General features: G+C 63.6%; 194 protein-coding genes, 1 tRNA gene and 1 pseudogene (1 of these 196 running past the window's edge). 112 read left to right on the top strand and 84 right to left on the bottom strand.

Annotation, left to right across the window (positions count from 1 at the left end; genetic code table 11):
• Nucleotides 1-202: 202 nt before the first annotated feature.
• The 8 genes from glp (at nt 203) to I5R65_RS02715 (ending at nt 7469) form a co-directional block, all read left to right on the top strand.
• The gene (gene glp / locus I5R65_RS02750; RefSeq protein ID WP_370460946.1) at nt 203-1423 is read left to right on the top strand and encodes a gephyrin-like molybdotransferase Glp; all 1221 of its coding nucleotides are present in this window, start codon (nt 203-205) and stop codon (nt 1421-1423) included.
• Between the two features lie 21 nt (nt 1424-1444).
• Nucleotides 1445-1702, top strand: coding sequence for a molybdopterin converting factor subunit 1 (gene moaD, locus I5R65_RS02745; protein ID WP_180668700.1), 258 nt, complete (start codon nt 1445-1447; stop codon nt 1700-1702).
• Nucleotide 1703: 1 nt separating this feature from the next.
• Nucleotides 1704-2348: a bifunctional 2-polyprenyl-6-hydroxyphenol methylase/3-demethylubiquinol 3-O-methyltransferase UbiG gene (locus tag I5R65_RS02740; RefSeq protein ID WP_180668699.1), complete on the top strand. Its 645-nt coding sequence runs from the start codon at nt 1704-1706 to the stop codon at nt 2346-2348.
• A gap of 135 nt (nt 2349-2483) precedes the next feature.
• On the top strand, nt 2484-3854 hold the full coding sequence (locus tag I5R65_RS02735; protein ID WP_180668698.1) for a gluconate:H+ symporter: 1371 nt from the start codon (nt 2484-2486) through the stop codon (nt 3852-3854).
• Nucleotides 3855-3931: 77 nt separating this feature from the next.
• Entirely contained in the window at nt 3932-4384 is a 453-nt protein-coding gene (moaE, locus tag I5R65_RS02730) for a molybdopterin synthase catalytic subunit MoaE (RefSeq protein ID WP_180668697.1), read from the top strand.
• Between the two features lie 102 nt (nt 4385-4486).
• Nucleotides 4487-5815, top strand: coding sequence for an Nramp family divalent metal transporter (locus I5R65_RS02725; protein WP_180668696.1), 1329 nt, complete (start codon nt 4487-4489; stop codon nt 5813-5815).
• Nucleotides 5816-5891: 76 nt separating this feature from the next.
• Complete coding sequence (locus tag I5R65_RS02720) at nt 5892-7181, top strand: type II toxin-antitoxin system HipA family toxin (RefSeq protein WP_180668695.1); 1290 nt, start codon at nt 5892-5894, stop codon at nt 7179-7181.
• A complete protein-coding gene (locus I5R65_RS02715; protein WP_006462616.1) occupies nt 7182-7469 on the top strand; it encodes a helix-turn-helix transcriptional regulator in 288 nt (95 codons plus the stop codon). It begins immediately after the preceding gene.
• A 54-nt stretch (nt 7470-7523) separates the two neighbouring features.
• Here the strand turns inward: I5R65_RS02715 and I5R65_RS02710 are convergent, their stop codons facing one another.
• The 4 genes from I5R65_RS02710 to I5R65_RS02695 form a co-directional block, all read right to left on the bottom strand.
• On the bottom strand, nt 7524-8498 hold the full coding sequence (locus I5R65_RS02710) for an HlyD family secretion protein (RefSeq protein WP_180668694.1): 975 nt from the start codon (nt 8496-8498) through the stop codon (nt 7524-7526).
• 78 nt (nt 8499-8576) lie between these two features.
• Nucleotides 8577-8777: a DUF1656 domain-containing protein gene (locus I5R65_RS02705; protein ID WP_180668693.1), complete on the bottom strand. Its 201-nt coding sequence runs from the start codon at nt 8775-8777 to the stop codon at nt 8577-8579.
• Nucleotides 8767-10983: an FUSC family protein gene (locus I5R65_RS02700; protein WP_180668692.1), complete on the bottom strand. Its 2217-nt coding sequence runs from the start codon at nt 10981-10983 to the stop codon at nt 8767-8769. The genes I5R65_RS02705 and I5R65_RS02700 overlap by 11 nt, the downstream gene beginning before the upstream one ends.
• Nucleotides 10980-12464, bottom strand: coding sequence for an efflux transporter outer membrane subunit (locus I5R65_RS02695; protein ID WP_180668691.1), 1485 nt, complete (start codon nt 12462-12464; stop codon nt 10980-10982). Before I5R65_RS02695 ends, I5R65_RS02700 begins: the two co-directional genes overlap by 4 nt.
• Nucleotides 12465-12652: 188 nt before the next feature.
• On the opposite strand from I5R65_RS02695, the gene I5R65_RS02690 reads away from it, so the two are divergent.
• The 3 genes from I5R65_RS02690 to clpB all read left to right on the top strand — a co-directional run bounded on the left by I5R65_RS02690 (nt 12653) and on the right by clpB (nt 16770).
• A complete protein-coding gene (locus I5R65_RS02690) occupies nt 12653-13618 on the top strand; it encodes a LysR family transcriptional regulator (protein WP_180668690.1) in 966 nt (321 codons plus the stop codon).
• 87 nt (nt 13619-13705) lie between these two features.
• Complete coding sequence (gene crcB, locus I5R65_RS02685; protein WP_180668689.1) at nt 13706-14080, top strand: fluoride efflux transporter CrcB; 375 nt, start codon at nt 13706-13708, stop codon at nt 14078-14080.
• A 104-nt stretch (nt 14081-14184) separates the two neighbouring features.
• The gene (gene clpB / locus I5R65_RS02680) at nt 14185-16770 is read left to right on the top strand and encodes an ATP-dependent chaperone ClpB (RefSeq protein ID WP_180668688.1); all 2586 of its coding nucleotides are present in this window, start codon (nt 14185-14187) and stop codon (nt 16768-16770) included.
• 163 nt (nt 16771-16933) lie between these two features.
• On the opposite strand, the gene I5R65_RS02675 is transcribed toward clpB, so the two are convergent.
• A complete protein-coding gene (locus I5R65_RS02675) occupies nt 16934-17182 on the bottom strand; it encodes a hypothetical protein (protein WP_180668687.1) in 249 nt (82 codons plus the stop codon).
• A gap of 108 nt (nt 17183-17290) precedes the next feature.
• Here I5R65_RS02675 and I5R65_RS02670 point away from each other — a divergent pair, with 108 nt between their 5' ends.
• Together I5R65_RS02670 and rraA are read left to right on the top strand one after the other, a co-directional pair.
• Nucleotides 17291-19039, top strand: coding sequence for a sensor domain-containing diguanylate cyclase (locus tag I5R65_RS02670; RefSeq protein ID WP_196872123.1), 1749 nt, complete (start codon nt 17291-17293; stop codon nt 19037-19039).
• 58 nt (nt 19040-19097) lie between these two features.
• Entirely contained in the window at nt 19098-19589 is a 492-nt protein-coding gene (gene rraA / locus I5R65_RS02665) for a ribonuclease E activity regulator RraA (protein WP_180668685.1), read from the top strand.
• Nucleotides 19590-19677: 88 nt separating this feature from the next.
• On the opposite strand, the gene I5R65_RS02660 is transcribed toward rraA, so the two are convergent.
• Nucleotides 19678-21909: an FUSC family membrane protein gene (locus tag I5R65_RS02660; RefSeq protein ID WP_180668684.1), complete on the bottom strand. Its 2232-nt coding sequence runs from the start codon at nt 21907-21909 to the stop codon at nt 19678-19680.
• Nucleotides 21910-22309: 400 nt separating this feature from the next.
• On the opposite strand from I5R65_RS02660, the gene aceA reads away from it, so the two are divergent.
• Nucleotides 22310-23614: an isocitrate lyase gene (gene aceA, locus I5R65_RS02655; RefSeq protein WP_180668683.1), complete on the top strand. Its 1305-nt coding sequence runs from the start codon at nt 22310-22312 to the stop codon at nt 23612-23614.
• A 151-nt stretch (nt 23615-23765) separates the two neighbouring features.
• Here aceA and I5R65_RS02650 read toward each other — a convergent pair whose 3' ends face one another.
• The 3 genes from I5R65_RS02650 to modA are packed head-to-tail and all read right to left on the bottom strand — an operon-like array spanning nt 23766 to nt 25935.
• A complete protein-coding gene (locus tag I5R65_RS02650; RefSeq protein ID WP_180668682.1) occupies nt 23766-24434 on the bottom strand; it encodes an ATP-binding cassette domain-containing protein in 669 nt (222 codons plus the stop codon).
• 39 nt (nt 24435-24473) lie between these two features.
• Complete coding sequence (modB, locus tag I5R65_RS02645) at nt 24474-25148, bottom strand: molybdate ABC transporter permease subunit (RefSeq protein WP_180668681.1); 675 nt, start codon at nt 25146-25148, stop codon at nt 24474-24476.
• A gap of 16 nt (nt 25149-25164) precedes the next feature.
• Nucleotides 25165-25935 (bottom strand): molybdate ABC transporter substrate-binding protein, encoded by a 771-nt coding sequence (gene modA, locus I5R65_RS02640; protein WP_180668680.1) that lies wholly within the window; start codon nt 25933-25935, stop codon nt 25165-25167.
• Between the two features lie 128 nt (nt 25936-26063).
• Here modA and I5R65_RS02635 point away from each other — a divergent pair, with 128 nt between their 5' ends.
• The 4 genes from I5R65_RS02635 to I5R65_RS02620 all read left to right on the top strand — a co-directional run bounded on the left by I5R65_RS02635 (nt 26064) and on the right by I5R65_RS02620 (nt 30856).
• Complete coding sequence (locus tag I5R65_RS02635) at nt 26064-26459, top strand: winged helix-turn-helix domain-containing protein (protein ID WP_180668679.1); 396 nt, start codon at nt 26064-26066, stop codon at nt 26457-26459.
• Entirely contained in the window at nt 26452-28188 is a 1737-nt protein-coding gene (locus tag I5R65_RS02630) for a ClcB-like voltage-gated chloride channel protein (protein ID WP_180668678.1), read from the top strand. The genes I5R65_RS02635 and I5R65_RS02630 overlap by 8 nt, the downstream gene beginning before the upstream one ends.
• Nucleotides 28189-28435: 247 nt before the next feature.
• Nucleotides 28436-29323 carry a 23S rRNA (adenine(2030)-N(6))-methyltransferase RlmJ gene (locus I5R65_RS02625; protein WP_180668677.1) on the top strand — a complete coding sequence of 296 codons (888 nt, stop codon included), beginning with the start codon at nt 28436-28438 and terminating at the stop codon, nt 29321-29323.
• A 150-nt stretch (nt 29324-29473) separates the two neighbouring features.
• Nucleotides 29474-30856 (top strand): EAL and HDOD domain-containing protein, encoded by a 1383-nt coding sequence (locus tag I5R65_RS02620; protein ID WP_180668676.1) that lies wholly within the window; start codon nt 29474-29476, stop codon nt 30854-30856.
• 87 nt (nt 30857-30943) lie between these two features.
• Here the strand turns inward: I5R65_RS02620 and I5R65_RS02615 are convergent, their stop codons facing one another.
• Together I5R65_RS02615 and I5R65_RS02610 are read right to left on the bottom strand one after the other, a co-directional pair.
• Nucleotides 30944-31570: a hypothetical protein gene (locus I5R65_RS02615; RefSeq protein WP_180668675.1), complete on the bottom strand. Its 627-nt coding sequence runs from the start codon at nt 31568-31570 to the stop codon at nt 30944-30946.
• A gap of 7 nt (nt 31571-31577) precedes the next feature.
• Nucleotides 31578-32465, bottom strand: a complete 888-nt coding sequence (locus tag I5R65_RS02610) for a methylglyoxal synthase (RefSeq protein ID WP_180668674.1) — start codon at nt 32463-32465, stop codon at nt 31578-31580.
• A 219-nt stretch (nt 32466-32684) separates the two neighbouring features.
• Here I5R65_RS02610 and greB point away from each other — a divergent pair, with 219 nt between their 5' ends.
• Together greB and I5R65_RS02600 are read left to right on the top strand one after the other, a co-directional pair.
• The gene (greB, locus tag I5R65_RS02605) at nt 32685-33242 is read left to right on the top strand and encodes a transcription elongation factor GreB (protein ID WP_180668673.1); all 558 of its coding nucleotides are present in this window, start codon (nt 32685-32687) and stop codon (nt 33240-33242) included.
• Between the two features lie 123 nt (nt 33243-33365).
• Nucleotides 33366-34706 carry a DUF3422 family protein gene (locus tag I5R65_RS02600; protein WP_180668672.1) on the top strand — a complete coding sequence of 447 codons (1341 nt, stop codon included), beginning with the start codon at nt 33366-33368 and terminating at the stop codon, nt 34704-34706.
• Nucleotides 34707-34785: 79 nt separating this feature from the next.
• On the opposite strand, the gene I5R65_RS02595 is transcribed toward I5R65_RS02600, so the two are convergent.
• Nucleotides 34786-35394 carry an FMN-dependent NADH-azoreductase gene (locus I5R65_RS02595; protein ID WP_180668671.1) on the bottom strand — a complete coding sequence of 203 codons (609 nt, stop codon included), beginning with the start codon at nt 35392-35394 and terminating at the stop codon, nt 34786-34788.
• A gap of 183 nt (nt 35395-35577) precedes the next feature.
• Here I5R65_RS02595 and I5R65_RS02590 point away from each other — a divergent pair, with 183 nt between their 5' ends.
• Complete coding sequence (locus tag I5R65_RS02590) at nt 35578-36549, top strand: LysR family transcriptional regulator (RefSeq protein WP_180668670.1); 972 nt, start codon at nt 35578-35580, stop codon at nt 36547-36549.
• 97 nt (nt 36550-36646) lie between these two features.
• Here I5R65_RS02590 and I5R65_RS02585 read toward each other — a convergent pair whose 3' ends face one another.
• From I5R65_RS02585 to I5R65_RS02565, 5 genes are all read right to left on the bottom strand, one after another.
• Nucleotides 36647-38911, bottom strand: a complete 2265-nt coding sequence (locus I5R65_RS02585) for a bifunctional (p)ppGpp synthetase/guanosine-3',5'-bis(diphosphate) 3'-pyrophosphohydrolase (RefSeq protein WP_180668669.1) — start codon at nt 38909-38911, stop codon at nt 36647-36649.
• A 35-nt stretch (nt 38912-38946) separates the two neighbouring features.
• The gene (gene rpoZ, locus I5R65_RS02580) at nt 38947-39150 is read right to left on the bottom strand and encodes a DNA-directed RNA polymerase subunit omega (protein WP_006462590.1); all 204 of its coding nucleotides are present in this window, start codon (nt 39148-39150) and stop codon (nt 38947-38949) included.
• Nucleotides 39151-39209: 59 nt separating this feature from the next.
• The gene (gmk, locus tag I5R65_RS02575) at nt 39210-39848 is read right to left on the bottom strand and encodes a guanylate kinase (RefSeq protein WP_180668668.1); all 639 of its coding nucleotides are present in this window, start codon (nt 39846-39848) and stop codon (nt 39210-39212) included.
• Between the two features lie 97 nt (nt 39849-39945).
• The gene (locus I5R65_RS02570) at nt 39946-40860 is read right to left on the bottom strand and encodes a YicC/YloC family endoribonuclease (protein ID WP_180668667.1); all 915 of its coding nucleotides are present in this window, start codon (nt 40858-40860) and stop codon (nt 39946-39948) included.
• A gap of 122 nt (nt 40861-40982) precedes the next feature.
• Complete coding sequence (locus I5R65_RS02565; RefSeq protein ID WP_180668666.1) at nt 40983-41174, bottom strand: hypothetical protein; 192 nt, start codon at nt 41172-41174, stop codon at nt 40983-40985.
• Between the two features lie 56 nt (nt 41175-41230).
• On the opposite strand from I5R65_RS02565, the gene rph reads away from it, so the two are divergent.
• The 6 genes from rph (at nt 41231) to sodC (ending at nt 48132) form a co-directional block, all read left to right on the top strand.
• Entirely contained in the window at nt 41231-41959 is a 729-nt protein-coding gene (gene rph / locus I5R65_RS02560) for a ribonuclease PH (protein ID WP_180668665.1), read from the top strand.
• 150 nt (nt 41960-42109) lie between these two features.
• The gene (gene rdgB, locus I5R65_RS02555; protein ID WP_180668664.1) at nt 42110-42700 is read left to right on the top strand and encodes an RdgB/HAM1 family non-canonical purine NTP pyrophosphatase; all 591 of its coding nucleotides are present in this window, start codon (nt 42110-42112) and stop codon (nt 42698-42700) included.
• Nucleotides 42697-43941: a radical SAM family heme chaperone HemW gene (gene hemW / locus I5R65_RS02550; protein WP_180668663.1), complete on the top strand. Its 1245-nt coding sequence runs from the start codon at nt 42697-42699 to the stop codon at nt 43939-43941. The genes rdgB and hemW overlap by 4 nt, the downstream gene beginning before the upstream one ends.
• A gap of 140 nt (nt 43942-44081) precedes the next feature.
• Nucleotides 44082-45281 carry an EAL and HDOD domain-containing protein gene (locus I5R65_RS02545; protein WP_180668662.1) on the top strand — a complete coding sequence of 400 codons (1200 nt, stop codon included), beginning with the start codon at nt 44082-44084 and terminating at the stop codon, nt 45279-45281.
• A 5-nt stretch (nt 45282-45286) separates the two neighbouring features.
• Entirely contained in the window at nt 45287-47374 is a 2088-nt protein-coding gene (locus I5R65_RS02540) for a bifunctional diguanylate cyclase/phosphodiesterase (RefSeq protein WP_180668661.1), read from the top strand.
• A 230-nt stretch (nt 47375-47604) separates the two neighbouring features.
• Nucleotides 47605-48132: a superoxide dismutase family protein gene (sodC, locus tag I5R65_RS02535; protein WP_180668660.1), complete on the top strand. Its 528-nt coding sequence runs from the start codon at nt 47605-47607 to the stop codon at nt 48130-48132.
• Nucleotides 48133-48141: 9 nt separating this feature from the next.
• Here sodC and I5R65_RS02530 read toward each other — a convergent pair whose 3' ends face one another.
• The 4 genes from I5R65_RS02530 to I5R65_RS02515 all read right to left on the bottom strand — a co-directional run bounded on the left by I5R65_RS02530 (nt 48142) and on the right by I5R65_RS02515 (nt 51800).
• Nucleotides 48142-49257, bottom strand: coding sequence for a sterol desaturase family protein (locus I5R65_RS02530; protein WP_180668659.1), 1116 nt, complete (start codon nt 49255-49257; stop codon nt 48142-48144).
• Nucleotides 49258-49453: 196 nt separating this feature from the next.
• Nucleotides 49454-49547, bottom strand: a tRNA-Ser gene (locus tag I5R65_RS02525).
• A 152-nt stretch (nt 49548-49699) separates the two neighbouring features.
• Nucleotides 49700-50953: an aspartate kinase gene (locus I5R65_RS02520; RefSeq protein ID WP_180668658.1), complete on the bottom strand. Its 1254-nt coding sequence runs from the start codon at nt 50951-50953 to the stop codon at nt 49700-49702.
• Between the two features lie 568 nt (nt 50954-51521).
• The gene (locus tag I5R65_RS02515; protein ID WP_180668657.1) at nt 51522-51800 is read right to left on the bottom strand and encodes a DUF4148 domain-containing protein; all 279 of its coding nucleotides are present in this window, start codon (nt 51798-51800) and stop codon (nt 51522-51524) included.
• Nucleotides 51801-52030: 230 nt separating this feature from the next.
• On the opposite strand from I5R65_RS02515, the gene I5R65_RS02510 reads away from it, so the two are divergent.
• Nucleotides 52031-52942: a LysR family transcriptional regulator gene (locus I5R65_RS02510; RefSeq protein ID WP_180668656.1), complete on the top strand. Its 912-nt coding sequence runs from the start codon at nt 52031-52033 to the stop codon at nt 52940-52942.
• Nucleotides 52943-52961: 19 nt separating this feature from the next.
• On the opposite strand, the gene I5R65_RS02505 is transcribed toward I5R65_RS02510, so the two are convergent.
• The gene (locus tag I5R65_RS02505) at nt 52962-53390 is read right to left on the bottom strand and encodes a thioredoxin family protein (RefSeq protein ID WP_006462575.1); all 429 of its coding nucleotides are present in this window, start codon (nt 53388-53390) and stop codon (nt 52962-52964) included.
• A gap of 111 nt (nt 53391-53501) precedes the next feature.
• Here I5R65_RS02505 and tsaB point away from each other — a divergent pair, with 111 nt between their 5' ends.
• From tsaB to I5R65_RS02485, 4 genes are read left to right on the top strand one after another with little or no spacing between them, the layout of a single operon-like run.
• The gene (tsaB, locus tag I5R65_RS02500) at nt 53502-54221 is read left to right on the top strand and encodes a tRNA (adenosine(37)-N6)-threonylcarbamoyltransferase complex dimerization subunit type 1 TsaB (RefSeq protein WP_180668655.1); all 720 of its coding nucleotides are present in this window, start codon (nt 53502-53504) and stop codon (nt 54219-54221) included.
• A complete protein-coding gene (rimI, locus tag I5R65_RS02495; RefSeq protein WP_180668654.1) occupies nt 54218-54715 on the top strand; it encodes a ribosomal protein S18-alanine N-acetyltransferase in 498 nt (165 codons plus the stop codon). Before tsaB ends, rimI begins: the two co-directional genes overlap by 4 nt.
• Nucleotides 54712-55749, top strand: coding sequence for a uracil-DNA glycosylase family protein (locus tag I5R65_RS02490; protein ID WP_180668653.1), 1038 nt, complete (start codon nt 54712-54714; stop codon nt 55747-55749). Before rimI ends, I5R65_RS02490 begins: the two co-directional genes overlap by 4 nt.
• An 11-nt stretch (nt 55750-55760) precedes the next feature.
• Nucleotides 55761-56789 carry a DUF1853 family protein gene (locus I5R65_RS02485; RefSeq protein WP_180668652.1) on the top strand — a complete coding sequence of 343 codons (1029 nt, stop codon included), beginning with the start codon at nt 55761-55763 and terminating at the stop codon, nt 56787-56789.
• Between the two features lie 24 nt (nt 56790-56813).
• On the opposite strand, the gene lplT is transcribed toward I5R65_RS02485, so the two are convergent.
• Nucleotides 56814-58085 (bottom strand): lysophospholipid transporter LplT, encoded by a 1272-nt coding sequence (gene lplT, locus I5R65_RS02480; protein ID WP_180668651.1) that lies wholly within the window; start codon nt 58083-58085, stop codon nt 56814-56816.
• 229 nt (nt 58086-58314) lie between these two features.
• Between lplT and alr the strand changes: the two genes are divergently transcribed.
• Entirely contained in the window at nt 58315-59394 is a 1080-nt protein-coding gene (gene alr / locus I5R65_RS02475; protein WP_180668650.1) for an alanine racemase, read from the top strand.
• A 73-nt stretch (nt 59395-59467) separates the two neighbouring features.
• Nucleotides 59468-60853, top strand: a complete 1386-nt coding sequence (radA, locus tag I5R65_RS02470; RefSeq protein ID WP_180668649.1) for a DNA repair protein RadA — start codon at nt 59468-59470, stop codon at nt 60851-60853.
• Between the two features lie 29 nt (nt 60854-60882).
• On the opposite strand, the gene I5R65_RS02465 is transcribed toward radA, so the two are convergent.
• From I5R65_RS02465 to ompR, 3 genes are read right to left on the bottom strand one after another with little or no spacing between them, the layout of a single operon-like run.
• Nucleotides 60883-61446, bottom strand: coding sequence for a flagellar protein FlhE (locus I5R65_RS02465; protein ID WP_180668648.1), 564 nt, complete (start codon nt 61444-61446; stop codon nt 60883-60885).
• The gene (locus tag I5R65_RS02460; protein WP_180668647.1) at nt 61439-62800 is read right to left on the bottom strand and encodes a sensor histidine kinase; all 1362 of its coding nucleotides are present in this window, start codon (nt 62798-62800) and stop codon (nt 61439-61441) included. Before I5R65_RS02460 ends, I5R65_RS02465 begins: the two co-directional genes overlap by 8 nt.
• Nucleotides 62801-62837: 37 nt before the next feature.
• Nucleotides 62838-63599 (bottom strand): two-component system response regulator OmpR, encoded by a 762-nt coding sequence (gene ompR, locus I5R65_RS02455; RefSeq protein ID WP_180668646.1) that lies wholly within the window; start codon nt 63597-63599, stop codon nt 62838-62840.
• 187 nt (nt 63600-63786) lie between these two features.
• Here ompR and I5R65_RS02450 point away from each other — a divergent pair, with 187 nt between their 5' ends.
• Nucleotides 63787-64068, top strand: a complete 282-nt coding sequence (locus tag I5R65_RS02450) for a hypothetical protein (protein WP_006462564.1) — start codon at nt 63787-63789, stop codon at nt 64066-64068.
• Nucleotides 64069-64200: 132 nt separating this feature from the next.
• Here the strand turns inward: I5R65_RS02450 and I5R65_RS02445 are convergent, their stop codons facing one another.
• The 8 genes from I5R65_RS02445 to dapC form a co-directional block, all read right to left on the bottom strand.
• Nucleotides 64201-64860 carry an amino acid ABC transporter permease gene (locus I5R65_RS02445; protein ID WP_180668645.1) on the bottom strand — a complete coding sequence of 220 codons (660 nt, stop codon included), beginning with the start codon at nt 64858-64860 and terminating at the stop codon, nt 64201-64203.
• A 93-nt stretch (nt 64861-64953) separates the two neighbouring features.
• Nucleotides 64954-65757, bottom strand: a complete 804-nt coding sequence (locus tag I5R65_RS02440) for a cystine ABC transporter substrate-binding protein (RefSeq protein WP_180668644.1) — start codon at nt 65755-65757, stop codon at nt 64954-64956.
• Between the two features lie 135 nt (nt 65758-65892).
• Complete coding sequence (locus tag I5R65_RS02435; RefSeq protein WP_180668643.1) at nt 65893-67875, bottom strand: ATP-binding cassette domain-containing protein; 1983 nt, start codon at nt 67873-67875, stop codon at nt 65893-65895.
• A 50-nt stretch (nt 67876-67925) separates the two neighbouring features.
• The gene (prmB, locus tag I5R65_RS02430; protein WP_180668642.1) at nt 67926-68816 is read right to left on the bottom strand and encodes a 50S ribosomal protein L3 N(5)-glutamine methyltransferase; all 891 of its coding nucleotides are present in this window, start codon (nt 68814-68816) and stop codon (nt 67926-67928) included.
• A gap of 24 nt (nt 68817-68840) precedes the next feature.
• Nucleotides 68841-69968: a succinyl-diaminopimelate desuccinylase gene (dapE, locus tag I5R65_RS02425; RefSeq protein ID WP_180668641.1), complete on the bottom strand. Its 1128-nt coding sequence runs from the start codon at nt 69966-69968 to the stop codon at nt 68841-68843.
• Between the two features lie 2 nt (nt 69969-69970).
• Nucleotides 69971-70330 (bottom strand): ArsC family reductase, encoded by a 360-nt coding sequence (locus I5R65_RS02420; RefSeq protein WP_180668640.1) that lies wholly within the window; start codon nt 70328-70330, stop codon nt 69971-69973.
• A 119-nt stretch (nt 70331-70449) separates the two neighbouring features.
• Nucleotides 70450-71283, bottom strand: a complete 834-nt coding sequence (gene dapD, locus I5R65_RS02415) for a 2,3,4,5-tetrahydropyridine-2,6-dicarboxylate N-succinyltransferase (RefSeq protein ID WP_006462557.1) — start codon at nt 71281-71283, stop codon at nt 70450-70452.
• A gap of 56 nt (nt 71284-71339) precedes the next feature.
• Entirely contained in the window at nt 71340-72551 is a 1212-nt protein-coding gene (dapC, locus tag I5R65_RS02410) for a succinyldiaminopimelate transaminase (protein ID WP_180668639.1), read from the bottom strand.
• 369 nt (nt 72552-72920) lie between these two features.
• Here dapC and I5R65_RS02405 point away from each other — a divergent pair, with 369 nt between their 5' ends.
• The 6 genes from I5R65_RS02405 to def all read left to right on the top strand — a co-directional run bounded on the left by I5R65_RS02405 (nt 72921) and on the right by def (nt 83945).
• The gene (locus tag I5R65_RS02405) at nt 72921-74687 is read left to right on the top strand and encodes a methyl-accepting chemotaxis protein (RefSeq protein WP_180668638.1); all 1767 of its coding nucleotides are present in this window, start codon (nt 72921-72923) and stop codon (nt 74685-74687) included.
• A gap of 212 nt (nt 74688-74899) precedes the next feature.
• Nucleotides 74900-78430 (top strand): chromosome segregation protein SMC, encoded by a 3531-nt coding sequence (gene smc / locus I5R65_RS02400; protein ID WP_196872122.1) that lies wholly within the window; start codon nt 74900-74902, stop codon nt 78428-78430.
• Nucleotides 78431-78870: 440 nt separating this feature from the next.
• Entirely contained in the window at nt 78871-80190 is a 1320-nt protein-coding gene (locus I5R65_RS02395; RefSeq protein WP_196872121.1) for a cell division protein ZipA C-terminal FtsZ-binding domain-containing protein, read from the top strand.
• A gap of 23 nt (nt 80191-80213) precedes the next feature.
• Entirely contained in the window at nt 80214-82322 is a 2109-nt protein-coding gene (gene ligA / locus I5R65_RS02390) for an NAD-dependent DNA ligase LigA (protein ID WP_196872120.1), read from the top strand.
• Nucleotides 82323-82441: 119 nt separating this feature from the next.
• Entirely contained in the window at nt 82442-83332 is an 891-nt protein-coding gene (gene galU, locus I5R65_RS02385; RefSeq protein ID WP_196872119.1) for a UTP--glucose-1-phosphate uridylyltransferase GalU, read from the top strand.
• Between the two features lie 76 nt (nt 83333-83408).
• Nucleotides 83409-83945, top strand: a complete 537-nt coding sequence (gene def / locus I5R65_RS02380) for a peptide deformylase (RefSeq protein WP_196872118.1) — start codon at nt 83409-83411, stop codon at nt 83943-83945.
• A gap of 93 nt (nt 83946-84038) precedes the next feature.
• On the opposite strand, the gene cphA (I5R65_RS02375) is transcribed toward def, so the two are convergent.
• Together cphA (I5R65_RS02375) and cphA (I5R65_RS02370) are read right to left on the bottom strand one after the other, a co-directional pair.
• Nucleotides 84039-86612 carry a cyanophycin synthetase gene (cphA, locus tag I5R65_RS02375; protein WP_196872117.1) on the bottom strand — a complete coding sequence of 858 codons (2574 nt, stop codon included), beginning with the start codon at nt 86610-86612 and terminating at the stop codon, nt 84039-84041.
• Nucleotides 86613-86687: 75 nt separating this feature from the next.
• Nucleotides 86688-88886 carry a cyanophycin synthetase gene (gene cphA / locus I5R65_RS02370; RefSeq protein WP_196872116.1) on the bottom strand — a complete coding sequence of 733 codons (2199 nt, stop codon included), beginning with the start codon at nt 88884-88886 and terminating at the stop codon, nt 86688-86690.
• Nucleotides 88887-89530: 644 nt separating this feature from the next.
• Here cphA (I5R65_RS02370) and I5R65_RS02365 point away from each other — a divergent pair.
• Together I5R65_RS02365 and I5R65_RS02360 are read left to right on the top strand one after the other, a co-directional pair.
• Nucleotides 89531-91813 (top strand): ABC transporter ATP-binding protein, encoded by a 2283-nt coding sequence (locus I5R65_RS02365; protein ID WP_196872115.1) that lies wholly within the window; start codon nt 89531-89533, stop codon nt 91811-91813.
• A gap of 4 nt (nt 91814-91817) precedes the next feature.
• Nucleotides 91818-92303 (top strand): DUF1854 domain-containing protein, encoded by a 486-nt coding sequence (locus I5R65_RS02360; protein WP_196872114.1) that lies wholly within the window; start codon nt 91818-91820, stop codon nt 92301-92303.
• An 80-nt stretch (nt 92304-92383) separates the two neighbouring features.
• Here I5R65_RS02360 and I5R65_RS02355 read toward each other — a convergent pair whose 3' ends face one another.
• The 3 genes from I5R65_RS02355 to map form a co-directional block, all read right to left on the bottom strand.
• A complete protein-coding gene (locus I5R65_RS02355; RefSeq protein WP_196872113.1) occupies nt 92384-93130 on the bottom strand; it encodes a pseudouridine synthase in 747 nt (248 codons plus the stop codon).
• Between the two features lie 109 nt (nt 93131-93239).
• Nucleotides 93240-95792 (bottom strand): [protein-PII] uridylyltransferase, encoded by a 2553-nt coding sequence (locus I5R65_RS02350; protein ID WP_196872112.1) that lies wholly within the window; start codon nt 95790-95792, stop codon nt 93240-93242.
• A gap of 154 nt (nt 95793-95946) precedes the next feature.
• Nucleotides 95947-96771: a type I methionyl aminopeptidase gene (gene map / locus I5R65_RS02345; protein WP_196872111.1), complete on the bottom strand. Its 825-nt coding sequence runs from the start codon at nt 96769-96771 to the stop codon at nt 95947-95949.
• 351 nt (nt 96772-97122) lie between these two features.
• On the opposite strand from map, the gene rpsB reads away from it, so the two are divergent.
• The 17 genes from rpsB to I5R65_RS02260 all read left to right on the top strand — a co-directional run bounded on the left by rpsB (nt 97123) and on the right by I5R65_RS02260 (nt 113855).
• A complete protein-coding gene (rpsB, locus tag I5R65_RS02340; RefSeq protein WP_196872110.1) occupies nt 97123-97863 on the top strand; it encodes a 30S ribosomal protein S2 in 741 nt (246 codons plus the stop codon).
• Nucleotides 97864-98000: 137 nt separating this feature from the next.
• Nucleotides 98001-98888 carry a translation elongation factor Ts gene (tsf, locus tag I5R65_RS02335; protein WP_196872109.1) on the top strand — a complete coding sequence of 296 codons (888 nt, stop codon included), beginning with the start codon at nt 98001-98003 and terminating at the stop codon, nt 98886-98888.
• 310 nt (nt 98889-99198) lie between these two features.
• Nucleotides 99199-99915 (top strand): UMP kinase, encoded by a 717-nt coding sequence (pyrH, locus tag I5R65_RS02330; RefSeq protein WP_006462540.1) that lies wholly within the window; start codon nt 99199-99201, stop codon nt 99913-99915.
• Between the two features lie 116 nt (nt 99916-100031).
• On the top strand, nt 100032-100592 hold the full coding sequence (gene frr, locus I5R65_RS02325; protein ID WP_196872108.1) for a ribosome recycling factor: 561 nt from the start codon (nt 100032-100034) through the stop codon (nt 100590-100592).
• Nucleotides 100593-100792: 200 nt separating this feature from the next.
• Nucleotides 100793-101551: a polyprenyl diphosphate synthase gene (gene uppS / locus I5R65_RS02320; RefSeq protein WP_077237119.1), complete on the top strand. Its 759-nt coding sequence runs from the start codon at nt 100793-100795 to the stop codon at nt 101549-101551.
• Complete coding sequence (locus I5R65_RS02315) at nt 101551-102378, top strand: phosphatidate cytidylyltransferase (protein WP_196872107.1); 828 nt, start codon at nt 101551-101553, stop codon at nt 102376-102378. The genes uppS and I5R65_RS02315 overlap by 1 nt, the downstream gene beginning before the upstream one ends.
• Nucleotides 102379-102404: 26 nt before the next feature.
• The gene (gene ispC, locus I5R65_RS02310; protein ID WP_196872106.1) at nt 102405-103577 is read left to right on the top strand and encodes a 1-deoxy-D-xylulose-5-phosphate reductoisomerase; all 1173 of its coding nucleotides are present in this window, start codon (nt 102405-102407) and stop codon (nt 103575-103577) included.
• Entirely contained in the window at nt 103574-104947 is a 1374-nt protein-coding gene (gene rseP, locus I5R65_RS02305; protein WP_196872105.1) for an RIP metalloprotease RseP, read from the top strand. The genes ispC and rseP overlap by 4 nt, the downstream gene beginning before the upstream one ends.
• Nucleotides 104948-105135: 188 nt before the next feature.
• On the top strand, nt 105136-107517 hold the full coding sequence (bamA, locus tag I5R65_RS02300; protein ID WP_196872104.1) for an outer membrane protein assembly factor BamA: 2382 nt from the start codon (nt 105136-105138) through the stop codon (nt 107515-107517).
• Nucleotides 107518-107562: 45 nt separating this feature from the next.
• Nucleotides 107563-108072, top strand: coding sequence for an OmpH family outer membrane protein (locus I5R65_RS02295; RefSeq protein ID WP_231395038.1), 510 nt, complete (start codon nt 107563-107565; stop codon nt 108070-108072).
• 128 nt (nt 108073-108200) lie between these two features.
• Nucleotides 108201-109289, top strand: a complete 1089-nt coding sequence (gene lpxD / locus I5R65_RS02290; protein WP_196872102.1) for a UDP-3-O-(3-hydroxymyristoyl)glucosamine N-acyltransferase — start codon at nt 108201-108203, stop codon at nt 109287-109289.
• Nucleotides 109282-109746 (top strand): 3-hydroxyacyl-ACP dehydratase FabZ, encoded by a 465-nt coding sequence (gene fabZ / locus I5R65_RS02285; protein ID WP_196872101.1) that lies wholly within the window; start codon nt 109282-109284, stop codon nt 109744-109746. Before lpxD ends, fabZ begins: the two co-directional genes overlap by 8 nt.
• A 131-nt stretch (nt 109747-109877) precedes the next feature.
• The gene (gene lpxA, locus I5R65_RS02280; RefSeq protein WP_196872100.1) at nt 109878-110666 is read left to right on the top strand and encodes an acyl-ACP--UDP-N-acetylglucosamine O-acyltransferase; all 789 of its coding nucleotides are present in this window, start codon (nt 109878-109880) and stop codon (nt 110664-110666) included.
• Nucleotides 110650-111825: a lipid-A-disaccharide synthase gene (gene lpxB, locus I5R65_RS02275; protein WP_196872099.1), complete on the top strand. Its 1176-nt coding sequence runs from the start codon at nt 110650-110652 to the stop codon at nt 111823-111825. The genes lpxA and lpxB overlap by 17 nt, the downstream gene beginning before the upstream one ends.
• Before the next feature lie 48 nt (nt 111826-111873).
• On the top strand, nt 111874-112521 hold the full coding sequence (gene rnhB / locus I5R65_RS02270; protein WP_196872098.1) for a ribonuclease HII: 648 nt from the start codon (nt 111874-111876) through the stop codon (nt 112519-112521).
• Nucleotides 112522-112530: 9 nt separating this feature from the next.
• Nucleotides 112531-113322 carry an RNA methyltransferase gene (locus tag I5R65_RS02265; protein ID WP_196872097.1) on the top strand — a complete coding sequence of 264 codons (792 nt, stop codon included), beginning with the start codon at nt 112531-112533 and terminating at the stop codon, nt 113320-113322.
• A gap of 11 nt (nt 113323-113333) precedes the next feature.
• Nucleotides 113334-113855, top strand: a complete 522-nt coding sequence (locus I5R65_RS02260) for a DUF6314 family protein (protein ID WP_196872096.1) — start codon at nt 113334-113336, stop codon at nt 113853-113855.
• Here the strand turns inward: I5R65_RS02260 and I5R65_RS02255 are convergent.
• A complete protein-coding gene (locus tag I5R65_RS02255; protein WP_006462525.1) occupies nt 113836-114690 on the bottom strand; it encodes a pyruvate, water dikinase regulatory protein in 855 nt (284 codons plus the stop codon). The two genes, I5R65_RS02260 and I5R65_RS02255, sit on opposite strands and share 20 nt — an antisense overlap.
• A gap of 372 nt (nt 114691-115062) precedes the next feature.
• Between I5R65_RS02255 and ppsA the strand changes: the two genes are divergently transcribed.
• From ppsA to I5R65_RS02235, 4 genes are all read left to right on the top strand, one after another.
• Nucleotides 115063-117417, top strand: coding sequence for a phosphoenolpyruvate synthase (gene ppsA / locus I5R65_RS02250; RefSeq protein WP_231395037.1), 2355 nt, complete (start codon nt 115063-115065; stop codon nt 117415-117417).
• A gap of 145 nt (nt 117418-117562) precedes the next feature.
• Nucleotides 117563-117997 carry an NfeD family protein gene (locus I5R65_RS02245; RefSeq protein ID WP_196872094.1) on the top strand — a complete coding sequence of 145 codons (435 nt, stop codon included), beginning with the start codon at nt 117563-117565 and terminating at the stop codon, nt 117995-117997.
• Nucleotides 117998-118030: 33 nt separating this feature from the next.
• The gene (locus I5R65_RS02240) at nt 118031-118942 is read left to right on the top strand and encodes an SPFH domain-containing protein (protein WP_102662877.1); all 912 of its coding nucleotides are present in this window, start codon (nt 118031-118033) and stop codon (nt 118940-118942) included.
• A gap of 3 nt (nt 118943-118945) precedes the next feature.
• Entirely contained in the window at nt 118946-120223 is a 1278-nt protein-coding gene (locus tag I5R65_RS02235; RefSeq protein WP_196872093.1) for a serine hydrolase, read from the top strand.
• Between the two features lie 63 nt (nt 120224-120286).
• Here the strand turns inward: I5R65_RS02235 and I5R65_RS02230 are convergent, their stop codons facing one another.
• A complete protein-coding gene (locus tag I5R65_RS02230) occupies nt 120287-121720 on the bottom strand; it encodes an ATP-binding protein (RefSeq protein ID WP_196872092.1) in 1434 nt (477 codons plus the stop codon).
• Between the two features lies 1 nt (nt 121721).
• Nucleotides 121722-122411 carry a response regulator transcription factor gene (locus tag I5R65_RS02225; protein WP_196872091.1) on the bottom strand — a complete coding sequence of 230 codons (690 nt, stop codon included), beginning with the start codon at nt 122409-122411 and terminating at the stop codon, nt 121722-121724.
• 371 nt (nt 122412-122782) lie between these two features.
• Here I5R65_RS02225 and I5R65_RS02220 point away from each other — a divergent pair, with 371 nt between their 5' ends.
• Complete coding sequence (locus tag I5R65_RS02220) at nt 122783-123529, top strand: hypothetical protein (protein ID WP_196872090.1); 747 nt, start codon at nt 122783-122785, stop codon at nt 123527-123529.
• A gap of 45 nt (nt 123530-123574) precedes the next feature.
• A complete protein-coding gene (locus I5R65_RS02215) occupies nt 123575-125158 on the top strand; it encodes a tetratricopeptide repeat protein (RefSeq protein ID WP_196872089.1) in 1584 nt (527 codons plus the stop codon).
• 64 nt (nt 125159-125222) lie between these two features.
• On the opposite strand, the gene smpB is transcribed toward I5R65_RS02215, so the two are convergent.
• Nucleotides 125223-125672, bottom strand: a complete 450-nt coding sequence (gene smpB / locus I5R65_RS02210) for an SsrA-binding protein SmpB (RefSeq protein ID WP_196872088.1) — start codon at nt 125670-125672, stop codon at nt 125223-125225.
• 67 nt (nt 125673-125739) lie between these two features.
• On the opposite strand from smpB, the gene I5R65_RS02205 reads away from it, so the two are divergent.
• The 5 genes from I5R65_RS02205 (at nt 125740) to I5R65_RS02185 (ending at nt 130801) form a co-directional block, all read left to right on the top strand.
• Nucleotides 125740-126171: a type II toxin-antitoxin system RatA family toxin gene (locus tag I5R65_RS02205; RefSeq protein WP_196872087.1), complete on the top strand. Its 432-nt coding sequence runs from the start codon at nt 125740-125742 to the stop codon at nt 126169-126171.
• Nucleotides 126164-126469, top strand: coding sequence for an RnfH family protein (locus tag I5R65_RS02200; RefSeq protein ID WP_196872086.1), 306 nt, complete (start codon nt 126164-126166; stop codon nt 126467-126469). Before I5R65_RS02205 ends, I5R65_RS02200 begins: the two co-directional genes overlap by 8 nt.
• 162 nt (nt 126470-126631) lie before the next feature.
• Nucleotides 126632-128101 carry an IMP dehydrogenase gene (gene guaB, locus I5R65_RS02195; protein WP_196872085.1) on the top strand — a complete coding sequence of 490 codons (1470 nt, stop codon included), beginning with the start codon at nt 126632-126634 and terminating at the stop codon, nt 128099-128101.
• Nucleotides 128102-128216: 115 nt separating this feature from the next.
• Complete coding sequence (guaA, locus tag I5R65_RS02190) at nt 128217-129809, top strand: glutamine-hydrolyzing GMP synthase (RefSeq protein ID WP_196872084.1); 1593 nt, start codon at nt 128217-128219, stop codon at nt 129807-129809.
• 386 nt (nt 129810-130195) lie between these two features.
• On the top strand, nt 130196-130801 hold the full coding sequence (locus I5R65_RS02185) for a hypothetical protein (RefSeq protein ID WP_231395036.1): 606 nt from the start codon (nt 130196-130198) through the stop codon (nt 130799-130801).
• A 73-nt stretch (nt 130802-130874) separates the two neighbouring features.
• On the opposite strand, the gene I5R65_RS02180 is transcribed toward I5R65_RS02185, so the two are convergent.
• A complete protein-coding gene (locus tag I5R65_RS02180) occupies nt 130875-131699 on the bottom strand; it encodes a tetratricopeptide repeat protein (protein ID WP_196872082.1) in 825 nt (274 codons plus the stop codon).
• A 30-nt stretch (nt 131700-131729) separates the two neighbouring features.
• The gene (locus I5R65_RS02175) at nt 131730-132095 is read right to left on the bottom strand and encodes a cupin domain-containing protein (protein ID WP_196872081.1); all 366 of its coding nucleotides are present in this window, start codon (nt 132093-132095) and stop codon (nt 131730-131732) included.
• A 144-nt stretch (nt 132096-132239) separates the two neighbouring features.
• On the opposite strand from I5R65_RS02175, the gene I5R65_RS02170 reads away from it, so the two are divergent.
• The 10 genes from I5R65_RS02170 to ldcA all read left to right on the top strand — a co-directional run bounded on the left by I5R65_RS02170 (nt 132240) and on the right by ldcA (nt 143432).
• The gene (locus I5R65_RS02170) at nt 132240-133154 is read left to right on the top strand and encodes a DUF72 domain-containing protein (protein ID WP_196872080.1); all 915 of its coding nucleotides are present in this window, start codon (nt 132240-132242) and stop codon (nt 133152-133154) included.
• Between the two features lie 78 nt (nt 133155-133232).
• On the top strand, nt 133233-133772 hold the full coding sequence (locus I5R65_RS02165) for a sigma-70 family RNA polymerase sigma factor (RefSeq protein WP_231395035.1): 540 nt from the start codon (nt 133233-133235) through the stop codon (nt 133770-133772).
• Nucleotides 133766-134803, top strand: a complete 1038-nt coding sequence (locus tag I5R65_RS02160) for a FecR domain-containing protein (protein WP_196872079.1) — start codon at nt 133766-133768, stop codon at nt 134801-134803. The genes I5R65_RS02165 and I5R65_RS02160 overlap by 7 nt, the downstream gene beginning before the upstream one ends.
• Nucleotides 134804-134872: 69 nt before the next feature.
• Nucleotides 134873-137320 carry a TonB-dependent receptor gene (locus I5R65_RS02155; RefSeq protein ID WP_196872078.1) on the top strand — a complete coding sequence of 816 codons (2448 nt, stop codon included), beginning with the start codon at nt 134873-134875 and terminating at the stop codon, nt 137318-137320.
• Between the two features lie 104 nt (nt 137321-137424).
• Nucleotides 137425-138552, top strand: a complete 1128-nt coding sequence (locus tag I5R65_RS02150; RefSeq protein ID WP_196872153.1) for an efflux RND transporter periplasmic adaptor subunit — start codon at nt 137425-137427, stop codon at nt 138550-138552.
• On the top strand, nt 138552-140513 hold the full coding sequence (locus I5R65_RS02145; protein WP_196872077.1) for a MacB family efflux pump subunit: 1962 nt from the start codon (nt 138552-138554) through the stop codon (nt 140511-140513). The genes I5R65_RS02150 and I5R65_RS02145 overlap by 1 nt, the downstream gene beginning before the upstream one ends.
• Before the next feature lie 148 nt (nt 140514-140661).
• Complete coding sequence (gene queE / locus I5R65_RS02140; protein WP_196872152.1) at nt 140662-141297, top strand: 7-carboxy-7-deazaguanine synthase; 636 nt, start codon at nt 140662-140664, stop codon at nt 141295-141297.
• 106 nt (nt 141298-141403) lie between these two features.
• Nucleotides 141404-141850 carry a 6-carboxytetrahydropterin synthase QueD gene (gene queD, locus I5R65_RS02135; protein ID WP_006712655.1) on the top strand — a complete coding sequence of 149 codons (447 nt, stop codon included), beginning with the start codon at nt 141404-141406 and terminating at the stop codon, nt 141848-141850.
• The gene (gene tadA, locus I5R65_RS02130; protein WP_370545780.1) at nt 141850-142428 is read left to right on the top strand and encodes a tRNA adenosine(34) deaminase TadA; all 579 of its coding nucleotides are present in this window, start codon (nt 141850-141852) and stop codon (nt 142426-142428) included. Before queD ends, tadA begins: the two co-directional genes overlap by 1 nt.
• A complete protein-coding gene (gene ldcA, locus I5R65_RS02125) occupies nt 142425-143432 on the top strand; it encodes a muramoyltetrapeptide carboxypeptidase (protein WP_196872076.1) in 1008 nt (335 codons plus the stop codon). The genes tadA and ldcA overlap by 4 nt, the downstream gene beginning before the upstream one ends.
• 30 nt (nt 143433-143462) lie before the next feature.
• Here the strand turns inward: ldcA and I5R65_RS02120 are convergent, their stop codons facing one another.
• The gene (locus tag I5R65_RS02120) at nt 143463-144035 is read right to left on the bottom strand and encodes a DUF1439 domain-containing protein (protein WP_196872075.1); all 573 of its coding nucleotides are present in this window, start codon (nt 144033-144035) and stop codon (nt 143463-143465) included.
• A 243-nt stretch (nt 144036-144278) separates the two neighbouring features.
• Between I5R65_RS02120 and I5R65_RS02115 the strand changes: the two genes are divergently transcribed.
• From I5R65_RS02115 to nadC, 3 genes are read left to right on the top strand one after another with little or no spacing between them, the layout of a single operon-like run.
• Entirely contained in the window at nt 144279-145877 is a 1599-nt protein-coding gene (locus I5R65_RS02115) for an ABC-F family ATPase (protein ID WP_196872074.1), read from the top strand.
• Nucleotides 145878-145905: 28 nt separating this feature from the next.
• Nucleotides 145906-147045: a quinolinate synthase NadA gene (gene nadA, locus I5R65_RS02110; RefSeq protein ID WP_196872073.1), complete on the top strand. Its 1140-nt coding sequence runs from the start codon at nt 145906-145908 to the stop codon at nt 147043-147045.
• Complete coding sequence (gene nadC, locus I5R65_RS02105; protein ID WP_196872072.1) at nt 147042-147956, top strand: carboxylating nicotinate-nucleotide diphosphorylase; 915 nt, start codon at nt 147042-147044, stop codon at nt 147954-147956. The genes nadA and nadC overlap by 4 nt, the downstream gene beginning before the upstream one ends.
• 123 nt (nt 147957-148079) lie before the next feature.
• Here nadC and nadB read toward each other — a convergent pair whose 3' ends face one another.
• The 5 genes from nadB to I5R65_RS02080 form a co-directional block, all read right to left on the bottom strand.
• Nucleotides 148080-149684 carry an L-aspartate oxidase gene (gene nadB, locus I5R65_RS02100; RefSeq protein ID WP_196872071.1) on the bottom strand — a complete coding sequence of 535 codons (1605 nt, stop codon included), beginning with the start codon at nt 149682-149684 and terminating at the stop codon, nt 148080-148082.
• A 157-nt stretch (nt 149685-149841) separates the two neighbouring features.
• Nucleotides 149842-151053: a formate-dependent phosphoribosylglycinamide formyltransferase gene (purT, locus tag I5R65_RS02095; protein ID WP_196872070.1), complete on the bottom strand. Its 1212-nt coding sequence runs from the start codon at nt 151051-151053 to the stop codon at nt 149842-149844.
• A 272-nt stretch (nt 151054-151325) separates the two neighbouring features.
• Nucleotides 151326-151625 carry a hypothetical protein gene (locus I5R65_RS02090; protein ID WP_196872069.1) on the bottom strand — a complete coding sequence of 100 codons (300 nt, stop codon included), beginning with the start codon at nt 151623-151625 and terminating at the stop codon, nt 151326-151328.
• A gap of 1 nt (nt 151626) precedes the next feature.
• Nucleotides 151627-152988, bottom strand: a complete 1362-nt coding sequence (locus tag I5R65_RS02085; RefSeq protein WP_196872068.1) for an acyclic terpene utilization AtuA family protein — start codon at nt 152986-152988, stop codon at nt 151627-151629.
• 43 nt (nt 152989-153031) lie between these two features.
• Nucleotides 153032-154333: a CitMHS family transporter gene (locus I5R65_RS02080; RefSeq protein ID WP_196872067.1), complete on the bottom strand. Its 1302-nt coding sequence runs from the start codon at nt 154331-154333 to the stop codon at nt 153032-153034.
• A 187-nt stretch (nt 154334-154520) separates the two neighbouring features.
• Here I5R65_RS02080 and I5R65_RS02075 point away from each other — a divergent pair, with 187 nt between their 5' ends.
• Nucleotides 154521-155471, top strand: a complete 951-nt coding sequence (locus I5R65_RS02075; RefSeq protein WP_196872066.1) for a LysR family transcriptional regulator — start codon at nt 154521-154523, stop codon at nt 155469-155471.
• A 53-nt stretch (nt 155472-155524) separates the two neighbouring features.
• Here I5R65_RS02075 and I5R65_RS02070 read toward each other — a convergent pair whose 3' ends face one another.
• The 5 genes from I5R65_RS02070 to I5R65_RS02050 form a co-directional block, all read right to left on the bottom strand.
• On the bottom strand, nt 155525-157186 hold the full coding sequence (locus tag I5R65_RS02070) for an MFS transporter (RefSeq protein ID WP_196872065.1): 1662 nt from the start codon (nt 157184-157186) through the stop codon (nt 155525-155527).
• A gap of 595 nt (nt 157187-157781) precedes the next feature.
• Entirely contained in the window at nt 157782-158984 is a 1203-nt protein-coding gene (locus tag I5R65_RS02065; RefSeq protein WP_196872064.1) for a TIGR03364 family FAD-dependent oxidoreductase, read from the bottom strand.
• 209 nt (nt 158985-159193) lie between these two features.
• Entirely contained in the window at nt 159194-160177 is a 984-nt protein-coding gene (locus I5R65_RS02060) for a putative 2-aminoethylphosphonate ABC transporter substrate-binding protein (protein ID WP_370546059.1), read from the bottom strand.
• Between the two features lie 148 nt (nt 160178-160325).
• On the bottom strand, nt 160326-162047 hold the full coding sequence (locus I5R65_RS02055; protein ID WP_370546057.1) for a putative 2-aminoethylphosphonate ABC transporter permease subunit: 1722 nt from the start codon (nt 162045-162047) through the stop codon (nt 160326-160328).
• A 40-nt stretch (nt 162048-162087) separates the two neighbouring features.
• A complete protein-coding gene (locus I5R65_RS02050; protein ID WP_231395034.1) occupies nt 162088-163215 on the bottom strand; it encodes a putative 2-aminoethylphosphonate ABC transporter ATP-binding protein in 1128 nt (375 codons plus the stop codon).
• Nucleotides 163216-163505: 290 nt separating this feature from the next.
• Here I5R65_RS02050 and I5R65_RS02045 point away from each other — a divergent pair, with 290 nt between their 5' ends.
• From I5R65_RS02045 to I5R65_RS02035, 3 genes are all read left to right on the top strand, one after another.
• Nucleotides 163506-164048 (top strand): hypothetical protein, encoded by a 543-nt coding sequence (locus I5R65_RS02045; RefSeq protein WP_196872061.1) that lies wholly within the window; start codon nt 163506-163508, stop codon nt 164046-164048.
• Nucleotides 164049-164255: 207 nt separating this feature from the next.
• Nucleotides 164256-166175, top strand: a complete 1920-nt coding sequence (locus tag I5R65_RS02040) for a SurA N-terminal domain-containing protein (protein ID WP_196872060.1) — start codon at nt 164256-164258, stop codon at nt 166173-166175.
• A gap of 483 nt (nt 166176-166658) precedes the next feature.
• Nucleotides 166659-167378: a glutamine amidotransferase gene (locus I5R65_RS02035; RefSeq protein ID WP_196872059.1), complete on the top strand. Its 720-nt coding sequence runs from the start codon at nt 166659-166661 to the stop codon at nt 167376-167378.
• Between the two features lie 87 nt (nt 167379-167465).
• Here I5R65_RS02035 and I5R65_RS02030 read toward each other — a convergent pair whose 3' ends face one another.
• Nucleotides 167466-168143, bottom strand: a complete 678-nt coding sequence (locus I5R65_RS02030) for an arylesterase (protein WP_305037788.1) — start codon at nt 168141-168143, stop codon at nt 167466-167468.
• On the opposite strand from I5R65_RS02030, the gene I5R65_RS02025 reads away from it, so the two are divergent.
• Nucleotides 168142-168864 (top strand): ABC transporter ATP-binding protein, encoded by a 723-nt coding sequence (locus I5R65_RS02025; RefSeq protein ID WP_039876274.1) that lies wholly within the window; start codon nt 168142-168144, stop codon nt 168862-168864. The two genes, I5R65_RS02030 and I5R65_RS02025, sit on opposite strands and share 2 nt — an antisense overlap.
• A gap of 6 nt (nt 168865-168870) precedes the next feature.
• Here I5R65_RS02025 and I5R65_RS02020 read toward each other — a convergent pair whose 3' ends face one another.
• Both I5R65_RS02020 and I5R65_RS02015 read right to left on the bottom strand, forming a co-directional pair.
• Nucleotides 168871-169815, bottom strand: coding sequence for a DMT family transporter (locus tag I5R65_RS02020; RefSeq protein WP_196872058.1), 945 nt, complete (start codon nt 169813-169815; stop codon nt 168871-168873).
• On the bottom strand, nt 169769-171337 hold the full coding sequence (locus I5R65_RS02015) for an NAD(P)H-hydrate dehydratase (RefSeq protein ID WP_196872057.1): 1569 nt from the start codon (nt 171335-171337) through the stop codon (nt 169769-169771). The genes I5R65_RS02020 and I5R65_RS02015 overlap by 47 nt, the downstream gene beginning before the upstream one ends.
• A 394-nt stretch (nt 171338-171731) precedes the next feature.
• Between I5R65_RS02015 and I5R65_RS02010 the strand changes: the two genes are divergently transcribed.
• On the top strand, nt 171732-171953 hold the full coding sequence (locus I5R65_RS02010; RefSeq protein WP_196872056.1) for a hypothetical protein: 222 nt from the start codon (nt 171732-171734) through the stop codon (nt 171951-171953).
• Nucleotides 171953-172240 (top strand): type II toxin-antitoxin system RelE/ParE family toxin, encoded by a 288-nt coding sequence (locus I5R65_RS02005; RefSeq protein WP_196872055.1) that lies wholly within the window; start codon nt 171953-171955, stop codon nt 172238-172240. Before I5R65_RS02010 ends, I5R65_RS02005 begins: the two co-directional genes overlap by 1 nt.
• A 17-nt stretch (nt 172241-172257) precedes the next feature.
• On the opposite strand, the gene I5R65_RS02000 is transcribed toward I5R65_RS02005, so the two are convergent.
• A complete protein-coding gene (locus I5R65_RS02000; protein WP_196872054.1) occupies nt 172258-173529 on the bottom strand; it encodes an FAD-dependent oxidoreductase in 1272 nt (423 codons plus the stop codon).
• 518 nt (nt 173530-174047) lie between these two features.
• Between I5R65_RS02000 and purL the strand changes: the two genes are divergently transcribed.
• Complete coding sequence (purL, locus tag I5R65_RS01995) at nt 174048-178073, top strand: phosphoribosylformylglycinamidine synthase (protein WP_196872053.1); 4026 nt, start codon at nt 174048-174050, stop codon at nt 178071-178073.
• 464 nt (nt 178074-178537) lie between these two features.
• Here purL and I5R65_RS01990 read toward each other — a convergent pair whose 3' ends face one another.
• The 6 genes from I5R65_RS01990 to I5R65_RS01965 form a co-directional block, all read right to left on the bottom strand.
• A complete protein-coding gene (locus tag I5R65_RS01990) occupies nt 178538-179638 on the bottom strand; it encodes a porin (protein WP_196872052.1) in 1101 nt (366 codons plus the stop codon).
• Between the two features lie 527 nt (nt 179639-180165).
• Complete coding sequence (locus tag I5R65_RS01985; protein WP_196872051.1) at nt 180166-180942, bottom strand: peptidylprolyl isomerase; 777 nt, start codon at nt 180940-180942, stop codon at nt 180166-180168.
• A 91-nt stretch (nt 180943-181033) separates the two neighbouring features.
• Complete coding sequence (locus I5R65_RS01980; RefSeq protein ID WP_196872050.1) at nt 181034-181327, bottom strand: BolA family transcriptional regulator; 294 nt, start codon at nt 181325-181327, stop codon at nt 181034-181036.
• Nucleotides 181324-181944 (bottom strand): septation protein A, encoded by a 621-nt coding sequence (locus I5R65_RS01975; RefSeq protein ID WP_006712620.1) that lies wholly within the window; start codon nt 181942-181944, stop codon nt 181324-181326. The genes I5R65_RS01980 and I5R65_RS01975 overlap by 4 nt, the downstream gene beginning before the upstream one ends.
• Nucleotides 181945-182051: 107 nt before the next feature.
• On the bottom strand, nt 182052-182447 hold the full coding sequence (gene msrB / locus I5R65_RS01970; protein WP_196872049.1) for a peptide-methionine (R)-S-oxide reductase MsrB: 396 nt from the start codon (nt 182445-182447) through the stop codon (nt 182052-182054).
• A gap of 46 nt (nt 182448-182493) precedes the next feature.
• A complete protein-coding gene (locus I5R65_RS01965) occupies nt 182494-183981 on the bottom strand; it encodes a YdiU family protein (protein ID WP_196872048.1) in 1488 nt (495 codons plus the stop codon).
• Between the two features lie 173 nt (nt 183982-184154).
• Between I5R65_RS01965 and I5R65_RS01960 the strand changes: the two genes are divergently transcribed.
• The 5 genes from I5R65_RS01960 (at nt 184155) to I5R65_RS01940 (ending at nt 188158) form a co-directional block, all read left to right on the top strand.
• Nucleotides 184155-185090 (top strand): branched-chain amino acid ABC transporter permease, encoded by a 936-nt coding sequence (locus I5R65_RS01960; RefSeq protein ID WP_196872047.1) that lies wholly within the window; start codon nt 184155-184157, stop codon nt 185088-185090.
• Nucleotides 185091-185092: 2 nt separating this feature from the next.
• Nucleotides 185093-186316, top strand: a complete 1224-nt coding sequence (locus tag I5R65_RS01955) for a branched-chain amino acid ABC transporter permease (RefSeq protein WP_196872046.1) — start codon at nt 185093-185095, stop codon at nt 186314-186316.
• The gene (locus tag I5R65_RS01950) at nt 186313-187071 is read left to right on the top strand and encodes an ABC transporter ATP-binding protein (RefSeq protein ID WP_196872045.1); all 759 of its coding nucleotides are present in this window, start codon (nt 186313-186315) and stop codon (nt 187069-187071) included. The genes I5R65_RS01955 and I5R65_RS01950 overlap by 4 nt, the downstream gene beginning before the upstream one ends.
• Nucleotides 187064-187783 carry an ABC transporter ATP-binding protein gene (locus tag I5R65_RS01945; protein WP_196872044.1) on the top strand — a complete coding sequence of 240 codons (720 nt, stop codon included), beginning with the start codon at nt 187064-187066 and terminating at the stop codon, nt 187781-187783. The genes I5R65_RS01950 and I5R65_RS01945 overlap by 8 nt, the downstream gene beginning before the upstream one ends.
• Before the next feature lie 84 nt (nt 187784-187867).
• Nucleotides 187868-188158 carry a hypothetical protein gene (locus I5R65_RS01940; RefSeq protein WP_196872043.1) on the top strand — a complete coding sequence of 97 codons (291 nt, stop codon included), beginning with the start codon at nt 187868-187870 and terminating at the stop codon, nt 188156-188158.
• 63 nt (nt 188159-188221) lie between these two features.
• On the opposite strand, the gene I5R65_RS01935 is transcribed toward I5R65_RS01940, so the two are convergent.
• The 3 genes from I5R65_RS01935 to I5R65_RS01925 form a co-directional block, all read right to left on the bottom strand.
• Nucleotides 188222-189529, bottom strand: coding sequence for an MFS transporter (locus I5R65_RS01935; RefSeq protein ID WP_196872042.1), 1308 nt, complete (start codon nt 189527-189529; stop codon nt 188222-188224).
• Between the two features lie 139 nt (nt 189530-189668).
• Nucleotides 189669-190427, bottom strand: coding sequence for an SDR family oxidoreductase (locus I5R65_RS01930; protein ID WP_102662579.1), 759 nt, complete (start codon nt 190425-190427; stop codon nt 189669-189671).
• Nucleotides 190428-190475: 48 nt separating this feature from the next.
• Nucleotides 190476-191909, bottom strand: a complete 1434-nt coding sequence (locus I5R65_RS01925) for an aldehyde dehydrogenase family protein (protein ID WP_196872041.1) — start codon at nt 191907-191909, stop codon at nt 190476-190478.
• Between the two features lie 306 nt (nt 191910-192215).
• On the opposite strand from I5R65_RS01925, the gene I5R65_RS01920 reads away from it, so the two are divergent.
• The 3 genes from I5R65_RS01920 to I5R65_RS01910 all read left to right on the top strand — a co-directional run bounded on the left by I5R65_RS01920 (nt 192216) and on the right by I5R65_RS01910 (nt 195430).
• Nucleotides 192216-192992, top strand: a complete 777-nt coding sequence (locus I5R65_RS01920) for a FadR/GntR family transcriptional regulator (protein WP_196872040.1) — start codon at nt 192216-192218, stop codon at nt 192990-192992.
• 41 nt (nt 192993-193033) lie between these two features.
• Entirely contained in the window at nt 193034-193975 is a 942-nt protein-coding gene (locus I5R65_RS01915) for a LysR substrate-binding domain-containing protein (RefSeq protein ID WP_196872039.1), read from the top strand.
• 273 nt (nt 193976-194248) lie between these two features.
• Nucleotides 194249-195430 carry a diguanylate cyclase gene (locus I5R65_RS01910; protein WP_196872038.1) on the top strand — a complete coding sequence of 394 codons (1182 nt, stop codon included), beginning with the start codon at nt 194249-194251 and terminating at the stop codon, nt 195428-195430.
• Between the two features lie 42 nt (nt 195431-195472).
• Here the strand turns inward: I5R65_RS01910 and I5R65_RS01905 are convergent, their stop codons facing one another.
• Genes I5R65_RS01905 through imuA form a run of 3 tightly spaced genes read right to left on the bottom strand, consistent with a single transcriptional unit; the run spans nt 195473 to nt 200921 of the window.
• The gene (locus I5R65_RS01905) at nt 195473-198742 is read right to left on the bottom strand and encodes an error-prone DNA polymerase (protein ID WP_196872037.1); all 3270 of its coding nucleotides are present in this window, start codon (nt 198740-198742) and stop codon (nt 195473-195475) included.
• 9 nt (nt 198743-198751) lie between these two features.
• Nucleotides 198752-200236, bottom strand: a complete 1485-nt coding sequence (locus tag I5R65_RS01900) for a DNA polymerase Y family protein (protein ID WP_196872036.1) — start codon at nt 200234-200236, stop codon at nt 198752-198754.
• Nucleotides 200163-200921 carry a translesion DNA synthesis-associated protein ImuA gene (gene imuA, locus I5R65_RS01895; protein WP_196872035.1) on the bottom strand — a complete coding sequence of 253 codons (759 nt, stop codon included), beginning with the start codon at nt 200919-200921 and terminating at the stop codon, nt 200163-200165. Before imuA ends, I5R65_RS01900 begins: the two co-directional genes overlap by 74 nt.
• Nucleotides 200922-201288: 367 nt before the next feature.
• On the opposite strand from imuA, the gene I5R65_RS01890 reads away from it, so the two are divergent.
• The gene (locus tag I5R65_RS01890) at nt 201289-201636 is read left to right on the top strand and encodes a KGG domain-containing protein (RefSeq protein ID WP_196872034.1); all 348 of its coding nucleotides are present in this window, start codon (nt 201289-201291) and stop codon (nt 201634-201636) included.
• Nucleotides 201637-201857: 221 nt separating this feature from the next.
• On the opposite strand, the gene I5R65_RS01885 is transcribed toward I5R65_RS01890, so the two are convergent.
• Both I5R65_RS01885 and I5R65_RS01880 read right to left on the bottom strand, forming a co-directional pair.
• Nucleotides 201858-203342, bottom strand: coding sequence for a Fic family protein (locus I5R65_RS01885; RefSeq protein WP_196872033.1), 1485 nt, complete (start codon nt 203340-203342; stop codon nt 201858-201860).
• 110 nt (nt 203343-203452) lie between these two features.
• The gene (locus tag I5R65_RS01880) at nt 203453-204208 is read right to left on the bottom strand and encodes a YoaK family protein (RefSeq protein ID WP_196872032.1); all 756 of its coding nucleotides are present in this window, start codon (nt 204206-204208) and stop codon (nt 203453-203455) included.
• Between the two features lie 259 nt (nt 204209-204467).
• Here I5R65_RS01880 and I5R65_RS01875 point away from each other — a divergent pair, with 259 nt between their 5' ends.
• The 4 genes from I5R65_RS01875 (at nt 204468) to I5R65_RS01860 (ending at nt 206852) form a co-directional block, all read left to right on the top strand.
• On the top strand, nt 204468-204731 hold the full coding sequence (locus I5R65_RS01875) for a hypothetical protein (protein ID WP_196872031.1): 264 nt from the start codon (nt 204468-204470) through the stop codon (nt 204729-204731).
• A 621-nt stretch (nt 204732-205352) separates the two neighbouring features.
• Entirely contained in the window at nt 205353-205649 is a 297-nt protein-coding gene (locus I5R65_RS01870) for a PQ-loop repeat-containing protein (protein WP_196872030.1), read from the top strand.
• A gap of 237 nt (nt 205650-205886) precedes the next feature.
• Complete coding sequence (locus tag I5R65_RS01865; RefSeq protein ID WP_196872029.1) at nt 205887-206459, top strand: DUF4142 domain-containing protein; 573 nt, start codon at nt 205887-205889, stop codon at nt 206457-206459.
• 138 nt (nt 206460-206597) lie between these two features.
• Entirely contained in the window at nt 206598-206852 is a 255-nt protein-coding gene (locus I5R65_RS01860) for a hypothetical protein (RefSeq protein WP_196872028.1), read from the top strand.
• A 457-nt stretch (nt 206853-207309) separates the two neighbouring features.
• Here the strand turns inward: I5R65_RS01860 and I5R65_RS01855 are convergent.
• From I5R65_RS01855 to I5R65_RS01840, 4 genes and pseudogenes are all read right to left on the bottom strand, one after another.
• Nucleotides 207310-207858, bottom strand: a pseudogene (locus I5R65_RS01855) (type 1 glutamine amidotransferase domain-containing protein); the annotation flags it as partial.
• Between the two features lie 70 nt (nt 207859-207928).
• The gene (locus I5R65_RS01850; RefSeq protein WP_196872026.1) at nt 207929-208144 is read right to left on the bottom strand and encodes a hypothetical protein; all 216 of its coding nucleotides are present in this window, start codon (nt 208142-208144) and stop codon (nt 207929-207931) included.
• 211 nt (nt 208145-208355) lie between these two features.
• Nucleotides 208356-208622 carry a hypothetical protein gene (locus I5R65_RS01845; RefSeq protein WP_196872025.1) on the bottom strand — a complete coding sequence of 89 codons (267 nt, stop codon included), beginning with the start codon at nt 208620-208622 and terminating at the stop codon, nt 208356-208358.
• A gap of 2 nt (nt 208623-208624) precedes the next feature.
• Nucleotides 208625-210319, bottom strand: coding sequence for a thiamine pyrophosphate-binding protein (locus I5R65_RS01840; RefSeq protein WP_196872024.1), 1695 nt, complete (start codon nt 210317-210319; stop codon nt 208625-208627).
• Between the two features lie 197 nt (nt 210320-210516).
• Here I5R65_RS01840 and I5R65_RS01835 point away from each other — a divergent pair, with 197 nt between their 5' ends.
• From I5R65_RS01835 to I5R65_RS01820, 4 genes are all read left to right on the top strand, one after another.
• Nucleotides 210517-211578 (top strand): Ku protein, encoded by a 1062-nt coding sequence (locus I5R65_RS01835; protein ID WP_196872023.1) that lies wholly within the window; start codon nt 210517-210519, stop codon nt 211576-211578.
• On the top strand, nt 211575-214208 hold the full coding sequence (gene ligD / locus I5R65_RS01830; RefSeq protein ID WP_196872022.1) for a DNA ligase D: 2634 nt from the start codon (nt 211575-211577) through the stop codon (nt 214206-214208). Before I5R65_RS01835 ends, ligD begins: the two co-directional genes overlap by 4 nt.
• Nucleotides 214209-214389: 181 nt before the next feature.
• Nucleotides 214390-215508, top strand: a complete 1119-nt coding sequence (locus I5R65_RS01825; protein ID WP_196872021.1) for a nucleotide excision repair endonuclease — start codon at nt 214390-214392, stop codon at nt 215506-215508.
• Nucleotides 215509-215696: 188 nt separating this feature from the next.
• Nucleotides 215697-217055 carry a hypothetical protein gene (locus I5R65_RS01820; protein ID WP_196872020.1) on the top strand — a complete coding sequence of 453 codons (1359 nt, stop codon included), beginning with the start codon at nt 215697-215699 and terminating at the stop codon, nt 217053-217055.
• 75 nt (nt 217056-217130) lie between these two features.
• Here I5R65_RS01820 and I5R65_RS01815 read toward each other — a convergent pair whose 3' ends face one another.
• From I5R65_RS01815 to I5R65_RS01795, 5 genes are all read right to left on the bottom strand, one after another.
• Entirely contained in the window at nt 217131-217928 is a 798-nt protein-coding gene (locus I5R65_RS01815) for a transporter substrate-binding domain-containing protein (RefSeq protein ID WP_196872019.1), read from the bottom strand.
• A 66-nt stretch (nt 217929-217994) separates the two neighbouring features.
• On the bottom strand, nt 217995-218651 hold the full coding sequence (gene pdeM, locus I5R65_RS01810; RefSeq protein ID WP_196872018.1) for a ligase-associated DNA damage response endonuclease PdeM: 657 nt from the start codon (nt 218649-218651) through the stop codon (nt 217995-217997).
• Nucleotides 218651-221245, bottom strand: a complete 2595-nt coding sequence (locus I5R65_RS01805) for a ligase-associated DNA damage response DEXH box helicase (RefSeq protein ID WP_196872017.1) — start codon at nt 221243-221245, stop codon at nt 218651-218653. The genes pdeM and I5R65_RS01805 overlap by 1 nt, the downstream gene beginning before the upstream one ends.
• On the bottom strand, nt 221217-222914 hold the full coding sequence (locus I5R65_RS01800; RefSeq protein ID WP_196872016.1) for an ATP-dependent DNA ligase: 1698 nt from the start codon (nt 222912-222914) through the stop codon (nt 221217-221219). The genes I5R65_RS01805 and I5R65_RS01800 overlap by 29 nt, the downstream gene beginning before the upstream one ends.
• Nucleotides 222907-223968, bottom strand: a complete 1062-nt coding sequence (locus I5R65_RS01795) for a ligase-associated DNA damage response exonuclease (RefSeq protein ID WP_196872015.1) — start codon at nt 223966-223968, stop codon at nt 222907-222909. Before I5R65_RS01795 ends, I5R65_RS01800 begins: the two co-directional genes overlap by 8 nt.
• A gap of 351 nt (nt 223969-224319) precedes the next feature.
• On the opposite strand from I5R65_RS01795, the gene I5R65_RS01790 reads away from it, so the two are divergent.
• The 3 genes from I5R65_RS01790 (at nt 224320) to I5R65_RS01780 (ending at nt 226858) form a co-directional block, all read left to right on the top strand.
• Nucleotides 224320-225261 (top strand): HDOD domain-containing protein, encoded by a 942-nt coding sequence (locus tag I5R65_RS01790; protein WP_196872014.1) that lies wholly within the window; start codon nt 224320-224322, stop codon nt 225259-225261.
• Between the two features lie 522 nt (nt 225262-225783).
• The gene (locus I5R65_RS01785) at nt 225784-226524 is read left to right on the top strand and encodes a transporter (RefSeq protein WP_196872013.1); all 741 of its coding nucleotides are present in this window, start codon (nt 225784-225786) and stop codon (nt 226522-226524) included.
• 127 nt (nt 226525-226651) lie between these two features.
• Nucleotides 226652-226858, top strand: a complete 207-nt coding sequence (locus I5R65_RS01780) for a hypothetical protein (protein WP_196872012.1) — start codon at nt 226652-226654, stop codon at nt 226856-226858.
• A 399-nt stretch (nt 226859-227257) separates the two neighbouring features.
• Here the strand turns inward: I5R65_RS01780 and I5R65_RS01775 are convergent, their stop codons facing one another.
• Nucleotides 227258-228141: the 3' portion of a LysR family transcriptional regulator gene (locus tag I5R65_RS01775; RefSeq protein ID WP_196872011.1), read on the bottom strand. Its footprint extends 31 nt past the window's final position; 884 of the gene's 915 nt are visible here — the last part of the coding sequence; its start codon lies off the right edge, out of view; its stop codon occupies nt 227258-227260.

Raw genomic sequence — 228141 nt, 5'->3', positions numbered from 1 at the left:
ATCACGCCGTCCGCGCCGCAGGCCCGGGCGGCGTTTTTCATGGGCCGCAGGCGGGCTGCGATTGCATTAGAATGTCGGGTCGCTGTATTGACCGGAATTGACCAGAAAACAGCGCGCTTCCCGCATTCCATCCCTCAGGCCCGCCATGCAATCCACGTCCACTCCTAGTCCAGACTCCCCGGTCAAGCCCGCCCGCGCGCCCATGCAAAGTGTCGCCCAGGCGCTCGACACCTTGCTCGAGGCGGCCGTGCCGGTCACCGGCAGCCAGACCATCGCCACCCTGGACGCCTGTGGCCGCGTGCTGGCCGCGCCCGTGCAGGCCCATATCAACGTCCCGGGCATGGACAATTCGCAGATGGATGGCTATGCGGTACGTGCCGCCGATTGCGCCTCCGGCCAGGCGCGCCTGCGGGTGTCGCAGCGCATTCCCGCCGGTCACGTCGGCCAGCCGCTGGAAGCCGGCACGGCCGCCCGCATCTTCACCGGCGCCATGCTGCCCGAGGGCGCAGACGCCATCGTCATGCAGGAAGCCTGCGAGGTGGACGGTGACCACGTCGTGATCCGCCATGTGCCCATCTGCGGCGAATGGGTCCGTACCATCGGCGAAGACATCTGCCAGGGCAGCACCGTCCTCGACGCCGGCACCCGTCTGCGCCCGCAGGAACTGGGGCTGGCGGCTTCAGTCGGCCAGGCCGAACTGGAGGTATTGCGCCGGGTACGGGTGGCGGTGTTCTTCACCGGCGACGAACTGACCATGCCCGGCGAGCCTCTCAAGCCCGGTGCCATCTACAACTCCAACCGCTTCCTCCTGCGTGGCCTGCTGCAAAAACTGGGTTGCGCCGTCAGCGACTACGGCATCGTTCCCGACAACCTGGCCGCCACCCGCCAGACCCTGCGCGAAGCCGCCCGCGAGCATGACCTCATCATCACCAGCGGTGGCGTTTCCGTGGGCGAGGAAGACCATGTGAAGCCGGCCGTGGAAGCGGAAGGGCGCATCAACATGTGGCAGATCGCCATGAAACCCGGCAAGCCCCTGGCCTTCGGTCAGGTGCGGCGCGGAGAAGAGGGCGCGGGCGAAGCGTTCTTCATGGGCTTGCCCGGTAATCCTGTCTCTTCCTTCGTCACCTTCCTGCTGTTTGTACGACCTTTCCTGCTGCGTCTGCAGGGCCTGCCACGCGCAGCCGTGTTGCCGCAGGCAGTGAGCATGCGTGCTGACTTCGACTGGCCCCGCGCCGACCGCCGCCAGGAATTCCTGCGCGTGCGCCGCAATGCACTGGGCGGACTGGATCTCTTCCCCAGCCAGGGCTCGGCGGTCCTGACCTCGACCGCCTGGGCCGACGGCCTGATTGACAACCCGCCCGGACAGACCATCGCCGCCGGCGACATGGTGCAGTTCCTGACCTTCGATCATCTGCTCAACTGAACCATCAAGGAATTTCCTTTCATGAAAATCGAACTCCGTTTCTTCGCCAGCGTGCGCGAAGCCCTGCAGACCTCGCAGGAAATCATCGAGTTGCCGGACAGCGTCAAGACCGTCGGCGACGTGCGCGCCTTCCTGATGGGACGCGGCGGCATCTGGGCCGACGTGCTGGGGCCGGAAAAGAACCTGCGCATGGCCTACGACCATGACATGACCGAGGCCGATACCGAGATTGCCGAGGGCGGCGAAGTGGCCTTCTTCCCGCCGGTCACCGGTGGCTGACATGGGCACCCGTCGGGATCCCTCGGTCGGCACGATTGCGCACTACAGCAGCAATGCGGAGAGCTTTCGCGAAGGCACCTGGGATCATGATGTCAGCCAGAACATGGCGGCGTTGCTGGAGGCCTTGCAGACCAGAGCCGGCCAGGCCGGACAGGGACCCTTCACGATTCTGGACTTCGGCTGCGGCCCGGGACGCGATCTGATCGAATTCACCCGGCGTGGCCATGTCGCCGTGGGCCTGGATGGCACTGCCGAGTTCGTCGAGATGGCGCGTGCGGCCAGCGGCTGCGAGGTCTTGCACCAGGATTTCCTGCAGTTGGACCTGCCATTGCAGCGCTTCGACGGCATCTTCGCCAATGCCTCGCTGTTCCATGTGCCTTCGGCCGCGCTGCCGAACGTGCTTGTCCGGTTGCATGCCAGCCTCAAGCCGGGCGGCATCCTGTTCAGTTCCAATCCCCGCGGGGAGGACCTGGAAGGCTGGAGCGGTCCCCGCTATGGCGTCTGGCATAGCCTGGAAGGCTGGCGCCGTTACCTGTTGCCAGCAGGATTCGTTGAATTGCGGCATTATTACCGCCCCGACGGCTTGCCACGTGAGCAGCAGCCGTGGTTGGCCAGCGTCTGGCAAAAAACAGAAGACCGGAGCTAAGCAAACCACCAGGACATTCGACATCCGGATTCTTTAGGAGGAGACCAAGCCTGCGCCAAACAGGCTTGCGGAGGGGCTGCACAAAAGACATCGTCCATCGATGCGCATTCATCCACACCTGAAGAAGGAACCATCTTGATTTCGACCCATCTGGCCGCCTGGGCGGCCCAGGACACGCAGTTGCTGCTGGTCACGCTGGCGGCATTGATCGCCATCGTGGTGCTGATCAGCTTTCTATCTATCGCACCCTTCCTGTCCATCCTCATCGGCACCTTCATCGCCGGCATCGGCGCCGGCCTGCCGCTGGAAGAGATTGCCAAGGCCTTCAGCAAGGGTGCCGGTAGCCTGTTGGGCGAGGCCGGCATCATCATCGCCCTGGGCGCCATGCTGGGCGCGCTCATGGCCGAGTCCGGCGCGGCCGACCGCATCGTCAATACCCTGCTGCGCTACGCGCGTGGCAGCATCATTCCCTGGATGATGGCACTGGTGGCCCTGGTGGTCGGCCTGCCGCTGTTCTTCGAGGTCGGGCTGGTGATGATGGCGCCGATCATTTTCGTCATGGCACGCCGTTCGCAGTTGCCCATCATGCGCGTGGCCATTCCCGCATTGGCCGGCATGACCACGCTGCACGCGCTCTTGCCGCCGCACCCCGGCCCCTTGATTGCCGTGTCGGCCCTGCATGCCGACCTCGGCACCACCATGCTGCTGGGTTTCATCGTCGCCATTCCGGCGGTCATCATTGCTGGACCGCTGTATGGCAACTTCCTGGCACCGCGCCTGAACCTGGCCGAACCGGACCAGATCGGCAAGCTCTTCAGCGCCCGTGAAGGCCAGTCGCAGCCGGGCTTCGTCGCCTCGCTGGTGACCATCCTGCTGCCGGTGGCGTTGATGCTGGGCCGTACCGTGGCGCGCATCTGGGTCACCCCCAAGACCGAGCTGTTCGAGATGCTCAACTTCTTCGGCGAACCCATCATCGCACTCACCGTCACGGTGCTGTTTGCCGTGGTGGTGCTGGGCTGGGGCCAGGGCAGCAGCCGCTTCGAGGTGGGTGCCACGCTGCGCCGCGCCTTGCCGCCCATCGCTGGCCTGCTGCTGACCATCGGCGCTGGCGGCGGCCTCAAGCAGACCCTGCTGGCCGCCGGCATCAGCGACACCATCACCAAGATCGCCACCGGCACCCACATGCCGCTCATCCTCCTGGCCTGGATCATCGCCGTGGCACTGCGCCAGGCCACCGGTTCGGCTACCGTCGCCACCACCGCCACCGCCGGCATCGTCGCGCCGTTGGTGGCGGGCCTGTCGGCGACCCACAATTCGCTGATGGCCCTGGCCATCGGTGCCGGCTCGGTGTTCTTCTGCCACGTCAATGACGCCGGCTTCTGGATGGTCAAGGAATACTTCGGCCTGAACCTCAAGCAGACCCTGGCGACCTGGTCGGTGATCCAGACCCTGGTCTCGGTGATCGGGCTGGGCATGACGCTGCTGCTGTGGGGGCTGATCGTCTGATCGTCTGATCGACGCGTGCTCGCGGGCAGGGCTGCGCTGGTAGAATCGCAGCCCTGCCTTTCACTTTCCGTCCAGCCATGCCTGTCCGCGTCCAGACCGCCGATTTCGATCTTTCCACCGAAGTGGCGCAACTGCGCCTGTCCAATCCCCGCGTAGGGGCGGTGGTGAGCTTCGTGGGCACGGTGCGAGATCTCAATGAGGGCGCGGCCGTCTCGGCCATGGAGCTGGAACACTATCCGGTCATGACCGAGCGCGCCCTCGAGCAGATCGTGGAACAGGCCAAGGCGCGCTGGCCCATCTTCGATGCGCTGGTGATCCATCGCATCGGCCCCATGCAGCCGTTGGAGCAGATCGTGCTGGTGGCGGTCACCTCGCCCCATCGCGGCGAAGCCTTCGCGGCCTGCGAATTCATCATGGATTACCTCAAGACCCAGGCGCCGTTCTGGAAGAAGGAACAGACGCCGGACGGCGCCCGCTGGGTTGATGCCCGCGAGAGCGACGACACTGCGCTGACCAAGTGGAAACAATAAGGCGTCCTGCCTCGGGAGCTTGATCCCGGCGCCGGCCGCCAAGGGCGATCACAGGGGGAAACCGTCTTGCCACTGAAGTTTCAATTTCCACGTTTACCACGCATGCCGCGCATTCCCGGTCTGCCGACCACGGCCACCGCGCCATTCTGCCCGTCCGAAGTGGCGGGCTCGGTCGCTGTGCCGGCCGGTGCCTCGGTCTGGCAAAAGCTGCGCATCTACGTCGGCCCCGGCCTGCTGGTGTCGATCGGCTACATGGACCCGGGCAACTGGGCCACCTCCATCCAGGCCGGTTCACAGTTCGGCTACCAGCTGCTGTTCGTGGTGATGCTCTCCAGCCTGGCCGCCATCGTGCTGCAATGCCTGTGCGCACGCCTGGGCATCGCCACCGGCAAGGATTTGGCGGTGCATTCGCGCGAACACTACCCGCCCGCCGTGGGCAAGGGCATGTGGGTGCTGGCCGAACTCTCCATCATCGCCTGCGACCTGGCCGAAGTGCTGGGCTGCGCACTGGCCTTCAACCTGCTGCTGGGCGTATCGCTGCCGGTGGGCGTGCTGCTGACCGCGCTCGATACCCTGATCGTGCTTGGACTGAAGGGCAGGGGCTTCCGCCAGGTCGAGGCCATCATCCTCGGACTGGTCGTCACGATCGCCACCTGCCTGCTGGCACAACTGGCCTTCGTCAAGGCCGACTGGCACGAAGTGATGCAAGGCTTCGTCCCCTCGCTGCAGGCCATCTCCAGCCGCGAGCCGCTGTATCTGGCCATCGGCATCATCGGCGCCACCGTGATGCCGCACAATCTCTACCTGCATTCTTCCATCGTGCAGACCCGCAGCGTGCGGCGCGATCCGGCCTCCCTGCTGGAAGCGGTGCGCTACACCCGGGTCGATACCACGATCTCGTTGCTGATCGCCATGGTCATCAACGCCACCATCCTGATCCTGGCCGCCACCGCCTTCCACAAGAGCGGCAATACCCAGGTCGCCGAGCTGGATGAGGCCTACCATCTGCTGGACCCCATCACCGGCTCGGCCATGGCGGCCATCCTGTTCGGCGTGGGCCTGTTCGCGTCTGGCCAGAGCTCGACCTTCACCGGCACCATTGCTGGCCAGGTCATCATGGAAGGCTTCCTAAAGCTGAAGATTCCCTGCTGGCAGCGCCGCGTCATCACCCGCGCCCTGGCGCTGGTGCCGGCGCTGATCGGCGTGCTTACCCTGGGGCCGCATTCGGTGGGCAAGCTGCTGGTGGCCAGCCAGGTGGTGCTGTCGCTGCAGTTGCCCTTTGCCATGTACCCGCTGATCCGCCTGACCAGCCGTGCCGACCTGATGGGCGAGCTGGTCAACCGCTGGTGGGTCAGTGCCACGGCGTGGCTGCTGTTCGTGGCGATTTCGGCCGCCAATGTGTGGCTGGTGTGGCAGGTGTTTGTCGCTTGAGCACAGCCTTATTTTCACATCAAACTATCATCTTTATCCTGGATTTTCTGGTTATTGATGATAGTATGATGTGTATATGAAGAACTCCTGCACCCTGCAACTGCATATCGACGGCGCCTGGCGCGACGCGGCTGCCCTGTCGCTGACTGGCCCGCTCGAGCAGGGTATGGGCGCGCCGTCTTTCCTGGTCTATGAAGCCGCGCACGTGGTGGACTACCAGGATAGGCGCGATGCGGCTGCGGTGTCGGTCAATGTGCCGGTGAGCTTCGACGCTTTGCAAGAAAGCCGGTGGCCGGCTTTTCTGATCGATCTATTGCCGCAGGGCTATGGCCGTGGCGAGTTGCTGCGCCAGCTTGGCTTGGACGAGCGTGCCGAGGCCAGCGCCGACTGGCCGCTGCTCTGCGCCGGGGCTGGCAATCCCATCGGGAACATGCGCGTGCTCGAAGCCTGGCAATGGGCCCAGCAACGCAGCGGGCCGCTGTTGCGCGGATTCGGCATCGATGAAATCGCCGCGCGTTCGGAAGACTTCAGCGAATACCTGGCCCAACACGGCTTGTTCCTGGCCGGCTCCTCAGGGGTGCAGGGGGAATGGCCGAAGATTCTGTTGACGCGCGCGCGCGACGGCCTGTTCTACCTGGACCACGCCTTGCCCGATGAACTGGCCGAACGCCACTACATCGTCAAGTTCGGGCGTGGCCCCGATCCTGATCTGGCCAACATCCTGCGGCTGGAAGCCCCTTACATGCAGTTGGCCGCCAGCCTCGGCCTGAAGGTCCACGATGCGCTGGAACTGCATGGCAAGGCCTTGTTCATCCCGCGTTTCGACCGGGAGCTGCGCCACGGCCGGGTGGTGCGTCATGCGCAGGAAAGCATCGCCTCGCTATGCGGGGTCACCGGCTTTGCCGCGACCCCGTCGCACAATGCCGCCTGTGCCCGGCTGGGCCAGGTCGCCACCGATCCGATGGGGGAGATCATCGAATACCTCAAGCGCGACATCGCCAACATCGTCTTGCGCAACCGCGACAACCACGCCCGCAACACCGCCATACGGCGCGATGCGCAGGGGGCGATCGGACTCACGCCGCTGTTCGATTTCGCGCCGATGTGGTTGCATCCCGATGGCATCGCCCGGCGCATGCGCTGGGAGCACGATGACGGCGGCTCGCCGCAGTGGGCCAGCGCCATCGAGCAGGCCTGCGATGTCGCCCGATTGGATGCGGCACCGGTGAGGGCGGCTGTGCGCGAGATGGCCGGACCGCTGGCGGGTTTGCTGGAGCGTGCGCTGGCGCTGGGCATCGAAGCGCCATTCCTCGACCCGTTGGCCGTCACGCTGGCCCAGGTCCGTACCCAGCTGGAGGCGCTTTGAATGGACAAGCGCTTCAAGCCTCTCACTGCCATCGAGCAATTGGAAGAACGGCGTGCGCTGTTCGATGAACTGGCCGCCGATCCGGCCCTGCCCATTCCCGCCGTGATCCGCAAGATCCGCACCACCTTGCGCCTGACCATTGCCGAATACGCCAAGCTGTGCGGCGTATCTGCCCGCACCTTGCAGGATATCGAACGCGGTGAGTCCAGCCCCACGCTGGCCACTGCCGACAAGCTGCTCAAGCCGGTCGGCATGAGCGTGGGTGCGGTGGCGCGCAAGCGCACATGAAAAAGGCGGCCCTGATGCTACATCAGGGCCGCCTTTCCACTACCTTAGCCTGGTTCAGTTGCGCACTGCCGCCTGCGACTTGCCGCTCCCCGGCGCCAAGACCACCGTGCAAGTCAGCCCCGAGGCCAGCAGTACATGTTCCGGCACCTTGTCGAGCTGGATGCGCACCGGGATGCGCTGCGCCAGCCGCACCCAGTTGAAGGTCGGGTTCACATCGGCAGTCAGTTCGCGGCTTTGCGGATTGTCACGGTCATAGATACCGCGGGCGATGCTGTCGACGTGGCCTTCCAGGGTGGCGCCGTTGATCAGCTGGATCTTGGCGCGGTCCCCGATGGACAGCAGCGGCAGCTTGGTTTCCTCGAAGTAGGCATAGACCCAGAAGGAGTGGCTGTCGATCAGCGCGATCTTGGCCGCGCCGGCAGCCGCGTAGTCGCCGCGACGCACGGAGAGGTTGGTCACATAGCCATCCACCGGGGAGAATACCTTGGTGCGCTCCAGGTTCAGTCTGGCCGTATCGCGCTGCGACAGGGCCGCCTGGTATTGCGCCTGGGCGCCTTGCAGCTGGGCCTGGGCGGCTTCCAGCTGGGCTTGCGAAGCGGTGACCTGGCTGCCGGCATCTTCGCGGGCTTCCCGTGAGACCACCAGCGCATCCACGTCGGCCCGGCGCCGGGCCTGGGCGCGGCGCATGGCCAGGTCAGCGCGGCGTGCCTCGACTTCGGCACGGCGCACATCCAGCTCTGCCTTGCGCGCGGTGACGGCGGCTTCAGCCTGTTGCAGTGCCAGCGTGTAGCGGGCCGGGTCGATTTCCATCAGCAGATCCCCCTTCTTGACCAACTGGTTGTCACGCACCGGCAGGGCCACCACCTGACCGGAGACGTCCGGCGCGACGTTGACCACTTCGGCGCGCACCCGGCCGTCGCGGGTCCAGGGGGAATGCATGTAGTGCTGCCACAGGCTCCAGGCGAGCAGGATGGCCAAGAGGAAAATCACCGAAGTGACGAGGACGCGGAAAATCGATTTGACCGACATGGTGAACTACTCCTGATGGTTTCTTTATCTTTTCTGAAGTGATGGGTTTGGCGCAGAAGGCAGTAAAGCCGATGTCCGCTAGCGATACACGAACAGCCCCAGCAAGGCGGCCAGGCAGACGAACAGGCTCACGCGGAACAGCGCCGGGTGCCAGGTCAGGTCGTAGAAGCCCAGCCGCACCAGGACGCGGTCCGCCGCCATGGCCAGGATGGCGGCCACCACGGCCAGCAGCAGGACCGTTGGAATGTAGGCATCGAAGAAGGAAATCTCACGTGGCATGGCGTTCTCCGGAAGCAGGGTTGGCACCGGCGCGCATGGTATGCAGCGGCGATTGCTGATCGAGCAGGGCGGTGCGGATGAAGTGCAGGTAACTCAGGGTGCGTTGCAGACGATGACGCTCGCTACGTTCGCGGTAATGCGGGCCGATGGCGGTCTGGACTTCGACGATGGTGGCGTCATTGGCGTCCAGCGCCGTCTGCAGGGTCGCCGCCGACGGCCGGGCGAACAGGGCCGGGATGGCTTCACGCAGGCGGTTCAGTGCGGCATAGGCGGACGGCGGCAGCAGGTCCGGGGTTTCGGTGCGGATGCCGTGCAGTTCGGTACGCAGTTCGATGATGGCGTGGCCCACTTCCAGGGTGGCAAACATCCAGCCCAGCGCCTTCTGGCGCAGGACCGGGCGACTGCTGGTGAGGATCGTGATCTGGTGCATCAGGTCGCGGGTGCCGCTTTCGAACTTCAGCGCCAGGCGGCCCAGCTTGCCGAAACAGGCGTCCACCACCTGCTTGCGCAATTGCTTTTCCAGCACGCGCACGGTCCAGTCGGTGGTCGGCGGCAGCAGCAGCATGAAGGCCACGGCCGTCACCAGCAAGGACACCACCAGTGCCACCGATTCGTTCAGGTAGCCGGCCGCGTTGAAGTGGGCGAAGTTGTCCGGTACCGCCAGGAAGGGAAAGAAGATGCAGATCCCCAGGCCGTAACCGGCCCATTTGGGTTTGGTGGTCAGCCAGACGGCCAGCATCAGTACCGGCATGAGCGCGCTGGCCAGCATCCAGTAGCCATCCAGGCGCGGCAGGATGTGGAAGGTGTAGACATAGCCGGCCACGGCGGCGAAGAGCACGCCGATGGCGACCGTACGGGTGGCCTTGGCCGGGTCGGGTGCGGCCGAGGTGATGGCGCAGAAAGCCGCCGCGTTGAGCACGGCTACGTCGCCGCTGGGCCAGCCACTGGCGATCCAGAACCCGGCCAGGCACAGCATCACGATGGCGGCCCGGGCACCGGCGATCAATGCCGTGGTCATGCTGGTCTTGGGGGCGTAGGAATGCTCCCATTGCTCGCGCTCGTGGTGGCGCTGGTTCAGCGAGGCATAGGTCAGGGTGTAGGCATGCAGTTCTTCGACCACGCGGTACAGAAGTTCAGATGCCGTATCGAAATCCAGCATGGCGCTGTCGCTGTCGCACTGTTCGGCCAGCGTGCCTCGGGTGGCGCGCACGCGGCGCGGCAGCTCGCGCTTGAAGGCGTCCAGCTTGAGGGCGGCATCGGCGGCATCCACTGCACTCATCACCGGCTCGCCGCTGGCGCGGGTCAGCAAGGGCTGCACCTCGCGGAAATAGGGCGAGATGGCGGCGATGACCACCTGCGCACCGGGCGCGGGATTGGCGTGCAACCGGTTCATCAACTGGTGCAGCGCGTGGACGCGGGTGGACAGCGCCATGAATTCGCTGTTCATGCGGCTCAGGCGGCCGCTGCGCAGGCGCACTTCCGGGTCTTCGAAGATGGCCGAGCTGCGCAGGGCTTCCAGGCCGATGATGTCGCCCACGAAGCGGGCATTGGTGGCTTCCAGCTGCTTGCGGTCGTTGCTGCCGCCCAGGGTGGCGCTGATCAGGTCGACGAAGGCGGTGAAGCGCCCCCGGATGATGCGTACCAGCCCCGGTGCGCTGGCCTGCGGGAACACCAATGCGCTGACCAGGCCCACGCAGACGATGCCGACCATGATCTCGGAGACCCGTGTCATCACCGAATCGAAGGTAATGGCCGGATGCAGCGCGGCCGGCAGGCCGATCAGGGCCACCGTATAGCCGGACAGCACGAAGCCGTAGGAGCGGAAGTTACGGTTGTGCGCCGAGCCCACCGTGCACAGCCCGATCCACAGGGCCGAAGCCAGCAGGAACAGCTCCGGCGTCTGCGCGAACAGGCCCACGAAGATCACCACCGCGGCCGAGCCGACCAGGGTGCCGATGACCCGGTAGAAGCTCTTGGCCAGGATCATGCCGCTTTGCGGCTGCATGACGATGAAGACCGTGATCAGCGCCGAGCGCGGCGACTCCAGGTCCAGGCCGTAACCGATACCCAGTGCCAGCAGGCCAGCGAAGACCATCTTGAACACATAGACCCAGGTCGGGGCATCACTGCGCCACCAGTCGCGGGCGGCCTCATGCAGCTGCGCTTTCAGCGACAGGGCAGGGCTGGGCGTGCCGGGCGTGTTCATTGCGCGGCCACCTGGTCATCCGCCGGCGCGGGGCCATTGTCCATGCCTCCGCCCAGGGCAGTCTGCAGTGCCGCATAGGCTACCAGGCGCTGGGCCTGCAATTGCTGCACGATCTGTTGCTGGCGCAGCCATTGGGTCTGGGCGTGCAGGATGTTGAGGTAATCGGTCAGGCCGCGCTGGTAGGCGCGGGTAGCGATATCCACGTTCTTTTGCGCGGCTTGCACCGATTGCTGCGCCTGTTGCTGCTGGCGCGCGACCGATTGCAGTGTCACCACCTGGTCGGAAATGCCTTTGAGCGCTTGCGAGAGCAGGGCGTTGTAGTGTTCCACCTCGATGTCATAGCCGGCGCTGGCCGCACCCAGTTGGCCACGCAGGCGGCCACCCTCGAAGATGGGCAGGGAGATGGCCGGGCCGTAGGTGGTCTGGATGTTGGGCGCAGACAGGAAGGAGAACAAGCCGCCACCGGCGGCCGCCGGGCCGATGCCGGCCAGCAGGTTGATGTTGGGGTAGAAGGCCGCCTTGGCCACGGCGATGCCCTTGCCGGCGGCCTCCACGCGCCAGCGGGCGGCGCTGATGTCCGGGCGGCGACCCACCAGGTCGGCCGGCAGCGCGCTGGGCAGGCCGATGGCGGCCTGCAGCTGCAGGGTGGGGCGGGTGACGCCGTCGGCGGCACCGGGGCCTGCGCCCAGCAATGCGGCCAGCTGGTTGCGGATCAGGGCGATGCTCTCTTGCAGGGCTTCGATCTGGCGCCGGGTTTCCGGCAGCGGGGCTTCGGCCTGGGTGATCTCAAGCTGGGTACCGAGGCCACCCTTGAAACGACGATGGGCCAGGTCGAGGATCTTCTGTTCTTCCTTCAGCATGGCGTCGGTGTTGTCCAGCAGGCCGTATTGCAGGGCCAACTGCACATAAGTGCGCACCACATTGCCTTCCAGGTCGAGCTGGGCGGCGCGGGCGTCGGCCGCTACGGCGTGCATCTCGTCCTCGGCACGCAGGGTGGCGTTCTTGTTGCGATCCCAGAGGTCGACGTTATAGGACAGGCCCAGGGTGGCGGTGTTGTTCCAGGTCAGCTTGTCGCGGAAGGCGGCGCCGTAATAGACGTTATCGGACCAGTCCTTGCGGCCGACTGCCACATCCAGCTGGGCGCTGGGCAGCTCGCCGGCATGGGTGGCCACGGCCAGCGACCGGGCCTGGCGCACGCGGGCGGCGGCCACTGCCATGCTGGGGTTGCCGGCTACGGCGCGGCTCACCAGCTGGTCCAGCTGCGCATCGCCATAGACCTGCCACCAGGCGCGTTGCGGCCAGCCGGCCTCGCTGCCGGCCTGGCGGATGGCCTGGCCGGCGTCCAGCACGGCGACGTCGCGGACCTGCGCTTGCGGCTGGATGCCACCCTGATCGGCGCAGCCGGCCAGTGCCGTTGCAATTGTCAGCGCCAGCGCAACGACCTTCAGATCCGGCAGCTTGGAGAACGCGATAGGTTTCATGGGATTGCCCAAAAATATGCAAATATCAGAAGGTATGTATTCTATTTTGTAATTATTCCCAAAAAAATCCGCTATTCAGCAATTCTTTATCTCGTTATTGGCAATAATGATTGCTCCGTTTTGGGTAACAATGCTGTCATCCGGTGTTGCGCCTGCTGGCGCGACACCTGCTCATTGATAGGAACAAGATGGATACCCTGCAAAACATGCGCGTTTTCACGCGTGTGGTCGAGGCCGGCAGTTTTACGCAGGCCGCCCAGCAGATGGCCCTGACCACCGCCCATGTCTCACGCGCCGTGGCCGACCTGGAGCGCCATCTGCGCACCCGCCTGTTGAACCGTACCACGCGCCGCATCGCCCTGACCGAGGCGGGCGAGCGTTATCTGCTGCGTTGCCAGCAGATCATGGCCTACGTTGACGAAGCCGAGGCCGAAGCCGGCGCGGCCTATGTCTGTCCCTCGGGTCGGCTGCGCATCCACGCCATGACCAGCTTCGGCCAGCGCTACGTGATTCCCTCCATTTCCGGTTACCAGAAGCGCTACCCGGACGTGGCAGTGGAGCTGACGCTGGCCCAGCGCATCCCGGACATGCTGGAAGAAGGTTATGACGTCTCCCTGGTGCTGGCGCGCGAGCTGCCCGATTCCGGCCTGATCTACCGGCAGCTGGGGACCACCTTCAGCATGCTGTGCGCCTCGCCGGCCTACCTGGACAAGTACGGCGCGCCCCAGCAGCCGGCGGACCTGCTCAATCACACCTGCCTGCAACTGGTGAGCCCGATCTCGCCGCTGGACGAATGGGTGCTGGAAGGGCCGGATGGCGGCGCCGTCATCGCGATCAAGAGCAATTTCCAGGTCAACGTAGCCGAAGCCATGCTCACCGCCATCCGCGAGGGCATGGGCATCGGCGTGCTGCCCATCTATTCGGCGGTGGACGCCTTGCGCACCGGCAGCATCGTGCGCGTGTTGCCGCAGCATCGCTTACAGAACATGGGCGTATATGCCCTGTATCCTTCGCGCCAGTACCTGGACGCCAAGATCAGCACCTGGGTAGACTGGATGCACGTCACCGTGGACAAGACCCTGGAGGAAGACCATCAGGCGCTGGAGCGCCTGGGCAGCCTGCGGGAAGAAATGCAGGGGCTGGGGACGCGCTGATCGCGTACAAGTTTGCGGGTGCGGGTGCGATTGCGCGTGAGATTGCGGACAAAAGACGGCCCGATGGGGCAGGCAAGGGGGACGACGATGGGATGGCTGGCAGTGGGAATCGGAGCGACGCTGGGCGCCTGGCTGCGCTGGCGCATCTCGGTGGTGTGGAATATCTCCGGCCACTTCGTGCCGTTGGGCACGCTGGCGGCCAACTGGATCGGTGCCTACGTGATCGGTTTCCTGGTGGCCTATTTCGAGCAGCATCCCGGTTTGTCGCCCGAATGGCGCCTGTTCGCGGTGACCGGCTTCCTGGGCGGCCTGACCACCTTTTCGACCTTCTCGGCCGAGGCCATGATCCTCTTGCAGCGGGGCGATTACCTATGGGCCATCGGCCATTCCGGGCTGCACCTGCTGGGCTCCATCGTGCTGTGTGTTGCCGGGTTTGCAAGCTACCGGGCATTGGCGGGCTGACGATTATCAGCGAACTGATGCAGATCAAAACAGACGGCATGATCATTGCTTGAAAATCAAAGCGCAGGCCCAACTTTCATCTCATTGAAAAATTGGAGCGAACCATGCGTCTCGACAAACTCACCACGAAATTGCAGGAAGCGCTGGCCGATGCGCAATCCCAGGCGGTCGGCCACGACAATCAATATATCGAACCGGTCCACCTGATCCTGGCCCTGCTGGGCCAGGATGACGGCGGCGCGCGCTCGTTGCTGCAGCGTGCCGGCGTCAACGTGAACGGCCTCAATACCGCCTTGCAGGCGGCCGTCAAGCGCCTGCCGCAAGTTTCCGGCAACGGCGGCGAAGTGCAGGTCGGGCGCGAACTGGTGGCCCTGCTGAACCTGGCCGACAAGGAAGCGCAAAAGCATGGCGACCAGTTCGTCGCCAGCGAAATGGTGCTGCTGGGCCTGGCGGACGACAAATCCGATGCCGGCCGCGCCGCCCGTGAAAACGGCCTCACCCGCAAGTCGCTGGAAGCGGCCATCCAGGCCGTGCGCGGCGGTGCTTCGGTGTCCTCGCAGCAGGACGAAGGCCAGCGCGAAGCCCTCAAGAAATACACCCTGGACCTGACCGAGCGTGCCCGTGCCGGCAAGCTCGATCCGGTGATCGGCCGCGACGATGAAATCCGCCGCGCCATCCAGGTACTGCAACGGCGCAGCAAGAACAACCCCGTGCTCATCGGCGAACCGGGCGTGGGCAAGACCGCTATCGTCGAAGGCCTGGCCCAGCGCATCGTCAACGGCGAGGTGCCGGACAGCCTCAAGTCCAAGCGCGTGCTGTCGCTGGACATGGCGGCTCTCTTGGCCGGTGCCAAGTATCGTGGTGAATTCGAAGAACGCCTGAAGGCGGTCTTGAAGGAAATCGCCCAGGACGAAGGTCAGACCATCGTCTTCATCGATGAGCTGCATACCATGGTGGGCGCCGGCAAGGCCGAGGGCGCCATGGATGCCGGCAATATGCTCAAGCCGGCCTTGGCCCGTGGCGAGCTGCATTGCGTGGGCGCCACCACCCTGGACGAATACCGCCAGTACATCGAGAAGGATGCCGCCCTGGAGCGTCGTTTCCAGAAGATCCTGGTAGACGAGCCCAGCGTGGAGGCCACCATCGCCATCCTGCGTGGCTTGCAGGAGAAGTATGAGGTGCACCACGGCGTGGACATCACCGACCCCGCCATCGTGGCTGCGGCCGAGCTGTCGCATCGCTACATCACCGACCGCTTCCTGCCGGACAAGGCGATCGACCTGATCGACGAAGCCGCCGCCAAGATCAAGATCGAGATCGACTCCAAGCCGGAGGTGATGGACAAGCTCGACCGCCGCCTGATCCAGCTGAAGATCGAGCGTGAAGCCGTCAAGCGCGAGAAGGACGAAGCCTCGCAGAAGCGCCTGCAGCTGATCGAGGAAGAGATCGAGAAGTTGGAGCGCGAGTACGCCGACCTGGAAGAAATCTGGAAGGCCGAGAAGTCGACCGCCCAGGGTGGCCAGCAGCTCAAGGAAGAGATCGAGAAGGTGCGCCTGCAGATGGAAGAGGCCACCCGCAAGAGCGACTGGCAGAAGGTCTCGGAGCTCAAGTACGGCAAGCTGGCCGAGCTGGAAGCCGCGCTGGAAGTGCAGAACAAGAAGGACGCCGCCGGTGTCACCACCGAGAAGCCCAAGCTGGTCCGCACCCAGGTGGGCGCCGAGGAAATTGCCGAGATCGTGGCCCGCGCCACCGGTATCCCGGTGTCGCGCATGATGCAGGGCGAACGTGAAAAACTGCTGCACATGGAAGACGTGCTGCATGAACGCGTGGTCGGCCAGGACGAAGCCATTGTGGCCGTCTCCGACGCCATCCGCCGCTCGCGTGCCGGCCTGGGGGACCCCAGCAAACCCTACGGTTCCTTCATGTTCCTGGGCCCCACCGGGGTCGGCAAGACCGAGCTGTGCAAGGCGCTGGCGTCCTACCTGTTCGACACCGAGGAAGCGATGATCCGCATCGACATGAGCGAGTTCATGGAGAAGCATTCCGTGGCCCGCCTGATCGGCGCGCCGCCGGGCTACGTCGGCTACGAAGAGGGCGGCTACCTGACCGAGGCCGTGCGGCGCAAGCCCTACAGCGTGATCCTGCTCGATGAAATCGAGAAGGCCCACCCGGATGTCTTCAACGTGCTGTTGCAGGTGCTGGACGATGGCCGCATGACCGATGGCCAGGGGCGGACCGTGGACTTCAAGAACACCGTGATCGTGATGACCTCCAACCTGGGCTCGCATCGTATCCAGAGCATGGAAGACAGCGATCCGGCGCTGGTGAAGCTGGCCGTGATGGCCGAGGTGCGTACGCACTTCCGTCCGGAATTCATCAACCGGGTGGACGAGATCGTGGTCTTCCACGCGTTGGACGCCAAGAATATCGGCGCCATCGCCAAGATCCAGCTGCGCATCCTGGAGCAGCGCCTGGCCAAGCTGGAGATCGGTCTGCAGATCAGCGAAGCCGGCTTGCAGAAGATCGCCGAGGCCGGTTTCGATCCGGTCTACGGTGCTCGCCCGCTCAAGCGCGCCATCCAGCAGGAGATCGAGAATCCGCTGTCCAAGGAGATCCTGGCCGGCAAGTTCGGTCCCAAGGATGTCATACATGTCGAGGTGGAGAACGGTCAACTGGCGTTCAGCAAATAACTGCCTGGAAGCAAGGGCGGCAGGGAGGCAGTCGGCACCACGCCGATCTGCCGCCGGGTCGACCGGCAGGAAGAAGAAAGAAGCAGAAAGAAGAAGGAAGCAGAAGGAAACAGCAAGAAGCACGAAAGGCGGCGGGAACATGATTTCATGTCCCGCCGCTTTTTTATGCATCCTGGCGGGCAATTTGATTCACTTTGACAGCGGGCTTCTGCACATCCGTTCTGGAAAGTTGTAATACATTTAATTTGGTTGATGAATTTGCTACACTCCACGTCCAGCGTGCTTCCTGGGCGAATCGCTCACGGCCTTTTCTTTCGCCGCATTGCAGAAAACGCTCACCAAGACGGCGCAAAATGTGATATTTACTTTCATCAAGGGGAGTGCGCCACAGGATGAAAAACAGGTGCGCCATCGATCGAGGCTAGAGCCTCTGCTGCAATCGCCGGGGAAGGGGTTTGTTGCTCGGCAGCAAGGAATTCATGGTCATATCGGGAACTCGCGGTCAATGCAGCAACAGCACATGGGGGCGATTCTGAAGCAATCGTCTCTGCAGCGGCTATTCATCCTGCCCTTCATCTTCCTCATGGTTTGCCTGGTGTTGACCATCGGCTGGTTCCTGTATCGCGCCGGTGACGATGCCACCGAGGTATTGGCACGCAATGCCTTGACCGAAGTGATGGGACGCGTCTCGCAGGGCATCGACCGCCAGACCATGGGCGCGCGCGAAAGCCTGAACGTGGTGGCACCGCCACCGGTGCCGCCGACAGAGGCGGGCCAGCCGCCGGCCACGCTACCGTTTCCCCAGACCCGCAAGGAGCTCGAAGAGCGCCTGTGGCTGGCCAATTCGCTGTTCGACGAGCCCAGCTATGTCTACTTCGGTGGCGTCGACGGCAGTTTCCTGGGCATCAAGCAGGAGCAGATCAACGTCTTCATGTTCAGCGTGCGCGAGCCGGGCGACAAGAACTACGTCTATTACCTGCGTGGCCCCGGCACCGAGATGAAGCTCACCGCCGTGCAGGACTACGAACCGCGCAAGCGGCCCTGGTATGTGCAGGCCGTGCAGCAGGGGCGTGAGACCTGGTCGCCCGTGTATGCCGATTATCGCCAGCCCAATGTGGTGGGCATCAACCTGTCCAAGCCCATCTTCGACACCGACGGCAGCCTGCTGGGCGTGGCCAACAGCAGCATTGGCCTGCAGCAGCTCACGACCCTGCTGCATCAGCTCCCGTTGAGCCCCAATGGCGCGGCCTTCGTTACCGAGATGAAGGGTGACATGGTCGCCACCTCGCTGGATGAATCGATCTACCAATCCAATGACCAGGGCTCGGACCTGTTGCGTCTCAATGCCGAACACAGCAAGTCGCCACTGGTACAGCAGGCCTTCGGGGAAGTGCGGCGCTACCTGAGCATCCACAACCCCACACCGGGCAAGCTGGTGCTGCTGGGCTCGCGCAGCGAGGGCAGCAAGATCGAAGTCGCCTTCCGCCTGCACCACGACCAGGCTGGACTGGACTGGCTGGCCATCAGCGCGGCGCCGCGCTCGGACTTCCTGGGTTCGGTCACCAGTGGCGTCTACCAGACCCTGATGCTGGGCCTGCTGGCGGTATGCCTGACCTTCGTGATCGGTTTCCTGCTGTTGCGCTGGGTGCTGCGCGACATCCGCAAGCTCACGCTGGCGGCCAAGAGTATCGGCAATGGCAGTCCGTTCCCCGCGCTCAACATCGATCGCAACGACGAGATCGGCCAACTGGCACTGAGTTTCGTGGAGATGGAGCGCAACCTGCGTACCGACCGCCTCACCAATGTATTGAACCGTGATTCCCTGATCGCGCAGATCGACTTCCGCCGCCGCAACAGTTCCGAGGCCAATCCGCTGCACTTCGCCTTGCTCTTCATCGATCTGGATCGCTTCAAGGCCGTCAACGACGAATATGGCCATGACGAAGGCGACAAGGTCTTGATCGCCATTGCCGAGCGCCTGCAGCACAGCCTGCGGCATGATGATTCGGTGGCCCGTTTCGGCGGGGACGAATTCGTGGTCTACCTGCATGGCGTGACCGACATCGAAGTGGCGCGCAGCATCGCCGACAAGATCCGCCACGCGGTCAACAAGCCCATCGAGGGGCGTGATGGCCAGCAATACACGGTCGACGCCTCGGTAGGTGTATCGCTCTATCCGGTCGATGGGCTGGATGTGGAGACCTTGCTGCGGGTGGCCGATTCTCGTATGTTCGATCAGAAGCGCCTGCATCGCATCCTGTCGGTATAGCGCCCCCGGCCATCCGGGCCATCCCGGACCCACCCATCCAGTCAATGAGGAGACCTTCATGTCCTTTGCCACCTGCGACCTGTGCGACGCCAATGAAGACAAGCTGGCCAGCGGCACCCTGCACGTACTGCCTCCCATCTTTGCCTCCTTCGGGCGCAGGCAGGCCTTCAGCGGACCGGCCAAGACCCTGAAGGTGTTCGAGGATAACGTGCTGGTCCGCGCCACGCTGGAAACGCCGGGCAAGGGCCAGGTGCTGGTGGTCGATGGCGGTGGCAGCCTGCGCTGCGCGCTGGTGGGCGGCAACCTGGGGCAACTGGCGCAGGACAATGGCTGGGCCGGCATCCTGGTCAACGGTTGCGTGCGCGATGCGGTCGAACTCAATGCCTGCGACGTCGGCATCCGCGCCCTGGCGACCCACCCCCAGCGCAGCTTTCGCAAGGGGGCCGGGGACGCCGACATCAAGGTCGGCATCGCTGGCGTACCGGTCTATCCGGGCGACTGGATCTACGCCGATGTGGATGGGGTGCTGGTAGCGCGTTCGCCGCTCTGAGCCGCGTCATCGTCTGGCAGCACACGAACAATCGCCCGCATCTGCGGGCGATTGTCTTATGCGGGGTCTTGCATGCTGTTCAGGCGCGTCAGTCCGGCACCTTGCGCAGTTCCTTGTCGATGGCCGCCGTCTGGCTCACGATTTCCTTGAGGTCCTGATTGAGCTGGTGACTGCGCCGGCGCAGGTTGTCCCAGCCCGACCAGGCACTGGCCTCGGCCGGGATGGGGGCCGGCGTGACCGGGCCGATCAGTTCGATCTTGCCGGACAGGGCCTTGTCTTCCGCTGCCTCCGGCGAGACCACCACGGCGCCGCCGCGCTTTCTCGGCTTGGGCGCCAGCAGGCGCTGCGCTTCGGCCAGGTGTTCGCTGGCTTCCAGATAGGTGTCTTCGATGAGCTTGCTGATGGCGGCTTGCGGCAGATTTTCCTGCTGGCGCCGCAGCATCAGGCGCAGCGCCGCGATATGCGCCGCCACCAGGTAGTTCTGCACGATGAAGCGGTTCAGTTCGCGCACCGCCCGCTGCTTGGTCGCCGGCTCGTCCATCATGCGCACCAGCGCCGAGATCAGGGCCGCCAGGCTGTCCATGAAGCCCTTGCGGCAGACCCGATAGAAGAAATCGTCCTGCACCTTCCCTTCGAGCATGTCGCGGCTGGCGGTCAGGTAGCGCTGGCTGGCCTTGAGCACGTTGCGCAGCAGCTTGGGCAGGTCGCGGTATTCCCAGGCCGGCAGCACGTAGGAGAACACGGTGGCGATGAGCACGCCGATGATGGTGTCGATCAGGCGTTCGCCGATCACGCCCTGGTGGCCGGCCGGCACCAGCAGGTTCAGCAGCATCAGGATCTGTACCGAGGCGGCGATGGCGGTATAGCGATACTTGATGTAGGTGAAGGCAGGTGCCGCCACGCTGGCGGCGAACAGCACCGCCAGCTGGCCCAGCGGATTGTGCACGAAGCGCAGGATCAGCATGGTGATCAGGCAGCCGATGACGGTGCCGATGAGGCGGTCGGCCATGCGCTGCTTGGTGGCGCTGAAGTTGGGTTTGAGGATGATGACGATGGTCAGCACGATCCAGTAGCCATGCGCCATGTAGGGCAGGTGGCTGGAGATCCACAGGCCCGTGGTCACCGCCAGCGCGACGCGGATGGCGAAGCGGAAGATCGGTGACTGCCAGCGCAGGTTCACCAGCAACATGTTGAACTTGAACTTCTGCTGGGTCAGGAAAGGCGTCATGTCCGAACCCGGCAGGATGGGCAGCGGGTCCACCGGATTGCGCGTGGCCTGGTGCACCTGGCCGATCAGTTCGATGATGTCGCGAATCTTGTGGTAGGTCACGCGCAGGAGGGTCAGGGCTTCCTGGGAAGCCTGCCGGGGGCCGGGCAGGGCCAGTTCCTGCATCTCGAACTGCACGGCGCGCAGTTCGGCCTTGTAGTTCACGCTCGGTTCGGAGGCCTTCTTGCGGGTGACCGCGTAGGCGATCGATTCGATGTCCTGGGCGGCCTTGGTCGCCAGGTCGCGCAGGAAGACCATGACATCACTGTCGCCGAAGTGCTGGCGCAGGAAGGCGTAGTCGGCATGGGTGGACAGTACCTGTTCATAGAGCTCCAGCATGGACAGGTGGACCTGCACCAGCAGGCCGTCCTGCTTGGTATGCAGATCGCGCAGGATCAGGTCGCGCGAGGCCTGCTGCTTGTCGGCCACCACGATCTGCTGGCGCACCAGCTGGTTGAACTGGCCTGCCAGGTCATGCTTGACGTCATAGAAATCGGCCTTGATGCGCAGGTAGCGTGCCAGTTCGAACAGCGCCTCGGCCAGTACCTGCTGCTTGATGCGACGACGCAGGAACCACGACACCGTCATCGAATAGGCCAGATAGCCCAGCCCGCCGCCCAGGAACAGCACGGCATGGAGGAGGGCGTCCGAGATCGGCACCTGGTTTTCCATCGACAGGGTCATCACCATGAGCGCGGCAAACTGCAGCGGCATGGTCTTCTTGCCATAGACCACCATCATGCTGGCGAAGAAGCTCACCACCACCATCATGGCGCTGACCAGCCAGGGCACCGGGGCACACAGGCTGATGACCAGCATCACCACCGTACAGAGCAGCACGCCGGCCAGCATTTCGTTGAACTTGTGACGCAGCGGGCTGGGCAGGTCCATCAGGCTGGTACACAGCGCTCCCAGGAAGACCGTCATGGTGGTGGGCATGTCGGCCACGTTGAACACCAGCAGCGTCAGGCCGACCACCCCGATCGCGATCCGCACACCCGTATAGAAATAATGACTGAAGAGGAAGGTGCGAATGTCCAGGGCGTAATGCATGTAGACAGGGCGGCGTGGAATCGCCGTTTCATGAGTTAGGTGCTTATTCTCTGTCTTCTTGTACGTTTAAACAACCAGAGAGGACAGGTGCGGATGGTGTGGATATGAACGATGAGGACGCAAGAGGTTTCACATCCCATGTTTTTTACGATACGAAATCTTCATTTCGCAATATGAAAAATGCGGGTGCGCTGCATCAAAATGACTTTTCATTCTCTGGTTTTTCGTTCCGCATCGCAAAATAGAGAGCGTAAGTAATTGAATTTATTGGTATAAAAATTTTACAGATATCTTATATAAGACATTGTTGCTCCGCTCCCGCAGTCCTACTATGAAGTCATGGAATTCGCGATTTCATCCAGTTTCAAGCCACTTCATCATTGACCAAAAGGAGATCCACATGAGCACACGTGAACAGCAAATCCAGGCCCTGGAACGCGACTGGGCAGAGAACCCGCGCTGGAAGGGCATCAAGCGTAACTACAGCGCCGCCGACGTGGTCCGCCTGCGCGGTTCGCTGCAGATCGAGCACACCCTGGCCAAGCGCGGCGCGGACAAGCTGTGGAGCCTGGTGCACAACGAACCCTTCGTCAACGCCCTGGGCGCGCTGACCGGCAACCAGGCCATGCAGCAGGTCAAGGCCGGTCTGAAGGCGATCTACCTGTCCGGCTGGCAAGTTGCCGGCGACGCCAACCTGGCCGGTGAAATGTATCCCGACCAGTCGCTGTATCCGGCCAACTCGGTGCCGATGGTGGTCAAGCGCATCAACAATACCTTCGCTCGTGCCGACCAGATCCAGTGGTCCGAAGGCCGTGACGACATCGACTTCTTCGCCCCCATCGTGGCCGATGCCGAAGCCGGTTTCGGCGGCGTGCTGAACGCCTTCGAGCTGATGAAGTCGATGATCGAGGCCGGTGCTGCCGGCGTGCACTTCGAAGACCAGCTGGCGTCGGTGAAGAAGTGTGGTCACATGGGCGGCAAGGTGCTGGTGCCGACCCGCGAAGCCTGCGAAAAGCTCAACGCAGCGCGCCTGGCGGCTGACGTCATGGGCACCCGTACCCTGGTGATCGCCCGTACCGATGCCGAAGCGGCCGACCTGCTGACCTCCGACGTGGATGCCAACGACAAGGCCTTCCTGTCCGGCGAGCGCACTGTCGAAGGCTTCTTCAAGACCCACCCGGGCATCGACCAGGCGATCTCGCGTGGCCTGGCCTATGCGGAATACGCCGACATGGTCTGGTGCGAAACCGGCAAGCCCGACCTGGCCTTCGCCAAGACCTTCGCCGAAGCCATCCACGCCAAGTTCCCGGGCAAGCTGCTGGCCTACAACTGCTCGCCGTCCTTCAACTGGAAGAAGAACCTGGACGACGCTACCATCGCCAAGTTCCAGCGCGAGCTGGGTGCCATGGGCTACAAGTTCCAGTTCATCACGCTGGCTGGCTTCCACGCGCTGAACTACTCGATGTTCAACCTGGCCCACGGCTATGCCCGCAACCAGATGTCGGCCTTCGTGGAACTGCAGGAAGCCGAATTCGCCGCCGCCTCCAAGGGCTTTACTGCGGTCAAGCACCAGCGCGAGGTCGGCACCGGTTATTTCGACGCGGTGACCCAGGCGATCCAGCAAGGCCAGTCGTCGACCACGGCACTGCATGGTTCGACCGAAGATGAACAATTCTTCGATGACAAGGCCAAGAAGGCGGCCTGAGCACGGCGACAAGTGTTTGAGTGTGAATGTGTGATGTAACGCCGGTCCGCATCCTTGCGCGGGCTGGCGGGGTGATCCCCGAACTTGCGACCGTACCTCAAAAGGGTGCGGTTTTTTTTGTCCGTATTTTCGTCGTCGGTGCCGGGTGACTTCACGTCGCCCGCAAGCGCCCGTCGCGCACTTCGAAGACCGTCTGGCCCAGGGCCTCGACATCGGCCGGGTCGTGGGTGATCAGCAGCATCGGCACCTGCAGGCGGGTCTGCAGGTCGGCCAGTTCCTGGCGCATGCGCTGGCGCAGGGACAGGTCCAGGGCCGAGAAGGGCTCGTCCAGCAAGAGCATGTCGGGCTCGGCCACCAGGGCGCGCGCCAGGGCCACGCGCTGGCGCTGGCCGCCGGAGATCTGCGCCGGATGGCTGTGGGCGATGGCCTCCAGCTCGAAGGCCTGCAGCCACTTCATCACCGCCGGGTGCTGGGCCGGGCGACGGGTGTTGAAGCTGCCCCGGGTCAGGCCGAAGGCGATGTTCTGCGCCACCGTGAGGTGCGGGAAGAGGGCGTAGTCCTGGAACAGGTAGGCCACGTTGCGCTCCTGCACGCGCAGGTCGATGCCCTGCGCGGCATCGAACAGCACCCGGCCATGCACGCGGATGTGGCCGCTGTCGGGGCGCATCAGGCCGGCGATGGCCTTGAGCGTGAGGCTCTTGCCCGAGCCGGAGGGACCGTAGAGCACGATGCGCTGGCTGTCGGAAGCCAGGGTGATATCGAGATCGAAGACGCGATCAGCGGCACGCAGTTGTTTCTGGATCTGGAGGTCGATGCTCACGGCAGGCAGGGAAAGGTAAAAGGGATCAACCGCGACAGTCTAGCGAATCTGCAGTTGCGAGCGGTCCGGTACCAGTCGTCCGGCCAGCATCAGCAGCACCACGCAGGTGATCGAGGTAATCACCACCAGCAAGGTGGCCGCGCCATCGTCGCCGGCCTGCACCGCTTCGTAGATGGCCACCGACAGGGTCTGCGTGCGGCCCGGCAGGTTGCCCGCCACCATCAGGGTAGCGCCGAATTCGCCCAGGGCACGGGCAAACGCCAGCAGCACGCCCGCGGTGATGCCGCGCGTGGCCAGTGGCAGGCTGACGCGGAAGAACACGCCGGCCTCGGAGACGCCCAGCACGCGGGCGGCGTTTTCCAGTTGATGGTCCACACTCTCGAAGGCGGCCCGGGCTGCTTTCAATACCAGCGGAAAGGCCACCACGGTGGAGGCCAGTACCGCGCCCTGCCAGGTGAAGACCAGTTGTATGCCCAGGCTTTCCAGCCAGGCGCCGAAGGTGCCACGGCGGCCGAACAAGACCAGCAGGTAATAGCCCAGCACGGTGGGCGGCAGGACCAGGGGCAGGGTCAGGACCGAATCGATGAAGTCGCGTAGCGGCGAGCGCCAGCGCGACAGGCCATAGGCGGCGGCCACGCCCAGGATCAGATTGAGCAGGGTTGCCAGTCCCGCGACCTTTAGCGACAGCAGCAGCGGCGTCCAGACCGGATGCATCAAGCCTCCCTCGGCATCAGGGCTTGAGGAAGCCGTAGCGGGCCAGGACAGCCTGCCCGTTCGGCGAGAGCACGTAATCCACGAACTGCGCGGCCAGTTCCTGTTGCCGGCTGCCAGCGGTGACCGCAATGGGGTAGGTGGCCGGCGTGGTTGAGGGAAGGCGGATGGCCACCTTGACCTTGTCCGGCATCACTGCGGCATCGGTGGCGAAGACGAAACCGGCATCGACCTCGCCACGGGCCACGTAATCCAGGCTGGTGCGCACGTTCTCGGCCATCACCCCCTTGGCCTGGACCTGCGACCACAGGCCGGCCTGTTCCAGCGCGCCCTTGGTGTAGCGGCCGAAGGGCACCGATGCCGGGTTGCCGAGGGCGATGCGCTGATAGTCCGGCCGGGTCAGGTCGGCCAGCGTGGCCGGCTGGTGCCTGGCGTCATGCGGCACGATGACCACGATCTGGTTGGCGGCGAAGTTCTTGCGGGTGGCCGGGGTGACGGCCTTTTCCGCCACGGCCTTGTCCATGGCGGTCTGATCGGCCGAGGCAAACACGTCTGCCGGGGCGCCGCGCACGATCTGTTGCATCAGCACGTCCGAGGCACCGAAGTTGCTGATGACCTTCACACCGGGATGCTGTTGTTCGAAGGACAGGGCAAGCTCCTTGAAGGCGTTGGTCAGGCTGGCGGCGGCCGAGACCACGAGATCGGTGGCCTGGGCGGCACCGGCGGAGAACACCAGCGTAGCGGCGAAGGCGGCGCCGATGGCGGCCTTGAGACGGTTTTTCTTCAGCATCGGACATCCTGGAAGTGAGAACAATGGGGCGTGGCGGGCTAGCGGCGAAATATACGTAAGGATATAACGAACGTCAACCGCCTGCTCTGCATTGGCCGCACATACAAGGCCCTTGTACAATCACGCGCATGAATGATGCCAAGACCTTGAGAGTGCGCGTGATGCAGGGCCAGACCATTGCCTTCGGCCCGGGCAAGGCCGATCTGCTGCAGGCCATTGCACAGACCGGATCGATTTCCGGCGCTGCCCGGGAGATGGAGATGTCCTATCGTCGCGCCTGGCTGCTGGTGGAAGAGATGAACCGCTGCTTCGCCAGCCCGCTGGTGGCCACCGCGACCGGCGGCGCCCGCGGCGGCGGTGCGGCAGTGACCGAGCTGGGGCAGGAGGTACTGGCGCGTTACCGTCGCATGCAGAAGAAGGCAGCGGCCAGCATTGCGGGCGAACTGCGGCAACTGCAGGCATTGATGCGGCCGGCCGACGAGCAAGCGGCGCAAGGTCAGGGGCAGGGCAGCGGCCATGCATGAACTCTGGATCAAGTACCGACTGCGGGTACTCAATGCCTGTCGCGTGTCCGAAAGCCATTCCATGCTGCTGTGGGGGGCGCTGGCCGGTTTCGTCGGCGCGCTGGCCACCATCGCCTTTCGCGAATGCATCGCGCTGCTGCAGATCTGGCTGACCGGACATGACGGGAGCTTCGTCGATATCGCCAAGGGCTTGCCCTGGCATGTACGCATCCTGCTGCCGACCTGCGGCGGCGTGATTGCCGGCCTGTTCCTGGTCTGGGCCAAGCGGACTCCGGCCGGCAATGGTGGCGACTACATGGAGGCGGTGGCCATCGGCGATGGTGCCATTCCGGTGCGCAACACGCTCTTGCGCAGCATCTCCTCGCTGGCCTCGATTGCCTCGGGGGGCTCCATCGGCCGCGAAGGACCGATGGTGCAGTTGTCGGCCCTGTGCGCGTCGCTGGTGGGCAAGTTCTCGCACTTTCCCTCTTCCCGCTTGCGCTTGCTGGTGGCCTGCGGGGCGGCGGCCGGCATCACCTCGGCCTACAACGCGCCCATTGCCGGGGCTTTCTTCATCACCGAGATCGTGCTCGGTTCGCTGGTGATGGAGAGCTTCGGCCCGGTGGTGGTGGCCTCGGTGGTGGCCAACATCACCATGCGCGAGTTGCCGGGTTATCGCGCTGCCTACGAAATGCCGTACTTCCCCGAGATCGGTGGCTGGGAAGTGCTGCTGTTCCTGGTGCTGGGCGTGCTGGCCGGGATCCTGGCACCGCAGTTCCTGCGCGTGCTGGAGCTGGGCAAGCAGGGTTTCGGCAAGTTCCGCCTGCCGCTGCCGGTGCGGCTGGGCGTGGGCGGGCTGCTGGTGGGGCTGATTTCGATCGAGGTGCCCGAGGTCTGGGGCAATGGCTACAGTCTGGTCAATTCGCTGCTGCATACCACCTGGCTGTGGCAGGCGGTCCTGACGGTGCTGGTGATCAAGGTCCTGGCCACGGCCATCACGGTGGGTTCGGGGGCGGTCGGGGGGATCTTCACGCCGACGCTGTTCGTGGGGGCGGCGGTCGGCTATCTGTTCGGCGATACGGCCCAGGCCCTGCTGCCGTTCCACATGTCGCAACCGTTCGCCTATGCCATGGTGGGCATGGGCGCCTTCCTGGCGGCGGCGTCCTATGCGCCGCTGATGGCGATCCTGATGATCTTCGAGATGACCTTGAGCTATCAGGTGGTGTTGCCGCTGATGTTGTCCTGCGTGGTCGCCTATGTGGTGGCGCGCAGTACGAATGGGCGTTCGATGTACGACATCACACTGAAACGCCATCGCGACAACGAAGAACGCCTGCGCCTGCGCGGCACCCACATGCGCGCCCTGATCCGACCTGCCGAGACCGTACTGCAGGAACAGGCCAGCCTGGAAGAGATCAGTGCCCTGTTCCTGAAATACCCGGTGAAGTACGTCTACATCGTGGACGAAGAGCAGCGTTACCTCGGCGTGGTGGCGTTGCAGGACATCACTTCCTGGCTGCTGGACAAGAAGGAAGCCGTCGGCCGGGTAGCTCGCGATTTCCTGCGGCCGCATTTCCTGCACGAGGTGACACCCGACATGTCCCTGGGCGAGGCCCTGCAACTGTTCCTCGATCATCAGGGCGAGCGTCTGCCGGTAATCGCCAGTGCCGAAGACCCGCGCCTGCTGGGTGTGGTGTTCAAGACCTCCTTGCTGGATGCGTATTTCCGGCTGGACCGGGCGGGTAGCTGACCTGCGCCGCCGGCGGCATCGTAGCGGTCGGCTCGCATCTGTGGCTGTCGGCCGATCGGACGACTGGGTCGCTTTGCGCGGCGCTGAGGGCATGTCTTCTTTGTAACAATGGCGGATTAGTCCGACAACTGCTCACGTATCCTTGATAAAATGCATGAGCTTTTCCTCTTTTCGGTGGCCCACCCAGTGACCCGCGTCGGTCCGTGCCGCCACCCGCTATCAACCCCATCCTAGAAGTGAATTTTCCATGCTGAGTTATCGCCACGCTTTTCACGCCGGCAACCACGCCGATGTCCTGAAGCATATGGTGATCATCCAGTTGATGCGCTATCTCGGGCAGAAAGACACTGCCTACATGGTCATCGACACCCATGCCGGCGCAGGCGTCTACGCGCTGGATGGAGATTACGCCAGCAAGAACGCCGAATATGAAACCGGCATCGCCAAGCTGTGGGACCGCAAGGACCTGCCGGCGGCGGTGCAGGAGTACGTCGATGTGGTCAAGTCGCTCAATCCGAGCGGCAAGATGCGCTATTACCCTGGCTCGCCGTATTGCGCCGAGAAGATCATGCGCGAGCAGGACCGCTTGCGTCTGTTCGAATTGCATCCCAGCGAAGTGAAGGTGCTGGCAGATAATTTCCGCAAGCTGGAGGCGCATGCCGCCGCCCAGGGCCAGCGTCCGGCAGCGCGGGGCAAGCGCGTGATGGTGCATCGGGGCGATGGTTTCGAGGGACTGAAGGCGTTGTTGCCACCGCCGTCGCGTCGCGCCCTGGTGCTGATCGACCCGCCTTATGAAGACAAGCGCGACTACAGCCACGTGGTCCAGGTGCTCACGGATGCGCTCACGCGTTTTCCCGGCGGCACCTACGCCGTGTGGTACCCGGTCCTGCATCGCAATGAATCGCGCCAGTTGCCCGAGCGCCTGAAGCGCCTGGGTGCCAAGAGCTGGCTCAATGTCACGCTGGCCATCCATGGCCCGGCACCGGATGGCTTCGGCCTGCACAACAGCGGCATGTTCATCCTCAATCCGCCCTGGACACTGGAAGCGACGCTCAAGGAAGTCATGCCCTACCTGATCGAGGTGCTGGGCGTGGAAGACACTGCGGAATATGTGCTGGAATCGGGAGAACTCTGATGTCGGGTGATGCTGGTCTTGTGAATATTTGTGATTTTGTCGCCTGTAGTGGTCTCTATGTCGCCGAAACCGTGACAAAACGGCATACAATAATGAGATTGCCATACGTCAAGAATCGCAGCAACGCCAGGGGCCAGTAAAAGAACAATCATGTCAGACCAGTCAGCCGACCCATCCGATCCCACCGACCCGTCCGCCTGGCCCTCGCAAGCGCACCCGGCGCAGCATGCCCTGGATTTTTTCCTGGCGCGCCAGCCTATCCTGAGTCGCGAGCAGGACCTGATCGGTTATGAGTTGCTGTTTCGCAGTGCCGCGTTCGGCCCGGCCAACGTCAAGGACGACGTCACGGCGACTGCGGCGGTGATCGCCCACGCCTCGGAGCTGGGACTGTCCAATGTGATCGGTAACCTGCACGGCTTCATCAACGTCGATGCCGCCGTGCTGATGAGCGACTTCATCTATTTCCTGCCCTCCGACAAGGTGGTGCTGGAGATCCTGGAAACGGTGCGGGTGACGCCGGAACTGGTGGCACGCGTGCGCGAGCTGACCAAGGCCGGTTACGTGTTCGCACTCGATGACGTGGTGGCCGAGTCGGAAGAGATCGAAGAACTGCTGCCGCTGGTGAAGATCATCAAGATCGACGTCATGGAAGTCGATCCTAGCAAGCTGCTCAAGCTGTCGGTGCACTTCAAGCGCGCCCAGAAGGAGCTGCTGGCCGAGAAGGTCGAGACCTTGCAGCAGTTCAACGACTGCATGACCTTCGGTTTCGATTATTTCCAGGGCTATTACTTCGCCAAGCCGATGATCCTCCAGGGCAAGAAGCTGGAGGCGTCGAAGATGATCATCATGCACCTGCTCACGCTGCTGGTGCGCAATGTCGACAATGCCGAGATCGTGCGCTTCATCAAGCGTGACGTGGCCTTGAGCCTCACGCTGCTGCGCTTGGTCAACACGCCGGTGTACGGCTTCCAGAAATTCATCGATTCGCTCGGGCAGGCGCTGATCGTGCTGGGTCGCCGCCAGTTGAAGCGCTGGCTGCAGATCCTGCTCTTCGCCAATACCGAGAAGGACCGTGCCCACGCCATGTCGCCGCTGATGATCCTGGCGGCCACGCGCGGCAAGATGCTGGAACTGATCACGGTGAAGATTCGCCCGGGGCGCCGCAAGATGTCGGAGATGGCGTTCACGGTGGGCATCATGTCGCTGGTCGATGCACTGTTCGGGATGAGCATGGAGACGGTGTTGCGCCAGATCACCGTCAGTACCGAGATCAGGGAAGCGCTGCTGCGTCGCAGTGGTTTCTACGGCATGGCGCTGCGGCTGGTGGAATGTACCGAGCAACGTGCACCGGACCAGGCTGAAATGCAGCACCTGCTGGAGGAACTGCAATTGACGGCCGATGATTTCTTCGCCGCCGAAAAGCATGCCTTCGAATGGGGTAACAGCATTTCCAACAACAATATCGGCCAGCATGCCACGATGCAGATGTCACCGCCGCCGGACGGCTATATCGATGACGATGACGACGACTGAGTTTGCCCGGCATGAGAGGGGATGAACCAGAACACAAGGCTGCCACGGCAGCCTTGTTTCATTTGTAGCGGCCGTCGTGCCCCAGGACTATCTGCTGCGCATGCGGGCCACCACCCTGCGCAGCAGGCGCATCAGGCGCGCCAGGGGAGATCGCGGCGAGCGGGCTGCTTGCGCCCGCACATAGGCCTTCACATCATCCACGCTCTGCCTGCACGCCTGTACCAGCCGCTTTGCCTGCTGCCAGCCGGCGCTGACCTGCAATTGTGCGGTCAGTCGGGCCTTCAGGGCGAGCAGTCGGTCGTGGTAGCGCTGGAACCAGACCAGCGACAGCAGGCTGCGGCGCGTCAAGGCGTAAATGCGTGCGACCAGCGCGGTCCCCAATACCTTGGCCGCGAGTACGATGGCCAGGCCCAGCGTCGGATGGCCGTGGGTGATCGAGAGCAATGCCAGCAGCTTGACCGGCAGCAGCAGCAGGGTGGGTGCCAGGAAGATCAGCAGCGCCGCATAGGGCGGGCGCCGTTCTATCCAGTGCTGCAGTCGCACCAGCCAGGGCCAGTTCGGAATGCGTGCCAGCAGGGCCTGGGTGGCGTCCCATAGCCATTCTTCCAGCATCAGCAGCAGCGCTGCGGTGTAGATCAGCGGCGCCAGCAGCCGGCGGCGCCAGCGGCCGGGGCGCTGCGGGGGGGCGGAGGGCGGCGGTGGGGATACGGTCATGCGTGCTTCAGAGTGCGCGCGCCTTGATCAACGACAGCCAGCGATCGCCCCATTTGACATCGCTCATGCAGGAGGCATAGCCGGTCACGGTGCGGGCGGCCCGCTCCAGCAACTGGATATCGGCTTCATGCTGACGCGCCACGTGCGGGTCTTCCAGGAACAGCACGCGGCGGCACTGGCGCTCCAGGATCAGTTCGGCAATCTGCGCATCGCCACCCAGCGGGCCGGAGAGGAAGGGGCGCACCCAGTTGCGGCCGGCCTCTCCCTTGATCTTCATGGCCAACTGATTGAGCAGGCCACCCGTGGTGCCGGTGGCGCAGCGGAAGGCGAAGCGGTCCAGCACCTCGAAGTGCTTCTCGGCCAGCTCCAGCATGCGCGACTTCATGGCATCGTGGGCGATCAGGGCGATGCCTTCCTGTTCCAGCTGGAAGCGGTCATCCAGGAAGCTGTCCGGCGCGGCGCCATTGGCGATGGCTTCCAGTTCGAACCATTCCTGGGCGCCGGCCAGCGTCGACAGGAAAGGTTTGCCATGGATGACGCACTGGCGCTTCAAGGCCACCGCCTCCGGGAAGGTGGAGGAGGGATCGACCGGATCGACCAGATAGATGACGGTATCCAGCGTGCGCTCGGGGTCGGGATCGACCGTGCGCGAGACCAGCTTCATCAGGCCGCCATGCCGACCATAGGGGAAGCGCACCAGGTGCGGGTAGCCGGGCAGCAGGTTCATCTGGCTGATGGCGTCCAGCGTGCGGCCCACCACGATCAGTTCGGGTTGCAGGCTTTCGATGCGATGGCGCGAACCGGTGAGCAACTGCACCAGGGCAGAATCCGCAGCGTCCTGGTGGGCGCGGTTGGCGATGAGACCGATGCGATAGCGAGGGGCGATGGAAGACATGGGGCGCGGGGAGCAGTGGAGTGGTAGGCCTGTGACCAGGCGGGAAGGCAGATTATCGCCGAGAGCGGGACAAAGGGCGAGCCTTTGGCGCAGCCGGACCGGTTTGCCGATGAGTTCGGCCAGCACAGAGATGCAGGGATTAATCGCCGCAACTGTACCGTTGCGGCGGCACGCATGCGGCTACAATGAGAGCGAACCTGCATATCTACCCATTCCAGCATGAACAAGGCATTTGTAAAAGAGTCCGACGGCGCCGACGACGATGACGAGATCGCCCTGCCGGCCATCCCCGCCGGGGCCAAGAACTACATGACACCCCAGGGTCATCAGCGCATCAAGGATGAGCTGCTGCACCTGATCGACGAAGAGCGGCCGGAGGTGGTGCGCGTGGTGTCCTGGGCCGCCTCCAATGGCGACCGCTCGGAGAACGGCGATTATCTCTACGGCAAGAAGCGCCTGCGCGAGATCGACCGCCGTATCCGCTTCCTCACCAAGCGACTGGACAATGCCGAGGTGGTCGATCCCTCGGTCCATCACGGCAGCGACCAGATCTTCTTCGGCGCCACGGTGCATTACGAAAACCAGCGCGGCGAGGAACACACGGTGACCATCGTCGGCATCGATGAGCTCGATCCGCTCAAGGGCCGCATCAGCTGGATTTCGCCCGTGGCGCGGGCGCTGACCAAGGCGCGCGAAGGTGATGAAGTGGTGTTGCAGACACCTTCGGGGGTGGAGCAGCTGACCATTCTTGAGGTCACTTACCCGGCGCCGCAGTAGGCGGGCAGGCGCGCTCCCGTTTTTGCCGCTGCCGGCCTGATACGTTCAGGCCCGCCTGCGGCCAACCTGTCGCCATCAAGAGCGACCGGCACACAGCATCACAATCATCCACGAGAAAGTCCCATGTCCATCGTCTTTGCCAGCCTGAACCATCCGCAGCGCGTCGTCCTGGCTGCCGAGGTGCATTCGCGCCCCTTCCTGCAGCTGACGCGCTCAGAAACGCTCACCCACCTGGCCGTCTATGTGCGCGAAGAAGGCAACGGCGGTCGCCATGCCAGCGCCCAGCATGCGCTGCTCGATGACCTGTGCGCCCATTTCGGTGTGGTCGCCCCGGGTGGCGAGGCCAAGCACTTCTATCACGATTTCGGCCGCTTCCGGCTGAAGTGGGAGTGTCATACCGAGTTCGCCACCTATACCTTCGCCCAGGCCCATGAGGAGGAGCTCTCCACCGACCAGGCCTTTGTACGCGCGCCACTGGCGCATATCCCGCAGCAGTGGCTGCTGTCGCTCCAGGGCAAGCTGATGGTGGCCGCGCATGTGGTGGTGGAGCCCGGTGACGACGATCCGGCCGCCACCGCGCGCCAGATGCAGCGCATCTTCGAAGGCAAGCTGATGAGTTCCAGCAAGGTCTTGCAGGGTGGCGAAATCTGGACCGATTTCCAGATCCAGTCGGATGGTTTTTCGCGCTTCGTGGTGCGCGATATCGGACTGCGTGAGTTGCAAGGCGGGCGCCTGGCGCAACGCATCCTGGAAATCGAGACCTATCGCATGATGGCCTTGCTGGGCTTGCCGCATGCCCAGCAATCCGGCCCCTTGCTCAACCAGATCGAGGGTGACCTGGCGGCGCTGACGGCGGCCATGGTGCAATCCGAGCAATCCACCGCCGGCACGCCGGAGGAGCAGGCGGAAGACGAACGCGTGCTGCGCAAGATCACGGGCCTGGCGGCACGCATTGAAAAGCTGTCGCTGGAGAACAGCTACCGCTTCTCGGCCTCGCAGGCCTATTTCCGGCTGGTGCAGGCGCGTATCGAGGAATTGCGGGAGCAGCGCATCGAAGGCGTGCCAACCATCGGTGAATTCATGGAGCGTCGACTGGCGCCGGCCATGAACACCTGCCAGGCCATCGCCCGCCGCCAGGAAGCCCTGGCCGAGCGCATCGCCCATACCAACGACCTCTTGCGTACCCGGATCGGCATCGTGCAGGAGCGTCAGAACCGCCAGATCCTGGAATCCATGAATGCCCGCGCCGCCCAGCAACTGAAGCTGCAGCAGGCGGTGGAAGGTCTGTCGGTGGCGGCCATCTCCTATTACGTGATCGGCCTGCTGGGATATGCCGGCAAGGCGGCCAAGGCGGCGGGCCTGCCCATCAATCCGGACCTGGCCACCGGCCTGGTGGTGCCGGTGGTGGCGGCCTGCGTCTGGCTGGGCTTGCGGCGCATGCACAAGGGGCTGGGTAGCCACTGAGCCTGGCACGGAACACGGCAAACGGGGCGCACCGCTGTTGGCGGTGCGCCCCGTTCACGTGGGCAGTCTGCTGTCGCGATCAGACGGTAGCGTTGATCTTCGCTTCGGCACTGGCAATGGCTTGCTTGGCGGCCTCTTCACCCATGGAGACGCCTTCGGCGATTACCAGTTCGACATCGGTGATACCGATGAAGCCCAGGGCGCTCTTGAGGTACTTGCCCTGGAAGTCCAGTGCTTCCATCGGGCCTTCGGAATACTTGCCGCCACGGGACAGGATGATGACAGCCTTCTTGCCGCTGGCCAGGCCGACCGGGCCGGTTTCGGTGTACTTGAAGGTACGGCCGGCGCGGAAGACGTGATCAATCCAGGCCTTCAGGGTCGAGGGTGGGGCGAAGTTGTACATCGGCACGCCAATGACGATGGTGTCGGCGGCCAGCAGCTCATCGACCAGGGCATCGGATTGCTTGATCACGTCGGCTTGCTCGGCGCTGCGGGCATCGGCCGGGGTGAAATAGGCACCCATCAAGGATTCGCTCAGGTGCGGCAGGGCGTTGGCGGCCAGGTCGCGATGAACGATCTTGCCGCCGGGGTTCTTGGCCTGCCATTGCTGGGCGAAGGAGGCGGTCAGCTGGCGCGAGATGGAACCGCCGGTACGGGCGCTGGAGTCGATATGCAGCAGGGTGCTCATGGTCATTCCTTAACATTGTTCGGTTGGCATCGCCTCGACAGGAAGGCGTTTGCATTGGGATGAACAATACCCAGTTTTCATTTCTTCCAATAGATGCGAGAATCGCATTTCACTGATCCAGTTTTGGAAGTAATTGGGTCAGTAATGGGATCGAGACGGACATAGAGGAAGAAGGCCATCGCCATGCTAGACCTGAACGACATCTGGCTGTTCGTGCATGTGGTACGTGCCGGCAGCTTTGCCGCCGCCGGCCGCAAGCTGTCCATGCCGCCCAATACCATCAGCCGGCGCCTGCAGACCCTGGAGGCCAACATGGGCGTGCGCCTGCTGCAACGCTCCACGCGCCAGCTCAACATGACCGCCGCGGGACGGGAATTCTTCGAACGCTGTGCGCCGGGGCTGGAAGATATCGAACACGCCAGCGCCAGCCTGAGCGAGAGTCAGGGCGAGCCGGCCGGCAGCCTGCGGGTGGCGGCGCCGGTGGATTTCTTCGATAATTTTTCGATCGAGTGGATGCATGAATTCATGCATCTCTATCCCAAGGTGCAGCTGGAATTCGTACTCAATGACGGTCGCGCCGACCTGATCGCCGAGGGCATCGACCTGGCCTTCCGGGGCGGGGTGCTACCCGACTCCAGCCTGGTGGCCCGAAAACTGGTGCAAAGCCATCTGGCGCTGATCGCCAGTCCGCGTTACCTGGAGCGGCAGGGTACGCCGCAGGCCCTGGCGGACCTGGTCGCCCACGCCTGCCTGGCGACCTCGCAGGCGCCCCAACATACGGTCTGGAAGCTGGAGGGGCCGCATGGGCCGGAGAGCGTGCGGGTGGTGCCGCGCCTGTGCGTCAATACCGCGCAGGGCCAGTTGCGGGCCGCGCGTGCCGGCCTGGGGATTGCCTTGCTGCCGACCATGCTGGCGTCGGAAGACCTGCGCAATGGCACCCTGGTCAACATCCTTCCGGATTACCAGCGCGACACCATGGGCTTCTATGCGGTCTATGTCCATCGTCGGCAACTGCCCAGTGCGGTCAGTGCCTTGATCGAGTTCTTCGCCGACAAGCTGGAGCGTGGCATCGCCGACAAGGGCGCGCAGGCCTGCCAGCGGCATTTCGACGAGGAGGCGCAGGCCAGCCTGATTGCCGAGAGGGCCGCGGCGTGAGCCGCGCTGGATCGCCAGTGTGCTGCCCGGTCGGGCGAGAGTGGATGCCACCATGAAGAACGCCCGCGATCGCGGGCGTTCTTCATGGTGGGCAGGATCAGCCCCGGTCGCGCAGGATACGCGCCACGCTGTCGATCTTGCGGATGCCGCGCATGATGCGCGCCAGGTGCACCCGGTCCTCGACCTGAATGGTGAAGCGCAGATACTTCATCGAAGCATTGCCGCCTTCGTCATCCATGGCGACCGAGACGATATTGGCGTCCGATTCGCCGATCTCGGCAGCGATGCGCGCCAGCGTGCCGCGCTCGTTGTGGATCAGGATGGTGATGCGGCAATCGAAGCGACGGTTCAGGTCGTGCCCCCAGACCAGCTCGATCCAGCGTTCCGGTTCCTTCTCGTGCAGGCGCTTGGCGGTCTCGCATTCCTGGGTATGCACGATCAGGGTCTGATCCGGTCGCAGGTAGCCAGTCAGGCGATCGCCCGGAATCGGCATGCAACAGGAGGACAACTGCGCCGACGCGCCTTCGCTGCCGGTGATGACCACCGGGTCGGGCTTGTTGGGCAGCATGTGGCCTTCCGGGTCCAGCTGCGGCACGCTCACGCCGGTGTCCATCATGGTCATGATGTGACGTGCCACCAGCGGTGCCATGCGGGTGCCGATGCCGATCTCGGCATACAGGTCGTCCATGGTCTTGGCGCTGGATTCGTTGAGCAAGCGCTCGACGATGTGGGACGGCAGATCCGGGTCGATGCCCAGGGTGTGCAGCGCATTGCCCAGCAGGCGTCGGCCGACGGCTTGCGACTCGACCTTGTTGGCCGTGCGCAGGCGATGGCGGATCGCCGAGCGGGCCTTGCCGGTGCGCACATAGCCAAGCCAGTTGGGGCTGGGGCGTGAGGTCGGCGAGGTGATGATCTCGACGATGTCGCCATTGTGCAGCTCGGAGCGCAGTGGCGCCGGTTCGTGATTGATGATGGCCGAAGTGGTCTGGTCGCCGATGTCGGTGTGGATACTATAGGCGAAGTCCAGTGCCGTGGCGCCACGGGGCAGGGCGATGATCTTGGACTTGGGCGTGAAGACGTAGACCGAATCGGGGAACAGGTCGACCTTGACGTGCTCCAGGAATTCGGCCGAGTCGCCGGTCTGCTTCTGGATGTCCAGCAGCGATTGCAGCCAGGCGTGGGTGCGCTGCTGCAGGTCGGTCAGGCTGCCTTCGTCATCCTTGTACAACCAGTGCGCGGCCACGCCGGACTCGGCCACGCGATGCATTTCGGTGGTGCGGATCTGGAACTCGACCGGCGTGCCGTAGGGGCCGATCAGGGTGGTATGCAGCGACTGGTAGCCATTGAGCTTGGGAATGGCGATGTAATCCTTGAACTTGCCCGGCATGGGCTTGAACAGCGAGTGCAGGGTGCCCAGCGCCACATAGCAGTTGGCGAAGCTGTCGACCACCACCCGGAAGCCATAGACGTCCAGCACCTGGGAGAACGTCAGGTGCTTGTTGCGCATCTTGCGGTAGATGCCATAGAGGGTCTTTTCGCGCCCGTCGACCTGGGCCGGGATGCCGGCGGCGATCAGGGTCGAGGTGACCGATTCCATGATTTTGGTGACCACCTCGCGCCGGTTGCCGCGTGCGGCCTTGACGGCCTTGGACAGCGTGCGGTGGCGCAGCGGGTAGAGGTGCGAGAAGGACAGTTCCTGCAGCTCGCGGTAGATGTTGTTCAGGCCCAGGCGGTGCGCGATGGGCACATAGACTTCCATGGTCTCGCGCGAGATGCGGCGCTTCTTCTCGGGCGGCATGGAGCCCAGCGTGCGCATGTTGTGCAGGCGGTCGGCCAGCTTGACCAGGATCACCCGGACATCGCGCGCCATGGCCAGCAGCATCTTGCGGAAGTTCTCGGCCTGCGCCTCGACCTGGCTCTGGAATTCGATCTTGTCCAGCTTGGACAAGCCATCCACCAGGGAGGCCACGGAGGCACCAAAGCGCTCGATCAGCTCTTCCTTCTTGACGCCCTGGTCTTCCATCACATCGTGCAGGAAGGCCGCCATCATGGCCTGGGCATCCAGTTTCCATTCGGCACAGATCTCGGCCACGGCCAGTGGATGCGAGATATAGGGCTCGCCCGACTTGCGCATCTGGCCCAGGTGCATTTCATCGGCGAAGCGATAGGCTTCCTTGACCTTCTTCAGTTCGGAAGGGGTCAGGTACTCTTCGAGCTTGGGGATCAGATGCGCAAAAGTCGCCACGCCGCTGTGGGCAGCGGCGGGGGCGACTTCGTTGGGAGGTGCGGTGCGACCGGAACCGGCGGCACGTTTGGGGCTAGGAGTGGCTGATAAGGGGGAGTCGGTAGTGGTAAGGCTCATACTTGACCGTTATCAGCTTCATGGACGGACCAGGATCAGGCCGGAACCTTCTTCAGCATTTCCACGCCGACCTTGCCTGCTGCGATCTCGCGCAGGGCGGTCACGGTCGGCTTGTCCTTGGCTTCCACCTTGGGGGTGTGGCCTTGCAGCAGCTGGCGGGCGCGGTAGGTGGCCGACAGGGTCAACTGGAAACGGTTGGGGATCTGCTTGAGGCAATCTTCGATGGTGATGCGGGCCATGTAAAACTCCTGAATGACGGTCTTGCGTGTGGATGGATCGGTCCGGCTTCCCGCCAGGCTCAGATCGCGTGGATGCCCAACTGCGCGAACAGGTAGGCGTTGCGGGCGGCTTGTTGCGGGAATCGGCAGCGGGCTGCCTGGACAATGGCCGTCAACTCGGATAAAGCGACGGCAAACTCTTGATTGATAATAACATATTCGAACTCCGGGGAGTGCGCGATTTCGCCGCCGGCGGCCAGGATGCGGCGGGTGATGACGTGCGGCTCGTCCTGTCCGCGCTTCTTCAGGCGCTCTTCCAGCGCCGCAATCGAAGGCGGCAGGATGAAGATGCCGATGGCATTGGAAAACTGCTTCTTGACCTGCTGGGCGCCCTGCCAGTCGATTTCCAGCAGTACATCGGTGCCGTTGGCGATCTGGTCGGCGATCATCAGGCGCGAGGTGCCGTAGTAGTTGCCGTGGACTTCGGCCCATTCGAGGAATTCGCCTTCAGCCTGGCGCTTCAGGAAATCCTCTGCGTCCGTGAAATAGTATTCACGGCCGTGTTCTTCGCCCGGACGTGGGGCGCGGGTGGTGTAGGAGATGGACAGCTTGATGGCCGGCTCCTGCTTCAACAGGGCGTTGACCAGGGTCGATTTGCCGGCACCGGAGGGCGCAACCACCATGAAAAGGCTGCCGGAAGTGGGTTTTTGGACGGGCATGGGGTCCTCGCTGAAAATGTCTTGAATAACGTGAAAGTCTGCCCGATAAGCCGGGCAATGCTGGCGACGAACTGTGTGATCCGTCGGCGACCGGGTATCACTCCAGATTCTGCACCTGCTCGCGCATCTGGTCGATCAGCAGCTTCAGTTCCATGGAGGCATCGGCCAGTTCCTTGACGGCAGCCTTGGAGCCGACGGTGTTGGCCTCGCGGTTGAGCTCCTGCATCATGAAGTCGAGGCGTTTGCCGACCTGGCCGCCCTTCTTGAGGATGTGGCGGGTCTCAGCCAGGTGGGCCGACAGGCGCGCCAGCTCTTCGGCGATGTCGATGCGGATGCCGTAGAGCGTCACTTCCTGGCGGATGCGTTCCAGCGATTCCTCGCGGGTGGCTACCGGTGCGGCACCGTTCTGCGTCTGCAGCGCCAGTCCGAGGGCTTCGGTCATGCGGTCGGTGGCTTTTTGCTGGAATTGTTCGACCAGTTGTGGCACCAGCGGGGTGATGCGGGCCACGATGGCCTCCATCGCGTCGACCCGCGCCAGGATCACCGCCTGCAGCGCCGCACCTTCGCGGGCACGGCTGTCGACGAAGGCATCCAGGGTCTGCTGCAGGGTCGCCAGGATGTCGGCCTGCAGGGTTTCCTGGCTGATCTCGGCTTCTTCCATGACGCCTGGCCAGCGCAGCAGTTCATTGACCGACAGCGGCGCCGCATCCGGGAACTGCGCACGTAGCTGGTCCTGCAGGTTGGCCAACTGGGCTACGACGTTGCCGTTGAGTGCCTGGCTATTGCCGCTGGCCACCTTGCGGCCGAAGGACAGGCGGCATTCCACCTTGCCGCGCACCAGGCGGCCCATGATGGCTTCGCGCAGCATGGGTTCGACCGCGCGCAGATCGTCGTTGATGCGGAATTGCAGATCCAGGAAGCGCGAATTCACGCTCTTCATTTCCAGGGTGACCGTGCCGGCAGTGGTTTCACGGGTGGTGACGGCATAGCCGGTCATGCTGTAGATGGTCAAGGTCGGGGCTCCATAAGCGGGCGCGGCGCCGGGTAGGGCGCGCTGACAGGTCGGGTTGCGGGCGGGACGGGCAGTTGCGGGGCAAACTCGGCTGCTGCCGCGACGGCAGTCTTGCTGATCCATTACAATGCCGGACTTGAACGTTCCGGCAGCGCCTGTGCGGTCTGCCCGGGATGTCGCCCGGTCGGAGCCCGCATTTTAATGAAGATTGGCGGCGCCGCGCTATCAAAAACATCAAAATGAGCGGTTTTTGAGCGGTTTTGGGCCGTCATCGAGAGGCTAGGCACCCGGTTGCCGCCGTCGATGTCCTCCATCAAGCCTCAGCTCTACCTGCTTAACCCCGACACCATAAATATAGACAAGGATCACCATGACAGCTTCCCATCGCCCCAGCGGCCGCAGCGTTTCCCAGTTGCGCGAGGTTCGCCTGACGCGCCAGTACACCAAGCATGCCGAAGGATCGGTGCTGGTCGAGTTCGGTGACACCCGCGTGCTGTGCACCGCCTCGATCGAAGAAAAGGTGCCGGGATTCCTCAAGGGCCGGGGGCAGGGCTGGCTCACCGCCGAATACGGCATGCTGCCCCGTTCCACCCACACCCGCATGGACCGCGAAGCCGCCAAGGGCAAGCAGTCCGGCCGGACCCAGGAAATCCAGCGCCTGATCGGCCGCGCCCTGCGTGCCGCCTTCGACCTGGAAGCCTTCGGCGAGCGCACCCTGCAACTGGACTGCGACGTCCTGCAAGCCGACGGCGGTACCCGTACCGCGGCCATCACCGGCGCCATGGTGGCTGCCTACGATGCGTTCTCGGTGCTGCAGGGGCGTGGCCTGATCGAAACCATTCCGGTCAAGCAGTTCGTGGCCGCGATCTCGGTCGGTGTCTATCGGGGCGTGCCGGTGCTGGACCTGGATTACCTGGAAGATTCGGACTGCGATACCGACATGAACGTCGTCATGACGGATGCCGGCCACTTCGTCGAGGTGCAGGGGACGGCCGAGGGGGCGGCCTTCGACCGGGCCACCTTGAACAGCCTGCTGGACCTGGCCCAGCAAGGCATTGCCACCCTCAACGGTCTGCAGCGGCAGGCTCTGGGCCTGTAAGGCAACCCGGCCGTCGGTCACCATCGGACGACCTGAGGCAAATCGCTTTACAATGCGGCATTCATAGTAAGACAGCGGGAACACGCCATGTTGCAGCCAGGACATGGCGTTTTTCATTGTCGCGGCTCCTGTAAACCATCCGGACCAAGCATGCAAACCAAGCAAAAGATCGTCATGGCGTCGAACAACGCCGGCAAACTCAAGGAATTCGCCAGCCTGCTGGGCGACATCGGCCTGGACGTGCGTCCGCAGGGCGAATTTGGCGTCCCCGAAGCGGAAGAGCCCTTCGCCACTTTTGTCGAAAACGCCCTGACCAAGGCCCGCCATGCGGCGCGCCTGACCGGGTTGCCGGCATTGGCCGACGACTCGGGGGTCTGCGTCAACGCCCTGGGCGGTGCGCCCGGCGTGTATTCGGCTCGCTATGCCGGCGAACCCAAGTCGGACGCCAACAACAACGCCAAGCTCATCGCCGACCTGGCGGTCCATGCCGACAAATCAGCCTATTACTACTGCGTGCTGGTCTATGTGCGCCATGCCGATGATCCGCAACCGGTGATCGCCGACGGCGTCTGGAAGGGGCACATCGTCGCCCAGGCACGCGGGCAGGGCGGTTTTGGTTACGATCCGTATTTTCTCTTGCCTGAACTGGGCAAGACCGCAGCCGAATTGAGCCACACCGAGAAAAACGCCATTTCGCATCGTGGCCAGGCCCTGCGCGCATTGATCGAGAAGTTGAAATGATCCCCATCAAACCGGTTCCGGCAGACATCCCCGCCGGCCAGGCCAGCGCCGGCCCGGCACAGGCAGCGCTGGCCTTCCTCAAGCCCGGTAGCCTGCAACTGACGGTCTTGCCGCCGCTGTCGCTGTATGTGCATTTTCCGTGGTGCGTGCGCAAGTGCCCGTATTGCGACTTCAACTCACACGAGGTCAAGGGAAGCTTCCCGGAGCAGGAGTATCTGGACGCCCTGCGCCTGGACCTGGAGCAGGCCCTGCCGCTGGTCTGGGGGCGCAAGATCAGTACCATCTTCATCGGGGGGGGCACACCCAGCCTGCTGTCGGCGGCCGGGCTGGATCGCCTGTTGTCGGACCTGCGCACCTTGCTGCCTTTCGACGCCGACATCGAAATCACGATGGAGGCCAATCCCGGCACCTTCGAGGCGGACAAATTCCGCTCTTACCGGGACAGCGGCATCAACCGGCTTTCCATCGGCATCCAGAGCTTCAACGGGACACACCTGGAAGCGCTGGGGCGTATCCACGACGGCGACCAGGCGCGCAAGGCGGTGGAGATCGCCCACGCCAATTTCGACAATTTCAACCTCGATCTGATGTATGCCTTGCCCCGCCAGACCCTGGCCGAGGCGCAGGCCGACATCAGTACGGCACTCGCATTTGCGCCGCCGCATTTGTCGCTCTACCACCTGACGCTGGAACCCAATACCCTGTTTGCACGTTTCCCGCCGGCAGTGCCGGATGAGGACGCCAGTGCCGACATCCAGGACATGATCGCCGAGCTGACCGGTGCCGACGGCTATGTCAATTATGAAGTGTCTGCCTATGCCCAGCCGGGCAGGCGCGCCAGGCACAATCTTAACTATTGGCAATTCGGCGACTATTTGGGCATCGGCGCCGGGGCGCATTCCAAGCTGTCCTTCCCGCATCGCATCGTGCGCCAGATGCGCTACAAGCATCCGCAGGCCTATCTGGAGCAGACCCGCGCCGGCCGGCCGATCCAGGAAGAGGCCGAAATCGGTCGCGACGCGCTGGGCTTCGAGTTCATGCTCAATGCCCTGCGCCTGACCGAGGGTTTTTCACCCAACCTGTTCGCTGAACGGACAGGAATGAGCCTGAACCAGATCGGCAAGCAACTCGACCTGGCCGAGCAAAAGGGCATGTTGTATCGCGACCACGCGGTGATCCGGCCCACCGATTTGGGACGCCGTTTTCTGAATGACCTCCAGGAAATCTTCCTGTCAGGATAAAGCTGGTTGCAAGCTTGCTTTTATCGGGTATATTTAGAAAAAATTTAATTTTAATTAAGTATTCTGCTGGGAAACTTATTTAGAGTTTTTCAAAATGAGAGAGCGTTTCGGCAGGCTACGGAGCGCACCACGATAAAAATATGGCTGTTCAGGATAAAAGCGTTCCGTTTCCACTCGTGTTTTTGCAGCCCGTGGCCGACGTCCATCACGTCTGGACGGCATTGTCGCTGCATATTTCGCCGGCCGTCGAGGATGGCAGCGCCTTGCTATCGCGTTTGTTCAACGAGTTCGATCTGCATGACGCCCTGGGTGGCTTGAACTGCATCATCCCGGTGCGCGATCCGGCGATCTTTGCGCCTGAGTTCAAGCACGAGATTCCCGAGGGGCAACTGGCGCTGCGCGTGCCGGTCGAGCATTGCGTGGACCCTGGCAAGATCGATGCGCTGGACTGGCTCTACAGCCGGGGCTTTTCGATCATCGCCGACGGGTTGCCAACGCAGGGTGCCAGCGTGTTTCCGTTCGTGGAATCGATGGCGCTGGACGCCAGTATCGGCAACCTCCCCGAAACCACCCACTGGCTGCACCGCCTGCGCGGACCGCACCTGGCCGAAAATGTGGCCGATGCCTTGCAATTTGATACCTGCCGGGTGGAGGGTTTCCGCTGGTTCTCGGGCGAATATGCCTTGCATCCCGATAGCCGCCTGTCGCAAAAGAATTCGATTTCCCGCGCCCGCCTGCTGAAGTTGCTGGAACTGGTGGCGCGTGACGCCGACGCCAATGAACTGGAATCCCTGCTCAAGCAGGATCCGGCCCTGTCCTACCAGCTCTTCAAGCTGGTGAGTTCGGCCGCGTTTGGCTTCTCCGCGCATATCACCAATTTCACGCAGGCCATCAATCTGCTGGGACGCCGCCAGTTGCAGCGCTGGTTGCAGTTGTTGCTGTATGCGCGCTTCCCCGGCGATGAATCGGCCAATCCGCTGCTGCCGCGCGCGGCCGCCCGTGCCGCCATGATGGAGGCGATGGCGCAGCGGGTCGATTGCACGCCCGAGGAACTGGACCGGGCCTTCATCACCGGCATGTTCTCGCTGCTGGACATCCTTCTTGGCATGCCGCTCAACGACATCATCGAGCCGTTGAAGCTGCCGGTGGACATCTGCAACGCCCTGGTCTATCGCAGCGGTCGGCTGGGCAAGCTGCTGGACGTGGTGGAGCGCTCCGAAGACGGTCGCATCCCCTTGCGCCATGTCGATCTGGACGCCGCCGGGTTGGATGCCGAGGGATATTGCCGCTGTCTCATCCAGGCCTTCAGTTGGGCCACGCGCGTCAGCACCGAGGCGTGATTACGATGATTTCCTCCGTGGGCAGCGACGATCTGGCATGTTGTTCTGCATTGCTGGACGCCATGCAGAACCTGCACGGCATGGCTTTGCATGCCGCGCTCGGAGGGATTGCATCCGGTTTTCTCAAACGTCCCGGCGGTCGCTACGTGATCGGCATGCCGGGCGAAGCCGGCAACGGTCTGTGCCAGCCGGTGGCGCATGAAGAGGCGCAGTTCGGTTATTTCGTTTTTCCTTCCCTGACCCGACCCTATACCGAGCTGGAGCGCGGCCGGCTGGCGATGTTGGGAGCCTTCCTGGGCCGCCTGATGCAACGGCGCGCCGAAACGGAAAAGCGCGCCCGTTCCCTGGACCAGATCGAAACCAAGCTGGAGCAGCAGGCGCAGATCCTGAATCAGATGCACGAATCGGTCATCACCATGGACCCGGCCGGCTTCATCACCAGCTGGAACCGCGGTGCGGAACAGTTGTTCGGTTATACCGCCCTGGAGGCCATCGGTCGCAATGTACTCTTCCTCTACGAGAACGAGGAAGAAGAGGATGCGCTGCACGACGTATTCCTGGAGCAGGGTGGCCGTGAGATGGAAGTACGGCGTCGCAAGAAATCCGGCGAGGTGTTCTGGGCCAGTCTCTCCCTGTCGGTGATGCGCGACCAGAGCGGGCATCCGATTGGCCTGATCGGCTACCTGAGCGATATCACCGAACGCAAGAACGCCGAAAAACTCATCCATCACCTGGCCTACTACGACGCCCTGACCGGCTTGCCCAACCGAACCCTGCTTACCCGCACGGTGGATCAGGCGCTGATGGAGGCCAAGCATGAAAACATGCATGGCTGCGTCATGTTCATCGATCTGAACCGGTTCAAGCCCATCAACGACACCCTGGGTCATGTGGCCGGCGACATGCTGCTGGTGGAAGTCGCGATCCGCCTGCGCCGCGCCTTGCGCGAGCAGGATGTGGTGGCGCGCCTGGGGGCGGACGAATTCGCGGTGGCCCTGTTCGGTATCGACAAGGATTACCACCCCGGTTTCGTCGCCCAGAAGCTGCTGGCGGTGTTTGACGATCCTTTCTTCATCGATGGTCATGAACTGCGCGTGGGCGCCAGCATCGGCGTGAGCATGTACCCGGAAGATGCCGGCGATACCGAGACCCTGCTGCGCCTGGCCGACATCGCCATGTACCGCGCCAAGCAGGGCGGAGACAACAACGAAGGCGGCTACGTCTACTACAGCAAAGAGATGAACCGCAACACGCTGGACCTGTTGCGCATCGAGACCGGTTTGCTGCATGCCTTCGAATACAACGAGCTGCTGTTGTACTACCAGCCCAAGGTCGACATGCACACCCTGGCCATCACCGGTGCGGAAGCGCTGGTGCGCTGGCAACACCCGGAGCGCGGCCTGCTGCTGCCGGGTGAGTTCATTCCCATTGCGGAGCAGACCGGGCTGATCGTCCAGCTCAGCGACTGGGTGCTGGATGCCGTGTGCCGTCAGGCCCGGGCCTGGAAGGAAGCGGGCCTGGCGCCGATCCGCATCGCCCTGAACGTGACGGCGCGCGAGTTCACGCGTTCGCTGCCCGACCGCGTGCGCGCCGCACTGGGTCGCCACATGCTCAGCGGCGACTGGCTGGAGCTGGAGATCACCGAGAGCATGCTGATGCATAGCACTGATCGTGTCATTTCCATCATGGAAAAGATCTGCAGCCTGGGTATTACCATCTCCCTGGATGATTTCGGGACCGGCTATTCCAGCCTGTCCTACCTCAAGCGTTTCCCCATCAATACTCTCAAGATCGACCGCTCCTTCACCATGGGCATCCCGGACGATACCAATGACTGTGCCATCGCCAGCGCCATCATCGGTATTGCCAAGCAGTTGCGCCACAAGGTCATCGCCGAAGGGGTGGAAACCGAAAAGCAGTTCAACTTCCTGCGCGAAGCCGGTTGCAATGAGCTGCAGGGATATATCTTCTCGCGTCCGATTCCAGCGGTGGATTTCCACGCAATGCTGCTGGAAGGACGCAAGCTCAAGGTGGCGCTGGATGGCGTCGAAACCGGTGAGCCCGGCAGTTCGGGCGATACACCACGCAACTGAGTTCGCCGGCAGGACGGCGACGCGGGTGCGAGATATTGCGCATTGCCGCCGGCACGATCCGCTTCTATGCTGGCAAGCTTGTTGTCACTCAAGTCAGTCTGCACTTCTATAGTGATTTTTTGAATCGCATCACGAATTTCGTCCATCTTTGCGGCGAGAATCTGTTTTTCGCATCGGTCTGCGGGTGGGTGACCTATCCTCCATCATTTTATTTTCGGAAGGAAACAAACATGAAACGACACATTGCCGTATTGGCCATGATGCTGTGTGGAAGCGCCTTGGCCGCCTCTCCGGCCGCGATCAAGGTGCCGATGAACCTGGTCGATGCAAATGGCGTGGCCGCGGCCGTGGGGGAGGTGACCATCAGCGAGACTCCTTACGGTCTACTGTTCACGCCGGCCATCAGCGGCCTGCCGGGTGGTCAGCACGGCTTCCACGTGCATCAGAATGCATCCTGCGCGCCGCTGGAGAAGGACGGCAAGATGGAACCGGCCCTGGCCGCCGGCGGTCACTGGGACCCGCAAAAGACCGGCAAACATGAGGGCCCGTATGGTGAGGGGCACCTGGGCGATTTGCCGGCGCTCTACGTGAATGCCGCCGGCAAGGCTGAGTACCCGGTGCTGGCCCCGCGCATCAAGACGCTGGCCGAAGTCCGTGGCCATGCCCTGATGATCCACGTGGGTGGCGACAACCACGCCGACCATCCTGCGCCGCTGGGTGGAGGCGGGGTTCGACTGGCGTGTGGTGTCATCCAGTAAGCAGAGCGCTCAGAGCAAAGCGTAGGCGGCCACCGCTGCCGCCACGTCAATGGCAAGCATCAACGCGCCGCCCAAGCGGCGCTGCATGTATGCACCGAGCGCCCAGAATCCGGCCAGCAGGGCGGTGCTGATGACCAGCAGGTGCAGGTAGGGTTGTTCATCTGCCTGCCACAGCAACGCCGAGGCCGCCGCTAATAATCCCACGAACTGTAGTCCTGAAAGCCATTGCCGCACGCGTGGCAGCTGGACGTCGTAACGGCGACGCGCGGCCTCAAGGTCGAATGGCGGATACGGTTCCATCCCTGCGGGGCGCCAGCCAGGCGCCTTGAACCAGATCTTCAACTTGTCCTGCCAGCGCGGCATCGTTGCTGCGCTGTGCAATAGCTGCCAGTAGCCGGACAGGACCGCCCACAGCGGATCCCAGCTATTGAGGGGCGTACGGGTGCCGTAGACCACCTGCTCCTTTTCCTCGGCGAAGGTGCCGAACATGCGATCCCAGATCACCAGCATGCCGCCATAGTTCTTGTCGAGGTACTGCTCGTTCACCGCATGATGTACCCGGTGATTGGAGGGTGAGGAAAACACGCGATCGAACCAACCCAGCTTGCCGATGTGCTCGGTGTGGATCCAGAATTGGTAGGCCAGCACCACCAGCCCGACGATGCCGAATTGTTCTGGCTCCACGCCGAGGATCGCCATGGGCAGGTAGAACACCCAGCCGAGCAGCGCCACGGTGCTTTCTTGACGCAACGCAGTGGAGAGATTGAAGTCCTGGCTCTGATGGTGCACCGAGTGCGCCGCCCAGCCCAATGCGTTCTCATGGCCGAAGCGGTGCAACCAGTAATCGAAAAAATCAAACAGCAAGATGGCCGCGATCCAGCCGAGTGCGCCTTGCCAGAAGCGTGCTGCCGGGAAGATGGCCACGGCGCGATAGGTCAGCGAATACAGCCCGACCTGGAACAACTGGGTGAGCAGCGCCACCAACTGGCTGATTATTCCCTGCGACAGGCTGGCCACGACATCGGGCAGGCGGTAGGTGTTGCGGCCGCGTACGTAGCCATAGGTGAATTCCGCCACGATCAACAAGAGGAAGACGGGAATGATGTAGACAATGATTTTTTCCATGGCGGATATTATGCCGCGATGCACAAAACACTGTCTGACAGTACCCTGACGTTTGCGCCCAGCCGCGCAGATGCCGAGTGCCAGAATCTCCTATTTGCAGTCCATGTTGCGACAAATCAGCAGGTACCCCGGGGAGGGGGGCAATGGCGATGAGGCAATAAAAAAGCCCCTGTAAAAACAGGGGCTTAGTAATGCTTGGCGGAGACGGAGGGATTCGAACCCTCGATACAGGTTTAAGCCCGTATGCTTCCTTAGCAGGGAAGTGCCTTCGACCACTCGGCCACGTCTCCACACTGAAGGCTGTTATCGCATTGCTGCGTTGCCTCAGAGAAGACCGAGATAATATCTTCTCATTTGCATCCGGTCAACAGTCGTCTTGCAAATAATCACTGTTTTTTGCCGGTGCCATCCTCGCTGTGGCAGGTGCTGCGGGTGATGCTGATTACTTGGCGCTGTCCAGGTCAAAGGCCTTGTGCAGAGCACGTACGGCCAGTTCCATGTACTTCTCGTCGATCAGCACCGAGATCTTGATTTCGGAGGTGGAGATCATCTGGATGTTGACGCCTTCCTCGGACAGGGTGCGGAACATCTGCGAGGCGATGCCCACGTGGCTGCGCATGCCCACGCCGACCACCGAGACCTTGGAGACCTTGGTGTCGCCGTTGATGGCAGCCGCGCCGATGTGGGCCTTTACGCTGCTGTTCAAGACTTCCACGGCCTTGGCGTATTCCGCGCGCGGAACGGTGAAGGTGAAGTCGGTCTTGCCTTCCACCGACTGGTTCTGGATGATCATGTCCACTTCGATGTTGGCGTCGGCCACCGGGCCCAGGATCTGGTAGGCGATGCCAGGACGATCCGGTACGCCCAGCACGGTGATCTTGGCTTCGTCGCGGCTGAAGGCGATGCCGGTGATGGTTGCTTGTTCCATGTTCTTGTCTTCCTCAAACGAAATCAGGGTGCCGGAGGCGGCTTCTTCGGCCAGCGGCGTGAGCGGGTCGGTCAGAGACGACAGCACGCGGGTCGGCATCTTGTAGTTGCCGGCGAATTCCACCGAGCGGATCTGCAGGACCTTGGAACCCAGGGAGGCCATTTCCAGCATCTCTTCGAAGGTCACGGTCTTCAGGCGACGGGCATCGCTGACCACGCGCGGATCGGTGGTGTAGACGCCATCGACGTCGGTGTAGATCAGGCACTCGACCGCCTTGATGGCAGCCGCTACGGCCACGGCCGAGGTGTCCGAGCCGCCACGGCCCAGGGTGGTGAGGTTGCCGTCGGCGTCCACGCCCTGGAAGCCGGTGATCATGACGATCTTGCCAGCATTGAGGTCCTTGCGGACCTTGGCGTCGTCGATGGAGCGGATGCGTGCCTTGGTAAAGGCCGAGTCGGTCTTGATCGGGACTTGCCAGCCGGCATAGGACACGGCCTGCTTGCCCAGGGCTTGCAGTGCGATGGCCAGCAGAGCCACCGAGACCTGCTCTCCGGTGGAGGCGAGCATGTCGAGCTCGCGACCGTCGGGCTGGGCCATGATTTCCTTGGCCATGCCCAGCAGACGGTTGGTTTCACCAGACATCGCCGACGGCACGACGACGATCTGATGGCCTGCGTCGTGCCATTTGGCAACGCGCTTTGCGACATTCTGGATGCGCTCGATCGAGCCCATCGAGGTGCCGCCGTATTTGTGAACGTATAAAGCCATAGGGGGATAAAAAAAGGTGGCCCGACTTTGACAAGAAACCCTTAGCTAGGCCGAAAGGAACAAACCCTTGACTTTACATGCGGAGCGCCAAAATCTCAAGGGAAAGCTTGATGTGGCTTGCGTTTGCACCGAGCCGGGACGGCAATGGCGGTATGTCGCGCTGCAGCAGAAATGAGCATGGGCAGGCCTCTGCATGCATGAATCTGGAGACTCATGACATGGGAATGCGCACTCCGTGCGTCAATTACGGCTGAAGCAGGAAAAAGGGCTAGGGGGAGGGGGCAATGCAGGAGGAGACGGGCGTGAGGCTGGAACGATTGCTGCACCAGCTGTCATGCGCCCGGTAACAGCTGGCGGCATGGCAGGTGGTGCTGCGGTACTGTGAAGCATTGGTACTGCGGGTGAAGCTTTGCGGCGATGGTGGTCCTGATTTCCAGGGCGGGCGGTTCGGACGCAATCGGGGGCACTCATTCGCGTTCATTGATGGTCAAACGCGGGGGATGCGCCGTGCGGAACACTGCCTGTCCGGAATCGGTCAATGCATCGACCGCTCACTACGTCTGCCCGATCAGGCGCCGCTGTACAGGTTCTGCGATGCGCTGTTGGCTTGTTGCACCTGGCTTACGACTTCCTGGCGGCTCAGCTTGGAGGGAGCCTGACGCAGCACCGGGTACTCATTGCGCGAGACGATCTCATGGTTGGCCTGGGCGCGTTGCAGTTCAGCCTTCACGTCAGCGCGGGTCTGGGTCGAGTGGAACGGGGTTTCCGGCGGATACGGAGCTTCGGCCATGGCGGCACCGGCAGCGGCCAGCAGGGAGGCGGCAACGATAATATTCTTGATGTTCATGATAGGGTCCTCTATTGGGTAAGTGGGTGGAACGACATTGCCCAGATGCCGGCGAGTAAGGCGCTCTCCTTGTGGGAAAGCCCACTCGTGGGCTGCCTGGTACAAGCGGTTGGGGCAGATGCTGCATTGCGCTAACCGATGACTGAAGTGTAAATATTGCGGAGCCAAAGAAAAATAGGTCTAATCGGAATTGACTATTTCTCTTTATGGAACAATCGAGGGCTTGAAAAATGGATCGTCTGCAATCAATGCGGGTGTTTGCCAAGGTGGTGGAGCAGGGCAGTTTCGTGCGCGCCGCCGAGTTGCTGGAAATTTCCAATGCCGTAGCAACGCGTTTCATTGCCGATCTCGAAGCGCATCTCGGCACGCGTCTGCTCAATCGCTCCACCCGGCGCCTGTCGCTGACCGAAGCAGGGCAGGCCTACCTGGAACGGGTGCGCATGATCCTGGGCGAGATCGATGACGCCGAAGCGCTGGTGTCACTGGAGACCAAGCGTCCTGCGGGTACCCTGGCGATCTATGCCAATGCCGGTTTCGGGCAGTCGCAACTGGGCGAGCTGCTGGCCGGCTATGCCCAGGCATTTCCGGACGTGGCGCTGGATATCAACCTGTCCGACCGCTCCATCGATCTGGTGGAGGAGGGTATCGATATCGGATTTTTCAGCAGTCTGCAGAAATTCGACGCCAGCATGATCGTGCGCCAGCTCGGCGTGGCGCGGGTAATCCTGTGCGCGTCGCCCGCTTATCTGGAGCGTGCTGGTGCCCCGGAGCAGCCGGAAGACCTGTCGCGCCATAGTTGCCTGAATTTTTCGCATGAGTACCTGCGCCATCACTGGCACGTCAATACCGAGGCCGGTGTGCTGGATGTACCCATCGTGAGCAAGGCGGTGTCCAACAGTGGCGTGCTGTTGCGCGATCTGGCCCTGGCCGGCATGGGCATCGTCCTGCGGCCGTCATACTCGCTGGGGGATGACCTGCGCTGTGGCAAGCTGGTGCAGGTGCTGCCCGGTTTCGACATGGGGCAGGTAGTGATTTCCATGGTGTATCCGAGTCGCCGTCTGCTGTCGGCCAAGGTGCGCAGCTTTGCCGATTTCATCAGCGCGCGGTTTCCGCGTCCGGAAACTGATCCCTGGCTGACCTGATGCCAGGTGGGGCTCGGTTTCAGCCGATGACGTCGGCGAGCTTGTCCAGCAGGCTGCACTCCTGCTGCCAGGTGCGGCGCTCGGCGCTGCTGGCGGCTTCGCGCTGCAGTTCGGCATCGCTCTTGTCAACCTGCGCCAGCAGGATGCGCTCGGCCAGTCGGGTATCGGGCTCCATGGGGCCGAAGAAGGCCACCGTGGCACCGCGTTCGATCAATAAGGTCGGGAAGTTGTCGATATCGAGATCGCCGACCAGGTCGGCCTGGTCTTCAATATCGATCCAGGTGAAGTGATGCTGAGGATAGCGTTCGGCCCACGCCTGGAAAGCGGCCTCGTATTCACGGCAACTGCCGCACCAGTTCGCACACAGGCAGGCAACGACCCAGGTGTCGTTGCGGAGAGCCTCTGCGAGATGACGGCGGTTGGTCTGGTCAAGTTTCTGGTAGGACATGGCACGGCTATTTTACTCGCTTCATGCGCTGGCGTTTTGCGCTGCCGCATGAAGCTGCTGGATCGCGGTGAATGAACCGAACAATTGCTCACCTCACGGTAAAATAGCGGGATGTCCACGATTCTTGCTATTGAAACTTCTACCGAGCTGGCTTCGGCCGCCTTGCTGCACCGGGGCGAGCTGATCTCGCGCCAGTCGGCCGGTACGCAGACGCATTCCGATGCCATCCTCCCCATGATCCAGCAACTGCTGGCCGACGCCGGCCTGACGCTGGCCCAGTGCGATGCGCTGGCCTTTGGCGTCGGACCGGGTTCTTTCACCGGCGTGCGCACCGCCTGCGGAGTGGTGCAGGGACTATCCTTCGGCAGCGACCGTCCGGTGGTGCCGATCGTTACCCTGGAGGCCGCGGCCCAGGCCTGTCGCGGTCTGGACGAGCGTGCCAGCGACGTGCTGGCGGTTCTGGATGCCCGCATGGGCGAGGTCTACTGGGCAAGCTATCGTGCCCGCGCCGAGGGCGGCTGGGAGGTACTGGCCGAACCGGCATTGGCGGCAGCCGAACAGGTACAGACCGCAGGGCGCCCCTACGCGTGTGGCAATGGCTTGTCGGTCCATGCAGCTCATTTCACGGCGGCGTTCTGCGCCAGCCAGTTTTCGGCGATGTACCCCGAAGCGATGCCCCACGCCCGACAGATCGCGCAGCTGGGGCAGCTCTATTTCAGCCAGGGCCGCGGCTTGCCGGCGCAGGAGGCACAACCGCTCTACCTGCGCAACAAGGTGGCCTTGACCACGGCCGAACGCGAACTGCGTGACGCCGCCAAGGGCACTGCATGAGCGCAGTGCCGGTGCCGCTATCGGCGGCCTCGCATCCGCAACTGGGCTTGCTGCAGTTCGCTGCCATGGGCGCGGGCGACCTGGACGCGGTGGTACAGATCGAGGATGCCGTGTATTCCCACCCGTGGAGTCGCGGCAACTTCCAGGATTCGCTCTACAGCGGCTACCAGGCGCAGACCCTGCGCGAGACCGGGGGGCTGTTGCTCGGTTACTTCCTGGTCATGCTGGCCGTGGATGAAGCGCATCTGCTCAACATCAGCGTGGCGGCAGCGTATCAGCATCAGGGCTTGGGCCGCCTGTTGCTGGATCAGGCCACTGCGGTCGCCCGCCAGCATCAGATGCGGACCATGCTGCTGGAAGTGCGTGAATCCAATACCCACGCGGCCAAGGTCTATCGGCGCTACGGATTCACGGAAATCGGTCGGCGCAAGAACTACTATCCCGCCGCCAACCAGACCCGAGAAGGGGCTATTGTCATGAGCCTGCCTTTATGAATGAAGAAATGAAACAAGATCCCGGCTTCGGTTCCTCCCTGGCCCTGCTCGATGCGCTGGGGATCGGCCCGGTGTGGGTGAGGCGTGAACTGGCGGTGGAGGAAGCAGTGGCAGCGACAACTGCGGAAGAAGCCATGGCGCCGCAGCTCGCCTCCGCCGCCCGGACTCCGGATCCTGAGCCTCAGGTCGCGGCACCGCAGCCGGTGGTGCCCGCCACAGTCCCTGTGGCCGGCTCTCCTGTCTCCAGCGATGCGCCAGCAGCGGCGGAGTTGCCGTCTGCCAGGCCTGCCGCCATCCCCGCCGCGCCAGCGCCGAGGGTGCGTGCACCGGTCGAAGCGGACGGCGGTCCTCCGTCCTGGCTCGACGATATGGATTTCGCCGCGTCGATGGAGCCCATGCTCATTCCGGATGGCGATGAAGAAGAGGACGTCCCCGCAGTCGATCCCGTGATCGCCAGGATCAAGTCCATGGACTGGCCACAATTGAAACAGCAGGTGGCCGAATGTCGTCGCTGCGGGCTATGCCAGGGGCGCAAGAACACCGTCTTCGGCGTCGGTGACGAAAAGGCCAAATGGCTCTTCATCGGCGAAGGGCCGGGACGCAACGAGGATATGCAGGGCGAGCCCTTTGTCGGGCCGGCCGGCAAGCTGCTGGACAACATGCTGCTTTCGATGGGAGTCAAGCGGGGTGCCAACGCCTATATCGCCAACATCGTCAAATGCCGGCCGACCGATGACAATGGCCGCGACCGACCACCTTCGCCACAGGAAGTGGCGGCCTGCCTGCCTTACCTGCAACGGCAGATCGAGCTGATCCAGCCCACCGTGCTGGTGGCCCTGGGCAAGACGGCCGCGCTCTCGCTGTTGGGCCTGGACCCGGCCACGCCGGTTTCGCGCCTGCGCGGTAGCGTTCATCGCTATCAGGATCTGCCGCTGGTGGTGACTTACCACCCGGCCTATCTGCTGCGCACGCTCAACGACAAGAGCAAGGCCTGGGCCGACCTGTGCCTGGCCATGAGTACTTACCAGGCCTAGGCGCCAGGACGATGCATACCGGTGCCGCCCCTCAGGCAATGCAGCCTGCCACGCACCAGGCCCGCTTTCATCAGCGCTGGCCGGAGTTGTGCGACCCGCACGTGCGGGCGTTGGCCTGGCTGTTGTACGCGCCGGACCTGCTGGCGGCCGATGCCGCCTGCTGGGAGGGGCGCATCGCCACCCTGGGCCCGGTGTCGCCCGCCGTGGCGGGCTGGCTGCACGATCTGCAATACGATCCTGCCCTCAACGCTGCGCTGCACGCAGAGATGGCCCGGCAACCGTCTGCACGCCTGGGCCGCTACGCCGAAAAGCTGCTCGGCTTCTACCTGCGCCAGCAGGACTGGCTGGTTGCGGCCAACTTGCAGGTACGCAATCAGGGGCCGACGCGCGAAACGCTGGGGGAGTTCGATTTCCTGGTGCGCTCGCCAGACGTCGAGGAGCAGGGCGGGGTCGTGCATTGGGAGTTTGCGACCAAGTTTTATCTCCTGCAGGCACGCGATGCCTGCCAGGCCGATGCCTTCGTCGGCCCCAATCTGGCCGACTCCCTGGGGCGCAAGATGCGCAAGATCATGCAGCAGCAACTGATGCTGTCGGCCCATCCGGCCGCCCAAGCGGTACTGCCGGCCTCGGTGATTGCGGCCCGCGCATTGGTGAAGGGCTGGCTGTTCTATCGGCACGACCAAGCCCTGGCGTTGCCGGCTGCAATGGGAATCGCGCCGGATCATTGTCGGGGTTTCTGGGGAGACATCCAGTTTTTGCAAGAGCGCGATGATGCGGCGGCCCGCTATGTGCTGCTGCCACGCCTGTCCTGGCTGGCACCGGCAAGACTGTCGCTGCCGGAGGGGTTGACGCTGGAACAGTTGTTGTTACGCCTGGAGACGCTGTTCCGGGCTGATCACAGCCCGGTCTTGGTCGCCCGCTGCCATCTGAGCGAAACGCCAGAGCCTGAATTGCTGGAAACGGCCCGCGGTTTCGTAGTTCCATCCGACTGGGAACAGCGTGCCGCGACGACCCTGCAGCACGCTATCGTTCAGGTCTGAATCGGCCGCAGTGCAGCTTCAGACTCAGTGGTGGGGATGCTTGTCCTCGCCGATCAAGGCCAGCGAATCGTGCTCGCGCTGATTGGCGGCATGACGGCGCATGATCAGGTACATGATGCTGGCCACGAAGGAGCCGAAGATGATGATGACCGTATTCACATCCAGGTTCATCCGCACCATGAAGGCATACAGCACCAGCATGGTCAGCACCGAGAGGTTTTCATTGAAGTTCTGGACGGCAATCGAATGGCCGGCGCTCATCAGCACGTGGCCACGGTGCTGCAGCAGGGCGTTCATCGGCACCACGAAGTAACCCGACAGCGCACCCACGATCACCAGCAGCGGATAGGCGACCCATACGGAGGTGGTCGTGGTCATCAGCATCACCACGATGCCCATGATGATGCCCAGCGGCATCACCGTCAGCGATTTCTTCAGCGGCACGAAACGGGCTGCGCCCATCGCGCCCAGAGCCACCCCGACGGCGACGATGCCCTGCAGGATGGCGGCCTTGTCGAGCGGCATGTGCAGCGACTTTTCGGCCCATTTCAGGACGATGAACTGAAGGGTCGCACCAGCACCCCAGAACAGCGTGGTGACTGCCAGGGAGATCTGGCCCAGCTTGTCCTTCCAGAGGGTGGTGAAGCACCCGGCGAAGTCGACGATGAGGCGGATGGGATTGCGTTCCTGGTGTTCGTAGCGGGCGCCGGTATCAGGAATGTAGAAGTTGAACAGCGCGGCGATGACGTAGATGCCGGAGATGATGCACAGTGCCGCTTCGGTGGGGGTGTCGATGGGAAGGTCGACCATCGGAAAATCGAAGCTGAGGATCACCGCCGAAATCTTGGGGTTGACCAGTGCACCACCCAGGACCGTACCCATGATGATGGAACCCACCGTCAGTCCTTCGATCCAGCCGTTGGCGGCAACCAGTTTCTCAGGCGGTAGCAATTCGGTGAGGATGCCGTACTTGGCCGGCGAGTAGGCCGCCGCGCCGAAACCCACTACCGCATAGGCCAGCAGCGGGTGGACGGTGAAGAACATGAGTGAACAGCCGACTATCTTGATCATGTTGGTGATCAACATGACCTTGCCCTTCGGGAAGGCGTCGGCGAAGGCGCCCACGAAGGCTGCCAGCAGCACGTAGGAAAGCACGAAGAACAGCTTCAGCAGCGGGGTCATCCACGCTGGCGAATGCATTTCGGCAAGTAGGGCGATGGCGGCGATCAGCAGCGCGTTATCGGCGAGCGACGAAAAGAACTGCGCCGCCATGATGGTATAGAAACCGCGATTCATCCCTGTCCAAGATGTATAACAAATGATGTCCGGCTAGCTTTATACCATGAAACCATGAGCTCTCCGTCATAAGTCAAACCAGAAAGATGTTCGTCCGGTAAAATGCCCGCTTGTTCCGCGCCAGGCAAAAACTTCCGGGCCAAGCGCGAGGGGCAGGCCCCTGGCGGCTTGTCATCTTGGCGCATGCGTTGCCTGTCATTTGCCCACCGTCACGACCTTATCCGACATCATGCCAAGACCGATCGTTGCCTCCATCAGCCTTTCCGCTCTTCAACACAATCTCGCCATCGCCCGCGCCCATGCGCCCGGGGCCAAGGTCTGGGGCGTCCTGAAAGCCAACGGCTATGGTCACGGACTGGAGCGTGCCATGCGCGGATTTGCCGCTGCCGATGGTCTGGCACTGGTGGAGCCCGACTATGCGGTGCGCCTGCGTGAGCTCGGCTGGACCAAGCCCATCTTGTTGCTGGAAGGTTTTTTCGATGCCGATGACCTGCCGGTGCTGGCACGCCATGACATCCAGTTCGCCGTCCATTGCGACGAGCAGATCGCCCTGCTGGAGGCCTTCTCCGGTGATGCGAACTGGCATGTCCACCTGAAGATGAACAGCGGCATGAACCGTCTGGGTTTTCAGCCTGAGGTCTATCGTGCCGCCTATGCACGCCTGCAACAGATTGCCAGCGTGCGCAGCATCACCATGATGACCCACTTCGCCAACGCCGACGATGCCGGCAACCCGGCGCTGCCGCTCAAAGAGCAGGTACGGCGCTTCCAGGCCACCACGGAAGGACTGGCCGGCGCCCGGAGTCTGTGCAATTCGGCGGCAGACCTGATGCACGGTGAGCTGGCCCATGACTGGATTCGCCCGGGCATCATGCTCTACGGCGGTACGCCGGGTGGCGGCACGGCGGCCGATTTCGGACTGCGCGCGGCCATGACCCTGGAAAGCCGGGTCATCGGCGTTCAGGAGGTCCAGCCCGGCGAGGCGGTCGGTTATGGCAGCCGCTTCGTGGCTGACAAGCCGATGAAGCTGGGCGTGGTGGCGTGCGGTTACGCCGACGGCTATCCGCGTCATGCGCCCACCGGCACCCCGGTACTGGTCGATGGCGTCAGGACGACCACGGTGGGTCGGGTGTCGATGGACATGCTGGAAGTCGACCTGACCGCCATCCCCGGTGCAGGTGTGGGCAGCCATGTCGAGCTGTGGGGGCAAGGCCTGCCCATCGATGAGGTGGCGTTTTCCGCCGGCACCATCGGCTACGAGTTGATGTGCGCGCTGGCCCCCCGGGTGGCAGTGCGCGAGGTCGAATAGGCCGGGACAGCTGCCCGGGACAATAAGCCAGGACAGCGGTCCCGGCGATGCGATAAGGAACAGCAAGGCGACGATGGCGAAGGTCAAGACCAATTACACCTGTACCGAATGCGGCGGGATCAGCAACAAATGGGCCGGCCAGTGCCCGGCCTGCGGGCAGTGGAACACCCTGGTCGAGACCCTGGTGGAGCCGGCCGGCGGCAACCGTTATTCATCGACGCCGCAAAGCCTGGCGCAGACCGCCCCCGTGCTCAGCCTGGCCGATATCGAGGCCATCGATGTGCCGCGTTTCGGCACCGGCATCGAGGAATTCGACCGGGTGCTGGGCGGCGGCCTGGTACCGGGCGGGGTGGCCCTGATCGGTGGCGATCCCGGCATCGGCAAGTCGACCCTGCTGCTGCAGGCACTGGCCAATATTTCCAAACTGAAGAAGGTGCTCTACGTCAGCGGCGAAGAATCCGGCGCGCAGATCGCCCTGCGCGCCAAGCGGCTGGCGGTGGATGCGCGCGAGCTGCAATTGCAGGCCGAGATCCAGCTGGAAAAGATCCTCGCCACCCTGGCCGAACACAAGCCGGAAGTGGCCGTGATCGACTCCATCCAGACCGTGTACTCCGATGCCCTGACTTCGGCACCGGGCTCGGTGGCGCAGGTGCGTGAATGCGCGGCGCAGTTGACGCGGGTCGCCAAGACCTCTGGCATCACCATCATCATGGTCGGTCACGTGACCAAGGAAGGCGCGCTGGCCGGGCCACGGGTGCTGGAACACATCGTGGACACGGTGCTGTATTTCGAGGGTGATACCCATTCCAGCTTCCGCCTGGTGCGCGCCTTCAAGAATCGCTTCGGCGCGGTCAACGAACTGGGTGTGTTCGCGATGACGGAAAAGGGCTTGAAGGGCGTGTCCAACCCGTCCGCCCTGTTCCTCTCGCAGCACGAAAACCAGGTGCCTGGCTCCTGCGTGATGGTGACACAGGAAGGTACACGTCCATTGTTGGTGGAGATCCAGGCCCTGGTCGATAGTTCGCATGTGCCCAACGCCCGCCGTCTCTCGGTGGGCCTGGAGCAGAACCGGCTGGCCATGTTGCTGGCTGTGCTGCATCGTCATGCGGGAGTTGCAGCGTTTGATCAGGATGTATTCATCAATGCCGTTGGTGGAGTGAAGATTACTGAGCCAGCGGCCGACTTGGCGGTGCTGCTGGCGATCAATTCATCGATGCGCAACAAACCCCTGCCACGGGGCCTGGTGGTCTTTGGCGAGGTGGGGCTGGCCGGCGAAATCCGCCCGGCGCCGCGTGGTCAGGAACGCTTGCGCGAGGCCGCCAAGCTGGGCTTTTCGATCGCCGTCATTCCCAAGGCCAACGCGCCCAAGCAGCCTATCGAGGGCTTGAAGGTGATTGCGGTGGAACGCATCGACGATGCCCTGCAGAAGGCACGCGAGATCGACGATCTGGCTGCCTGAGTCGCTTGCCCAGGCCGATAAGGCAGCGTTCAACGCGGAATATCGAAGGTCACGATGACCTGGTTGACCTCGCCCTTGACCGGTGCTTCGCCGTTGCGCGTGCTGCCGCGTACGCCGTAGTAGAGCTGGAACGGCAGGCTGGCATCGCGCCCGTTGAAGAAGTCGGTACTGCCGCTGTCGGCATGGCTGACGTCCCAGCACAGGCCCGCATCCTTCCAGCAGAGACGGGCTTCAAAACCGGCCGGCTTGCGTGCCACGGTGTAGCGCCAGCTGACCTTGCTGATGGTGGCGCCCGGCGGGATCTGACCGACCACCTTGAACTGCGTGAGATAGTCGGCATTGCGGGCGCGGATGTCCGGACCCGGTTCGTCCGAGGCGTAGGCGCCACTGGGGCCATTCTTTGGCGCACCTGTTGCCAGAGGTGAGGGTGCCGTCGGCGTGACCGGAGCGATGATGATGATGGGGCGCCTGTTCTCCGCGCTGCCCTGGGGCAGGCTCAGGGTGCGATCGGCATAGCTCTGGGCCGGTGCCAGGGCAGGGAGCAGGGCGGTACCGGCCAGCATCATGCAGGCCAGCCCTGCGCGCTCACGCATGGCGACGATGCCCCTTCAGCGGCAGCGTGATCTGCACCAGCAGGCCACCGCGGGTTTCTTCATGTCCCTTCAATGTCAGCTTGCCGTTGTGCTTGAGCACGATGCGGTTGACGATCGCCAGTCCCAGCCCGGAACCGTTGGCCTGCCCGCGTGCCGTGTCGAGCCGCGTGAACGGGCGCAGCAGGCGTTCGCATTCGCTTTCCGGCACGCCTGGGCCATGATCGAACACATCCACCACCACGTGATGCCCTTCGATGCGGCTGCGCAGATTGATCTCGGCGCAATCCGTGCCGGGCGTCTTGCCATAACGGCGAGCGTTTTCCACGAGGTTGCTGAATACCCGTGCCAGTTCGGTCCCATTGCCGGCGACTTCGGTGGCCGGGGTAATCTGCGTGGTGATCTTCACGTCGGAGAGCCGGCCGCAATTGCTGGCGACGTCTTCCAACAGGCTGGCCAGGTCGATGCTTTCCAGGTTGCTGGTATCGAAGGGTTTGGCATAGTCGAGGAACTGGCCAATGATGCCATCCATCTGTGCCAGGTCGGAATGCATGCCGTCGCGTGACTCGTCGGAGAGGTTGGCCATCTCCACTTCCAGTTGCATGCGTGCCAGCGGGGTACGCAGGTCATGCGAAATGCCGGCCAGGATCAGGGCGCGGTCGGACTCGATGCGATTGAGGTCGGCCACCATCTGGTTGAAGCTGCGGTTGGCTTCCTCGATCTCGGTCGGCCCGGACTCCGGCAGTGGCTCCGGTTGTCGCCCCTTGGCGATGGCGCGAGCCGCCGCCGTCAGACGCGCCAGGGGCTGGTTGATCAGGGTCGAGATAAAGACCGCGCCGATCAGCGACAGGAACAGCGCAATGGAGCCCCAGCCCAGCCATTGCAGGCTGGAGGTGCGGTCCAGGCGGCCGCGGTCGAGCATCAGCCAGTACTGGTCGTCATCGATGTTGAAGCTGATCCAGAAACCTTCGACGTCATTGACGCTGGAGGCGAAGGTAGTGTTCTCGTCCAGCGACTGGCGGACGTAATACTCCAGCTCGGGGACGATGGGCGAATCCTGAGGAGGGACGATGCGGTCGGTCTTTTCCAGCGGATAGATGCGGATCCCTTCATTGCTGGCCAGGTCGAACAGCAGTTCGCGCCGCATCTCCGGCGCCGAGTGAGTCAGCGCGGCACGCGTGATGGTCACCAGCGAGACGATCTGGGCGGCCAGCTGCTCCGCACGCGGGCCGCGCTCGACCATGCGGAAACTGGCCACCCAGGCCACCATGCTGGCGGTGATCAGGAAGGTCAGGAGGAAGAAGGTACGCCAGAACAGGCCGTTGCTGAACCATCCTGATTGGGGTCGGGCTTTCATCGGCAAACGGCCTGCAGGTCAGGGGTGAAGCGGGCGATCAGCGCGGTTTCCCTTCCGGGATGAAGACATAGCCCAAGCCCCACACGGTCTGGATGTACAGGGGATTGGCCGGATCCGGCTCGATCAGCTTGCGCAGGCGCGAAATCTGCACGTCCAGGCTGCGGTCGAACACTTCATATTCACGGCCGCGCGCCATTTCCATCAGCTTTTCACGGGAGAGCGGCTGGCGGGCGTTGCGGGCGAACACCTTCAGGACCGAGAATTCGCCGGTGGTGAGGGAAATCGTTTCGCCATTCTTTTTCAGGGTGCGGGTACCCAGGTCGAGGATGAAGTCACCGAACTCGAAGGTTTCCGGCGTCTCCGAGGGTGCGCCCGGCAACTCGTCCGGTCCCTTGCGGCGCAGCACCGCATTGATGCGGGCTACCAGTTCACGCGGGTTGAACGGCTTGGGCAGATAGTCATCCGCACCCATCTCCAGGCCGATGATGCGATCCACGTCCTCGCCCTTGGCAGTGAGCATGATGATCGGGGTCTGGTCGCCAGCACCACGCAGGCGGCGGCAGATCGCCAGGCCATCCTCGCCGGGCAGCATCAGGTCCAGCACCAGCAGGTCGTAGCGTTCACGGATCCAGAGCTTGTTCATGGCCTGGGCGTTTTCCGCCGTGACCACGTTGAAACCCTGCTCGGTCAGATAACGGCGCAGCAGGTCGCGCAGGCGGATATCGTCATCCACCACCAATATTTTGAATTGATTGGCGGATGTTGTCGTATTACTATTGTTGCCAGTAGTTGTATTCATGTTGCCTATGGTAGCGTCTTGGCGATTTTGAGCAAGTCAGGGCGGATGATCCATTACAAACTGTTACATACCTTACCTTAATCATCTTATACCATCGCGGCCTGCGGCCTAAACTGGAATCAAGCAAGAAAGCCATGTCGTCTTTGCTTTCCCTTTTGATTCTCTGTCCTCGGAAAATACGCTCATTATGAAGATTGCAGTCGTCAACAAGCTATGTCTGGCAGTGATGCTGGCACTCGGTGTGGGAGCGGCCGCATCGGCAGCCCCACCCCAGGGTGGCCGGCCGATGCCGGGGCAGCCGGGCGACTTCCGTCAGCACGCGGGTGACTTCAACCCCCAGGATCACCGCAACCAGATCGCCAGCGACCAGGATCAGCGCCGCAACGGCAAGCTCAGCGCCGATGAACGGCGTGAACTGCGGCGCCAGATCAACGAAGTCGGTCAGGACATCTACCGCGTCAAACGCTGACGCCGATCACTGATTCATGGATATCGTCGGTTGGGAAAAATTCCCGCGGCGACCCAGAAATGCAAAAAAGCCCGGATGCGCAACATTCGGGCTTTTTCACGTCCGCTGACCGCAGGGGGCTTCGATTTGGCGCTAGACCTGGTGCGCCTTGCCCAGTTTCTTTTCCAGCCGGTGCTGCAGGGCCTCGAAACACAGACTGAGCATCCAGTAGATGGCCGCTGCCGCCAGGTAGAGGGGCAAGGGGCGGAAGGTCACGGCGATCACTTCCTTGGTGGCCAGCATCAGTTCCGTGACGGTAATGACGGAAACCAGCGAAGTATCCTTGATCAGGCTGATCAGGGTGTTGCTCATCGACGGGACGGCGATGCGCACCGCCTGCGGCACGATGATGTGGCGCAATGTCTGGAAATAGGTCAGCCCCACGCTATAGGCGGCATTCCACTGCCCACGGGTGACGCTCAGGATGGCACCGCGCAGGCTTTCCGACAGGTAAGCCCCGGCGTTCAGGCTCAGGGTCAGGATACCCGCCGTCAGCGGCGAGAATTCGATGCCGATGCCCGGCAAGCCGTAATACACCACGAAGATCTGCACCAGCAAGGGCGTGCCACGCATCATGCTGACGTAGAGCGCGGCCGGCCAGTGGATCGGGCGCCAGGGGACGATGCGCGCCACGGCCAGCACGAAACCCAGCACCAGTCCGCCGATCATCGAAGCCAATGCGAAGAGCAGGGTGTAGCCCACGCCCTTGGCCAGGGTGGGGGCGGCTTGCTGTAGCAGTTCCAGGATTTCCATAGGCATTCGATATAAAAAATTATCCCCGCAATGCGGGGATAAGTCGGTCCGCCCGGTCAGCGCCGGGCGGCATGGAGCGCTGGTAGGCGCGCCTTATTGTGCTTTCGGCGGCTGGCTCACGTCAATGCCGAACCACTTCTCGGAAGCGGCCTTGAAGCTGCCATCCGCCTTGATGTCGGCCAGGGCCTTGTTCAGCGCGGCCTTGAATTCCGGGTTGCCCTTGCGGAAGGGGATGCCGATCTTGTCGACGGTACCGATGGGGCTGCCGGCCTTGAGCGGCAGGTTGGTCGACTTCAGGATGTAGCCGACCAGCAGGCTGTCGTTCAAGGCAGCGTCGATGCGACCGGCGGCCAGGTCAGCCAGGTATTCGGGCGAACCGGGATAGGTGCGCACGTCGATGCCTGCCACGGCCTTGGCCTTCTGTTCGAAGTTGGTGCCCTGGCCCAGGCCGAGCTTCTTGCCCTTCAGGTCGTCCAGGCTCTTGAATTCGCGCTTCTCATCCTTGCGCACGATCAACTGGGCGCTGGAGAGGGTGTAGGGATCGGAAAAGTCGAAGGCCTTCTGGCGTTCGTCGGTAATGCCGACCTGGTTGATGATGACGTCGTACTTGCCCGCGCCCAGCCCGGCCAGGATGCCGCTCCACTCGGTGGTGGTGAAGACGGGTTTCACGCCCAGCTTGGCCGCCAGCAGCTTGGCCACGTCGACTTCGAAACCGGTCAGCTCGCCCGTCTTGGCGTCCTTGAAATTGAACGGCGGGTAGTTGCCTTCCAGCGCCACCTTCAGGGTGCCGCTGCTTTTGACGGACTGCAGCAGGTCAGCCGCGGAAACGCTCAGGGAAGAGGCCAGCAGTGCCGCGCCGACGCCGGCCAGCAGCCATTGCTTGATGTTCTTGTTCATTAGTCGATTTCCTTTCGAAAACAATCGCCACGAAAATGCAGCCAGGTCGCCATGATGCCCTCGTTTTGCCGAACTGCAAGAGCTGGCTTAAGACTTTGATGTAGAAAGCTTATGCCGGCCCCGGTTCGCGTGGCGTCAGCCCTGTACTTGCTCCAGCGCTTCCTGCTGTTCCAGCCACTCGTTCTCCAGTTGTTCCAGCTCCTTGCTGCAATAGGCCTGGTCGGTGATGAGCGTCTTCAGTTCTTCCTTGTTGGCGGCGTCGTAGATATCGGGACTTCCCAGCCGCGCATCGATTTCACCCTTGCGCGTGTTGAGCTTGGCAATCTGTTCATCCAGCCGCTTGATGCGCGCCTCGATGGGCTTCTTCAGTGCCGACATCTTCTGGCGCTGTTCGGCTTCCAGTCGCTTCTGTTCCTTGCGGTCCACATTGCCGGCGGGCGAAGCGGCGTCCACCACCTGGCTGGCCGTGGGCAGAGGCGCAGCGGCGGCGTCATTGCGTGCAGCCAGCTTGGTCTTGAATAGCCAGTCCTTGTAGTCGTCCAGGTCGCCGTCGAAGTCTTGCAGCTTGCTCTCGGCCACGATCAGGAACTGGTCGGTGGTAGCGCGCAGCAGGTGACGATCGTGGGACACCAGGATCAGCGTGCCTTCGAACTGCGCCAGCGCCATGGTCAGCGCTTCGCGGGTCTCCAGGTCGAGGTGGTTGGTCGGTTCATCCAGCAGCAAGAGGTTGGGGCGCTGCCAGACGATCAGCGCTAGCGCCAGTCTCGCCTTTTCGCCGCCCGAGAAGGGCGCGATGGAGGAGGAAGCCATGGTGCCGTTGAAGTTGAAGCTGCCCAGGAAGTTGCGCAACTCCTGCTCGCGCACATCCGGCGCCAGTCGCGTCAGGTGCCACAGCGGCGATTCGTCATGGCGCAGCATCTCCACCTGGTGCTGGGCGAAGTAACCGATCACCAGCCCCTTGCCCAGGCGGGCCGTGCCCGACAGCGGATCGATCTCGCCTGCCACCGTCTTGATCAGCGTGGACTTGCCGGCGCCATTGACGCCCAACAGGCCGATGCGCTGGCCGTTCTGCAGCGAAAAGTCGATGCCATGCACGATGATCTTGTCTTCATCCGGCGCGCCGTTCTTGCCCTCGATGTGATAGCCGGCATTGACCTTTTCCATCACCAGCAGCGGGTTGGGTGCCGACAGCGGTTCGCGGAACTCGAAGGAGAATTCGGCCGCCGCGCGCAGCGGCGCCAGCTCCTCCATCTTGGAGAGCGCCTTCATGCGGCTCTGCGCCTGGCGTGCCTTGGTGGCCTTGGCCTTGAAGCGGTCGATGAAGGATTGCAGGTGGGCGCGCTGGCGCTGCTGCTTCTCGATCATGCCGGCCATCAGCTCCAGCTGGGCCGAGCGCTGGCGCTCGAAGGCGCTGTAGTTGCCTGAATAACGCTTCAGTTTCCGATCATCGATATGGACGATGACATTGACCACGCCATCCAGGAAATCGCGATCGTGGGAAATGATCAGCAGCGTGCCGGGATAGCGCTTCAACCAGTCTTCCAGCCAGATGATGGCATCCAGGTCCAGGTGGTTGGTCGGTTCGTCCAGCAGCAGGAGGTCGGACGGGCACATCAGCGCCTGCGCCAGGTTCAGGCGCATGCGCCAACCACCCGAGAAGCTGGCCACCGGGCGTGCCATCTGTTCCAGCGAAAAGCCCAGGCCCAGCAGCAACTGCTCGGCACGCGAGCGCACCGTATAGGCGTCGGCATCGGCCAGGGCGGTGTGCAGCTCGGCGATGTGGTTGCCGTCGTGCTGGTCATCGGGCTGCGCTTCGGCGCGGGCCAGTTCGGCTTCCAGCTGGCGCAGGTGGGCGTCGCCATCGATGGCGTATTCGATGGCCGGACGGTCCAGCGCCGGCGTTTCCTGCGCCACGTAGGCCATGCGCCAGCGTGCCGGGAAATCGATATTGCCCTGGTCGGCGTGCAGTTCGCCACGCAGCATGGCGAACAGGCTGGACTTGCCGGCGCCATTGGCGCCGATCAGGCCGATCTTGTCGCCCGGGTTGAGCGTCAGGTCGACATTCTCCAGCAGCGGCTTGACACCACGCTGGAGGGAGACTTGCTGGAAACGGATCATCGGTGATTCACAATCAGTGGAACGCGGTGGCGCAGAGCGGACTTAGGGGCTTAGCCCAGTTGCAGCTGTTCGGCCGTGACCAGGAAGACCATGTCGTCGCCGGCGCTGGTAGTCAGCCAGGTCAGTTCCAGTTCCGGGAAGGCAGCTTCGGCAAAGGCGCGTTCGTTGCCGATCTCGACTACCAGCACGCCGTCGGGCGTCAAGCGCTCGGCGGCGCCGGCCACGATCTTGCGCACCAGGTCCATGCCATCCTCGCCGCCGGCCAGGGCCAGTTGCGGCTCGCGCAGGTATTCCTGCGGCAGCTTGGCCATGGAACCGGAGTTCACGTAGGGCGGGTTGCTGATGATCAGGTCGTACTTGCGCGCCGGCAGCCGGGTGTAGAGATCGGACTCGACCAGGGTGATGCGGTCCTGCAGCTGGTACTCGTCCACGTTCTTGCGCGCCACGGCCAGCGCATCGGCGGAGATATCGACGGCATCAATCTGCGCGTGGGGGAAGGCATCGGCCAGCAGGATGGGCAGGCAGCCAGAGCCGGTACACAGGTCCAGCGCATTCTCGATGGCTTCCGGGTCCTGTATCCACGGCGAGAAGTGCTGCGGAATCAGTTCGGCAATGAAGGAGCGTGGCACGATGACGCGCTCATCGACGTAGAAGCGATAGGCGCCCAGCCAGGCTTCGTTGGTGATGTAGGCGGCCGGCACGCGGTCCTTGCTACGGCGTTCGATCACACGCATGAGCGAAGCGATTTCCTCGGGCAAGAGGCGCGCATCTAGGAAGGGATCAAGCTGGTCCAGCGGCAGCTTCAGCGTATGCAGGATCAGGTAGGCCGCCTCATCCAGCGCATTGCTGCTGCCGTGGCCGAAGAACAGTTGCTCGGTGTTGAAACGGGTCACGGCGTAGCGCAGCAGGTCGCGCACGGTGGCGAAATTGTTGGGGGTCATGATGTTCTCTTCAATGCCCGGCACTCAGGCCAGCAGGTTTTCCAGCGTCTTGCGGTAGATGTTCTTCAGGGGATCGATGTAGCGCACCTCGATGTGCTCGTCGATCTTGTGGATGCTGTCGTTGGGCGGGCCGAACTCGATCACCTGCGGGCAGATCTGGGCGATGAAGCGGCCGTCCGAGGTGCCGCCGGTGGTCGACAGTTCGGTCTCCAGGCCGGTCTCGTCCTTGATCGCCTTGGCCAGCGCGTCCGACAGGTCGCCGCGCGGGGTCAGGAAGGGCAGGCCGCCGACCGTCCACTTCAGGTCGTATTCCAGGCCATGCTTGTCCAGGATGGCATGCACGCGCTGCTGCAGGCCCTCTACGGTGCTGGCGGTGGAGAAACGGAAATTGAAGTCGATCACCACTTCGCCCGGGATCACATTGGAGGCGCCGGTGCCGCCATGGATATTGGAGACCTGCCAAGACGTCGGCAGGTAGTATTCGTTGCCCGCATCCCATTGCTCGGCGACCAGCTCGGCCAGGGCCGGTGCGGCCTGGTGGATGGGGTTGCGCGCCAGTTGCGGATAGGCGATGTGGCCCTGGATGCCCTTGACGGTCAGCTTGCCCGACATGGTGCCGCGGCGGCCGTTCTTGATCATGTCACCCAGGGTCTTGGCCGAGGTCGGCTCGCCCACGATGCAGTAGTCGAGTTGCTCGCCGCGTGCCTTCAGGGCATTGCAGACCACCACGGTGCCATCGATGGCCGGGCCCTCTTCATCGCTGGTGATGAGGAAGCCGATCGAGCCCTGGTGATCCGGGTGCGCCGCGGTGAATTCCTCGCAGGCCACCACCATGGCGGCGATCGAGGTCTTCATGTCGGAGGCGCCACGGCCATACAGGCGGCCATCGCGCAAGGTCGGCTGGAAGGGGTGGGACTGCCACTTCTCCAGCGGGCCGGTGGGCACCACGTCGGTGTGGCCGGCGAAGACCACCAGCGGCTGGGCCGTTCCCTTGCGCGCCCACAGGTTGGTGACGTCGCCGGACTGGATGGTCTCGCAGGCGAAGCCCAGGGGCGCGAGCAATTCCGCCAGCCGTGCCTGGCAGCCTTTGTCTTCGGGGGTGACGGAAGAAAGGGACATCAATTCCTGGGTCAGGGCCAGCGTCTTGCTCATGATCATTTCTCGAAAATGTGTTGATACTGATCGGCCTTGAAGCCGACGTGATACTGCTTGCCATCGAAGAGCACCGGGCGCTTCACCACCGAGGGGTTTTCCACCATCAGCGCGACCGCGGCAGCGTCATCGGTGATGGCGGCCTTGCGTTCGTCCGACAGGGCACGCCAGGTGGTTCCCTTGCGATTGACCAGCACGTCGCGCTCCACGTCCTTCAACCAGGCTTGCACCTGGGCGGCGTCCAGGCCGGCCTTCTTGAAATCGTGGAAGTGGAAGGCGATCCCTTGCTCGTCCAGCCACACGCGGGCCTTCTTGACAGTGTCGCAGTTGGGGATGCCGTAGAGGGTGATCTTGTCGCTCATGCTTATTCTCGCGCTTGTTCTCGCCATCGAGGTCACTAGAACACGACGCCGCGCCGGTGTACGAGACGACCGGCGCGGCGCGTGGTGATGCAGGACTTCAATGAAGCCGCAGGGCGGGCTTACTCGCCGCGCAGCAGTTCGTTGATGGAAGTCTTGGAACGGGTCTGGGCATCGACCTTCTTGACGATGATCGCGGCGTACAGGCTGTACTTGCCATCCTTGGAGGGCAGGTTGCCCGGCACCACCACGGAACCGGCCGGCACGCGGCCGTAATGCACTTCACCGGTTTCACGATCGTAGATCTTGGTGGACTGGCCGATGTACACGCCCATGGACAGCACCGAGTTCTCTTCGATGATGACGCCTTCGACCACTTCCGAACGGGCACCGATGAAGCAATTGTCTTCAATGATGACCGGGCCGGCCTGCACCGGCTCCAGCACGCCGCCGATACCGACGCCGCCGGACAGGTGAACGTTCTTGCCGATCTGGGCGGCCGAGCCGACGGTGGCCCAGGTGTCGACCATCGTGCCTTCATCGACGTAGGCGCCGATGTTCACATAGGAGGGCATCAGCACCACGTTGCGGCCGATGAAGGAGCCGTGACGGGCCACTGCCGGCGGCACCACGCGGAAGCCACCCTTGGCGAAATCTTCGGCGGTGTAGTTGGCGAACTTGGTGGGCACCTTGTCGTAGAACTGCGGGTAGCCGGTACCGGCCGACATCGGCACGTTGTCTTCCAGGCGGAAGGACAGCAGGATGGCCTTCTTCACCCATTGGTTGACTTCCCACTGGCCGACGCCTTGACGGTTGGCGACGCGCAGGGTGCCATCGTTCAGGCCTGCGATCACTTCGGCCACCGCATTGCGGATGTCGGCCGGGGCGCTCTTGGGGGACAGGCTGGCGCGGTCTTCCCACGCCTGATCGATGATTTGCTGAATGGACTGTGTCATGTTGATATCTATGAACGGTTGGGTGAAAGGGTAAATGGTCTGGCTTGCGACCGGCTTCAGGCCTGGCCTGCCAGTTTCTTGGTAAAGGCGACGATGCGTTGCGCCGCCTCCAGGCATTCTTCGACTTCGGCCACCAGGGCCATGCGGATGCGACCGGCGCCCGGATTGACGCCATGTGCCTCGCGCGCCAGATAGCTGCCCGGCAGAACGGTGACATTATATTCGGCGTACAGGCGGCGGGCGAATTCGGTGTCACTGATGGTGACCAGCTTGTCGACCTTTGCCCAGAGGTAGAAGGCCGCGTCCGGCAGCGCGACGTCCAGCACTTCCTGCAAGAGCGGGGTGACCTGCGAGAACTTGGTGACGTACTTGGCGATGTTGTCCTGGACGTGGGTCTCGTCCTTCCAGGCCTCGACCGAGGCGGCCTGGATCACCGGGCTCATGGCGCCGCCATGATAGGTGCGGTAGAGCAGGAATTTCTTCAGGATCGCAGCGTCGCCGGCCACGAAGCCCGAACGCATGCCCGGCACGTTGGAGCGCTTGGAGAGGCTGGAGAAGGCGATCAGGTTGCGGTAGTTCCGACCCAGCTTGCGGGCGGCTTCCAGGCCACCCAGCGGCGGCTCCTGCTGGAAGTAGATCTCCGAATAGCACTCGTCGGAGGCGATCACGAAGCCATAACGATCCGACAGGGCAAACAGCTCCTTCCAGTCTTCCAGCGTCAGCACCGCGCCGGTGGGGTTGCCTGGCGAGCAGACGAACAGCAGCTGCACGCGCTCCCACACCTCTTGCGGCACCTGGCTGAAGTCCGGCGCAAAGTTGCGTGCCGCATCGGAATTGACGAAATAGGGCTGGGCGCCAGCCAGGTAGGCCGAGCCTTCGTAGATCTGGTAGAACGGGTTGGGACACATCACCAGCGCGCCCGGCTTGGTGGGGTCGATCACGGTCTGCGTGAGCGAGAACAGCGCCTCGCGCGAACCATTGACGGGCAGGATTTCGGTGGCCGGATCAGGGCGCGGGATGCCATAGCGGTTTTGCAGCCAGTCGGCGATCGCCCCGCGCAGGGCATCGCTGCCCAGCGTGGCCGGATAGGAGGCCAGGCCGGCGAGATTGCCGGTCAGCGCCCGCTTGATGAATTCAGGCGTCGGATGTTTGGGCTCGCCGATGCCCAGGCTGATCGGACGATAGGCCGGGTCGGGCGTGATGTCGGCGAAGAGCTTCTTGAGCTTTTCGAAAGGATAGGGCTGCAGTTGGTCGAGTAGGGGATTCACGTCGCTGGACTGGAGTAAAGCTGCCCGGGCCGGCGCCTGGCTGGATCATCAGCGAGATCATCAGGCAGGAAGGGCGGCCTCGGCAAAGGGCTGGGAAAGCTTGCGATTATACCGTCATTGCTGCACCGATGGTCGGCTGCGGAATTGATGCGATGACATGTTTCGGATGCAAGATGTCGGTTTGCGGGCAAGTAGCGTTGGCAGGTGTTCAGTCCATGCTTTCATGATGTTGTGAAATGTGCAATCCGGAAAATCGGGGCCAGGTAAGCGGTGTATTCAGTGGATTGTCAGCAAGCTTTCGGGGGTATTGTGGGCGCTCGCCAAAACTGGCCGGCTCACAAGGCTGGTACTGAACCCCGGAGAACAAGAATGAAAAGCCTAAAGGCGCAGCTTCTGTCTGCGCTCGTCGTGATGTGGGTAGGTCTGCTGCTGCTGGCCGCCTGGTCCGCCTTCAGCGCCCGTGAAAACATGATGGACGAACGCAAGGATGGCTTGCGCCGCGTGGTCGAGGCCGCCAATGGCGTGGTCAACAGCTACGTGGCCGATGTCGCCGCCGGCAAGATTTCCAAGGAGGAGGCGCAGAAGAACGCGCTGGAGCGCATCGCTGCCATGCGCTATGACGGCGACAACTACCTGTTCATCTTCGATTCCCGTCCGGTGGTGCTGATGTTGCCCTCCAACAAATCCATGATCGGCAAGAACGTGGCCGACCGCAAGGATTCGGAAGGCAAGGCCTACTACGTCGAGATGATGAAGGTCGGACAGGAAAAACAGCAGGGCTTTGTCCAGTACATGGGCCGCCTGCCTGGTACCGACGACAGTAACCGTACTCCCAAGATGAGCTACGTGGTGCACAACAAGACCTGGGACTGGTTCATCGTCACCGGGGTCTTCCTCAGCGATGTGCAGGCACAGTTCCAGTCGGACCTGCTGCGCTTGCTGGGCATCCTGCTGGTGGTGGGCGTGGTGGTGTCGGTGATGATGCTGGCCATCATTCGCCGCATCACCGGCAGCCTCGGTGGCGAGCCGGCCTATGCGGTGGCCATCGCCACCCGCATCGCCAATGGCGACCTGACCGTGAAAGTCGATACCCGGGCCGGTGACAAGCGTAGCCTGCTCTATGAGATGGCCACCATGCGCGAACGCCTGGCGGGGGTGATCAAGGGCATCCGCCAGGGCACTGACGCCATCGATGTCGGAGCGCACGAGATTGCGGCCGGCAACCTGGATCTGTCCTCGCGTACCGAAGAACAGGCCGGCTCACTGGCGATGACTGCCTCGAACATGGATTCGCTGACCGCCACCGTGAAGCAGAATGCCGATAACGCCCGCCAGGCCGGTCAACTGGCCAACAACGCTTCGGAAATCGCCAAGCGCGGTGGCGAGGTGGTGGGGCAGGTGGTGCAGACCATGGAGGGCATTACTGAAAGTTCGCGCAAGATTTCGGACATCATCGGTGTCATCGACGGCATTGCCTTCCAGACCAACATCCTGGCGCTGAACGCCGCCGTCGAGGCGGCCCGTGCCGGTGAGCAGGGGCGGGGCTTTGCGGTGGTGGCCTCGGAGGTGCGTTCGCTGGCCCAGCGCAGTGCCCAGGCCGCCAAGGAGATCAAGGCCCTGATCGAGGATTCTGTGCAGCGGGTGGGCAGTGGCTCCGACCAGGTGGCCCGCGCCGGTGAAACCATGGGCGAGGTGGTCTCGGCAGTGCATCGCCTGACCGATATCGTCAGCGAGATCTCGGCGGCCTCCGAAGAGCAGCGCCGTGGCATCGAACAGGTCAACCTGGCCATCGGCGAGATGGATCAGGTGACCCAGCAGAACGCGGCACTGGTCGAGGAAGCCGCCGCCGCAGCCGGCTCACTGGAAGAGCAGGCAAGGCGCCTGAAGGCGGCCGTGTCCACCTTCCAGGTCGAAGGCGAGGATGCCGCCATGGAGGCGGTCGTGCGCCCGGCGCCGGCGATGGCGGCCAAGCCGACACCAGCGCCGGCCTTCAAGGCTGCCCCGAAGCCGGCCCCCAAGGTGGCGTCGGCGGCACCCGGCAAGGCGGCCGCGCTGGCAATACCGGCGGCCAAGCCGGCTGCTCCGGGGAAGAAGCCGGTGGCCGCTGGCGACGACGGGGACTGGGAAACCTTCTGATCCCTCGCTGCTGCCGAATGGAGCTCATGACGCTGTGCCGATGCAAGTCGGCGCAGCGTTTTTCATTGGGTCGGGAGCAGGGCGGAAACAGGGGCTGCCAGGGGGCGGGCAGGGCCGTTTTTGGCCGTGGCGGGGGCTTGCGATGTTATGATACCGGCCTTCCCGGAAGCAAAATTCCCGCTTTCCCTCAATTGTTTTAATTTGTCGATAACGTGCGCCTAACTTCCATTAAATTATCTGGATTCAAGTCCTTCGTCGAGCCTACGCATTTCCAGGTTCCGGGGCAGCTGGTAGGCGTGGTCGGACCCAATGGCTGCGGCAAATCCAACATCATCGATGCCGTGCGCTGGGTGCTGGGCGAATCCAAGGCCTCGGAGCTGCGTGGCGAATCGATGCAGGACGTCATCTTCAACGGCTCCACCCACCGCAAGCCGGCCGGGCGCGCCTCGGTCGAACTGGTGTTCGATAACTCCGCCGGCAAGGCTGCCGGACAGTGGGGGCAATACGCCGAAATCGCCGTCAAGCGCACGCTGACCCGCGACGGCACGTCCTCGTACTACATCAACAACCAGTCGGTGCGCCGCCGCGACATCCAGGACATCTTCCTCGGCACCGGCCTGGGCCCGCGCGCCTACGCCATCATCGGCCAGGGCATGATCTCGCGCATCATCGAAGCCCGTCCCGAAGAGCTGCGCATCTTCCTGGAAGAGGCTGCCGGCGTCTCCAAGTACAAGGAGCGCCGCCGCGAGACCGAGAACCGCCTGCACGACACCACCGAAAACCTGACCCGCCTGGAAGACATCCTGCGCGAGCTCAACGCCAACCTGGAAAAGCTGGAAGCCCAGGCCGCCGTGGCCAAGAAATTCCATGAGCTGCAGAACGACCAGGAAGAAAAGCAGAAGCTGCTCTGGCTGCTGCGCAAGAACGAAGCCAAGGCCGAGCAGGAAAAATTCTTCAAGGAAATCGAACGCGCCCAGATCGACCTGGAAGAGCAGACCGCCAAGCTGCGCCACGCCGAGACCGAGCTGGAGCACATGCGCCAGGCCCACTATGGCGCCGGCGACCGCCTGCACCAGGCGCAGGGCCACCTGTACCAGACCAATTCCGAGATCGGCAGCCTGGAAGCGCAGATCAAGTTCGTCATCGAATCGCGCAATCGCCTGCAGGCACAACTCAATTCGCTGGGCGCGCAGCGCGACCAGTGGCAGCGCCAGGGCACGCAGCAGCAGGAAGAACTGGCCGAGGCCGAAATCCAGCTGGAAGAATTCGGCATGCGCGTGGAGCAGGCCCAGCACGCCGTGCAGGACACCAGCGATCGCCTGCCTTCGCTGGAAGCGGCCTGGCGCGAGTCGCAACTGAAGACCACTGAATCGCGCGGCAAGATCATGCAGGTGCAGCAGCAGATCGAGCTGCAATCGACGCACCAGCGCAATGCCTCCAACATCCTCTCCGGCCTGGCGGCCCGCCGTGAGCGACTGATGCAGGAAAAGAACGGCATGGCCATGCCCGATGAGACGCATCTGTCCAACCTGCGCATGCAGCTGGAAGAAAAGCAGGCCTCGCTGGAAGAAGCCAGCATGGTTCTGGACGAGGCGCAGGAACAGTTGCCGCGCCTGGAAGAAGAGCGTCGCACGGCCCAGGAGCTGGTGAGCAAGGAAACCTCGGCCCATGCCCAGCTGGATGCGCGCCTGACGGCCTTGAAGCAATTGCAGGAAAGCGTGCAGGCGCAGGGCAAGGTCCAGCCCTGGCTGGAAAAGCACGGCCTGGCAGAACTGCCGCGCCTGTGGCAGAAGCTGCACATCGAATCCGGCTGGGAAACCGCGCTGGAAGCGGTACTGCGCGAGCGCATGTCGGCCCTGGAAATGTCCAACCTGGACTGGGCCAAGGCCTTCTTCAGCGATGCTCCACCGGCCAAGCTGGCGCTGTATGCGCCCAATGCCGGCCTTGCCCAGTCGGAAGCGCAGCCGGTGGCCGGCCTTAAACCCTTCGTGGGCTTGCTGCAGCTGAACGATCCGGGCCTGCGCGCCCTGATGAACGACTGGCTCAACCACATCTACATCGCCGACGACACCGCCAGCGCCTTCGCCGAACGCTCCAAATTGCCGCTGGGCGGCCTCTTCGTGACCCGCCAGGGCCATGTGGTGAGCAATTCCAGCGTGCGCTTCTACGCCTCCGATTCGGAGCAGGATGGCATGCTGGCGCGCCAGCAGGAAATCGAGAACATCACCAAGCAGCAGCGCGCCCAGTCCATGCTGGCCGAGGAAGCCAAGGGCCGTGCCGTACGCGCCGAGGCAGCCTTGACGGGCGCGTCGCAGCGCCTGCAGGAACTGCGCCTGCGGGTCAATGCGCTGACCCAGTCGGCGCACAGCCTGCAGATCGAGGTGATGAAGCTGGGCGAGGTGCAGGAACGCTTCAACCAGCGCAGCACCCAGATCGCCACCGACCTGGAAGAAATCGGCATGCAGGAAGCCGAACAGCAGCAGGTCCAGGCCGAATCCGAGGCGCGCTTCGAGGAACTCGATATCGAACTGGCCGAGCTGCAGGAACAGCACGAAAACGGCCAGACCGATTACCTCAACAAGGAGCAGCAGCTCAACGACGCCCGCACCCGCCTGCGTGAGCTGGAGCGCTCTGCACAGGAAACCGAATTTGCCGAAAAGTCGCATCGCAACAAGATCGAGGAATTGAAGCGTGGCATCGCCACCGCCCTGGAACAGGCGGCGCAACTGTTTGCCAGCATGCAACAAGGCTCGCTGGAACTGGAAAGCCTGGACGACCAGGCGGCCCAGGCCGGCCTGCAGGAACTGCTGGACCGTCGCAGCACACAGGAACGCGCACTGGCCGATGCCCGTCACGAACTGGACCAGCTGTCGCAGCAACTGCGCTCGCATGAAGAAAGCCGCATGCAGGCCGAACGCAGCCTGCAGCCGCAGCGCGACCGCATCACGGAATTGCAGCTGAAGGAACAGGCAGCGCGCCTGAATCAGGAGCAGTTCTCCGAAGCCCTGGCCCAGACCCAGGCCGACGAGGCCGCGCTGTCCGAGAAGCTCACCAGCGACATGCGCCCGTCCTACCTGCAAGGCGAAGTGACCCGCCTGACCAACGCCATCGCGGCACTGGGCGCGGTCAACCTGGCCGCACTGGATGAACTGGCCACGGCCTCGGAGCGCAAGCACTTCCTGGATGCGCAGCATGCCGACCTGAACGAAGCCATCACTACGCTGCAGGATGCGATCCACAAGATCGACATGGAAACCCGCGACCTGCTGCAGGACACCTTCGACAAGGTCAACCACCACTTCTCGGAGCTGTTCCCGGTGCTCTTCGGCGGTGGCCAGGCCAAGCTCATCATGACTGGCGACGAGATCCTGGATTCCGGCGTGCAGGTCATGGCGCAGCCGCCGGGCAAGAAGAACGCCACCATCCACCTGCTCTCGGGTGGCGAGAAGGCGCTGACGGCAACCGCCCTGGTGTTCTCCATGTTCCAGCTGAACCCGGCGCCGTTCTGCTTGCTCGACGAGGTGGATGCGCCGCTGGACGATGCCAACACCGAACGTTTCGCCAACATGGTCAAGCGCATGTCGGAACACACCCAGTTCCTGTTCATCTCCCACAACAAGATCGCCATGGAAATGGCGCAGCAACTGATCGGGGTGACCATGCAGGAGCAGGGCGTGTCGCGCATCGTGGCAGTGGACATGGAGTCGGCCGCCAACTTTTCCAGCGCCGAGCAGGCCGCCTGATGCCGGATGCCTTTTGCTGGCTGCGCCAGGGCCTTTGTCGGCTTGACAAGCAGGGGGCGCGACCGTACCCTGAAAAACTTGTCGACCGGCCCGGTTCGGGCGTCTGCCCAGCCGGTGTCGGGTCGGAGCTGCTTTTGCAGCAGCATTCGCAGTAGCTTCGATTCTCGGCCCCCACGGGCCATGGAAAAATAACAATATCTTGACCGCGATCTTGCCGTACTCCTTTCGTCCGACGCGCCCGATGTCCGCCCTCCTGGCCGATGCCGGCGCCGCAATGCCGCCCGTGGCAGTGACGGACGTTCGTGTGCCGGCGGCCGCGGTCGGCCTTCTTGGATTGATAGGATTCGGATTTCTTCGATGAGCAGCTTCTCCCAGCCGACCATGCCACACGGCGCCCACGATGGCGCCCCCCAGCCAGACAGCCTGAAAGGTCGTGCAGCATGATGATGGATCTCCAGACCAGTCTGATCATTCTCGGCGGCGTCTTCGTCGTCGGTGTCATTTCCTATAACAAGTGGCAGGAGCACAAGGCGCGCAAGACGGTGGAACGCGCCTTTTCGTCGTCCCACGACGATGTGCTGATGTCGCCGGATGAACCGGTACCCGGCGAGCCGGTGTTTGCCACGCCGCCCGCCCAGCGCAGCGCCTCCGCTGCGTCCGCTCTGGCAGAGGAAACGGCCGAGCGCACCGAGCCGTCGCTGTACGATGTCCCCGAGCGCAAGCCCATGCCGGCACCGGTGAAGGCTTACCTGGACCAGGCCGAGTTCGAGCCACGCGAACCCTTCCTGGGTGAGCCACCGGCCGGTGAACTGCCCCGCGCAGCCGACGAGGCCATGCTGGACGAGGCCCTGGCGCAAGCCCCGCAATCGACCGTGGCCCAGGTCATCGCCGGCGCCGAAGACCAGATCGAAGCCGCGCCCGCCTTCACGCCACCGCCGGAAATGCAGGCGCGCCTGGCGCCGCGTCGCGAACTGCCGGTCGACGAACTCATCGACTGCAACATCCCCATCGCCCTGGACAACCCCCTGCGCGGCGACAAGCTGCTGCCACTGCTGCAGAACCTGCGCCATGTTGGCAACAAGCCGGTGCACTTCATCGGCCGCACCACCGAGGGCGACTGGGAAGCGGTGGCCCATGGCAGCATCTACACTGCGTTGCTGGCCGGCGCGCAACTGGCCAACCGCAGCAATGCCCTCAACGAAATCGAATATTCGGAACTGGTCATGCGCTTGCGTGACCTGACCGATTCGCTCTCGGGCGAACCGGAACTGCCGGACATGCCCGACGTGATCCGCACCGCCCAGGCGCTGCATCAGTTCATCGCCGACCACGACGTCCAATTGTCGGTGAATGTGCGCTCGCAAGGCGCACCGTGGAGCCTGGCGACGCTGCTGGCGGCGCTGACCCGCCAGGGCTTCGATCGCCGCACCGAAGGCTTCCTGGTGATGCAGGACGGCGAGGGTGAAGTGCTCTTCGCACTCTCTACCAATGCCACGCCGACCGACGAGACCACCGACCGCCTCACGCTGCTGCTGGATGTGCCGCGGGTGTCGCCGGCACGTGACGGCTATGGCGCGCTGGTGGCCTGCGCCCGTTCGCTGGCGCAGCGCCTGGGTGGCGTGATCGTCGACGATAGCGACCAGCCCCTTTCCGATGAAGCCCTGGCCGATATCGCCGAACAGGTCGCCGCCTTCTACAGCGCCATGGAATCGGCCGAGATCGCAGCCGGCTCCACCCGTGCCTTGCGCCTGTTCAGCTAAGGCCCCGTTCCTACTCCTCCACGATGCAAGCAGATCTGTTTTCCGCCGGCCGGCCCCCGCAAGGGGCGCCGGACTGGCTGGTGCGCGCCTTCGCGCTGCGCGCCGACCTGAACCGCCACAACCACAGCTACTACGTGCTGGACCAGCCCAGCATTCCGGATGCCGAATATGACCGGCTGTTCCAGGAACTGCAGGCGCTGGAAACCGCCCACCCCGAACTGCTCACTCCGGATTCGCCTACCCAGCGTGTGGGTGCCGGCCCCTTGCCGCAATTCGAGCCGGTGCGCCATGCAGTGCCGATGCTGTCGCTGGGCAATGGTTTTTCCGATGAAGACATCGAAGCCTTCGATAAGCGGGTGCGCGATGGGCTGGAAAGCCTGCAGGAAGTGCGCTATGCCACCGAACTTAAATTCGACGGCCTGGCCATCAGCCTACGCTACGAAAACGGCATGCTGGTCCAGGCCGCCACCCGGGGCGACGGCACGACCGGCGAAAACGTCACCGCCAACATCCGCACCGTGCGCGCCATTCCCTTGCGCTTGCATGGGGAGCAGGTGCCGCAGGTGCTCGACGTGCGCGGTGAAGTGCTGATGTACAAGAGCGACTTTGCGCGCCTGAACCAGCGTCAGCGCGATGCCGGCCAGAAGGAGTTCGCCAATCCCCGCAACGCCGCTGCCGGCAGCCTGCGCCAGCTGGATTCGCGCATCACCGCCCAGCGCACGCTGCGCTTCTTCGCCTATGGCATCGGCGTGCTGGAGGGCGCCGAGATGCCGGCTTCGCATTCGGCGCTGCTGGATTGGTACCAGGAGTTGGGGTTGCCGGTATGCAAGGAGCGCGCCGTGGTCACGGGCGCGGCCGGGCTGCTGGATTTCTTCCGCGGCATCGGTGCCAAGCGCGACAGCCTGCCCTACGAGATCGACGGCGTGGTCTACAAGGTGGACCGGCTGGATCAGCAAAAATACCTGGGCTTCGTCTCGCGCGCGCCGCGCTTTGCGCTGGCCCATAAATTCCCGGCGCAGGAAGCGCTGACGGTGGTGCAGGATATCGAGGTGCAGGTCGGCCGCACCGGTGCCATCACCCCGGTGGCCCGTCTCAACCCGGTCTTCGTGGGCGGCGTGACCGTCACCAATGCCACCCTGCATAACGAGGATGAGGTGCGCCGCAAGGATATCCAGATCGGCGACACCGTCATCGTGCGGCGTGCCGGGGATGTGATTCCGGAAGTGGTCGCCTACGTGCCCGAGAAGCGCCCGGCCGACGCCCGCGCCTTCATCATGCCCACGACCTGCCCGGTGTGCGGCTCGCCCATCGTGCGTGCCGAGGATGAGGCGGTGGCGCGTTGCTCCGGTGGCTGGCTCAAGTGTGCGGCCCAGCGCAAGGGCGGCCTGCAGCACTTCGCCTCGCGTCGCGCCATGGATATCGAGGGCCTGGGCGAGCAACTGGTGGAACAGCTGGTCGATCGCCAAGTGGTCAACACCCCGGCCGACCTCTATCGGCTGGGCCTGTCGGCACTGTCCGAACTGGACCGCATGGCGGAGAAATCGGCGCAGAACGTGCTGGACGCGCTGCAGAAGTCCAAGACCACCACGCTGGCGCGCTTCATCTATGCCCTGGGCATCCGCCACGTGGGCGAGGCCACGGCCAAGGAACTGGCGCGCCATTTCGGCGGCATCGACAAGCTGCTGGTCGCCAGCGAAGAGCAATTGCTGGAAGTGGCCGACATCGGCCCGGTGGTGGCCAGTTCGCTGCGTGCCTTCTTCAGTGATCCGCTCAACGTGGAGCTGGTCGAGCAATTGCGCGCTGTCGGCGTACACTGGCCCGAAAGTGCAGGTGCGGATGTCGGAGCCAAGCACCTGGCCGGCAAGACCTTTGTGTTGACCGGCAGCCTGCCCAACCTGTCGCGTGACCAGGCCTCGCAGTTGATCGAGGCGGCCGGCGGCAAGGTGTCGGGCTCGGTGTCCAAGAAGACCAGCTATGTAGTGGCCGGCGCCGAAGCCGGCAGCAAGCTGGCCAAGGCTGAAGAGCTGGGATTGACCATCCTGGACGAGGATGCCCTGAAGGCACTGTGTGCAGGCCAGGGTGGTGAGAGCGATGAGGACAGTGAAGGCGGCGACGCTGCCCCCCCGGCGTAATTACCTTGTCTTTTTATTCATATACAATGCGCCACCATTACATTCCCGTTCAGTCGGGGCTGCTCTGCAAGAGCAGACGATAACGAATTACCAAGACCCATTCCTACCTCGGAGTCATGATGATCAAGAAGATCAAGAAAGCCGTCTTTCCCGTCGCCGGTCTCGGCAGCCGCTTCCTGCCCGCTACCAAGGCACAGCCCAAGGAAATGCTGCCCATCGTCGACAAGCCGCTGATCCATTACGCAGTCGAAGAAGCGGTGGCTGCCGGCATCACCGAGATGGTGTTCATCACCGGCCGTAACAAGCGCGCCATCGAAGACCACTTCGACAAGGCCTATGAACTGGAAAGCGAACTGGAAGCCGCCGGCAAGAAAAAGCTGCTGGAAATCGTCCAGAACGTGGTACCGAAGAACGTCAATTGCATCTTCATCCGTCAGTCCGAGCCGCTGGGGCTGGGCCACGCCGTGCTGTGCGCGCGTCCGGTGGTGGGCGAGGAACCCTTTGCGGTGCTGCTGGCCGACGACTTCATGGACACCGACGAAGGTGTCAAGCCGGTGCTGGCACAGATGACCGACATCTATGCCCGCGAAGGCATGAGCATGCTGGCGGTGCAGGAAGTCCCCAAGAGCGAAACGCGCCAATATGGCATCGTCAGCGCCACGCCTTATCAGCCCGACCTCGAGCGCGTCAATGCCATCGTCGAGAAGCCGGCGCCGGAAGAGGCACCGTCCACGCTGGCGGTGGTCGGTCGCTATGTGCTCAACAGCCGCATCTTCCACTACCTGGAAAACATCCCGCGTGGTGCCGGTGGCGAGATCCAGCTCACTGATGGCATTGCCAAGCTGATGCAGGCCGAGTCGGTACTGGCCTATCGTTATCAGGGACAGCGCTATGATTGCGGTTCCAAGCTGGGTTACCTGAAGGCCATGGTCGCCATGGGCCTGAAGCATCCGGAGACCGGTCCGGCCTTCGCGCAATACCTGCAGGAAGTGGCCAACAAGCAGCGCTGAGCAGGGAGTCGCCGAACGCGACTTCGATCACACACTGACGCCCGGCCCGACCGGGCGTCTTTCATGGAGAAATTGGATGGCGATACGCGAGATTCTCAAGATGGGCGACCCGCGCCTGCTGCGCCAGGCGCAGCTGGTGACGGAGTTCGGCACGCCCGAGCTGGCGCGGCTGGTCGACGACATGTTCGAGACCATGCGCGCCGTCAATGGCGCAGGATTGGCCGCGCCCCAGATCGGCGTCGATCTGCAGCTGGTGATCTTCGGTTTCGGCCACAACCAGCGCTATCCGGATGCCCCGGCCGTGCCCGAGACGGTGCTGATCAACCCCATCCTCACCCCTCTCTCGGACCAGGAAGAGGACGGCTGGGAGGGCTGCCTGTCGGTGCCCGGCATGCGTGGCGTGGTGCCGCGCTGGAGCCGTCTGCGCTACCAGGGCGTGGACCAGAACGGCAATGTGATCGACCGCACCGTGGATGGCTTCCATGCCCGCGTAGTGCAGCACGAGTGCGACCACCTGCTGGGCATCCTGTATCCGATGCGCATTCGCGACTTCCGGCAATTCGGCTTTACCGAAGTCCTGTTCCCCGAACTGGACCCCAGCCAGGATGACTGATCCGCAAGCCTGAGTCGGCCATAAAAAAAGCATCCCGGCAAGACGCCGGGATGCTTCATGGATTGCACCCGCACCCGCAGGGCGGGTTCGGGCTCAGTGGCTTCCCTTGACGCGGGCGTCGATGTGCGCCAGCGCCTCTTCCACCTGGTCGATCAGGATCAGGCACAGGTCGCCCGGCTGCAGCGAGGCCAGGGCGGTATCGATGGCGACGAATTCGCCGTCGATTTCCTTGATGTCGCTGGTGCGGCTGGCCTTTTCCAGGCCCTGGCGCAGCAGGGCGATCACTTCGCCGTCCTCGCGGCCGCGCTGGCACTGGTCCTGGTACAGCACCACTTCATCGAAGGCATCGCCCAGCAGTTCGGTCTGGCGGGTGATGTCGACGTCGCGGCGGTCACCCGCACCGCTGATGACCACCGAGCGGCGCTTGGCGGGCATGCTGTCAACGGCCTTGATGAGGGCCTGGATGGCATCCGGATTGTGACCGTAGTCGGCGATCAGGGTGGCACCCTTGTAATCGAACAGGTTGAAGCGGCCCGGTGCGGTACCGCTGTCGCTGATGAAGCTGGCCAGGGCGCCGGTGATCTGCTCCCAGTCCAGGTTCAAGGCCCAGGCCGCGCCGACCGAGGCCATCACGTTCTCGACCTGGAAGCCGATGGCGCCGGCACGGGTGAGGGGGATGCCGGACAGTTTCAGGCGTTTCTCGAATGTGCCCTGGGCTGCCACGATGACGTCGCCGTCCTGGTAGACGATGCGATGGCCCTGGGCACGATGCGTCGCCATGATGGGATGGTTGGGGTCGAGCGCGAAGAAGGTCACCGAACCGGGGCAGGAGGACGCCATCTTGGCCACCATGGGGTCGGCCGCATTGAGCACCGCCGTGCCGGTCGGCGCGACGTTTTCGACGATGACGCGCTTGACCACGGCCAGGTCTTCCACGGTGCTGATGTAGGACAGGCCCAGGTGGTCACCCATGCCGATATTGGTGACCACGGCCACGGCGCAGCGGTCGAAACCCAGGCCTTCACGCAGCACGCCGCCACGTGCAGTTTCCAGCACGGCCGCATCGACTTCCGGGTGGAACAGCACGTTGCGGGCGCTGCGCGGGCCGCTGCAGTCGCCGGTGTCGGTGCGCAGTCCATCGATATAGACGCCATCGGTATTGGTCATGCCCACGCGCAGGCCGGTCTTGGCCAGCAGATGGGTGATCAGGCGCACCGTGGTGGTCTTGCCGTTGGTGCCGGCCACGGCGACCACGGGGATGCGGCCATCGTCGCCGTCTTCATACATGGTCGAGACGATGGCTTCGCCGACGTCACGCGCCTTGCCGTAGGAGGGCGAGAGGTGCATGCGCAGGCCGGGCGCGGCATTGACTTCGACGATGCCGCCACCTTGCTCTTCCAGCGACATGTGTACCGAGTTACAGACTACGTCCACGCCGCAGATGTCCAGGCCCACCATCTGCGCCGCCGCGATGGCACGCGCGGCTACGTCCGGGTGGACGTCGTCGGTGACATCGGTGGCAGTGCCGCCGGTGGACAGGTTGGCGTTGTTGCGCAGGACCACGCGCACGCCCTGGGCGGGGATGGATTCGGGGTCCAGGTTCTGGCCCGACAGCACCAGCAGGGCGATATCGTCGAGGCGGATCTTGGTCAGCGAGGTGGCGTGGCCATCACCGCGCAGCGGGTCGGCGTTGACCTGATCGATCAACTGGCGGATGGTGTGCACGCCGTCGCCGATGACTTGGGGTGGATCGCGGCGGGCGGCCGCCACCAGGGTCTTGCCGATCACCAGCAGACGGAAGTCGTGGCCGGGCAGGTAGCGCTCGACGATCACTTCATCGCTGATCAGGGCGGCGTTGTTGAAGGCACGGGTGATCTGTTCCGGGGTGCTGATGTTGACCGCCACGCCCTTGCCCTGGTTGCCGTCCAGCGGCTTGATGACCACTGCCGAACCGATTTCCTCGGCGGCCTTGAGCGCGTCTTCGGCCGTGGTGACCACGCGACCATTGGGCACCGGTACGCCGGCGGCGTGCAGCAGCATCTTGGTCAGGTCCTTGTCCTGGGCGATGGATTCGGCGATGGCGCTGGTGTTGCTGGTCTCGGCGGCCTGGATGCGTTTCTGCCGGCTGCCCCAGCCGAATTGCACCATGCTGCCCTGGGTCAGGCGGCGATAGGGAATGCCGCGCTTGATGGCGGCATTGACGATGGAGCCGGTGGAGGGGCCCAGGCGCACGTCCTCGTCCAGTTCGCGGATGCGGGTGAGCGCGGCGATCAGGTCGAAGGGGGCATCGGCCTGGGCCGCCTGCACCAGTTGCAGCGCCAGGTCAAAGGCCAGGCGGCCGACTTCTTCTTCGCTGTATTCCACCACCACCTGGTAGATGCCGGTCTCGACGGTCGATACCGTGCGGCTGAAGGTCACCGGGCAGCCGGCCTGCGATTGCAGGGCCAGCGCCGCGGCGGCCAGCGCGTGGGCCATCGACACCACCTGCTTGCCGCCATCGGGTTCGAGGAAGCCGATCTGCGGGAAGCGGGCGCGCAGGCGCAGTTCGAAGCCGGGCATGTCGTCGATGACGCGCTCGTGTTCCGGGCAGGAAACGATGGCTTCGATGGCGGTGTGTCTGCTCCAGAGATTGGGGCCGCGCAGGGCGCGAATGCGGGATACGTCCATGGACAAGTTTTCCTAGGTGTCTCTTGATCTTGAATCGGTCTGTCTTGCGGTGCCGGTGCAGCTGGTGGCCGCGCCTTATGCCACCTGGCTCTTGAACTTCAGGCCTTGCTCTTCGGCCCGTTCGGTACCGAAGAGCTCGATGCCGGCGCGAATCACTTCGGGGCCGATGCCCAGCGCCCAGGCAGCACCTACGGCGGCCAGCACGTTCTCGACCTGATAGGCGACGGCGCCGTTTTCGGTCAGCGGGATGGCATCCACCGAGCTGACCTTGCATTCGCGTTGGCCGTCGGCCTGGATCAGGTCCCCGCCGCGCAGGAACACGGCGCGGCCGCCTTCCTTCAAGTGGCCGGCCAGCAGTTCGGAGGCCGGGTCGGTGCTGAAGAAGATCACCTCGCCATCGCACAGCTGGGCCATGTCGGCCACCAGCGGGTCGTCGGCATTGAGCACGGCCGCGCCATCGGGCAGGACCAGGTCGACCTGGGTGCGCTTGACCTTGGTGGCGATCTGTTCGGCGTTCTCGATGTAGAACTCGGGCAGGCTGTCGTTGGGGTCGATGTTGGCGACCACGCCTACCAGGCAGCGGTCGTAGGCCAGGCCTTCGGCCAGGACGGCAGCGCTGCCGTTCTCGAACACGGCGGCTTCCACGGCGCGGTTCAGCAGCACGCGGTGCGCGGCATCCCAGTTGGCGCGGTTGCCGCGTTCGATCTGGCGTTCGCCGAAGTACAGGCCATCGCCGCAGGCCAGGCCCACGTGCTTGCCCGAGAGGTGCACGATGCGCGCGATCAGGCGCGAGATGGTGGTCTTGCCGTGGGTGCCGGTGACGCCGACGATGGGGATGCGGCCGTTTTCTTCCGGGCCGAACAGGTTGTCGATGATGGCCTCGCCAACCGGACGCGGCTTGCCGTCGGAAGGCTTCAAGTGCATCAGCAGGCCGGGGCCGGCATTGACTTCGACGATGGCACCGCCCTGGTCGGCCAGCGGGCGCGAGATGTCTTCGGCCACGATGTCCACGCCGGCGATGTCCAGGCCGACGATGCGTGCGGCCAGCGAGGCGGCGGCGGCCACGCTGGGGTGGACCAGGTCGGTGATGTCGGAGGAAACGTTGCCATTGCGCAGCAACAGGATGCGGCGGCCGGCGGCGGGGATCGACTCGGTGGTCAGCTCCTGGCGTTGCAGTTCCAGCGCGGCAGCCGGTTCGCGTTCCAGCAGTACCGGGTCCAGCAGATGTTCTTCCAGCAGGCCGCGACGCGGGTCGCGGTTCAGTTCGTCCAGCAAGTCCTGGACGGTGGACTTGCCATCGCCGACGATGAAGATGGGTTCGCCACGGGCCGCTGCAGCCAGCTTGCCGCCGACGATCAGCAGGCGGTGTTCCAGGCCTGGCACGAAGCGTTCGACCAGTACACCGCTGCCTTCTTCCAGCGCGACCTTGTAGGCGGTCTCGATTTCCTCGCGGGTGTTCAGGTCGATGAAGACGCCACGGCCATGGTTGGCATCGCAGGGCTTGACGACCACCGGCAGGCCGATGTCCTGGGCAGCATCCCAGGCGTCTTCGGGGCTTTCCACCAGACGACCTTCAGGGACGGGTACGCCGCAGGTCTCCAGCAGCGACTTGGTCAGGTCCTTGTCGCGCGAGATGCCTTCGGCGATGGCGCTGGTCTGGTCGGATTCGGCAGTCCAGATGCGACGTGACTTGCAGCCGTGGCCCAGTTGCACCAGGTTGCCTTCGGACAGGCGGATGGTGGGGATGCGGCGCTCGTCGGCGGCGTCCACGATGCAGGCGGTGCTGGGGCCCAGGCACAGGCGGTCCACCATGCGGCGCAGCTTGGAGAGGGTGCCGTCGAGGTCGTAAGGACGATCTTCGATGGCAGCCATCACCAGATCGCGGGCGGCGAAGAGGGCGGCGCGGGTGACGGTTTCGTGGCGGGCACGCACCACCACCTTGTAGACGCCCCGAACATTGGTTTCGCGGGCCTTGCCGAAGCCGCCGGGCAGGCCGGCCAGGTTCTGCAGTTCCAGGGTGACGTGTTCCAGGATGTGGCCGGGCCAGGTGCCCTCGTGCAGGCGGCGCACGAAGCCGCCGCGCTCTTCATAGCTGCAGCGGTGTTCGATCAGGGTCGGCAGCCAGGTGGTCAGGCGGTCCGGGAAGCCGGGAATGGTGTTGGAGGGGCAGTCTTCCAGTTCGCCGATATCGATCCACACTTCGAGAGCGGAACGGTAAGTCCAGATGTTCGGACCCTTGAGGTTCAGGAAACGGAGGAATTCGATATTTTTCATGTGTGGTTGGTGTGCCGCTGTGTTGGCCTAAGCCTGGATTGCCGAAGCTGCTGAAGTGCCGATGCTGCCCGTACTGCAGGTACCGCAGATACATTTGTCGCCGCCGTCATGTGAAGCCCGGCGCAGGCCGGTCAGCACTCTGTCAGAATAGCGCATGGTTCACTAACGCGCAGGGCGGCGTTTGGTTTACTGGATACGACAGAACGACGCCTGATTTTCTTGTCTGGGAGAAAGGCGACTGCCTGGCCTCGGTCCGGGCGGCGGATCAACGGGGCGCAGGAACGGGACGAAAGTCATCTGTGTATTTATGCAGGGGGGAAGGAAGTGAACGATATTGTCGCAGACTGTTCCCCGATCGTGCTAAGCCGGACACAAAAAACGCTTCGGCGACGGCGTCATGTCATTCGCATCGGACGGGAAAGCATCTATCGATGTCTGCCCCGGTGCACCGATTTGCCGGTTCTCGCGTTATCGGATGACGCTGGTCGCCCACCTGGCATGCACGATGCCGGCGGGGAGCGAAGGGCGCTGCGCTATAATCGCGCGCTGCTCGCCGCTGAGGCGTTGCAAGCGGTCCGACGAGACCTGCTCATCCATAAAACAATAGCCAAACTGCTCACTTCGGGCCTCAACGTTGCCGTTACATGACTACTGACTCACATCCTTCCGCGACCGCCAGCCTGCCCGAGCGCTGGCAAACGGAAACCGCTGCCCGCCTGGCGCCTGGCGAAGCCGTGCTGGCCTGGCTGGAACTGGACCTGGACCTGGACGCCCAGCTGCAATTCTCCCGTTCGCTGGTGCTGGCGACCGACCGCCGCCTGCTCTCCAGCTCTGCCGACGGTCGCGTCTGGCAGGAATGGACCTACGGATCCGATCTGCAATTGAAACACCATGACCATGCTGGCGTGGGGACGCTGGAACTGTGCGACAGTGCTGGCCGCCTGGCGGCCTGGCGCTACACGCTGGCGCAGAACCCGCAGGCGCTGCGCCTGATCAAGTTGTTCGAGCAGCAACGCGACCTGCTGGCCTCGGGCGTGCAGGCTGAGGAGGAGGGCGATGTCTGCCCAACCTGCAAGGCGGTCCTGCCGGAAGGCCAGGAAACCTGTGCCATCTGCCCCGAGACCAAGGAAGCGCCGCCGTCCACCTGGGCGCTGTTCCGCCTGTCGCGCTTTGCCAAGCCCTACAAGGGCTCGCTGCTGCTGGGCTTCCTGCTGACGCTGGCCTCGACTGCCGCCACCCTGGTGCCGCCCTACATGACCATGCCGCTGATGGACAATGTACTGATCCCGTTCCAGAACGGTACGCCCATCGATACCCATCTGGCCACGCTCTATCTGTCGGGCCTGCTGGGCGCGGCGCTGCTGGCCTGGGGCCTGGGCTGGGCGCGCACCTACATCCTGGCGCTGGTGTCCGAGCGCATCGGGGCCGACCTGCGCACCACCACCTATGCGCACCTGCTGCGGCTGTCGCAGGAATATTTCGGCGGCAAGCGTACCGGCGACCTGATGGCGCGCATCGGCTCCGAGACCGACCGCATCTGCGTCTTCCTTTCGCTGCACCTGCTGGACTTCGCCATTGATGTGCTGATGATCATCATGACGGCGGCCATCCTGATCTCCATCAATCCCTGGCTGGCGCTGGTGACCCTGTTGCCGCTGCCCTTCATCGCCTGGATGATCCATGTGGTGCGCGACCGCCTGCGTCACGGCTTCGAGAAGATCGACCGCATCTGGTCTGAGGTGACCAACGTGCTGGCCGATACCATCCCCGGCATCCGCGTGGTCAAGGCCTTCGCCCAGGAAAAGCGCGAAGTGGCCCGTTTTCGCGAGGCCAACCGCCACAACCTGATGGTCAATGACCGGGTCAACAAGATCTGGTCGCTGTTTACGCCGACCGTCACCTTCCTGACCGAAGTGGGTCTGCTGGTGGTGTGGGTGTTCGGGATCTGGCAGGTCTCCAGCAACCAGATCACGGTGGGTGTGCTGACGGCCTTCCTGGCCTACATCAGCCGCTTCTATACGCGCCTGGATTCGATGAGCCGCATCGTGTCGGTCACGCAGAAGGCGGCCGCCGGCGCCAAGCGCATCTTCGACATCCTGGATCACGTCTCCAGCGTGCCGGAGCCGGCCAACCCGGTGCACCTGGAAAAGGTGCAGGGTGCCATCGAAGTACGCAATATCGGCTTCCGCTACGGCAACCGCGCGGTGATCCGCAACATGAGCCTGTCGATTGCCCCGGGCGAGATGATCGGCCTGGTCGGCCACAGCGGTTCGGGCAAGTCGACCATGGTCAACCTGATCTGCCGTTTCTACGATGTCTCCGAAGGGGCGATCCGCATCGATGGCGTGGACATCCGCTCGCTGCCGATTTCCGAATACCGCCGCAACATCGGGCTGGTGCTGCAGGAGCCTTTCCTGTTCTTCGGCACGATCGCCGAGAACATCGCCTACGGCAAGCCCGAGGCCAGCCGCGAGGAAATCATCGCCGCCGCCCGTGCCGCCCATGCCCACGAATTCATCCTGCGCCTGCCGCAGGGTTACGATTCGCTGGTCGGCGAACGCGGGCAGGCGCTGTCGGGCGGCGAGCGCCAGCGCATCTCGATTGCACGGGCGCTGCTGATCGATCCGCGCATCCTGATCCTGGATGAGGCCACTTCCTCGGTCGATACCACCACCGAAAAGGAAATCCAGAAAGCCCTGGACAACCTGGTGCAAGGCCGGACCACGATCGCCATTGCCCACCGCCTGTCCACGCTGCGCAAGGCGGACCGCCTGGTGGTGCTGGATCGCGGCCAGGTGGTCGAGGTCGGCAATCATGAAGAACTGATGGCCCGCGAAGGGCATTACTACAAGCTCTACCAGGCCCAGGCGCGCAATCCCGACGGGGATGCCGACGTCTCGGTGAGCGACGAAGAGAAGGGCGATTGAAGCCATGACCACTACCACCCTTGCCCAGCCGTCCTGGCATCTGCAGCGCAATAGCTTCGGCCGCCTGGTGCTCACCGATGCTGACGGCGTGGCCCATGAGAACGTGATTCCGGTGCGTGCCTTTCCGGTCTCTGCGCCGGATCGCGGCCTGTCGCTGGTCAGCAGCGATGGCCATGAACTGGCCTGGATCGATACGTTGGATGAGCTCGCCGGGAGCGCGCGCCAGTTCATCGAGGAAGAGCTGGCCAGCCGCGAATTCATGCCCGAGATCGAGCGCATCGTCAGCGTCTCGACCTTCGCCACGCCCAGCGACTGGACCGTGCAGACCACCCGTGGCACCACGACCTTCACCCTCAAGGGGGAAGAGGATATCCGCCGCCTGGCGGCACCGGCGCTCCTGATTGCCGACAGCCACGGCATCCAGTTCCTGATCCGCGACCAGAAGGCGCTGGACAAGACGAGCCGCAAGATCCTGGATCGCTTCCTCTGATCCTTTTTCTGCCAGGCACAAAGCAACGGCCCTGATGGTGAGTCAGGGCCGTTCTTGTTTGCGGGCAGTGATCTGAACTTCTAGAACTTTTCGTCAGGCCGCAGATAGCGCCATTGCCCCACCGGCAGCTCGCCCAGCTTGACGCCGCCGATGCGCACGCGTTTCAGGCCGATCACCTTCAGTCCCACCATGTCGCACATGCGGCGGATCTGGCGTTTCTTGCCTTCACGCAGGATAAAGCGCAACTGGTCTTCGTTCTGCCAGGCCACCTTGGCCGGGCGCAGCGGCTTGCCGTCCATGATGAGGCCATGGTTGAGGCGCTTGAGGTCGGACTCGGGCAGCTTGCCGGGGCGGGTGTATTGCACCCGCACCAGGTATTCCTTGTCGACCGCCGAGTCCTCGCCGATCAGTTGCTTGGCAATGCGGCCGTCCTGGGTCAGCACCAGCAGGCCGACGGAGTCGATGTCCAGTCGCCCGGCCGGTACCAGGCTCTTCAGCTGGCGCGGGTGGTAGCGCATGTCGGTCTGGTCTTCGGCCCAGCGCGATTGTTCGTTGACCAGCACCACGGCGGGCTTGTAGCCGTCTTCGGCCTGGCCGCTGACGTAGCCCATGGGCTTGTTGATCAGGATCGTCACGCGCTGCGCCTGTTCGGCGCTAGCCTGACGTTCCACGGTGACCTTCTGGTGCGGCAGCACCTTGCTGCCCAGCACCGACACCACCACGCCGTCGACCCGCACCCAGCCCTTTTCTATCCATTCGTCTGCCTCGCGGCGCGAGCACAGGCCGAGTTCGGACATGCGTTTGGAAAGTCGTACAGGTTCAGTCATGGGGATTGCCTTGCGAAAAACAGGGAGCCGGCCAGCGGCGAGGGTGAGATTGTAAGGCCGGCAAGGCCGGCGCGCCAGACTGGCGGCGGCCCTGCCGGTGCAGGTGGGGTCAGATGCGCAGGGTATGCAATAGTTCGGTTTCCAGCAGGATCTGGTTGCGCGGCTGGGACAGGCCCGGGCCGTCGATCAGGAACACGTCTTCCACCCGCTCGCCCAGGGTCATCACCTTGGCGGTGTGCAGGTTGATCCGGTACTTGGCCAGCACGTTGGAAATCGAGTACAGCAGGCCGGCGCGGTCATTGGCCGAGACCGACAGCAGGTAGTACTGACCGCGTTCGTCCGGACGCAGATCCACCGAGGGATTGACCGGGAAGGTGCGCGACAGGCGCGACAGGCGGGCCTTGGAAGGGGGCGGCAGCGGCTGCTCCGACTGCAGCAGGGCGCCCAGTTCGTGTTCGATCAGGTTGATGATGTCGCGGTAGTTCTTGGCGAACACCGGGGCATTGATGAGGAAGGCATCCAGCGCGTAGTTGTTGCGGGTGGTGTGGATCTTGGCGTCGAAGATACTGAAGCTTTTTTCATCGAAATAGCTGCAGATGCGCGCGAACAGGTCGGGGCGGTCGGGCGTATAGACGGCCACCTGCACGCCTTCGCCGATGGGCGCCAGGCGGCAGCGTACCAGCGGCACTCCAGTATCGACCTTGTCGTAGAAGCAGCGCGTCTGCCAGGCGATATCGGAGGCGTCGTGGCGCAGGAAGTAGGCCACGTCCAGCTGCTTCCACAGCTGTTCGTGGGCGTCGGCCGGCAGACCGTACAGGCGCAGGGTCTTGATGGCTTCCTGCTGGGTATTCTTGAGCTCGCGGTCGGCCGAGGGCGCTTCGCCGCCCAGCACGCGCAGGGTCATGCGATACAGGTCTTCCAGCAGCTTGCCCTTCCAGGCGTTCCAGACCTTGGGGCTGGTGCCGCGGATATCGGCCACGGTCAGCAGGTAGAGCGCGGTCAGGTGGCGCTCGTCCTTGACCAGCTGGGCGAAGGCGGTGATGACGTCGGGGTCCGACATGTCCTGCTTCTGCGCCACGTGCGACATGGCCAGGTGCTGCTCGACCAGGAACACGATCAGCTCGGTGTTTTCTTCCGAAATGCCATGCTGCAGGCAGAAGGCCCGCGCATCGGCCATGCCCAGCTTGGAGTGATCGCCGCCACGCCCCTTGGCGATGTCGTGGAACAGGGCGGCGACGTACAGCACCCAGGGCTGGCCGAAGTTGGCCATCAGCTGGCTGCAGAAGGGGTATTCATGCGCATGTTCGCTCATGGTGAAGCGACGTACATTGCGCACCACCATCAGGATGTGCTGGTCCACCGTGTAGACGTGGAACAGGTCGTGCTGCATCTGCCCGACGATCTGGCGGAAATTGGGCAGGTAGCGGCCCAGCACGCTGGTTGCGTTCATCCCGCGCAGGGCATGGGTGATGCCGCGCTTGCTCTGGATGATCTGCATGAACAGGCGATGGTTGTGCGGATCGTTGCGGAAAGCATTGTCGATCTTGAAGCGCGCATGCCAGAGGGCGCGCATGGTGCGGGCCGACATGTCCTTGAGCTCGGGATGCTCGGAGAGCACCAGGAACACCTCCAGCATGGCCGAGGGGGTGTCTTCGAACACCTTGTCATGGGCGATGTCGAGGAAGCCGTTGACCTCGTTGAAACGCTCGTTGATCTGGCGTGGCACCGCCTGCTGCGGGAACAGGTGGGCTTCGATGTTCTGCAGCAGGATGGTGTTCAACTGGGTCACCGCCTTGGCGGCCCAGTAGTAGCGCTGCATCAGGTATTCGCTGGCACGACGGGTATCGGTGGTCTTGAAGCCGAAGGTTTCGGCCAGTTGGGTCTGGATATCGAACACCAGCCGGTCTTCGCGGCGGTCGGTGAGGATGTGCAGGCGGATGCGGATGTCCTTGAAGGCGCGTTCCTTCTGGCGCAACTGGCGCGCCTCCGTGGAGGTCAGCATGCCATGCTCGGCCAGCTCGCCCCAGGAATTGCCAAGGCCGGCCGCCTTGGCGACCCACAGGATCACCTGCAGGTCGCGCAGCCCACCGGGGCTTTCCTTGCAGTTGGGTTCCAGGCTGTAGGGGGTATCTTCATATTTCACGTGGCGCTGGCGCATTTCCAGGGTCTTGGCCTGGAAGAAGGCCAGCGGATCGAGCGCGGCGTGGTAACGCTCCTGCAGACGCTTGAAGAGGGCGCGGTTGCCGGTGACCAGACGCGCTTCCAGCAGGCTGGTCTGGACCGTGATGTCGGCCGCCGATTCGTCCAGGCATTCGTCGATGGTGCGGATGCTATGGCCGATTTCCAGGCCAATGTCCCAGAACAGTTGCACCAGCGACTCCAGCTTTTCCTTCTTGGCGGCGTCCGGCGCCTGGTCCAGCAGGATCAGCACATCCACGTCCGAATGCGGGAACAGTTCGCCGCGACCATAGCCGCCCACGGCCACCAGCGCGGCATTGCCGGACATGCCCAGTTCTTCCCAGGCTTGGGTCAGCGCTTCATCGACGTTGCGGCGCAATTGCGCCAGCAGTTGTTCTGTCTTGTGATTGGACTGGAACACATCGATGGCTTGCTGGCGCGCGGCCTTGAGCTGTTTCTTGAGCGTGATGGCGAGAGTGGGCATCGGTGGCTTCGTTCAAAGGAGGCAGGGCGCCGGGGTGGCGCCATCAACGGTCGGGGCCGCATCCCCATGCGGCCCCGGGCCATTAGCAGGTTTCATGCCGGAAACTGCGGGCGGGGAAGATGGCGTCGCCGTTGCTTGCCCCGCCATCGTTCGCTCAGGCCGCGGCCGTGACCGGGTTCTGGACGAAGGCAGGCGGCGCCGGCATGCCGGGCGACACCGTCAGTACCTCGAAACCGGTCTCGGTCACCAGAACGGTGTGTTCCCACTGCGCCGACAGGCTGCGGTCCTTGGTCTTGATGGTCCAGCCATCGCCCATCTCGCGGATTTCGCGGCGGCCGGCGTTGATCATGGGTTCGACCGTGAAGATCATGCCGGCTTCCAGCTTTTCCAGGGTGCCGGGGCGGCCGTAGTGCAGCACCTGCGGCTCTTCGTGGAAGACCTTGCCGATGCCGTGGCCACAGAACTCGCGCACGACGCTATAACCGGCCTTTTCGGCATGCTGCTGGATGACGTGACCGATGTCGCCCAGATGAGCACCCGGCTTGATCTTGGAGATGCCCAGCCACATGCATTCGTAGGTGATCTCGGTCAGGCGGCGTGCCAGGATGGAGGGCTCGCCCAGGAAGAACATGCGGCTGGTATCGCCGTGGTAGCCATCCTTGATGATCGTGACATCGATGTTGAGCACGTCGCCGTTCTTCATCACCTTGTCGCCGGGGATGCCGTGGCAGATCACGTCATTGAGCGAGGTGCAGATGGCCTTGGGATAGGGGGTATAGCCGGGTGGGCAGTAATTCAGCGGCGCCGGGATGCTGCCTTGTACATTGCTCATGTATTCGTGGCAGAGGCGGTCGATCTCGCCGGTGGTCACGCCGGGCTTCACGAAGGGGGTGATGTAGTCCAGCACCTCGGCGGCCAGGCGGCCAGCCACGCGCATGCCTTCGATGTCTTCGGCGGTCTTGATGGTGATATTGCCCATGATGAATCGCAATTCGCTAGAAAATCGTCAAGTCGGGATTATAGACGACGGGGGTGGTTTCTGTTCTGCCGGCCATGGCGGCGGGCCGAATGACAATCTGAGGCTATTTTTGGCAATTTGACGTGCTACTTGAACAAAAGGGCGGGGTCGAGTAAAATGCCGGGCTGATCTGAAACCACAGGTCGGTTGCTGGAATCGGTGTGCGGAATGAATCTTCATATCTTTTTGGCAACATATGTCGTAAAAATCGTCGTAAATATCTTTTGAAACGCGAATCCGTTCGCTAAAAGGGTGTCTGGCTGCATGAGCCGGATGACCGAGCGGATTCCAGACCTAACCCTGGAGAAATTCATGTCCGTTACCATGCGCGAAATGCTGGAAGCCGGTGTCCACTTCGGTCACCAAACCCGCTTCTGGAACCCCAAGATGGCCCCCTTCATTTTCGGCCATCGCAACAAGATTCACATCGTCAACCTGGAAAAGACCCTGGGCATGTACCAGGAGGCGCAAAAATACGTGCGTCAACTGTCGTCCAACCGCGGCACCATCCTGTTCGTCGGCACCAAGCGCCAGGCACGTGACATCCTGTCGGCCGAAGCGCAACGCGCTGGCGTGCCTTACGTCGATCAGCGCTGGCTGGGCGGCATGCTGACCAACTTCAAGACCATCAAGACCTCGATCAAGCGTCTGAAGGACATGGAAGCGGCCATCGAAGACGGTTCCGTCGAGAAGCTGTCCAAGAAGGAAGCCCTGCTGTTCAGCCGTGAACAGGAAAAGCTGCAGAAGGCCATTGGCGGCATCAAGGACATGGGTGGCATTCCTGACGCCATCTTCGTCATCGACGTCGGCTACCACAAGGGCGCCATCACCGAAGCCGCCAAGCTGGGTATCCCGGTCATCGGCGTGGTCGATACCAACCACTCGCCCGAAGGCGTCACCTACGTGATCCCGGGTAACGATGACTCCGCCAAGGCCATCGCACTGTACGCTCGCGGCATGGCTGACGCCGTGCTGGAAGGCCGTGCCAATGCGGTCAACGACGTCGTCGAAGCAGTCAAGGGCGATGAATTCGTCGAGGTCGAGCAGGCTTGATTCTGCTCTTCCGGTAGTACGGTAGTACAAAAAGGGGTGACAGCGGGTAGTGACGCAGTGGCCCCTTTTTTTTGATTCAATTTTCGAGTTTCAGGCATGCCGCAAGACGCGGGATGCCTTCAAGTCAGGAGAATAGTATGGCGGCAATTACCGCAGCAATGGTGGGCGATCTGCGCGCGAAGACCGACGCGCCGATGATGGAATGCAAGAAGGCGCTGACCGAAGCCGCTGGCGACATGGCCAAGGCGGAAGAGATTCTGCGCGTCAAGCTGGGCAGCAAGGCTTCCAAGGCCTCTTCCCGCATCACCGCAGAAGGCGTGATCTCGACCTACATCGCTGGCAACGTCGGCGCGTTGGTCGAAGTGAACTGCGAAACCGACTTCGTGACCAAGAACGATGAGTTCATCGGTCTGGTCGAGGCCGCTGCCAAGCTGGTGGTCGAGCAAAACCCGGCTGATGTGGCTGCCCTGGGCGCCTGCAAGCTGGCCGACGGCAAGACCCTGGAAGAAGTGCGTACCGAACTGATCGGCCGCATCGGCGAAAACATGTCGTTCCGTCGCTTCCAGCGTTTCGAAACCAGCGGCAAGCTGGCTTCCTACCTGCACGGTACCCGTATCGGCGTCATCGTCGAGTTCGACGGTGCCGACGAGCAAGTGGGCAAGGACGTGGCCATGCACATCGCTGCCATGAAGCCGGTCGCCCTGTCGGCTGAGCAAGTGCCGGCCGACCTGATCGAGAAGGAACGCTCGGTCGCCGCCCTGAAGGCTGCCGAATCCGGCAAGCCGGCTGACATCGTCGCCAAGATGGTGGACGGTTCGGTGCAGAAGTACCTGAAGGAAGTCTCCCTGTTCAACCAGGCTTTCGTGAAGAACGACAAGCAAAGCGTCGAGCAGATGCTCAAGGCTTCCAATGCGACCGTCAAGTCGTTCGCCATGTACGTGGTGGGCGAAGGCATCGAGAAGAAGCAGGACGACTTCGCTGCTGAAGTGGCTGCGCAAGTGGCTGCAGCGAAACAAGCTCAGTAAGCGTTGCAAGAAAAACGGGCCGAGAGGCCCGTTTTTTTAAGCTGGCCCCCGGGAACTTTCGGAGGCGGCTGCATCTATCCTCTGGGTTGCCTGCCGGGTGAACCCGTCGCAGGTGCAGTGGAAATGATGCTGGTGGTACTAGCTTTGGCAGTAGCAGTAGCAGTAGCAGCAATAGAGTAGGGCGCAGCAGTAACCCCCTCATGCGTTCGGGCTACACCCAGATGACGAAATCGCGCCGTTTCGTCGGGTGACAGCGAGTGCCGACGCGTCAACACGTAATTCAACATCGGAAAGAACACGGAGCCCTGCAATGACAACACCTGCTTATAAGCGCGTACTCCTCAAACTCTCCGGCGAAGCACTGATGGGCGACGACGCCTACGGTATCAATCGCGCGACCATCGAACGCATGGTCGCGGATGTAGCAGAAATCAGCAAACTGGGCGTGGAACTGGCCATCGTGATCGGTGGTGGCAACATCTTCCGCGGCGTCGCGCCGGGCGCCCAGGGCATGGATCGTGCGACCGCCGACTACATGGGCATGCTGGCCACCGTCATGAACTCGCTGGCCCTGGCCGATGCCATGCGCCAGGCCGGCCTGACGGCCCGCGTGATGTCTGCCATCGGCATCGAGCAGGTGGTCGAGCCCTATGTGCGCCCCAAGGCCTTGCAATACCTGGAAGAAGGCAAGATCGTGGTCTTCGCCGCCGGTACCGGCAACCCCTTCTTCACCACCGATACCGCTGCTGCCCTGCGTGGCTCGGAAATCGGCGCCCAGATCGTGCTCAAGGCCACCAAGGTGGATGGCGTCTACACCGCCGACCCCAAGAAGGATCCGGCGGCTACCCGCTACCAGTCGATTTCCTTCGACGAAGCCATTGCCAAGCATCTGCAGGTAATGGATGCCACCGCCTTCGCGCTGTGCCGCGACCAGAAGCTGCCGATCAAGGTGTTTTCCATCGTCAAGCCGGGTGCGCTCAAGAGCGTGGTCATGGGTGACGATGAGGGGACCCTGGTCCACGTCTGAGCCGTATTGCGGAGCAGAAACCGGCCGCAGGCCGGTCATTCCCGTTTACAATGCCCCTCTTTCAGGCATTTGCCATCCAGAAAAGCCAAGTTATTGCACCAAGTTAGGAGAGCAGCATGAGTGTCGCTGACGTCAAGAAAAATACTGAACAGAAGATGGGTAAATCCATCGAGACCCTGAAGGCCAACCTGGCCAAGGTCCGTACCGGCCGCGCCCATACCGGCCTGCTGGATCAGGTGATGGTCGATTACTACGGTTCGCCGACCGGTCTGTCGCAGGTCGCCAACCTGACCCTGATCGATGCCCGCACCATCGGCGTGCAGCCGTACGAGAAGAAGATGGTCGGTGCAGTCGAAAAGGCCATCCGTGAAGCCGACCTGGGCCTGAATCCGGCCACCCACGGCGAACTGATCCGCGTGCCGATGCCGCCGCTGACCGAAGAGCGCCGCAAGGAAATGGTCAAGCTGGTCAAGAGCGAAGCCGAAGATGCCAAGATCGCGGTGCGCAACATCCGTCGCGAAGGCAACGAAGGTCTGAAGAAGCTGGTCAAGGACAAGGTCGCCTCGGAAGATGACGAGCGCCGCGGCCAGGACGAAATCCAGAAGCTGACTGACAAGTTCGTCGCCGAGATCGACAAGCTGGTGGGCGACAAGGAAAAGGAAGTGATGACCGTGTAGGTCGTCCGGCAAGCCCGCGCGCGACTGCACAGGCGGTCGCGCTGCACGAGAATTCAAAGACAGCAAATGTGCCGGCGCGCAGCGGGGGAGCAATTCGGGTGGGGCAGGGCGTGGGCGGCTGGTTTGTCAAAGCGTCCGGGCCCCGTTACCATGAGGTGCTGCCCCGTTCCCCATGCACCGAAATGCACTAAATTATTTTCATGAAGCATCAAAGCTCAACTCTTGCGGTTCCGGATTCTTCCGCGGTTCCGCGCCATGTTGCCATCATCATGGACGGCAACGGTCGTTGGGCGACCAAGCGTTTCCTGCCGCGCGTGGCGGGGCATGCCAAGGGGGTGGACGCAGTACGTTCCATCGTCGAGGCCAGCGCCGAACGCGGCATCGAATTCCTGACCCTGTTTGCCTTCAGTTCCGAGAACTGGCGTCGCCCGGCCGATGAGGTGTCGGTGCTGATGCGCCTGTTCATGACCGTGCTGGAGCGCGAAGTGGGTAAGATGGCCAACAACGGCATCCGCCTCAAGATCGTCGGCGACATGAGCCGTTTCGATCCCAAATTGCAGGAAATGGCTGCCAAGGCCGAAGCCCAGACTGCCGGCAACAGCCGCCTGACCTTGACCGTCTGTGCCAATTACGGTGGCCGGTGGGACGTCATGCAGGCAGTCTCCCGCATGGTCAAGGACAAGCCCGGCGTGTCCGATTACACCGAGGAAGAACTGGCACCCTACCTGGCCATGGCCTACGCGCCGGAGCCGGATCTGTTCATCCGCACCGGTGGCGAGCAGCGCATCTCCAATTTCCTGCTGTGGCAACTGGCCTACAGCGAGCTGTACTTCACCGAAACCTTCTGGCCCGACTTCGATGCCAAGGCGCTGGACGTGGCGATCGGCTCCTATCAACAACGCGAGCGCCGCTTCGGGCGCACCAGTGCTCAGGTGCTGGACCAGAAAAAGGCTTCCTGATGCTCAAGACGCGTGTCATCACGGCGTTGATCCTGCTGGCAATCCTGTTGCCGATCCTGTATTTCGACTATTTCCCGGCCTTTGCCATGGCCGCGCTGGTGTTTTTCGCCGCTGGCGCCTGGGAATGTTTCCGCCTCTTCAAGAGCCCGCGTCCGACCTTGTGGGCAGTGGTATGGACGCTGGTCTTCTGCGTGATCCTGTTCTTCAGCGGACTGCCCAGCGTGCGGCCGCTCTACGTGCTGTGCGTGCTGTTGTGGACGTTGCGGTTCGTACCGGCCCTGGGGCTGGGCCTGCCCAGGATCGAGGCATTCGGCAACCGCCTGCTCAATGCGACCTACATGCTGTCCATCCTGGGCTGCTTCGTGGCCATCGTCGATCTGTTCCAGCGTTCGCCGCTGTATCTGCTGTCGGTGATGGCGGTGGTCTGGGTGGCTGATATCGGCGCCTATTTCGCTGGCAAGGGTTTCGGTCGCCACAAGCTCGCGCCGACCATTTCTCCGGGCAAGTCCTGGGAAGGTGCCATCGGCGGCTGGCTGGCGGTGCTGGTGATTTCGGCGGCCGTGGCCATGTCCATGAGCGCGGGCGAGACCTTCCAGTATCACCTCTTCAATCGTTGGGGCTGGGCTGGCTTTGTCGGTGCCTTGAGCCTGATGGTGGTGGCCAGCGTGGTGGGTGACCTCTTCGAGTCCCAGCTCAAGCGGCGTGCCGGCATGAAGGACAGCAGCAATCTGCTGCCCGGTCACGGCGGCGTGCTCGACCGCATCGATGCGCTCATCCCGGTGCTGCCCTTGGCGGCGCTGGTCGACCTCTGGCTGGCGGCTGCCTGAGCCGCCGCTTTCCTTCTGGAAACTTCATGCAGTCCATCAGCATTCTCGGTTCCACCGGTTCCATCGGCGTGTCCACGCTGGATGTGGTCGCCCGTCACCCGGACCGTTACCGCGTCCATGCGCTGAGCGCGCATGCGCGCGTGGCCGAACTGGCCGAGCAATGTCAGCGTTTCCGCCCGCAAGTGGCCGTGGTCGGTTCGGCTGACGCGGCGGCCGAGCTGCAGCAGCGCTTGCGTGCTGCCGATCTGCAGATCGAAGTGGCCTACGGGCCGCAAGCCCTGTGCGATATCGCTGCCGCCGATGGTTGCGACATGGTCATGGCCGCCATCGTGGGCGCTGCCGGCCTGGCATCGACGCTGGCCGCCGCCCGTGCCGGCAAGAAGATATTGCTGGCCAACAAGGAAGCCCTGGTCATCTCCGGCCAGTTGCTGATGGACACGGTGGCTGCCCATGGTGCCAGTCTCCTGCCCATCGATAGCGAGCACAACGCCATTTTCCAGTGCCTGCCGGCGGACTACAGCCGTTCGATGCCGGCGCACGGCGTCGAGAAGATCCTGCTGACGGCCTCCGGCGGGCCTTTCCTGAACCGTGACGTCAGCACCCTGGACCAGGTGACGGTGGAAGAGGCGGTGGCGCATCCCAAGTGGGTGATGGGGCGCAAGATTTCGGTGGATTCGGCCACCATGATGAACAAGGGCCTGGAAGTGATCGAGGCGCACTGGCTTTTCGGTGCGCCGGCCGACAAGATCGAAGTGGTGATCCATCCCCAGAGCGTGATCCATTCCATGGTGTCCTACGCCGACGGCTCGGTGCTGGCGCAGTTGGGCAACCCCGATATGCGCACCCCGATCGCCAATGCGCTGGCGTATCCGGAGCGTATCGCCTCTGGCGTGGCGCCGCTGGACCTGGCGCAGATCGCGCAGCTCTCCTTCTCGGCGCCTGACTATCGGCGCTTTCCCTGCCTGAAACTGGCGTATGATGCCCTGCGAGCCGGCGGCACGCTGGCGGCGATCCTTAACGCCGCCAACGAGGTTGCCGTGCAAGCCTTCCTGGAGCGCCGTATCGGCTTCGGGAAGATCGCTCCCCTGATCCAAGAGGTCATGTCTGCCATCCCCAACCGCCAAGCCGACGACATTGCCGCCTTGCTGGAGCAGGACCGGCAGGCACGCACCCACGCCGAGGCCCTGATTTCACGATGACTCTGCTGCATACCCTGATCGCTTTCTTTGTCGCCCTGGGCAGCCTGGTGGTGGTGCACGAACTGGGCCATTACCTGGTCGCCCGCTGGTGCGGGGTCAAGGTACTACGTTTCTCGGTGGGTATGGGGCGGGTGATCTGGTCGCGGCGCTTCGGGCGTGATCAGACCGAGTGGGCGCTGTCGATCCTGCCGCTGGGCGGGTACGTCAAGATGCTCGATGCCCGCGAGCAACCACTGGAAGACATCCCCGAAGCCGACCTCAAGCGCGAATTCACCCGTCAGTCGGTATGGCGTCGCATTGCCATCGTGGCAGCCGGGCCGATGGCCAATTTCCTGCTGGCCATCCTGCTCTTTGCAGGGCTCTACATGCATGGCGTGCCCGAGCCGGTGCCTGTGTTGCGTGCCGCTGTCCAGCAAAGTGCTGCCTACCAGGCCGGACTGCGCGCCGGTGATCGCATCACCGCCATCAACGGTGCACCGGTGCAGATCTGGTCGGAGGTGCGCTGGAAGCTGATGCAACTGGTGCTGGAGAAGGCCGATGCCCGCGTGGATGTGGAGCGGCCCAATCCGAACGGCGGCGGCAAGCTGCTCAATAGCGTGACACTGCGTCTGGCCGACATCGACAGCAACGAGCTGGAAGGCGATTTCCTGGGTAAGCTGGGCCTGGCTCTGGCACGTCCACCGGCGGTGCTGGGCAAGATCATGGAGGGTCCGGCCAAGGCGGCCGGGCTGCAGAGCGGTGACCGCATCACCGCCATCGACGCAGTTCCGGTCCAGGATGGCCTGGCCTTTGTCGAAAAGGTTCGTGAATCGGCCGGCAAGCCATTGCTGCTGGAAGGCGTGCGTGGCGGCAACCGCTTCGAGGTGCGCGTGACCCCGGATGCGGTGGAAGAGGGCGACAGCGGCAAGCGTATCGGTCGCATCAAGGTGGAAGTGCCGTTGGCGCCCGAGATGGCCACCGTCAGCGATGGCCCCCTGACCGCCGTGGCCAAGGGTGCGCAGCGCACCTGGGATACCAGTGCGATGACCATCAAGATGATCGGCAAGATGATCATCGGCCAGGTCTCGCTGAAGAACATTACCGGCCCCATCACCATTGCCGACTATGCCGGACAGACTGCGCGAGTGGGTCTGGTCAGCTATCTGAGCTTCCTGGCCTTCATCAGTATCAGCCTCGGCGTGATGAATCTCTTGCCAATCCCGGTTTTAGATGGCGGTCATTTGCTGTATTATGCGCTGGAGATTTTGACAGGACGGCCCGTTTCCGAACGGTTTGGGGAAATCGCGCAGCGTGCCGGCCTGGGTTTACTGATGGCGCTGATGCTCGTGGCCGCATTCAACGATATCGTGCGACTGATGTTCCAAGGATGAATCCGGCCTGATGCCGGCCCCGGCGATACCAGCGGCGGGGCGGCGCGAAAGACCGGATTTTTTACATTTGCCGGCCAAGCCCGATGGCAGTTGTTAAGCAATTGGCAATGGATCTGGGATCCGTTTTCAATTCCTTACCAGCATCTTGTCAGGCAGTGTCACGGCGAAAAACTGTTGATGAACGATAGATGAAATTACACCCTGCGCAACATCCCATTCCGACCTTCTCCCGTCGCCTGATCGCCGCAGCCGCTTTTGCCCTGTGCTCCAGCCAGGCCATGGCGGTCACGCCCTTCGTGGTCAAGGATATCCGCGTCGAAGGCATCCAGCGTACCGAGGCCGGCACGGTCTTCAGCTACCTGCCGGTGCGCGTGGGCGACACGTTCAACGATGAAAAGGCCACTGCCGCCATCAAGGCGCTGTATGCCACCGGCTTCTTCCGCGATGTGCGCATCGAGGCCGAAGGCGACGTGCTGGTGGTGCAGGTGGTCGAGCGTCCGGCCATCGCCAGCGTCGATTTCTCCGGCATCAAGGAATTCGACAAGGAACAACTGACCAAGGCCCTGAAGGAAATTGGCGTGGCCGAGTCGCGCATCTTCGACCGCTCCCAGGTCGATCGTGCCGAGCAGGAACTGAAGCGCCAGTACCTGTCGCGCGGCCTGTACGGTGCCAAGGTGTCCACCACCGTGACCCCGGTCGAGCGCAATCGCGTGGCCATTACCTTCTCGGTGGATGAAGGCGAAGTCTCGCGCATCAAGCAAATCAATTTCGTCGGCAACAAGGTGTTCTCCGACAGCACCCTGCGTGACCAGATCAAGCTGACCACCCCGGGCTGGTTCACCTGGTACACCAAGGCCGACCAGTATTCCAAGGAAAAACTGCAGGGTGACATCGAAACCCTGCGTTCCTACTACCTGGATCGCGGCTACCTGGAAATGCAGGTCGAGTCGACCCAGGTGTCGATCACGCCCGACAAGAAAGACATCTACATCACGGTCAACGTCAAGGAAGGCGAGAAGTACACCGTCTCCGGCGTGAAGCTCGAAGGCGAGATGTTCGGCATGGAGCCGGAACTGTCCAAGCTGGTGCAGCTGAAGCCGGGTGATGTCTATTCCGGCGCCAAGCTCACCGACAGCACCAAGAAGATCGGCGAGCGCCTGGGCAATTTCGGTTATGCCTTCGCCAACGTCAATGCCAACCCCAATGTCGATCGCGAAAAGAAGGAAGTCGCCTTCACCATCATGGTCGACCCGGGCAAGCGCGTCTACGTGCGCCACGTCAACATCGCCGGCAACACCAAGACTCGCGATGAAGTGATCCGTCGCGAATTCCGCCAGTTCGAGGATTCCTGGTATGACGGCGAGAAGATCAAGCTCTCGCGCGATCGCGTGGACCGTCTGGGCTACTTCAAGGAAGTGACCGTCGATACGCCGGAAGTGGCGGGCACCACCGACCAGGTGGACGTGAACATGAAGGTCGAGGAAAAGCCGACCGGCAACATCATGGTCGGCGCCGGCTTCTCGCAATCCGACAAGCTCAGCCTGACGGGCTCGATCTCGCAGGAAAACGCCTTCGGCAGCGGCAATACCGTGGGCATCGACATCAACACCAGCTCGCGCTACCGCACGATCTCGCTGTCGACCACCAACCCGTATTTCACCGATGACGGCATCAGCCGCACCTATGAAATCTACTTGCGCACGATCCGTCCCTCGGTCTACACGACGGGTGATTATCGCGTCAAGACGCTGGGCGGCAGCATCAAGTTCGGCGTGCCGTTCTCGGAACTGGATCGCGTCTTCTTCGGTATCGGCCTGGAAAACACCAACGTCAGCACCGACAGCACCAGCCCCTCGCTGTACCGCCAGTATGTGCGCGACTTCGGCGGCGCCGGCTCGGCAGGTTGCGATGTGACCGACGTCTCCTCGGGGGCAACGTGCGGTATCGGCAGTGCCCGTACCACCAGCATCCCGCTGACCGTGGCGTGGCAGCGTGACGGCCGTGACTCGGCCCTGGTTCCGACGTCCGGCCGCTATCAGCGTGCCAACCTGGAAGTCTCGTACCTTGGTACCCTGAAGTACTACCGTGCCAGCTACCAGCACCAGTACTTCCAGCCCTTCTTCAGCAAGGCCGTTACCCTGGCCCTGAACGGTGAAGTCGATTACGGCCGCGGCATCGGCAGCAAGCCCTATCCGGTGTTCAAGAACTACTATGCCGGCGGTATCGGCACCGTGCGCGGCTATGAGGCTTCGTCGCTGGGTAGCCTCAAGGACCAGTATGGCGACTCCATGGGTGGCGCATCGCGTCTGTACGGCAACGTGGAGTTACAATTCCCGTTCCCGGGGTCCGGCCAGGATCGTACGCTGCGCTGGTTCACCTTCTTTGACGGCGGCAACGTCTTCGCCGATGGCGAAAACATCAAGGTCAACGACCTGCGCTATTCGGCCGGCGTGGGTATCAGCTGGGTGTCGCCAATCGGTCCTCTGAAGCTCAGCTTCGGTAAGCCATTGAACCTGAAGACGGGTGACAAGTCTCAAACCTTCCAGTTCCAACTGGGTACCGGCTTCTAAAGCAGTCATCATTGATTCGTAATACGGAGAGTAATCTTGAAGTTCATGACCAAATCGTTCCTGTCCCTGCAGACCATCGTGATGGCTGCCTGCCTGTTGAGCTTTGCCCCTGCGCATGCGCAGGAAAGCTCGAAAATCGCCTTCGTCAGCACCGAGCGCATCTTCCGTGAAGCGGCCCCGGCCAAGGCTGCCCAATCCAAGCTGGAAGCCGAATTCGCCAAGCGTGATCGTGAGCTGCAAGACATGGCTGCCCGTCTGAAGGCCCAGTCCGACAAGCTGGACAAGGACGCCGCCGTGCTGTCCGATTCCGACCGCGCCAAGCGTCAGCGTGACCTGTCCGACCTGGACAAGGAATTCCAGCGCAAGCAGCGCGAGTTCCGTGAAGACCTGAACCAGCGCCGCAATGAAGAACTGGCCGTGGTGCTGGAACGCACCAACAAGGTGATCCGCCAGATCGCCGAAGCCGAGAAGTACGACATCGTGTTCCAGGAAGCCGTCTACGCCAGCAAGCGTATCGACATCACCGACAAGGTGCTCAAGGAACTGGCCAAGTAATTGCATGACCGCCGTGCGGGCGCGGGGCAGCAACGCCCTGGCGCCCGCATGTCGCTTCAGGGGCCGCCATGCAGGCGGCTTTCGTTTTATCGTAATTCCAGGCAACGCCTATCATTCGGAAAGCCAAGATGAGTATTCGACTGGAGCAATTGGTCGAGCGCTTGGGCGGGCAGTTGAAGGGTGATGCGAACATCGCAGTCCAGGGCATCGCGCCGCTGGATGCCGCAGGTTCCAGCCACATCACCTTCCTCTCCAATCCCAAATTCCGCGCACAAGCCGACCAGACCCAGGCAGCGGCGCTGATCCTGTCCGAGGCCGATGACGTCCAGGTACAGGGCTATGCCGGCGCCCGCATCGTCACCCGCAATCCTTACGCCTATTTCGCCCGTGCCGCGCAGATCTTCCAGGCCCTGGCCGAGGCGGTACCGCCAGCCGGCATCCATCCCAGTGCCGTGGTCGACCCCGCTGCCAGCGTGGCACCGGATGCCGTGATCGGTCCGCTGGTGGTGATCGAAGCCGGTGCCGTCATCGGCGCGCGTGCCCGCATCGATGCCGGCAGTTTCATCGGTCACCATGCCAGTGTGGGCGAGGATACCCATTTCCACGCCCGTGCCACGTTGCATTACGCCTGCGAAATCGGCGCCCGTGGCATCGTCCATTCCGGCGCCGTGATTGGCGCAGACGGCTTCGGTTTCGCCAACGAGGCCGGCCAGTGGATCAAGATTCCCCAGGTGGGCCGCGTGATGATCGGCGACGACGTTGAAATCGGTGCCAATACCACCATCGACCGTGGCGCGCTGGCCGATACCGTGATCGAGGAGGGCGTCAAGCTCGACAACCAAATCCAGATAGCCCACAACTGCCACATCGGTGCCCATACCGCCATTGCCGCCTGCGCCGGCATCGCCGGCAGCGCCCGCATCGGCAAGTATTGTTCCATCGGTGGCGCGGCCATGATCCATGGTCACATCACCATCGTGGACAAGGTCCATGTCTCGGCTGGCACCTTGGCCCTGCGTTCCATTCTGGCGCCAGGCCAGTACACCGGTTTCTATCCCATCACGGAACACCGCGACTGGGAAAAATCGGCGGCATTAGTGCGCAATCTGGGCACGATGCGTGAGAAAATCCGGGCGTTGGAAAAATCGCTCAAAACGTTGACACAAGAACAAGCGGGCCAAGCCCCGCTTTCAGAGAATCAAGAAGAGAATGAATAGCCTCGACATCAATCAAATCAAACAGTACCTGCCGCACCGTTACCCGATGCTGCTGGTCGATCGCGTGCTGAACTGGGAGAGCGGCAAGACCATCACCGCGATCAAGAACGTGACCGTGAATGAAGAATTCTTCAACGGCCACTTCCCGCACAAGCCGGTGATGCCGGGCGTGCTGATGATCGAGGCGCTGGCCCAGACCGCCGCGCTGCTGTCCTTCCTGACCGAAGGCCGCAAGCCTGACGAAAACACCGTGGTCTATTTCGTGGGCATCGACAATGCGCGCTTCAAGCGTCCGGTGGAGCCGGGCGACCAGTTGAAGATGGAAGTCGAGATCACCCGTCGCGCCCGTGGCATCTGGAAGTACCGCGCCGTGGCCACCGTCGATGGCCAGGTGGCAGTCGAAGGCGACCTCATGTGCACCATGCGCAGCGCCGCCGACGCCAGCCAGAGCGCCTGACCCGGCCGGCCTGACGGCAGGCTGCAAGGTAGGCCCGGCGGCGATCGGCAAGGTCGCGCCGGGCCTGATTCATTGTGCATGTTGCAATTTGGCAATGTGCGCATCCAGCGAACCCAAGCGAAGCACAGGATATGTCCAAGATCCATCCAAGCGCAGTGATTGCCCCCGGAGCCCAGATCGATGAATCGGTCGAGATCGGCGCCTATGCCGTCATCGGCCCTGATGTGCGCATCGGTGCAGGCACCCGCATCGGTCCGCATGTGGTCATCGAAGGCCACACCCGCATCGGCCGCGACAACGAGATTTTCCAGTTCGCCTCCATCGGCGCGGCGCCCCAGGACAAGAAGTACGCCGGCGAGCCGACCACCGTCGAGATCGGTGACCGCAACACCATCCGCGAATTCGTCACCTTCAACCGTGGCACCGTCCAGGATGCCGGCGCCACCCGCATCGGCAATGACAACTGGATCATGGCCTACGTCCACCTGGCCCACGATTGCCAGCTGGGCAACAACATCATCCTGGCCAACAATGCCACGCTGGCCGGTCACGTTCACCTGGGCGATTACGTCTTCCTGGGTGGGTTCACCACCGTGCACCAGTTCTGCCACATCGGCGCGCATGCCATGACCGCCTTCACCGCGGCGGTGAGCCAGGACGTGCCGCCCTTCGTGACGGCCGCCGGCAACCGTGCGGTCCCGGCCGGCATCAATAGCGAAGGCCTCAAGCGTCGGGGCTTCAGCAGCGAGCAGATCATGGAGATCAAGCGCGCCTACAAGCTGATCTACCGCGCCAACCTGCCGCTGGAGCAGGCCAAGCAGGAGCTGGCACAGATGGAAGCCAAGTCTGCCGATTCGGCCCAGTACATCCGCATGTTGCGCGAGTTCATCGAGGCTTCGGCCCGTGGCATCATCCGCTGACATCACGCGGCGCCAGTCGATTGCACTGGTGGCCGGCGAGAGTTCAGGCGACCTGCTCGGCAGCCGGCTGCTGGCGGGCGTGCGCGAACGCCTGCCGCAGGCACGCCTGCACGGCATCGGCGGCGAGCATATGGCCGCACAAGGTTTCACCAGCCACTGGCCGATGGACAAGCTGACCGTGCGCGGCCTGTTCGAAGTGATTCCGCGCTATCGCGAGATCAAGGGCATCCAGGACGCGCTGCGCGACAAGCTGCTGGCCGACCGGCCGGACGCCTTCGTCGGCGTCGATTACCCGGGGTTCAACCTGGGGCTGGAGGAGCAGCTCAAGAAGGCCGGCATCCCGACCATCCATTTCATTGGCCCGCAGATCTGGGCCTGGCGAGGCTGGCGCATCAAGAAGATCCAGCGTGCGGTATCGCACATGCTGGTCATCTTCCCTTTCGAGGAAAGCATCTACCGCAAGGCTGGCGTTCCGGTGACCTATGTCGGCCATCCCCTGGCTGAGGTGATTCCGCTGCAACCGGATACCGCAGGCGCCCGCCAGCGCCTGGGTCTGACCGGACCGGGGCGGGTGGTGGCCATCCTGCCGGGCAGCCGCATGAGCGAGCTCAAGCAGAACGGTGAAGGCTTCCTGGCGGCGGCGCGCCTGCTCAGGCAGCGTGACGGACAATTGCAGTTCGTCACGCCCATGGCCGGCGATCACCAGATGGCATTCTTCCAGGAACAGATTCGCCAGGGTGGCTACGAAGACCTGGAAATCCAGGTCATCCGCGGCCAGTCGCACAGCGCCATGGAGGCCTCGGATGCGGTGCTGGTGGCCTCCGGTACGGCCTCGCTGGAAGTGGCGCTGTACAAGAAGCCGATGGTGATCTCCTACAAGGTCAACTGGGCCTCGTACCAGATCATGCGTCACATGGCCTACCAGCCCTGGGTGGGCCTGCCCAATATCCTGGCCCGGGACTTCCTGGTGCCGGAGCTGCTGCAGCACCAGGCGACCCCGACCGCACTGGCCGATGCCATGTGGCACCAGTTGGAAGACCACGCCCACCAGCAGCGCCTGCTGCGGCGCTTTGCCGACATGCACCACGCACTGCTGCGCGATACCAGTCGCGAGAGCGCCAATGCCGTGTGCGAGGTCATCGGCGCCCGTCGTCGCTGACTCTGGACAGCGACGCTTCGTTATCAAGTTTTGAAGAAGGAAAATTCCATGCCCAAGCTGGCGCCGCAGACAATGGCATTGTTCGACGACCACACCGGAGAGATCATCTGCGGCGTTGACGAGGCGGGTCGTGGGCCGCTGGCCGGTCCGGTGTTCGCGGCCGCCGTGATCCTCGACCCGGCGCGCCCGGTCAAGGGCCTGCGCGACTCCAAGAAACTCAGCGAAGCGGCCCGCGATGGCCTGGCGCTGGAGATCAAGGAGTGCGCGCTGGCCTGGTCCATTGCCTCCTGCAGCGAGCAGGAAATCGACGAGATCAACATCCTGCAAGCCAGCATGCTGGCCATGCGGCGCGCGGTGGAAGCGCTCTCCACCTTGCCTACGCTGGCGTTGATCGACGGCAATCGCTGCCCGGTGATGAGTATCCGCTCCGAGGCCATCATCAAGGGTGACGACAAGGTGCCCGCGATCTCGGCTGCCTCCATCCTGGCCAAGACCGCGCGCGACGCCGCGCTGATGGTCTTGCACGCGTCCTACCCGCATTACGGCTTTGATCGCCACAAGGGCTATCCGACCCCCTTGCATCTGGAGATGCTGCGCCTGCACGGTGTGTCGCCCGTGCATCGCCGCTCCTACGCCCCGGTCAAGGCCCTGCTGTCGGGCCAGGCCGTGTCAGGCCAGGCCGTCATGGTGGCGTGAGGAGGGCGCATGAAACTGATCAGTTCCAGGGACAATCCGCTCTTCAAGGACTTGAAGCAACTGGCCTCCAGCAGTCAGGCCCGCCGCCGCGCCGGCCAGAGCCTGCTGGACGGCGTGCACCTGGCCCAGGCCTGGCTGCAGTATCGTGGTGCGCCACAGCTCTGCGTGGTGGCAGAGGGTGCCCAGTACCATTCCGAAGTGGCGCCCATCCTGGCCCGTAGTGAAGCGCTGGGCGCCCAATGCCTGGTGCTGGCCGACAAGCTCTATGACGCCATCAGCACCGTCGAAAACGGCGTCGGGCTGCTCTTGCTGGTGCCCACCCCGCAGGCAATCGCGCCCCAGTTGCTGCAGGATTCGGCGGTATTGCTGGATGGTCTCCAGGACCCGGGCAACCTCGGTTCCATCCTGCGCAGTGCAGCCGCGGCCGGGGTGACCCAGGTATTCTGTTCTCCCGGCACGGCCGCCGCCTGGTCGCCCAAGGTCTTGCGCGCTGGCATGGGGGCGCATTTCGTGCTGGATATCTTCGAGAACGTGGACCTGGTCGCGTTGTGCGCGGCCAGCCGCATTCCGTTGCTGGCCACCAGCTCGCACGCGGCACAGACCATCTACGATTGCGACCTCTCCGGTCCCGTGGCCTGGCTGCTGGGGCATGAAGGGCAGGGCGTGTCGCCGGCCTTGCAGGAGGCTGCTACGCACGAAGTGGTGATCCCGCATCTGGGCCAGATGGAGTCGCTCAACGTGGCCGCTGCGGCGGCGGTCTGTCTGTTCGAACAGTTGCGCCAGCGCACGGTCGGGCGCTGAGCGGGGCCACCATGGCGGCCGAGACGGCATTTCCTCCCCCCGACCTGGACGCGCTGGCTGCCTACTTCCTTGGGCAATGGCAGTTCAGCCGGACTATCTGGGAAGGCAGCGAGACGCCGCAGGCTACGGCCGTCGGCGAGTTCGATTTCACCTCGGGCGGGCTGCCCGGTCAGGTGATCTACCGTGAGCGCGGCCAGCTGCGCATGTTGCTGGGGGCACTGGGCCGCCCCATCCTGTTTTCCCGTCTCTTCGATTATCGCTTTGGCGGCGACCGGCTGGAGGTGCTGTTCGCCGACGGTGAGCGCATCGGCCAGCCGTACCAGGCCTATGTGCTGCGCGACAAGATGCTGGCTCCGGCCGCCGATCATATCTGCGGCCCGGATTGCTACAACGCCGCCTACACCCTCGATACTGAAGATTCCTTCACCATGGAAACCTTCATCAGCGGACCCAAAAAACGCACCCGCGTGCTGACCCAGGCCCGTCGCTGCGGGCCTGGGGTTGGGCCCGAGCTCAGCGTGTCTCCAGCTTGATTTCCTGCAGGATGGTGGCCGCGATTTCCTCGATGGACTTGGTGGTGGAGGACATCCAGCGGATGCCTTCGCGCCGCATCATCTTTTCGGCCTCATTGATTTCATAGCGGCAATTTTCCAGCGCTGCATACTTGCTGCCGGGACGGCGCTCATTACGGACCTCCGAGAGCCGTTCGGGAGCGATGGTCAGGCCGAAGATCTTCTTCTTGTGCATGACCAGGCCGCTGGGCAGCTTTTCGCGTTCGAAGTCTTCCGGAATCAAGGGGTAGTTGGCGCACTTGATGCCGAACTGCATGGCCAGGTACAGGCTGGTTGGAGTCTTGCCGGAGCGCGAGACGCCCACCAGGATCACGTCGGCTTCCGAGAGGTTCTTGTTGGACTGGCCGTCATCATGTGCCAGCGAGAAATTGATGGCCTCGATGCGATTGCGGTATTCCTCGGAATCGGTGGTGTTGTGGCTGCGGCCGATGGTGTGCGTGGATTTCATCTCCAGCTCCTGCTCCAGCGGCTCCACGAAGGTCTGGAACAGGTCCATGTGCATGGCCTTGGCGCGGCGGATCACCGAGGACAGCTCCGACTTGACCAGGGTGGAAAAGACGATCGGCAGCTTGCCGTCGACCTGATAGGCCTCATTGATCTTGCGGGTGGCGTCGTGGGCCTTGTCCAGGGTGTCGATGAAGGGCAGGCGGATCTGCTTGAAGCGCAACTCGAACTGGCTCAGCACCGAATGCCCGAAGGTTTCTGCGGTGATCCCGGTGCCGTCGGAGACGAAGAAAACGGTACGGTTGGCGGCCAGGACGGGAGAGGGGTGCGGGATCGGCATGGGGTCGAGCATGGTCTGATTATCTTGTCTTTTGGAAAATTGAAAAAAAGTTTGGTGCTACGAACAAAATCGATTTCACGCGGTACAATGCCTAGCAATAATTCGAGAAGCCCATCCTGATGACCGTCATTCGCCTGCGCAATTTGACCGAGTTCCTGATGATGTTTGCCTTGTCAAACGTCCTCGGTACCTGCGCGCGTCTGCTCATGTCCCCGGGCTCATCCTCGACACCGCACCTGCTGCCGCAACCGTCGCAGAATAACAAAAATAATCCGACCCATGCCGCGCCCGCGAAGATTTCTTATCATCAAGCTAGGGGTAGTCATGTCCAACGCAGCAAACACCCAGGGGGCGGTATACGTAGCCTCCTTTGAAACTCTTCGCATGACGGACGTCGAGTCCGTCGGTGGCAAAAACGCATCGCTGGGGGAAATGATTTCCCAGCTGGCCGGCGCAGGTGTACGCGTGCCGGGCGGTTTTGCCACAACTGCGCAAGCTTTCCGCGATTTCCTGGAGCATAGTGCAGACGGTGGCCCGACCCTGGCCGCCCGTATCGCTACGCGCCTCGAAGGTCTGGATATCGATGACGTGCGTTCGCTGGCCCAGGCCGGCGCCGAAATCCGTCAATGGATCGTCGAAACCCCGTTCCAGCCGTGCCTGGATCAGGAGATCCGCGCCTTCTACGACAAGCTGGTGGCCGATTCGACCGCCGAGATGTCGTTTGCCGTGCGTTCGTCCGCGACCGCCGAAGACCTGCCTGACGCGTCCTTCGCCGGTCAGCAGGAGACCTTCCTGAACGTGGTCGGCATCGACAACGTTCTGGAGGCGATGAAACACGTCTTCGCCTCGCTCTACAACGACCGCGCCATCTCGTATCGCGTCCACAAGGGTTTCACTCACGCCGAAGTGGCGCTGTCGGCCGGCGTGCAACGCATGGTCCGCTCCGACGTCGGCGCGGCCGGCGTGATGTTCACCATCGACACCGAATCGGGCTTCAAGGATGTGGTCTTCATCACTTCCAGCTATGGCCTGGGTGAGACCGTGGTGCAGGGCGCGGTCAACCCGGACGAATACTACGTCCACAAGCCCATGCTGGAACTGGGCAAGCAGCCGGTGATCCGCCGCAACCTGGGTTCCAAGCTGATCAAGATGGAATTCACCGGTGAAGCCAAGGCCGGCCGCTCGGTCAAGACCGTGGACGTGCCGGTGGAACTGCGCAACCGCTATTCCCTGACCGACGCCGAAGTGGTGGAACTGGCCAAGTACGCCACCATCATCGAGAAGCACTACCAGCGTCCGATGGACATCGAATGGGGCAAGGATGGTCGTGACGGCAAGCTGTACATCCTGCAGGCTCGTCCGGAAACCGTGAAGTCGCAGCAGAAGGCCACCGACGCGCAGCAGCGCTTCAAACTCAAGAGCTCCGGCACCGTGCTGGCCACCGGTCGCGCCATCGGCCAGAAGATCGGCGCCGGTCCGGTGCGCGTCATCAGCGATCCGGCTGAAATGGAACGTGTGCAGCCCGGCGACGTGCTGGTGGCCGACATGACCGATCCCAACTGGGAACCGGTGATGAAGCGTGCCTCGGCCATCGTCACCAACCGTGGCGGCCGTACCTGCCACGCCGCCATCATCGCCCGTGAACTGGGCGTGCCGGCGGTGGTCGGTTGTGGCGATGCCACCGACATATTGAAGGATGGCACCCTGGTCACCGTCTCCTGCGCCGAAGGCGACGAAGGCAAGATCTACGACGGCCTGCTGGAAACCGAAGTGACCGAAGTGGCCCGTGGTGAACTGCCGCCGATCCCGCTGAAGGTGATGATGAACGTGGGTAACCCGCAGCTGGCCTTCGACTTCCAGTCGATCCCCAACGGCGGTGTGGGCCTGGCGCGTCTGGAATTCATCATCAACAACAACATCGGTGTCCACCCCAAGGCAATCCTGGAATACCCGAACATCGACGCCGACCTGAAGAAGGCGGTGGAATCGGTGGCCCGTGGCCACGCCTCGCCCAAGGCCTTCTACGTGGACAAGCTGGCCGAAGGCATCGCCACCATCGCTGCGGCCTTCTGGCCCAAGCCGGTGATCGTGCGCCTGTCGGACTTCAAGTCCAACGAGTACAAGAAGCTGATCGGCGGTTCGCGCTACGAGCCGGACGAGGAAAACCCGATGCTGGGCTTCCGCGGTGCCGCCCGCTACCTGGCGCATGACTTCGCCGAAGCCTTCCAGATGGAGTGCCAGGCCATGAAGCGCGTACGCGAAGACATGGGCCTGACCAACGTCGAGGTGATGGTGCCCTTCGTGCGTACCCTGGGCCAGGCCGAGAAGGTCATCGGCCTCTTGGGCAAGTACGGTCTGAAGCGCGGCGAGAACGGCCTGCGCGTCATCATGATGTGCGAAGTGCCGTCCAACGCCATCCTGGCCGAGCAGTTCCTGGAACACTTCGACGGCTTCTCCATCGGTTCCAACGACCTGACCCAGCTGACCCTTGGCCTGGACCGCGATTCCGGTATGGAATTGCTGGCAGCCGACTTCGACGAACGCGATCCGGCGGTGCAGGCCTTGCTGTCCAAGGTCATCGCTACCTGCCGCGAGAAGGGCAAGTACGTTGGCATCTGCGGCCAGGGTCCCTCGGACCATCCGGACTTCGCCGAATGGCTGATGGAGCAGGGCATCGAGTCCATCTCGCTGAACCCGGATACCGTCATCGACACCTGGCAGCATCTGGCCAAGAAGTGATGATGAAGTAAGCATCACTGACCAACACTGACGTCGATCGTCGAAAGAAGTGAAAGGCGCGGACAGAAATGTCCGCGCCTTTGTTTTTGTGTTCTCAAGCTGCGGTAGACTGGGCGCGTTTTCTGTTTTTTGACGGGGAGGGGTAATGAGCGACTGGGCGATCTGGTGGGGGCTGGCAGGCGGGCTGCTGGCTGCAGAACTGTTCACCGGGACCTTCTATCTGCTGATGATTGCGCTGGGCCTGCTGGCCGGTGGCGTCGCAGCGTGGGTTGGCGTGCAACTCGAGTGGCAACTGCTGGTGGCCGCAGTCGTGGGCGTGGCAGCCGTCCTCGGTCTGCGCCGCAGCCGCTACGGCCGCCTGCGCCAGGGCAATGCCAACGACGATCCCAACCTGCTGCTCGATATCGGCCAGAGCATCGAGGTGCCGGCCTGGCAGACGCAGGGTAGCCAGTACATCGCCCGGGTCCCGTACCGGGGGGCGCAGTGGGATGTTGAACTGCTGCCCGGTCACCATGCCATGCCCGGTCCCTACGTCATCCGAGAAATACGCGGTAGCCGCCTGCTGGTGGCGCCGCGCTGATCCATTCCCCCCTCAAGTTCCAAGGAGAGTTCCATGCTGGGCAGCGTCACTCTGGTCATTTTCTTCCTCGCCATCGTCTTCGTCGTGCAGACGGTCAAGGTGGTTCCGCAACAGCACGCCTGGGTGGTGGAGCGCCTGGGCAAGTACCACGCCACGCTGGCACCGGGTCTCAATATCGTCGTCCCTTTCATCGATCGCGTGGCCTACAAGCACATCCTCAAGGAAATCCCGCTGGACGTGCCGCCGCAGGTCTGCATCACCCGCGACAATACGCAACTGCAGGTTGACGGCATCCTGTACTTCCAGATCACAGATCCCATGCGCGCTTCCTATGGTTCGTCCAACTACATCGCTGCCATCACCCAACTGGCGCAGACCACGCTGCGCTCGGTGATCGGCAAGATGGAACTGGACAAGACCTTCGAAGAGCGCGATCACATCAACACCGCCATCGTCAGCGCCATCGACGAATCGGCCGAGAACTGGGGCGTGAAGGTGCTGCGCTATGAAATCAAGGACCTGACTCCGCCCAAGGAAATCCTCCACGCCATGCAGGCGCAGATCACCGCCGAGCGTGAAAAGCGCGCCCTGATCGCCGCCTCCGAAGGGCGCAAGCAGGAACAGATCAACATCGCCACCGGTGAACGCGAAGCCGCCATCGCCCGTTCCGAGGGTGAGAAGCAGGCCTCGATCAATCGTGCCGAAGGTCAGGCTGCCGCCATTCTGGCCATCGCCGAGGCCAGTGCCGAGGCGATTCGCAAGACCGCCGCGGCAATCCAGCAACCGGGTGGTTCGGATGCCGTCAACCTGAAGGTGGCGGAGCAGTATGTGGATGCCTTCGGCAAGCTGGCCAAGACCAACAACTCCATCATCGTGCCGGCCAACCTGTCCGATATGAGCGGCCTGATTGCCTCGGCATTGCAAGTGGTGAAGCAACAGAAATAGACCATGAACTCCGTTTTTTCTCGTATCGCCCCGCATCGACGAGCCCTGTTCGTGCTGACGGCCGTCGTGTTGTCATCCGCTTGCGTCGCCCACGCGCAGCAAGCGGATGATGCGCTGGCCACGCGTGTGGATGCCCGGATGGAGCAGATCCTCGCCCAATATCCCGTTCCCGGGGCCAGCATCGCCATCGCTTACCAGGGAAGGATGGTGTATCAACGCGGCTACGGCATGGCTGTTGTCGAGACCAATACCCCCGTCACACCGCTGACGCGTTTTCGTATCGGCAGCATTTCCAAGGCGGTGACGGCGGTGGCGGTGCTGAGACTGTTCCAGAACGAGTTGCCGCAGGTGCTGGAGCGCCCGGTCTTCGGGCCGGGCGGTTTGCTACCGGATGCGGCCTACCCGGACTTCGCGCAGCCGCTGGACCCGCGCGTACTGAAGATCACGCTGCGCCAGCTGTTGCAGCACACCAGTGGCTGGGGAGGCAGCGACTACGATCCGCAATACGATCTGGCCAATATCGCCCGTGCACGCCAGGTTCCGGCCCCGGCGTCAGCGCGCGACGTGATCGCCTATGTGCTCAAGCAGCGTCTGCTGGATGCTGCACCGGGCAGTGAATTCTTCTACAGTAATTTCGCCTACAACGTGCTAGGTCGCATCATCGAGCACAAGACCGGGCTGCCCTATGAGCAAGCCGTGCAGGCATTGGTGTTCACCCCTGCCGGGATAGCCGATGCGGTGATCGCCGGGGATCGCCGCAACGAGCGCGCTGCCAGCGAGGCCGGCTATTACGATGATCCACGCTGGCCTGCCGTGGCCGATCGTGACGGCAGCGCGGTGACCGGTCCGGAGTCCTATTCCGCCTACCATTTCCGGAGCATGGACGCCACCGCCGGCTGGGTGAGCACGGCGGCCGATCTGGTGCGCTTTGTCGATGCCGTACAGGGACGCGGGAGTAGCGCATTGCTCACACCCCAGACGCTGGCACTGATGAAGCAGCGCGACGCCACCCTGGCAGAAAACAATTATGGGCTGGGCTGGGTGGTGACCCGCACCAACGGCATGGAAATCCTTTCCCACAGTGGCGCTCTCACCACCGGCAGCTACGCCTATCTGCAGTCGCGTGCCGATGGCTGGTCGTGGGCGGTGCTGATGAACCGCTTGCCGATTCCCTATCCGGCCGAGCAGGGGGCGCGGGAATTGCAGGCCTTCCAGGTCGCGGTGCAGCGCGGACTGATGAGTACCATTGTCAACCCGGAACCACAGGCGGCTTCACGCTAGGATGCCGCCCGCTGCCTGCAGCCGATCTGACCAGCCCCACGGGCGGCCATCAGCCACCCGTCATCAGGCCTCTACGGTGTCGCCCCGGGCCGGTTCATCGGCCATGAAGGGCAGGGTGATATCCACCCGCAGGCCGCCATCGGGCCGATTGGCGGCACGGATGACACCGTGATGCGCTTCCACGATACGTCGGGCAATCGATAGTCCCAGGCCGTGACCGGCGCTGTTGCTCTTGGTGCGACTGCTGCGGAAGAACAGTTCGAAGATGCTGTTCATCTCGTCCTCCGGCACACCGGGCCCACGGTCGAGAATGGACAGATGCAGCAGCTTGCCGACCTCATCGATCTCGGCGAGGAACTGCACCGCAGTTGACGGTGCGGTGTGCTTGATGGCATTGCGTAGCACGTTCTCGAGGGCGCGATAGAGCAGCTCAGGATTGCCCTGGACCTGGACCCGGCAGGCGATCTGGCTTTCTACCTTCTTGCCCAGGGTCTCGGCCTCGAAATTGGCGTCGTTGATCATGTCCCCCAGCATGGGCTGGATCGCAATGGCTTCTTCCATCGAACCCGGGACATTGGCCTCCAGCCGCGACAGCGTCAGCAGTTCACCCACCAGCTTGTCCATGCGCACGCTTTCCCGCTCGATGCGTTCCAGGGTCAGCTCCAGCTTGTCCCGGTCCTGCACCCGCGCCAGGCCGATGGCCATCTGCAGGCGCGCAATCGGCGAACGCAACTCATGCGAGACGTCATGCAGCAGGCGCCGCTGGCTTTCCATCAGCGTGCGCAGCTTGGCGGTCATGGCGTCGAAATCGCGGCCCAGGTCGGCCAGTTCATCATTGCGCGCGCTCATCACCGGCTCCAGCTCCAGATCCAGATTGCCATTGGCGGCCTGGTTGAACGCGTTCTTGAGATGGCGAATCGGATGCGAGAAATACCAGGCCAGCAACAGGGCAAAGACCAGGCTGGCCACCAGCGCTACGGCCAACGGCATGGTCGGGAAGAACAGCGGCTTGGGGCCGCGCTCCTTCATGTAGCGCGGCTCGCGACCGGGCATGCCGCCGGGGCCGGGGCCGGGAGGTGGCGCGAACTCATCGCTGGGCGCCGGGATGAACATCAGGTAGCTATGGCCATTGGTGGCCTTGACCAGTTCCACCACGCGTCGCTCGCGCTCGGTCGTCAACAGGTGGCGCGCCTCTTCCACCAGCCTGGGCGGCACTTCGCGCCCCATCAGATCCTTGTTCTCTTCATCCACCGCATACAACTGCAGACGATGCGGGCGCCCTTCGTTGATCAGGCTGCGTAAGGCTTCCGGCCCGCCGAACTGCAGCGTGGCAGCGGCCGAGCGGATCATGAACGAAGCCGGTGGACTGAGGTCGATTTCCGAGTTGCGGTTGCTGCGTTCCAGGTTTTCTATCCAGAACAGCACGCCCACGCCGAAGGTGGCGGTAATCTGGGCGATCGCAATGAAAAAGAAGAACTTCCAGAATAACCGGCCCACTTTATTCCTTGATGAACTGGTAGCCGAGGCGATAGACGGTCTGGATGCAGCTCTTGTCGCTGCCCAGGGCGGCGATCTTCTGGCGGATGCTGGAGAGGTGGACGTCGATGTTGCGGTCGAAGCGTGCCAGCGGTCGGCCCAGTCCCTGTTCCGACAGGGTCTGCTTGCTGACCGGTTTGCCGGCATTGCGGGCCAGCACTTCCAGCAGATTGAATTCGCTGCTGGTCAACTCCAGCGGCCGGCTGTTCCAGGTGGCACGACGCTGTTCCGGCCACATCGACAGCGCACCCACGGCCAGCGGCGAGTAGGGCGCCTGTTCGCTGCTCTCGGCAGAAGCGCGGCGCAGGATGGCGCGGATGCGGGCAGCGATCTCGCGTGGCGTGCAGGGCTTGGGGACGTAGTCGTCGGCGCCCAGTTCCAGGCCGATGATGCGGTCGGTATCATCGCCCTTGGCGGTCAGCATCACTACCGGCATGCTGCTCTTGGCGCGGATGCGGCGCAGGGTATCGACGCCGTTCAGACGCGGCATCATCACATCAAGCACCGCGATGGCGTACTGACCGGTGAGCGCCTCGGCGGCACCGGCTTCGCCATCGTAGGCGACGTTGACTTCGAATTTTTCCTGCTCCAGGTATTCCTTGAGCATATCGACGAGTTCCACGTCATCGTCGATCAAAAGCACTTTAGACATCGCTGCATTCCATTCTCGAATTGCCCTGCCTCCAGGCCGCAGGGCGTCGGCAGCCCGTAATATGCCGTAAAAGGTTTTGCAGGAGTGTTTCTGGCCGTCTTTACAATTGCATCTTTACATTCATTTACCGCGCTGCACTGAACCTTGGAGCGAGGGTGTTGCACCTTTCCTTTCATCACCGATTTTTCATCGATCCGCTCTGAGGCCGCGCCAGGCTTGACTCGCAGCAATCTCCGGTAGTGCGCTTCCTGACAGAACTTTACTCCGCTTTACGCTTCAGGGTTCAACTTAACACTACTTGATGACCGATACTATTGACACTGATAAGGGAGCGATGCAAGGGGCGTCGCGCACAATAAAAGGAGCGTGTCATGGCAATCAGCAGCGTTGGTTCCAGCAATTTCAGCCTGTCCGATCTTTCTGCGCTAAGCGGGACGAGCGGCTTTTCCACCAGCGCCAGCCAGCGCATGGATGCGCCGCCGCCGCCACCTCCGCCGCGTGGCGACAAGGGGGGCGGCCTGATCGGGGCACTCAAGGATATTCTCGCCTCGCTGGGCGTGGAGCTCGATGCGACCGCCAGCAGCGCCACCGCAACCAGCGCCACCACCTCGGCCAGCACTACCTCGTCAAGCAGCAGCATTTCAGCTTCGAATGTCGATTCGAAGCTGGATGCCTTCCTGCAGGAACTCATGGCCGCCCTGAAAGGCCAGAACAATCCGCCACCGGGACCGCCGCCGGCCTTTTCGTCATCGTCTACTGACGGTTCCTCGACCAGCGTTTCGGCCACCAGCGAGGTCGGCAGCACCAGCAGTAGCAGTGCCAGCAGCGCCAGCGCCACGGCGACCGATACCACGGCCCGCTCCTACTCACCAGCCGGTCGTCCACCGCCGCCTGGCGGTGGGCTCGAGGCCGACCTCAGTAGCCTGATCTCCAGTCTTTCCTCCGGCAGCAGCGATGGCAGTGATGGCACGAACTCGTCGCTGGAAAGTGCCTTCAGCAACCTGCTCGGTTCACTCGGGGCCTCCACCAGCACCTCGCTCTCCAGCTTCCTGCAAAACCTGCAGAGCAAGCTGGCAGCGGGCAAGACCACTGGCAACCTGGTCGACACCACGGCGTGATCCGGCGGCGGCGTCATGGCCTGGCGGCGTGATAAGCTGCCGGCCATGATTTCTCCCGATCCCGCCAAACTGGCCAGCATCATGGGCCTGATGTGCGAGGCCATCGCATTGCGTGGCGCGCAACAGCCCACTGCGGCACTGACCGTGCTGGAACAGGCACTGACCCTGGACCCCGGCTTCCTGCCGCTGCACATGCAGCGTGCCGATCTGCTCGGCGACATGGGTGACCTGGCCGGCGCGGTCGGCGCCTATGAAGCCTGCCTGGATCTGGTGCCGGACTACGACGAGGCGCGCATCGCCCATCGCGCAGTAATGGCGCAATGGGCGGCCAACCTGGAAGCCGACCAAGAGGCGGACGATAAGCCGGACACCGAACGCGCCGCCACGCTGGCGCGCCTCTACTACAAACTGGCGCAGCCGCAACAGGCGCTGCGCGCACTTGCTCCTGCGCTAGCGCTGCCCAGCCTGGAGTACCAGGCCTTGCATGCCGATATCCTGCTCCTGCTGAACCGGCACGAAGAAGCGCTGCTCTGCTATCCGGAAGCCGCCCACGGCGACGACCACACCGGCGCCCTGATCGCCTTCAACCGCGCCGATATCCTGCGCCGCATGGGGCGCATCGATGAAGCGCAAGCCGCCTATGAAGAAGCCCTGCGCTGGCATGCCGATTTCCCCCAGGCCAAGGTCGGCCGTGCCCACATGCTGCTGACGCGGCACGACTATGCGCGGGGATGGCCGGCCCATGAAGCCCGCTTCGAGATTGCCGAACTGGCCCGGCATGGCATCAGCAGCCCCAGCCCGCGCTGGCAACCGGGCCAGGATGTACAGGGAAAGCGAGTGCTCTTGTGGGCCGAACAAGGGCAGGGCGATTGCCTGCAATTCGCCCGCTACATCCCGCTGGTCGCACAGCGTGCGGCGCAGGTGACGCTCTGCGCCCCCGCAGCGTTGTTGGCGGTGCTAGCCCCATCCTTGCCCGGGGTGGACTGCGTGTCGCACGCACATGAAGCGCCGCCCCATGATTGCCATGCCTCGCTGCTGAGCCTGCCGTTGTTGCTTGAGTTGCCTGATCCTGGCCAGGGGCCGCAGCCGCCTTATCTCTTTGCCGATCCTGGGCGCATAGCGCAGTGGCAGCAGCAACTGGCGTTTCTGGATGGCGCTGCGCCGCGTCGTCCGCGTATTGGCCTGGCCTGGGCCGGACGGCAGTACGCCACCACGCATCCCAGCCGCGATGTGCCATTGGCCGCATTGCTGCCGCTCTTCGACTTGCCGGCCGACTTCATCAGCCTGCAGGTGGAAATTCCCCTGGCCGACCAGGCGCTGCACCCGAAAGTGGCGGGCCGGCTGCACAACTTGCCCTTGACGGACTGGGCTGATACCGCAGCGCTGGCCTGCGCGCTGGACCTGGTGATCAGTGTCGACACCGCCGTGATACACCTGGCCGGCGCACTGGGCCTGCCATGCTTCCTGCCGCAACGGCTGGAAGGCGAGTGGCGCTGGGGCGTGCAGGGGGAATCCAGTCCCTGGTATCCCTCGATACGGCTATTCCGCCAGCAGGAGCGCGGGCAATGGGCGCCGGTGGTGGCCGGGATGGTGGCAGCCTGCCGCGAGAAATTCGCCGGCTGGTCGTAACGGCAGACATGAAAACGGCTGCCCTGGGCAGCCGTTGTTGTTGTGGGAGAGGGAAGGCGTAGGATCAGCGGCGATTCTGCTTCATGGCTGCCTGGATTTCGCGCTGGCCGTCACGTTGCTTTTCGGTCTCGCGCTTGTCGTGCTGCTTCTTGCCCTTGGCCAGGCCGATGTCGCATTTGACCCGTCCCTTGCTGTAGTGCAGGTTCAGAGGGACCAGCGTATAGCCCGAGCGCTCCACCTTGCCGATCAGTTTGCTGATCTCCGCCGCATTGAGCAGCAGCTTGCGGGTGCGGGTCGTTTCCGGGTGCACGTGTGTCGAGGTGCTGGTCAGCGCGCTGATGTGGCAGCCGAACAGATAGACCTCGCCATTGCGCACGATCACGTAGGCTTCTTTCAGTTGCACGCGGCCGGCGCGGATCGATTTGACTTCCCAACCTTGCAAGACGAGACCCGCTTCGAATCGCTCTTCGATGAAGTAATCGAAAAAGGCCTTTTTGTTATCAATAATGCTCATCTAAATAAAAATTCGTCTCGTCGGTTAAAATTGTGCCTTTGCGATTTTATCAAACGGATCACCCTCGATGGCAGTCGTTCACAAAACCGTCCTGATCAACTATAGCGCGGAGCAGATGTTCAACCTGGTCGACAAGGTTGAGGATTACCCTGAATTCCTGCCCTGGTGTGGCGGTGTCGAGGTGTCTGAACGCAGTGACGATAGTCTCACGGCCAAGCTCAAGATCAACTACCACGGCCTGAAACAGTCCTTCAGTACCCACAATACCAATGTGCGTCCCACCAGCATGACCATGCGCCTGGTGGAAGGTCCCTTCAAGCATTTTGAAGGTCGATGGAACTTCAAGCCGCTACGGGAGGATGCCTGCAAGATCGAGTTCGACATGGAATATGAATTTTCCAGTCGCCTCCTGGAGGGCGTGATCGGCCCGGTCTTCAGCATGATCGCCAACAGCTTTGTCGACTCCTTCTGCAAGCGGGCCGAACAGATATATGGCTGAAGGAGCAGCTTTGCAAGTCCAGCTTTGCTACGCCGCGCCTGGACTGCAGATTCTCAGACATCTTGAGGTGGCTCCGGGCTGCACCATCCAGCAGGCCATTCTCGACAGCGGCGTGCTGCGCGAACAGCCGGCGATCGACCTCTCCACCTGCAAGGTTGGCCTCTTCGGCAAGGTCAAGCCGCTCGATACGCCGCTGCGCGAGCGCGACCGGATCGAAATCTACCGCCCCCTGATCGCCGACCCCAAGCAATCCCGCCGACGCCGGGCGGCGCACCAGGAACGCGGGCAGGGCGCGTAAGCCAGCCGGGCTTGCTGGCTTGCTGGCTTGTCGGCTTGTCGGCTTGCCAGCAAGCCCGGAATATCCGGCATTTTTACGACGCCCGGAGGCAGAATCGCAAGCTGAGCAAGACGCACGATCAAGTTTTCTGTATAATTCGCTTTTGCGCCTATAGGAAACACTATGCGTCTTCTCCAAAAAGCACTCACGTTCGATGATGTGCTGCTCGTTCCGGCCTTCTCGGACATCCTCCCCAAAGATACTTCCCTGACCACGCGCCTGACGCGCAACATCTCGCTGAACATCCCGCTGGTGTCGGCTGCGATGGATACCGTCACCGAAGCACGCCTGGCCATTGCCATGGCGCAAGAAGGCGGGATCGGCATCATCCACAAGAACCTGACGCCCAAGGAGCAGGCGCGTGAGGTGTCCAAGGTCAAGCGTTTCGAGTCCGGCGTGGTCCGCGATCCGATCACCATCCCCCCCACCATGAAGATCCGTGACGTGATCGCGCTGTCCAAGCAGCACGGCATCAGCGGCTTCCCGGTGGTCGAAGGCAAGGCGCTGGTGGGCATCATCACCAACCGCGACCTGCGTTTCGAGCGCGAACTGGACGCCGAAGTGCGCGCCAAGATGACTCCCCGCGAGAAGCTGGTCTACGTCAAGGAAAACGGTTCCAGCGCTGACCCCGAAGAAGCCAAGCGCCTGATGAACAAGCACCGCCTGGAGCGCGTGATGGTCGTCAACGATGCCTTCGAGCTGCGTGGCCTGATCACCGTCAAGGACATCGAGAAGTCCACCGAACACCCCTTCGCCTGCAAGGACGAGCACGGCAAGCTGCGCGTGGGCGCCGCTGTCGGCGTGGGCCCGGACAATGACGAGCGCATCGAGCTGCTGGTCGCCGCCGGCGTGGACGTGATCGTGGTCGACACCGCCCACGGCCACTCCGCTGGCGTGCTGAACCGGGTCAAGTGGGTCAAGACCCGCTACCCGCACGTGGAAGTCATCGGCGGCAACATCGCCACCGCCGCCGCCGCCAAGGCACTGGTCGAACATGGCGCTGACGCCGTCAAGGTCGGCATCGGCCCCGGCTCGATCTGCACCACCCGTATCGTCGCCGGCGTGGGCGTGCCGCAAATCTCCGCCATCGCCAACGTCGCCGACGCCTTGAAGGGTACCGGTGTACCGGTGATCGCCGACGGCGGCATCCGCTTCTCCGGCGACGTCGCCAAGGCGCTGGCCGCCGGTGCTTCAGCCGTGATGATGGGCAGCATGTTCGCCGGCACCGAAGAAGCCCCGGGCGAAGTGATCCTGTACCAGGGCCGCAGCTACAAGTCCTACCGTGGCATGGGTTCGCTGGGCGCCATGGCCGACGGCTCGGCCGACCGCTACTTCCAGGACGGCGACAACACCGCCGACAAGTTCGTACCGGAAGGCATTGAAGGCCGTGTCGCCTACAAGGGCTCGGTGGTCGCCATCCTGTACCAGCTGGTGGGTGGCGTGCGCTCCTCCATGGGTTACTGCGGTTGCGGCTCCATCGACGACTTCCGCGAACGCGCCGAATTCGTCGAGATCACCTCGGCCGGCATGCGCGAATCGCATGTCCACGATGTGCAGATCACCAAGGAAGCCCCGAACTACCGCGCCGAGTAATCTTCGATGCGGCCACAGCCCGACAGCTTACCGGCACCATGCCAGTCTGTCGGGCTGTTGAATTTTTCAGCAGTCCATTCAGCAGTCCTTCTAACGTAGCCAGACCTCATTGCCCATGTCCACGCATTCGCATTCGAAAATCCTGATCCTCGACTTCGGTTCCCAGGTGACCCAGCTCATCGCTCGCCGCGTGCGCGAAGCCGGTGTGTTTTCCGAGGTATTCCCGCATGATGTGACCGACGAATTCGTGCGCAACTACGGTGCGGCCGGCGTCATTCTCTCCGGCGGCCCCAACAGCGTCACCGAAGGCGACACTCCGCGCGCACCGCAATCGGTATTCGAACTGGGCGTGCCGGTCCTGGGCATCTGCTACGGCATGCAGACCATGGCCGAGCAACTGGGCGGCAAGGTCGAGAACGGTCACCTGCGCGAATTCGGCTATGCCGAAGTCCGTGCCCACGGCCACACCAAGCTGCTGGACAACATCAGTGATTTCACCAATGCCCAGGGCCACGGCATGTTGAAGGTCTGGATGAGCCACGGCGACAAGGTCAACGACATGCCGGCCGGCTTCAAGCTCATGGCCTCCACCGGCAACTGCCCCATCGCCGGCATGGCCGACGAAGAACGCCGCTTCTACGGCGTGCAGTTCCACCCTGAAGTCACCCACACCGTGCAGGGCAAGGCCATGCTGGCGCGTTTCGTGCACGAGATCTGCGGCTGCCAGTCCGACTGGAACATGCCCGACTACATCTCCGAAGCCGTCGAGATGATCCGCCAGCAGGTCGGCAGCGATGAAGTCATCCTGGGCCTCTCCGGTGGCGTGGACAGCAGCGTGGCCGCCGCCCTGATCCATCGCGCCATCGGTGACCAGCTGACCTGCGTCTTCGTCGACCACGGCCTGCTGCGCCTGGACGAAGGCAAGATGGTCATGGAGATGTTCGGCAAGAACCTGGGCGTGAAGGTGATCCACGTGGATGCCACCGCGCAGTTCATGGGCCACCTGGCTGGCGTCACCGATCCCGAAGCCAAGCGCAAGATCATCGGCCGCGAGTTCGTCGAAGTGTTCCAGGCCGAGTCGGCCAAGCTGACCAATGCCAAATGGCTGGCCCAGGGCACCATCTACCCGGACGTGATCGAAAGCGCCGGCAAGGGCAAGAAGACCGCCCACACCATCAAGAGCCACCACAACGTCGGCGGCCTGCCGGAAACCCTGAACCTGAAGCTGCTGGAGCCGCTGCGTGAACTGTTCAAGGACGAAGTCCGCGAACTGGGCGTAGCCCTGGGCCTGCCACCGGAGATGGTCTACCGTCACCCGTTCCCCGGCCCGGGTCTGGGCGTGCGCATCCTGGGTGAAGTGAAGAAGGAATACGCCGACCTGCTGCGCCGCGCTGACGCGATCTTCATCGAGGAGCTGCGCAATACGAAGGATGAAGACGGCCAGAGCTGGTACGAAAAGACCAGCCAGGCCTTCGCCGTGTTCCTGCCGGTGAAGTCGGTGGGCGTGATGGGCGACGGCCGTACCTACGAATATGTGGTGGCCCTGCGCGCCGTGCAGACTCAGGACTTCATGACCGCACACTGGGCGCACCTGCCGCATGAACTGCTGGGACGTGTTTCCAACCGCATCATCAATGAAGTGCGCGGGCTGAACCGGGTGGTGTACGACATTTCGGGCAAGCCGCCAGCGACCATTGAGTGGGAATAAGAGAAGTATTCCCATGTAAATCAATAGCATGGAAAATCACGCAAAAATAGCTAGGCAAAAGCTGATTTCTCCAAGCTGTTGATTTCAAGGGGGCCGAGTCAAGGATGTCTTCCTGGCACCCCCTCTGACGGGGCGAACCTGGCCGCAGAACTGGCGGGTGCATCAGATGTGTTGTTGCCCCTTTCGGGCCTGGGCGGCAATACCCTCTGTCACGGTCCGTAGGCCTGCTTCATCGAGAATGCCTGTTGGTTGACAGAGCTGCCGCTCTCCTGATATTCCAGACCATGCCCGCTCCCCAGATACGTTTGCGTTGCGATCCAGCCCTGGCCGATGTCCTGCCGCGTCCCCAGCTGGCGCGCGAAGTGATCCCGCCCTGGATTCGCAGCATGCCCGCCAAGGCGTTCTCCGTGCTGCACGACCGCGATATCCGCACCGTCAAGCAGTGCCCGCCCTTCATCGATGCGATGGCGCACGGGTTCATGATCCTGTTGCCCTGCGATGTGCACGTCGATCAAGGCGTGTTCCGTTGGGACTGGGATGTGCCGCCGCCTGCGGTGCAAGGGCATCCGCGTGCGCCGTTGAGTTTCCATCCACCTGCCCAGGTGACCGGGACGCCGTTTCTGAAGGATGATGCCCTGGTCCTGAAATTCAACAGTTTCTGGACCATCGAACTGGACGCAGGCTGGTCCCTGTTCGCCACCCATCCGGTAAATCGGCATGACCTGCCGTTCCGTCTCTTGTCAGGACTGGTCGATGCCGACCATTTCCATGACGCCGGCATCAATTTCCCGGCGGTGTGGACCGATGCGGCGTTCGCGGGCGTTCTGCCGAAAGGCACACCGATCGCGCAATGCCTGGTGGTGCCGCGCGAACGGCCGGAGCTGCATTTCGATACCCTCGATGCCGATGCCGCCAGCCGATACAGCGAGACGGTCGCCCAGGTGCTGGCCAGCCCGAATGTCTATCGCAAACGATATCGCCAGCGCAAATAGGCCAGCCCAGCATCCGTGGTTCGACGTCGCGACATCGCGGCGTCTGCATCCACCCCTCGTCGCGGCCTGACCATCAACTGCGCAACGCCGCTTCCAGCTGATGGCCGTGCAGCCAGAGTTGGCCGCTACTGCCGGCGCTGAGCGCGTGAGCAATGCGCCCGAACCATTGCGGTTGCAGGCGCAGGGCAGTGCGGTAGGCCTCCAGCGCAGCCTCCATGCGACGGGCTTCCTGCAATGCCACGCCCAGGTTGAGCGCGGCATCGGCGTAGTCGGGGCGCAGCGCCAGTGCGCGGGCAAATGCCTCGACGGCGTCATCACGCTGCTGCAAGTCCTGCAGCGCCAATCCCAGGTTGAACCAGCCCTCGGCCACCTCCGGGCGCAGCTGCACCGCTTGCGCGAACGCAGCGCGTGCGGCGGGGAGGTCGCCCTGTTCGCGCAGCGCAGTGCCCAGGTTGAGTACGGCTTCCATCGCCTGCGGCGCCAGCGCGACTGCCTGGCGCAAGGCCTGAATGGCTTCCTGGTGGCGCCCCATGGCAGACAGGCTGTTGCCCAGATGGAAGTGGGCTTCGCTCAGGTCGGGCTGGTAGCGTGTGGCAGCGTCGAAATAGCCGATGGCGCCGTCCAGGTCGGCAGCGGCCTGGGCAATCTTGCCGGCAATGATCAGCGATGGCACATGCTGCGGACGTGGTGCCAGGCTCTGCAGGATATGTTGCCGGGCTGGCGTCAGTGCCTGCCGCTGCAGTGCCAGCATGGCCAGCAACTGATGTGCGGCCGGATGCTGCGGCGCCTGCGCCAGCAAGGCCAGGCACAGTGCTTGAGCCTGCGCGAAACGACCGGCGTTGTAATGCTGCAGGGCGGTGCCCAGCAATTGCTCCGGGGGTGTCGGTGAGGTCATCATGGTCGCACTGGGCAGGAAGCAAGCGCGCGTTCAGCCCGCCGTACGCTCGACGATCACATAGTGCTTGCGCATCGCCTCCACCACCTCGAACACGCCCTTGAACCCGGCCGGGATCACCATGGCATCCCCCGGGCCGGCTTCGGCAGCCAGTCCTTGCTCATCAATGACGCGGCAGCGACCTTCCAGCACGTAGAAATATTCATCTTTGGTGGGCGCGAAGGCAATGCGCCAGCTGCCTTTTTCGCAGGCCCAGATACCGGCGTTCATCTCGCCGCTGGCGCTGCTGAAGTGGTTCCAGGTGGTGCGCAGGGGATTGCCGTCCAGGCGGCGCTCTTCGTGCGGGTGGTCGTGTTCGGGCGCGGGGGAGGCGAGGCGGAATTGGGTGATGGCGGTCATGGCAGTCGGCTGGCGATAGGGAGAAAAGAGGAGCGCTCAATCAAAGGGCTGCAGTGTACCAGCAGCGTGCCACTGCCGCGCTGGCCGGCACCAAGTCCGTCGGCCCCGGTCACACCGGGCATGGACAGGATCGAGGAGGCAGGCATGGGCAAGATCTGGATCGGTATCTCCGGCTGGCGTTACGCGCCCTGGCGCGGCAGTTTCTACCCCAAGGGGCTGCGCCAGGATGACGAGCTGGGCTATGCCTCGCGCATGCTGCCCAGCATCGAGCTCAACGGTTCCTTCTATGCCTTGCAGCGGCCGGAAAGCTATCAGCGCTGGTACGAGTCCACGCCACCCGGCTTCGTCTTCAGCCATAAGGGCAATCGCTTCATTACCCATACCCGTCGGCTGAAGGATATCGATGGCGCCCTGGCCAATGTCTTCGCCTCCGGTGTATTCAGCCTGAAGGAAAAGCTGGGCCCCTTCCTGTGGCAGTTCCCGCCCAGTTTCAGTTATGAGTCCGAGGCGCTGGAGCACTTCCTGAGCCTGCTGCCGCACGATACCGAAGCCGCACAGAAACTGGCACGTGGACATGAGCCGCGCATGGAGGGCAGGGTGCACCTGGAAATCGACCGGAAGCGCAAGCTGCGCCATGCCATGGAAATCCGCCATGACAGCTTCGTCGACGAATCCTTCATCAAGCTGCTGCGCAAGTACAAGGTCGCGCTGGTGGTGGCCGATGCGCCCAGGAAATGGCCCTACCAGGAAGACGTCACTGCTGATTTCATGTATCTGCGCCTGCACGGTGACAAGCGTCTCTACCAGAGCGGTTACAGCGACGAGGCCATCGACGCCTGGGCCGAACGCATCCGGGCCTGGGCTGAAGGCGGTCAGCCGGCGCAGGGCCCGCGCATTGCGTCCAGTGCGCCACGACAGCGCGCCAGTCGTGATGTTTATTGTTATTTCGATAATGATATAAAGGTCAAGGCACCGTTCGACGCCCGGCGCCTGATTGAGCGCCTGGGGCTGAAGCTGGACCTGCCCGAGCCCGGCGAACCCTTGGAATGGCACAAGTGATCAGTTTCGTGGACTGAAAACTGACAAATCGCAGTTGCTTCCATATAATAATGATTCTCATTATTAAAAATCAAGCTCATGGAAGCCCGGCTACTCGACAGGCAGGAAAGCGATGCATTGCAAAGGATGTACAGCGGCCATCACGGCTGGCTGCTGCAATGGCTGCAACGCAAGCTGGGTAACCGTGGCGACGCGGCCGATCTGGTGCAGGACACCTATATCCGGGTGGCCACAGGGCGCAGCATGCCGCTCCCGGAGCAGGCGCGCCCGTACCTGGTCCAGATCGCCAAGCACCTGATGATCGACCTGCATCGGCGTCGCAAGCTGGAGGCGGCCTATCTGGAGGCCCTGGCAGTCTTGCCTGAAGCCCATGTGCCATCCCATGAAGACAGCCTCATCGTGCTGCAGACCCTGGGCGCAATCGATGCCGCGCTGGAGGACCTGCCGCTGAAGGTGCGGGAAACCTTCTTCATGTCGCAATTCGACGGCATGACGTATAGCGCTATCGCCGCGTCCTTGGGCATCGCCGTTGCCACTGTTCGCAAGCACATGCTCACTGCCACCCGGGCCTGCTTCCTCGCCATGCAGCAGTGCGGCGAACCCGTCTGCGCATGCTGAGCGCCGTGACCCTGCAGCCGGCTTCAGCGGATTGCCCCTCCGGAGATGCCCTGGATCAGGCCTTGCAATGGTTCGTGATCCTGGCCTCCGGCGAAGTCACCCCCGCGCAACGGCAGGCCTTCGCCACCTGGTTGGCGGCCAACCCTGCCCATGCCAGCCAGTGGGAAGCGGTGAGCCGCTTCCAGGGCATGCTGCAGGGCATGCCGTCACAGGCGGCCAGCCAGGCCTTGCGTCGCGGTGCAGCAGGCCGTCCTGCCAGGACGAGCCGGCGTCAGGTGCTGGCCTTGCTGCTGGTCGCCGGCACCGGGGCGCTGTGCTACGACCGCCGCCACGCCTACCTGGCGCTGACCGCCGATCAGCGCAGCGCCGTCGGCGAACGGCGCGAGTTGGTGCTGCCCGATGGCAGCAGACTGGTGCTCGACAGCGATAGCGCTGTCGATATCCGCTTCGCCGATGGACTGCGGCGGCTGGTGCTGCGACGCGGTGCCATCATGGTCGAGACCGCGCACCTGGCAGCTTGGGCAGAGCAGCCCTTTTATGTCGATACGGCCCAGGGGCGGGTGCAGGCTTTGGGGACACGCTTCGTGGTGCGCCAGGAAGCGTCGCCCGGATGGCGCCAGGCCGGCCGCAGTCGGGTCGAGGTGATGGCAGGTGCGGTCCGCATCACCCCGGCACGCAACGCCGTGGGGAGCGCGCTGGTCGGGCAGGGGCAACAGGCGGTTTTCGACGATCTCACCGTGGGCGCGGTCGCTGTGCTCGATCCGAACGCGCAGGCCTGGACCCAGGGCATGCTGATCGCCCGCGAGCGGCCCCTGGGCGATCTGCTGGCTGAACTGGGGCGTTATCGACCGGGCCTGTTGCAGGTTGATGATGCGGTGGCGCAGATCGCCGTCAATGGCGTCTTCCCGCTGGAAGATACCGATCGCGTGCTGGCGGCGCTGGAGCATGCCTTCCCCATCCGCATCCAGCGTCACACGCGTTACTGGACCCGGGTGGTCGCTGCCGCACAGAAAAAATCGGGCCAGCCATAGCACTTTTGGATTCTCGTTCGTAAAGCAGATGAAGACCTTCACTTTTCATCGCTAACGAGGATAACAATAATGCGCCATCAGTCGCTTCGTTCTACCGCCACCGCCCACAGCGCCCACGGTACCGCCGGTGCAACCCGTCCGCTCAGGGCGTTGTCCACTACCGCCCATGTCCTGATGGCCGGCAGCCTGCTGCTGGCCGGTGCTGCGCTGGTCATGCCGGCCAGTGCCGCCACACCGGTGGCGGCCGAGCAGAGCCTCCCATTGTCCATTCCCGCCGGTCCGCTGGACCAGTCCCTCAACCGCCTGGCCGCCAGCGCGCACCGCCTGCTGGTGGTCGATCCGGCATTGCTGCGCGGCAGGCAGGCGCCGGCCGTGGAAGGCAATCTGCCGGTGAGCCGCGCGCTGGAGCAGTTGTTGTCCGGAAGCGGGCTGGTGGCCGATCAACGCGAGGATGGCAGCATCCACGTACGCAAGTTGCCGCCGCAGTCCTCCAGCCTGCCGGCCCTGACCGTGGTGGCCACCAGTACCGTCGATCCTGGCGCTGGCCTGCAGCGACCGGCCAGCAGTGGCGCGCTGGGATCGCGCTCGCTGCTGGAGACGCCGTTTTCCATCACCGTGGTGGACAAGGAAGAGATCCAGGAGCGCCAGGTCACCACCGTCGAGCAGGCGTTTCGCTACGACCCGTCGGTGACCTCGGCCAGCGGCGAATATGGGCGCGGGTCCTCGCTGCTGGTGCGTGGCCTGGGCATCGATGACACCAATGGCTTCAAGATGGATGGCCTGGCCCTGCCGGGCTGGGGCAACGACCTGTTGCCCATGGAAGTATTCGAACGGGTGGAACTGCTCAAGGGGCTGTCGGGCTTCATGTATGGCTTCGGCTCGCCGGGCGGGATCATGAACTACGTGCTCAAGCGGCCCACCGACGAGAATCTGTTCGCCGTCGATGTCGGCTACAAGACCGGCTCGCTGTTCTCCAAGCACATCGACATGGGTGGTCGCGCCGGCGACGACCAGCGCCTGGGCTACCGGATCAACCTGGTGCAGGAGCAGGGCGGCACCTACTTCAAGGGCGGCTCGCTGGATCGTACCGTGGCCTCGCTGGCCACCGACCTCAGACTGACCCCGGACCTCAAGCTCAGTTTCGATACCGTCTATGCCCGTCGCAAGTCCAACGGCAATGCCTTTTGGGGCATGAGCCTGGCCAGCGGCCTGGACCTGCCGACGGCCATCGATCCGCGTACCCGCCAGCAACCCGAAGGCGCCTATTTCAGCAATGAAAACATCGTGGTGAGCACCGGCCTGGAATGGCAGCTCAACCCGGACTGGAAATCCAGCTTCAACTATCGCTACGCCCGTGAAGACGTGGATTACGTCTACGGCGACATCAGCATCAATGATGCGCTGGGCAATACCAGTACGCAGGTCTATGGCGGGCTCTACAGCTTCCAGTACCAGCAGCTGCAGGCCATGCTGGAAGGCAAGCTCAAGACCGGTGCGATCGGTCACCAACTGGTCTTCGGCGCCAGTCGCCAGCAATACGAGGTGCTGTCGGACCGGGCCTCGACCAGCACGGCCGTGGGTAGCGGCAACATCTACCGCGATTCGCTGCTCAGCGTGGGCAGCATCAGCAACGCCGGCCATTCCCAATACCGGGGTTCGGAGATCGTGCAGAACGCACTCTTCGCCAGCGATACCCTGAGCCTGGGCGAGCAGTGGTCGCTCATCGGCGGGTTGCGCTACACCCGCTTCGACCAGCGGGGTTACAACCGGGTCGGCGTGCAGACGACGACCTACCAGCGTTCCCCGGTCACGCCCACGGTGGCGCTGATGTTCAAGCCCCTGGCCGGCCTGACCACCTATGTCAGCTATGTCGAAGCGCTGGAGCGCGGTGGCACGGCGGGCGATACCACGGCCAATGCCGGCGAGGTCATGCCGCCCCTGAAGAGCAAGCAGATCGAGGCCGGCGTGAAGGTCGAGCAGGCCAACTGGAGCGCCACGGCGGCGGTGTTCCGCATGCAGCGGGCGGCGGAGTATGTCAACGCAGCCAATACGCTGGTGCAGGATGGCGAGACCCGCTACCAGGGCCTGGACCTGTCCGGTCGCTATGCGCTCACCCCGGCGTTGAACCTGGAGGGTGGCCTCATGTGGCTGGACGCCAAGTACCAGAGCGATTCCGCCGACCTGGCCGGCAAGCAGGTAGTGGGCGCGCCGCGCATGCAGGCCACCGCCGGTGTGCGGTACCGCGTCGCGGGCGTGGCTGGCCTCAGCGTGAACGGCGGCTTGCGCCATGTGGGCCGCTCCAAGCTGGACACGGGCGCACCCCAGCGTGAGTTGAGCGCCTACACCGTCATGGACGTTGGTGCCGTCTATCGCACCCGCCTCAGCGGCAAGGACGTCACCTTCAATGCCCAGGTACAGAACCTGGCCGACCGTCGTTACTGGGTCTACAACGGCGACAGCTACATCTTCGCCGGTGCACCGCGCACCCTGAGCCTGAACGCGCGCGTGGAGTTCTGAGAGCAAGGCTTGCCGGATCGCGCCATTGGCCGGTCCGGCTTTTTTGCGGCAAGCAAGGAGATCGGGTGAGCAGGGGCAAGTCAAGACGTGGATGGGGCGCGGGCATGACGCTGGTGGCACTGGCAGCAGTGCTGGGCGCGTTGGCCTGGTCGTGGGGGCAGGCGGGGCCGCAATACGATACGGTCGCGGTGACGCGGGGCGATGTGGAAGCCAGCGTGGTGGCGGTCGGCAAGCTGCAGCCACGGCGTTTCGTCGATGTCGGCGCGCAGGTGTCCGGGCAGATCCAGCACCTGCATGTGCAGCCCGGCGATACGGTCAAGAAGGGCCAGTTGCTGGTCGAGATCGATCCGAGCGTGCAAAAGGCGACGGTCGATGCCGGGCGCGCCGCCCTCAGCGGGCTGCGTGCGCAACTGGCCGAGCAGCAGGCCCAGCATGCCTTGACACTGCGCCAGGCGCAGCGCCAGCGTGCGCTGGACGCCGGTGGGGCCACCCGTACCGAGGACGTCGATATCGCCGAAGCCGCGCTGGCCCAGGCCGCCGCCCGCGTGGTCCACATCCAGGCCCAGATTACCCAGAACGCGGCCACGGTGCAGGCCGACGAGGTACGGCTGGGCTATACCCGCATCTACGCGCCCATGGATGGCACGGTGGTCAATGTCGAGGCCCGCGAAGGCCAGACCCTCAACGCTACCTACCAGACGCCCGCCATCCTGCGCATTGCGGACTTGTCCGTGATGACGGTGTGGACCGAGGTGTCCGAAGCCGAAGTACGCAAGGTGCGGGCCGGCATGCCGGTCTATTTTTCGACCCTCGGAGGCGACCCACGGCGCTGGCAAGCGCAGGTGCGCCAGGTGCTGCCGGCGCCCAGCGGCGAGGGCAAGAGTCTGGACAGCGCACTGGCGCCCTCCAGCAACAAGGTGGTGGTCTACATGGCCCTGTTCGACGTCGACAATCGCGATGGCGCCTTGATGCCGCAGATGACGGCGCAGGTCCATTTCGTCGTGGCGGCGGCACGTGACGTGCTGGTGGTACCGCTGGCGGCTGTGCGCAAGGACAGGGAACGCCTGCTGGCACGGATACAGCTGCCCGATGGGCGCATCGAGGAGCGTGAACTGCGCGCGGGCGTGCGTAACCGGATCAGCGTGGAAGTGCAGCAGGGTGTGCAGGCAGGTGAACAGATCGTCATTGCAGAGAAACCTGGCCGGCGCGGTCTGCCGAGGTTCCAGTTGTGATGGCGGCCGCGACCGCCGCTGCCCTGATTGAACTGCGCGGCCTGCGCAAGGACTATGGCGGCCAGGATGGCGCCCCGGCGGTGCAGGTGCTGCGCGGGGTGGACCTGCAGATACGCCAGGGCGAATTCGTGGCCATCGTGGGCGCATCCGGTTCGGGCAAGTCTACCTTGATGAACATCCTCGGTTGCCTGGACCGTCCCAGCGCTGGCCAATATCTGTTCAACGGCAGCGATGTCGCCGCCTTCGATGCCGACCGCCTGGCCTGGCTGCGGCGTGAGGCCTTTGGCTTCGTCTTCCAGGGCTACCACCTCATTCCCACCGAATCCGCCTGCGAAAACGTGGAATTGCCCGCCATCTACGCCGGCCTGCCCGAACCCCAGCGGCGGCAACGGGCGGCGGCATTGCTGGCGCGGCTGGGGCTGGCGCAGCGCCTGGACAACCGGCCGCACCAGCTCTCCGGCGGCCAGCAGCAGCGGGTGTCGATCGCCCGCGCTCTGATGAACGGCGGCCGCATCATCCTGGCCGATGAACCCACCGGGGCGCTGGACAGCCAGAGCGGCGCCGAGGTGATGCAGTTGTTCCATGAACTGGCCGATGCCGGCCATACCATCATCCTCATCACCCATGATCGTGAGGTGGCCGCTCAGGCCAGGCGTGTCATCGAGGTGCGCGATGGCACCATCATCGGTGACAGTGGCGCGGCCACGGATGCACCTGCACAGGCCATGCCCGATCTCCGCGAAGCTGCCGCCAGCCAGCCACCGGCGCGCCGCTGGCGGGACGAATTGCGCGAGGCCGCGCGGGCCGCCTGGCGGGTGATGTGGGTCAACCGCTTTCGCACCGCGCTGACCTTGCTGGGCATCGTCATCGGCGTGGCCTCGGTGATCGTGATGATGGCCATCGGCCTGGGCACGCGCCAGCAGGTGGTGGCGCAACTGGGGCGCTTCGGCTCCAACCTGATGTACATGGCCGCCATCGGCGAGAGTTCGCGCATTCCGGGGCGCAGCATCACCCTGCAAGACCTGGAGGCGGTGGCCGACCTGCCCAACATCACCCATGTCCTGCCCAATGTGACGGGCAACAAGGTGGTGCGCCATGGCAACCAGGATATCCAGACCTATGTCCGTGGCACCGGGGCCGGCCTGCCGGAGGTCCAGACCTGGCCGCTGGCACGGGGCGCCTTCTTCACGGCCGAGGACGAACGCGAACTGGCCTCGGTGGCGGTGCTGGGCCACCGGCTGGCGCGCGAGCTGATGCCGGAGGTACCGGACCCGGTGGGGCAGATGGTGTTGATCGGCAATTCGCCGTTCCAGGTGATCGGCGTGATGAGCGAGAAGGGCGCCCTCAGTGGGGACCGCGACGAAGACAACCTGTTGCTCATGCCCTTTTCCACGGCCGGGGCCAAGGTCTTCGGCCAGCGTGAGCCGACCTATACGGTCATGGCGGTGGCCGATGTCGGTCGCATCCAGGACACCCAGCAGCAACTGGAAGCCCTGCTGCTGGAGCGACATGGTATCCGCGACTTCAGCATCGGCAATGCCGCCGCCTCCATCGCCGCCGAGGCCAGCACGCGCGACACCATGACCATGATGCTGTCGCTGGTGGCGGCGGTCTCGCTGCTGGTGGGCGGCATCGGCGTGATGAACGTGATGCTGATGACGGTGCGCGAGCGCACCCGTGAAATCGGCATCCGCCTGGCGACCGGTGCCCGGCAGCGCGACATCCTGCGTCAGTTTCTTACCGAGGCGGTACTGGTGACGCTGGTGGGCGGCGCTGCCGGCGTGGGTCTGGGCGTGGCGGTGGGGCTGGCGCTGATGGCGGCCGGGGTGCCGCTGGTCTTTTCGCTGACCGCCATGCTGGCGGCCTTCGGCTGCGCCGTACTGACCGGGCTGCTGTTCGGCTACATGCCGGCGCGGCGGGCGGCGAGGCTGGACCCGGTGGTGGCGCTGAGCACGGCCTGAGCTGCTTGCGGGCGGCAAACGCATGCGGGCCGGTGGGGAGCGGCTATAATGAGGGCCTCCGTTAAAAATGTCGCTCCAACCAGGCGTCAGCATGGCAGCCGGCCCCGGCCAGCCTGCCCAGTTTCTGCGGCCCGCCCGCTCCGATATCGTGACCTACAGCATCAAAGAAATCTTCTATACCTTGCAAGGCGAGGGCGCGCACGCCGGTCGTCCGGCCGTCTTTTGCCGTTTTTCCGGCTGCAACCTGTGGACCGGGCGCGAGGAAGACCGCAGCCGCGCCATCTGCCAGTTCTGCGACACCGACTTCGTCGGCACCGATGGCGAGAATGGTGGCAAGTTCAAGAGCGCTACCGAACTGGCGTCCATGATCGACAGCCTCTGGCCGGCCAGCTATGCGCCCAGCAAGTACGTGGTCTTTACCGGTGGTGAACCGCTGCTGCAGCTGGATGCCGCCCTGATCGGGGCGATGCATGCGGTGGGCTTCGACATCGCCATCGAGACCAACGGCACCATTGCCGTGCCGGACGGGGTGGACTGGATCTGCGTCAGCCCCAAGATGGGGGCCGAATTGAAGGTGCTGCGCGGCAGCGAGCTCAAGGTGGTGGTGCCGCAAGCCGGCCAGCCGCTGGCGGAGTATGAAAAGCTGGATTTCCAGCACTTCCTGCTGCAGCCCATGGATGGCCCGCAGGCGGCCGCCAATACCCGCATGGCCATCGACATGGTCAAGCACAATCCCAAGTGGAAGCTGAGCATCCAGACCCACAAGCTGCTCAATATTCCCTGAGCGATTTTTGCTTTTTTCTTCATGCGGCCCTGCGCCGCGTGATTACAATGACCTCATCCCGGCCCGCTGCGCGCAAGCTGCGGAGGGCTTCCTTGAAGAAACATTCATGCTGACCATTACCCGCAAACTCGAATTCGACGCCGGCCACCGTATCCCGGACCACAAGAGCCAGTGCCGCAACCTGCACGGCCACCGCTATACGCTGGAAATCACCCTGACGGGCGCCGTCATCGATATCGAGGGCAATTCCGACAACGGCATGATCATGGACTTCTCCGACATCAAGTCCCTGGCCAAGGAACACCTGGTGGATGTCTGGGACCATGCCTTCCTGGTCTATGACAAGGACGCGCCGGTGCGCGACTTCCTGGCCAGCCTGCCGGGCCACAAGACGGTGGTCATCGGCAGCATCCCCACCGTGGAAAACCTGGCCCGTGAAGCCTTCGCCATCCTCAAGGCGGCCTACAAGGACCGCTATGGTACCGGCCTGCACCTGCAAAAGCTGGTGCTGCACGAAACGCCCAATTGCTGGGCCGAGATCACGGCCGACTGATGGACGCTTCGCTTCCGTTCGAGGCGGCGACGCCATCGACAGCACCGACGCCATTGGCGGCAACCGAAGCCGACCTGCGCCACATGCGCGCCGCGCTCGACCAGGCCAACAACGCCTGGGCGCTGGGCGAGGTGCCGGTAGGCGCGGTGGTGGTCAAGGATGGGGTGATCATCGCGACCGGCTTCAACCAGCCCATCGGCAAGCATGACCCGACCGCGCATGCCGAGATCATGGCCCTGCGCCGTGCCGCCGAAAAGCTGGGCAACTACCGCCTGCCCGGCTGTGAGCTGTATGTGACGCTGGAGCCCTGCGTCATGTGTTCCGGCGCCATGATGCATGCGCGCCTGGCGCGGGTGGTCTATGGCGCGGCCGACCTCAAGACCGGGGCCTGCGGTTCGGTGGTGAACCTGTTCGAGCAGGAAAAACTGAACCATCACACCGAACTGCTGGGTGGCGTGATGGCTGAGGAATGCGGGCAGTTATTGAAAGAATTCTTCGCCATGCGGCGCGAACAGGTGAAGCAACAACGCCTGCAGTCGACGTCCGCTGAAGGTGAACAACAAGGTGGAGCAGCATGACAGCAGGGCGCGAACTTCTCGACGGACTGGTGCCTGCTGGCACCGGCGTGGCCATCGTGGCCCCCTGCGGCCACGCCGGGCTGGACCCGGAGGGCGTGCAACGTGGCGTGGCCCTGCTTGAGTCGCTGGGCTGCCGGGTGCGCAACTTCTATGACCACGCCCACCGCTATCAGCGCTTTGGCGCCACCGACGAACAGCGCGCCGCGCAGTTGATGGAGGCCGCCGCCGATCCCGACATTGACGTGATCCTGGGGCTGCGCGGTTCCTACGGTATGAGCCGCATCCTGCCGGCGCTGGATATTCCGGCCCTGGCCGCCAGCGGCAAGCTGCTGGTGGGTTACAGCGATTTCACGGCGCTGCAGTGTGTCCTCTTGGACCAGTGCGGTCACGCCGGCTTCCAGGGCCCGATGCTCAATGGCGACTTCGGCGCCCAGGCCCCCAACTGGCAGGCACTGGCGACCTTCTGGCGTACCCTGACCTCGCCGCAGGTGGTGGTGCGCAACGACCAGGGTGAGAGCGATCCCGAGCGTCCCGCCATTGGCGACCGCCGTACCGATCCGCTCAGCCCGGAAGTGCGCTGCGAGGGCCGGCTATGGGGGGGCAACCTGGCCATGGTGGCGCACATGGTGGGCCATCCGCGCTTCCCCAGGATGGACGGCGGCATTCTGTTTCTGGAAGATGTGAATGAACATCCCTTCCGCGTCGAACGGATGATCCTGCAGCTGGAGCAGGCCGGCGTGCTGGCGCGCCAGCAGGCCATCGTGCTGGGCGATTTTTCCGGTTACCGGCTGGCCGAGATCGACAACGGCTACGATTTCACGGCGATGCTGGCCTTCCTGCGCCAGCGCATCGCCACCCCGATCGTCACCGGGCTGCCCTTCGGGCATGTGCGCGACCTGGTCACGCTGCCGCTGGGCGCCCATGCGGTGCTGGACGCGCAGGGTGCACAAGGCTTCACGCTGACCCTGTCGGATTACCCGTTCTTGCCTCTGCGCCGGGCCTGACGCCCGAGGGGGCAGGCGCGGGCAGGGTGCCTATTGCTCCTTGACCTCGACCTTCACCGCATCCTTTTCGACGGTGATCTTGCCGGGCTCGAAGCGTTTGCCATTCATCTGCAACTGTTCTGGGGTGAAGGTATAGAGCGCGTAGTCGCGCAGGAACTGGTCGGCGGCGGCGTTACCCAGCGCGGTCAGCTGCTGCGCATATTGCGGCGGCAGGTCGGTGCTGTCGACCTTGTCCACCTTGGGCGCGTCCAGGCGCAGCGAGCGGGTCGCCGGGTCGTACTTGAAGGCGCTGCTCAGCGTCAGTACGGCATTGACCGGGCGCTGCAGCAGCAGCGGGTTGGCAATCTGCGCATCGACCACGGTGTTCATGCGGTTTTCTCCCGGCAACATGCCCAGCCGCGGATTGCTCAGGGTGACATCGAAGATGTCCATGTAGCGCAGCTTGCGCGGAAACTGGGGCGCGATGGCGCTTTGCAGTTGCTGGCGGGATACGCTGTATTCGTTGGTCCAGATGTTGTAGCCGGTCTCGGCGGCCAGGGCGTGGCCCAGGGCCAGGGTCGAGAGCATCAGGGCGGCCGCAAGGGGTTTGGTGGCTTGCTTCATGCTTGCAGTTTCCAGAGTGACAAAGTGGGTAGAGCCTCATCCTGGGGCTAAAAATCCCGCGCAATTGTAAGCTGGAGACGGCCAAAGCAGGTTTGGGAATGTTTTTTTGATAAGTTTTGCGCACTCGCCACGGGCCGCAGACAAGCCGTGGCGGGCGCGCAGTGGTAAAATCCGCCGTTTCGCGTGCCGTGGCTGTGGCCTGGACTGGCGCACGCAAGTGACATTTTTGAAAAGGTTTTCGCAGTGCTATCCACCGCAAACATCACCATGCAGTTCGGCGCCAAGCCGTTGTTCGAGAATATTTCCGTCAAGTTCGGCGATGGCAATCGCTATGGCCTGATCGGCGCCAATGGCTGCGGCAAGTCCACCTTCATGAAGATCCTGGGTGGCGATCTGGAAGCGTCGGGCGGCAACGTCAGCCTGGACGTCAACGAACGTCTGGGTAAATTGCGCCAGGACCAGTTCGCCTATGAAGAGATGCGCGTGCTGGACGTCGTCATGATGGGCCACGTCGAGATGTGGGATGCCATGTCCGAGCGCGACGCCATCTACGCCAACCCGGATGCCACCGACGATGACTACATGAAGGCGGCCGACCTGGAAGCCCGCTTTGCCGAATTCGACGGCTACACCGCCGAAGCGCGTGCCGGCGAACTGCTGCTGGGTGTGGGCGTGCCTATCGAACAGCACAACGGTCCCATGAGCAACGTCGCCCCCGGCTGGAAGCTGCGCGTGCTGCTGGCCCAGGCCCTGTTCTCCAATCCCGACATCCTGCTGCTGGACGAACCGACCAACAACCTGGACATCAACACCATCCGCTGGCTGGAGGACGTGCTCAACGAGCGCAATTCCACCATGATCATCATTTCCCACGATCGCCACTTCCTGAACCAGGTCTGCACCCACATGGCCGACATGGACTATGGCACCCTGAAGATCTACCCGGGCAACTATGACGAGTACATGCTGGCCTCCTCCCAGGCACGCGCCCAGCAACTGGCCGTCAATGCCAAGGCCAAGGAAAAGGTCGCCGAACTGCAGGACTTCGTGCGCCGCTTCTCGGCCAACAAGTCCAAGGCCCGCCAGGCCACCTCGCGCGCCAAGCAGATCGACAAGATCAAGGTCGAGGACATCAAGCCGTCTTCCCGCGTGAACCCCTTTGTGCGCTTCGAAGGCGAGAAGAAGCTGCACCGCCTGGCCGTGGAAACCCAGGGCATCACCAAGACCTACGACCGCGACATCTTCAAGAACTTCAACATCATGGTCGAAGCCGGCGAGAAGATCGCCATCATCGGCGCCAACGGTGCCGGTAAGACCACGCTGTTGCGCAGCATCGGCGGCGACGTCACCGGCCTGCATCCCGATTCGGGCCAGGTGAAGTGGGCCGAGAACGCCAACGTGGGCTACATGCCGCAGGATCCGACCGAGGAATTTGCCGGTGGCGAAACCCTCACCGACTGGATGGGCAAGTGGACCCAGGAAGGCGACGACGACCAGGCCGTGCGCGGCATCCTGGGTCGTCTGCTGTTCTCCGGCGACGACGTCAAGAAGTCCGTGAAGGTGCTCTCCGGTGGCGAAAAGGGCCGCATGATGTACGGCAAGCTGATGCTGGGCCGCCATAATGTGCTGCTGATGGACGAACCGACCAACCACATGGACATGGAGTCCATCGAGTCGCTCAACATCGCGCTGGAAAAGTATGCCGGCACGCTGATCTTCGTCTCGCATGACCGCGAATTCGTGTCGTCGCTTGCCACCCGCATCCTCGAAGTGAAGGACGGCCAGGTGATCGATTTCCGTGGCAACTATGAAGACTACCTGGCCAGCCAGGGCATCGAATAACCCTCACCGCAACGCATTGTTGACCGCCATGCAAGCAACAGCAACCAAGGTCGTCGAGTTCGAGCGACCGCAAATGGAGACCGGCGGCAGTTGTACCGCCAATGCGTGGGCCAAGGTACCGGCCACGCCCAGCCCCGAGGAACGCGCGCAGCTCAAGGCGCGCATCCGCCAACTGCTCAAGGAAAAGCAGGCGGTGCTGGTGGCGCACTACTACGTCGATGGAGACCTGCAGGACCTGGCCGAGGAAACCGGCGGCTGCGTCTCCGATTCGCTGGAAATGGCGCGTTTCGGCCGTGATCACGCCGCCCAGACCCTGGTGGTGGCCGGCGTACGCTTCATGGGCGAGACCGCCAAGATCCTGAGTCCTGAAAAGCGCATCCTCATGCCCGACCTGGACGCGACCTGTTCGCTGGACCTGGGTTGTCCGGCCGACGAATTCGCCGCCTTCTGCGACCAGCATCCAGACCGCACCGTGGTGGTCTATGCCAACACCAGCGCGGCTGTGAAGGCAAGGGCCGACTGGATGGTGACCTCCGGCATCGGCCTGGACATCGTCCAGCACCTGCACGCACAGGGCAAGAAGATCCTGTGGGCACCCGACAAGCATCTGGGCAGCTACATCCAGAAGCAGACCGGCGCCGACATGCTGCTGTGGCAGGGTTCCTGCCTGGTGCATGACGAATTCAAGGGCGTGGAACTGGAACTGATGCGCGCCGAACATCCGGATGCGCTGGTGCTGGTGCACCCCGAGTCGCCCGAGGCCGTGGTGGCCCAGGCCGACGTGATCGGTTCGACCTCGCAACTGATCGCCGCCGTGCAAGCGTCGGACGCGCCGGCCTTCATCGTCGCCACCGACAACGGCATCCTGCACAAGATGCGCGCCGCCGCCCCCGGCAAGCGCTTCATCGACGCCCCCACGGCCGGCAACAGCGCCACCTGCAAGAGTTGTGCGCATTGCCCGTGGATGGCCATGAACGGCTTGCAGAACCTGTTGCACGTGCTGGAAACGGGTGCCAACGAAATCCATGTCGATCCCGCCGTAGGCCAGCAGGCCGTGGTCTGCATCGATCGCATGCTGGACTTCGCCGCCCAGCGCAAGGCCAAGGTACGCCCCTCGGCGCGCCTTGAAGATGAACAGCAACTGTTTGCAGGAATCGGCCCCGCATGACTCTCCACGCCCTCAAATCCGCATCCTCGGCCTCCACCGTCGCCGCCAGCAATCTGCGCAATCCGTTTGCCCCCTTCGATCCGGCGCTGCATGCGGCCTTCGATGCCAACGTCAACCAGGCTATCGCCGAAGACGTCGGCGACTGCGACTACACCGGCCTGCTGGTGCCGGAGAGCGAATTCGTCAAGGCCCGGGTGATCGTGCGCGAAGCCGCCGTGCTGTGCGGCGCGCCCTGGTTCGAAGCCGTCATGACCCGCCTCGACCCGCGCCTGCAGGTCAGCTGGCGCTATGCCGAAGGGGAGGCCATGACGGCCGACAGCGAAGTCTGCACCATCGAAGGGCCGGCCCGCCCCTTGCTGACCGCCGAGCGCGGTGCGCTGAACTTCCTGCAACTGCTCTCGGGCGTAGCCAGCGCTACCCGGCGTTACGTGGAGGTGGTGCAGGGTACCCGTGCCGCCATCCTGGATACCCGCAAGACCTTGCCTGGCCTGCGCCTGGCGCAGAAGTACGCGGTGCGCGTCGGTGGTGGCGCCAACCAGCGCCTGGCGCTGTACGACGGTATCCTGATCAAGGAAAACCACATTGCCGCCGCCGGTGGCATCACGGCTGCCGTGGCCGCTGCCATCAAGCTCAATGCCGGTGTCACCATCCAGGTCGAGGTGGAGAACCTGCAGGAGCTGGAAGAAGCGCTGCAGGCCGGCGCGCAATCCATCCTGCTGGACAATTTCTCGCTGGCGCTGATGCGCGAGGCCGTGACCGTCAATGCCGGACGCGCCTTGCTGGAGGCTTCCGGCGGTATCAACATGCAGACCGTGCGTGCCATCGCCGAGACCGGTGTGGACCGCATTTCCATCGGCAGCCTGACGAAAGATATCCAGGCCACCGACTTTTCCCTGCGCGTGGTCGGCTGACGCTGTCCCTACGCTGGAACGACAAGGCCCGCCGGGGAAACCCGGCGGGCCTTGTCGCTTTATTATGGGGCTAGCTCTTTGCCACCCCGGCCAGCCGGTCCAGGGCGGGGCGATACTAGCGCATCATTGCCGCCCGGGCAGGATGGTCGGCGTGGCGCGGGGTAGCGTGCGCGGATAGTCCTGGCTGAAGTGCAGGCCCCGGCTTTCCTTGCGCATCAGTGCGCTGGAGACGATCAGCTGCGCCACGTCCACCAGGTTGCGCAGTTCCAGCAGATCGCGCGAGACGCGGAAGTTGGCGTAATACTCGTCGATCTCTTCCTTGAGCAGGCGGATGCGATGCCGGGCGCGTTCCAGGCGCTTGTCGGTGCGCACGATGCTCACGTAGTTCCACATGAAGCGACGCAGTTCATCCCAGTTGTGGGAGATGACGACTTCCTCGTCGGCATCGGTGACGCGGCTTTCATCCCAGGCCGGCAGGTCGGCCACGCGCCAGGTGCCAGCGGCCAGTTCGCGCTCGATGTCGGCGGCCGCGGCGCGGCCCAGCACCACGCACTCCAGCAGCGAATTGCTGGCCAGCCGGTTGGCGCCGTGCAGGCCCGTATAGGCGGTCTCGCCCACGGCATACAGCCCCGGCAGGTCGGTGCGGCCGGCCATGTCGGTCACCACACCGCCGCAGGTGTAGTGGGCCGCCGGCACCACCGGGATCGGCTGGCGCGTGAGGTCGATACCGAACTCCAGGCAGCGCGCCTGGATGGTCGGGAAGTGCTCGGCGATGAAGGCCGGGCTCTGGTGGCTGATGTCCAGGTCCACATGGTCCAGGCCGCGCTTCTTCATCTCGAAGTCGATGGCGCGGGCCACGATGTCGCGTGGCGCCAGCTCGGCGCGGGCATCGTGCTCGGGCATGAAGCGCTGGCCGGCGGCCACACCGGCCGAGGCCGGCAGCTTGAGCAGGGCGCCTTCGCCGCGCAGCGCCTCGCTGATGAGGAAGGACTTGGCATAGGGGTGATACAGGCAGGTCGGATGGAACTGGATGAATTCCATGTTGGCCACCCGGCAGCCGGCGCGCCAGGCCATGGCAATGCCGTCACCGGTGGCCGAATCCGGGTTGGAGGTGTACAGATAGACCTTGCCCGCACCGCCGGTGGCCAGCACGGTGCGGCCGGCGGCGATGGCCAGCACCCGGCCGCTCTGGCTGTCCTGCACGTGCACGCCCAGGCAGCGCGGCTCGGCCCCGCGATCGCGCTTGCCGGCGTGGATCAGGTCGATGGCGCAGTGGTGTTCCAGCAGGGTGATGTTGGGGTGGGCGCGCACGCGCTGCTCCAGCGTCACCTGTACCGCATGCCCGGTGGCATCGGCGGCGTGGATGATGCGGCGCTGGCTGTGGCCGCCTTCGCGGGTCAGGTGGTAGCCCATCTCGGCGCTGTCGTCGCGGGTGAAGGGTACGCCCTGGGCGATCAGCCATTCGATGGCCTGGCGACCTTGTTCGACGATGGCGCGGGTGGCGCCTTCGTCACACAGGCCGGCGCCGGCCACCAGCGTGTCCTCGATGTGCTGGGCGTGGCTGTCGCCCGAATCCAGCACGGCGGCGATGCCGCCTTGCGCCCAGTTGCTGGCGCCGTCCAGCAGTTCGCCCTTGGAGACGACCACGACCTGATGCTTTTCGGCAAGATGGAGAGCTACGGAGAGACCGGCCAGACCGCTGCCGATGATGGCGACATCGCACTTCATGATCGTGAGCAAAGCTGCTGTTGTGGAGGGAGTCGACGATTATAACCAGAGCCGACGGGCATATTGTTTATATCGTTTCCCCGCCGCGTTGCCGGCCCCCAAAACAAAACGGGCTCCGATGCAACTCGGAGCCCGTCGGCCAGATCGTTTGCGACGCTTATTCGGGGATCACCGGCTTGACCTTGGCTGCGGCCTGCTTGGCGCGGATGCGGGCGGTTTCCACATTGTCGGCGGCGGCCAGGGCCACGCCCATGCGGCGACGGGCGAAGGACTCGGGCTTGCCGAACAGGCGGATGTCGGCGCCGGGGATGCGCAGTGCCTCGGCCACGCCGTCGAAGGCGATGCCACGGGCTTCATGCTGACCGTAGATCACGGCCGACGCACCCGGGGTGCGCAGCGCGGTATTGACCGGCAGGCCGAGGATGGCCTTGGCATGCAGTTCGAATTCGCTCTGCACCTGGCTGACCATGGTGACCATGCCGGTGTCGTGCGGACGCGGGCTGACTTCGGAGAACCAGACCATGTCGCCCTTGACGAACAGTTCCACCCCGAACAGGCCCAGGCCGCCCAGGTTTTCGGTGACCTTGCGGGCGATGTCGCGGGCCTTTTCCAGCGCGGCACCGGGCATGGGATGCGGCTGCCAGGATTCGACATAGTCGCCCTTGACCTGCACGTGACCGATAGGATCGCAGAAGCTGGTGATGGTGTCGCCATTCTCGTTGATCGAGCGCACCGTCAGGAGGGTGATTTCGTAGTCGAAGTCGATGAAGCCTTCCACGATCACGCGACCGGAGTCCACGCGGCCGCCGGCGGCGGCGTAGTTCCAGGCGCCTTCGATCTCATCGGCGCTATCGATCTTGGACTGGCCCTTGCCGGAGGAGGACATGACCGGCTTGATCACGCACGGATAGCCGATCTGGTCGATGGCGGCCTTGAGTTCCTCCAGGCTGTCGGCGAAGCGATAGGGCGAGGTCGCCAGGCTCAGGGTTTCGCCGGCCAGACGGCGGATACCTTCGCGGTTCATGGTCAGCCAGGCGGCGCGGGCGGTCGGGATGACGCGGGCGCGGCCGGCTTCTTCCAGCTTGACCAGGGTTTCGGTGGCGATGGCCTCGATCTCGGGCACGATCAGGTCCGGCTGCTCCTGCTCGATCAACGCGGCCAGGGCGGCGCCGTCGGTCATGTTGATCACGTGGGCGCGATGTGCGACCTGATGGCCGGGGGCGTTTTCATAACGGTCAACGGCGATCACTTCCACGCCCAGGCGTTGCAGGGCAATGATGACTTCCTTGCCCAGTTCGCCGGAGCCCAGCAGCATGACCTTGGTGGCGGAAGGAGAAAGCGGCGTGCCGAGTCGAGTTGGTTTTTTCATAATGGGGGGAGAGTATCAGCAGGGAGCTGATGCAGTGCGAGAATGAATCACGGGCGGACGATACCAAATCTTGCCGGCTTTGGACAGTCGCAATGTACGCAGTTTCAGGCGAAGTAATCGGTGAAAACTTGCCTATTTTTCCCTGGGGTAATTTATGACCGACAAAGGTTCTCCGCATCGCTCCAACGTCGCTCTAATGTCGCCTAACTGCAGCCAAAACAGCGCTCTTTCTTTCTTCTCGTGTTACGAGAATTTCCAGATGATTCTCAATGCTACAGTTCCATCCCCAGCATCACCCCCGACAACGCCTTCCCATGCGCATCCAGCGCCAATGAGCGCGTTACGCCGCCGCCCAGTGCGCGCTGCATCACGAAATTGAGTGCTCCCAGCTGCGGCAAGGCGTAGCGCACCACCTCTCCCTGCACGACCCCCGCAAAATGCGCTCGCACCCGCTCGGCGGTCAGTTCGCGTTCCAGCAGGGCGTAATCCTCGATGCGGTAGGCAATCACCGAGATATTGGAAATGTCGCCCTTGTCCCCGGCGCGCGAATGGGCGATGTCTCTGAGTTGCATGTCAGACCTCCTCGATATGAACGGATGGATGCACCAGACCGCGCGGCAGCAGCAGCGACAGCACGGCGATGACCTCGCGAGCCGCCTTGGTCGCGCCACCGCCACCGGCCGGGCCATTGGTGTAGAGCGTTTCGACCTCGTTGCCGATGCGTACCGCTTCCTTCATGCTGGCCGTGCGTCCGGCCACGCGCAGGCGCACTTCCTGCGGCTCGGGCGCCTGGGCCGTCGCCGCCATCTGCACGCTGCTGATGGCGTTCACGCCGATCAGGTCCACGCGCAGTTCGTCAGCCTGCACCCCGGTCAGCGTCAGGCGTTCGCGCACGATGTCAGCGGCCAACTGGGCGCGGGCCTGCGCCCCCGGTCCGGCATAGGAAATCTGGCCCTCGCCGATGAAGCTGTCGCGGTAGCCCAGCGTGGTCTTCAGGGTTTCCGGGCGCGCGCGGCCACGGCCGCCGGTGACGGCGACGCGGTCAGGGCCGATTTCGGTGATCTGGACTTGCGAGAAATCGGCGATCACGTCCGGCGTGTAGTAGGCAGCGGGATCATGGATTTCATAGAGCAGCTGTTCCTTGCAGGTCTGCGCCGTCACCTGACCGCCGGAGCCGGCCACCTTGGTGATGACGGCACTGCCGTCGGCGCTGATCTCACCGATGGGGAAGCCCAATCGCGCCAGCGCAGCCACATCCTTCTTGCCAGGATCGGCAAAGTAGCCACCGGTGATCTGGCCCGCGCATTCCAGCAGATGGCCGACCAGAGTGCCCTGGCCCAGCTTGTTCCAGTCATCGGCGGCCCAGCCGAATTCGTGCACCAGTGGCGCCAGCACCAGTGCCGGATCGGCCACCCGGCCGGTGACGATCACGTCGGCGCCGGCTTGCAGCGCTTCCAGGATGGGGGCCACGCCCAGGTAGGCATTGGCCGAGATGAGGCGCTCCCCCAGGGATGCCACCGGCTGGCCATTGTCCTCGATGCGGAAGTCGCCGGCCTGCACCGCTTCCAGCACGTCGTCGCCGATGACGGCGGCGACCTTAAGCTGTGTCAGCCCCAGTTCGCCGGCGATCTCGCGGATGCGCTGCGCCGCCGCCTGCGGATTGGCCGCCCCCATGTTGGTGATGATGCGCACGCCCTGGTCGGCGCAGGTCTTGAGCACGGCGTGCATGCGCTCGGCCAGCAGCGGATCGTAGCCTTTGGTCGGGTCGGCCAGCCGCGCCTGTTGGCCAATGGCGATGGTGCGTTCGGCCAGGCATTCGAAGATCAGGTAGTCCAGCTGTCCCTGTTCGGCCAGTTCGGCGGCCGGTTCGATACGGTCGCCCGAGTAGCCGGCACCGGCGCCGATGCGCACTACGCGTTGCGGGTCATGGGTCATGCGATTCTCCAAAAACGTGTCTTTCCCGGGGCGTGTGGCTGGCTCAGAACAGCGGGAACAGGCCCAGCACCACGCAGGCGATGGTCATCACCACCGAGGCACCGAACAGGAAGGGAATGGTGTACTTCTGATGGTCCGCCAGTTCAATGCCGGCCAGGCCGCACACCAGGAAGGTGGCCGGGGTCAGGGGGCTGACCGGGAAGCCGGTGGTCATCTGGCCCAGCAGCGCTGCCTGCGCCACCTGGATGGTCGGTACGCCCAGCATGTGGCTGACTTCGGCGATCACCGGCAGCACGCCGAAATAGAAGGAATCCGGGTCGAACAGCAGTGACAGCGGCATCGACAGCAAGCCCAGTACCACCGGGATATGGCCCGCCATGTCGGGCGGCACCAGGCCGACGGCCGTCTTGGCCATGGCCGAGAGCATGCCTGACTTGGTCATGATGCCGGTGAATACGCCGGCGGCGAACAGGATGCTGGCCATCAGCAGCGCGGCCTTGGCATGGGCGTCGATGCGTTCGCGCTGCATGGTCACGTCGCGGTAGTTGATCATCAGCGCCAGCACCACGCCGATCATGAACATCACCACCGGATCGACCTTGCCGCTGATCATCACGCCCAGCACGAACACGGTGAGCACGATGTTGGCCCAGAAATTCTGCGGCCGGCGGATCTTCAGTTGCGCCTCGGTCAGCTCGTGCTGCTGCACGAAGTCCACCGTGGAACCCTTGCCCAAGCCGAGGCGACGTTCTTCCTTCAGGCCCAGCAGGTAGGAGGCGATGAAGACAAAGGCCAGCCCCACCAGTTGCACCGGCACCAGCGGCGTGAAGATGTCCGACACCGGGATATGCAGCGCCGCCGAGGCGCGGATCATCGGCCCGGTCCAGGGCAGGAAGTTCACCCCGGCCGCCAGCGAGGCCACGCAGGCCAGGATGCGCTTGTCGATGCCCAGCCGGTTGTATAGCGGCAGCATGGCCGGGATGGTGATCAGGAAGGTCACCGCGCCCGAGCCGTCCAGGTGGATCAGCAGCGCCAGCAGGGCGGTGCCCGGCACGATGCGCGTGGGCCGGCTGCCCACTGTCTTGAGGATGCGGCTGATGATCGGGTCCAGCATGCCGGCATCGGTGACGATGCCGAAGAACAGGATCGCAAACACGAACATGCCCGCCACCGGTGCGATGGCTGTCACGCCCTGCACGATGAACTTCGAGGTCTGCAGACCGAAACCGCCGACCAGCGCGGCGATGATGGGAATGGCGATCAGCGCCACCAGCGGCGACATCTTCTTGGTGAGGATGGCGGTGAACAAGGATACGATCGTGACAAAGCCTAGCAGGGCTAACATGCGTGTCTCCGGTGTTTGGTTTGATGTTCTTGTGTTGTCATCACTTCCAACGCGCCGGATCATTGTTGTGTACTGAAGCTGCGGGAGGTGAGCAGGGCGAGTGTAGGTGGCGGTCGATTTTGTTGTAAAGTCGATTTTTTCGATTGATTGACCGGTTTTTCAGGATAATTGACGGCCCACCTCTGCCATGCAAACCAATATCTCCACGCGCCTGCTGCAGGCCTTCCTGGCCTTGGTCGATTGTCGCCATTTCGGTCATGCCGCCGAGCGCTGCCACGTCTCGCAATCGGCCTTCAGCGCCATGATCCAGAAGCTGGAAGCCGCCGCCGGGGCGCGCCTCTTCGAGCGTGATACCCGCAATGTGACCCTGACGCCGGAAGGCGAACTGTTCGTCCAGGTGGCGCGCCAGCTGGTCCACGACATCGAGGCCGCCTTCGCCGACATGAGCGATTACGTGGCGCGTCGCAAGGGCAGGGTGGCCATCGCCGCCTTGCCGTCGCTGGCGGCGGGCTGGCTACCGCCGGTGCTGGCGGAATACCGGCGCCGCTATCCGGGCGTGATGCTGGCGCTGTTCGACGCCATTTCGGACCAGTGCCTGGACTTGCTGCGCCAGGGCAAGGCCGACATCGCACTGACCGCGCCGGGACCGAACCTGCTGGAGTTCGATACCCGCCCCCTGTGCAGCGATCCGTTCTACCTGGTCTGCCGGCGCGACCACAAGCTGGCCGGCAAGCGCCGCATCAAGGTGGCGCAGCTGGCCGGCTGCGAGATGATCCACCTGGCGCGCTCCACCAGCGTGCGCCAGCACCTGGATGCGGTCCTGCGTCCGGGCGCGGTGATCCATACCGGGTTGGAAGTGGAACACCTGGCCACCGTGGCCGCCCTCATCGAGAGCGGCCTGGGCGTGAGCGTGGTACCGGAGCTGACCTTGTTCCAGTTCCGCCTGCCGGAGCTGGTGGCCATCCCGCTGGACGCACCCGATCTGATGCGGCCCTTGCTGATTGTCACGCCCAAGGGGCGCAGCCTGTCGATTGCGGCGCAGGGCTTGCTGGAACTGGTGGAAGGGAAAGCAAAGGCGGCCGCCGAGTCGTCGGCGGCGCCCAAACGAAAAGCCCCGCGACAGGGCGCGGGGCATTAGAGCAGGTATAGCGTGCGGTCCGGGCTGGCCTGCCTGCCGGACCGCCTCCACGATCAGTCGTGGATGTTGTTGTGCACGGTTTCCTTGACGAACAGCAGGCCGATCACGAAGGTGATCAGGGCGATCACGATCGGGTACCACAGGCCGTAGTAGATATCGCCCTTGAAGGCCACCAGCGCGAAGGAGGTGGTCGGCAGCAGACCGCCAAACCAGCCGTTACCGATGTGGTAGGGCATGGACATGGAGGTGTAGCGGATGCGGGTCGGGAACATTTCCACCAGGGCGGCGGCGATCGGGCCGTAGACCATGGTCACGTACAGCACCAGGATGAACAGCAGCAGCAGGACCATGGGCTTGTTGATCTGGTCCGGATCGGCCTTGCTCGGATAGCCGGCAGCCTTGATGTCATCCGACAGGTCCTTGGACAGTTGCTTGTCCTTGGCAGCGGCATCTTCCTTGGACAGGCCATTGGCATCATAGGAGGTGATCACGCGGTCGCCGATCTTGACGGTGGCCACCGAGCCCGGGGCACCGGCCACGTTCTGGTAGTTGACCGAGGCAGCCGACAACTTGGCCTTCACGATGTCGCAGGACGAGGTGAACTTCTTGGTGCCGGTCGGGTTGAACTGGAACTGGCAGCTGGCCGGGTCGGCGGTGACGATCACCGGCGACTTTTGCAGGGCCGATTCCAGCGCCGGGTTGGCGAAGTGGGTCAGGCCGTTGAAGATCGGGAAGTAGGTCACGGCAGCGATCAGGCAGCCCCCCAGGATGATGGGCTTGCGGCCGATCTTGTCCGACAGCGAACCGAAGAACAGGAAGAAGGGCGTTGCCAGCAGCAGCGCCAGGGCGATCAGGATGTTGGCGGTGGGGCCATCGACCTTCAGCGTCTGGGTCAGGAAGAACAGGGCATAGAACTGGCCGGTGTACCACACCACGGCCTGGCCGGCGGTCAGGCCCACCAGCGCCAGGATGACCAGCTTCAGGTTCTTCCACTGGCCGAAGGCTTCGGTCAGCGGGGCCTTGGAGGTCTTGCCTTCAGCCTTCATCTTCAGGAAGGCCGGCGACTCGTTCATGGACATGCGGATCCACACCGAGATGGCCAGCAGCAGGATGGAGACCAGGAAGGGAATGCGCCAGCCCCAGTCGGCAAAGGCGGCTTCACCCACGGCGGTACGCACACCCAGGATCACCAGCAGCGACAGGAACAGGCCCATCGTGGCGGTGGTCTGGATCCAGGCGGTGAAGGCGCCGCGACGGCCCTCCGGCGCGTGTTCGGCCACGTAGGTTGCAGCACCCCCGTACTCGCCACCCAGTGCCAGGCCCTGCAGGATGCGCAGGATGATCAGGATGATCGGAGCGGTGATGCCGATGGAGTTGTAGTTGGGCAGCACACCGACGATGAAGGTCGAAGCGCCCATGATCAGGATGGTCACCAGGAAGGTGTATTTGCGACCCACTAGGTCACCCAGGCGGCCGAACACCAGCGCGCCGAAGGGACGCACGATGAAGCCCGCGGCAAAGGCCAGCAGCGCGAAGATGAAGGCGGTATTGGGGTCGGTGCCGGCAAAGAACTGCTTGGCGATGATGGCGGCGAGCGAGCCGTAGAGGTAGAAGTCATACCATTCGAAAACGGTGCCTAGCGACGAGGCGAAGATGACTTTTCTTTCCTCCGGTGTGATGCCGCGCGCAGTCGTGTTGACTGATGCTGTGGTCATGTTTGTCTCCTTGGTTTTAATTGATATTGCTACTGCATGGATGCATACGGTACTCGGGGCAGGGCAACGAAGTAACAGATGCAACAGATGCAACAGGTGCAACAGATGGTCGAATGGGGCGTTATGCAAGAACGCACCGGAGACAGCATGAAGATTTCTTCCCCCGCCTTCCCCGTCAGACACAAACCGCGATATTGGCTTCGCATTGCTTGCGTAAGGACCCACTTGTCCATGCCGCGAGTGTGCGACGCCAAGCTTACGCAAGACTTGCTCCAAACTTACACAAGCTTACAGCGCAGAGAGCTCATTTCTGGTTGCGCCGCAGCAGGCTGAATGGCTTGTGGTGGGGCTTTGCGGGGTGCTGGCGGCTATTGCGATGCAGCGACACCTGTCAGGAGGCTCACATCTGGCAAGACCCTGAGTGAAGTTTTTTCTGTCAGGAACAGGTAGAAAAAGCTGAAGCGGACATCAGGGTGGGTACAGCGGGGAAGGGAACAGGCAATAGAAAAGCGGACGCTGAAAGTGGCATCCCCTCGCAGGCCCGGCGCGGCAGCGAGGCCGCCACACCGGGGGAGGGGATGCCAGGGTGAAGCGATCAGGCCAGTGCCGTCGCCGGTGCTGGCTGGGCGGTCGGCGTGGGCAGGCTGTCGCCTTCCAGCAAGGCCTTGACCACGCGCTCGCCCAGGCCCAGGCCCACGCTCATGCCGATGCCGGTATGCATCAGCACCACCGAGGTGTGGGCATCGATGGGCAGCGCCGAGAACGGGCCCGGGCCCTTGCTGCCGTAGACGCCTTGCCAGCGCTCGACCACCTTCACCCGGGCGGCCAGGGTGTGCTCCACCAGGCCCAGCATCAGTTCATCGACCTCTTCGCTGTTGAAGGGTGGCGAATCGGTGCCGTAGTGGTGCGAATCGCCCACGATCAGTTCCTGATACGGCGTGGGGCTGACCAGCAGGTGGATGCCGTGCTTGTTGAGCAGGGGCGCATTGGCCTCGATCTCGGCATGCACCGCGCGCGCGGTCGGCAGGTCCGAGAAGGCGCCATAGTGGGTGCAGGACAGCCCGGTCAGCACCGCGTGGGTCAGTGGCAGCGGCTCTTCGGTCTTCAGGCGCAGCATCTGCAGGCGGCACTGCTTCAGGTTCATCGGCTGCAGGCGATCGGCGAACAGGGTCAGGTAGTCGTGACCCGAACAGACCACCACGCGCTCGGCGCGGAATTCGCCGGCCGTGGTGGACAGGCGGCCATCGGCGGTGCCATGCACCAGGGTATTGAAGCGGAAATGCACGCCCTGCGAGTGCAGGTAGGCCACCAGTGCCGGCATCGCCTCGCGGGAATACAGCTGCAGGTCTTCGGTGCCATGCAGGGCCGCACGGTGATGGCGGAAGCGGCCGCTGTAGAGGGCATTGAGCTTGTCGCCTTCCAGCAGCGAGGCGCGATAGTCGTACTGGCGGGCGCGCACCATCATGAATTCCTGCAGCACATCGTGCTCGGCCTCGCTGCGGGCGAACAGCAGGGTGCCGGCTTCGCGGGCGCTGAAGTGGGCGCGTGCGGCCAGGTGCAGCCAGATGGCACGGCTTTCCCGCGCCAGGTCCAGCATGATGCCGGGGGGCTGGCCGGTCACCAGGCCCATGCCGAAATTGCGTACGGAAGCGCCCAGCGGGGTGCCGGTGCGTTCGAACACGGCGACCTTGAGCCCGCGCCTGACGGCAGCATAGGCATGCGCCAGGCCGAGGATGCCGGACCCGACCACGGCCAGGTCGAAGTGTTGCGGGTCGTGTTCTGAGGGGGATTGCGTCATGGGGATGGCTCCATCGGATACGTTTGCGAGATGTGGTGCTGCCTGTTGTGGCCGGACGCTCTGTCGGCGTCCTGTGATCCTCTCCGCGCGCCGTCGCAGGCGGGCTGCGACGGCGGGATGCTACGCAGGCCTCAGGCCTCAGGCATCAGGCATCAGGCCTGATGGGCTGAGGCTTGAGGCCTTCTTGCAGCGTTCTTGTTGCAGCGTGCTTATTGCTTCTTTTCCGACTTGCTTTCGTAGCGCTTGCTCCACTCCGTCAGGATGCGATCACGGTTGGTGCTGGCCCAGGTGAAGTCGTTCTTGATCAGGCGCTTTTCGTAATCGGCCGGCAGCAGTTCGTCCGGCTTGGCCACACCCGGGATGGCGACCACGGCGAAGTTCTTTTCATAGAGGGCCATGGCGTCCTTGCTGGCGGAGAAATCGGCCAGCTTCTTGGCCGCTTCCAGGTGCTTGCTGCCCTTGACGATGGCGGTGGCTTCGATGTCCCAGCCCAGGCCTTCGGCCGGCAGGATGACGTCGATAGGGGCGCCTTCCTTCTTGGTCTTCACGGCGCGGTATTCGAAGGCGATGCCGATCGGGAATTCACCGGTGGCCGCCTGCTTGCAGGGCTTGGAGCCGGAGTGGGTGTACTGGCCGATGTTCTTGTGCAGGGCGTCCATGTAGGCCCAGCCCTTGTCTTCACCCATCATCTGCAGCCAGGCCGAGACGTCCAGGTAGCCGGTGCCGGAGGAAGCCGGGTTGGGCATGACGATCTTGCCGGCATAGACCGGCTTGGTCAGGTCGGCCCAGGAAGTCGGCTTGGGCAGGCCCTGCTTTTGCGCTTCCACGGTGTTGAAGCAGATGGCCGAGGCCCACACGTCCATGCCGACCCAGGCCGGCGGATTGGCGGCGCTGCGGTACTTGCCGTCGATGGCCGACAGGCCTTGCGGAGCGTACGGTGTCAGCATGCCTTCCTTGTCCAGCAGGGCCAGGCTGGTGGCGGCCAGGCCCCAGATCACGTCCGCTTGCGGATTGGCCTTCTCGGCCAGCAGCTTGGCGGTGACGATGCCGGTGGAGTCGCGCACCCATTTGATTTCGATGTCCGGATTGGCCTTCTGGAAGGCGGCCTGATAGGCCTTGATCTGGTCGGCTTCGAGGGCGGTGTAGACGGTCAGCGTGGTGGCCGCGTGCACGGCCGGTGCCGCCAACAGCATGCCGGCGCCGATCACCGATGCGAGCAGGGAAAACAGCTTGGTTTTTTTCATGATGGCCTTCGTCTGTGAATGGCTGGGTTGAAAAAGCGTCGGAAACGCGAGGGTAAAAAAGTGCGAGGGTAAAAAACGGCCAGGCTAAGAACTTGTGTCAGCGGGCGCGCCCACGGCGCCAGGCCTGGGCTCGCGCCAGCCAGCGGCTGCCGGCCAGATGCATCAGCAGCGCGGCGGCGGCCGAGGTGAGCAGGATCAGGGTGGACATGGCGGCAGCCGGGCCGACATCACCGGCGTCGTCCATGTTCAGTACCGCTACCGAGGCCAGCACGGTGTCCGGGCGGTACAGGAAGATCACCGCCGACACCGTGGTCATCGAGGAAACGAACAGGTAGCGGAAGATTTCCAGCATCTGCGGCAGGCACAGCGGCACGGTCACGCGCAGGAAGGTCTTGAGCAAAGGCACCTTCAGCGACAGCGATGCCGCCTCGAATTCCGGATCGAGCTGCTTGAGCGCGGTGACGGCCGTGAGGTGGGCCGTGGTGTAGAAGTGCACGATGGAGCAGAGCACCAGCAAGCTCATCGTCCCATACAGGAAATTGAAGGGATTGGCCGGGTGATTGAAGAACAGCAGGCTGCCCAGGCCCAGCACCAGCCCCGGTACCGCCATCGGCAGGAAGCACAGCATGCGCAGCAGTGGCGACAGCCAGGCCTGGCCACGGGTCTTTTCCATCAGCCAGGCGCCGCTGAAGATCACCACGGTGCCGACCACGCTGGTGCCGCAGGCCAGTTTCAGGCTGTTGAAATAGGCCAGCCAGCCGCCGCCGTCCATGTTGTCGAAGTCGTAGTGTTGCAGCGTCAGTTGCAGGTTGTAGGGCCACAGCTTGACCAGCGAGGCAGCCATGGCCACCACGATCATGAGCAGGATGGCGGTCGCGATCAAGGCCACGGCCAGCAGGTTCACGCCATCGCGATGCCAGTCGGGGCGCGGCACATAGACCTCGGAGCGGCTGCTCATGTTGGCCCGCTGGCGGCGCTGCAGCCAGCCATCCACGGCGAAGGTCAGCAGCGCCGGCACCAGCAGCAGCAAGCCGATCAGCGCGCCACGTCCGAACTGCTGCTGGCCGACCACCGCCTTGTACGCTTCCACGGCCAGTACGCTATAGGCGCCGCCGGTGATCTTGGGCACGCCGAAGTCGGTGATGGTGAGGGTAAAGACCAGGCACAGCGCGCCGAAGATGCCATAGCGCGTGGCCGGCAGGGTCACCGTGCGGAAGATGCGCCAGCGCGAGGCCCCCATGGCATGGGCGGCGTCGTAGAGGCGTCCGTCGGCCTGCGACAAGGCGGACAGGAGAATCATCATGGCGTGCGGGAAGGTGTAGAACACTTCACCCAGCAAGATGCCCCAGAAGCCATAGATGCTGCCGTCCATCCATTCCTTGAACAGCCCCTGATTGCCGAACAGGTAGATCAGCGCGATGCCCGGCAGCAGCGACGGCGCCAGCAGCGGCAACAGGCCGATCCCGCGCCACAGGCCCTTGAAGGGGATGCAGGTACGCTGCAAGGCGTAGGCAAAGACATAGGCCAGCGGCACCGTGACCACGGCGGTCATGGCCGCGACCCACAGGCTGCGGCCCAGCAGGGGCAGGAAATTGATGTTGGAAAACAGCGCCATCAGCGGCCCGGCGCCGGCCCATGTGCCATCGGGCTGCAGCACGGCCTGCATCAGGATGAACACCAGCGGTCCGCCCAGGCCGATCAGCAGCACGGCCAGCAACAGCCACTTCAGTCCGGCCAGCAGGCCCTGGCTGCGATCGGCCGTGCTCATGGGCAGGGCCTGGGCGGGCTGCACGGGTTGGGCAGATGGTTCGATCGTCATGGTGGACGAGGAAAGGGAGGAGGGCATGCTCATCGGAGATTCAGGCAAACACGTGCAGGGCCTGACGCGGCAGGGCCACCCACAGGGCGTCATTGACGGGCAGGGCGGCCAGACGCTCATGGGCCTGACCGCTGACATCGGCCAGCAGGGTCTGGCCCGGCAGTGCATCGGCGGTCAATGCCAGGCGGTAGCGGTTGCCCAGGTAGATGCGGTCGGTCACCCGTGCCTGGAACCGGTTGGCGGTGGCGTCGGTGGCGAACAGTTCGACCGATTCCGGGCGGCAGAACAGGCGGCCGCTGGGCAGTTCCGCTTCCTCGGCCTGGATTTCCAGGCGCAGCCCGCCCACCGCGACCTGAGAACCCGAGATGCGGGTGAAGGGCAGCCAGTTGGCATGGCCGATGAAGTCCGCCACGAAGGGCGTGGCCGGGCGCCGGTAGATCTCGGCGGGCGTGCCGAACTGCTCGATGCGGCCGTGTTGCATGACGGCGATGCGGTCGGCCATGACCATGGCTTCTTCCTGGTCGTGGGTGACCATCAAGGTGGTAATGCCGAACTGCTTTTGCAGACGACGGATTTCCAGTTGCAGGTGTTCTCGCACCTGGGCATCCAGGGCCGACAGCGGCTCGTCCAGCAGCAGCAGCGACGGCGACGGCGCCAGTGCACGCGCCAGCGCCACCCGTTGCTGCTGGCCGCCGGACAACTGGCCGGGATACTTGGCCTGGCTGCCGGCCAGTCCGACCATGTCCAGCATGGCCGCAACCCGTTCCTGGCGTGCTTCGCGCTTCATGCCGGTGAGGCCATAGGCGACGTTATCGGCTACGGTCAGGTTGGGAAACAAGGCATAGGACTGGAACAGGATGCCGTAGTCGCGGGCTTGTGGCGGCAAGTGCGAGATATCGCGTCCGCCGGCATGGAGCTGGCCGGCATCCTGGCGTTCCAGACCGGCGATGGTGCGCAGCAAGGTGGTCTTGCCGCAACCTGACGGCCCCAGCAGGCAGACCATTTCGCCCCGGCGCACTTCCAGCGAGACCCGATCCAGCGCGGTGAAGGCGCCGAAGCGCTTTTCGATGTTGTGCACGGCCAGGAAGCCGGTGTCACGGTCGCTATCCTGCTGCGGGTCCTGGCAGGGCGGCAGCGCAAGCGCGGCGGAGGAAGAATTCTGGATCATCTCGGAAGTGGTCTCGCTAGCTCGCGGTGTTGCCCAAACACAGCGCCCGTGCGGATTTGCGGGGCGTGGCCGGGGGTGGAAAGCATGCGGATGGTACGGTGAAAATATGACTGCTGGATGACACCCCCTGCTGTGATAACGGGCCGGAATCCCTGCTATAGGTTCAAGCTATGGATGGCGACCCGGGCTCTCGCCGGCAGGGAATCGGGCAGGTGTTTTGCTGTCCAATCCTTCATTGACGATAGGCTTTGCGTGAAGCAAGATCGTTCATATGTGCTCAGGAGACCAGAATGAATACAAGCATCAAGCCCCCGCGACCGTGGCGGTCGCCCCGCCGGCTTGCCCGCCGGCTGGCCATGTCGGGCTTGGGCGTGGCGGCCATGCTGGCGGCCTGCTCGGCACCGGAAAGTACCCAGGAAACCCGCGACGAGCTGGCGCGTACCCTGATCGAGCAAAAGAAGACCACCGAGGATGGCACCTCGATAGCCACGACGGTGGATGGCTACAAGGTGGACCTGGCCAAGCGCATTTCGCAGGTCAATTTCACCAGTGTCTACGTGGAAAGGCCGCAGGCCTTGCTGCGCTCGGTGATCGTGATCAAGTACATCGTCGACGGCGATGGCAATCTGCTCAAAAGTGAAATCCTGCGCAGCAACCGCGACAAGCACGCCGAAGCCAGCGCCCTGGGCAGCCTGAAGACGGCCGCCCCCTTTCCCAAGCCGCCACCGGCGCTGTTGAAGCAGGGCCGCATCGAACTTTCGGAAAGCTGGCTGTTCAACAATGACGGTCGTTTCCAGCTGCGCAGCGTGGCCCTGGCCCAGATGGACCGCTAGCGGGGCCACCAGGGGGCAAAGATGCCTCAGGGCATTGGCATGTGTATAATGTCGCGCGAGCACGACGGTGTGCGTTGTGCGTCCCGGGCCTGAAGGCCTGCGCCGGATCAGGGCGAACGCGAGTTCGCCTTTTTTATTATCTGCGGACGTTGCAGCGGCAGTCCTCGCTGACCTTCATTGACCAGATCGTTTATTGATTGGCTATTCATGTTTGATTTCATTCGTACTCACCAGCGCCTGATGCAGTTCCTGCTGCTGCTGTTCATCTTCCCGTCGTTCGCCTTCTTCGGCCTGGAGGGCTATAGCCGCCTGACCGACGACAGCGGCGTGGCCAAGGTGGCCGGCCAGACCATCACCAAGGAAGAATGGGACGCTGCGCACCGCCAGCAGCTGGAGCGCATGCGCCAGGTGTATGGCAACCAGTTCGATAGCAAGATCTTCGATAGCCCGCAGGCGCGTCGCGCCATCCTGGACAACCTGATCGCCCAGCGCGCCCTGGGTGCCGAAGTGGTGGCCAACAAGCTGGTGGTGCCGGACCAGGTGCTGCAGCAGAGCATCCTGCAGATCCCTGGCCTGACCAAGCCGGACGGCAGCTTCGACAATGAACAGTACCGCGTGCTGCTGGCAGCCCAGGGCATGAACCCCAAGTCCTATGAAGCCAGTCTGCGCCGTGAAATGGCTGTGCAGCAGTTGAATGCCGCGATCCAGAGCACCGCCTTCGCCCCCCGTAGCGTGGCCGAGAACCTGTCGAACCTGAACGATCAGGAACGCACGGTGCAGATGCTCAACTTCAAGCCGGACAGCTATGCCGCCCAGGTCAAGGTAAGCGACGACATGCTCAAGGCCTATTACGACAAGAACGGCGCCCGCTTCGAGACCCCGGAGCAGGCCGACATCGAATACGTGGTGCTGGACGCCGCCGCCGTGGCCGCCCAGGCTGCCGTCACCGACGACGACATCAAGGCCTACTACGAGCAGAACCAGAAGCAGTACGCCACCGAAGAACAGCGTCGCGCCAGCCACATCCTGATCACCGTCAAGAAGGATGCCCCGGCAGCCGAGAAGGCTGCCGCCAAGGCCAAGGCCGACGGTCTGGTGGCGCAACTGCGCAAGAATCCGGGCGACTTCGCCAAGCTGGCCAAGGCCAATTCGCAGGACCCCGGTTCGGCTGAAAACGGTGGCGACCTGGGCTACTTTGCCAAGGGCGCCATGGTCAAACCCTTCGAAGATGCCGCCTTCAGCCTCAAGCAGGGCGAGATCAGCGATCCGGTGGAATCCGACTTCGGCTATCACGTGATCGAAGTGACCGGCATCAAGCCGGCCGCCGTCAAGCCGCTGGAATCGGTCAAGGCCGAGATCGGCGCCGAGATCAAGAAGCAGATCGCCGCCAAGAAGTATTCGGAAATGGCCGACCAGTTCAACAACCTGGTCTATGAAAATGGTGACAGCCTCAAGGCCGTCTCCGACAAGCTCAAGCTGAAGATCCAGACCGCCACCGGCGTGACCCGCATCCCCAACCCGGCCGCTGGCCCGCTGCCATACAACAATGCCAAGTTCCTGACGGCGCTGTTTACCGACGACGTGATCAAGGCCAAGCACAATACCGAAGCTGTGCAGACTGCCCCCAACACCCTGGTGGCTGGCCGCATGACCGGCTACAAGCCGGTCGCCAAGCGTCCCTTCGAGGAGGTCAAGGCCGATGTGCAGAAGGCCGTGCTGCAGCAGGAGGAGCAGGCATTGGCCGTCAAGGCCGGGCAGGAACGCCTGGTACAGCTGCAGGCCAAGGATGACGCCAGCGGTTTCAGCGATGCCAAGGTGGTTTCACGCGTGAAGTCCGACGGCTGGACCCAGGAAGCCTTCAATGCCGTCATGAAGGCCGATACCGCCAAGCTGCCGGCCTACGTCGGCGCTGAAACCCAGGGCCTGGGCTACCAGATCTACCGCGTCACCAAGGTGGAACAGCCCAAGACGGTCGACACCGCCCGCCGCAAGGCCGAGCAGGAACAGATCGCGGCCGCCTTGTCGCAACAGGAAGCCCTGGCTTACCTGGACTATCTGCGCGAAAAGGCCAAGACCAAACTGCTCAAGGGTGCCGCTGCGGTCAGCGCGGATGACGCTGCAAAGTAATCCCGCTCATCCAGCCTGACCCCTGGCGGGGCAAGCGCGCACCGGGATCGTGAATCGGAGCGCAGTCCCGCCCTGTTACGGGGAGTTGTCGGCATGTCTGCCACAATTTACTAAAATATTTATCGAGGCCGCTTTTCCAGCGGCCTTTTTTGTTTCATCATGGACACTGGTGCAGCCTGCAAGCGGGATGTACGAGAGAGTCGGGTTCGGGGATGGGCCTTTTTCTTGTGCGTAGGGTTTTTGCCAGCCTTTGTCAGATTCTGTCAGCCTTTGCCGGCTTTTCACTGAGTGAGAAAATGCACATATTGTGCTGACGAAGTGAAAATCATGTCATCCGCATGCAATCTTGCGCCGTTTCCGGAATAAACGGCTGCCGTAAAGTTGTCGCTGCCTCCAGTCGAAGTTCGAAGGCTTCGCTCGGTGTGTTTCCCACAAGGAATGCTTCCGATGCCATGTCTTACCCTGAATACCGACCACGTTTTTATGCCTGCCCCAGTCCTGATCATCCAAACCGGCGACGCCAATCCTGCCCTCAAGACCAACTACGGTGGTTATGCCGACCAGATCGGTTGCGCCGCCGGTCTGTGCCACAGCGAAATCGAAGTCGTCACCGTCTATGAAGGGCAGCGCCCGTCTTGCCCGCGCACCTACCGGGCGGTCTTCATCACCGGTTCGCCGGCCATGGTGACCGACAAGGAAGACTGGAGCGAACGCACCGCCGAATGGATACGCGACGCCGCCGACCTGGATACGCCGATGTTCGGTATCTGCTACGGCCACCAGTTGCTAACCCATGCCTTTGGCGGTGAAGTCGGCTACAACCCGGCCGGCCGGGCCGCCGGTACCATGCACGTGGAAACACTGGAATGCTGCCGTCAGGATGAATTGCTGGGCGTGCTGCCGGAGGCCTTCCCGGCGCACATGCTGCACATGCAGTCGGTGCTGCGTCCGCCCAAGGACGCCATCGTCATGGCCCGTTCGCCGATGGACCCGCACCATGTGATCAAGCACAAGCACAACGTCTACTCGACCCAGTTCCACCCGGAGTTTTCGCCCGAGTTCGTGCGCGCCCACCTGCGCTACTACACCGACATCTACCGTGGCTGCGGCATCGACGCCCAGGCCCTGTGCGAGAAGGTCAGTGCAACCCCGCAGTCGACCGGGCTGCTGCGACGCTTCCTGGACCTGTACGCGCGCCATTGAGGCGTAGCTGTCCGGTTCTTCTGCTGGATGAACGAAGCCCCTGCGCCGGTGACGGCGGCAGGGGCTTCGGCTTTCAGGGCGGGGGATTTACTTCTTGCCCAACAGCGGTTTCAGGTGCGGCCAGACATTGTCCAGCAGCTTGGGCTGGGCTTGTTCGTTGGGGTGGATGCGGTCGGCCTGGAACAGCGACAGGTCGGCCGCAATGCCCTCGAAGAAGAATGGCACCAGCGCCACCTTGTTGGCCTTGGCCAGGTCCTGGTACATCGCGGCGAAACGGTGCGTGTAGTCGGGGCCGTAATTGGGTGGAATCTGCATGCCGATCAGCAGCACCTTGGCCTTTTGCTGGCGGGCCAGGTCGATCATGGCCTGCAGGTTGTCCTGGCTGGTCTTGAGCGGCAGGCCACGCAGGGCGTCGTTGGCGCCCAGCTCGATGACCAGGATCTCCGGCTGGTGTTGCGTCATCAGCGCTGGCAGGCGATTGCGCCCGCCGATGGTGGTGTCGCCGCTGATGCTGGCGTTGACCACCCGCAGTTCCGATTTGTCCTGCTGCAGCCGTTGCTGCAGCAACCCGGTCCAGCCGGTGCTGCGTTGCAGGCCATATTCGGCCGACAGGCTGTCACCGAGCACGAGCAGGTTTTTTGGGGCAGAATAAGCGCTCGCCGTCGCCAGCACCAGGGCGACGCCCGCCAGTAGCCGCAGCAGCCAGCCCAGTACGCTGGTGCGCGCCGCGCCCCTCCCGGACCCCCTTGCCTGATTGCCCTGCATGCCTGCTTCCCTTCCCGATACTGATACCGATACCGCACAATCCGCCGTCGTTGCAGCCATTGAAGTCCTTCAGTTATCCAAACATGTTGCCGATGTCGCCGCGCCCGGTGGGCGTTTGACCATCTTGAGCGACATCGATTTTACCGTGGCCGCCGGTACCACGGTGGCCATCGTCGGCGCCTCCGGCTCCGGCAAGTCCACCTTGCTGGGCCTGCTGGCTGGACTGGATACCCCCAGCGAAGGTTCCGTGCGGCTCGATGGCGAAGACATCTACGCCCTCGATGAAGACGGCCGGGCGTTGCTGCGCAAGCGCAAGCTGGGCTTCGTGTTCCAGTCCTTCCAGTTGCTCGGGCACTTGAACGCCCTGGAAAACGTGATGCTGCCGCTGGAGCTGCGTGGCGACGGCCAGGCCCGCGCCAAGGCCGAGCAGATGCTGGGCCGGGTCGGCCTGGGCAGCCGCCTGAAGCACTATCCCAAGTACCTCTCCGGGGGCGAGCAGCAGCGCGTGGCCCTGGCCCGCGCCTTCGTTACCGAACCGCCGCTGCTGTTCGCCGACGAGCCCACCGGCAGCCTGGATGCGGCCACCGGTGAATCGGTCATCCAGTTGATGTTCGAATTGAATCGCGAACGCGGTTCTACCCTGGTGCTGGTGACCCACGACAACGGCATCGCCGCGCGTTGTGAGCGCACCCTGACCATTGCGGCCGGACGCCTGCTCTGAGCCTGCTCAGACCGCTTCCATCGGATCGGCCGGCGGCAGCGGATGGGCGCGTTTGTGCTCGATATAGGCGATGCCGATCCCGCTGGCGCAGATGATGGCGATGCCCAGCACCGTGATGCTGTCAGGGAATTGCCCGAATACCAGCCAGCCCATGCCCGAGGCCGAGATGATCTGGGCATAGAAGAAGGGCGTCAGCACCGAGGCTTCGGCATGCCGGTAGGCGGTGTTCTGCAGGAAGTGGCCGATGGTACTGGTGATGCCGGTAGAGACCAGGATCGCCATTTCGATGGCCGTGGGCGTATGGGCGCTCCAGAAGAAGGGCACCATCAGCGTCGACAGCACGCTGCCCACCAGCGCCCCGTAGAACAGCGTCACCATGGGATTGTCGGCCTGGCTGGCCTTGCGGTTGAGGATGGACATGAATGCCATCGTCAGTGCCGACACCAGCCCCAGCGCGACCCCATGCGGTGGAATGTCGCCACTGGGGCGGATCACGATCAGCATGCCCGTAAAACCGACCAGCACCGCGATCCAGCGCGAGAGATAGCTGCGTTCGCCCAGCAGCCAGGGCGAGATTGCCAGCACGATCAGCGGTGCACAGAAATTCATCGCCGTGCCTTCGGCCAGTGGGACGATCTTCAGTACCGAAAAGAAAATCAGCGTCGATGCCAGTAACAGCGCGCCGCGCCCCAGTTGCAGTCCGAGCCGGTTGGACTGCAGGATGCTGCGTCCGTGCCGGCGCCGGTACAGCGGTGCCAGGGTGACGGCCATGAACAGCAGGTTGATGGTGTAACGCATCCAGGCAATCATCACCACGTGATAGCCGGCCAGGGCCAGCAGCTTGCCTGCGGTGTCCAGCAGCGACAGCGTCCACAGCCCGGCGATGAGGAACAGGATGCCCAGTTTATGACTGGGGGCGATGCGGGGATGCGGCAGGACGGCGCTGGACATGGTCTCGAATGATCTGGTTGAACACCGCCCGGATGGCCGGTATGAATTCGCTTGCGGTCAGTCCCACTGGCCCCAGCCCTGCGGCTACCAGCTGGTCGGCGGCGGTGCCGTGGATCCAGGTGGCCGCCAGGGCGGCGGCGCGGGTCGGCCAGCCTTGCGCCAGCAGCGCACCGCACAGGCCGGAGAGCACGTCGCCGGTGCCGGCGGTGGACAGGGCAGGATTGCCGCTGGGGTTGATGAGGATCTCGCCATCGGGGAAGGCAATCACCGTCCCCGCACCCTTGAGCAGGGTGATGGCGTTGAACTGGCGGGCCAGCAGGCGCGCTGCCTGCGGGCGGTCCTGCTGGATCTGCTGGGTACTGCTATCGAGCAGGCGGGCTGCCTCCAGCGGGTGCGGCGTGATGATGCTGGTGATCTCGGCACCGTCCTGGTGGCGCCGGTGCAGCTTGTGCTGCAGGGCCGGTTCGGCCGAGATCAGGTTCAGGGCGTCGGCGTCGATGACGATGTCGGCTTCGCTGTCCAGCGCACGCGCCAGGATGTCATGCGCATGGCGCGAGGTACCCATGCCGGGACCGATCACCAGCGCCGCGCTGGCGCCGAACTCGACCCGGTCGGCCAGGCGGAACATCAGTTCCGGATGTTTGTCGTCATAGGCCGGACCTTCATCGACGAAGGCCACATAGACCCGACCGGCGCCGCCGAAGGCCGCCGTGCGGGCGGCCAGCACCGGTGCACCGGCCATGCCGCGGGCGCCACCGACCACGATCACGTCACCATAGCTGCCCTTGTGACTGTTGTTGGCACGCGGCTTGAGCGCGGTGGCGAAGCACTGCGGCCCGTTGAGGAAGGCGCGGGTAGGCGGAAAGTGGGCAGCATCGATCTCCAGCGGCTCCACCACGATATGGCCGCTATGGTCGCTGCCGTCACAGGTGTGCAGACCCGGCTTGTCGGCGATGAAGGTGATGGTATGTGTGGCTTGGACTGCCACACCCTCACGCCCACCAACGATGCTGCCGGTATCGGCATCCAGGCCGCTGGGGACGTCGATGGACAGCACCGGGCAACGCAGGCTGTTGATGTAATTGATGATGGGCCGCAGCCGGGGGCCTGGCGGGCGCGCCAGGCCAAGCCCGAACAGGCCGTCGATCACCAGGGCCCAGGATTGGGCGCGTAGCGCGGTGTCGCTCAAGTCCTCGATGAACTGGATTTCGGCTTCGCGCACACGGGCCAGCGCGCGCCGCGCATCGTCGGGCTGGCGGCTTTCATCGGCATGCAATTGCACGCTGACTTCGATACCGGCTTCTTCCAGCAGGCAGGCTGCTTCCAGCGCATCGCCGCCATTGTTGCCGGGGCCAGCCAGTACCAGCACCGATGGCGAGGACACCGTGGCCGAGCACAGCAATTGCTGCGCCAGCTCGGCAATGGCGGCGCCGGCACGTTGCATCAGGGTGTAAGGGGGCAGGGCGGACAGGGCCTGTTGTTCGACTTGGCGGATCTCGGCAACGGAGTGGAGCGCGCTCATGATCGTGGTCGCTGGTGCATTCGTTGGACAGCTGGATGGATGAAGTGAAGCTCAGGCAGGGCGCAGCAGTGCCACGAAGGGCAGCTTGCGTCGGCCGTCAGGCAGGATGCCGGCGCAACGGTGTCGATTTTAAGTGAATTAGGGTCTTGGCGCAGAACCGTCTCAGATGAAAAAAATCCAGTGCGCTGGAATGAACCCCGGTGGTCGCGACCTAGGCGCTGACCAGGACGTCGTGAAAAGTTGGCGTGGCCGCTGGATTTTTTTGGGGGGGCGTCTCTGTGCTCTGCCTTGCAGCAAAGGTCGGCCTGTTGGGCCTGACGTTGGTCGGGGTTGCAAAAGGTTGCAAAGGGTTGCATAGTGATGCGCAGTAAAACCCTGATATCAAGGAGCTGATATGGCAATTGCAATGAAACTTTCGGATGAGCTGGTCGATATGGCGAAGCCTCGCGCAGCCGCTGAACACCGCTCTGTGCCAAAGCAGATTGAATACTGGGCACGTCTGGGCAAGGCTGTCGAAGACAATCCCGATCTGCCTGTTCAGTTCATCAAAAACACCTTGGTGGCGGTGGCGGAGGCTGACGCCGGCCAACTTTCCGAATATCGCTTTGGGGTGTGATGGTGTTGAGTATTCTCAGCACCCCCTCGTTTGATCGTGTCGTCAAGAGAATGCGCGCGAGAGACAAAAAGGTGATTGACCAGGCCGTCATGGCGATTGCGACCGATCCAGCCATCGGGGAAGGAAAAAAGGGCGATCTGGCAGGGGTATTCGTCTACAAGTTCAAGGGCAACAAGCAAGAAACCTTGCTGGCGTATCGCTTGCAACCGAACAAGAAGAGCCCGCAGGAAGTGGTGTTGCTAAGCCTTGGCTCGCATGAAAATTTCTACGACGCCATGAAGCGCTAAACCTCGTTCTGGCGCGGTCAGCCCAGCAGATCGCGTGGCAGCAGTCCGTCGGTCGGAATTTGCGGTTCCTCGCCGGCCATCAGGTCGCTCAGCAGGCGTGCCGATCCCACCGTGGCGGCCCAGCCCGCGGCACCGTGACCGACATTGACGAAGACATTGCCCTGGCGCGTCGGACCCAGTACCGGCAGGCCGTGCGGCAGCAGGGCCATGGTATTGCTCCAGAAATGGGCCTGGTTGTAGTTGGCGGCATTGGGGTAGTAGTCGCCGGCGATCTTGAGCAGGTTGCGCAGGGCCTTGGGCGGCAGCGTCTGCGATGGCGGCACGAAGCCCAGCAGGCCGCTGATGCGGATGCGCCCGCCCAGGCGCGTCATGGCGACCTTGTAGCTGTCGTCATAGAGGGCCATGCTGGGCGCGTCATCCGGATTCTTGACCGGCACCAGCGCCGAATAGCTCTGCAGCGCCCGTAAGGGCAGCACGGTATCGAGCGGCTGCAGCAGTTGGGCGCTGGACATGCCGGCGGCCACCACCACCGCATCGACCTGCATGTGCGAGGCCAGGTGGGGTGACTCCAGCAGCAAGGACACGCGGCCGCCGAAGTCGGCGCTCAAGGTCCTGACGGTCGAATCGAAATGGAAGCGCACGCCCAGCTCCTGGGCAGCGTTGCGCATCTGCTTGGCAAACAGCACGCAATTGCCGGCCATGTCGTCGGGGTAGTAGAGCGCGCCAGCCAGCTTCGCCTCCGAGGAAAAGGCCGGCTCCAGGGTGCGGATCGCCGCCGCATCCAGGGCCTGGTGCTTGAACTCGCATTGCTGGGCGGCTTCCTGCAGATGCGGCAGGCGCGCCGCCTCGGCCGGCTGGCGGAACAGGTGCAGCACGCCGCTGCCGTTTTCATGCTCCATGTTGTGGTGCGCCTGCAATTGCAGCGTCAGGCCCTGGCCGTAGGCGGACAGGCGCGACAGGCGCAGCTTGTTTTCGGCGAACGCGTGCTGTTGGGCCTGGCGCGTCTGGCGCATCCAGCGGCTTCGGCCGAAGTCGGCGCCCGGGGCCAGCAACACCCGCGGCTCGTCCTGGAACCGGCAGGCAAAGGTGGCCATGGCGCCAGGCAGGGTCAAGGGCATGGCGGCCCCCGGTGCCAGCAGGCCGGAGTCGCCGAAGGTGGCTTCCTCGGCGACGTGCGCGCGGCGCTCGATGACCGCTACCTGGTAGCCCTTGGCAGCCAGGAAGTAGGCGCTGCAAATCCCGGAAAGTCCCCCGCCGATGACGGCGATCTGTCGATGTGTGCTGTTCACTCTGTTCGTCTTGGAAGCGGCCGGGCCGCTGTGGTCATGGTCATCGGTTCTGCCTTCGGGTGCGCCGTGGGCTGTCTGCTGTCGGGGGCAGCCTTGTTGTGGAGCGGGGCCACGGGCCGTTTCCGATGCGGGCCGAATGATACCGCGAAATTTCCTTGTCGTTCGGATATTGCCGCAATGCCACATTCTTTCTATCACCATGAGGCAATCCGCTCACTCCCAAGGACAACGCACGGCGCCCGGGGAGCGATGACACGCTTGCCCCCAAGGGTGACGGACGACACAGGTGCCGGCCAGGCCGACTGCTCGCTTTGCTTGGGACGGGGAACGGTGTCCACTGTATAATGCCGGCTCTGCCAGCAAACGCGCGCACGATCCATCAGTCCGCCGTACCCGAAACTGCACGTTTTTACCCAGTGCGGTGCAACATCCGAGGGTGCGGCCGGTGTCGGTGGACCGGTCCCTGCCGCGATGCTGCGACGGTTTTCCCGATTCAAGCTAACTGCCTCGACCTCGCCATGCTGATCCTGCCGGGCTCCAATGCCCTTTCCGCTTTCCGTACCCAACGCCTTTTGACCCAATTGCAAGCAGTGGACGCCGCCATTACCGGCGTATCCGGCCGCTACCTGCACTTTGTCGATGCTCAGCAGGCATTGACCCAGGAGGATGAGGCACGCCTGAACGGCCTGCTGACCTACGGCGATCCCTTCAACGGCAGCGACGAGGGCGATGCCTTCGTGGTGATCCCGCGTTTCGGCACCATTTCGCCCTGGGCCAGCAAGGCCACCGACATCGTGCGCAACTGCGGCATGGGCCACATCCACCGGGTCGAGCGCGGCATCATCTTCCGCGTGCAGGTCAAGACCGGCCTGCTGGGCGGCGCCAAGAAGCTCAACGAAGCCAGCCTGCCGGCCGTCGCCGCGCTGCTGCATGACCGTATGACCGAGACCGTGCTGCGCGAGCCGCAAGAGGCCGCCGGTCTTTTCTCCGAACTGCAGGCCCGCCCGCTGGAGAGCGTGGATGTCATCGGCGGCGGCCGTGCCGCCCTGGAAGTGGCCAACACCGAACTGGGCCTGGCCCTGTCGGACGACGAGATCGACTATCTGGTGGACGCCTTCATCAAGGCGCAGCGCAATCCGACTGATGTCGAACTGATGATGTTCGCCCAGGCCAACAGTGAGCACTGCCGCCACAAGATCTTCAATGCCGACTGGACCATCGATGGCCAGGCGCAGGACAAGACCCTGTTTGGCATGATCCGCAACACCCACCAGCTGGCGCCCAAGGGTACCGTGGTGGCGTACTCGGACAATTCTTCCGTCATCGAGGGCGCCAGTGTTTCGCGCTTCTATCAGCGCGGTGCCACCAAGGGCAACGTCTATGAAGCCTCGGAAGAACTGACCCACATCCTGATGAAGGTGGAAACCCACAACCACCCGACCGCGATTTCACCGTTCCCGGGCGCCTCCACCGGCGCCGGCGGTGAAATCCGCGACGAAGGTGCGACCGGTCGCGGCGCCAAGCCCAAGGCCGGCCTGACCGGCTTCACCGTCTCCAACCTGATGGTGACCCACGCCGTGCAGGACTGGGAAAACGCCCGCGACGTAGCCCAGCCGGTGGACCAGCGCGAAGCGCACGCCCAGGGCGGCATCTACGGCAAGCCCGAGCGCATCGCCTCGCCCCTGCAGATCATGATCGACGGCCCGCTGGGTGGCGCGGCCTTCAACAACGAATTCGGCCGTCCCAACCTGGGCGGCTACTTCCGTACCTACGAACAGAACGTGGGCGGCCAGGTGATGGGCTACCACAAACCCATCATGATCGCCGGCGGCATGGGCAACATCTCGGCCAAGCACACCAGGAAGAACGACCTGCCGGTGGGCAGCCTGCTGATCCAGCTGGGCGGCCCCGGCATGCGCATCGGCATGGGCGGCGGTGCCGCCTCCTCGATGGCCACCGGCGTGAACGCCGCCGACCTGGACTTCGACTCGGTGCAGCGTGGCAACCCGGAAATGGAACGTCGCGCCCAGGAAGTCATCAACGCCTGCTGGGCGCTGGGTGATGACAACCCGATCCAGTCCATCCACGATGTGGGTGCCGGTGGTCTGTCCAATGCCTTCCCGGAAATCACCAACGACGCCAAGCGCGGCGCGCTGTTCGACCTGCGCCGCGTGCCGCTGGAAGAAAGCGGCCTGGCCCCGCGCGAGATCTGGAGCAACGAATCCCAGGAACGCTACGTGCTGGCCATCCTGCCGGAACACCTGGACCTCTTCAAATACCTGTGCGAGCGTGAGCGCGCGCCTTTCGCCGTGGTCGGTACCGCCACCGAAGAGCGCCAGTTGAAGGTGATCGACCCCGAACACAACAACAGCCCCGTGGACATGCCCATGGACGTGCTGCTGGGCAAGCCGCCCAAGATGCATCGCGATGTGCAGCACGTCGAGAAGCAATTGCCGCCGGTGGACCTGACTGGCATGGACCTGGTGGAGGTGGCCCAGCGCGTGCTGCGCCTGCCGGCCGTGGCCGACAAGTCCTTCCTGATCACCATCGGTGACCGTAGCGTGGGCGCCATGACCGTGCGCGACCAGATGGTCGGTCCCTGGCAGGTGCCGGTGGCTGACGTGGCCGTGACCGCCATGGGCCTGGAAGGCTATCGTGGCGAGGCCATGGCCATGGGCGAGCGCACTCCGCTGGCCGTGATCGACGCCCCGGCCTCGGGCCGCATGGCCGTCGGCGAAGCCATCACCAACATCGCCGCCGCCCCGATCGCCGAGATCGGCGACATCAAGCTGTCGGCCAACTGGATGGCAGCCTGCGGCCAGCCCGGCCAGGATGCGGCCCTGTTCGACACCGTCAAGGCGGTCGGCATGGAACTGTGCCCGGCGCTGGGCGTGTCCATCCCCGTGGGCAAGGACTCGCTGTCCATGCGCAGCACCTGGAGCGACGAGGAGGGCGCCAAGTCGGTGACCTCGCCGGTGTCGCTGATCGTGTCCTCGTTCGCCCCGGTGACCGACGTGCGCCGCGTGCTCACGCCGCAACTGCGCAAGGACAAGGGCGAGACCGTCCTGATCCTGATCGACCTGGGTCGCGGCAAGAACCGCATGGGCGCCTCCGCTCTCACACAGGTGATGCAGCAGATCGGCAACGAGACCCCCGACGTCGATAGCGCCGAGGACCTGAAGGCCTTCTTCAACGCCATCCAGCAACTGAATTCGGAAGAGCGTCTGCTGGCCTACCACGACCGTTCCGACGGCGGCCTGTACGGCACCCTGGTGGAAATGGCCTTCGCTGGCCACACCGGCATTTCGGTCAACCTCGACATCCTGACCATGGAAGGCGAGCATGCTGCCGATTGGGGCGATTCCAAGAACTGGACCACGCAAGTCGCCGAGCGCCGCAATGAACTGACGCTGCGCGCTCTGTTCAGCGAAGAGCTGGGCGCCGTGATCCAAGTCCCCGCGGAGCAGAAGTCGGACGTCATGAACGTGCTGCGCAGCTACAACCTGGGCGCCTGCAGCCACATCATCGGCAAGCCCAATGACCGTGACGTCATCGAGTTCATGCGCGATGCCAAGAATATCTACAGCCAGCCGCGTGCCGAGCTGCATCGCACCTGGAGCGAGACCAGCTGGCGCATCGCCCGCCTGCGCGACAACCCGGCCTGTGCCGATGCCGAGTACGAGCGCCTGCTGGACGCCGCCGACCCCGGCATGACGCCCAAGCTGACCTTCGACCCGCAGGAAGACATCGCCGCACCCTACCTGTCGCTGGGGGCTGCTGCCCGTCCCAAGGTCGCGATCCTGCGCGAGCAGGGCGTGAATTCGCACATCGAGACCGCCTACGCCATGCACAAAGCCGGCTTCACCGCGGTGGACGTGCACATGAGCGACCTGATCGCCAACCGTGCCAAGCTGGATGACTTCAAGGGCTTCATCGCCGTCGGCGGCTTCTCCTATGGTGACGTGCTGGGTGCCGGCGAAGGCTGGGCCAAGACCATCCTGTTCAATGCCCAGCTGGCCGAGCAGTTCTCGCGCTTCTTCCAGCGCCAGGACACCTTCTCGCTGGGGATCTGCAACGGCTGCCAGATGATGAGCAACCTGAAGTCCATGATTCCGGGCGCCGAAGCCTGGCCCAAGTTCACCCGCAACAAGTCCGAGCAATTCGAGGCGCGTTTCGTGATGGTGGAAGTAGCCGATTCGCCGTCCATCTTCATGCAGGGCATGGCCGGCACCCAGGCGCCGATCGCCACCGCCCACGGCGAAGGTTTTGCCGACTTCTCGCAGACCGGCGACATCGACAAGGCCCTCATCGCCATGCGCTATGTCGACCATCGCGGCGCGGCCACCGAAGCCTATCCGTTCAACCCCAACGGCTCGCCGCAGGGCATCACCTCGGTGACCACCCCGGACGGCCGCTTCACGGTCCTGATGCCGCACGCCGAACGCGTGTTCCGCACCGTGACCCAATCCTGGCACCCGGATACCTGGGGCGAGGATTCGCCGTGGATGCGCATGTTCCGTAATGCGCGCAAGTGGGTGGGCTGATCGTCGATGTGACGACATGATGCCGGATGCCTGACGGAGTCCGGGTTGCCCTGCTGGTGGGCGATCCGGGACTGGTCGGGCAGCACAGGCGAAAAAAAAGCGCAGTTCCGAAAGGGACTGCGCTTTTTCTTTCTGCTTTCTGAATGCTTCCTGTTGCTAGGGCCTGTTCACATTCAATCTGTGAGATGCGTTGCCCCCAGAAGGCGGGGTGGCAAGGCGCGCGTCAGGGCTGGTGGTGGTGCCACCAGCCCTGACGTGCAACGCGGCCAGCGCGCCTTCTGGGGGCAACCCTCCGGGAGAGGCCGCCAAGCGTCGCCTGCCGTTGTTGCACCTCCTTGCCGTGGCACCACCACGGCGCGTCGCTGCGCCTAGGCAGTCAACGCTTGGCGACCTCTCGCACTTGCAGATTGAATGTGAACAGGCCCTAGTACGCTCTCCCAAGGGAGAGCGCCTTCACGTCCGGATCAGAAGATGTGACGAATGCCAACACCCAGGGTGGTGACGTTGTCCTTGCCGGCGGCCTGGCCGGTCAGCTCGTAGCGGGCTGCGTCCTTGGCCTTGTTGTAGTCCACGATGGTGTACAGCTGGGTGCGCTTGGACAGTGCATAGTCCGCCCAGGCCACCACGGCGTAACGCTTGCCGTCGCCGACATTGCCCACGCCCGCGACCGAGGCGTTCTGGCTCTTGTCGTAGTAGAAGGCGCCAGTCAGGGACAGGGCGGCGGTTGCCTGGTAGGAAGTGCCCAGGAAGTAACCCTTGTCCTGGCGCTGCACGCCAGCGATGCCACCCGCCGAGGCGGTGCTGTTGCTCATGGCCATGTAGGCAGCGGTGGTGCCGGTGCTGTCCTTGATGTTGTAGTAGCCGCCGAACAGCTTGGCTGCGCCGATCTGATAGGACGCCGACAGGTTGTAGGTGGTGTCCTTGTTGTCGCTGTTGGTCGCGCTCACGGTCTGTTGCCAGCCGCCGCCGACCGAGAACGGGCCGGTGGTGTATTGCAGCGAGCTGCTGATCTGGCTGCCACGGCGGGCCGAGCCGGCTTGTTCGCCAGCGGCGTAGGACAGGCCGACGTTGAAGCCGTTGAAGCTGCCGTAGTACTTGATCATGTTGCTGTTGCGCACCAGGGTGCCAGCGGCCGGCAACCAGGAGTTGCTGTCGTAGTTACCGACGGTCAGCGGGTCGAAGTGGTCAGCCATCAGGTCGAACAGGGGCGTGTTCTGACGGCCGATGGACACCTTGCCGAAGCTGCCACCCAGACCAACCCAGGATTGACGGTTGAAGATGGTGTTGGCCTGGCTCATGCCGCCGGTGTCGCCGTTGAAGCCGTTTTCCAGCTGGAACATGGCCTTCAGGCCGCCACCGAGGTCTTCGGTACCCTTGAAGCCCAGACGGCTGTTGGCGATGGCGCCGTTATCCATGCGCACGTTGCTGTTGCCCTGCGCATTGTCGCTGCTCAGATAGCGGATGCTGGTATCGACGATGCCATAGATGGTCACGTTGGATTGAGCAAACGCGGCGCCGCCGGTGGTCAGGCCGGCTGCCAGCAGCAGCATGGAACTCTTCTTCATAGGTATCTCTCCTGAAAGCACGAATGTTGTGTTGTTGATGGTGTCGTGGTTCAGCCTTGTGTGCTTCTCCCCGAAACACCTTTTTCTTGGCTGCGAACCTGGACTCCCTTGCTTCCTGCTCCCGTGGCGATTCGCAGCCTGTCCCTATTTGGAACAGGAACGAAGAATATCAGAACGATGGTTCGTAAATTGCGCAAAATGGTGCAGGTTTATTCTTCTTTTTTAATTATTTAGTGAATTTATATGTTTATAAAAAATTGATTGGATAAATCTTTTATAAGAATAAATCTTCACTATGGTGTGGAAGATGGTGTTCCCGTAGGGCGGGAAGGCATCAAAAAGATGCTTTTGGGAGAAATTGCGGAGGATTTGGACGTTTTTTTGACAGCGACCGCATGAGTTGTGCGTCAATTCGTAGCTAAAAAGCAACATGCCCGGCAAGGAAACCTTGGCCGGGCATGTTGGTGGAGGGCGGTGGAAGACCTGGGTCTTCCTTCAGCCGCTCGGGCTGCGCTGGCGGGAGGGGCTTATTGCACCTTGGCCTTGGCGCGCAGTTGTTCCTGGTAAGCCTGCAGCTTCTTCTGTTGCAGGGCTTCGGCGATCTGCGGCTTGACTTCTTCCAGGGTCGGAACCTTGGCAGCGCGCACGTCTTCCAGCTTGATCACGTGCCAGCCGAACTGGGTCTGCACCGGAGTCTGGGTGATGTCACCCTTCTTCAGGGCCACCATGGCGTCGGAGAAAGGCTTGACGAAGGAGGCTGGGCTGGCCCAGTCCAGATCACCACCGTTGGCGGCCGAACCGGTGTCCTTGGATTGCTTGGCCAGGTCTTCGAACTTGGTGCCGGCCTTCAGCTTGGCGATGATGGCTTCGGCGTCTTCCTTCTTGTCCACCAGGATGTGGCGGGCATGGTATTCCTTGTCGCCGGCCTGGGCCTTGAACTTGTCGTATTCGGCCTTGATGTCGGCGTCCGACACCGGATTCTTCTTCAGGTAGTCGGCGATCAGGGCACGGATCACGATGGACTGGCGGGCCAGTTCCAGCTGGTTCTTGACGTCGGTGCTGTTGGACAGGCCTTGCTTGTCGGCTTCCTGCATCAGGATTTCACGGTTGATCAGCTCTTCCTTGATAGCGCCGCGCAGTTGCGGGCTATCAGGCTGGCCTTGTGCAGTCATCTGCTTGACCATCAGTTCGGCGCGGGAGGACGGAATCGCCTTGCCGTTGACGACGGCCAGGTTTTGGGCGAAGGCCGGGATGGAAGCAATTGCGAACAGCAGCACCAGCAGACGAGCGGGTTTGAATGTCATTGTTGAATCCTAGAAAAGAAAGGAATGAATCAAAACGGAGAAAAAAACAGGAGGGGGCTTGATAAGCAGGCGTCGGTCTTTGTTCTTGGTCTCAGTTCTTTGCCTCTGACGGGGAGAGCGCCACTATGGCCAGCGCATGGATCTCCAGCTGCATCAGGTCGGACAGGCAATCATACACCAGCCGATGGCGGTTCAACCGATTTTTGCCCTCGAACAAGTCGGAAACCAGGCGGATCCTGTAATGTCCTCCGCCCGAGGCTGCACCGGCATGACCGGCATGCTGGGCAGACTCATCCTCGACCAGACATTCGGCTGGCGAGAAAGTTGCAGTCAGACGTGAACGAATGCGTTCCACGCGGGTATCGGCGGTATGGGCGCCACTCATTCGGCATCCTTCATGTACTTCGACAGGAACAGGCTCTGGCCGATGATGAAGGCAAACATCAGGCCCATGCTGCCGAACATCTTGAAGTTGACCCAGGTGTCGAGCGGATAGTTGAAGGCGATGTAGAGATTGAGCACGCCCATGACGGCGAAGAACACGATCCAGGCCAGGTTCAGGCGCGGCCAGATGGCTTCGGGCAGGGTGACCTGCTTTTCCATCATGACGCGGATCAGGTTCTTCTTCATGAACAGCTGCGACACCAGCAGGGCCAGGCCGAAGGCCCAGTACAGGATGGTCGGCTTCCACTTGATGAAGGTATCGTCACGGAAATAGATAGTGGCGCCGCCAAAGACCACGATGATCGCCAGCGACACCCACAACATGCCGTCCACCTTGCGACGGCGCAGCAGCAGCCAGGCGATCTGGCCCAGCGAGGCGATGATGGCCACTGCCGTGGACAGCAGGATCGGAGCCTGGGTGGCGGTGACGGCACCGGCCGACATGGCGCCGCCCAGGTATTGCATCACCAGGTCCTGGGCAGCCGAGGGATGGCCTTCGGCCCATTTGAAGACGCCGAAAAACAGGATGACGGGGAACAGGTCGAACAGGAACTTCATCGGGTGGCTTCTTCAGAAAAAGTCAGTAAAACGGTTGATCGGCGATCATCCGGCCCGTGCAGCAAGTGCAGCAACTACGACAAGCGGTGCAGCCCGGGCCATCCGGCCTACACCGGGTCGAAACGCAGCGAAGCCGAGTTGATGCAATAACGCAGTCCGGTCGGCGGCGGGCCGTCCGGGAAGACGTGGCCCAGGTGGGCGTCGCAGACGTTGCAGATGATCTCGGTGCGAATCATGCCATAACTGCGGTCCACTTTCTCGCGCACGTTGGCCGGATCGATGGGCTCGAAGTAGCTCGGCCAGCCACAGCCGGAGTCGAACTTGGCGTCCGAGGTGAACAGCGGGGTGTCGCAGCACACGCAGGTGTAGGTCCCGACTTCATGGTGATCCCAGTAGCGGCCGGTGAAGGCGCGCTCGGTGGCGGCTTCGCGGGTGACCTGGTATTCCACGGGGTCCAGCTGCTCGCGCCATTGGGCTTCGGTCTTTTCTACTCGTTTGGTCATGGTTGGCTCCTTGGTGATGACGGGCAACGATGGAATTAACCACCGTTCAGGAAGAACAGCTCACTTCCAGATGGCTGGCCCAGTCGGGGGGCAGGTCGGCATAGCGGTCGAATTCAGGCTGCTCGTCGAAGGGGTGGCGCAGGATGGTCTGCAGGCGTGCCACTTCGGTGAAATCCTTCTGTTGCGCCTTGTCGATGGCGACCTGTGCGAGGTAATTGCGTAGCACGTATTTGGGGTTGACCGCATGCATTGCAAGGCGGCGGCTGGCGTCGTCGCTATCCTCGGCGCGCAGGCGGGCGCGGTATTGCGTGGCCCAGGCATCGAAGGCGGGGCGCTCGATGAAAAGGTCGCGCAGCGGCTCGTCGCTGGCCGCATTGCCGATCTGCAAGTCGCCCAGGCGGCGGAAGAACAGCGTGAAATCGACATGACCGGCCTGCAGCAGGGCGAACAGGGCCTCGATCAACTGGCTGTCGTCGGCGCGCTGGGTACGCAGTCCCAGCTTGGCATGCAACAGCGCATCATGCTGCGCCTGGAACACGGCCTCGTAGTCGGCCAGCGCGGCTTCGGTGGCCTCCACCGAACCGATCAGGGGCAGCATGGCCTGGCCCAGCGCAAAGCAGTTCCACTGACCGATGCGCGGCTGCATCTGGTAGCTGTAGCGACCCTGGCTGTCGGTATGGTTGCAGATGTGGCGGGCGTCGAAGGCTTCCATGAAGCCGAAGGGGCCGTAATCCAGCGTCAGGCCCAGGATGGACATGTTGTCGGTATTCATCACCCCATGCATGAAGCCCACCGCCTGCCATTGCGCCATCAGCGTCGCGGTGCGGCGGGTGACTTCCTTCAGCAGGGCCTGGTAGGGATTTTCTTCACGCAAGAGTTCCGGATAGAACTGCGCCAGTACGGCATCGCCCAATACCTTGAGATCGTCGAAACGCTGGTTGTAGTACCAGTGTTCGAACGAGCCGAAGCGGATGAAACTGGGTGCCATGCGGGTCACCACCGCTGCGGTCTCGGCGGTTTCGCGCTGCACGCGCTGGTCGGAACCGATCACGGTCAGGGCGCGGGTGGTCGGAATGCCCAGCCCGGCCATGGCTTCCGAGCAGAGGAATTCGCGGATCGAGGAACGCAGCACGGCGCGGCCGTCGCCCATGCGGGAGTAGGGGGTCTTGCCGGCGCCCTTGAGCTGCAGTTCGATGCGCCCCTGGCCGGCGGCATCGGGCAGGTCGCCCAGGGTGATGGCGCGCCCGTCGCCGAGCTGACCGGCCCAGACACCGAACTGGTGGCCCGAATAGACCGCCGACAGCGGCTGCGAGCCCGGTGCCAACTGGTTGCCGGCGAAGATGTCGAGAAAGCCGCGATCCTCCGGTGCCGGCCGGGCCAGTCCGATGGTGGCAGCGGCCTCGTCGCTGAAACCGACCAGGTAGGGATCGGGCAGGGGCGTCGGCTGCAGCCGGGTGTAGAAGGCCGGGGGTAGGGCGGCGAAGCCGTTACCCAATGTGGGCAGCGCAGGAAAAAGCGGATAAGGATCAGTCATAGGCAGCCTGTGAGGCCCGAAGCGGGCCGCAATCCGCTATTTTGACAGAGAAGCGCGAATCCCATAGGATCGCTCCACTTTTGCGTCCGGCCGTGCTCGGCCCGGCGCCTCGACGCTGTCTGACCCCGTCTGACTCCTATTGAACCCATCGCATCCCTGGCAAGGCTGGCAACTTGGAATTCGCGCTGATCACCTTCCTCAACGGCTTGGGCTACGGCTTCCTGCTGTTCCTGCTGTCTTCGGGCCTGACGCTGATCTACAGCATGATGGGCGTGCCCAATTTCGCCCATGCCAGCTTCTACATGCTGGGGGCGTATGTCGCCTACGCGATTGCCGGCGTGCTGGGCTTCTGGCCGGCGCTGCTGATCGCGCCCCTGCTGGTGGGCGTGGCCGGCGCGCTGGTGGAGCATTACGGCCTGCGCATCGTGCACCGCTACGGCCATGTACCGGAATTGCTGTTCACCTTTGGCTTGTCCTATCTGGTGGTGGAACTGGTGCAACTGGTGTGGGGCCGCTCGCCGGTGCCCTACCGCATCCCGCCGGAACTCGATGGCACGCTGTTCACCCTCTATTCGACCAGCTTCCCCATCTATCGCAGCTTCATGCTGCTGGTGGCAGCGCTGATGTTGCTGGCCTTGTGGCTGCTGCTGCGCCATACCCGCATCGGGCTCTTGATCCAGGCCGCGCTGACGCACCCACAGATGGCCGAGGCACTGGGGCATAACGTGCCGCGGGTGTTCATGTTGGTGTTTGGCGGTGGCTGCGCGCTGGCTGCGCTGGCCGGGGTGATCGGCGGCAATGCCTTCGTTACCGAACCGGGCATGGCGGCGGCGGTGGGCAGCATCATCTTCGTGGTGGTGGTGGTGGGCGGGCTGGGCTCGCTGGCCGGGGCCTTCATCACCTCGCTGCTGATCGGCCTGATGCAGACCTTCGCAGTGGCGCTGGACGTGTCCCTGGCCAGCCTGGGCGTGCAGGTCTCGAGTGACAGTGCACTGGCGCCGCTGATGCGCCTGACGCTGGCCCAGGTGGCGCCGGTGTTGCCCTATCTGCTGCTGGTGGTGATGCTGGTGGTGCGCCCCAAGGGGCTCATGGGCCAGCGGGAGGGATGAGGATGAAGCGTGTCGTCCTGCCCTGGCTGGGCCTGGCCCTGGTCCTGTTGGCGGCACCGCTGGTGTTTCCGCAAAGCGCGGCCTTGTCGCTGCTCTCGCAGATGGGGACGATGGTCTTGCTCTGCCTGTCCTACAACATCCTGCTGGGCGAGGGCGGCATGCTCTCCTTCGGTCACGCGGTGTATTCCGGCCTGGGCGCCTTCGGCGCGATCCACCTGATGAACCGCATGAGCGAGGGCACGCTGGTCTTCCCGGTGACGCTGGTCCCCCTGGCGGGCGGCCTGACCGGCGCCCTGTGCGGCGTCGTGCTGGGCTATCCCACCACGCGCCGCGCCGGCACCACCTTTGCCATGATCACGCTGGGGCTGGTGGAACTGGTCTCGGCCTGCGTGCTGATGTTGCCCGAGGTCTTCGGTGGCGAGGGCGGCATCTCCGGCAATCGGGTCATCGGCGCGCCGGTACTGGGCATCAGCTACGGTCCGCAGATCCAGGTCTACTACCTCATCGCCGGCTGGCTGCTGGTCTGCGCCATGGCCATCAGCGCGCTGCGTCACACGCCGCTGGGACGCATCCTCAATGCGGTGCGCGACAACCCGGAACGCGCCGCCTTCATCGGCTACGATCCACAGCGGGTACGCTACCTGGCACTGATCCTGTCGGCCTTCTTTGCCGGCGTCTCGGGCGGGCTGTCGGCCATCAACTTCGAGATCGTCAGCGCCGAATACGTGGGGGCGCTGCGTTCGGGCAGCATCCTGCTGTTCACCTTCATCGGCGGTACCGCCTATTTCTATGGCCCCATCGTGGGCGGCGTGGTCGGCGTGCTGTTCACGTCCTGGCTGTCGGCCTACACCCAGGCCTGGCAATTCTATCTGGGCGCCTTCTTCATTTTGATCGTGATGACCACTCCGGGCGGCCTTGCCAGCCTGATCGACCTTGGCTGGCGCACCTGGCGCGGCGGTGACGTCGACCGGCATCTGGCACGGCGTCTGGCAACCTGGCTACTGGCCGCACTGGTCACGCTGGCCGGGGTGGTGCTGGCCACCGAGATGGCTTACCAGGCCAGCCTGGGCAGTCTGGCCGAAGGCAGCGATGGCGCGACGCCCCTGCAGTGGTGGGGCCGGGCCATCGATGTCCATGCACCGCTGCCGTGGATCACCGCCGTCTTGCTCATCGCGGCGGGGGCGACGGCGCTGGCGATCTGGCGGCGTCAGGGGCCGGGCCGATGAGCGCGCCTTTTTCCCTGGATCTGCAGGGCCTGAGCAAGGCCTTCGAGGGCAGCCAGATCCTGCGTGGCGTGGACCTGCAATTACGCCCAGGTGAACGCTGTGCGCTGATCGGACCCAACGGGGCCGGCAAATCCAGCCTGTTCAACCTGGTCTCGGGCCGTTATCGGGCCGATGCCGGGCGCGTGCTACTGCAGGGGCAGGACATCACGCATCGCTCGCCACAGCAGATCAATCGCCTGGGGTTGGCGCGCAGCTTCCAGATCACCAGCCTCTTCCCGCGTCTGACTGCGTTCGAGAATGTGCGCTGCGCCCTGTTGTGGACACTCGGTTATCGCTATGCCTTCTGGCGCCGCCTCGGTCAACTGCACGATGCCAGCGCCCGCGCCCAGGCCGTGCTGGAGCGGGTCGGGCTGGGCGCGCGCGCGCAGGTGCCGGCGGGTGAACTGAGCTACGCCGAGCAACGCGCCCTGGAACTGGCCGTCACCATTGCCGCCGATGCCGCCGTGATCCTGCTGGACGAACCCACGGCCGGCATGAGCCGAGCCGAGAGCGCAGCGATGGTAGCCCTGATCCGCGAGGTCACGGTGGGCAAGACCCTCTTGATGGTGGAGCACGACATGCAGGTGGTCTTCGACCTGGCCGACCGCATCGCAGTGATGGACAACGGTCGCGTGATCGCCTGCGACAGCGCCGAACGCATCCGCACCAACGAGGACGTGCAGGCGCTTTACCTGAACCGGAGGCGACATGGCTGACACCTTGCTCAGCGTCAGCGGCCTGCAGGCCTGGTATGGCCAGAGTCACGTGCTGCAGGGTCTCTCCCTGGACGTGCAGCGAGGCGAAATCGTCAGCATCCTCGGGCGCAATGGCGCCGGCCGTTCCACACTGCTCAAAGCCCTGATGGGCCTGGTTCGCAGCACTGGCGAAATCCGCTTTGCCGGCGCCAGCATCGCCGGGCTGCCGACGCATGCGATTGCCCGGCGCGGGATCGGCTATGTGCCGGAGAGTCGTGATGTCTTTCCCACCCTGAGCGTGGCGCAGAACCTGTCGCTGGGCCGCCAGGGTAGGCGCCAGCCAGCCGACGGCTGGCGCGAGGACGAGGTCTATGCCCTGTTCCCGGCACTGGCCGCGCGCCGCAAGGTGGCCGCAGGATCCTTGTCCGGCGGCGAGCAGCAGATGCTGGCGCTGGGCCGGGCGCTGCTGGGCAACCCCGCGCTGTTGCTGATCGACGAGCCGACGGAAGGCCTGTCGCCACAGATGGTGGAGCAGGTCGCGCATTACCTGACGCTGTTGCGTAGCCGGCAGGTGGCGGTACTGTTGGTCGAGCAGAAACAGGTGATCGCGCTGGACCTGTCGCAGCGGGTCTACGTGATGGGGCGCGGCGAGATGGTCTTCCATGGCACGCCAGCCGCGCTGGAGGCGGATGTGGCCGTGCAGGCGGAGTGGCTGGCGCTGGCGTCAGCGTGATGCGCATTGTTCTGCCCGCATGGTCGATGGTGGTTCCGCCAGCGCGCAGGCAGAATCCCCGCTTTACCCGCCTGCGAGACTCCCATGCTGCCCTGGCTGATACTGATGTCCTGCGCCGTGCTGGCGCTCTATGCCTTCGACCGTGCCTGGCTGCACCACGTCAGCCGTGAGGACCGGCCTTTGCATGACCCCGACGGCTACCTGGAGATGACGGCCCGCATGACCGAGCTGTGCCACGGTGACCGCGCCAAGGTGGATGCGCTGCTGGACGTGCAGCGCCAGCGCCATGCCCAGGCGACGCAGGCCGAGGTGGTCCGGCTGGCCATGCGTGAGCTGCTGGAGCCGCTGGAGTCGCCGTCTTCCGCTCGCCTCTGAAACGACAACGGCGGCTCCGGGGAGCCGCCGTCTGAATTGCATCCGGAACTGCATCCGGATGGATTACCGGTTTACCAGCCTGGCCGGCAGGGTCAGCGTCAACAGGCCACCGATCACCAGTGACGCCGCCAGCACGTACATGCCGGCATTGGTGCTCTGGGTGGTGTCCTTGAGCCAGCCCACCAGGAAGGGGCTGACGAAACCGGCCAGGTTGCCCAGCGAATTGATCAACGCAATCCCGGCCGCCGCCGCAGTACCCGACAGGAAGGCCGTCGGCAGGCTCCAGAACAGCGGCAGCGTAGTCAGGATGCCGACGCTGGCCAGCGTCAGCGAGGCCATCGCCAGCGTGGTGTTGTGGTCATAGACGGTCGACAGCAGCAGGCCGATGCATCCCAGGAAGGCCGGGATGGCGACGTGCCAGCGGCGTTCGCGACGGGCGTCGGCGCTACGGGCGATCACGACCATCGCAACGGCGGCGAAGGCATAGGGAATGGCCGTCAACAGGCCCACGTTGAGCGGATCGGTCACGCCGGTGGTCTTGATGATGGTGGGCAGCCAGAAGCTCACGCCATACAAGCCCATGACGAAGCAGAAGTAGATCAGCGCGCCCAGCCAGACCCGGCCATTGGAGAACATGGCGCCCAGGGACAGGTGTTCCTTCTGGCTTTCTTCATGGCTGATGTTGGTTTCCAGCAGGCGCTTTTCTTCCTCGTTGAGCCAGTGGGCATCTCGGATGCGATCCTTCATGTACAGGATCACCAGCACGCCCAGGATCAGGGAAGGAATGGCCTCCAGGAGGAACATCCACTGCCAGCCGGAATGGCCCCACACGCCTGGCATGGCATGCATGATCCAGCCCGACAGCGGGCCGCCGATCACGCCCGAGAGCGCGATGCCGGTCATGAACAGGGCGGTGATCTTGCCGCGCCGCGCCGCCGGGTACCAGTAGGTCAGGTACAGGATCACGCCCGGGAAGAAGCCGGCCTCGGCCACCCCCAGCAGGAAACGCATGATGTAGAACATCTGCGGCGTGGTCACGTAGGCCATGGCGCCGGAGATGATGCCCCAGGTGATCATGATGCGGGCGATCCACAGGCGCGCCCCGACCTTGTGCAGGATCATGTTGCTGGGGACTTCGAAGACGAAGTAGCCCAGGAAGAAGATGCCCGCGCCCAGGCCGTAGACGGTATCGCTGAACTTCAGGTCCTGCAGCATCTGCAGCTTGGCGAAGCCGACGTTGACCCGGTCCAGGTAGGAGGCCACGTAGCACAGGAACAGCAAGGGCAACAGGCGCCAGGTGACCTTGGTGTAGGTAGCGTCTTCAAAGGATGCGCGCGCGCCGTCGGCAGCCGCGCCTGCTTGATAAGTCATGTCTCGCTCCGGTAGATTTTTTGACGTTATGTTGTTTTACGTCGCTGACCCTTCTGTGTGGCCGGCTGACGGTGCCCAGCATTGTAGTGGCGGGGGCAGGATTGTCAAAGCAATATCGCCCCCGCGCACATGAAGGTGTTTACACGCAGCGCCCGCCATCGACCTCGATGCACACGCCGGTGACGAACTGGGCTTCGTCCGACCCCAGATAGAGGCAGGCATTGGCGATGTCCTCGGGGGTCGAGAAGCGGCCCATGGGGATGGTGGCGACGAACTTCTTGCGGTTTTCCGGGGTGTCGGGCACGCCCATGAACTCGGCCAACAGGCCCGTGGCCGAGATCACCGGGTTGACACAGTTCACGCGGATCTTGTCCGGACCCAGTTCGGCCGCCATCGACTTGCTGGTGGTGATGACCGCGCCCTTGCTACCGTTGTACCAGGTCAGGCCCGGACGCGGGCGCACGCCGGCGGTGGAGGCGATGTTGACGAAGGCGCCGCCGCCGACCTGGCGGAAGTAGGGCACGAAGGTCTTGGCCGAGAGGAAGATACTCTTCACATTGACGGCATAGACACGGTCGAATTCTTCCTCTTCCACTTCCAGCATGGGACGGTTGCGGTGGGTGGTGCCGGCATTGTTGACGACGATGTCGAGCTTGCCGAACTGTTCCAGGGCAGTGGCCAGCAATTGGTCCATGTCGGCCCGCTTGGACACGTCAGCCCGGGCGAACACCGCCTTGCCGCCAGCGCGCTTGATTTCCTCGACCACCCGCAGGCCGCCGGCCTCGCCGATGTCGGCCACGACGATGGCCGCGCCTTCACGGGCGTAAGCCTTGGCGATGCCCTCACCGAAACCCGAACCGCCACCGGTCACGATGGCTACCTTGTCTTGCAAACGCATGGTGTGTCTCCTTGAAAATGCTGTTGTGTTGATTGAAATCCGGTCCGCTCAACCGTGGCGGATGGCGATGGTCTTGAGGACCGTGAAGCCATAGAGCGCCTCGAAACCTTTTTCACGGCCGTGGCCGCTGGCCTTGACGCCGCCGAAGGGCAGTTCCACGCCACCACCGGCGCCATAGTTGTTGATGAACACCTGGCCGCTGCGGATGGCCCGCGCCAGGCGCATCTGGCGCCCGCCATCGCGGGTCCAGACGCTGGCCACCAGCCCGTAGTCGGTGCCGTTGGCCAGGGCGATGGCCTCGGCCTCATCCTCGAAGGGCATGGCCGCCAGTACCGGTCCGAACACCTCTTCCTGCGCCAGTCGGTGACGCGAAGGCACATCACGCAGCAGCGCCGGGGCCTGGTAGAAACCGCTGGCCGGCGCACCCGGGGCGACTTCGCCCTGCGCCACCAGCGGGATGCCGTCGCGCCGCGCATCGGCGAGGAAGCCGGCCACGCGCTCCTGCTGGGTCTTGCGGATCAGCGGGCCGCAATCCAGGTCCATCTGGGAAGAACCGACCCGCAGTTGCGAAAACAGGCCTGCCAGGCGTTCCAGCACCTGCTCATAGGCACCGCGTTGCACCAGCAGGCGGCTGCCGGCGGAGCAGGTCTGGCCGGCGTTCTGCACGATGGCATTGACCACCACCGGCAGCATGGCCTCCATGTCGGCGTCCTCGAACACCACTTGCGGCGACTTGCCACCCAGTTCCAGGGTGACCGGTGTATGGTGCTCGGCCGCGCCGCGCACCACCAGCTTGCCCACGTTGGGCGAGCCGGTGAAGGACACATGGTCCACGTCAGGATGCTTGACCAGCAGGTCGCCGGCTTCGTGGCCGTAACCGGTCACGATATTGAGCGCGCCTTCCGGAAAACCCACCTCGGCCGCCAGCTCGGCCATCCGCAGGATGGACAGGCAGGCATCCTCGGCCGGCTTGACCACGCAGGTATTGCCGGCTGCCAGGGCGCCGCCCACGCAGCGCCCGAAGATCTGCATCGGATAGTTCCACGGCACGATATGGCCGGTCACGCCATGCGGCTCGCGCAGGGTCAGCACCGTATAGCCGGCCTGATAAGGAATGGTCTCGCCATGCAGCTTGTCGGCGGCGCCGGCATAGAACTCGAAATAGCGCACGATGGCGGCCGCATCGGCGCGCGCCTGCTTCATCGGTTTGCCGCAATCGCGGCCTTCCAGTTGCGCCAGTTCTTCCTGATGATCCTGCAGCTTGTAGGCCAGTTTCATCATCAGGCGGCTGCGCTCGGCCGCCGACAGCTTGCCCCAGGCGCCCTCATAGGCGCGACGGGCGGCGCCGACGGCACGGTCGATGTCGGCGGCATTGCCGCGGGCGATGGCCTCGAAGGGCTGGCCGTCGGAGGGATCGATGACGGGAATGCTCTCGCCGGAGGCGGGGGCGACCCAGCGGTTGTCGATGAAGTGCTGTTTCATGGCGGTGCTGTCCTTGGGTGGTAAGCGCAAAGCGCAACTGGAGTGAAGCAGGTGGAGCAAGGTGAAGTAAAACGCAGCAGGCGGCATGGACGAGGTCAGTCCCGGACGCACGGTCCGCGAGTTGGCCTGTCAAGGGGCGTGTCTCCTGAGTCGTTTTACTTTTTGTGGTGAGCCAATCTAAGCCAGGGCGAACAAGCTGTCAATTAAATTTACTACTTTGCTGACTACCTGCAGCGCCAGGGGTGGCGGGGAGGGCGGCAAATCCGCTACCATGCGCAACGTCCATTTCAGTCTCCTGGAGCATCGATGTCCAACCCCAGCAAGCCGACGCGCCCCGCCGCGTCCAGCGAACTCCTGAGCCTGGCCGCCGTCGGCCTGGGTCCGGTGCGGCCGGAGCGCTTCGCCGAGCGGGTCTATGAGACCTTGTTCCATGCCATCGTGGAAGGACGCATCGCGGTGGGCAGCAAGCTGCCTTCCGAGAATGACCTGGCCACGCTGTTCGAGGTCTCGCGCCCGGTGGTGCGGCAGGCGCTGGACCGACTGCGCGAGGACCAGTTGGTGGAATCCCTGCGGGGTTCGGGGACCTATGTGAAGGAAAAGGCTGGTCTGGCCCCGGCGCGCCCGGACGGCGAGCCCGAGACCCGCATCGGTCACATCATGAACGGCCTGGAACTGCGCCTGGTGCTGGAACCCGAATCGGCCTACATGGCAGCCCTGCGCCGCAACAAGCAGGACCTGGATCAGATGGAGCGCCTGCTGGAAGGCTTCGAAGAGGCCAACCGGGTCGGCGGCATCGCCCACCATTACGACTTCGGCTTCCATGAGGCGATTGCCATGGCCACCGGCAACCTGCGCTTCGTGCAGGTGATGAAGACGCTGGAATACGATGTCAGCCATGCCGTGAACATGCTGCGCCACCTGATGCACATCCCGCCCTGGAAGCGCTCGCAGGACGCCATGGACGAACACCGCCAGATCTTTGAACTGATCCGGCTGCAGGATGCCGAAGGCGCCCGGCGCGCCATGCGGGGCCACATCGAGAATGCGCGCACCCGCATGTTCAATAGTCGTCCGGGCCTGTAAAACAATTTGACAACTCGCTGGACAGCAGGGAAAACCTTCGCATGGAATTACGCCAACTGCGCTACTTCGTGGCCATCGTCGATCACGGCTCGCTCTCGCGGGCGGCACGGGTGCTGCATATCGCCCAGCCGGCGCTGACCCAGCAGATCCGCCAGCTGGAAGACGAGATGGAGGCCCAACTGCTGCACCGCTCGGCCCAGGGCGTGATCGCCACCGATGCCGGCAAGGTCTTCTATGAGCACGCGCTGGCGATCCTCAAGCAGGTGCAGGACGCCAAGCAGGCCGTGGCGCAATCCACCGACAAGCCCTCGGGCACCGTGGCGCTGGGTATTCCGCAGAGCGTGTCCAATGCGCTGGCCCTGCCGCTGTTGAACGCGGTGCGCTCCACCTATCCGGAAATCACGCTGCAACTGACCGAGGAACTGACCGGCAACCTCATCACCCAGCTCAAGTCCGGCCGCATCAATCTGGCGGTGCTGTTCGATGATGGTCAGCTGTCCTCGTTCGCGGCCACGCCGATGATCGAGGAAGAGATGCTGTACATCACCCGCGCCAAGTCGCAGTACGGCGTCCCCGGACGCAAGGGCGTGCCGCTGGCGCGCGCCCTCCAGGCACCCCTGATCCTGCCCGGCCTGGCCCATGGCGTGCGCCCGCGCATCGAAAACCTGGTACGCGCCCAGGGCATGAGCCTGGACAATGTCATCGAGATCAATTCGGTGGCCATCCTGAAGTCCGCCATCCTGGCCGATATCGGTGCCACCATCCTGCCGGTGGCGCCGCTGCTGGCCGACATCGAGCGCGGCGACATGGTGGCCCATGCCATCGCCGGTGAGAGCATCTCGCGCACCCTGGTGTTATGCGCTTCCCGCAACATCCCCCTGACCACGGCAGCGGCGGCCGTGGAGCGACTGGTGCTGGATGTCACTGATCAACTGTGCCGTTCCGGGAAGTGGAGCCATACCCGCGTGCTGGAGCGCGAATGAAACCGCGATGAAGCTGCAATGAAGGCGTAGTGAACGCAGAAGCGGGTATTGTCAGTACAGCAATAACGTTCACTTTCAATGACATATTGCTGAAAATCACTATCATCCTGGCGGCTTCGGTTACACTAGCCGCATCCTGCCTGTGCAGCCATTCCAGGCCATCAGATAGCCAGCAGCGGCACCGGAAGGGGTTCCGGGCGCTTGCCTGCCAGGCTTGATCGGACACTCTCCCGTTCTGCAATCTTCACCCGTTCCGTGGACGGGCTTATCCGGATGAATCCATTCACCGCCAGCCTGGCGCTGGCCATCGTTCAGTTTTGCAGTGGCGTGATCATGACGGGCCTGTTCATCAGCACGCCCTCGGAGCGCTTCACCCGCCTGTGGGCGCTCTCCGGGGTGCTGGCGGCGCTGGGTATCTGCGCCACCGTGGTGGTCTATGCCAGCCTGAGCGGTACCCCGCGCGCGCTGGGCCTGCTGCTGGGCAATACCCTGGTGTTTTCCTCCGGGATCGTGGCCTGGGCCGGCCTGCGCAGCTTCTACCAACGCCGTTTACGCTGGTGGCCGGGCCTGCTCATCGTGGTCTACTCCGCCGCCTTTGCGGTGCTGCTGGCCTCCGACGCCACGTTCACCCAGCGCGCCTTCCTGGCCGTCTGCGGCCTGCAGGTGGTGTTCTGCCTGGTGCTGTGGGAATTCCTCCAGGGACTCTCCGGCGCCCTGGCCGAGCGTTATCCACGCTGGACCTTCGGTCGCTGCGTCGGTATCGGCGCCTTGCTCATCCTCAGCGCCAGCTATGTCAGCCGCTTCGTCATTTCGCTGCGCCATCCGGAAGTGTTCGAACCACCTGAGATGAGCAACCTGGGGGTAGCCCTGATCTATCTGATTCCCATCAGTGGCACCCTGTTGCTGTCGGTGGCGCTGATGATGATCTATTTCGAACGCCTACTGGCCGACAAGCAGCGCCTGGCTACCGTGGACGAGCTGACCGGCACCCTGAACCGGCGCGAGCTGGTGCGCTGTGGCGAACTGGTGCTGGAGCAGGCGGTGCAGGCCAGACAGGTGCTGACCCTGGCCTTCATCGACGTCGACCATTTCAAACAGATCAACGATACCCATGGCCACCAGGTGGGTGACCGCGTGCTGGCCGACATCGGCACGCTGCTGCGGCAATGCTGCCGCCAGACCGGCCTGCTGGGGCGCTACGGCGGCGAGGAGTTCTGCGCGGTCTTCCCCGGGCTGGCCGAGGTGGCGGCGCGACAGATCGCCCAGCACCTGCTGGAGACGGTGCGCCAGCATGACTTCGGCCATGGCCAGCCGGTCACCATTAGCGTCGGCCTGGCGCTGCTCATGCCGGGCCAGCTGCTGGGCTGGGATGCACTGGTGCACCAGGCTGACCTGGCCCTGTACCGGGCCAAGAGCGAAGGGCGCAATGCCTTCCGCCTGGCGCTGGCAGCCTGAGGCCTGAGTGCCGAAGACTGTCCATCACCCTCGACAAGCCCTTCAGAAGAAATCGCGGCTGCGCGGCTGTAGTTCCCCGAGCAGGTGGGTCCAGTCTTCCAGCCGTCCGGCCACCAGATGGCGCACCTCTCCCTGGCATTGCCAGCTGCCGTACACCCCCAGCAGGCGCGCATTGAGCACTTCGCTGCGCTGTCGTTCCAGCACGGCCGGCCAGATGATGACATTGGCCGAGCCGGTCTCGTCTTCCAGCGTCATGAAGATCACACCCTTGGCCGTGCCCGGCCGCTGGCGCACCGTGACGATGCCGCAGCAGCAGGCGAACTGGCGGTTCTGCAGCATGTTCAGATCAGCCACGCTCATGAAGCGGCGGCGCTGCAGGGTCGGTCGCAGCAGGGCCAGCGGGTGGCGGCGCAGGGTCAGGTTCATGGCACGGTAGTCGTCGATGATCTGTTCCCCTTCGCCGGGTGTCTCCAGTTGCACCGCATCGTCGCCGCGTGGCGCGCTGCGCAGCAGGTCACGGTCGGGCACCGCGCCCACCGCATGCCACAGGGCCTGGCGCCGATGGCCGGCCAGTTCGCGCAGGGCATCGCCGGCCGCCAGTGCCTGCAGGGCATGCCGATCCAGGGCGGCGCGCCGGGCCAGGTCGTCGACATCGGTAAAGGGGTGCTCGGCGCGCGCCTGCTCGATGCGCTGCGCCGCCTCGGCCGGCATGCCGCGCAGCAGGCTCATGCCCAGCCGCACGGCCGGGCGCACCGGTCCGGATGTGGCCGGTTCCCCGGGCGCTTCCAGGGTGGACTCCCAGGCGCTGCGTACGACATTGGCCGGCAACACCCGCACCCCATGCCGGCGCGCATCCTGGATCAGCTGCGAGGGCGAATAGAAGCCCATGGGCTGGCTATTGAGCAGACCGCACAGGAAAGCCTCCGGCTCGTGGCACTTGAGCCAACTGCTGAAGTAGGTCAGCAGGGCAAAGCTGGCGGCATGGCTTTCCGGAAAGCCGTATTCGCCGAAACCCTCGATCTGGTTGAAGATGCTTTCGGCGAATTCACGTGAATAGCCATTGTCGGTCATGCCCAGCACCAGCCGCTCGTGGTGCGGCCCCATGCCGCCCTTGCGCTTCCAGGCCGCCATGGAGCGGCGCAGGTCGTCGGCCTCGCTGGGCGAGTAGCCGGCGGCCTCAATGGCCACGTCCATCACCTGTTCCTGGAAGATGGGGATGCCCAGGGTGCGCTCCAGCACCTGCCTGATCTTGCCGCTCTTGCTGGTGTTGTCGGGATAGTCGAAGCCCTCGCCATTGCGCAGCATTTCGCGCCGCCGCAGGTAGGGGTGGACCATGCCGCCCTGGATCGGACCGGGCCGCACGATGGCCACCTGCACCACCAGGTCGTACTGGGTGCGTGGTTGCATGCGCGGCAGCATGCTCATCTGGGCCCGGCTCTCGATCTGGAACACGCCGATGGTATCGGCCTTGCAGATCATGTCGAAGGTGGCCGGATCTTCACGCGGGATATCGTACATCTGCATCACCTGCGGCAAGCCGCGCCGCAGGCTCACCAGTTCCAGCGTACGACGCAGGGCGGTGAGCATGCCCAGCGCCAGCACATCGACCTTGAGCAGCCGGAGCGACTCCAGGTCGTCCTTGTCCCATTCGATGACGGAACGGTCTGCCATGGCGGCGTTCTGGATCGGTACCAGACGCGACAATTGTCCGCGCGCGATCACGAAGCCCCCGGTGTGCTGCGACAGGTGCCGTGGGAAACGCAGCAGCTTGCCGGTGATGCTGGCCCACAACCCGATCTGCGGCAGTTCCGGGTCCAGCCCGGCTTCGGCGAAGCGCGCCAGCAGTTCTTCACGGCTGTCGAACCAGTGCTGCGACTTGGCCACCGTATCGACGATGGCCGGGTCCACGCCCAGCGCCTTGCCCACCTCGCGCAGCGCGCCACGTGGGCGATAGCTGTGGACGGCGGCGGCCAGGGCGGCGCGACGGCGGCCGTACTTGCGGTAGATGTGCTGGATCACTTCTTCACGGCGCTGGTGTTCGAAGTCGACGTCGATGTCGGGCGGCTCGTCACGCTTTTCGCTGATGAAGCGGGCGAACAGCAGGCGGGTGGAGGTGGGATCGACCTCGGTCACCCCCAGGCAATAGCAGACCGCCGAATTGGCCGCCGAACCCCGGCCCTGGCACAGGATGCCGCGTGAACGGGCGAATTGCACCAGGTCGTAGACGGTCAGGAAATAGGCTTCATAGTGCTTGCCGGCGATGAGCGCCAGTTCGGTTTCGATCTGTTGCCGCACTTCGCCGGGCAGTCCCTGTGGATAGCGTCTGGCGGCCCCGGCCAGGGTTTCCTGGCGCAGATAGTCGGCCGGGCTCATGCCCAGCGGCACCAGCTCGTCCGGATATTCATAGCGCAGCTCGGCCAGGCTGAAGCGGCATTCGGCAGCGATGGCCAGGGTCTGGTCCAGGGTCTGCCGCGTGTGCACCAGCGACAGCCGCATTCTGGGCCGCAGATGTTGTTCGGCGTTGGGTGCCAGCGCATGGCCGCATTCCTGTACCGGCTGGCTCAGGCGGATGGCAGTCACCACATCCTGCAGGTACTTGCGTGAGCGCTGGTGCATCTGCACGTCGCCCACCGCCACCAGCGGCAGGCCATGGCGCCGCGCAGCCTGCTCCAGCGCTGCGCGGTGCAGCTCGTCCAGGGGGCGATACAGGCGCGTCAGGCCAACCCAGGAGCGTCCCGGGGCCAGGCCGGCGAACCAGCGCAGTTGTGCGTCCAGGGTGTCTTCGTCGACCGCGTAATCCGGCACCAGGATCAATTGGCAATCGGGCAGGGCGCGCAGGTGCGACAAGGCCGGCGGCGGCTGGCTCAGGTCTTCCGGGGCCAGCAGATACTGGCCCTTTTCGGCGCGGGTGCGGGCCAGGGTGACCAGTTCGGAGAGATTGCCGTAGCCCTCCCGGTTCCTGGCCAGCGCAACCAGGGTCAGACGGGCCAGGGGGGGATCCGGGTCATCCCGGAGCTGGGTAAGCTGAGTGAAGCGGAAGCAGCTGCCGATGATCAGCTTGAAATCCAGGCTCTGGTTCTTGCTGACCTGCTCCTGCCAGGCCGCATGGGCGCGCACCACCCCGGCCAGGGTGCATTCGTCGGTGATGGCCAGGGCGCGATAACCCAGGGCGATGGCGCGCTCCACCAGTTCCTGGGCATGCGAGGCGCCTTGCAGGAAACTGAAGTTGGTGCGGCAATACAGTTCGGCATAGTCGGGCAGGCCGCTGTCATTGCCAGTACCAGTACCGATGCCAGGGAGAGGGGCTTGCATGCTGTACTCCTAGCCGAACAGCCCGTGCAGGAACCACCGAGGCGCCTCATCGCTGGCCTCGCCACCGCGCCACTGGCGGAAAATCCAGTAATAGGCATGGCGCGCATCGCGCGCGGTGAAGTAGTCGCGGGTCAGCGGGCGACCTTCCCACCAGCCGGCCTCGATGCGTTCCGGCGGCGAGGTGAATTCCAGCGGCGTGCGGTAGAACGGCTTGTGCTGCTGCATGCGCAGGGGCAAGGGCTCTTCCAGCAACCATAGCGGGCGCGGCGGCAGGCGCGCCGGATCGGTCGCCAGCGGTGCCGGCAATGTGGTCGCAGGCTGCATGACGCTGCACCAGCGATTGGCGATCTCGGGCCGATGATCGGCCCGGGGCGCGGCCTGGCGCACCTTGTCCGCGCCCAGCCGGGCCACCAGCAGTTCCAGCAGGCGTTGGTGATCTTCCGGGCTGCCGCCGGGTTCGGGGAAGAGCAGTTCGCTGGCGGCCTGCATGGCTTCCAGCTCCTCGGCCGCCAGTCCCAGGGCGATGGCCGGCGCCGGCAGACTGGAGCGGGCCAGCTTTTCCTTGACCAGGGTATGCAGGTGATCCTCCTGCCAGGCCGGCACCGACAGGGCGATCCGCAATTCGGTCGGCGCCACGGCCTGGCGGCCGCGTTCGTGCTCCAGCCACAGATGCAATTGCTTGATGCTCAACTGGCGCGCCGCCAGCCAGCCGGCCAGCTGTACCAGCAGCCCCTGGGCATAGGCAGCCAGGATGTCGGTGTGCTCGATCCGATCGGGCAGCTCCACGCGCGCCTTGAAGACCGGTGGTGCCACCACCCATTCATGCAGCTCCGGCAGGTCGCCATAGGCACGGTCCAGCATGTCCAGCAGCGCCCGGCCGCAGCGCCGTTGCAGACCGGGGCGCGGCAGCCGCCGCAACTGCCCCAGCTGGCGGCAGCCCAGGCCGTGCAGCCACTCGAGGTGGGCCTGGGCGGCACTGAGCAAGACCACCGGCAAGCGGTCCAGGCGTCGCTGCAGGGAACCGCTGCGCAGGGTACGCACATTGCCGTAGCGCGCCAGCATCCAGGCCCCGGTCGCGGTGACGGCAGAGGACAAGGTGGCTGACAGCCCGAGCCTGGCGATGGTCACGCCAATCTTGCGGCACAGCGCCCGCATGCCGCCGAACAGGCGCAGGCTGGCGCTCACGTCCAGCAGCACACAGGCTTGCGGGGCCAGCGTGACCTGTGGCGTGTATTGCAGCAGGGCCAGTGCGGTCTGTTCCAGCAGGCCTTGTTCGCGCAGCGGATCGCGTTCCTGCAGCAGCGCCTGCGGCGCCAGCAACTGTACGCCGCCGCGCCGCATGCCTTCCTGCACGCCCAGCGCGCGGGCAGGCGCCGACAGCGCGGTGACGCGCTCGCGCTCGAAGACCACCGCCGGGGCCTCATCCAGCCAGTTCGGACGGAATGCTTCCAGCGGCAGCAGTGGCAGGTGTACGGCGATCCACAGTGGGGACATGGCGTTGCAGGTTCGGTGAAGGCGTCAGGGGAAGAAACAGGCTTTGTTCGCGCAGCGGCCCGCGCCGCTTGAGAAAACCGATCTCCAGCCCGTCCCGCGCAGCCTGCAGCGTCAGCCGCAAGGGCGCGGGCGAGGGCTCGCGCGCGCAGGACCAGGGACGCAGCATGAAAAACAGGGTTTGCCCGGCCTGCGCCGCCACATGCAGCCGGCGCAGCAGATCGTGCTCACCCGAGCGCAGCCTGGGTTGCCACATCAGCAGGGCCTGGCAACTATCGGCGCGCAGGACTTGTTCGGCGGCCCAGCAGGCGTCGACCGCGTTGTCGGCCTGCAGATGCAGCAGCCGGGCCGCCTGCACGCCCAGATGCACCCAGCCGGGAGCATTGACCTGGTGCGGTGCCTGCAGCAGGGCGATACGTTCGGCGCGGGTGACCCGGACGGCCCGCTGGGCAGTGGCCGGCGGCCGCATCAGCAGCGGGCGCAGCAGGCGCAGTTCGCCGATGCCATCCTGGGGCAGCAGCAATTCGATCAGCGCTCCGGCCGGCCAGCCGCGTCCCGGCAACTCGGCATCAAGCGCCTCGAAACCGCTGGACACCCCGCGCCCATCCCCCCGTGCCAGTTGGGACGCCAGCCAGAGCGAAGGATGGATGTTTTCCGGACGATGCGCCGGGGACGATGGAGGCAGCATGGTAGAGCAAGGCACACAGGCGAAGAGGATGATAACTGTATAAATATACAGTAATTGTTTTGGAGTGTGACGAAAACTGCCGATGGGAGAGCAAAAGGCGAAGTCTTTTGTTCGTGATTTTTCTTATGGAGGATGAGTCGGTTTTGATGCCAAAAAGGCAAGCTCATCTTCATGAATTCCTACATTTCCTACAGTCGGCGCTGACAAGGGCTGGGGAGCTCTTCCGATAGTGAGGTTCGGTGAGGCTTCCTAAACTGCAGACGTGGACAGATGTTTTGTGCCGCCGGTCAGCTCGCGCAGGGCAGTAGGGCAGGCCGGTGGCAGGTTCGTCCGCTCAACCTCGACCAACCAAGACAAGGAGTCACACATGGCAAATTCACAAAATCCGGGGACCAGCAATCGCGGCTTTGCCGCCATGGACAGGGAAAAGCAGCGTCAGATCGCCAGCATGGGCGGCAAGGCGGCCCATGCCAAGGGTGCCGCCCATGAGTTCAGCTCTGCAGAAGCGCGCGAAGCCGGACGCAAGGGCGGTCTGAACAGCCATGGTCGCAAGAATGCCGCTGCGGCTGCAGCCGCCGCAGCACAGAATGGTCAGAGCGGTAATACCGCCAGCACGTCGGCGCAGCCGCAGATGAGCCAGAGCACCCCGCAGGAGCACACTACAGGCGCCCAGCAGCCGCTGCAGTCGGATAGCACCCCGCAACAGCATGGCTGATGGCGGCATGGCGTTTCGGGCAATGCTTGTCGCATTGGTCGCTTTTCACCCATGTAGTTGAGAACTGCAGGGACCGGCGACCAGACAGGTCGATAACAAGAAAACGAAAGGCGCGCAGAGCGCCTTTTTTGCATCCTGGCGTTCCGAAATCTTTTAATCGGAATCGAGAATTCCTAATTTATTGGTCGAAATCCGGGTATTTATCGAGAATTCCTAATTTTCTAGGATTCTGGCGGCATATCGGCCGCATCGAACATTTCTCGGGTGACCTGCTCGATACGGTCCAGCACGGAGCGCGGCAGATGGCCATATTGCCTTCTGCGATGCAGCGAAAGCGTGCCGTTATTCGACTGGATCATGCGGATCAGCGCCGACAGGTCTTTCTGCGGCAGGTCGAACTCATCGTTGAGCTGCGCGAAGGCTGCGTCATAGCCTCTCAGGTAGGCCAGTTCCCTCGGAATTTCATCCTGTACCGCCTGTTTGATCATCTCGTGCAGGAAGGCCACTTCCCGGTCCGCCCGCAGGAAGCGATAGGCACGGCTGCCTGGGCTGCGGATCACAATCGGACCCTGGTCACCTCGACGATAGTCCCAGAGCATCGTGACCGGCCGGGAAAATGCCGTCAGTAGCGCACCGTAGATCGGGATGTTCTTGCTGATGACTGCCGATACAGGAACCAGCGTTCCCGGTTCCAGTAGGTGAGACCGCGCCAGCACATGCTGGATCAGGAAACGGTGCAGACGCCCGTTACCATCCAGGAAGGGATGCAGGTAGACGAAGCCGAAGGCCGCGCAGGCCGCTTGCACCAGCAGGTCGGGGCAACGACGGGTATCGTTGATGAAGCTTTCCCAACCGCGCATGACGTGCTCCAGATCGTCTGCAGGGGCAGGGAAAAAACTGACCCGTCCGCTGCTGTCTTCGAGCCAGTTCTGTTGATGGCGATAGGACGCTTCCTGGCTGTAGACATCCCTGACGATGACGTTCTGCAGCCCGACCAGCCAGGCTTCGTTCACTTCCCCGGCTTCTCCTGCCCGCTGCAGCAGTTGGACAAACCGTTCCTGCTTGTCGAAGCTGGGCGTTTCCGATTCGATGGCATAGCTGGAGCAGGTTTCCGAGAGATACAGGTAGGCCACGGCGCGGCGGTGCAGCTCCGGGTCGTGCAGGGCCGCCAGTGTATCCCGCGCCTGTGCCAGCAAGGCGTCCAGCGATGGCATTTGCGGGATGGCACGGCGACGCACCACCGGACAGAAGGCCGGGTTGCCCAAAGCATTGTCCCGGACCCGGAATTTGCTTGATCGCACCGGGTCGGGAGCGGTGTAGTACTCATCCGTCGGGAACAGGTCGACATAGCCGCCATTGTTCATGGGCGCGACCTCCAGCGTGCGGCCGGTCAGCCACTCCCACAGGAAACAGGCCCGCCGGATGTGTTCGCCCATGGGCTTGATGGCCAGTTGTTCGACCAATGCGGTGGGTGGGATATGCTCGAAGGCCGCATCGATCACCTCCAGATTGACGCCCTCATGTTTGAGCGCAAATTCCAGGTGTCCGATCAAGCTCGGCTCTATCGCCACCGAAGAGGGAAAAAGAATGCGCGTCTCGGTATCCATGCGTCGATTCACCGAGGAGTCGGCGTAGGCGACCTTCTCCAGCGGCGTGACGTTCAGATGCAGTGCATCGATCAGATGTTGATAGCCCAGTGGCGTCATGGCATCGAGATTTCTTAATCTTTATCGAGAAATCTTAATTTATCACGCCAAATCATGGTTCTTATCGAAATTCTTTAATTTTCCAGCTTTGCCAGGGCGCTTATACGCCTTCAGGAACGTGCCAGGTCATCCATCATCGGCACCAGCGCCAGCAAGAACAATCCCGCCGCCAGCGGCATGGTCGCCAGAAAGCCCACGGCCTTGAACCCGAGCGCGCCCACCACGCCCCCCACGAAGAACATCAGCAACAGGGAAGAGAGCAGCATGAACTTGCGACGCGCACCGGGGACCGGGTCATCCTGATGCATTTCGCCGGGCTGGTGCGGGGCCAGGGTCCAGTAGCACATCTTGCCGATCTCGATACCGATGTCGGTCACCAGGCCGGTCACATGGGTGGTACGGATTTCGGAGCGGGAAATCTTGCTGATCATGGCATTCTGCAAGCCCATCACGAAACACAGCAGCGCCACCGTTACCGGCACGAACAGCAGGCGGTGGTTCTCCAGATTGCTGCCCAGGATACCGAAGCACAGCAGCAGCATGGCCTCCAGCATCAGGGGCATGGCGTATTCGCTGTGCAGGCCTCGACGCCTGGCCCAGTTGATCATCACCGCCGAGCAAGCCGCTCCCAGCAGGAAGGACAGCAGGGCGCTGGCGCCGGAGACCAGCAGTAAGGTCTCGCCCAGGACCAGGTTGTCGGCCAGGGAGGAGACGATGCCCGACATATGCGAGGTGTACTGCCCGACCGCCAGGAAACCGCCGGCATTGACGGCGCCGGCAATGAAGGCCAGCGAGCGGCCCAGGTGGCGGTTGGACAGGTCGGTGCGCGCCGGACTGGTGAGACGGCGCAGGTAATCGATGGGCATGACGGTTCCAGGGTGAAGGCAGACGCCGTTGGCAGACAGACTCCGAGAAATACCGGCCGAACTGCGTTGGCACTGCGCAGGCGAACTCATCTTCGCCCCTTCCTACGCAGATCCTCGGCGGCTTCTTGCTGTCTTTTCCTTCAGCGTTTTCTATCCTGACAAGAATACTTCTTCTTGGCCCGACGCGGTGGCCGATACGCCGATGACTGACATGCATCAGCCTGCCGTCCACCGAATCTTCCCTTTCCAGGAGCCCAGCATGAGCATCCCCATCGATATCCCCGGCGGCGAGCAGTTGCAAGAGTTGCGTACTCCCGTGTTGCAGCCCGGCGTGCAACAGGCCCAGGGAGGCGGATTCCACGGGGTCGTCCTGATTGGCGCCAATGGCCAGGACCCGGCCTCCACCCATGTGTGCGAAGTCCTGCGAAGCAGCAGCGATGCCGCCTATGCTGATGCGCTGGACTACATCATCCGGAACCGGGAGCAGACCCGGAATTTAAAGCGTGAAGCGGAAAACGGGTAGCGCTCGGCAAGGCATCCGGAGGGCGACCCTCCAGCAGGCAAAAGCAAGAAAAAAAAGCAGGCAAAAAAATGGCCGCCTGGGGGAGGCGGCCTGAGGGGGAGGGATATAAGACGCCGAGGATCGGGGGAATCTTCGGAGAATTTCTGCTTATGAAAACGACCCGTGGGGATAAACCGATGGGGGATGGACAGTATTCATGGCAGGACGGAGGGGGACGTTCTTGCCGGAATTCGGGTCCTCGGTTTCGAGTTCGTTGGAATGCATAGTAACGATGCACCGCAAAAAAGAAGATCGGACAGTACCCGATTGATGCGTAGGAAAAAACCTACACGCGAAACTGTCGCTCAACCCCGACACCCGCGCCAGGCCTGGCGTCGGCCCAGATTCACTTCGCCCAGATCACTATCCCTGACTTCCGGTAATGCATAGGCGTCGGGAACAGGCCCTAAGCAAGACGTGCGCATGTCGCAATGCCGCAGCCCACCTTTGTCGGGTCGGTGCATCACTGCCCATCAGCGGACTCTTCCTACAAGGGCTTGCGAGGCTGGCCGACTGCGCCACGCGCACACCAGGCGCACCATCGCTGCATTGACCGCTTCCCGGGGCCGCACGGTCCCTGCCATGACCACCATGTCCGATCACATTACCGACCTCATCGGCTGGGGAGCCACCCTGATCCTGTTGCTCACCATCTCGTCGCAGGTGTATGAACAATGGCGCAGTCGTTCCACCCAGGGCGTGTCGCACTGGCTGTTTCTCGGGCAACTGGCGGCCTCGACCGGCTTCGTGACATACAGCCTGCTACAGGGGGATTGGGTGTTCGTGGTTTCCAATGTCTTCCTGCTGGGTACGGCGCTGCTCGGGCAAATCCTGTATCTGCGCAATCGTCGTCGCCAGCGCTCGCAGGAGCAGGCTTGAGCCTGCCGTTCGATGGTATTCATCGCGCTCATCGATTCCTACAGATTTCATTGGCGCTGTCTGATGCAAACCGCACGCCATCCTCACTACAGTAGTCGCATGTGCATGTCTCGACAGTGACAGAGGACGTGTACGGCCTCCGTCATCGACTCATCGACCAGTGCGCCAGATGCACTCAGTGCGCCAAGCGCACCCGTCGCCAGCCGCTCATCAACCATCACCACAAGGAGAATCGCCATGCAGCCCATCCCCTTTGCCTCCTCGGCTCTGCCCACCCGTCATCGCACGCGCCGCCTGCTGGGCGCTGGTGCATTGTTCATTGCCGGTGCCACGCTGGTCCTGAGCGCCTCGGCCGAATCGGTCACCAGCAAGGACAAGAGCTTCATGACCAACGCCGCCGAGGCGGGCAATGCGGAAATTGCGGCCAGCAAGGTCGCACTGGAAAAGAGCAGCAACCCGGCCATCAAGGACTTCGCGCAGAAGATGATCGACCAGCACGGCACAGTGGGTGATGAACTCAAGCAACTGGCCTCCAGCAAGGACGTCACCCTGCCCACCGAGCCCAGCATCGCCCAGCGCGCGAAGATCGCCATCCTGGAAAAGCTGTCGGGCAACACCTTCGACAAGCGCTACGCCAGCATGATCGGCGTGTCTGCCCATGAAGATGCGGTCAAGCTGTTCCAGAAGTCGTCTGCCTCGGCCGATGATCCGGATGTGAAGAATTTTGCCGCCAAGACCCTGCCCGGCCTCAAGGAGCATCTGAAGATGGGGCGCGACCTCAAGCGCAAGGTAGATGCCGCCAGGAAATAAGCCGTCAGCGCCTGGTCGGAAATGAAGGCGGTCCTGCGAAAAAGAGCTTTCGCTGCCGCCTTCATCGACTATGCTGATAGCAGCCTTGCCCCGCCCGTCATGACGTCCCATCCCGCAGCCGCGCCGAGGAGACTTGCCATGAAACACTTCGCCAGATCAGTTCAACAGCAGCAAGCAGGGCATTTCATGCCCCGCGTGACCAAGCTGGACAAGCACAAGTACGTTGCCTACCTCGACGCCCGCGTCGATCATCTCTGGCACATGGATTTGCACGACCTGAAAGGTCAGCCGGTGCGTATCTGCAAGAAGCGCAAGGAAGCCGAAAAGGCTGCCCTGGCATTATTGGCGCAAGCCATGCGCCAGCAGCACGCGACGACACCGCCTGTCGGTTGAGATGACGGGTTTTGACCCCCTGTGACCCCCTGTGACCGCTGGTGAATGCTTGTGACTGATGGCGTGCCGGCGGCACTGTCTGTCCGCCGGATGTTGTTCTTGCTGCCGTTTCCGATGCCGTCCACCACCGCGGGTGCGGACGGCATTTGCTTTGCGCCCGCGAAGCGGATTGCCTGCAGAAGCCCGGATGCCGCTCGCAAACGCTCACGCAAAAAGAGGGGACGAACCCCTCTTGTCCATCTCTTCCCGGTAAAGGAAAAACAGCGCTCACACCTGATCAGCCATCGCTTTGCGGCGACTGTCCATGGGCCACGGCAAAGGCCTCGTTCTCATGGCTGGGCGGAGCGGCCGGGGCGCTGCCTTTTTCCGATAGACGCGGCTTGCTGGTCTGGACCTCGCCGTCGGCTTCGGTCAGTGCAGGCTCGCCGCCGCCAGCATCGGCTTGTCTGCCTTGTTCGCGTCGTTGCTGCTCATCCAGCAGCTTCATGAATTCATTGTTGAAAGCCGGGATATCGGTGGGTTTGCGGGAGGAGACGAAGTTTTCGTCCCGTACCACTTCCTGGTCCAGCCATTGACTGCCGGCGTTCCTGAAATCGTCCTGCAGGCTGGGCCAGCTGGTGACGGTGCGACCCTTGGCGATGCCAGCCGAGATCAGCAACCAGCCACCGTGGCAGATGGAGGCGATGGGCTTTTCTGCATCGTTGGCGGCGCGGATGAAGTTGCGGGCTTCTGGCAGCAGGCGCATGGCGTCACCGTTGACCACCCCGCCGGGGAGCAGCACGGCGGAATAATCCTCGGGGCGGGCGCTGTCCAGGCTACCGTCCACAGAGACCGATTCTCCCTTGTCGACGTGCTTGAAGCCCTGCACGCTGCCGGTCTTGTCCGAAAGAATGTGAACGGTAGCACCAGCGGCTTCCAGCGCTTTTTTCGGTTCCAGCAGTTCGGCCTGCTCGAAGCCATCGGTCACCAGGACGGCGACCTTCAATTGTCGATAGCGATTGCTCATGAGGGATCTCCCTGAAGAAAAAAGGGTGGCCGGCATGCACCGGCCACCCTGGGTGGGGGCGGATTGTGGGTTAGTCCGGGGTATTCTGGCGAACCTTGTTGCGGTTCTGGTGATCGTTGCTGGCCTTGTCCATCTCGGGCGCCTTTTCGATGCGCGTGATATTGGAGGTGGCCACCGGGTCGCTGCCGGGGAAGCTCATTTCATTGGCTTCATCCAGCGCGACCTCCGAGGGAGTGTCGTACTGGTTGGGACGATGATCCTTGTTGTCGTGTTTGCTTGCGCTCATGATGACCTCCTTTAACTTTAAGTATCAGTCTCTGGTCCATGCAGACCTGATCGGATCGATGCATCGCGCCAACGATGCGACCGGTGAAATCAAGCTTACTGCGCCACCCATGGAGGCGGTATAAGCGGGCAGCGCAACCCCGCGTAAGAATCGAGGCAATGCAGCGGCAATGCAGAGGCAAAGCGACTGCCAGGCTGTGCGCGGGTCTCGCTCACGGCCAGGGCGCGGGCGTCACATCCTCGAACTGCGCCTGCTGTGGTCCGCCGGCGGGCGGTGCGCCGTCCTGGTGCCCGGGATGCAACCTGCTGCCGGTGAGCAGTTCCAGTTCTCGCTCGGAGGCGACGAAAGCGGCATCATCCAGCGGCTGCTCGCTCACCGGCCAGTGCGTGATGGCCCATTGCTTGTAATCGGCGAAGCGCCGCTTCAATTCGCGGGCATAGTCCTCGCGTTGCTGCTCAATGCTCATCTGGCTTTCCATGTTCAGCCTCCTTTCATGGCGATCAGGCTCTCGCGCACCTTGGCCAGGCCAAAGCGCCATATCTGTTCCATCTTGATGTGCGGCATGACCGGCAATTCGGATGGTTCGATGAAGACATCCAGCACCGCCGGTCCGGGCGCGGCCAGCAGCTGCTGCACGTTCTCCTGCAGCTCGTCGGGGGTGCGCACGGTGAAGCCCTGGCCGCCGCAGGCGCGGGCAAAGGCAGCGAAATCGGCATTGGGGAATTCCGAACCTTCGAAGGCGGGCATGCCGGCTTCTTCCATCTCCAGATGGACCAGCCCCCATTCGCGGTTGTTGAAGACCACCACCTTCAGGGGCAGCTTGTGCTCCACGCTGGTCATGAACTCCCCCAGCAACATGGTGAAGCCGCCGTCGCCCACCGCCACCACGACCTGACGCTGCCGATCCAGGACCTGGATGCCATTGGCCTGGCCCAGCGAGGTACCCACGGCGGCGTTGTTGAAGGACGCCAGGATGCGTTGTTGTCCGCGCTGGCGAATCCAGTTGCCGCACCACAGCGTCACCACGCCGGTATCGACCACGAAGGTCGCATCGTCATCGGCCAGGTCGCTCAGGGTGCGGGCCAGGCTCTGGGGCTTGATCTTCTTGTGCTGACGCTTGATTTCGGCGGCGCTGTCGAGCTTGGCGTTCCAGCGTTCGCGCTCGCCATTGACCTTCTGCAGGAAACTGCCGTCGGTCTTGCCCTCGACCTTTTCCAGCAGCGCCCGCACGCTGGGACCGACCGAGCCGGTGATCCCCAGCGTGACCGGGGCCCGGCGTCCGAGGACGAAGCCGCGTTCATCGATCTGGATCACCTTGGACTGGGTGGGCAGGAATTCCGAGTAGGGATAGTCCGACCCCAGCATCAGCATCAGTTCGGCCGCCTGCAGCGCATCGGTGCCGGGCGCGCCGCCGATCAGGCCGACCCCGCCGATCCAGTGCGGGTGGTCGTAGGCCATCAGGTCCTTGCCACGGAAGGTGTGCATCACCGGTGCCTGCAATTTGCTGGCCAGGGCCAGCACCTGGTCGATGGCACCCCGGCAGCCATTGCCGGCAAAGATGGCGACCGAGCCGGCGGCGTTGATCAGTTCAGCGGCGGCCTGGATGTCAGCCGGCGGCGGCGCCAGCTCGGCGCGCTCGCGCAGGGTGTGCAGGCTGGGGACGGTATTGGAGGTACGGGCACCGATGATGTCGGCCGGCAGGTTAAGGTGGGCTACGCCGCGTTGGGCGTAGGCCTGGGCAATGGCCTGGTGGAAGACGGCAGGCGCCTGGTCGGCACTGGTGACGGTCTGGCTGTAGGCCGCGACGTCGCGAAAGAGCAGGTCGGGTGAATTTTCCTGCAGATAATCGGTACCACGGCGTGCAGCCGGCACGCCGCCGGAGATGGCCAGGACCGGGGCATGGTCCTTGCGGGCTTCATACAGGCCGGCCACCAGGTGATTGGCACCGGGGCCGGTGGTGCCGCAGCAGACCGCCAGACGGCCGGTCAGCTTGGCCTGGCCGGCGGCGGCCAGGGCCGCACCTTCTTCGTGGCGCACGCCTATCCATTCGATGCGCTTGTCGCGACGGATGGCGTCGGTGAGGGGATTCAGGGCGTCACCGACGACGCCGAAGATCTGGCGCACCCCGATCTGGTACAGGGTGTCGATGAGGATTTCTGCAACGGTGGCGGACATGTCGGCTCCATGGACGAGGAAGATTGGTCCAAGAGTAAGACGCCGGAGGGCGCGCCTGTATCGGTCTGTGCGGTAAATCGGTGTAGGAGAAGTGCGCGCCTGCGACACATTCCTACGCCGGCTTCATCAACCGGCCGACTGTGGAAGCGGGGCCGGGCTCGCATAATCGGCGCATCAGCAAGACTGTGGAGGAAGCGATGCGACGCGCACTTTGGAAAGGGGCGATCAGCTTCGGGCTGATCAATATCCCGGTCGAACTCTATACCGCCGAGAAGCACGATGAGCTGGACTTCACGCTGCTGGACAAGCGCGACCTGTCACCAGTGGGCTACAAGCGCTACAACAAGAGATCCGGCCGTGAAGTACCGTGGGAAAACATCATCAAGGGCTATGAATACGAGGACGGCAAGTTTGTCCTCATGTCCGACGAAGACCTGCGCCGCGCCAATGTGGAGGCGACCCAGAGCATCGATATCCAGAGCTTCGTGGAGCGCGAGCAGGTTCCCATCCTGTATTACGAGCAACCTTACTTCCTGGCCCCGGCCAAGGGGGGCGACAAGGCCTATGCGCTATTGCGCGAGACCCTGCTGGCCAGCGACAAGATGGCCATTGCCCAGATCGTCATCCGTACCCGCCAGCACCTGGCAGCGCTCATTCCGCAGGGGGACATGCTGCAACTGATCACCTTGCGCTACCCCAGCGAATTGCGCGCACCGGACGATCTGCCGGTGCCGTCGCGCAAGTCGAAGAAGGCGGCGGTGACTCGGCAGGAGGTGGAGATGGCACGCGCCCTGGTGGATCACATGTCCGCAGAGTGGGCGCCGGAACAGTTCCATGACAGCTATCGCGATGACGTGCTGGCCCTGATCAGGAAGAAGATCAAGAGCCGGCAGACGCATGAGGTTGCCGAACCCGATGAAGCCGCAGCGCCCACCAGCAGCGGGGCCAAGGTGGTGGACCTGATGGCGCTGCTCAAGAGCAGTCTGGATGGGCGCGGCAAGGCGTCGACCAAGGCGCGCAAGGAGAGTCGCGACGATGTGGATGAGGAAAAGCCGAAACAGGGCGCCAAGGTCCACAAGCTGGCCGACCGTAAACCGGCCACCAAGCGCGGCAGTACCCATGGCAGCACCAGCAACGCCAAGCCTGGGCCCCATACCAAGGTGAGGGCTAGCGCCAAGAGCACGAGCAAAAGCAAAAGCAGCAGCACCTCGCGTCGCAGCACCGGCGAGCGCACCAGCTCGCGGAGGGCGCAGGCATGAGCGCATCGTCCCTGGAACGCTATCATGCCAAGCGCGACTTTACGCTCACCCCGGAGCCCTCCGGCAGAGGCCATCGGTCAGCCCGGACGGCCGAGGACGGGCTGCATTTCTTCATCCAGCGCCACCATGCACGGCGCCTGCACTACGACTTCCGCCTGGAACTGGATGGCGTACTCAAGAGCTGGGCCGTTCCCAAAGGCCCGAGCCTGGACCCGCATGACAAGCGGCTGGCCGTGCGGGTGGAAGACCATCCGCTGGACTATGGCAGCTTCGAAGGCGACATCCCGGAACACCAGTACGGCGCGGGCCACGTGGTGCTGTGGGACCGCGGCCAGTGGCGGCCGCAGGGTGACGTGCAGGCCGGCCTGAAGAAGGGCCATCTCAGTTTCGAACTCCAGGGCGACAAGCTGCAGGGACGCTGGGCGCTGGTCCGCATGGGCAAGCCGGCGGCTGATGGCAAGGAAAACTGGCTGCTCATCAAGGACGACGATGAGGCCGCCCGCAGCGGCAAGGCGGCCGCGATCACCGAGTTGCGACCGGAAAGTGTGAAGGATCGCGGTGACGAGGCTGGTGTCGCGGATCAAGGACAAGAAGGCAAGCCAGCGGCCCGGTCGAAGAAAGCCACCAAGCCCTCCAGGCACAAGCAGTCCAGCGCAGCGCCAGAGACAGAGAGCGGCCTGCCACACCCGGCCAAGCTGCCGGACGCCATGGACGCGCAACTGGCGACGCTGGTTGATCAGGCGCCGCAGGGTGATGAATGGCTCAGCGAACTGAAGTTCGATGGCTATCGCGGCCTGTGTCGCATCGACGCCGGCCGGGCCGCCATCTACACCCGCGAAGGCCTGGACTGGAGCCATCGCTGGCCGATCCTGGTCAAGGCCCTGGAACGACTGCCGGTGGACGATGCCTGGATCGACGGCGAGGTCGTGGCGCTGGACGAGCACGGGCAAATCAGCTTCGAGGCCCTGCAGACCCTGGTGCGCGGCGACCGGCAGCAGGCCGATGGCATCCGGCGGGCGCTGTATGCCTTCGATCTGCTGTTCCTGAATGGTCACGATCTGCGGGAGGTTCCGCTGCGCCAGCGCAAGGAATTGCTGCGCACCCTGATTCCTGGTGCGGATGAGGACGGACTGCTGCTCTACAGCGAGCACATCGCCGGTCATACCGATGCGGTGTTCCGGCATGCCTGCCAGCACGGCATGGAGGGCATCGTGGTCAAGCGCGCCGATGCGCCCTACACCGGGCGCCGCGACCGCAACTGGCTCAAGCTCAAGTGCGAGCGTCGCCAGGAATTCGTGATCGCCGGTTATACCGAGCCGGCCGGCCAGCGCAGCGGATTCGGTGCCATTCTGGTGGGCGTATATGACGATAAGGGACAGTTGCAGTATGCGGGGCGGGTCGGCACCGGTTTCGATGATCGCCTACTGGCGAAGCTGTTGAAGCGGTTCCGCAAGCTGGAGCAGGACCAGCCGGCCTTCGTCAATCCACCGACGGGGCAGCAACGACGTGGGGTGCACTGGCTGGCGCCCGAACTGGTGGCCGAGGTCAAGTTCGCGCAGTGGACCCGCTCGGGGATTCTGCGACACGGCAGTTTCCTGGCGCTGCGGGAGGACAAGCAGGCCCGTGACATCGTGCGCGAGACGGAGCAAGCCCTGGCGCACGCGGCCGATGTTGGCGATGAGGGCGATGAGGCAGGCAGCAGCAAAGGGGTGAGCAAGGCCGACCTGTCCCGACCGGTAATAGTCGCGGGGGTGAAACTCACGCATCCGGGCAAGATTCTCTTCCCCGACACCGGCCTGACCAAGCTGGAGCTGGCGCGCTACTACCAGAGCGTGGCCGGGTTCATCCTGCCCGAACTGAAACAACGGCCCTTGTCGCTGGTGCGCTGTCCGGACGGGCAGGGCGGTCAATGCTTCTTCCAGAAGCACATCGGTCAGGGCATGCCCGAGGCCATCGACGCCATCGAGGTCCCAGAAGGCGAGGGCAGCGCCCGGTACATGATGGTCAACGATGTTGCCGGCCTGGTGGCGACGGTGCAGATGGGCGTGCTCGAACTGCATGCCTGGGGCGCCACTGGTCGTGCGCTGGACAAACCGGACCGGGTGGTGTTCGACCTCGATCCCGCGCCGGATGTGCCCTGGGCTGTGGTAGTGGAGGGGGCGCAGCTGATGCGCGGCCTGCTGCAGGAGATAGGTTTGGCGTGTTACCTGAAGACTTCCGGTGGCAAGGGCCTGCATGTGATGGTGCCGATCCGTCCTGATCATCGCTGGGACGTGGTCAAGGACTGGGCGCACCGGGTGGCCGCTCATCTGGCCCGGGTGCTGCCGGACCGTTTCATTGCCCGCATGAGCAAGGCGGCGCGTCAGGGCAGGATTTTCATCGATTACCTGCGCAATGCCCCGGGAGCGACCACCGTGGTCGCCTATTCGGTCCGTGCCCGCGAAGGGGCAGCGGTGTCGGTGCCGATCACCTGGGAAGAGCTGGACCAGGGCATCACGGCCGATCATTTCAAGGTCGCCACCATGCCGCAGCGGCTCAAGGACCTCCAGGACCACGATCCCTGGGCCGGATTCGGCAAGGCCAGGCAGCGGTTGACCAAGGCGATGCTGGACGCCTTCGAGAGCGTCTGAACCGGGTTCGTGCGGTGGCGGCGCTGTGGCCTCCAGGCTCGGCAGGGCGGCAATGTCCTACACGATCTTCATCTTCCTGCCGACTGTGGGCGCGGCGGGTCAACTTCATAATCCACTTTAACTTCAAGACCCGGTGCATCCGGGCCTTCTGCAAAACCCGTCGAGCACGTCCAGACGTGCCATGAATACCAAGAAGGAATTGGCCCACGCCATGAATACCCTCAGCCACCGCACTTCGCTGACCCAGCTTTTCACCCGTCCCCTGCAGGCCGCCATGCCTTCCCTGATGCCACACGCGAGCGCCGTGGCGCCGGGCGGTGCCGCGCCGCGCAAGCTGCCGGCGGCACTGGTGGAGCGCCTGCTGGCCCAGGAAGGACAGCGCGGCATGGGGGCGCCCGGTCAGCCGCTGGCCACCTTCAATGCGCCCCAGCCGGCGGCGCATCGGGCGGCGACCTTCAGCTATCCCTTGCATATCGAGCGTGCCAGCATCGAGGCCTTGCCCAATGCCTGCGGCGTCTACATTTTCCGTGGCGTGGACGATGCCCCGCTGTACGTGGGACGCAGCGTCAACCTGCGCAGCCGTGTGCTGGCGCATCTGCACAATCATGAAGAACAGTTCCTGATCGGCCAGACCCGCCGCATCGAGTGCCGCCGCACCGCCGGTGAGCTGGGTGCGGCACTGCTGGAGAATTGTCTGCTGCGCGACTTGCGCCCGGCCCACAACAAGAAGCAACGCAGCAAGCGCGGCTTGTTCACGTTGCGCCTGAGCGCGGATGGCCAGCCGCAGGTCACGCAGGTGGCCGAGCGTGAATTCAGCCGCGCCGAAAACCTGTTCGGCATCTTCACCAGCGAACGGGCGGCGCAAGAAGCGCTACACAAGCTGGTGCAGGGTCACGGCCTGTGCTCCATCGTCACCGGGCTGGAGCAGCCGGGCGGTTTTGGCATGGCCTGTTTCGGTCGCCAGATCCGTCGCTGCCGCGGTGCTTGCACCGGTGAGGAATCCCACGAGCAGCACCAGCAACGCCTGATGCAGGCGCTGGAGGACCTGCGCATCCTGCCCTGGCCGTATGCCGGCCCGATGGGCATCGTCGAACAGGGTGAGGGCTGGCAGCAGGTGCATGTGATTGATCACTGGCGCTACCTGGGCTCGCTGGATCGCGACCACCGCCAGCTGCCGGCCCGTCCGGCGGCCAGTCTCAAGGCTTTTGACCTGGACAGCTACAAGCTGGTGATCCAGCCCTATCTGCTGGGCCAGCTGGACCTGCGCCCGCTGCCAGGACTGCCGCTGTCGGCCGCCTGAGGTGGCGGGTCTGGCGCTCCTTGGTCCTCCTCGATATTCCTCGGCAATGCCGGGCGGTCGCCCTCAGTCCCATTCTGCTGGAAGCCTTCTCCCGTTTTCCTTGCGCGGTCCTGTCGTTCTTTGCTGGCGTCGCGCTTCCCCGTTTTCCCCGTTTTCCCATTCCCTTGACTGCTCATTCCTTCGACCCCATGCGACGACGACTCCCACGCTATGCGGCCACCCTGGTGCTGGCCGCACCTGTCTCCCTCTCGCTGGCCCAGGCGGCCGAGCTTACCGGCCTGTGCCGCAACGATCTGACGCTGGACAAGGATCAACTGGCCGCCAGCCTGATCCGCACCTATCCGGTCAGCACGGCCTATCTGTCGGTGGGCAAGGAGCCTGCGCCGCTGTCCTCGCCGCGGGCGCTGGTGGCCTGGCTGCTGCAAAAGCGCGCTGCTGAAAAAGCCAATGGACAGACCTGCCAGGGCGATAGCTGCAACGTCGATCACATGGCCGAAGAAGTACAGCGACTGCTGGACGGCAAGGATGACCAGATCAAGCCGAACGGCCGCAGTGAGGTGGCGGCCTTTTTCCGCGACAACAGCCGGGCGGGGCTGAGCTGCACTACGGCCCAGGCCGCGCCCGCCATGGCCTATGCCGGTTCCGCCCTGGCCATGGGGGTGGCGCCGGCCGCCGCCGGCAGTGCGGCCACGCCGGCAGCATCGGCCGCCCCCGCCGCTGCCCAGCAGGCCGGCTGGATGGATCACGTGCGCGTGCGCGGCAATCCCGACCAGCTTTCCATCGATCACCGCGACAAGGCCGGCTTCGCCTCAGTGGATCGCGCTCGCGTGGCGCTGGCCAATGACGACGTGGCGCAGTCCCGTACCAATGACGTGGTGGTCTACACCGGTTACTCGCTGGACAAGCGCGCCATGGGCGAGCCGGGCAGTACCTATGAAGCGGTGCCCTATGTCGGTTTCAAGCAGAACCGCGTCACCAACTATGATTCCGGCAATCGCGACGTCACCACCACGCGTACCACCCAGATCGGGATGCTGTCGGCCTTCCACTTCGCCCATGCCGATACGGCCAATACCGAAGACCTGACGGCGCGTCCCGACTATCTGCTCAACAACACCGATGGCAGCCGCCTGTTGACGATCAACTTCACCCTCACGCCGGTGCGCCCGGGCCGGCTCAATGATTTCCTGCGCTGGGGCAATGGCCTGGCGTTCAAGCCCATCCTGGTGGGCCAGAGCCGTAACGGTATCTACATCAATCGTGGTGACCCGGATGTGTATGACCAGCATCGTGACTTCATCCGCCTGGGCGCGCAGGCCGGGTTCACGGTGTCGTCCACCAACCCGGCGCTGCCTTTCGATTTCACCACGACCTTTACCGGCCTGAAGGCACTGCAGGGCAATCGCAGCATCCATTACTGGAAGTCGGTGCTGACCTACAACTTCAACCAGAACGTCGGCCTGAGCCTGGATTACTCCAATGGCCTGCTGCCCGATAGCGGCGACGAGGAACGCAAATGGGGCCTGGCGGTGTCGTCGAAGTTCTGATGCCGATCCGGGTGTGCCATGCAAAAACGGCGGGGATTCCGCCGTTTTTTTTTTGAGTTTTTTGCTTCGCGGCCGTCAGTGGTAGGTGTTGGCCATCTTTTCCGGCAGCGGCACGTTGAGCCACTTCTGCACGATGCCGTTGAGCTCGCCGCTCTTCTTGGCCGCCGTCAGGATCTCGTTGACCTTGGCCAGCAGGGCTGGTTCGCCCTTGTTCAGTCCGACCGCGCAGGCCGACTCCTGGATGATGTACTTCAGCACGGGCTTGTTGTCGGCCACCCGTTCGGCCAGCGCATGGGCGACAAAGTCACCGGTGCCGACCAGCTGGATCTGCCCGGAGGTATAGGCGGAGATGAGGGCGTTGTTGTCCTCGTAACGCTTGATGTTGGCGCTGGTGGGTGCGCTCAGGGTCAGTTGCAGGTCCTGGAAGGTGCCACGCGCCACGCCGACGGTCTTGCCGGCCAGGTCGGCGGCGTTGCTGACCTTGAGGCTGGCCACGCCGAACACGCTGTTGTTGTAGGGCGCATAGGGCTGTGAAAAATCGATCACTTTTTCGCGATCCGAATTCTTGCCCAGCGTTGAAATGATCAGGTCGGTCTTGTGGGTCTGCAGGTAGGCAATGCGGTTGGCGCTGGCCACCGGCACCAGTTGCACCCTCACGCCCATCTTGTCGGCGATGAGTCGGGCGACGTCGATATCCAGGCCTTGCAGGTGCATGTCGCCGTCGATCGAGCCGAAGGGAGCAAAGTCCTGCGGTACCCCGATGCGCACCACGCCGGCCTTGTGGATGGCGGCCAGAACGTCGGCGCGTGCAGCGACGGAGGTAATGGCGGTCAGGCCGAACGTCAGAGCCAGCAGGCTAGTCTTGAATTTCATCTCCGGATTCTCCTTGTCATGGACGTGTCATTGCGCGGCCGATGATACGTCACATCGCAGCAAGGTTCAGTCAGGTAAGGGCAACACGCAATCGTCTGCCGCAAGGAAAATGCGCTGCCCGGGTTGGGCATGTATACGATGGCCCCCGGTAAAGTCGCCGAAAGCCGGCAACATGGCCCATTGGCCATCCACCACGAAACAGGGCAGGCGCAAGGCATCGCCCGCAGCGGCCAGGCGGAAGACCGGATGCACGTGGCCGACGATGGCAAAGGCGCCGTCAACCGTCTGGGGGTGATGGCAGAAGGCCAGCGGGCCGACCCGCCAGGGTTCGTCCACGACCTGCATGGCCAGTGCTTCCGGCGGATCGCCGGCATGGTGGTCATGGTTGCCGCGCACCAGCGTGAGGCTGAGGCCGGCATTGCGACTGCGCCATCCGGCCAGGGCCTGCAGGGTGCCGGCCACCCGTCCGGCGCGTGCGTGCAGGAAGTCGCCCAGGAACACCACATGGCGCACCGCATGGCGCTGCACCAGTGTATCGATCAGGCCCAGATTGGCCTGGGTGGTGCCGTGCGGCACCGGGATGCCGCCGGCGCGAAAAGCAGCAGCCTTGCCGAAGTGGACATCGGCCACGACCAGCATGGCGCGCTCGCGCCAGAGCAGGGCGCGCTCGGGCAGCATGGTCAGGGTTGCGCCGGCGGCGTCGAAGCTGGGGTATGGGCTCATCATCCTGTGTGGGTGCGGGGACGAGGTCGCGGCTGCGGCCTGACCTGGGCGTTGGTCTTGTCGGCTGCACCTTCCAGCTCGCGCAGCATGCGCGCCACGCGGTCGGCCAACTTTTCGGTCGAGAGTTTTTCGCGGAAGCGTTCCACCATCAGCGGCAAGGAAAATGGCGTGGCCCGCTCCAGGCTGACCAGCGTGAGTGTACGTTCGCGCAGTTCGGCCAGGGTGCTGCGCAGCCGTTCCAGTTCCAGCTCCTGCTCCAGAACTTCACGCTGGGCCTGGGTCAGCAAGAGGTTGCCGGCATCGTGCTTGCGAAAGACCTCGAAGAACAGCGCCGATGAGGCCTGCAACTGGCGCGCACTCTTGCGCTGTCCCGGATACCCCTGCGACACCAGCCCGGCGATGCGGGCGATTTCACGGAAGCGCCGTTGCGACAGTTCGGTGGCATTCAGGCTGGCCAGGACGTCCTCCAGCAGCCGCTCTTCGCTGAACAGGGCCAGGGCCTGCTGTGGTGCCAGGCGGTGCGCTTCGACCTTGTCCGCGCCCAGCAATTCGAACCCATAGTCGTTGACGGCGATGGAGAACGTGGCAGCACGCTCCCTGCTGAGGCGCCAGGCCAGCAGCGAGGCCAGTCCCATGTGCACCAGGCGGCCGGCAAAGGGGTAGAAGAAGAGGTGATGTCCTTCGCGGCTCTTGAGCATTTCCACCACCAGCCGCTGTGCCGTGGGCAGGGCCGACCAGGCGTGCTGCAGCGCCAGCAGCGGCCGCACGGCCTGCATCTCGGGGCCGTCGAAGCGGCCTTGCGCGGCCTGCTCCAGACGATCCAGCACGGCGTGCGCCAGGGTCGAGGACAAGGGCATGCGGCCGCCTTGCCAGCGCGGTACGGCACCACTGCCGGCACTGCTGCGGCGGACCCAGGCGGTCATCTCGTGCACGCGCACGAACTCCAGCACGCGCCCGCCGAAGAGGAAGCGATCGCCCGGTCGCAGGCGGGCGATGAAACCTTCTTCGATGGTGCCGATGCGGCCTCCCTTCATGTACTGCACATGCAGGCTGGCATCGGCGACGATGGTGCCGATGTTCATGCGGTGGCGGCGCGCGATGGCCGGCAGCTCGACCCGATAGACCCCATCCTCGCCGGCCCGCACGCGATGATATTCCGGATAGGCGCCCAGGCTCTGGCCGCCACGCACTACGAAGTCCAGCGCCCACTGCCATTGATCCTCGCGCAGGTGGCGATAGGACCAGGCCTGGCGCACTTCGGCCAGCAACTCGTCGGCAAGGAATCCACCACCCAGGGCGATGGTCACCAGATGCTGTACCAGCACGTCCAGGGGCGTGTCCGGCACCAGACGCTGTTCCACCCGGCCGGCGGCGACGGCGTCCTGGGCGGCGGCGGCTTCCACCAGTTCCAGGCTGTTGGTCGGTACCAGGGTGGCGCGCGAACTGCGTCCGGGCGAATGGCCGGAGCGGCCGGCCCGCTGCAGCAACCGCGCCACACCACGCGGGCTGCCGATCTGCAGCACCCGCTCCACCGGGGTGAAGTCCACCCCCAGGTCCAGGCTGGAGGTGCAGACCACGGCCTTGAGGCGGCCGTCGCGCAGGCCTTGTTCCACCCATTCACGGACTTCGCGATCAAGTGAGCCATGGTGGAGGGCGATGATGCCGGCCCAGTCGGGTCGGGCCTCCAGCAGGTTCTGGTACCACAGCTCGGCCTGGGAGCGGGTATTGGTGAAGACCAGGGTACTGCCGCTGGCATCGATCTCGGCCACCACCGCCGGCAGCATCTGCAGGCCCAGGTGCCCGGCCCAGGCGAAGCGGGTGGCCTGCGGCGGCAGCAGGGTATCGATGAGGATGCGCTTGCGCTGTTCGCCGCGCACCAGCACGCCGTGTTCGGCGGCTTCGGGGCCGAGCAGGGCCTGCAGTGACTGTTCCAGGTTGCCGAGAGTAGCCGACAATCCCCATACCACCATCCCGGGCCGCCAGCGGCGCAGGCGCGCCAGGGCCAGTTGCACCTGCACGCCGCGCTTGTTGCCCATGAGCTCGTGCCATTCGTCGACGATGACTGCGTCCAGCTTGCCGAAGCGCTGGCGGGCATCCGCCTGGGACAGCAGCAGCGACAGGCTTTCTGGCGTGGTCACCAGGGCCTGCGGCAAGGACTTCATCTGGCGCGCACGCTCGCCAGAACCGGTATCGCCGGTGCGCATGCCGGCTTGCCAGTGCGGCAGCAGGTCGGCCAGCGGGGCTTGCAGGGCACGCAGGGTGTCGGCCGCCAGGGCACGCATGGGGGTGATCCACAGGATGCGCAAGCCCTGGGCCGTGGCGGGCGCGTCGGTCCGACCCAGGCCGGGTTCGGCATGCAGCAGCGCACCGAACCAGACCGCATAGGTCTTGCCGGCCCCAGTGCCGGCGTGCAGCAGGCCGCTGCGACCTTGCTGCGCGGCTTGCCAGACCTGGCGCTGGAAATCGAATACCTCCCAGCGGCGCTGGGCGAACCAGTCCTCGACGGCGGCAGGGATGACCGCCGCCTTCAGGGCGCTGGCGCGGCGCCGTCTGGTCGGGCGCTGGCTAGTGGTCTTGCTGGGCGGGCTGGGCATCTTCCTCGCTCTCGTTGACTGGGGACGACGGCAGCAGGGCGCGCAGGTTGTCCAGGGTGTCGGCCTGGTCGACGGTCTTGTCGACGCGCTGGCGCAGGATGCGCGGGAAGCGCACCGCGATGCCGGCCTTGTGGCGCGTGGACAGGGCAATGCCCTCGAAGCCGATCTCGAACACCATGGACGGCCGCACGCTGCGTACCGGCCCGAATTTTTCTATCGTGCTCTTGCGGATGGTCTGGTCGACGACGGCGATCTCGGCATCGGTCAATCCCGAATAGGCCTTGGCGAACGGCACCAGCTTGCGCTCGCCTCCGCCTTCAGCGGGAGTGTCCCAGACCGCGAAGGTGTAGTCGGTATAGAGCGAGGCGCGCCGGCCGTGACCGGCCTGGGCATAGATCAGGACGGCATCGATGGAATAGGGCTCGACCTTCCACTTCCACCAGGTGCCGACGTTGCGGGTGCGGCCGATGCCATAGCGGGCGTCGACCTGCTTGAGCATCATGCCCTCCACGCCACGCTGGCGCGAAGTGGCGCGCAGCTGTTCCAGCGCATCCCAGTCCGCTGCCACGATCTGTGGCGCCAGCATCAGGGCCGGTGCGGCGTGGCGCTGGACCAGTTGTTCCAGCCGGGCGCGGCGTTCTTGCTGAGGCAGGCCGCGCAGATCATGCCCATCCTGCTCCAGCAGGTCATAGGCGATCAGTCCTGCGGGCAGCTCGCTCAGCATTCTTGCAGTGAGATTCTTGCGACCGATGCGTTTTTGCAGGTCGGCGAAGGGTGCCACGCGCTCGGCCTGTTGCCCGGAATCAGGCAGGCGGATCACGATCTCGCCGTCGATGACGGTACCGTCCGGCAGGTCCAGCGCGGCCAGTTCGGGGAAGCGTTCGGTGATCAGCTCTTCCCCGCGTGACCACAGCCAGTTGCTGCCGTGACGGCGCACCAGTTGGGCGCGGATGCCGTCGTATTTCCATTCGATCTGCCACCGATCGACCGGCCCCAGGTGGCGCGGATGCTCCATCAGCGGATGGGCCAGGAAGAAGGGATAGGGCTGGCCACCCTGCAGGCGATGGTCCTGGCCATCATCGGGACCGATCAGGCGGGCGAAGCGCTCGGCGTCGGGGCGGGCGCGGCCATCGGTCCAGCCGACCATGCGCTGGGCCAGCAGCTTGGGGTCCAGTTGTGCCACCGCCGCCAGCGCACGCGTGACCAACAGGCGCGAAACACCCACTCGGAAGCCCCCACCGATGAGCTTGGCGAGCAGGAAGCGGCCCTGCCAGTCCAGTTCATTCCAGGCCGCGAAGAGGGCGCTGCGGATCACCTCCGGTTCGGCACCGCGCAGGGGAGCGATGCGTTCCTGCATCCAGTAGGCCAGACCGAAATCGCTGGTGCGAATCGGTGGCGGCAGGATGTGGGCAATGGTTTCAGCCAGGTCGCCCACGCTGTGGTAGCACTCATCGAAGAGCCATTCATCGATCTGCGCATAGGCCATCGCGCATTGCTTGAGTAGGCCGGTCGGCACCGCCTGGCGAGGCTTGCCGCCGGCCAGGAAATACACCGCCCAGGCGGCGTCGGCGGCATCGGCACGCTGGAAATAGTCCTGCAAGGCCGTCAGCTTGCGGGTGGTGGAGGTAGTGGCATCCAGTTCGGCGTAGAGCCGCGAGAATTCACGCATGGCCTGGCTGTTCCTGCGCAGTGGCCGGTGGCGCCGCGCTGCTGTCGTCGGCATCCTCGTCGCCGTATTCGGTAGTGAAGGCCCCGGCATCGAGACCGTTCTGCCGCAACCAGCGCACCATGGTGGCGACCTGGCCGTGGGTGACGATGACCCGCTCGGCGCTGCTGGCGGCAATCGCTTCCTGCAGGGCCGGCCAGTCGGCGTGGTCCGACAGCACGAAGCCGCGGTCCACGCCGCGCCGCCGCCGTGTGCCGCGCAGGCGCATCCAGCCGCTGGCGAAGGCATCGCTGTAGTCGCCGAAGCGGCGCATCCAGGGCGAGCCGGCGGCGGAGGGTGGGGCGATGATCAGGCTGCCGGCATAGGCGTTGGATTTGCCGCGCTGGGTGGCTTCGGCTTCGCCGACCGTCGCGGTCGCCGGCAGGAAGACGCCAGCTTCGCGATAGAGGCGGTTCAGGGGTTCCACTGCACCATGGCAGACGATGGGGCCGATGCTGGCGTCGATGCCATGCAGGATGCGCTGTGCCTTGCCGAAGGAGTAGCAGAACAACACGCTGGCCCGGCCCTCGGCGGCGTTGGCGCGCCACCAGCGGTTGATGTCCTCGAAAATCTCCGCCTGCGGCTGCCAGCGGTAGATGGGTATGCCGAAGGTGGATTCGGTGATGAAGGTGTGGCAGCGCACCGGGGCGAAGGCGGCGCAGGTGCAATCGGCTTCCAGCTTGTAGTCGCCCGATGCGACCCAGATGCAGCCCTGCCACTCCATGCGCAACTGCGCCGAACCCAGGACGTGGCCGGCCGGATGCAGCGACAGACGCACGCCGTTGTGGGTGATGCTTTCCTCGTAGTCCAGGGCCTGCAGGTGGATGTCCGCACCCAGGCGGGCACGCAGGATGCCGGTGCCGGGCGCGGCGGCCAGGTAGTGGGCATGACCCATGCGGGCGTGGTCGGCATGGGCGTGGGTGATCACGGCGCGCGCTACCGGTCGCCACGGGTCTATGTAGAAATCGCCGGGTACGCAGTACAGGCCTTCCTTGCGTACCACTACCATGTCTTCCATGTCTGCTTTTCCTTACGTGGATCTTGGGCTGTCCTCTCGCCGCTTCGGCCCGGATGCTTGTACCGGCTTTGAGCCGGTTTGTCTGTGCTCGTTTGTCCTTGTCTTCGCTTTGCCTCAGGTTTCATGACGCATTCTTCACTACGGCCGGAAAGGATCAGCTTAACTGCATGCGCATAGGCAGGCTGTCGGCGCCTGTCTCGCCGCGCTGTCAGCGAGAATGAAAAAAGAGAGATCTGTTGTGCATGGAGTTTGCAATGGCGCAACGCACAACGGTCATTAAATTGGGTATCCTTGTGACCATCGCTTCTGGCCTTGCGCCAGGCTCATCACCCGAGAACCCCACGAATCCTCATGTCTACCTACGTCGATCCCCTGATTTTCCGCGAATTGCAGGACTCTGAAGTCTTGCCGGCCCCGTCCGGGGTGCGTCTGCGGATCATGCAGATGTGCCAGCAGGAAGACATCGCCCTGCCTGACCTGGTGGCGCAGATCCAGGGTGACCCGGTACTGGCCGGGCGACTGATCCAGATCGCCAATATCCCCAACCTCAACAAAGGTCGGATGGTCGCCTCCGTCAACGTCGATCTGCTGCTGATGGTGGGCCTGCAGGCGGTGCGCCAGATGGCGCTGGCGATCTCGCTGACCGAATCGGCGCGCCGTGGCGATTGTGCCGAGTTCGACTATGACGCCTTCTGGAGCCGTTCCACCGCCATGGCCTGTGCCAGCCAGGCCTTGGCCGACCTGATCCAGGTCGCCCCGCCAGCAGAGATGTTCACCATCGGCCTGCTGGCCGATATCGGACGGCTGGCGCTGGCCTCGGCACGTCCCAAGCGCTATGGCGAGATCCTGCGCGGCGTCGGGACGCCTGTTTCTGCGGCCCCCTTGCGCCAGGAAGAGAAGCTGGCCTTTGGCTTCGACCACCTGGAACTGGCCGCGGCGATGATGCAGGACTGGCTGTTCCCCAAGCTGTTCTGCGAAACCGTCCTGCATCACAAGGCGGCCGATGCCACGGGGCTGGATGAGGAAGACCGTCAGCAGCGCCTGATCCGCCTGCTGGAAATGGCCGCCTGCGTGGCCGATATCTGCGTGGCCGATGATGCAGCACGCGCCGCCTTGCTGCCGCACCTGCTGCAACTGGGCGAGCGTTTCGAACTGCCCAGCTCCAGCCTGGAATACCTTTGCGCCCGCGTCTCCTGGGACTGGAGCGAGTGGGGTGCCATGCTCAAGGTGCCTACCCGGGTACTACGCGAAATCGGATCGGCACTGGCGGCCGCGACCGAACAACCTGGCTGAACCAGGCTTCGTCGCGGGACAGATTTGGTCAGCAAATATCGAAGTTTTTTGTTGCTGATTTGTCAGGCGACGATGTTACTATCCCCCTCGCTCTGGAAATGCAGTTCACCCGCTGATCAGCGGCATGGTGGCTGCTGGCCTGGTCCTGGAGGTCCGGCCAGCACCACTTGCCATCACATCGGCAGGTCCTCATGAACCGCGCTTCCAGTCGCCTGCAAGGCCAGCTGAAGCCAGCCCGATGATGTTTCTTCCGTAAAAGCCACGGCATTTACCGCAGCCATCCATCAGGACATATTCATCAAATAGGCCTTGCCAGCGCTCTTTCTGTTCGGAATGCGCGGCTTGCGCCTTTGGTATCGTGTTCTGAACATGCAATGGCGCGCTTTCCCTTCGGTTCGCTCCGACCACGTCTCTGTACTCCCCGCCCGCGGTGTGCGCTGTCACGCCCGCACGGGCGCGGCTGTGTCATCGTGGCGGTCGGGTACCAATGCCGTACTGATCACAGCAAAAATGGGGTCCACCATGAAAAAGAAAATCCTGAGTCTTTCCTGGCTGTTGCTGGCGGCCAGCCAGTCGGCCTTCGCCGCCCACCCGCTGGTCACCGATGATGCCGGTGTGCAAGGTGCCGGCGGCATCCAGCTTGAGATGAACACCGACTGGAGCAAACAGAGCGGCGATGCGAGTCATGTCGGCGCCTTTACCTTCACCTATGGCGTGACCGACAAGCTGGACCTCTTCTTCAACCTGCCGCAGACCTTCCAGGCGCCTGCCGGCACCGGCGTGGGGGACGTCTCGCTGGGCGCCAAGTGGCGCTATTACGAGGCCGATGGCCTGGCGCTGGCCTTGAAGCCGGAATTCTTCATGCCCAGCGGCGAGGAAGAGAAGGGCCTGGGCAATGGCAAGAGCAGCGCCGCCCTGACCGGTATCGCTTCCTACGAAACCGGCCCCTGGACCTTGCACGGCAATCTGGGCGTGCGCGTCAACCGTTTCAAGCTCGACAGTGACCAGCAGTCGCAGCGCAAGACCCTGTGGCGCGCCTCGGCCGCAGTCTGGTATGGTCTGGATGAACAATGGCGCCTGGTGGCCGATACCGGCGTGGCCCAGAACCCGGATGCCTCCAGTCGCAAGCTGCCTTCCTATGCACTGGTGGGTGTGATCTGGTCGCCCAACAAGACCGTCGATCTGGATGCCGGCGCCAAGTTCGGGCTCAACAAGGCCGAGGTGACGCGGCAGTTCGGCGTCGGGGTGACCTTGCATTATTGATCGCGCCAGGCTGGCCAGGCCGGCCTGTGTGTCGGCGCTGTGCGCTGCAACATGCAATGCGCTGGAAAGCACGATCAAATCTGCTATCTTTGTGCTTGGCGCAAGGCCACGACTAAGGAGACGACATATGGATCTGGTGGAAAAATTCGATGCCAAGGGCAAGACCGGCGCACCTTACCACGTAGAGGTGTATCAGACTCAGCAGGACGAGGCCGATGCCGCTGCACTGGCGTTCAGCCGTACCTACAAGCTGGCCGATGGTCGCGCGCTGGACCCGCTGACCAATGAGAAATTCAGGATCGTCCAGACCGGAGAGAAGATCTACCGGGTCTGATCCCGGGCCACGATCCCGATAGCAAGCCGATGAAGCCGGCACCGCAAGGTGAGCGGCATCATCGAGATGAAGAGATGATTACCCACCCTACAGGCAGTGACGCTGTAGGGTGTTTTCATTTGATGTGGGGCCTAGGGCCTGTTCACACTAAATCTGTGAGTGCGAGAGGTCGTCAAGCGTTGACTGCCTAGGCGCAGCGACGCGCCGTAGTGGTGCTACGGCAAGGAGCTGCAACAACGGCAGGCGACGCTTGCCGGCCTCTCCCGGAGGGTTGCGCCCAGAAGGCGCGCTGGCGGCGTTGCACGGCAAGGCTGGTGGCACCACCACCAGCCTTGCCGCGCGCCTTGCCACCACGCCTTCTGGGCGCAACGCATCTCGCAGATTTAGTGCGAACAGGCCCTAGCTGGACGGCAGGGAACCGGTCAGATGGCGCAGTTCATCGAGCAAGCGGATCGCCGGCGCCGGCAATATCCCTTGCCGCCTGCGGAATGCGGTCAGCGTGCGCGGCGCATTCAGGCCCTCTACCGCAAGAGCATTGATCACCCCCGCTTTGCCTTCGGTGTCGAACATCGGACCGGACATCCACCCCACGAATCCACAACGCGCGACCAGGCCCTTGAGCACCGTGACCGAACGCGATTCAACAGCGATCTCGGGCATGGGCAAACCGGCCTGGGCGAATGTTTCCTTCACGTGCAAATAAGGTCCCGTACCCCGAGGTGTCAACGCCCAGCGCTGGGTCAAGGTATCGGCCAGGCTGATCTTGCCGCGTTCACGCAGTGGATGGTCGCGTCCCGCCACCACGTAGCTCAGATCGCTCCAGCGACAGTCCGAGATGGCCGCCACGCCATCGCTTTCGGTGCCAGAGGTACTGAGCGCCAGGTCGATCTCATGCGTGAGCAAGCCCTCGACCAGACGGTCCCATACCCCCTCCATGATCTCCACCCGCAGGTTGGGCCACTTGTCCAGCACGCCACGCACCGCCAGTGGCAGCACCAGACTGGCAATGCTGCCCACCGCACCCACCTTGATGACACCCTTTGTCAGGCCGCGGATGGCATCCAGTTCCTCGCGGGCTTGCCGCGCTTCGCGCTGCAACGACATCGCGTGCGGCAATAGCGCCTTGCCCAGCGGTGTCAGGTGCATACCCTTGGTGTGACGCTCGAACAGCGCCCCGCCGACTGACTCTTCCAGACGCTTGATAGCACGGCTCAAGGCCGGCTGGGTCAGGTCGAGGACGGCGGCCGCGCGCCCCAGGCTCCCTGCAGCGACGATGGCACTGA

The sequence above is a fragment of the Herbaspirillum sp. AP02 genome (genome assembly GCF_015767275.1).
In the GTDB taxonomy this organism is placed as follows: domain Bacteria; phylum Pseudomonadota; class Gammaproteobacteria; order Burkholderiales; family Burkholderiaceae_D; genus Herbaspirillum.
Note: the sequence above shows the minus strand (reverse complement) of the source record. Positions and strands in the feature narration are given on the sequence as shown.

What these genes read in the sequence shown, in the direction of transcription:
- glp (WP_370460946.1), top strand. Translation starts at nt 203, where the DNA reads ATGCAAAGTGTCGCCCAGGCGCTCGACACCTTGCTCGAGGCGGCCGTG.
- moaD (WP_180668700.1), top strand. Translation starts at nt 1,445, where the DNA reads ATGAAAATCGAACTCCGTTTCTTCGCCAGCGTGCGCGAAGCCCTGCAG.
- I5R65_RS02740 (WP_180668699.1), top strand. Translation starts at nt 1,704, where the DNA reads ATGGGCACCCGTCGGGATCCCTCGGTCGGCACGATTGCGCACTACAGC.
- moaE (WP_180668697.1), top strand. Translation starts at nt 3,932, where the DNA reads ATGCCTGTCCGCGTCCAGACCGCCGATTTCGATCTTTCCACCGAAGTG.
- I5R65_RS02725 (WP_180668696.1), top strand. Translation starts at nt 4,487, where the DNA reads ATGCCGCGCATTCCCGGTCTGCCGACCACGGCCACCGCGCCATTCTGC.
- I5R65_RS02720 (WP_180668695.1), top strand. Translation starts at nt 5,892, where the DNA reads ATGAAGAACTCCTGCACCCTGCAACTGCATATCGACGGCGCCTGGCGC.
- I5R65_RS02715 (WP_006462616.1), top strand. Translation starts at nt 7,182, where the DNA reads ATGGACAAGCGCTTCAAGCCTCTCACTGCCATCGAGCAATTGGAAGAA.
- I5R65_RS02710 (WP_180668694.1), bottom strand. Translation starts at nt 8,498, where the DNA reads ATGTCGGTCAAATCGATTTTCCGCGTCCTCGTCACTTCGGTGATTTTC.
- I5R65_RS02705 (WP_180668693.1), bottom strand. Translation starts at nt 8,777, where the DNA reads ATGCCACGTGAGATTTCCTTCTTCGATGCCTACATTCCAACGGTCCTG.
- I5R65_RS02700 (WP_180668692.1), bottom strand. Translation starts at nt 10,983, where the DNA reads ATGAACACGCCCGGCACGCCCAGCCCTGCCCTGTCGCTGAAAGCGCAG.
- I5R65_RS02695 (WP_180668691.1), bottom strand. Translation starts at nt 12,464, where the DNA reads ATGAAACCTATCGCGTTCTCCAAGCTGCCGGATCTGAAGGTCGTTGCG.
- I5R65_RS02690 (WP_180668690.1), top strand. Translation starts at nt 12,653, where the DNA reads ATGGATACCCTGCAAAACATGCGCGTTTTCACGCGTGTGGTCGAGGCC.
- crcB (WP_180668689.1), top strand. Translation starts at nt 13,706, where the DNA reads ATGGGATGGCTGGCAGTGGGAATCGGAGCGACGCTGGGCGCCTGGCTG.
- clpB (WP_180668688.1), top strand. Translation starts at nt 14,185, where the DNA reads ATGCGTCTCGACAAACTCACCACGAAATTGCAGGAAGCGCTGGCCGAT.
- I5R65_RS02675 (WP_180668687.1), bottom strand. Translation starts at nt 17,182, where the DNA reads ATGGCGCACCTGTTTTTCATCCTGTGGCGCACTCCCCTTGATGAAAGT.
- I5R65_RS02670 (WP_196872123.1), top strand. Translation starts at nt 17,291, where the DNA reads ATGGGGGCGATTCTGAAGCAATCGTCTCTGCAGCGGCTATTCATCCTG.
- rraA (WP_180668685.1), top strand. Translation starts at nt 19,098, where the DNA reads ATGTCCTTTGCCACCTGCGACCTGTGCGACGCCAATGAAGACAAGCTG.
- I5R65_RS02660 (WP_180668684.1), bottom strand. Translation starts at nt 21,909, where the DNA reads ATGCATTACGCCCTGGACATTCGCACCTTCCTCTTCAGTCATTATTTC.
- aceA (WP_180668683.1), top strand. Translation starts at nt 22,310, where the DNA reads ATGAGCACACGTGAACAGCAAATCCAGGCCCTGGAACGCGACTGGGCA.
- modB (WP_180668681.1), bottom strand. Translation starts at nt 25,148, where the DNA reads ATGCATCCGGTCTGGACGCCGCTGCTGCTGTCGCTAAAGGTCGCGGGA.
- modA (WP_180668680.1), bottom strand. Translation starts at nt 25,935, where the DNA reads ATGCTGAAGAAAAACCGTCTCAAGGCCGCCATCGGCGCCGCCTTCGCC.
- I5R65_RS02635 (WP_180668679.1), top strand. Translation starts at nt 26,064, where the DNA reads ATGAATGATGCCAAGACCTTGAGAGTGCGCGTGATGCAGGGCCAGACC.
- I5R65_RS02630 (WP_180668678.1), top strand. Translation starts at nt 26,452, where the DNA reads ATGCATGAACTCTGGATCAAGTACCGACTGCGGGTACTCAATGCCTGT.
- I5R65_RS02625 (WP_180668677.1), top strand. Translation starts at nt 28,436, where the DNA reads ATGCTGAGTTATCGCCACGCTTTTCACGCCGGCAACCACGCCGATGTC.
- I5R65_RS02620 (WP_180668676.1), top strand. Translation starts at nt 29,474, where the DNA reads ATGTCAGACCAGTCAGCCGACCCATCCGATCCCACCGACCCGTCCGCC.
- I5R65_RS02615 (WP_180668675.1), bottom strand. Translation starts at nt 31,570, where the DNA reads ATGACCGTATCCCCACCGCCGCCCTCCGCCCCCCCGCAGCGCCCCGGC.
- I5R65_RS02610 (WP_180668674.1), bottom strand. Translation starts at nt 32,465, where the DNA reads ATGTCTTCCATCGCCCCTCGCTATCGCATCGGTCTCATCGCCAACCGC.
- greB (WP_180668673.1), top strand. Translation starts at nt 32,685, where the DNA reads ATGAACAAGGCATTTGTAAAAGAGTCCGACGGCGCCGACGACGATGAC.
- I5R65_RS02600 (WP_180668672.1), top strand. Translation starts at nt 33,366, where the DNA reads ATGTCCATCGTCTTTGCCAGCCTGAACCATCCGCAGCGCGTCGTCCTG.
- I5R65_RS02595 (WP_180668671.1), bottom strand. Translation starts at nt 35,394, where the DNA reads ATGAGCACCCTGCTGCATATCGACTCCAGCGCCCGTACCGGCGGTTCC.
- I5R65_RS02590 (WP_180668670.1), top strand. Translation starts at nt 35,578, where the DNA reads ATGCTAGACCTGAACGACATCTGGCTGTTCGTGCATGTGGTACGTGCC.
- I5R65_RS02585 (WP_180668669.1), bottom strand. Translation starts at nt 38,911, where the DNA reads ATGAGCCTTACCACTACCGACTCCCCCTTATCAGCCACTCCTAGCCCC.
- rpoZ (WP_006462590.1), bottom strand. Translation starts at nt 39,150, where the DNA reads ATGGCCCGCATCACCATCGAAGATTGCCTCAAGCAGATCCCCAACCGT.
- gmk (WP_180668668.1), bottom strand. Translation starts at nt 39,848, where the DNA reads ATGCCCGTCCAAAAACCCACTTCCGGCAGCCTTTTCATGGTGGTTGCG.
- I5R65_RS02565 (WP_180668666.1), bottom strand. Translation starts at nt 41,174, where the DNA reads ATGGAGGACATCGACGGCGGCAACCGGGTGCCTAGCCTCTCGATGACG.
- rph (WP_180668665.1), top strand. Translation starts at nt 41,231, where the DNA reads ATGACAGCTTCCCATCGCCCCAGCGGCCGCAGCGTTTCCCAGTTGCGC.
- rdgB (WP_180668664.1), top strand. Translation starts at nt 42,110, where the DNA reads ATGCAAACCAAGCAAAAGATCGTCATGGCGTCGAACAACGCCGGCAAA.
- hemW (WP_180668663.1), top strand. Translation starts at nt 42,697, where the DNA reads ATGATCCCCATCAAACCGGTTCCGGCAGACATCCCCGCCGGCCAGGCC.
- I5R65_RS02545 (WP_180668662.1), top strand. Translation starts at nt 44,082, where the DNA reads ATGGCTGTTCAGGATAAAAGCGTTCCGTTTCCACTCGTGTTTTTGCAG.
- I5R65_RS02540 (WP_180668661.1), top strand. Translation starts at nt 45,287, where the DNA reads ATGATTTCCTCCGTGGGCAGCGACGATCTGGCATGTTGTTCTGCATTG.
- sodC (WP_180668660.1), top strand. Translation starts at nt 47,605, where the DNA reads ATGAAACGACACATTGCCGTATTGGCCATGATGCTGTGTGGAAGCGCC.
- I5R65_RS02530 (WP_180668659.1), bottom strand. Translation starts at nt 49,257, where the DNA reads ATGGAAAAAATCATTGTCTACATCATTCCCGTCTTCCTCTTGTTGATC.
- I5R65_RS02520 (WP_180668658.1), bottom strand. Translation starts at nt 50,953, where the DNA reads ATGGCTTTATACGTTCACAAATACGGCGGCACCTCGATGGGCTCGATC.
- I5R65_RS02515 (WP_180668657.1), bottom strand. Translation starts at nt 51,800, where the DNA reads ATGAACATCAAGAATATTATCGTTGCCGCCTCCCTGCTGGCCGCTGCC.
- I5R65_RS02510 (WP_180668656.1), top strand. Translation starts at nt 52,031, where the DNA reads ATGGATCGTCTGCAATCAATGCGGGTGTTTGCCAAGGTGGTGGAGCAG.
- I5R65_RS02505 (WP_006462575.1), bottom strand. Translation starts at nt 53,390, where the DNA reads ATGTCCTACCAGAAACTTGACCAGACCAACCGCCGTCATCTCGCAGAG.
- tsaB (WP_180668655.1), top strand. Translation starts at nt 53,502, where the DNA reads ATGTCCACGATTCTTGCTATTGAAACTTCTACCGAGCTGGCTTCGGCC.
- rimI (WP_180668654.1), top strand. Translation starts at nt 54,218, where the DNA reads ATGAGCGCAGTGCCGGTGCCGCTATCGGCGGCCTCGCATCCGCAACTG.
- I5R65_RS02490 (WP_180668653.1), top strand. Translation starts at nt 54,712, where the DNA reads ATGAATGAAGAAATGAAACAAGATCCCGGCTTCGGTTCCTCCCTGGCC.
- I5R65_RS02485 (WP_180668652.1), top strand. Translation starts at nt 55,761, where the DNA reads ATGCATACCGGTGCCGCCCCTCAGGCAATGCAGCCTGCCACGCACCAG.
- lplT (WP_180668651.1), bottom strand. Translation starts at nt 58,085, where the DNA reads ATGAATCGCGGTTTCTATACCATCATGGCGGCGCAGTTCTTTTCGTCG.
- alr (WP_180668650.1), top strand. Translation starts at nt 58,315, where the DNA reads ATGCCAAGACCGATCGTTGCCTCCATCAGCCTTTCCGCTCTTCAACAC.
- radA (WP_180668649.1), top strand. Translation starts at nt 59,468, where the DNA reads ATGGCGAAGGTCAAGACCAATTACACCTGTACCGAATGCGGCGGGATC.
- I5R65_RS02465 (WP_180668648.1), bottom strand. Translation starts at nt 61,446, where the DNA reads ATGCGTGAGCGCGCAGGGCTGGCCTGCATGATGCTGGCCGGTACCGCC.
- I5R65_RS02460 (WP_180668647.1), bottom strand. Translation starts at nt 62,800, where the DNA reads ATGAAAGCCCGACCCCAATCAGGATGGTTCAGCAACGGCCTGTTCTGG.
- ompR (WP_180668646.1), bottom strand. Translation starts at nt 63,599, where the DNA reads ATGAATACAACTACTGGCAACAATAGTAATACGACAACATCCGCCAAT.
- I5R65_RS02450 (WP_006462564.1), top strand. Translation starts at nt 63,787, where the DNA reads ATGAAGATTGCAGTCGTCAACAAGCTATGTCTGGCAGTGATGCTGGCA.
- I5R65_RS02445 (WP_180668645.1), bottom strand. Translation starts at nt 64,860, where the DNA reads ATGGAAATCCTGGAACTGCTACAGCAAGCCGCCCCCACCCTGGCCAAG.
- I5R65_RS02440 (WP_180668644.1), bottom strand. Translation starts at nt 65,757, where the DNA reads ATGAACAAGAACATCAAGCAATGGCTGCTGGCCGGCGTCGGCGCGGCA.
- I5R65_RS02435 (WP_180668643.1), bottom strand. Translation starts at nt 67,875, where the DNA reads ATGATCCGTTTCCAGCAAGTCTCCCTCCAGCGTGGTGTCAAGCCGCTG.
- prmB (WP_180668642.1), bottom strand. Translation starts at nt 68,816, where the DNA reads ATGACCCCCAACAATTTCGCCACCGTGCGCGACCTGCTGCGCTACGCC.
- dapE (WP_180668641.1), bottom strand. Translation starts at nt 69,968, where the DNA reads ATGAGCAAGACGCTGGCCCTGACCCAGGAATTGATGTCCCTTTCTTCC.
- I5R65_RS02420 (WP_180668640.1), bottom strand. Translation starts at nt 70,330, where the DNA reads ATGAGCGACAAGATCACCCTCTACGGCATCCCCAACTGCGACACTGTC.
- dapD (WP_006462557.1), bottom strand. Translation starts at nt 71,283, where the DNA reads ATGACACAGTCCATTCAGCAAATCATCGATCAGGCGTGGGAAGACCGC.
- I5R65_RS02405 (WP_180668638.1), top strand. Translation starts at nt 72,921, where the DNA reads ATGAAAAGCCTAAAGGCGCAGCTTCTGTCTGCGCTCGTCGTGATGTGG.
- I5R65_RS02395 (WP_196872121.1), top strand. Translation starts at nt 78,871, where the DNA reads ATGATGATGGATCTCCAGACCAGTCTGATCATTCTCGGCGGCGTCTTC.
- ligA (WP_196872120.1), top strand. Translation starts at nt 80,214, where the DNA reads ATGCAAGCAGATCTGTTTTCCGCCGGCCGGCCCCCGCAAGGGGCGCCG.
- galU (WP_196872119.1), top strand. Translation starts at nt 82,442, where the DNA reads ATGATCAAGAAGATCAAGAAAGCCGTCTTTCCCGTCGCCGGTCTCGGC.
- def (WP_196872118.1), top strand. Translation starts at nt 83,409, where the DNA reads ATGGCGATACGCGAGATTCTCAAGATGGGCGACCCGCGCCTGCTGCGC.
- cphA (WP_196872117.1), bottom strand. Translation starts at nt 86,612, where the DNA reads ATGGACGTATCCCGCATTCGCGCCCTGCGCGGCCCCAATCTCTGGAGC.
- cphA (WP_196872116.1), bottom strand. Translation starts at nt 88,886, where the DNA reads ATGAAAAATATCGAATTCCTCCGTTTCCTGAACCTCAAGGGTCCGAAC.
- I5R65_RS02365 (WP_196872115.1), top strand. Translation starts at nt 89,531, where the DNA reads ATGACTACTGACTCACATCCTTCCGCGACCGCCAGCCTGCCCGAGCGC.
- I5R65_RS02360 (WP_196872114.1), top strand. Translation starts at nt 91,818, where the DNA reads ATGACCACTACCACCCTTGCCCAGCCGTCCTGGCATCTGCAGCGCAAT.
- I5R65_RS02355 (WP_196872113.1), bottom strand. Translation starts at nt 93,130, where the DNA reads ATGACTGAACCTGTACGACTTTCCAAACGCATGTCCGAACTCGGCCTG.
- I5R65_RS02350 (WP_196872112.1), bottom strand. Translation starts at nt 95,792, where the DNA reads ATGCCCACTCTCGCCATCACGCTCAAGAAACAGCTCAAGGCCGCGCGC.
- map (WP_196872111.1), bottom strand. Translation starts at nt 96,771, where the DNA reads ATGGGCAATATCACCATCAAGACCGCCGAAGACATCGAAGGCATGCGC.
- rpsB (WP_196872110.1), top strand. Translation starts at nt 97,123, where the DNA reads ATGTCCGTTACCATGCGCGAAATGCTGGAAGCCGGTGTCCACTTCGGT.
- tsf (WP_196872109.1), top strand. Translation starts at nt 98,001, where the DNA reads ATGGCGGCAATTACCGCAGCAATGGTGGGCGATCTGCGCGCGAAGACC.
- pyrH (WP_006462540.1), top strand. Translation starts at nt 99,199, where the DNA reads ATGACAACACCTGCTTATAAGCGCGTACTCCTCAAACTCTCCGGCGAA.
- frr (WP_196872108.1), top strand. Translation starts at nt 100,032, where the DNA reads ATGAGTGTCGCTGACGTCAAGAAAAATACTGAACAGAAGATGGGTAAA.
- uppS (WP_077237119.1), top strand. Translation starts at nt 100,793, where the DNA reads ATGAAGCATCAAAGCTCAACTCTTGCGGTTCCGGATTCTTCCGCGGTT.
- I5R65_RS02315 (WP_196872107.1), top strand. Translation starts at nt 101,551, where the DNA reads ATGCTCAAGACGCGTGTCATCACGGCGTTGATCCTGCTGGCAATCCTG.
- ispC (WP_196872106.1), top strand. Translation starts at nt 102,405, where the DNA reads ATGCAGTCCATCAGCATTCTCGGTTCCACCGGTTCCATCGGCGTGTCC.
- rseP (WP_196872105.1), top strand. Translation starts at nt 103,574, where the DNA reads ATGACTCTGCTGCATACCCTGATCGCTTTCTTTGTCGCCCTGGGCAGC.
- bamA (WP_196872104.1), top strand. Translation starts at nt 105,136, where the DNA reads ATGAAATTACACCCTGCGCAACATCCCATTCCGACCTTCTCCCGTCGC.
- I5R65_RS02295 (WP_231395038.1), top strand. Translation starts at nt 107,563, where the DNA reads ATGACCAAATCGTTCCTGTCCCTGCAGACCATCGTGATGGCTGCCTGC.
- lpxD (WP_196872102.1), top strand. Translation starts at nt 108,201, where the DNA reads ATGAGTATTCGACTGGAGCAATTGGTCGAGCGCTTGGGCGGGCAGTTG.
- fabZ (WP_196872101.1), top strand. Translation starts at nt 109,282, where the DNA reads ATGAATAGCCTCGACATCAATCAAATCAAACAGTACCTGCCGCACCGT.
- lpxA (WP_196872100.1), top strand. Translation starts at nt 109,878, where the DNA reads ATGTCCAAGATCCATCCAAGCGCAGTGATTGCCCCCGGAGCCCAGATC.
- rnhB (WP_196872098.1), top strand. Translation starts at nt 111,874, where the DNA reads ATGCCCAAGCTGGCGCCGCAGACAATGGCATTGTTCGACGACCACACC.
- I5R65_RS02265 (WP_196872097.1), top strand. Translation starts at nt 112,531, where the DNA reads ATGAAACTGATCAGTTCCAGGGACAATCCGCTCTTCAAGGACTTGAAG.
- I5R65_RS02260 (WP_196872096.1), top strand. Translation starts at nt 113,334, where the DNA reads ATGGCGGCCGAGACGGCATTTCCTCCCCCCGACCTGGACGCGCTGGCT.
- I5R65_RS02255 (WP_006462525.1), bottom strand. Translation starts at nt 114,690, where the DNA reads ATGCTCGACCCCATGCCGATCCCGCACCCCTCTCCCGTCCTGGCCGCC.
- ppsA (WP_231395037.1), top strand. Translation starts at nt 115,063, where the DNA reads ATGACGGACGTCGAGTCCGTCGGTGGCAAAAACGCATCGCTGGGGGAA.
- I5R65_RS02245 (WP_196872094.1), top strand. Translation starts at nt 117,563, where the DNA reads ATGAGCGACTGGGCGATCTGGTGGGGGCTGGCAGGCGGGCTGCTGGCT.
- I5R65_RS02240 (WP_102662877.1), top strand. Translation starts at nt 118,031, where the DNA reads ATGCTGGGCAGCGTCACTCTGGTCATTTTCTTCCTCGCCATCGTCTTC.
- I5R65_RS02235 (WP_196872093.1), top strand. Translation starts at nt 118,946, where the DNA reads ATGAACTCCGTTTTTTCTCGTATCGCCCCGCATCGACGAGCCCTGTTC.
- I5R65_RS02225 (WP_196872091.1), bottom strand. Translation starts at nt 122,411, where the DNA reads ATGTCTAAAGTGCTTTTGATCGACGATGACGTGGAACTCGTCGATATG.
- I5R65_RS02220 (WP_196872090.1), top strand. Translation starts at nt 122,783, where the DNA reads ATGGCAATCAGCAGCGTTGGTTCCAGCAATTTCAGCCTGTCCGATCTT.
- I5R65_RS02215 (WP_196872089.1), top strand. Translation starts at nt 123,575, where the DNA reads ATGATTTCTCCCGATCCCGCCAAACTGGCCAGCATCATGGGCCTGATG.
- smpB (WP_196872088.1), bottom strand. Translation starts at nt 125,672, where the DNA reads ATGAGCATTATTGATAACAAAAAGGCCTTTTTCGATTACTTCATCGAA.
- I5R65_RS02205 (WP_196872087.1), top strand. Translation starts at nt 125,740, where the DNA reads ATGGCAGTCGTTCACAAAACCGTCCTGATCAACTATAGCGCGGAGCAG.
- I5R65_RS02200 (WP_196872086.1), top strand. Translation starts at nt 126,164, where the DNA reads ATGGCTGAAGGAGCAGCTTTGCAAGTCCAGCTTTGCTACGCCGCGCCT.
- guaB (WP_196872085.1), top strand. Translation starts at nt 126,632, where the DNA reads ATGCGTCTTCTCCAAAAAGCACTCACGTTCGATGATGTGCTGCTCGTT.
- guaA (WP_196872084.1), top strand. Translation starts at nt 128,217, where the DNA reads ATGTCCACGCATTCGCATTCGAAAATCCTGATCCTCGACTTCGGTTCC.
- I5R65_RS02185 (WP_231395036.1), top strand. Translation starts at nt 130,196, where the DNA reads ATGCCCGCCAAGGCGTTCTCCGTGCTGCACGACCGCGATATCCGCACC.
- I5R65_RS02180 (WP_196872082.1), bottom strand. Translation starts at nt 131,699, where the DNA reads ATGATGACCTCACCGACACCCCCGGAGCAATTGCTGGGCACCGCCCTG.
- I5R65_RS02175 (WP_196872081.1), bottom strand. Translation starts at nt 132,095, where the DNA reads ATGACCGCCATCACCCAATTCCGCCTCGCCTCCCCCGCGCCCGAACAC.
- I5R65_RS02170 (WP_196872080.1), top strand. Translation starts at nt 132,240, where the DNA reads ATGGGCAAGATCTGGATCGGTATCTCCGGCTGGCGTTACGCGCCCTGG.
- I5R65_RS02165 (WP_231395035.1), top strand. Translation starts at nt 133,233, where the DNA reads ATGGAAGCCCGGCTACTCGACAGGCAGGAAAGCGATGCATTGCAAAGG.
- I5R65_RS02160 (WP_196872079.1), top strand. Translation starts at nt 133,766, where the DNA reads ATGCTGAGCGCCGTGACCCTGCAGCCGGCTTCAGCGGATTGCCCCTCC.
- I5R65_RS02155 (WP_196872078.1), top strand. Translation starts at nt 134,873, where the DNA reads ATGCGCCATCAGTCGCTTCGTTCTACCGCCACCGCCCACAGCGCCCAC.
- I5R65_RS02150 (WP_196872153.1), top strand. Translation starts at nt 137,425, where the DNA reads ATGACGCTGGTGGCACTGGCAGCAGTGCTGGGCGCGTTGGCCTGGTCG.
- I5R65_RS02145 (WP_196872077.1), top strand. Translation starts at nt 138,552, where the DNA reads ATGGCGGCCGCGACCGCCGCTGCCCTGATTGAACTGCGCGGCCTGCGC.
- queD (WP_006712655.1), top strand. Translation starts at nt 141,404, where the DNA reads ATGCTGACCATTACCCGCAAACTCGAATTCGACGCCGGCCACCGTATC.
- tadA (WP_370545780.1), top strand. Translation starts at nt 141,850, where the DNA reads ATGGACGCTTCGCTTCCGTTCGAGGCGGCGACGCCATCGACAGCACCG.
- ldcA (WP_196872076.1), top strand. Translation starts at nt 142,425, where the DNA reads ATGACAGCAGGGCGCGAACTTCTCGACGGACTGGTGCCTGCTGGCACC.
- I5R65_RS02120 (WP_196872075.1), bottom strand. Translation starts at nt 144,035, where the DNA reads ATGAAGCAAGCCACCAAACCCCTTGCGGCCGCCCTGATGCTCTCGACC.
- nadA (WP_196872073.1), top strand. Translation starts at nt 145,906, where the DNA reads ATGCAAGCAACAGCAACCAAGGTCGTCGAGTTCGAGCGACCGCAAATG.
- nadC (WP_196872072.1), top strand. Translation starts at nt 147,042, where the DNA reads ATGACTCTCCACGCCCTCAAATCCGCATCCTCGGCCTCCACCGTCGCC.
- nadB (WP_196872071.1), bottom strand. Translation starts at nt 149,684, where the DNA reads ATGAAGTGCGATGTCGCCATCATCGGCAGCGGTCTGGCCGGTCTCTCC.
- purT (WP_196872070.1), bottom strand. Translation starts at nt 151,053, where the DNA reads ATGAAAAAACCAACTCGACTCGGCACGCCGCTTTCTCCTTCCGCCACC.
- I5R65_RS02090 (WP_196872069.1), bottom strand. Translation starts at nt 151,625, where the DNA reads ATGCAACTCAGAGACATCGCCCATTCGCGCGCCGGGGACAAGGGCGAC.
- I5R65_RS02085 (WP_196872068.1), bottom strand. Translation starts at nt 152,988, where the DNA reads ATGACCCATGACCCGCAACGCGTAGTGCGCATCGGCGCCGGTGCCGGC.
- I5R65_RS02080 (WP_196872067.1), bottom strand. Translation starts at nt 154,333, where the DNA reads ATGTTAGCCCTGCTAGGCTTTGTCACGATCGTATCCTTGTTCACCGCC.
- I5R65_RS02075 (WP_196872066.1), top strand. Translation starts at nt 154,521, where the DNA reads ATGCAAACCAATATCTCCACGCGCCTGCTGCAGGCCTTCCTGGCCTTG.
- I5R65_RS02070 (WP_196872065.1), bottom strand. Translation starts at nt 157,186, where the DNA reads ATGACCACAGCATCAGTCAACACGACTGCGCGCGGCATCACACCGGAG.
- I5R65_RS02065 (WP_196872064.1), bottom strand. Translation starts at nt 158,984, where the DNA reads ATGACGCAATCCCCCTCAGAACACGACCCGCAACACTTCGACCTGGCC.
- I5R65_RS02060 (WP_370546059.1), bottom strand. Translation starts at nt 160,177, where the DNA reads ATGCTGTTGGCGGCACCGGCCGTGCACGCGGCCACCACGCTGACCGTC.
- I5R65_RS02055 (WP_370546057.1), bottom strand. Translation starts at nt 162,047, where the DNA reads ATGACGATCGAACCATCTGCCCAACCCGTGCAGCCCGCCCAGGCCCTG.
- I5R65_RS02050 (WP_231395034.1), bottom strand. Translation starts at nt 163,215, where the DNA reads ATGATCCAGAATTCTTCCTCCGCCGCGCTTGCGCTGCCGCCCTGCCAG.
- I5R65_RS02045 (WP_196872061.1), top strand. Translation starts at nt 163,506, where the DNA reads ATGAATACAAGCATCAAGCCCCCGCGACCGTGGCGGTCGCCCCGCCGG.
- I5R65_RS02040 (WP_196872060.1), top strand. Translation starts at nt 164,256, where the DNA reads ATGTTTGATTTCATTCGTACTCACCAGCGCCTGATGCAGTTCCTGCTG.
- I5R65_RS02035 (WP_196872059.1), top strand. Translation starts at nt 166,659, where the DNA reads ATGCCTGCCCCAGTCCTGATCATCCAAACCGGCGACGCCAATCCTGCC.
- I5R65_RS02025 (WP_039876274.1), top strand. Translation starts at nt 168,142, where the DNA reads ATGCCTGCTTCCCTTCCCGATACTGATACCGATACCGCACAATCCGCC.
- I5R65_RS02030 (WP_305037788.1), bottom strand. Translation starts at nt 168,143, where the DNA reads ATGCAGGGCAATCAGGCAAGGGGGTCCGGGAGGGGCGCGGCGCGCACC.
- I5R65_RS02020 (WP_196872058.1), bottom strand. Translation starts at nt 169,815, where the DNA reads ATGTCCAGCGCCGTCCTGCCGCATCCCCGCATCGCCCCCAGTCATAAA.
- I5R65_RS02015 (WP_196872057.1), bottom strand. Translation starts at nt 171,337, where the DNA reads ATGAGCGCGCTCCACTCCGTTGCCGAGATCCGCCAAGTCGAACAACAG.
- I5R65_RS02010 (WP_196872056.1), top strand. Translation starts at nt 171,732, where the DNA reads ATGGCAATTGCAATGAAACTTTCGGATGAGCTGGTCGATATGGCGAAG.
- I5R65_RS02005 (WP_196872055.1), top strand. Translation starts at nt 171,953, where the DNA reads ATGGTGTTGAGTATTCTCAGCACCCCCTCGTTTGATCGTGTCGTCAAG.
- purL (WP_196872053.1), top strand. Translation starts at nt 174,048, where the DNA reads ATGCTGATCCTGCCGGGCTCCAATGCCCTTTCCGCTTTCCGTACCCAA.
- I5R65_RS01990 (WP_196872052.1), bottom strand. Translation starts at nt 179,638, where the DNA reads ATGAAGAAGAGTTCCATGCTGCTGCTGGCAGCCGGCCTGACCACCGGC.
- I5R65_RS01985 (WP_196872051.1), bottom strand. Translation starts at nt 180,942, where the DNA reads ATGACATTCAAACCCGCTCGTCTGCTGGTGCTGCTGTTCGCAATTGCT.
- I5R65_RS01980 (WP_196872050.1), bottom strand. Translation starts at nt 181,327, where the DNA reads ATGAGTGGCGCCCATACCGCCGATACCCGCGTGGAACGCATTCGTTCA.
- I5R65_RS01975 (WP_006712620.1), bottom strand. Translation starts at nt 181,944, where the DNA reads ATGAAGTTCCTGTTCGACCTGTTCCCCGTCATCCTGTTTTTCGGCGTC.
- msrB (WP_196872049.1), bottom strand. Translation starts at nt 182,447, where the DNA reads ATGACCAAACGAGTAGAAAAGACCGAAGCCCAATGGCGCGAGCAGCTG.
- I5R65_RS01965 (WP_196872048.1), bottom strand. Translation starts at nt 183,981, where the DNA reads ATGACTGATCCTTATCCGCTTTTTCCTGCGCTGCCCACATTGGGTAAC.
- I5R65_RS01955 (WP_196872046.1), top strand. Translation starts at nt 185,093, where the DNA reads ATGAAGCGTGTCGTCCTGCCCTGGCTGGGCCTGGCCCTGGTCCTGTTG.
- I5R65_RS01950 (WP_196872045.1), top strand. Translation starts at nt 186,313, where the DNA reads ATGAGCGCGCCTTTTTCCCTGGATCTGCAGGGCCTGAGCAAGGCCTTC.
- I5R65_RS01945 (WP_196872044.1), top strand. Translation starts at nt 187,064, where the DNA reads ATGGCTGACACCTTGCTCAGCGTCAGCGGCCTGCAGGCCTGGTATGGC.
- I5R65_RS01940 (WP_196872043.1), top strand. Translation starts at nt 187,868, where the DNA reads ATGCTGCCCTGGCTGATACTGATGTCCTGCGCCGTGCTGGCGCTCTAT.
- I5R65_RS01935 (WP_196872042.1), bottom strand. Translation starts at nt 189,529, where the DNA reads ATGACTTATCAAGCAGGCGCGGCTGCCGACGGCGCGCGCGCATCCTTT.
- I5R65_RS01930 (WP_102662579.1), bottom strand. Translation starts at nt 190,427, where the DNA reads ATGCGTTTGCAAGACAAGGTAGCCATCGTGACCGGTGGCGGTTCGGGT.
- I5R65_RS01925 (WP_196872041.1), bottom strand. Translation starts at nt 191,909, where the DNA reads ATGAAACAGCACTTCATCGACAACCGCTGGGTCGCCCCCGCCTCCGGC.
- I5R65_RS01920 (WP_196872040.1), top strand. Translation starts at nt 192,216, where the DNA reads ATGTCCAACCCCAGCAAGCCGACGCGCCCCGCCGCGTCCAGCGAACTC.
- I5R65_RS01915 (WP_196872039.1), top strand. Translation starts at nt 193,034, where the DNA reads ATGGAATTACGCCAACTGCGCTACTTCGTGGCCATCGTCGATCACGGC.
- I5R65_RS01910 (WP_196872038.1), top strand. Translation starts at nt 194,249, where the DNA reads ATGAATCCATTCACCGCCAGCCTGGCGCTGGCCATCGTTCAGTTTTGC.
- I5R65_RS01905 (WP_196872037.1), bottom strand. Translation starts at nt 198,742, where the DNA reads ATGCAAGCCCCTCTCCCTGGCATCGGTACTGGTACTGGCAATGACAGC.
- I5R65_RS01900 (WP_196872036.1), bottom strand. Translation starts at nt 200,236, where the DNA reads ATGTCCCCACTGTGGATCGCCGTACACCTGCCACTGCTGCCGCTGGAA.
- imuA (WP_196872035.1), bottom strand. Translation starts at nt 200,921, where the DNA reads ATGCTGCCTCCATCGTCCCCGGCGCATCGTCCGGAAAACATCCATCCT.
- I5R65_RS01890 (WP_196872034.1), top strand. Translation starts at nt 201,289, where the DNA reads ATGGCAAATTCACAAAATCCGGGGACCAGCAATCGCGGCTTTGCCGCC.
- I5R65_RS01885 (WP_196872033.1), bottom strand. Translation starts at nt 203,342, where the DNA reads ATGACGCCACTGGGCTATCAACATCTGATCGATGCACTGCATCTGAAC.
- I5R65_RS01880 (WP_196872032.1), bottom strand. Translation starts at nt 204,208, where the DNA reads ATGCCCATCGATTACCTGCGCCGTCTCACCAGTCCGGCGCGCACCGAC.
- I5R65_RS01875 (WP_196872031.1), top strand. Translation starts at nt 204,468, where the DNA reads ATGAGCATCCCCATCGATATCCCCGGCGGCGAGCAGTTGCAAGAGTTG.
- I5R65_RS01870 (WP_196872030.1), top strand. Translation starts at nt 205,353, where the DNA reads ATGACCACCATGTCCGATCACATTACCGACCTCATCGGCTGGGGAGCC.
- I5R65_RS01865 (WP_196872029.1), top strand. Translation starts at nt 205,887, where the DNA reads ATGCAGCCCATCCCCTTTGCCTCCTCGGCTCTGCCCACCCGTCATCGC.
- I5R65_RS01860 (WP_196872028.1), top strand. Translation starts at nt 206,598, where the DNA reads ATGAAACACTTCGCCAGATCAGTTCAACAGCAGCAAGCAGGGCATTTC.
- I5R65_RS01850 (WP_196872026.1), bottom strand. Translation starts at nt 208,144, where the DNA reads ATGAGCGCAAGCAAACACGACAACAAGGATCATCGTCCCAACCAGTAC.
- I5R65_RS01845 (WP_196872025.1), bottom strand. Translation starts at nt 208,622, where the DNA reads ATGGAAAGCCAGATGAGCATTGAGCAGCAACGCGAGGACTATGCCCGC.
- I5R65_RS01840 (WP_196872024.1), bottom strand. Translation starts at nt 210,319, where the DNA reads ATGTCCGCCACCGTTGCAGAAATCCTCATCGACACCCTGTACCAGATC.
- I5R65_RS01835 (WP_196872023.1), top strand. Translation starts at nt 210,517, where the DNA reads ATGCGACGCGCACTTTGGAAAGGGGCGATCAGCTTCGGGCTGATCAAT.
- ligD (WP_196872022.1), top strand. Translation starts at nt 211,575, where the DNA reads ATGAGCGCATCGTCCCTGGAACGCTATCATGCCAAGCGCGACTTTACG.
- I5R65_RS01825 (WP_196872021.1), top strand. Translation starts at nt 214,390, where the DNA reads ATGAATACCAAGAAGGAATTGGCCCACGCCATGAATACCCTCAGCCAC.
- I5R65_RS01820 (WP_196872020.1), top strand. Translation starts at nt 215,697, where the DNA reads ATGCGACGACGACTCCCACGCTATGCGGCCACCCTGGTGCTGGCCGCA.
- I5R65_RS01815 (WP_196872019.1), bottom strand. Translation starts at nt 217,928, where the DNA reads ATGAAATTCAAGACTAGCCTGCTGGCTCTGACGTTCGGCCTGACCGCC.
- pdeM (WP_196872018.1), bottom strand. Translation starts at nt 218,651, where the DNA reads ATGAGCCCATACCCCAGCTTCGACGCCGCCGGCGCAACCCTGACCATG.
- I5R65_RS01805 (WP_196872017.1), bottom strand. Translation starts at nt 221,245, where the DNA reads ATGCCCAGCCCGCCCAGCAAGACCACTAGCCAGCGCCCGACCAGACGG.
- I5R65_RS01800 (WP_196872016.1), bottom strand. Translation starts at nt 222,914, where the DNA reads ATGCGTGAATTCTCGCGGCTCTACGCCGAACTGGATGCCACTACCTCC.
- I5R65_RS01795 (WP_196872015.1), bottom strand. Translation starts at nt 223,968, where the DNA reads ATGGAAGACATGGTAGTGGTACGCAAGGAAGGCCTGTACTGCGTACCC.
- I5R65_RS01790 (WP_196872014.1), top strand. Translation starts at nt 224,320, where the DNA reads ATGTCTACCTACGTCGATCCCCTGATTTTCCGCGAATTGCAGGACTCT.
- I5R65_RS01785 (WP_196872013.1), top strand. Translation starts at nt 225,784, where the DNA reads ATGAAAAAGAAAATCCTGAGTCTTTCCTGGCTGTTGCTGGCGGCCAGC.
- I5R65_RS01780 (WP_196872012.1), top strand. Translation starts at nt 226,652, where the DNA reads ATGGATCTGGTGGAAAAATTCGATGCCAAGGGCAAGACCGGCGCACCT.